The sequence below is a fragment of the Alcaligenes sp. WGS1538 genome (assembly GCF_043187505.1).
In the GTDB taxonomy this organism is placed as follows: Bacteria; Pseudomonadota; Gammaproteobacteria; order Burkholderiales; family Burkholderiaceae_B; genus Alcaligenes.
In genome coordinates this window covers 1,071,815-1,301,033 of record NZ_CP171109.1, presented here as the reverse complement: position 1 = coordinate 1,301,033, position 229,219 = coordinate 1,071,815, and the positions used below count along the sequence as shown (strand labels likewise).

Genomic DNA, 229,219 nt, shown 5'->3' with positions numbered 1-229,219 from the left:
TTCCCCGTGCGTACTGCGCGAAATCCCGCATGACTTGCGTCAGATCCTGTCCCGCCGCCTGCTGCTGGGGGCTGATCTCATGGATCAGCAGGCTTTCGGCGCTGCGCTCGCCCTGCCCTTGAACCAAGCCGGACCATAGATTTCCAAGCGCGATGCCTTCCCGCTCCAGCCGGACCGCGCCGATCTGCACGATATGATGACGACGCGCATCCAGGCCGCTGGTCTCCAGATCCAGCACGGCGAACAAGGCGTCCCGCCAGGACCAGGCATCGAAATAGGCCCAGGACCCGACCGTGTCGCGCACCGCATTCCTGCGCCGCCAGGGCCACCACCGCAGCGCATTCACAGGCGATACCGCAGGGCCAGTATGCGCTGGGCGCGGCGCACCTGGGCCAGCGCTTCGCGCAGCACCCGGGCATCGAGCGCGCCCAGGGCCCCCAGGCGCACGAGATTGTCGGGCTCCTCCCGCCGCTGCCATTGCCCTTGGTGATGTTGCAGACGCAGGAGCTGCAGATAGCGATAGGCTTCATGCAGGCCTTCGGATTCGCCGCGGGAGAAGACGCTCCGCTGGGTCAGGTAGCTCAATCGGTCCAGCGACGCCGGCTGCTCGCAGCCATGGGCCAGCGCCAGCACCCGCAGCACATCGACCAAAGGCGCCAGAGCCTGCTTTTTGATGTCCAGCACATCCTCGCCCTGGCCGACCAGCGCCTCCAGGCGGCTGCGCGGCTTGCCGCTGGGTACGCGCACCTGGCAGGCGCTCTGGGCCATCATGCGCTGGAAAGCAGGATTGTCATTGACCATGCCCAGCACGCGGCGACGCAGGCGCTGCAGCACCTTGTCGTCGCCCCAGATGGCGCGGCAATCGAAATAAATGGTGGATTCCAGCAACTGTTCGGCGGCCGGCCGCTCGATCATGACCTGGAAGCGATGCAGCCACTCCTGCTCGGACAGGCACAAGGCCGGATTGCTGGCCATGATGTTGCCGCTGCACCAGCGCATGCCGCAGCGGTCCAGCGCTTCATTGACGCGTCGCGCAAAGGGCAGCAGCAGCTCGCGACAAGTCCGGGCATGCTGTGCGGATTCGGCAATGAAAAGAATGCCGTTGTCCTGATCGGTGAAGCGCGTCTGCTCGCCGCGCGCCTGGCTGCCGAAGGCCAGCCAGCAGAAGTCGATGCCCGCCAGCGCCTGGCCCGGCAGGCACAGCTCGATGACGCGCCGCACCGTATGGTCGTTCAGCCGGGTCACCACTGCCGTCAATTGCTCGGGCCGCGCGCCATGTGCCAGCATGGCGTCGACCAGCCGGCCGATGTCAGCCTGCAATTGCACCAGCGCCGCAACGTCGTGGGCGCAGCGCAAGGCCCGCGACAGATGGACCAGATCCACGCGCTGCAAGGAAAAGACGTCACGCTCCGACACCATACCCACGGCCTTGTGATCTTGCACCAGGCAGACGTGGCCGATGTGATGCTCCACCATCAGCAAGGCGGCGTCGAAAGCAGAGGCTTGCGGAGTCAGCCATACAGGGTCGACGGTCATGACCTCGGCCATGGCCTGCAAGGGGTCGTAATGCCCGCCGGCTATCAGGCGGCGCAGGTCCCGCAAGGTGAAGATGCCCAGCAGATGACCGTCGGCATTGAGCACGACGATGCTGCTCACCTGGCGCTCGTGCATGCGTTTGACGGCCTGCTCCACCGGACAGTCCGGCAAACAGCCGAGTACGCCCCGCTCGACGAGCGACTGCAGGCTCATGTCCAGCGTATAGCTGGCGCCCAGCTCGGCGCTCGCGTGGGCCTGGGCCGATCGCCAGACACTGGCCATCAGGCTGCTGGCCCCGCGCAGGCAATATTCGCGGAACGGTTCGCTGGCGGTCAGCAGGTGGGCCACCGCCGGGCCGGCCACGCACAAGGCGAAACAGTCCTCCAGGACGTGGTATTCATTGCTCAACGCCTGTCCCGAGACCAGTTCACGCAAAGGCAGCAGATCGCCGGCCACGTGATCGATCTCTTCGTCCTGTTCCACATTGCGCACCTGCCCCTGGCGGATGATGTACAGCTGCTTCACCTGCTCGCCCGCCGGCAGCAGGGTCTGGCCGGACGCAAAAAAGCGCAGCTCGCTGTGCTCTATCAGATAGTCACAGTGCTGCGCCTGCATTTGGTTGAAAGGCGGGTAGGCGATCAACCAGGCCAGGATGCCGGGCGCCTTCTGGCGCACGGCCGTCCTGGCCACGGACTCACCGGGGATGGCGAACGACATGGTTCTCTCTGGCTGCAGTTGGCACAGGTTCATTGTGCCATGCAGCATGCCGTCCGCCGAGCGGTTTTCCTAAGGGATTTCAGCTATAGGCAGCCTGCCCCAGCAAGCCTGCGGAACTGCGCTCCAGTTGCTCCGGTTCATCCTCGGGCATGTCGATGACGTCGCCCTCGTTGATCTTGAACTGCGCCACTGCCTGGGCCAGGCGCTCGGACTGGGATTGCAGCGAACCGGCGGCAGCGGCGGCCTCTTCGACCAGCGATGCGTTTTGCTGCACCACAGCATCCATTTGGGTGACCGCCACGTTGATCTGGTCGATACCCGAAGTCTGCTCCTGCGATGCGGAGGAAATCTCGCTCATCAGGGTCGTGACGCTATGCACGGCGCGCACCACGTCCTGGATGATCTCGCCTGCGCTGGCCACCTGCTGCGTACCGGTCCGCACTTCGTCCAGCGACGCTTCGATCAGGCCCTTGATTTCCTTGGCGGCCTGCGCGCTGCGCTGCGCCAGGCTGCGCACTTCGCCCGCCACCACGGCGAAGCCCTTGCCCTGCTCGCCCGCACGGGCGGCTTCCACGGCCGCGTTCAAGGCCAGGATGTTGGTCTGGAAGGCAATGCCATCGATGACATTGACAATATCAGCCACCTGACCGGAACGCACGGAAATCTGGTTCATGGTGTTCACGACCGCGCCCACGGATTCGCCGCCGCGGCGGGCGACTTCGGCAGCGTTCTGCGCCAGCTTGTCGGCCTGGTTGGCATTGTCGGAGTTCTGGCGCACGGTGCTGGCCAGCTCTTCCAGGCTGGCCGCGGTCTCCTGCAAGGAGGCGGCCTGCTGCTCGGTACGCGAACTCAAGTCCGTATTGCCGGCAAAGATCTGGCTGGAGCCGGAGGCGATCTCGTCCACGCCCTGGCGCACCGTGGCAACAATGCCCTGCAGGCTTTGCTGCATGCGACGCATCGCATCGTACAGCACGCCGACTTCGTTGCTCGACTGGTAGCTGATCTTTTTGGTCAGGTCGCCATTGGCGATATGATCGAAATGCACCCCGGCCTCGCGCAATGGCTTCAAGGCCAGCTTGCCCAGCACGATACGCAGGATCACCATGATGATCAGGCCGAACACCAGGCTGGCGCCGATCACCGTCATGGCAAGGCTGGACTGCTGCTCGGCCTGCGCCAGATGGCGCTCGGTCAACAGGTCGAAGTAACGGCCCAGCTCTTCGATGCTGGCCTGGAACGCCAGGGCGCGCATGACGCCAAAGCCGTTGCTGACGAAGTAAAAGGTATTGTAGTCCTTGCTTTCCAGCGCCTGCACCATGGGCTCGATGCCATCGTCCAGGTAAGCCTGGTAGGAGGCGATCAGCCCCATGATCAGGCGGCGCAGCTCGGGTTCGGTGGGCATGTCCGCGCGCAGGGCGCCGAAATTCTTGCGCACCACGTCCAGCTTGTCGACGGCATTGCGCACCGCCGCCTGGGCGTTGTTCAAGATGCCTTCGTCGTTCTCGATCTCGGCTTCCTGATAGTAACGGGCTGCCGTCATCAAGGTCATGCGCGCCTGCAGCATGTCGTTGCTCAGCTCGAGCACTTGCTCGGCGCGGTCATTCTGTTTGCTCAAGGTCCGCAGAGAGTCCCCGTTCTGCTGCAGATAATAGGCCGACAGGCCGCCCACCAGCACGATGAGCAGCATGAAGATGCTCATCCCCAACATCAGCAAGGTGCTGATCTTGAATCCGGTAGGGCCGGTGCTGCGTGCGCGGAATTCTTTCCTGGTAGCGCGTTTCGATTGCCGAGACGCAGAACTGCTTTTTTTCTGAATACCCAACATGGATAGACCCAATTAATAGACTATTGGCTGACAGGCAGGATTGTGATCATGTCCGAATCCGGAGATTCGATAGTTATGGAGCCGGTCGGCCTGGTGGGAGCTTGTTCGCGATACGTACGCGGGATGTTGTTGCGCTTGACCACCTGCTGGAAGCGTCCGGCTGCGTCGAACGTCAGCCAGAGCTCCTGCCGGAAGTAAAGCGCATCGGTCGCCACAGTGGCGCCGTGGAGCCAGACGGCCAGCTCACTGCCGTCCAGCTGCCGGTACACCTGATGAGGAGGGGCGTGAAGCAGGACCTCGGCCTGGGCGCGTGTGGTCTGGCCGGGAATCATGTGATTCAGCCCCGCGGCCTCGAAAGAATTGCCTTGCGTGGCGCAGGCCGCCAGCGCCGTCAATGCCAGGCCGGCGGCCGCCTTGCGGACCTGTCCGGCCAGAGCGGCCAGTCGGGTCCGGAACATCAGAACTCCTCCCAGTCGTCGTCCGAAGACGCACTGGCCTTGCCGCTCAGGTCCGGGCGACGCAGGCGCTGGCTGTCATCACGGGGCGCGGCGGGCGTCTTGGCGGCCGGCGCTGCAGAGGCTGCTGCCGGAGCGGCCAGGCCCTTGGCGGCGACGGCTGGCTTGGCGGCCGCCGTCTTGCCGGGCAGGGCCGAACCCGGACGAGCCTCGCGGCCGGCCGCGCCGGAAACAGCGCGGCGATTGGCCACGCGACGGGCGTTGACATCGATGACTTCGGTGCCGGGCACGCGGAACGAGGCAATGGCTTCGTTGACCTGATTGACCTGCTCGCTCAGGCCGGCCGAGGCCAGCGCCGCCTGCTCTACCAGACGCGCGTTGTACTGGGTGGTGTCGTCCATCTGCGAGACGGCGCGATTGACCTGGTCGATCCCCGAGGATTGCTCGATGGTCGCCGCAGTGATCTCGCCCATGATGTCCGTGACCCGGCGCACGGAATCGACGATTTCCTGCATGGTCGACCCGGCGCGCTCCACCTGGGAAGAGCCTTCGGTGACTTTGCGCACGGAATCCTCGATCAGCCCAGTGATCTCGCGGGCGGCCTGGGCGCTGCGTTGCGCCAGGGCCCGGACCTCGGCGGCCACCACGGCGAATCCCTTGCCCTGTTCGCCGGCGCGGGCGGCTTCCACGGCCGCGTTCAAGGCCAGGATGTTGGTCTGGAAGGCAATGCTGTCGATCACGCCGACAATGTCGGAGATCTTGTTCGAACTGGCCGAGATGCCCTGCATCGTCGCAACCACCTCATTGACGGCGCTGCCGCCGCGATGGGCCACGTCCGAGGCCGTGGCGGCCAGCTGGTTGGCCTGCTGGGCGTTGTCGGCATTCTGGCGCACGGTGCCGGCCAGCTGCTCCATGCTGGCAGCGGTCTGCTGCAAGGAGGCGGCCTGCTCTTCCGTGCGGCTGCTGATGTTGTTGTTGCCTTGGGCGATTTCCTGGGAGCCGGCCTGGATTTCCTCGAGCCCGTTGCGGATCACCGTCATGGTCTTGACCAGCGACTCCTGCATGCGGCGCAGCGAAGCGAACAGCTCGCCGATCTCGTTCTCGGTCAGCACATTGATGCGCTGGGTCAGGTCGCCCTTGGCGATGGCGTCGAAGTACGTGGCGAAGTCGCCCAGCGGGCGCACCACGCGGCGCAGGAAATACGTCAGGGTGACCAGGCTGGCCAGCACCGCCAGGACCAGCAGGACGCCGTATGCGCCGTTGACCAGCCCTTGGTGTTCCTGGAGCATCCGCAGCACGTCGCCGCTGGAGCCCTGATCCAGCAGCGCATGGTAGTAATACAGCGCGGAGCCCGCCGATGCCAGCGTCAAGACCATCAGAATAACAACGAAGAAGGTCATGCCGACCTTGAGGCTTATATTCTTGAAGAGCATAGAAAATTCCCGCAGGAGGTTCCTGGCTGTTGGTTAAAGAAGTTCCGGCGCAAGGCGTCAGCCGTTGCCGCGCAGTCCGAACAGATTGAGGCTCTGAATCTTGCGAAACGCCAGGGCGGCCGCTTCCAGCGCAGACTTGCGCAGCTCGAGTTGCGTGCTCGCCTGGTAGTAGTCCAGATCTTCCAGGCGGGACAGCTCCTGACGATAGTTCAGCTGGCGCAGGGAGCCATTGGCGGACAGGGCGTCAAGCTCGTTCAGTCGCGTGCCCACCGAGGAACGCACGGTCAGCACATTGTCGTAATTCTCGGCGACGCGCTGGATCGAAGAATTCAGCGTATTGCGCAAGGCGGCCTTGAGCGCCGGATCATCGCCAAGAGGCGTCTTGAGCGCATCGGCCATGCGCTGCAAGGTATCGAACAGATTCATGTCCGTCTGCGCCGCCGAGCTCACGTCGAACTGGTCGCCCGCAGCTGGCTGGCCGCTGAACTTGACGCTGACGCCGCTGGCCAGATTGATGGTCTGCTCCTTGTCGCTGCTGGGCAGCGTGAAGGGGCCATTGGGGTCGGGCACGCCGTCCACCTCGACCGTGTAGTCGGTGGGAGAGGTGAACACGATCCTGTAGTGGCCCGCGCTATTGCCCGGGCTGACGCTCGGCCCACTGATCACGCCCGTGCCTGTGTTGCCGGCGGCCGCCTGAGTCATGTAGGACAGGCTGCCTGGATTGGCGCGCATGAACAGGGTCTGACCGTGATCGGACGAGTCCAGCTGGCGGGTCTGCTCCACCTGAATGGGTCGGCCCAAGGTATCGCCATGGTAGCTGTAGCTCGTGCCGTCGAACTGGAATGGTGCGGTCTGCCCTTGGGAACCGGAGAACAGATACTGCCCCGAACCGTCCTTGCTGTTGGCCAGACCAACCAGCGTATCCAGCGCTGTCTGCAACACGGTGGCCAAGGTGTTCCGATCCGCATCGGACAAAGTGCCGTTTGCCGCTTCCAGCAAGCGCGTCTGCACGTCCTGCAACTGCAAGGTGACGGAATTGAGGATATTCTCTTCTTCACTCAGCGCCCGCTGCGCCACGCCCCGGTTCTCGCCGAAACGCTGATTCATGGCCTGAGCCTGAGCCAGGTTGATGGTCTGCGCGGCAGCCAGGGGGTCATCGGACGGCGTCACCATTCGCTGACCGGTACCGGTCTGTTGGAACAGCTTGACCAGGTCCGCCTGCTGCTGGTTGATGGTGTTCAGACCCGTCTGAAAATACATAGAGGTGCTAATACGCATGGCGTCAGTCCACTATCGAAAAAATAGTTCAAAAATCAGGCACGCAGCGCCAGGAGGGTGTCGAACATCTTGGAGCTGATGTCGATCAGTCGCGAGGCCGCTCGATACTGCTCCTGGTAGCGCTCGAGCTTGATGTATTCCTCGTCCTGATTGACGCCGGAGACGGATTGCTGCGCCGCGAAGTTCTGCTGGATGAGCTTGGCCTGCGCCTTGGCGGCCGAGCCGTTCTGCTGGGTCTGCACCGCCACGCGGTTGACGATCTGGCTGTAGGCATCGTTCAGGCTCAGCGAACCCTGCCCCAGCACTTTCTGATTCTGCAGCTCGGCCAGTTTCAGGGCGATATCGCCATTGGCCGTGCCCGTGCCGGCCGCGGCTGCGGCGATGTCCTGGGGATTCTTGATTTCCACGGCCAGGGAAGAGCCCGCGTTGCGGGTAGGTTGAATGAGCCAGGAGTCGCCTGCCTGGCCGCCTGTCATGCCGGACACGTCGATACTCACGCCATCAATCACGGTGGGCTGGCTGGGATCGATCGCATGCTGTACGCCCGTCGTCAGGTCTACCAGCTTGTAATCGGTGCCGTCGTATTCCAGGCGATAATCCCGGCCCTGCAGCTGGTTGACGTCGCTGATCGATACGGCAGGACTCTGAGCGCTGGATGAGTTGTTGGCGTTTCCGATGACTTTGGGGCCGCCGATGGAGAAAAACGCCTTGCCGGGATTGCCCTGCAGGTCGATACCCTGCTCGTGCAAGGCATTGACGGAATTCGCCAGGCCAAGGGCCAACCGCCCCAGGCTGTTGATGGTGGGATCCAGGCTTTCTTGGCGGAACTGCAGCAGCCCGCCCAGCGTGCCGCCTTTCAGGGAGGTGTCGCGCAATTCGGACTTCACTTCCTGGCCCTGGGCGTCGAAGGACGAGGTATAGGCCACCACCACCCGCTCCGGATCCTGGGCGGATTTCACGGCATGCAAAGGGTAAACCTTGTCCGCGCCCAGCAGCAATTGCCCACCTACCGTGGTGACGCTGATGCGACCGTTCTGCTCCACTGTGCGCACGTCCACCAACTGGCTGAGCTCGGCTACAAGTTGCTCGCGCTGGTCCAGCAGATCGTTGGGCTCGTGGCCGGGCGTAGTGCCCTTGGCGCGCACGATCTGGTTGTTGACGTCGTTGATGCGTTCCAGGTAGCTGTTGATCTGGGTAACGGTAGTGGACAACTGCGTGTTGATGTTCTCGCTGACGCGATTCATATAGGCCGTGGCGTCATTGATCTGGGTGGCCAGGCTTTCGGCGCGGCCCAGCAGTTCCTGGCGCGCGGCCGAATCCGCCGGCGCCGAAGCGACCGCCTGAATGCCTTCGAAGAATTTCTGGATGGCGGGGCTTATGCCCACGGTCCGATCAGAAAACAGATTGTCCAATTGGCTGATCTCGTTTCCGTAGGACACGAGCGCTGCGCCCGCCGTGCGGGAGCGCACCAATTGCTGGTAGAGGAAATTGTCGTAGGAACGCTGAACCGTGACGGCTTGCACGCCTCGCCCGATATAGCCTGCCGACGTGCCCACGGCCCCAGCCGTCTGAGACAGCACGGTCTGGCGGTTATAGCCTTCGGTATCCACATTGTTCAGGTTGTGGCCAGCGACCTGCATGCGCTGCTGCGCGGCGAACAGTCCCGACAGGCCCAGATTAGCGAGATTCATGTTAAATCCTTTGCGTTCCGCCCGCCATTCGCGACGGACGAGAAATGAACATCTGTAGAGTTTTACGGCATGTAACCGTCAAGCTTTAGTCCAAAATCGGGACTTAACGCGTTCCTGCATCGAAATACGACATGATTGCGATCAGCTTCTGCGCATAGGAAGGATCCGTGGCGTAGCCGGCGTCCTGGATGCGCTGCGCGGCCTCCTCCGCGGAAGGAGCCTGCTTCACCGCCTCGTAACGTTTGCTGTTGCCGATCAGGCGCGCGTAATCGGAAAACGACTCCGCGTAGGAGTCGTAGGCGCGGAAAGGCTGCTTGACCTTGCGCGCCACGCCGTTCTCGAATTCGGTGGTCATTACTTCCACCACTTTCCCTTTCCAGCCGGGCGTGGCCTTGATGCCGAACAGGTTGTGGCTGGTGCTGCCGTCGGGATGCAGGATTTCCTTCTTGCCCCAGCCCGACTCCAGCGCCGCCTGGCTGAGGATCAGCTTGGCTGGCACGCCGCTGTCCTCGGCGGCGATCTTGGCGGCGGAGTTCATGCGGTCCACGAACTGGCGGATATGCTCGGGCGCGCCTCTGATGGAAGAATAGACACGCTCCACCGTGCTGTTGCGGGTGAGCTTGGCGATCAGGGCGGAAATGGACGAAGCGTCCACCGGGCGCTCGTCGGGCATGCGCGAGCGCAGGCCAGCCACCCGCGAGCGGGCTGCTTCAGGCTGGGACGCTTCCGGACCGGCAGGCCCGGAAGCCTGGCCGCGCATCTGGGCCAGCAGCGCCTGGGCCAGGCCAATGCCGGGGTCGGACAGATGCAAGGCCAGCTGCTCGTCGCCCATGCTCTGCGCCATGCGCACGGCCTGCGTATCGAACAGCCCGCCTTCCGGATTGGCCGCCCGCGCCTGCTTCAGGATGTTCTGGATGAACAAGGCTTCGAACTGGCGCGCCACCTGCATTTGCGTGGCCTCGTTCTGGCCGTCCTGGCCGGCGTTGCGGCGCAGTTGCGCCAGCTGCTGGGAATCGAAGATGGACACCTGCCCCCCGGAGCCGGGACGCGGGAAATACTGAACGCTCATCAGATGATCTCCAGGTCGGCGCGCAGGGCGCCGGCGCTCTTGAGGTTCTGCAGGATGGACAACAGGTCCTGCGGGGTGGCGCCCAGGGCATTGAGCGCCCGCACCACATCGGCCAGGTTCGCGCTCGTACGCACGCGCTGCAGGGATCCGCCCTGGCTGCGCATCTCGATCTGGGTGCTCTCGGACACCACGGTCTGGCCGCCGCCGAACGGCGTGTCGGGCTGGCTGACCTGGGGCTGGCGGCTGATGACCACCGACAGATTGCCGTAGGCGATGGCCGCCTCGTCGATGGTGACGCTGCGGTTCATGACCACCGAACCGGTGCGGGCATTGATGACCACGCGGGCGCGCGCCGGCGGCAGGTTAACCTGCAGGTTCTCGATCTGCGACAGGAACGCCGTCTGGGCCTGTGGATCCAGCGGACCGCGCACCTGGATCAGGCGCCCGTCCAGTGCGGTCGCCGTGGCGGGGCCGAAATGCTTGTTCAGCGCCGCCACCACATTCTGGGCCGTGCCGAAGTCCGACGTATTCATTTCGAGGTTGATCATGCCGTCGCGTGCATAAGTGGTGGGCACGCTCTGCTCCACCGTGGCGCCGCCGGGGATGGTCCCGCCGTTGAGCTGATTCACCTGCACGCTGGAACCGCCGGCCTCCGCGCCCGCGCCGCCCACCAGCAGATTGCCTTGCGCGATGGCGTAGACCTGGCCATTGGCGCCCTTGAGCGGCGTCATCAGCAAGGTGCCGCCGCGCAGGCTCTTGGCGTTGCCCATGGAGGACACCACCACATCCAGCGCCTGGCCCGGACGGGCGAAGGCCGGCAGGCGCGCCGTAACGATGACCGCGGCCACGTTCTTGAGCTGCATGTTGCTGCCCTGAGGAATCGTCACGCCCAGCTGGGACAGCATATTGGTCAGGCTTTGCTGCGTGAAGGGCGCCTGGCGCACCTGGTCCCCGCTGCCGTCCAGGCCCACGACCAGGCCGTAGCCGATCAGCGGATTCTCGCGCACGCCCTGGATGGACGCCAGGTCCTTGATGCGCTCAGCCTGGCTGGCCGGAGCCAGCAGCAGGCCCAGCCCCAGCAGGCCGGCGCGCAACAATTGGGCGGAGGAGGCGAAACGGATACGACGAAGAGAGGACACCATGGCTAGCCGCGGCTCAGAATGGGGAAATGTTCAGGAAAAAGCGCTGCAGCCAACCCATGGTCTGGACCTCGTCCATGACCCCCTTGCTGCGGAACTCGATGCGGGCGTCCGCCACCTGGGTGGAAGACACCGTATTGCTGCCCGTGATGGAGCGCGGATCGACCACGCCCGAGAAGCGGATGTACTCGCTGCCGCGATTGATGGCGATCTGTTTCTCGCCCGCCACCTGCAGGTTGCCGTTGGGCAGCACGCCCACGACCGTGGTGGTCAGCGTGCCGCTGAAGGTGTTGTCGGCGCGGCTGGAGCCCTTGCCCTGCGCCTTGTTCGAGCCGGTGACCTCGAAGTTCTGCTTGGCGCCCACTTCGTTGGGCAGCACGGCCGGCGCCAGGGCGAAGTCCAGGCCGCCGCTGCCGCTGCGGTCCGTGTTCGTGGACACGTTCTTGGCGGCGTTGGTGCGTTCCTGGATCACGATGGTGACGATGTCGCCCACATTGCGCGGCCGGCGGTCTTCGAACAGAGGATAGTTCCCATAGGCCGAAGGCTGGTAGATGGAGCCATTGGCAATCGCCGCCGGCAGGGGCGCGGGCGGCGGCGCGGCCGTCAGCGGCCCCGTCACCACGGGCTCGGGCGGAATCAGCGCGCAGCCCGACAGGCCCAGCACTAGGCAAACAGCAAAACGGCCAAACAAGGCTCTGCGCATCGTCGACATCCCTTTCCGAACCTTACAGCTGCGTCAGGCGGGCCAGCATCTGGTCGGCCGTCGAGACGGCCTTGCTGTTGATTTCGTAGGCGCGCTGCGTGCTGATCATGTTGACCAGTTCTTCAGCCACATTGACGTTGGACGTCTCGTTGTACTCCTGCAGCACCAGCCCTGCGCCGTCCATGCCGGGCTGCAGGAAGTTCGCGGGGCCCGAGGCATCGGTCTCGATGTACAGGTTCTCGCCCATGCTCTGCAGGCCAGTGGGATTGATGAAGGTGCTCAGCTGCAATTGGCCCACTTCCACGCTGGCACCGGCCGCGCCGGGCTGGGTGACGGAAACGGTGCCGTCGCGCGCAATCGTGATCTGCAGCGCATTGTCGGGGATGTTGATGGGCGGCTGGATGGGATAGCCGCCGGCCGTCACCAACTGGCCGTTCTGGTCCACCTGCAGGCTGCCGTCGCGGGTGTAGGCAAAGGTGCCGTCCGGCATCTCGACCTGTAAAAATCCTCGACCCTGGATGGCGATATCCATTTCATGGCCGGTGTTCTTCAGGTCGCCCTGAGAATGGATGCGCTCGGTGGCCACGGTGCGCACGCCCGTGCCGACCTGCAGGCCCGACGGCAGTTGATTGGCTGCGCCGACCTGGGCGCCTGGCTGGCGCAGGGTCTGGTACATCAGGTCTTCGAACACGGCGCGCGTACGCTTGAAGCCGACCGTATTGACGTTGGCCAGGTTGTTGGAAATGACATCCATATTGGTCTGCTGCGCTTCCAGACCAGTCTTGGCAATCCACAGGGAGCGAATCATGAAGTTTCCTTGCTACTAAGCGAGGCCGCGGGGGCCCGCTCAGCCATTGAACGAAAGTATGGTGTTGGCGCGGTCTTCGCGGGCGCCGGCGTCCTGAATGATCTTCATCTGCGTCTCGAAGCGGCGCGAATTGGCGATCATGGCCACCATGGCCTCGGCCGGGTTGACGTTGCTCTTCTCGATGAAGCCCGCCACCATGCGCACGGCCGGATCGGCCTGCGCGGGCGCGCCATTGGCTTGGCGGAACAGGCCGTCCTGGCCGCGCACGAGTTCGGCGACCGGCGGATTGACCAGCTTGAGCTGGCCTACCATCTGGATGTCGCGCGGGTTGTCGCCCGCGCCCAGGGCGGTCAGGCGCCCGTCGCCGGAGAAGGTCACCGTGCCGCGATCAGGCACTTCGATGGGCTGACCGTCCACGCTCAACACCGGCAGGCCCGACTGCGTCACCAGCTGGTTCTGGGCATTGACCGCCAGGTCGCCAGCTCTTGTGTAGGCCTCATCGCCGCCAGGCGTGCGCACGGCGAACCAACCCTCGCCAGCGATCGCCACGTCCAGGGCATGGCCGGTCTCGGTCATGGCCCCAGGCTGGAAACGGCTGCCGGGAGACACCGTGGCCGTGGCCACGCGGGTCTGGGAACCGATGTCGCTGACCACGGGCACGGAGCGGTAGTACGCGAGCTGTTCGCGAAAGCCCGACGTGCTCAGGTTGGCCAGGTTGTTGGTGATCACATCCTGTTGTTCCAGGGTGCGCTGTGCGCCGTTCATGGCGGTATAGATCAGGCGGTCCATGACGACTCTTAACGCAGGTTGACCAGGGTCTGCAGGACCTGATCCTGCGTCTTGATGGTCTGGGCGTTGGCCTGGTAGGTGCGCTGGGCAATGATCATGTTGACCAGTTCCTGGCCCATGTCCACGTTGGATTCTTCGATGGCCTGACCCTTGATGGTGGCCAGGCCGTTCTCGCCCGGCCGGCCCAGGATGGGCTGACCGGATTCGCCGGACTCGGTCCAGGCATTGCCGCCGATGGGCTTGAGGCCTTGCAGGTTGCTGAAGTCGGCCAACACCAAGGAACCCATTTCCATGGTTTCGCCATTGGTGTAGGCGGCGATGATGGTGCCGTCGGCGGAAATCGACATGCTGGCGTAGTCGCCCGTGGCGTAACCGTCCTGGTAGGGATTGCCGCGCGAGAACTCTCCGCCAAACTGCGTGGAACCGGTGTAACGCACATTGAACGTCAGCGGCGCTGCCGGCGAATTCGTTCCGCCGGGAGTGGGCAGCGTCACGGCGACGACGTCCTGCCCCTTGAGGCGACCGGCGCTGTCGAACGTAAGGGTGGCCTTGCTGCCGGGGATCTCCGTGCCGTTTTCAGCATAGTGCACATCCCAGACGCTGTCGCCATTCTGGCTTTCGCGCTTGACGTAGTACTGCGTGATATTGTGGGGGTTGCCCAGGGAGTCGTACACCAGATAGTTGAACGGCTGAGTGTATGAAGTCTCGTCAGCGGGATCGAAAGGCTTGGCTGTGGCGTCAATGGCGGTAGCGCCGGCGGGCAGATTCAATTGCAGACGCATTTCCGTGGTGGCCCGAGGAGGAATGTTGCCCGAGGGCACGCGGATGCGCTCCAGCGTGCTGGTGCCGGCGCCGTAGCCGGTCAGGTAGAAGCCCTGCGCGTTGACCAGCATGCCTTCCTTGTTGGGGAAGAACTCGCCGTTACGCGAGTACACGACTGCGCCGTTGGGCTGCTCCAGGCGGAACAAGCCTTTCTCGCCGGCGATGGCCATGTCGAACTGATTGTTCGTACTGCTGACGTTGCCCACGCTGAAACGCTGGCTGACGCGCGAAACCTGCACGCCCAGACCGATGCGCGAATTGGCGTAAACGTCGGCGAACTGCACCGAAGAGGACTTGTAACCCGTCGTGCCGGCGTTGGCGATGTTGTTGCCGATGGCATCCAGGTTCTGTGAGGCGGCGTTCAAGCCGCTCAAGCCTTGTCCGAAACTCATGAATATTCCTTTTGTTTAACCGTTGAACAAGCCCGGTGCGGTTGCACCCGGGTCTTACATGATTTTTCGTATGTCCAGCAGGGAATAGGAACCTGCCAGGCCCAGGTCCAGCTTCAGGCCGCTCGAGGTATAGGCCACGCTGCCCACCTTGCCGTAAGTCAAGGCTTCCGAAGTGACGGCTTCGCCGTCGTTGCTCGCCAGCACCTGAACGGTGTAGGCGCCGTCGGCCAGCGGCAGGCCGTCGTTGTCCAGGCCGTCCCAATCCATGGAGTAGACGCCGGCCTCCAGAGCCCCCTTGTCGTACTCGCGCACCACCTTGCCGCTGCTGTCCAGGATCTGGACCTTGGTCGTGGTGCTCGGGCTGGCCAGGTCTATGCCGAACGGCGTGGCGACCTTCCCGCCTTCAGCATCGCTGCCCAGCAACACTTTGCTGCCGGGAACCAGGACGTCCTTGCCGATCAGTCCGGCCGCCTGCATGGACTGGGTCACGTCCATCTGGCCGGCCACGGCCATCAGGGTATTGTTCAACTGCGTGATGCCATTGACGGTGGACAGCTGCGCGATCTGCGAAGTGACCTGGGCGTTGTCCATGGGGTTGAGGGGGTCCTGATTGCGCAGCTGCGTCACCAACAGCGTCAGGAAACGATCCTGCGTGTCGGCCATCAGGTTCTTGCTCTGGGCGTTGGCCATGCCCAGTGCGGCGACCGATGTATCAACGTTGTTATTGACAGTGCTCAAGATCTGCTCCGTATTCGGGCTTATTGACCGATGCTCAAAGTGCGCATCATGAGATTCTTGGAGGTATTGATCACCTCCACGTTGGCCTGGTAGGAACGCGAGGCCGCAATCATGTTGACGGTCTCGGCCACCACGTCCACATTGGGCATCATCACGTAGCCCTGTTCGTCCGCATGCGGATTGCCCGGGTCATACTGCAGGCGACCGGGCGCCGAACTTTCGCGCACGGCCGCGACCTGCACGCCGCCGATCGGGCTCTGCCCCTGGGGCGTCATCTGGAAAACGACCTCGCGGGCCTTGTAAGGCTGGCCGTCGGGCCCCGCCACGCTGTCGGCATTGGCGATATTGCTGGCCGACACGTTCAGGCGCTGGGACTGGGCCGCCAGCGCGGAGCCGGCGATCTGGAAAATGCTGAGACTGGACATGGGAACTCGCGCTTATTGCTGCAGGGCGGTCATCAGCCCCTTGAGGCGCTGAGACAGAAGGCTGATGGTGCTCTGGTAGTGCATGGTGTTGTCGGCGAACTGCACGCGCTCGACGTCCATCTCGACCGTATTGCCGTCGATGGAAGGCTGCGTGGGCAGGCGGTACAAGAGCTGGTCCGTGACCGGCGGCGTCACGGCCTTGGCCGCGATATGGCGCGCCGAGGTCAGGGACAGGCTGGTGTCCGGCAGGCGCTGATTGCCTCCCCCGCCCAAGGCGGCCTTGAGCGACGCGGAGAAATCCATATCCCGCGCCTTATAATTAGGCGTGTCGGCATTGGCGATATTGGAGGCCAGCACTTCCTGGCGCTCCTGGCGGACGGCCAGGGCGGTCTGGTAGAACTTCAGGTCGGCACCGATGCGATCGATCATGGAATCAAGCGGAAATCACTATGGGTTCGAAACGGGTGAACAGGCGCAAGCCTTTCACCGCCATAACAGAATGGTAGCCAGAGGCGTCCAGGCACAAACCAGGGAACAAAACGCAATTTGTCTGCCAGTTCTTCTCTTGACGACGAGCCCGACTCCGTAAAATGCCTTCATGACGCCCGATCGCCTGCTTTCCGTCCTGTGCCTGTCCGCCGCCTGCCTGGCCTGCCCGGCGGGCGCACAGCAGCCGCCGCAAGAACAGCAGGAGCAGCCCGCCGTCCAGACGGTCGAGGACATGCAGGCCATGGTGCACGACTACCTTCTGGCGCAGGCGCAGGTCCTGCCCGGCCAGGCGCAGATCACCCTGGACGCGGCGCGCCTGCACGCCATGCCGGCCTGCCGCCAGGCCCAGGCCTTCCTGCCCAGCGGCCAGCGCCTGCGCGCGCGCATGAGCGTGGGCGTGCGCTGCCTGGCCCCCCAGCCCTGGAGCAGCTCGGTGAACGCCACCTTGTCGGTCCAAGGCCACTACTACGTCACCAATCGCCGCATCAATCCAGGAGAGACCATCAGCCTGGACGATCTGGTGGCGCGCGAAGGAGACTTGCTGCAGCTGGCTTCCGGCGTGGCATTCGACCCAAGCCAGATCGTGGGCTTTGTCGCCAGCCAGCGCATCGCCCTGGGCACTCCCATCCGCAGCTCGGCCTTGCGCGATCCGCAATCGGTCATGCGCGGCCAGACCGTGCGCACCATCGCGCGCGGCGCGGGCTTCGTGGCGACGGGCGAAGGCCAGGCCCTGCAGAACGGCGCGCCCGGCATGCAGATCCAGATCAAGGCCAGTTCCGGGCAGATCATTTCGGCCACCGTGCTGGACGCCTCCACCGTCCAGGTCATGATGTAGGACGGGAAGCCGCCGCCATGCTAAAGTTCCCGGCTGCCCCGCCGTTACAAGATCAACGCAAAGAACAGGCCCCACGGAGAAACACGTGAAAATCACCACCTCCCCTCTCAAGACGCCCGTGGCTGAACGCAGCGGCACCGTCTCCAGCCAGGCGCGCAATGCCTACGGCGCCGGTTCGCCGGCCGCCAGCCAGGAAGTGGATTTCAGCGCCGCCGCCCGGCAGCTCAATTCCCTGCAGGACAGCGCCGGCGACGTGGACATGCAGAAAGTCAGCGCCCTGCGCGATGCCATCGCCTCGGGCCAACTGAAGATCGACACCAGCCGCATCGCGGACTCGCTCATCGCCACCGCGCGCGACCTTCTCAAATAAACCCGCTCCGCCACGGCCATGTCTTTGCAAAACTGCCTCGCCGACCACCTGCAGACGCTGCAGACTCTTGAAACCCTGCTGATCGACGAGAACGCGTTGCTGTTGCGCGCTTTCGAACCCCAGGAACTGGCGCAGATCACCTTGCGCAAATACCAGATCCTGGAGCAGATCGAACAGCTCGAACAACAGCGCGTCGCCTTGCTTCAGGACCGGCAGCTGGATACGCAAGCCCAAGGCTTGCGATTGGCTGCGGAGCAGGACCAGCTCCAGGACGAGCTCGAACAGATGTTCGAGCTCAGCGATCGCGTGCGGTCCCTGAGCGAAAACAACGGGATACTGGTGGACGCCTTCCTGGCGGACAACCAGCAAGCGCTCGACGCCCTGGCCGCCTTCAGCGGGCGCACCCATTTCTACGACGCTTCGGGCAAGTCGCAGTCCAGCAGCTCGACGCTCAGCCTCAAGGCCTGAACGCAAGCGCTGCACTCAAGTCAAAGGCCCCTCGCGAGGGGCCTTTGTTCTATATGCGTGGCGACTGTAGTCGCCGCCATTGGCCCGCTCAGCTCATGGCCTCCTTGAGCACCAGCATCTTGACCAGGGCGTCCACCGATTGCGCCGTCTTCAGTGCGCCCTTGCCCAGCAAGCGGCCGGCCAGCTGACGCACGCCCATGTTTTCCGGAGCCTGCAGCAGATCCCACGCCGCCAGGCTCATCTGCCCCGCCGCCAGCAGGCGAAGCTCCTCGTCGGCGGCGGAGGCGGCCGGCGGCAAGACTTGCAGCACGGGCGCCAGCAGGCGCGCCATGTCCTGTGCTTCGGCGCGCAACATCATGTAGCAGGCCAGGCTGGCCGGCGCGATGGGCTCGACGCCATCACGCATGTGCACCAGCGCGAATCGGGTCTTGAGCACCTTGCCGTCGTGGCGGCGCACCGTGCGCAGCAAGACCAGGTCGAACGGCACCGGGGCCGCGTTCCTCTGCCTCAGGTGCACTCGCGTGTGCGCATGCCAGAGGGCGATTTCGCCCAGGCGCAAGCGTCCCAGGGACTCCATGTGCAGGCGGGCGGGCAAGTCCGGTACGGCATGGAAAGACAATTGCTTGCACAAGGCATTGGGCGTGGTCTGCCCATCCTTGTGCCACAAGGAGGTGGCGCCCGGAATCAGCGCCAGCCAGTCGGCGGGCATGGCCGCCCACTGCCGCCACATCGTGGGCGAGCCGCCTTCGAAAATATGCAACAGGCTGACGGGATCCGCCTGGCTGTTGAGCACTTCCATGGCCTGACTCAAGGCCTGGGCGGGACTGGGGCGCTGCAGCGTGCGCACGCCCCGCGCGTCGGACCAGTCCGCCGGAGACTGGCGCTGATAATACGGCACGCTCAGGGCCTGGCCCTGAGGACTGAAGAGATAGCTCAGGGACAACTGCTCCTGGCCGCCTGCCAGGACATGATCCGCATGGATGACCAGCAGGCGCTTGACGTCCACGTCCGTCATCTCCTGCCGCGCGGCGCGCATCAAGGCCGCGCCTCGCTGTGCGGCATCGCCCAGCTCCGGCTGAGTGTCCTGCGCGTGCAGATCCCTCCAGAAATCATAGGCCTCCGCACAGGCCAGGCGCTCGTCCAGGACGGCGGCCGCGCGCCGCGCCTGCTCCACCGACACGGGAGCCCCGACCGAGGCCGCGGCCAGCAGCCTTGGCAGCACCCGCGCGCGGCGTTCCTGCTCCAGCTCCTGTTCCTGGGCAATCTGTCCGTCCGACTGCAGCAAGGCCGCCAGATCGCCTTGGGTGGGCGAATACAGCGGCCGTTGGCTTTCGCGCACCTGCAAGGCCGAGTCCACCAGTTCGGCGGCGGACATGAAGCGCAGGTCCTCGGGCACCTTCTGGCCGGTGGACACATAATGAATGGGCAGCTTGAAGCGGATGGCCGTGTCCAGCGGGGCTCCCAGCTTGATCGCTTCGTCGACCTTGGACACGATGCAGCCGCTCAGCGGCGTGCCGCCGTCCTGGGTATAGCTGCGCGCCACTTCGTCCAAGGTGTCGCCCTGGCTGGCCGCGTTGAGCACCAGCAGGCGCTGCACGCGCCGGCCGGCCCCCGCCAGCAGCGCCGCCTGCTCGCGTACGTAACGGTCGCGCTGGCTGATGCCCACATTGTCGATCAGGATCAGCTGGTCGGGGCGCACGCCCAGCACCAGGCTGCGCAACTGCTGCACGTCCTGGACGATATGCACCGGCACCCGCATCAGGTCTCCGTAGATCTTGAGCTGCTCGTGCGCGCCGATCCGGTAAGTGTCCGTGGTCAGCAGGACCACACGCTCCGGGCCGAAACGGCGCACGGCCCGCGCCGCCAGCTTGGCCAGCGTCGTGGTCTTGCCCACGCCCGTGGGGCCGACCAGCGCCAGCGCCAGCCCGGGCTGCCACAGGGACTCCTCGGAGCGCAGCACCGGCAGATGCGTCTCCAGTTCGGTGCGCGCCCATTGCAGAGCGGCGCGAGCGCTGAGACTGTCCGGCAGGCGCTTGAGCATGGCGCGCAGCAGGGCCGTGCTGAACCCCTGCGCCAGCAAGGACTGGAATAGATTGACGGCCACCGGCGAGCGCCGCATCTGGTGGCTCCAGACCAGATCATCCATGCGCCCTTCCAGGGCTCCCCGCAAGGCGCCGATGGCGCCCATGACATTGTCGGCGCCCGGCGGCGGCGCCATCTCCTGGCGCATGCCGGCCGCCTGGTTGGGAGCCGGCGCAGGGGCTGCTGGCGCAGGCACGTCGCGGATGGCGGATTCCGGCACCGACGTGGCGTCGGTGGCCAGGATCTCGACGCCGCCGTTGACGCGGCGGTTGGAAACGATCAAGGCATCCGGCCCGAGCGCGATGCGCACCTGGCGCATGGCTTCCCGGCTGGTACTGCCAAAAAAACGGCTTATATTCATGCGGACTGACCAATGATTGTTGTCACCCGAAGCATGCGCTCTTCAGGAATTTCGGCATTCGACAAGACTCCCAGCTGCGGGATGTGATGGCGCAGGAAACGCGCCAGGGGCGCGCGCAAGACGGGCGGCACGACCAGCACCGGAGGATCGCCGTGCTCTTCCTGGAACTGCGAAGCGCGCATGGCCTCGGTCAGGACGGATTCGGCCAGGCCCGGCTCCAGGGCGCCGCTGCTGGTCAGCGCCTGCGTCAGCACGCGCTCCAGGCGCGCATCCAGCCCGATGACGCGCAACTCGCCCTCGCCCGGGAACCACTGCTGGATGATGGCCCGGCCCAAGGCCACGCGCAGCACGGCCAGCAGCTCGCCGGCCTCGTTGCCGGTGGCGGCGCCATTCTGGCCCAGCAGCCGCGGCGCATGCTCGGCCAGGGTCTCCACGATGGTGCGCATGTCGCGGATGGGTACGTCCTCGGCCAGCAGGCCGCGCAGGACCTTGAGCAGCAGGCTGAGCGAAATGGTCTGCGGAACGAAGTCCTCGACCAGCTTGGGCGCCTCTCGGCCCACGTGATCCAGCAGTTGCTGAACCTCCTGGCGGCCCAGCAGGTCGGCGCCATGGCGATGCAGCAGGTGATTGATGTGCGTGGCGATCACCGTGCTGGCGTCCACCACGGTGTAGCCGGCGATCTGCGCCTGCTCGCGCAGCGACACGTCCAACCAGACGGCGGGCAGGCCGAAGGCGGGGTCGGTGGTCGGCGTGCCGGGCAGCTTCATGGTGACCCCGCCCGGATCGATGGCCAGCCACTGGCCCGGGGTGGCCGTGCCGCGGCCGATCTCCACGCCCGACAGCAGGATGCGGTAATCGTTGGGCTTGAGTTCCAGGTTGTCGCGTATATGAACAACGGGCGGCAGGAAGCCCACGTCCTGGGCGAATTTCTTGCGCAGGCTGCGGATGCGATGCAGCAACTCCCCGTTCTGGGCATGATCCACCAGGGAAATGAGCCGGTAGCCCACCTCCAGCCCCAAGGGATCCACCATGGACACATCGCCCCAGCTGGCTTCGGCCGCCGCCGCCTCGGCAGCCGCCTGGACCTGCTCAGGGGGTTCCCCGGCCTGCTGGACTTGCTCGACCTGATGCTTTTGCATCATCCAGGCGCCGCCGGCCAGAATGGCCGCCAGCAGCAGAAAGACCAGGTTGGGCATGCCCGGAATCAAACCCATCAATCCCAGGATGCCGGCGGTGATGTACAGCACCACGGGGTTGCGGAACAACTGGCTGACCATCTGCTGGCCCACGTCTTCGTCCGTGGCCACGCGCGAGACCACCACGCCGGCCGCCGTGGAGATGATCAGGGCGGGAATCTGGGCCACCAGACCGTCGCCGATGGTCAGCAGCGTGTAGACGCGGCCGGCCTCGGAGAACGACAGGTCATGCTGCAGCACGCCGATGATCAGGCCGCCGATCACGTTGATGACCATGATGAGCAGGCCCGCGACCGCATCGCCGCGCACGAACTTGCTGGCGCCGTCCATGGAACCGTAGAACTCGGCTTCCTGGGACACTTCGCTGCGCCGGCGACGCGCCTCGTCCTCGCCGATCAGGCCGGCGTTCAGATCGGCATCGATGGCCATCTGCTTGCCCGGCAAGGCGTCCAGGGTGAAGCGCGCGCCCACTTCCGCGATACGCCCCGCGCCCTTGGTGATCACCACGAAGTTGATGATCACCAGGATCACGAAGACGATCAGACCGACGGCGAAGTTGCCTCCGACCAGGAAATGCCCGAATGCCTCGATCACCTGTCCCGCGGCGTCCGGCCCCTTGTGGCCGTGCATCAGCACCACCCGCGTCGAGGCCACGTTCAGCGCCAGCCGCAGCAGGGTCGCGAACAGCAGCACGGCCGGAAAGGCGGCGAAGTCCAGCGGCTTCTTGGTGAACATGGCCACCAGCAGGATCATGACGGCCAGCGCGATATTGAACGTGAACAGCAGATCCAGAATGAACGGCGGCAAGGGAAGAATCATCATGGCCATGACCATGAGGATGAGCACCGGGCCGGCCATCATGCGGGCGTGCTGCCCGCCGTTCTGTTTGAATAGAGCGAGAATAGAGTTCATTGCGTCAGTGTGTGCGCGAACGCAGGCGGCCGGCATCCATGCCGGCCGGCACGTTCAGCCGGGTGGGCGTCACGGGCCGTTCGCCCTGCCCTTTGTTCCAGTTGCGGAGCTGGTAGACCCAGGCCAGGACCTCCGCCACCGCGGCGTACAGGTCCACGGGAATCTCCCGCTCCAGTTCGACATTGAAGTACAGGGCGCGCGCCAGGGCGGGCGCCTCGAGCATGGCCACTTGGTGCTGCTCGGCCGCCGCCCGTATGCGCGCCGCGACCAGGCCCGTGCCCTTGGCCACCACGCGCGGCGCCGAGCCATTGCCCTCCTGGTAGCGCAAGGCCACCGCATAATGCGTGGGGTTGGTCACCACGACGTCGGCCGCCGGCACCTGCGCCATCATGCGCGAGCGCGCCATGGCGCGCTGCTGCTGGCGAATGCGGCCCTTCACGTGCGGATCGCCTTCGCTTTCCTTGTGTTCTTCCTTGACGTCCTGGCGCGACATGCGCAGCTTCTTGTAGAAACTCCAGAGCTGCCAGGGCGCATCGATCAGCACGATGATCAGCAGGCTGGCCGTGATCAGCGCGCAACACTTGATGATGATGCCCATGCCCGAGGCGATGGCTTCGGTCGGGCTGGCATACATCAGCGCCGTCATCTGGTCGCGGTGGGACCAGATGACATACACCGCCACGGAGCCCACCAGGCCGGCCTTGGCCAGCGTCTTGATCAGTTCCACGACCGTCTGGGCGGAGAACATGCGCTGCACGCCCTTGAGCGGATTCATGCGCTCGATCTTGGGCGCCAGCGCCTTGCTGCTGAACGTCATGCCGCCCAGCGCCACCGAGGCAAGAATGGCCACGACCACCAGCAGGAGAAACAGCGGCGCCAGGCCCAGCAAGGTCTCGTATGCCAGACTGGCCGCCTGCGTGACCATGACCTTGGAATCATGGCCCAGACGCGGGTCGAACCATACGCTGCGCCGCACGACGCCGCTCAGGGTCTCGTAGAAATGGCCCGCTCCCACCCAGATGCCGCCTATGCCCGCGCACAGCATCAGAAAAGTCGTCAGCTCCCGGGAACGCGCGATCTGCCCCTCTTCCCGCGCCTTTTCCAGGCGCCGGGGCGAGGCCGGTTCGGTTTTTTCGAGATCGCTGTCTTCTGCCATTGACTGCCGAGACGCATGGGATTGAATAAGTGGACGGAGAGCCGGCGCCCAGCGCTGGACCTACGCCCGCACTGCCGCCGACCGTCATTCTAAAAGAGCCGCCCCGCCCTGATAGCCGGGAGCTAAGGCAATAAACATGGGCTGTTCCCACGCAAAAAAAGCGCCGCCATGGGCAGCGCCTTAAAAAAATTTGCCCGCAAGCAGGCGCAGGGCGGGTCCTAGAACCCCAGGTTGGCCAGCAAATCGTCCACCTGATCCTGGCTGGTGACCACCTCGGAAGCCGTCGCCGACACGACCGGCCCGTTGATCAGGCTGTTCGTCTCTTCGCGCTTTTCGGTAGGCACATTGTCCACCAGCACCTGCACCAGTTCGGTCTCGATGGCGCCGACTACGCCCAACATGCGCGTGATCACCTGGCCGGTCAGGTCCTGGAAGTCCTGAGCCATGATGATCTCCAGCAGATTGTCCTGGGTCTGCTGCGCCTTGACCGGCACGTCGCTGAGAAACGCGCGGGTGCGCTTGACCAGGTCGCGCGCCTGGTCCTGGTCCAGAGGCTGCTCGAACCACTGCTCCCACTGGGCGTCCAGCTCCTGGGCGTCGGCCTGCAGGGTTTCCTGCAACGGACGGACCTGCTCGGCGGCGTTCAGCACGCGATTGGCGGCCTGCTCCGTCATGCGAGCCACATAATGCAGGCGGTCGCGCGCATCGGGAATGGCGTGCGCGGCATCCTTGATCGCCTGATCCAAGCCCAATTCGCGCATGCTTTCGCGCAGCATGCGGGTCAGGTTCGCGATGCGGTAGACCAGATCGGCCGGGACGTTCTGCGGTTCCGGGTGGGTGGGTGTTTGCTGTGGGTCCATGACGTCCTCCGTTTCAACCGCCCATCTTTTCGAATATCTTGTTCAGCTTCTCTTCGAGCGTCGCAGCGGTAAAGGGTTTGACCACATAGCCGTTGGCGCCGGCCTGCGCCGCGGCAATGATGTTCTCCTTCTTGGCCTCGGCTGTGACCATCAGCACGGGCAGGGAGGACAGGTTCGCGTCGGCGCGGATCTGCTTGAGCATCTCCAGACCGTCCAGGTTCGGCATGTTCCAGTCCGACACCACGAACTCGAAATTGCCGTTGCGCAGCTTCTCCAGTCCCATCTGGCCATCCTCGGCCTCGTCCACATTTTCGTAGCCCAGATCCTTGAGCAGGTTCTTGATGATCCGACGCATGGTCGGGAAATCATCGACAACGAGAATTTTTAAGTTTTTTTGTACCATTCACATTCTCCAATTGAGTAACTGCCAGTGCGCTTCGGCCCGCTTAGACGCGGTGACCGAAGGCCCCCACACTGGCCAGAATTCGTTCACTGATCTGCCCCAGGGGCAGCGCAACTTCGGCGGCGCCGATCTGCAAGGCCTCGCGCGGCATGCCGAACACCACGCAGGTGGCTTCGTCCTGCGCGAAGGTCTGGGCGCCGGCCTGCTTCATGGCCAGCAGGCCCTGCGCGCCGTCCTTGCCCATGCCGGTCAGGATGAGGCCCACGGCATTGCGGCCGGCCACCTCGGCGGCGGAATGGAACAAGACGTCCACGGACGGACGGTGCCGGTTGACCGGCTCGCTGTCCACCAGCTTGACCACATAATTGGCCCCCGAGCGCGCCAGCTTCATATGCGCCACCCCGCCCGGCGCCAGGTACACGTGGCCGGGCAGCACGCGCTGGCCATCCTCGGCTTCGTGCACCTGCATGGCGCACAGTCCGTCCAGGCGATTCACGAAAGAACGGGTGAAGCCCGCCGGCATGTGCTGGGTGATCATGATGGCCGGGCAATTGGCCGGCAAGGGTTCAAGCACCTGGCGGATGGCCTCGGTGCCGCCGGTGGACGCACCGATCATGATGAGCTTTTCCGTGGTGGAGAACGCATGCGTGAGCTTGCGCACAGGCTCGGCGCCCGCCGGTTGGGGCGCAGCGCGGCGCGGCCGCGCGATCGAGGCTGCGCGTATCTTGTCGGCGATCAGATCCGAGTAGTCCAGCAAGCCGTCGCGCAGGCCCAGCTTGGGCTTGGTGACGAAGTCCACCGCGCCCAGCTCCAGCGCCCGCAGGGTGACGTCGGAATTGCGCTCAGTCAGCGAAGACACCATGACCACGGGCATGGGGCGCAGGCGCATCAGCCGCTCCAGGAAGTCCAGGCCGTCCATGCGCGGCATTTCCACATCCAGCGTCAGCACATCCGGATTGTGTTCCTTGATGAGCTCGCGCGCGACCAGCGGGTCCGGCGCCACGGCCACAACTTCCATGTCCGCATGGCTGTTGATGATCTCCACCATGAGGCTGCGCACCAGGGCGGAGTCGTCCACACATAAAACTCGAATTTTCTTCATTGCTGCAAAGTCCCGATTCCGAGCGCCGAGGGCGGTCAATCCCTGACGTAGACCGTCTGGCCCAACAGGCGGAACGCCTTGGTCAGGTAGGAGAAGTTTTCAGAATGCCCGACGAACAGCAGTCCGCCCGGCTTGATGACGGCGGCGAACCGCTCCAGGATGCGCGTCTGGTCCTCGCGGTCGAAATAGATCATCGTGTTGCGACAGAAGATCACGTCGAAGCTCTTGTTCGCCGGCCAGGCCGAACCCACCAGATTGAACTCATCGAATTCCACCATCTGGCGCAGCGCCGGCTTGACGCGCGCAAGACCCTTGCGCGCGCCCACCCCGCGCTGGAAATAGCGCGGCAGCCAGGCTTCGGGCACCGGCTCGATGCGCTCCAGGGTGTAGACGCCCTGGCGAGCCTTGTCGAGCGCGTCCGAGTCGATGTCGGTCGCCAGGATGGAGACCCCCGTATCCGGGGAAGCGCAATGCTCGCGCACCGTCATGGCGATGGAATAGGCTTCTTCGCCTGTGGAGGCCGCGCTGCACCAGATGTCCAGCGGCTTGGGCCGTTTGCTGACGAACTTGCCCAGGATGTCGAAGTGATGCTGTTCGCGAAAGAAGGCCGTGTGATTGATGGTGAAGGCGTTGACGAAGTCCTGCCACTGCGGGCAATGTGAATCGCGCTCCAGGAAGTCCAGGTACTGGCGCACCTCCGTCAAGCCGGCTTTCTGGGTGCGCATGCCCAGCGTCCGGGCCACCATGTCTTCCTTGTGGGTTCCCAGAATGATGCCCGCATGGGACTTGAGCAGGCGCGAGGCCCGCTCGCAATCCGCGCGAGAGGCTTGCGGAATGACCGGCAGTGTATAGACGAAAGGTTCCACAGGTGTACTCATAAACTACAGGCTGGCCAGCGCCCCGCCCAAAGGTCTTGCCGACAAGGCGGGATCCGAACCGGAACGGCCCAGCTCTGGAGTGTCGAAGGGCACATCGATGACATCCTGCGCGCTGACCTTGAAGGCCGCCACGGCGTCCGACAGGCGCGTGGCCTGGTCCTGCAGGGAGCCGGCCGCGGCCGTCGCCTGCTCGACCAGGGCGGCGTTCTGCTGCACCACCGTATCCATCTGCGTCACGGCGCGGTTCACCTGCTCGATGCCTTCGGATTGTTCATTGGAGGCGGAGGAAATCTCCGCCATGATGGTTGTGACGCTCTGCACGGCCGCCACCACTTCCTTGACGACTTCGCCGGCCTCGTCGACCTGCCGGGTGCCGGCTTCCACCTTGGCCAGCGACTCCTCGATCAAGCCCTTGATCTCGCGGGCCGCCTGGGCGCTGCGCTGCGCCAGGCTGCGCACTTCGCCCGCCACCACGGCAAAACCCTTGCCCTGCTCGCCGGCGCGGGCTGCTTCCACGGCCGCATTCAGAGCCAGAATGTTGGTCTGGAAAGCGATCCCGTCGATCACGCTGACGATATGGGCGATCTGGCCTGAACTGGCCGAGAGTTCTTCCATGGTCCGAACGACCGTGGCCACGGCCGCGCCGCCGCGCAGGGCGACTTCGGAGGCGCCCTTGGCGACCCGGTCCGCCTGCAGGGCATTGTCCGAGTTCTGCCGCACGGTGCTGGCCAGTTCTTCCATGCTGGCCGCCGTCTCCTGCAGGGAGGAGGCCTGATCCTCGGTGCGGCTGCTCAGATCCGTATTGCCCATGTAAATCTCGCGCGAGCTGAAGGTGATCTCCTCCACGCCTTCGCGCACCGTCATGACCATGCGCTGCAAGCTGCTCTGCATGCGGCGCACGGCGTCATAGAGCACGCCGATCTCGTTGGTGGAGCTCATTTCCACGCGCTGGGTCAGGTCGCCGCTGGCGATGCGGTCGAAATGCTCCCCGGCCTGGCGCAGCGGACGCAGCACCATGCGGTTCAGGAATACATAGACGGCCAGGGCGATCAGCACGCAGAGGATCATGGCCAGCCCCACCAGACGGATGACCAGGCTGTACTGGTCCGCTTCCTTCTGGTACTGGGCGTCGATGGAGGCCTGCTGATTCCGGTGCAAGGTGCCCAGGGCGCTGTACAGGTCTTCTTCCAGCAGCTTGGTGGTCGTGGTGACGTAGCTGCGGAATTCACTGATGTCGCCCTTGTCCAGATAGGAGATCAAGGGCAGCACGCCGCCCTGCATCAGGGAAGCGAAGGCGGCGTCCACGCGCGAATAGTAGCCGTCGCCGTCCTTGAGCTGCTTGGCCATTTCCTGGTAGTGCGCGAAAGCCTCCTGGGTCTGGTCGAACTGCTTGCGGGCCGCATCCATGATCTCGCGCGTCGCCGAGCTGATGGCATTGGCCGTGTCGCCGTCGCCCCACTGGGACATGAGCTCCTGGTTCTGGAGGTCGCTGTTGACCACGTAGCTGACGGCCGCGCGCCCGAGCAGGGTCTGGGTGTCCTTGTAGCGCTCGATGGCCTGGTACATGGCCGAGCCGACGCGCTGATTGGTCACGATGCTCTGCAAGGCCAGATTGTTGCCGCGCAGGGACAATATCCCCAGGGCCGCGCCTGCAACCAGCATCAGCAGAAAGAACACCAGCACCAGAATCAGACTGGTACGCACCTTCAGATTGGCCAACCGTAATCCATCCAGCATTACAAGCACCTTGTCTAGAGTAGACCCGAACACCGGAGGCACTTTCGGCACCTCCCCCGACCTGCGCCTCCTGCGGCGATCAGGCCACTGCGCTGTCGACCAGCGCCATTTCCTCGCTGGTCATGAGTTTTTCGATGTCGACCAGGATCAGCATGCGCTCGCCGAGCGTGCCGATGCCGGTCAGGTATTCCGTGGAGAAGGCCGTGCCGAAGCTGGGCGCGGCGCTGATCTGCGAGGATTGCAGCACGAGCACGTCGGACACTCCATCCACCACCACGCCCACGACGCGCTCCTTCAGGTTCAGGATCACGACGACGGTCTGGTGGTCGTAGTCCACTTTCTCCATGTTGAAGCGGATGCGCAGGTCCACGATGGGCACGATCACGCCGCGCAGATTGGTCACGCCCTTGATGAAACCGGGCACATTGGCGATGCGCGTCACGGTCTGGGTGTCGTAGCCGCGGATTTCCTGCACCTTCAGGATGTCGATGCCGTATTCCTGGTCGCCCAGAGTGAAAACCAGGTACTCCTTGCCGCCGACTTCAGCGGCTTCGGAATGGGAATTAAAGTCGTTGGACATGCATGTCTCCGGATAGATCAGACCAGCGCGGCGGCGCGATCGCGGGCCAGGCGCTGTAAGGCAAATACATCAACAATCAGGGCTACGCTGCCGTCACCAAGAATGGTTGCCGCGGAAATCCCCGGAATCTTGCGATAGTTGGCTTCGAGGTTCTTGACCACCACCTGGTGCTGGCCGATGAGATGGTCGACCAGCAGCGCGAAACGCATGTCCTCGGCCTGCAGGATGACGGCGATGGCGCGCGTCACGTCGACTTCGGCGTCTTCCACCGAGAAGATGTCGCGCAGGGAGATCAGGGGCAGGTATTCGCCGCGCACGAACATGACGTGATCGGTTTCCGAGACGCGACGCAGCTGTTCGTGGGTGGGCTGCATGGATTCGGTCACGTGCGCCAGGGGCAGGATGAACACTTCCTTGCCCACCTGCACCGACATGCCGTCCAGGATGGCCAGGGTCAGGGGCAGCACGATGCGGGTGGTGGTGCCCACCCCGGCGCGAGAATAGAGCTGCACATGGCCGCCCATGCTCTGGATGTTGCGTCGCACCACGTCCATGCCCACGCCCCGGCCCGAGATTTCCGTGACCTTGTCGGCGGTCGAGAAGCCCGGGGCGAAGATCAGCTGCCAGACTTCGTCGTCCGGCATGGTTTCGCTGACAGGCAGCCCCGAGGACATGGCCTTCTTCAGGATCTTGTCGCGATTCAGGCCGGCGCCGTCGTCCACGACTTCGATGATGATGTGCCCGCCCTGGTGCTGCGCGGACAGCGTCAGCACGCCCTCGGCATCCTTGCCCGCGGCGATGCGATCCTCCGGCATCTCGATGCCGTGGTCGATGCTGTTGCGCACCAGGTGCGTCAGCGGATCGATGATGCGCTCGATCAGGCTCTTGTCCAGTTCGGTCGCCTGCCCCTTGGTGACCAGGCGGATCTGCTTGTTCATGCGGGCGGCGCTCTCGCGCACCACGCGGGGGAAGCGGCTGAACACATAGTCCATGGGCATCATGCGGATGGACATGACCGATTCCTGCAGGTCGCGCGCATTGCGCTCGAGCTGTTCGATGCCGTTGAGCAGCCGGTCGTGCACGACCGGATCCAGCGTGGAAGCCGTCTGCACCAGCATGGCCTGGGTGATGACGAGTTCGCCCACCAGATTGATGATCTGGTCCACTTTCTCGACGCCCACGCGTATGGTGCCCGACTCCTTGGCGGCGGCCGGCTTGGCGGTCTTCTCAGCCGGTTTGGCGGCTGGCTTGGCAGCAGCCGGGGCGGGCGCGCTTTCAGGCTGCGCTGCGGGAGCGGCCGCTGCTGGCTGGGCGGAGGCGGCAGGCTCGGGCGCCGGCGCGGCGGGTGTCGCCGCCTGGGCGGCCTGGGAAGGCGCCGCGCTGAACTTGACCGTCACCTGGTCGGCGTTGACCACGAAGCAGCACACGGCCTGGATGTCATCGGCCGAGGCCGTGGTTTCCAGCCAGATATCCAGGCGCTGGCCCTCGCGCGACTGGTGCACGATGGTGCCCATCAATTCCATTTCCTGCTGCAGGGCCTCGGCATCCTTGTCGGACACAGGGCCCAGCGACACCCAAAGGGGCAGTCCCGACGTCTCGGCAGGCTGGGCCGGCTCCGGTTCGGGCTCCGGTTCAGGCTCGGCCGCAACAGCAGGCGCCTGCTCCTGCGTGGTCAGGATGCCCTTCTGTTCCAGGGCCAGCTGCCGCAATTGTTCGCAGATGCGGCGGTAGGCGTCCTCGTCGGGATCTTCTCCATCGCGGTAGGCGGTGACTTGTCCGGTTAACACGTCCTTGGTTTCCAGAAAAAGGTCGATCATGTCCTTGCGCAACTGCATTTCACCGTTGCGGACCAGGTCCAGCAGGTTCTCGAGCAGGTGCGTGGTCTCAGCCAGCTGAGTGAAGCAGCCAAACGTGCCCGCCCCGCCCTTGATCGAGTGGGCGGCGCGGAAGATGGCGTTCAACTGGTCGCGGTCGGGCTGGTCCAGGTCCAGCTCCAGCAGCAAGCGCTCCATGTCGGCCAGCAGCTCATCGGCTTCATCGAAAAAGGTTTCGTAAAACTGACTCAGATCTACGCCGGAGCTCATGAACACTTCCTTCTTGGTAATGGCTTAGAACATCTAAACAAAAAGTCCAGCCCGTCTATGCGGGCTTTACGGCGTGACAGGCAGAGCGCCGGGCAACTCAGGCAGACCGGGGATGCGAACGCCGATGGGCCCCTCCGGCTCCTGCATGGCCTCGCGCAGGTCGAACTCCTCGGAACCGCTGGCATTCTGCTCGTCGATGCGTCGTTCCGCGCGGCTATTGAGCACGAGCAGACTGATACGCCGATTTACGGCCGCAGCGGGGTTATCTTTAACCAGACTGACCGTGTCGGCCAGGCCCAGCACCTGCTTGACCTTGGCCTCGGCCAGGCCGCCCGCGACCAGTTCCTGGCGGGCCGCATTGGCGCGGTCCGCGGACAGCTCCCAATTGCTGTACAGGCGCTCGCCGCTGGCGTACTGCATGGAGTCGGTGTGGCCGGTGATCTGGATGCGGTTGGGCATCTCGTTCAGAGGCTGGCTCAGGGAGCGCAGGATGGCCCGCATATAGGATTGCACCAGAGCGCTGCCGGTGGCGAACATGGGCCGGCTCTGCCGGTCGATGATCTGGATGCGCAGGCCGTCCTGGGTCATGTCCAGCAGCAGCTGCGGCCGGAACTCCTTGAGCACCGGGTCGATGCGGATCAGCTCTTCGAGAGCGGACTTCAGGTCTTCCAGGCGCTCGACATCCTGGCGATCCTGCATGGCGTCGATGTTGGTGGCGCCCGGATGGGGGTTGGGAATCAGGCTGGGCTGGCCGCCGGGAATGACGCTGCGCGACTGATCCCCCTGCTGGCCGCCCGTGACGGCGTCGATCAGCGGCATGCGGAAGTAGTCGGCGATCTCCTTCAGGTCCTGCTTGGGGACCAGCGACAGGATCCACATCACCAGGAAAAAGGCCATCATGGCCGTCATGAAGTCCGCGTAGGCGATCTTCCAGCTTCCGCCATGGTGTTCGCCGTGCGCCGTCTTCTTGCGGCGGATGACGACTCTGTCCTTGTGATTGCTCATGACTGCTTCCGATCAGGCTTTACGGCCGCCACCTGCAGAGCGGGCCTGGCGCACATGCTCCTCCAGTTCCTGGAAGGACGGGCGCTCCGTGGAGAACAGGACCTTGCGGCCGAACTCCACCGCCAGCTGGGGAGGATAGCCGTTCATGTTGGCCAGCAGCGTCACCTTGATGCACTCCAGCACCTTGACCGAGTCGGCCGTGCGCCGCTCGATGGTCGCGGCCAGCGGCGCCACGAAACCGTAGGCCAGCAAGATGCCCAGGAAAGTGCCGACCATGGCTTTGGAAATCAGGTCGGCCAGAATGGCCGGCGGCTGGTCCACCGACGCCAGCGCCTTGACCACGCCCAGTACCGCCGCGACGATGCCGAAGGCGGGCAATGCGTCGGCGACTTCGCGCAGGGCGCGGGCGGGCACGTTGCGCTCATGCTGGTGGGTCTCGATGTCCTGCTCCATCAGGGTCTCGATTTCAAAGGAGCTCATGTTTCCGCTGATCATCAGGCGCAGATAATCCGCGATGAAGTTCATCAGGGCCGGATCCTTCACCACGTTGGGGTAATCGGCGAAGATGGCGCTCTGCTCGGGGTTCTCGATATCGGACTCGATGGACATCATGCCGTCGCGGCGCGCCTTGTTGAGCAGGACGTACATCATGCCCATCAACTGCATGTACAGCTGCTTGTTGTAGGGACTGCTGCGAAACGCGATGGGCAGCGCCCCGGCCAGCAGCTTGATGGACTTGCCGCTGTTGGACGCGAAGTAGGCGCCCATCGCCGCACCGCCGATCAGCAGCAGTTCGAAAGGCTGGTACAGGGCGCCCATATGCCCGCCCAGGGCCACGAAACTCCCGAACACGGAGACAAAGACAACGATATATCCAATCAGAATAAGCACGGATACGCCTTCTTCAAGTACACGCAACTAATGATGGCGGCAAGTGGCCGGGCCAAAACGCCGCTTCAACGGGCTTTTTCCCGCATAGATCGGCGCTTCCGGTCCTCTTTGCACAGCGGAAACACTTCAGGAAACTGGAACGGCAGGCGCGTGGACGCTAGCCGATGCGGGCAGGCACGTCCGGCTGGAGCTGACGCCGGGAAGCGGCCGGGGCGCGGCGCGGGGCGCATGGCTCTTCGCAGGCCGGCCGGGCTTCTTTGCTGGCGGCCTCGACCTTGCGGCTGCCGCGCGCCTTGCTGGCGCGCGTCTTGCCCGCACGCGGCGGCGGGCGGCATATGGCGCAGACAAAACCGGCTTCGGGATCGTGGGCGTGGGCAACGAAGCCGCCCTTGCAGCGCTCGCACTGGGAAAGCTGCAACATACCGCTGTCGAAAAAGCGCAGCAGCATCCAGGCGCGCGTGAAGCTGAGCACGGGTTCCTCGTCCGTCGTCGTTTCGACGCGGCCGGCGGCCGACTGCTCCAGGTACAGACGGTACGCCTCGACCAGAGCCTGGCTCTTGCCGCAGGGAGTCTGCGCGACCATGAATTGATAGATACTGTAGAACAGGCTGGAATGGATGTTGGGCAGCCAGGTCATGAACCAGTCCACCGAGAACGGCAGCATGCCCTTGGGCGGCGAACAGCCTTTGACCTCCCGATACAGGCGCGCAAGACGGTCGTAGCTGAGCGAGGTTTCCGCCTGCAGCACCTGCAAACGCGCCCCCAACTCGATCATTTCCGAAGCCAGGCCGATTTCCTGGGCCTCTTTGGCGACGCTTTTTGTAGCCATAACGTTTAGATCGTCCCTGCCGTCAGCCCGCCTGACCGGCCGTCGCTCTCTGGGACAGCAGAATGGTGGAATGGGCCTGCTGCAGCACGCCGCCCAGCACATTCTGCGTCAGCGTCGTGAGCAGGTCGTAGTCGTTGAAGCGAAAGCCGCAGATCAGGGAGCTGGAGCTGGCCAGCTTGACCAATTGTGCGGGGGACAGGTGCATCAGGGTTTCGGCCACATCGGCGTCGAACCCCAGCCGGAACATTCCTGCCGAAAAATTCTCGCGAAGCAGGCGTTGTGCGAGCAGCAAGTACGACAAATTGACTTCCTGAATGTCATTCAGCAGCGAATTTTCCGATACGGGCATGTCAGCCTTCCTTGTAAAACTGGTTGAACCAGCTAATTTCTTGTAACAAACAACATTTAACACGGGAAATGTTACAAAGATGCGTATCGTGTTCTAGAGAAACCTTGCACGAGCATCCTGCCATACCGCTATTTCTTACCGACTCACGCCGAGAAACAATACGACATCGACATGAATACAGTGAAAAATATGCATTAAATGTATCAATTGCAGACTGAATCTTATCAGATGCTCACTTAATGTTGTAGATATAAAACTGGATGTTACGTGACCGGGATCAAGACGCCGGGCGCCCGGACGTGTTCCGCGGCAGCGACCGGAAAGCCTAAGCCCTTCTCCCCATGGGCTTTTTTTACTCAAGCTGCCAAGAAGAGCGAAAAATCGGCATAATGCAGGCAGAAGCGGGAAGTTCCATTCCCGGCGCACAAGTTTGTAACCACATATGAACCTTGCTGCTTTTACGCAACGACTGATCGCCTTGATGCTGCTGGCTCTCCTGGCTGCCTGCGCCGGCGCGCCGCCAGGCCCAGCCTCCCGATCCAGTGTTACTGTCGAAGACGGGCGACGTTCCGCCGTGGTGCTCTCGGCCATGGCACTGCTCGACTCCCCGTACCGCTACGGGGGACGCGAACCCTCCACGGGCTTTGACTGCAGCGGGCTGGTGCACTATGTGTTCAGTCAGGAGCGCTCGAGCTCCCCCATTCCGCGCAGCAGCGCGGAGCAGGCAGGCGCCAGCCGCCGCATCAGCCGCAAGCAGTTGCGGCCGGGCGACCTGGTCTTCTTCAATACATTGGGCAGGCCCAATTCGCACGTGGGCATCTATATAGGAAACAAGCAGTTCATCAACGCTCCCTCCAGCGGCGGGCGGGTGCGCATCGATTCCATGGACAACCCCTATTTCGCCAAGCGCTTCGAGACGGCCCGGACATTTTTCGAATAAGAGCCCAGAAGAAGGTCTGCTGCCTGGCGGCCGGGATGTGCTGGCGGCACGGCAGGAGTGTTTCCAGCGCCGCATGGACCAGGCAGTACCTGACTTTGCGGTGAGCGGTTCACAGGCCCGTGATCACGCAGCCGGCAAGGTGGCGTACGTCTGCGCCAGTTTCAGAAAGGCGTCCAGCTCGGGATCGCGGCCGGTTTCTTCCTGCATCAGCCGCGCCACGGCCGGGGCCGTGCGCTGCGCCAGCCGCGCGTCCAGGAACAGCAGGCGCGAGCGCCGCGCCAGCATGTCCTCGACGGTGCGGGCGTATTCATAGCGGCAGGCAAAACGCACCATGGCCTCGTTCAGGCCCGGTGCCAGCTCCATGTCCGCACCCGGCAGGGATTTGACCCAGTCCGATTCGCTGCCATAGGCGTCCAGCCCCGGCGCGCTGCCCAGCGAACGCCGCGTCGCGGCGTGCGACGCGCCGACCAGGCGCTGATCCTGCGTGCTGCAGGCCGGCAGCTTGCCCACCAGTCCGGCCCGTTCGCAACGCTCGAGCACGTCCTGGGCCATGGCCCGATAAGTGGTCCACTTGCCGCCGGTGACCGTGACCAGACCGCTGGGGCTGACCAGCACGGTATGTTCACGGCTGATGGACTGGGTCTTGCCGTCCCCGGACTCGTCCACCGGGCGGACCAGCGGACGCAAGCCGACCCAGACGCTGCGCACGTCCTGCTCGCGCGGCGCCTTCTGCAGATAATGAGCGGATTCCGACAGGATGAAGTCGATTTCCTGGCGTAGAGGCCGGGGCTCCAGCGGCACGTCTTCGCGCGGCGTATCGGTCGTGCCCAGGATGAGCTTGCCCAGCCAGGGCACGGCGAACAATACGCGCCCATCGCGCGTACGCGGCACGAGCAGGGCATGGTCGCCGGGCAGGAAATCCTGATCCACCACCAGATGCACGCCCTGGCTGGGCGCCACCATGGGGCGCGCCTGGCGGCCGCCCTCCTGGCCGTCCAGTTCGCGCAGTCGGTCCACCCAGACGCCGGTGGCGTTCACCACGCAAGATGTCTGCACGTGGTAGGTCTGCCCGCTTTCCCTGTCCTGGCACCGCACGCCGGCTATCCGCCCTTCGTGGTGCTGGATTTCCGTGACCGGACAGTAGTTGACGAGCAAGGCGCCGTGCAGCGCCGCCGTACGCGCCAGCGCCAGCGCCAGCCGGGCGTCGTCGAACTGGCCGTCCCAATACTTGACCCCGCCCTTCAGGCCGCTGCGGCGGGCGCCGGGCAAGAGTTGCCGCACGCGCGCGGCGCCCAGGAACTGCGTACTGCCCAGGCCTTCGCGCCCCGCCAGCGCGTCGTAGGCCATCAGTCCCAGCCCGTAGAAAGGGGTTTCCCAGCATTTGTAGCTGGGCATCACGAACGGCAGGGGCTGGGCCAGATGCGGCGCGTTGTGCAGGAGATGGGTGCGTTCGTGCAAGGCCTCGCGCACCAGGGAGACGTTGCCTTGCGCCAGGTAGCGCACGCCGCCGTGCACCAGCTTGGTGGCCCGCGAGGAGGTGCCTTTGGCGAAGTCCCAGGCTTCCAGCACCACCACCTTGAGCCCGCGCAGCGTCGCATCCAGGGCAATGCCCAGCCCGGTCGCGCCGCCGCCCACCACAACGAGGTCGGCCTGTGTGGTGCGCGCAAGAGCGCCCAGCATTTGCGTCCTATCGGTCAGCAACGGTGAGTGTCGAGTGGTCATGGGAGCTATCGTCGAGTCTGGAGCCGGCGGCAGCCCGGATCAGGGCGGGCCGAGTCGGGATTTACCCTTATTTTAACCTCTTGCTCTACACCTTGCAGCGAAACTTGCCACCCCAAGAATCAGGCGCCGCACCACGCAGGGCGCGCAGAGCCGGCCTGCAGCCGGTACACTGTGGGCTGTTTTTGCTTTCATCGGCCGGACCCGCATGACATTCATTCTTGCACTCGATCAAGGCACCTCCAGCTCCAGAAGCCTCGTAGTGGCGGCCGACGGCCGCATCCTCGCCCAGGCTCAACAGGAAACCCGCCAGTACTATCCACGCAACGACTGGGTCGAGCATGACCCGCAGGAAATCCTGGACACCCAGCTGGCCACCGCGCGCCAAGCCATCGAGCAGGCGGGGCTGACCGCACAGGACATCGCCGCCCTCGGCATCACCAACCAGCGCGAGACCACCCTGCTGTGGGACCGGCGCACCGGGCAGGCCGTGCACCCCGCCATCGTCTGGCAGGACAGGCGCGCCGAGGACCTCTGTGCGCGGCTGCGCGAACAGGGCCGCGAAGCGCTCATCACCCGCAAGACGGGCCTGCCCATCGACGCCTATTTCTCCGCCACCAAGCTGCGCTGGCTGCTGGATTCGGTGCCCGGCGCCCGCGAACGGGCCGAACGCGGAGAGCTGGCCTTCGGCACCGTGGACAGCTGGCTGATCTGGCACCTGACCGGCGGAGCCGTCCATGCGACCGACATCAGTAATGCCTCGCGCACCCTGCTCTTCAACATCCATCAAGCGCAATGGGACGAGGAGCTGCTGGCGCTGTTCGACATCCCGGCCGCCATCCTGCCCCAGGTGCGCGACTCGGCCGGCCGATTCGGCGACTGCGACCCGGCGCTGCTGGGCCGCGCCATTCCCATCTGCGGCGTGGCGGGCGATCAGCAAAGCGCGCTGTTCGGCCAGGCATGCTTCAAGCCGGGCATGGCCAAGAACACCTACGGCACGGGCTGCTTCCTGCTGATGCACTGCGGGTCGCACTCCCCCGAATCGCACAACGGCCTGATAGGCACCTGCGCCGCCCGCCACGGCCCCGACCCCTCCTACGCGCTGGAGGGCAGCGTATTCATCGGCGGCGCCGTGGTCCAGTGGCTGCGCGACGGGCTGGGCGCACTGGAGCACAGCGCCCAGGTGGAAGCGCTGGCGCGCAGCGTCCCCGACGCCCAGGGCGTGCATCTGGTGCCGGCCTTCACCGGGCTGGGCGCGCCTTACTGGGACGCCCAGGCGCGCGGCGTCATCACCGGCCTGACCCGCTCGAGCACCATGGCGCACATAGCGCGCGCCGCCCTGGACAGCATCGCCTACCAGAGCGCCGCCGTGCTGCAGGCCATGAACCGTGACGTCCAGGCCAGCGGCGGACGCCCTCTGCACGAATTGCGCGTGGACGGCGGCGCCAGCGCCAACAATCTGCTCATGCAGTTCCAGGCCGACCTGCTGGGACTGCCCGTCGTGCGCCCCGACAACATCGAGACCACCGCGCTGGGCGCCGCCTATCTGGCGGGACTGGGCTGCGGGCTGTATAAAGACCCTCAGGAAATCGCCGCGCTCTGGCGCAGCGAGCGGGTCTTCGAGCCCGCCATGTCGCGCGACCAGGCCCAGACCCTGATGCACGGCTGGGAGCAGGCGGTGCGCCAGGCGCGCACGCAATGAACATCGACTCTTTTTGATGGGAACACCATGCTGCAAAGAATCATATTAGGCATCGCCATCTTCGTGCTGGTGCTGCTGGGCCTGACCTTCGGCGAGGCCGTGCTGCGCGAGCTGCTGTCCTACCTGGGCTTCATCATCGATGATTTCGCCGACCTGGCGCTCCAGGCGCGCGAGTACCTGGCGCTGCATTGGGGCAAGGCGCTGCTGGCCCTGCTGATCACCATTCCCCTGGTGATGTGGATCGCCAGCGCCAAGAAAGAAGAACTGGAACGCCCCACCAGCCACCGCAAGATCGCCATCGTCCTGGCCATCTTCCTGGGCTGGATAGGCGCGCATCGCTTCTATCTCGGGCAGATAGGCTGGGGCCTGCTGTTCGTCGTGCTGTTCGTCATCTGGGCCCCGCTGGCCTACGTCCTGGCCCTGATCGACGCCCTGCGCTACGCTTTCATGGGCAATGACGAATTCACGCTGAGCCGCTGACCCGCCATGGAAAACAAGACTGCAAGGCTGACGGTGCTGATAGACCCGGCCAAGAAGAAGGCATTCGAGGCCCTGTGCCAGCAGCAGGACCTGACGCCGTCGCAGGTCGTGCGCCAGCTGATACGCGATTACCTGGCCCGCCACGATGTGGACTACCCCGGCGCCGCCCGTAATCCCCGCGTGGACCCGCCGGCCTAGAACCCCGTCGATGCGAGCCTTTTAAATAGCGTTGGCAGGCCCTGGCCGGTCCAGGCCGCCTGCCGCGCTCAGCCAGGCCTCGGTCGCCGTGTCGTAGATGCGCCGGCCATGCACGCGGGCCAACAGGCCCATGCGGCGCACCTTGCGCGACACGCGTTCATTGGCCTCGGACAGCGCCACCTGCACGCCGCGGCGCGCCAGATCATCCAGGGCCGTCTCCAGCGCCTGCAAGGCGGTGGCGTCCATGAAGGGCACATAGTTCAGGCGCAGCACGATCACCCTGACCGCCTCCGGCACTTCCTGCAAGGCGCGGTTCACCGCGTCCACGCTGGCGAAAAAATACGGCCCCTCCAGCACCAGCACGCGTATGTCCTCGCGCGCGCTCGCGCCGGGTTCCACGTCCAGCACGCGCTGCAGCTCCCTGCCCTCCAGCAAGCGGACCCGCACGCCGTCCGAGGTGCGCTTGAGTACATACAGCATGGCCAGCACCACCCCGATGTTGACGGCCACCACCAGGTCGGCGAACACCGTCAGGGCGAAGGTCACCCACAGGATGAGCAGATCGGCAGCCGGCAGCCGGCGCTGCAAGCGCAGCACCAGCCCCGCCTGGCTCATGTTCCAGGCCACGACGAACAGGATCGCGGCCAGCACCGCCAAGGGAATGTAGGCCGCCAACGGGGCCAGCAGCAGAAGGACCAGCACCAGGAAAGCGGCATGCACGATGCCCGCCAGCGGGCTGTTGCCGCCATTGCGGATATTGGTCGCGGTGCGGGCGATGGCCCCGGTTGCGGCGATGCCGCCGAACAGGGGCGCCAGCATATTGGCCACGCCCTGGCCCACCAGCTCCTGGTTGGAATCGTGCCTGGCGCCGGTCATGGAATCGGCCACGACGGCCGACAGCAAGGATTCGATCGCACCCAGCATGGCGATGGCAAAGGCCGGCCCGATCAGCTCCACCACGCGCGTCAGCGTGATCTGCGGCCACTGGAACGACGGCAGGCCGGTCGGCAAGGCGCCGAAGCTGGACCCGATGGTGGCCACCGACTCGAAGCGGAACACGGCCTGCACCAGCGTCACCAGCACCAGCGCCGCCAAGGGGGCTGGAATGCGCGAGAGGCCGCGCACCCGGGGCAGAACCAGCAGGATGATCAGGGACAGGATTCCCAGCCCGGTGGTGGCCGGGTCCAGAGCGGACAGGTTCTGCAGCAGGAACCAGAGTTTTTCGTGGAAATACTGGCCCTGGACGACCGGCAGGCCGAAGAAGTCGCGCCACTGCCCCACCCAGATGATCACGCCTATGCCGGCCGTGAAGCCCACGATGACCGGGTCGGGAATGAAACGTATCACCGCTCCCAGCCGCAGCAGGCCCAGCAGCAGGAGAATGACGCCCGCCATCAGGGTGGCGATCTGCAGCCCCGCCACGCCGTGCTGAGCCACCACCCCTGACAGGATGACGATGAAGGCGCCCGTGGGGCCGGCGATCTGGACGCGGCTGCCGCCCAGAACGGACACCGCCAGGCCAGCCACGATGGCCGTGTACAGGCCCTGCTCCGGCTTGACGCCCGAGGCGATCGCGAACGCCATGGCCAGGGGCAGCGCCACCACGCCCACGATCAAGCCCGCCAGTACATTGTTCAACCAATGACGGCGGTTCAATAGGCCGGCTCGGCCCGCTTCCAGCAGTGCAATCATCGTCCGTCCTTGCGACACCCGGCCAGCCTGCGTACTCCAACAGGCGCCGGACAGGCCCCGCGCCACCTTGGCCGGTCCCGGTAGTTATCATTACATGATAATACTATTCACATTCCTGCCCATACAGAAGCGGGGCCGACCTCCAAAAAAAAAACCGCCTGTCGCCAGGCGGGGGAAGTCGGACGGAAGTATGCTCAGTGTCGCGCGCGCAACAGTCGCAGGCTGTTGAGCACCACCAGCAGGCTGGCGCCCACGTCGGCGAACACGGCCATCCACATGGTGGCCTGGCCGCTCAAGGCCATCACCAGGAACACGGCCTTGATGCCCAGGGCCAGGCTGATGTTCTGCCACAGCACGCGGTGCAGGGCCTGGGACTGCCGCATCAGCAAGGCGATCTTGCCCAGGTCGTCGTCCATCAGCGCCACATCGGCTGTCTCGATGGCGATGTCCGAGCCCAGCGCGCCCATGGCAATGCCCACGTCGGCGCGAGCCAGGGCGGGCGCATCGTTGATGCCATCGCCCACCATGGCCACCAGGCCCTGGCCCAGGCGCTGCTCGATGCGTTCCAGCTTGTCCTGCGGCAGCAGCCCGGCCCGGTAATCCGCGATGCCGGCCTGAGCAGCCACGTGGCGCACGGCCTGCTCGTGGTCGCCCGACAGAATCTCCACCTGCACGCCTTGCCGCTGCAGGGCCGCAATGGCCTGGGCCGTGGTGGGGCGCAGCGTGTCCAGGACGGCGAACCAGGCCAGCAGTCCCTTGTCGTCGCCCAGATACACCATGCTGGCGCCGCTCTCCAGGGCTTGCTGCTCAGCCTGGCTGAGGAAGGCCCGATCCGCGCCCTCCAGAACCCAGCTGCGCTTGCCCAGCCGCAACGCGCCGTTCAGGCCGCGGGCCTGCACGCCATGTCCGGCGACGGCTTCGAACTGCTCCAGTCCCGCCAGACCGGACGCATGCCGGCCCCGGGCGATGGCTTGCGAAGCCGGATGGTCGGAACGCTCGGCCAGCGCCACCGCCAGGTCCAGGACCTGCTCGTCCGTCACTCCTTCGCGCAGGCTGCCATAGACATCGAGCGCCGGCTGTCCGAGCGTCAGGGTGCCGGTCTTGTCCACGGCCAGGTAACGCAGTTGGCGGGCGCGCTCCAGATAGACGCCGCCCTTCACCAGGATGCCGGCCCGCGCCGTGCTCGCCAGCGCGCTGACCACGGCGACCGGCGTGGAGATCACCAGCGCGCATGGGCAGGCGATCACCAGCAGCACCAGGGCGCGATACACCGCGTCCAGCCAGCTCACCCCCCACACCAGGGGCAGGGCCACGGCCATGAGCACGGCGGCCATGACCACCAGCGGCGTATAGACACGGGAAAACTGGTCCACGAAGCGCTGGATGGGCGCCTTGTTGGCCTGGGCTTCCTGAACTGAGCGGGTGATGCGCGCCAGCAAGGTATCATCGTGCGCGGCCGACACCCGGTACACCAGTTCGCCCATGCCATTGATGGTGCCTGCAAAGACTTCGTCGCCCGGCCCCTTGTCCACGGGCGCGCTCTCGCCGGTGATGGGCGCCTGGTTGACGGCGCTGAGTCCCTCCACCACCTGCCCGTCCAGGCCGAAGCGCTCGCCCGGCGCCACGCGCACGGACCAGCCCGCCTGCACCTGGCTGGCCGGCAGGCGTCTCCAGCCACGCCCGTCGGCGCTGGCCAGCACATCGTCGGGCACCAGCTTGAGCAGGCTGTCCACGGCATTGCGGGCGCGGTCCAGGGAACGGGCCTCGATCCATTCGGCCAGGCTGAACAAGGACATCACCATCGCGGCTTCCGGCCATTGGGCCAGCAGCACCGCGCCGGTGACGGCAATGCTCATGAGCGCATTGATGTTCAACTGGCCGTTGCGCAACGCGATCCAGCCCTTTTTGTAGACCTGCACGCCGCCGGACAGAATGGCCCCCAGCGACAGGACGATGACCAGCCATTCGGGCGCGGCCAGCCAGTGGCTGATCTCCGCGCCCAACGCCAGCGCCACGGCGGCGACGATGCGCACCAGGCCCTGGCGTGCGGGAGCGGCCGCCGTGGGGACCTCGTCCGCCATGCGGGGCTGAAAGCCCAGGCCGCGCAGGGCCTGCAGCACTATGTCGCGCGCTCCCTCGGCATGCTCCACCGTCAGGACGCGCTGCATCAGGTCAAAGCCCAGCTCGCGCACCTGCGGCACGCGCTTCAGGCCCGAACGGATCATATTTTCCTCGGCCGGGCAATCCATGTCGGCGATGTGCACCACCAGGCGGGTGCCGGTGCTGGCCGCCAGGGCGACGGCCGGCGCGGACGCCGGCGTGGCGCAGCAGGCCGCGGCGGCGGCGCGCGCCTGGGCGCGTCCATGATCATGGCCGTGGTCATGCCCATGGTCGTGGGAATGGTCATGCGAGTGATCATGGGAATGATCGTGCGCATGGTCGCCCCGCGCTTCGCTGCCCGTGGGAGGGATTGTTCCGGTCTTGTCGAAAGAAGTCATTGCAGCTCCTCGCTTTCTTGCATACCTGCAGTAGAAAGCCTAAAGTAACTACAAGGTCAAGCCTTCAGGAGCCTTGTCATGAAAATCGGCGAATTGGCGCAAAAAAGCCACTGCAACACCGAAACCATCCGTTATTACGAAAAAGTCGGCCTGCTGCCCGAGCCCGAGCGCAGCGAAGGCAACTACCGGCAGTACCGCGCCATGCACCTGGAACGGCTGCGCTTCATCCGCAACTGCCGCAGCCTGGACATGACGCATGAAGAAATCCGCGCCCTGCTGGCCCATATGGACGGCCCGGCCCAGGACTGCGAGCCCGTGAACAGCCTGCTCGACGAACATATCGAACACGTGGCCGTGCGCATCCGCGAACTGGAACACCTGCAGGAGCAATTGAAGGAACTGCGCCACCGCTGCGGCCAGGCCGGCGGACTGGAGCACTGCGGCATCCTGCAGGGCCTGGTGGACATGGAACCGGACCGCGTGCCGGGCCCCAGCACCCACCTGGGCTGAGGCTGTCCCGACACCAGAGGGCGCCGGCCCGGCCGCATGGGCCGGGCCGCGTCACAGGTAGCGGCTCAGCGAGGCGCAAAGGCGCATGCTCAGCCGTGCAGCCGCCCCGCCAGCCACATGCCGACCAGCATGGCCGCAAGGAACAGCACAGCCAAGGGCGCACCCGAAGCCGCCAGCACCACGGCCGGACCGGGGCAAAAACCCGCCAGCCCCCAGCCCACGCCGAAGACCAGCGCGCCCAGCACCAGCGGCCTGTCGATGCGCCGGCTGGCGGGCAACTGCATGGGCTGGTTCGTGAAATATGTACGCGTGCGGCGCCGCGCCAGCGTGAACGGGACAATGGCCACCGCAATGGCCGCCGCCATCACCAGCGCCAAAGACGGGTCCCAGGCGCCGGCCAGGTCCAGAAACCCCAGCACCTTGGCCGGATCGGCCAGGCCGGACAGCAGCAGCCCAAGGCCAAAGACCAGGCCGCTGAGCAAGGCAATGATGTAAGTCACATCCCGTTCCTTAAAGAAGATGGCGAACAACGAACACCGTCAGAAAACCGCTGGCCATGAATGCCAGCGTGGCCACCAGCGAGCGGGGCGACAGGCGCGACAAACCGCAGACCCCGTGTCCGCTGGTGCACCCCGACCCCAGTCGCGTCCCGAACCCCACCAGCAAGCCGGCCAGCACCACCAGCAGCCAGGGCTGCCCGCCGGGAACCGGCACGGCCTGGCCCGCCAGGCGATACGCCCAGGGCGCTGCCGCCAGGCCCAGCAAGGCCATCCAGCGCCAGCCGCGATCCCCGCGCGCTGCGGTCCAGGTGCCCGAGACCAGGCCCGAGATGCCGAACACCCGGCCATTGAGCAGCACCAGGACGGCGGCCGCGCCCCCCACCAGAGCGCCTCCCAGCAGGGCGCTCCAGGGCGTGAATGACGCCCAGTCGATGTGAATCATGTTTTGCTCTCCTGAGAACCGGTTCAAGGCCTACGCGCAGAAAATCCCGTACAAGGTACGCATCACCGCCAGCACATCCGGATGCTCCAGCCGGTAATATACGAATTTGCCGTCCTTGCGGCTGGCGATCAGCCCTTCACGGCGCAATACCGTCAATTGCTGCGACAAGGTGGGCTGGCCGATGCCGCTGCGTTGCGCCAGTTCGCCCACATTGCACTCCCCCTGCACCAAGGCGCATAGAATGAGAAGACGATCGGGGTTGGCCAGCTTGCGCAACAGATTGCTGGCCTGATCGGCCACCAGGCGCAAGGCCTGCAGATCGGGTTGACTCATATCAATCAGCCAGAAAACAATATATATTATTATATATTATATTTTTAAATACCGTAAGAGGACCGCCATGCCCCAAGCTCAGGTCGCCCACTTCTTCGATCCGGACACCTCCACCTTCTCCTACGTGGTCCATGCCGATGGCCAGAAGGAATGCGCCATCATCGACTCCGTCCTGGACTACGATGCCGCGGCCGGCCGCACCCGCAGCGATTCGGCCCAGGAAATCGTGGATTTCGTGCGCGGGCGCGGACTGCAGGTGCAATGGATACTGGAGACTCACGCGCATGCGGACCACCTGTCCGCCGCCGTCTGGCTGCAGGAGCGACTGGGCGGGAAGATTGCCATCGGCAGGCACATACGCCAGGTGCAAGCGACGTTCGGCCGCATTTTCAATATAGAAGCGCAGATCAAGGCCGACGGCACGCCTTTCGACGCCCTGTTCGAGGACCAGCAGCATTTCCACATCGGCGCGCTGCCCGTGCAGGCCCTGCACGTTCCCGGCCATACCCCGGCCGACATGGCCTATCACGTCCAGGGGCTGGGCGTGTTCGTGGGCGACACCCTGTTCCAGCCCGACGTGGGCACGGCGCGCTGCGATTTCCCAGGCGGCAGCGCCGTCCACCTGTACCGGTCCATCCAACGTCTGCTGGCCCTGCCAGCGCAAACGGTGCTGTTCATGTGCCACGACTACCCGCCCGAGGGGCGCGAGCCGCGCTGCAGCTGCACGGTAGCCGAACAGAAAGCCGGCAACATCCACGTGCGCGACGGCGTCACCGAAGACCAGTTCCGGGAACTGCGCGAAGCGCGCGACAAGACCCTGGCCATGCCGCGCCTGATCCTGCCCTCCGTTCAGATCAACATACGCGCCGGACACTTTCCGGAACCCGAAGACAACGGCCAAGCTTATCTGAAACTGCCGCTGAACCTGCTCTGATCCCGCGCCGGGGAACCTGCGGCCATGTCGCCGACTCTGAGCTGGAACAAGCCTGTTACAGGACGGGCTTGCGTATACTGCAACCGCCCCCTTTCATTCACATGATCGTTCAGAGGAAACCCAAGGCATGACATACATGGCCATCAAGCATCTGCACATGACCGCGGCAGGATTGAGCATTCTGTTCTTCATCATCCGGGCCTTCTGGTCGGTCAGCGGCTCCGCCCTTTTGCAAAACCGTTTCGTGCGCATCGCTCCCCACGTGATAGACACGGTCCTGCTGGTCTGTGGCCTGGCCCTGGCCGGGATGCTGGGCGCCGCCGCCGGCCAGCCCTGGCTGATCACCAAGATCGTGCTGCTGGTGGCCTACATCGTCGTGGGCAGCTACGCCATCAAGCGCGGCAAGACCGCGCAAAGCCGCGCCTGGGCGGCCGTGCTGGCGGTGGCCATCTTCGTCTACATCGTCGGCGTGGCCTTGCGCCACAGCCCCGGCTCCTGGTTCTTCTGATTCGTCGGCCGGGGCGGCGCGCTCCGCAGCCCCGGCCATGAACGTGCACAGGAACTTACCAGACTCCGATCCAGCCTTGCACCGCCAGGCTGCTGAGCGCCACGGCCGCCCACACGCCCAGGCCCAGCAGGGCGGGACGCAGACCGGCCCGCGCCATGATTTTCAGGTCGGACGACAGGCCGATGGCCGCCAGTGCCAGCACCATCAGGAACTGGGCCGACCAGCGCAGGGGCTCCAGCCATTGGACGGGCACCAGGCCCAGCGAGCGCAGCGTGGAGGCCACGATGAACCACAGGATGAACCAGGGAAACACGCGCATCAGATCGAAATCCCGGCCGTCCTGGCGCGAACGCCAGATCTCCAGGCCGGTCAGGACCAGGCAGATGGGGATGATCAAGGTGGCGCGCGTCAGCTTCACGATGGTGGCGTGGTCGCCGGCCTGACTGCTGTAGCTGTAGCCGGCCGCCACCACGGACGAGGTGTCATTGATGGCCGTGCCCGCCCAGACGCCGAACCCGGCGTCGGACATGTTCATCATGTGGCCGGCCACTGGAAAGATCAGCACCGCCAGGATGTTGAAAATGAAGATGGTGGAGATCGCCAGCGCGGTCTCGTGCTCTTCGGGGCGGATGATGGGCGTGACGGCCGCAATGGCCGACCCCCCGCAGATGGCCGTGCCCACGCCGATCAGGGTGCGCAGCTTGGACGGTATGCCCAGCAGGCGGCCCAGGACATAGGCGGCCACGAAGGCCACCGACAGGGTCACCAAGGTGACCGCCAGCGAATCCAGGCCGGTGCGCATCACCTGCGGCAGGCTCAGGCCGAAGCCCAGGCCTATGATGGACCATTGCAGCAGGATCTTGGAGGAAAATTGCAGGCCGGGACGGAACACCGGCGCCACGCCGATCAGGTTGCGCACCACCATGCCCAGAACGATGGCAAATACCGGCCCGCCGATCAAGGGCCAGTACTCGCCCAGACCCAGGGCGACCACGCCCACGGCCAGGGACAGCAGGAAACCCCACCAGCGCGACGGCTTCAGGGGCTGGTCCGTCCGGACCCGTGCAGCCGCGCCGGCGCGGCTCAACAATGAATCTGTGGTGCTGGCCATAGTAGAAAACCTCATTTTCTAATAATTGAAAGTAATTTTAGGTTGACCAGCCATATAAAAAAATTCATTATTACTTATCGTAAGTATCAATTTTTTTGATTATGAACGCCATCAGCATCAGACAGCTCGAAGTGTTCGTAGGCATCGCCGCGCTGGGCACGGTGCGCGCTTGCGCCCAGAGCATCCACTTGTCGCAGCCGGCCGCCAGCATGGCCCTGGCCGAGCTGGAAAAGCATCTGGACTGCTCCCTGTTCGAGCGCGCGCCCGGCCGCATGCAGCTGACCAGCCGCGGCCAGCAATTGCTGCCCCAGGCACGAGAGATACTGGAACGCCTGCGAGAGATGCAGAGCCTGCAGGATGAAAGCGAATTGCGCGGCGGAATCCGCATCGGCGCCAGCAACACCGTGGGCAACTACCTGATCGGCGACCTGGTGGGCGGCTTCGCGCGCAGGCACCCGCGCGTGTCCCTGCACGTGACGGTGGAAAACACGGCCGAAATCGTCAACCGCCTGCTGGAGTACAGTTGCGACATCGCCTGCGTGGAAGGCCCGGTGAATCATCCGCAGCTGGAGACCTGGCACTGGCGCGACGACGCCCTGGTGGTGTGCTCGGCCCCGGATCATCCGCTGGCCGCCATACCCGAACTGGAGCATGCGGACTTCGCCGGCGCCAGCTGGATCATGCGTGAACGCGGCTCGGCTTCGCGCGCGCTGACCGAGCAGGCGCTCAATGTCCTGCCCGCGGGCCACGTCCTGATGGAACTGGGGCAGGTCGAGGCCATCAAGCAGGCCGTGATCGCCGGGCTGGGCCTGGCCTGCCTGCCGCAGGCGGCCACGGTTGACGCGGTGGCCAATGGGCGTCTGCGCATCCTGCACACTCCCTTCCTGGACCTGAAACGCCGCCTGTCCCTGGTCCTGCACAAGGAACGCTACCGCAGCGCCGTGCTTGCCGCTTTTGCGCAACACCTGCAGGCCCCGGCCTAGGACCCGCGGGCGCCATTCAACGGCGACGTCCTCCCAAAGCGCCGACGGGCCCCGAACCGCTTCACTCTGCTTTGCATTCCATCCTCGGACGCGCGCCGCGGCAATGCTATGCTTGTTGCAGCGCACACGTCCTTCTTTTCAGACAGAGCCCCGCCATGAATGCCGAGACCAAGCCCGACCTGCTGGAACAGCCCGCGCCCCCTTTCGCACGGCCCGACTACCTGCCGCCGTATGAGACCGTGGCCCTGGTGCTGCAGGGCGGCGGCGCCCTGGGCGCCTACCAGGCCGGCGTCTACCAGGGATTGCAGGAGGCCGGCATCGAGCCGGACTGCCTGTCCGGAATCTCGATCGGCGCGCTGAACACCGCCATCATCGCGGGCAATCCGCCCGAAACACGAATCGAGCGCCTGCGCGAATTCTGGGACACCATCTGCCAGCCCTACTACGGGCTGCCGGCGCCGGGCTGCATGGAAAAGACACTGTTCGGCATCAACGATGTCATGCGCGAGGCCGTCAGCGCCTTCCATGCCGGCAGCGCGCTCCTGCTGGGCCAGAACGGCTTCTTCCGTCCACGCTTTCCGCCCCCGCCGCAGACCACTCCGGGCGTGCCCGAGGCGGCCAGCTATTACGACACCTCGGCCCTGAAGAGCACGCTGGAGCGCCTGTGCGACTTCGACCGCATCAATGACGCGCGCCAGCGCATCTCGGTCGGCGCGGTCAACGTGGGCACTGGCAACTTCGTGTATTTCGACAATCACCGCACGACCTTGCGCGCCGAACACTTCATGGCCTCGGGCGCCCTGCCGCCGGCCTTCGCGCCGGTGGAGATCGACGGGCAGTACTACTGGGACGGCGGCCTGGTGTCCAACACACCGCTGTCGTACGTGCTGGACCAGTCGCCGCGCCGCGACACCCTGGTCTTCCAGGTGGACCTGTGGAGCGCGCGCGGCCCCGTGCCCACCAATATGAGCGAGGTCAGCGACCGCATCAACGAGATCCGCTATTCCAGCCGCACCCGCATGGTGACGGAGGAAATGCGGCGCTCGCAGTACATGCGCCATGTGATGACGCGCCTGCTGGAAACCATACCCGAAGAACAGCGCAAGGAATTCCTGCCCTGCCGGCTGGCCGAGGAAATGGCCAACAACAAGCGCTACAACGTCATCCACCTGATCTACCGCAACCAGCCCTACGAGCAGCACTACAAGGACTACCAGTTCGGGCGCGTGACCATGAAGGAGCACTGGCGCAGCGGCCTGGAAGACATACGCCAGACGCTCAAGCACAAGGACAGGTTGAGCATGCCTGACAATCTGTCCGGCTTCGCCACCTACGACGTGCACCGCGACGAGATCGAGGAGCGGCTGGCAAACGGAAAATAGGCGTACGCCCCGGATTCGCCAGACGAGAAGCAGTCACTGCTGGCTGCTTCTCGCTTGGACTCATTCTCAGGACTTGCGGCGGCTCAGCACCATGGCTCCGCCCAGCACGAAGACCGTGCCCAGCAGCTGCATGCCGGTTATGGGCTCGTCCAGGAACCAGTTGGCCAGGAACAGCACGGATACCGGCCCGACCAGGCCCATCTGGGCGCTCATGGGCGCGCCCACGCGCTCCACGGCCCACATGGTCATGAAAGTGGGCAGCACGGTATTGAAGATGGCGTGGATCAGCGACAGGCCATAGACGCCCGCCGGCTGCACCAGGCCCTGCCAGCCGAATGCGCCGAAGAAATGCAGCAGCGTGTAGACGGCCGAATAGGACATGGCATAGGCCACCAGGCGCGTGGAACCGATGGACTTGAGCAGCTCTCCCGACCCGATCAGATAGGCCGCATAGGAAATGGCCGAACCCAGCACGCACAAGGAACCCAGCAGCACGTTTTCGCCCGACAGGCTCAGGTCCTGCACGAACACCAGGCTGACGCCCAGGTACGACAAGGCCAGAGCCAGCCATTGCTTGGGCAGGATGACGCGCTTCAGGAAAATGGCCGAGAACAGCAGCACGAAGGTGGGCGACAGGAACAGGATCAGGCGCTCCAGCCCGGCCGAGATATATTCCAGGCCGATGAAATCCAGCAGGCTGGCCAGGTAATAGCCTATGAAGCCCAGGCCGACCAGTTCCAGCTTCTGGCGCCCGGTCAGCGCCGGCAATTCGCCGCGGCGCACCTTGCGCACCTGCCACAGGGCGATGGCCAGGAAAAACGGCAGCGACAGCAGCATGCGAAAGCCGATGACGGTCAGCGCCGTGACATCGTATTGATAGGTAAGCTTGGCCACCACCGCCTTGGCTGAAAACAGGATGGAGCCGAATCCCGCCAGCGTCAGACCAATCAGAAAGGAACTACGCTGCGCGCCTGGGCGCTGACTTGCTTGCATGTCGATATCGTCGCTTCGCCCGGCCCCCGATGGCGAATTGCCTCACACATCAGTTATTGCCTAGGCAATAAAAAAAGATTTAAAATATTCGGTGGAATGATTCTACTCTTGCCCAACGCTGCTGCCCATGCCTGAGACGGCCCAACCTTACTATCGTCAAGGTACCGATGTCCTTAACGCTCCCACCAATCTTGGTCTGCTGATCAAGAACGTGTCGGCGTCGCTGCATCTGGCCATCAATCAACGCGTGGCGCCGCTGGGTCTGACGGCCATGCAATGGCGTCCGCTCATCATGTTGCGCTATCACAACGCCCGTACGCCGGCCGAGATCGCACGCCTGATGAACATCGACACCGGCGCCATGACACGCACCCTGGACCGGCTGGAAGCCAAAGGGTTTCTGCTGCGTCAGCGCTGCGACGAAGACCGCCGCCTGGTCCTGCTGGAGCTGACACCGGAAGGTCACGAAGTATCCGGCAAGATATTGCCTGAAATCGCCCAGTCCATGAACGAGCACCTGGAGGGCTTTTCCGCCACCGAGATCAATACGCTGTTCTCCCTGCTGCACCGGGTCATCGACAACGGCCGCAAAGCGACCGAAGGCAAGGCCGAGCCCGACTGATTTTTTTCAACCAATCACTGCTTAGGCAGAAGCAACCTAGGCAGCCTTTTTAAGCTGAATGTAAGCATGAAGCGCCTCACACCTTTACTGCTGTTTGCCCTTCTGTCCGGATGCGCCGCCCTTGATACCCAGGCGCCTCCCGTCGCCGCCCTGGACGGACCCTCCCTGGCGCTGCAGGACAGCCAGGTCCAGTGGCCGCAGGAAAAATGGTGGACGCGCTATCAAGACCCGCAACTGGACACGCTGCTCGAGCGGGCCCTGCAGAACCATCCCAGCCTGCAATTGGCCCAGGCCCGCATCCGCCAGGCCGAAGCGGCCCTCAAGGGCGCGCGCGCCGTACAATGGCCCACGCTGGACGCCGGCTACAGCCTGACGCGCCAGCGCTTCTCGGAAAACTACATCTACCCGGCGCCCTACGCCGGCTCCATGCTGACCGACAACAGCCTGCAGCTGAAGCTGGGCTTTGACCTGGACCTGTGGGGCAAGCAGCGTTCGCTGGCAAGCGCCGCGCTGTCGCGCGAACAAGCCGCGCAGGCCGACTACGCCGCCGCGCGCAACGCCCTGGTCAGCGCCATCGTGCAGACCTATTTCCATCTGCAGAACGCCCTGGCCCAGGAACAGACGCTGGACAAGCTCAGCAAGCAGTTCCAATCCGTGCTGGAGATCACGCGGCAGCGCCGTCAGGCCGGCCTGGACACGGAAGTGGAGGTCAGCCAGGCCGAGTCGGCCCTGGCCTCGGCCCGCGTACAGCAACGCCAGGCCCAGGGCAATGCCGCCTTGCTGAGCAACCAGCTCGCCAGCCTGTGCGGCCAGTCTCCCGAACAGGCCGCGCCGGTCGCGCTGGTTTCCCTGCCCCAGCCCGACACCCTGCTGCCGGCCGCGCTGCCGCTGGAGCTGCTGGGCCGGCGTCCCGACATCCGCGCCGCCCGCCTGGCGGTCGAGGCCAGCAGGCACACGGTCAAGGCGGCCCGCGCCGACTTCTACCCCAACATCAACCTGAACGCCTTCGCCGGCTTCATGTCGTTGGGACTGGACAAGCTGGTGCGCGATTCCAGCCAGATCTACGGGGTGGGCCCGGCGATCAGCCTGCCCATCTTCCATGGCGGCGCCTTGAACGCCCAACTGGCTTCGCGCCGGGCCGAAGAGGACATGGCCGTGGCGCAGTACAACCAGACCCTTCTGGACAGCCTGCGCGAAGTGGCCGACTCCCTGGCCCGCATCCAGTCCCTGCGCGAGACACGCCAGGAACAGGCCAAGGCCTACGCCGCCATCCAGCACGCCTATGACATCGCGCAGCAGCGCTACAAGTCCGGCCTGGGCACGTATCTGCAAGTGCTTCTGGCCCAGAACGACGTGCTGCGCCAGGCCCTGCTCGACACCGACCTGCGCGTGCAAGCCTTCAATCTGGACGCCGAACTGGCCACGGCCCTGGGCGGCGGCTACCAGGAACCCCGGACCGCCTCCAAACCATAACGAACGCAACCAGCCTTAATCATCATGTCTGCACAAACTCACGCTTCCTCACCCCGCAAACGCCTGCTGGTCGGCTTCACCGTGCTGATCATCCTGATCGCCGTGCTGTACGGCGTCTGGATGATGCTCTCGGGCCGGACCGAAACCACCGATGACGCCTACGTCCACGGCAATATGGTCCAGGTGTCCGCCCAGATTCCCGGCACGGTCGTGGACATCGCCGTCGACGACACCCAGATGGTCCGCGCCGGCCAGCCCCTGCTGAGCCTGGACCGCGCCGACGTGGACATCGCCCTGGCCCAGGCCGAGGCGTCCCTGGCGCAGAGCGTGCGCAAGACGCGCAGCCTGTTCGCCCAGAACGAAGCTTTGAAAGCCGACATCGCCGCGCGCCAGGCCGACGTGCAGCAGGCCAAGGTGAACCTGGACAAGGCCCGCACCGACCTGCAGCGCCGCCAGGCGCTGGGCAAGATAGGCGGGGTCAGCGGCGAAGAGCTGCGCCACGCCCAGACCGCCGTGCAGGCCGCGCAAAGCGCCCTGGCGCAGGCCCAGGCCGGCGTGGAATCAGCCCGCGCGCGCCTGGAGACCAACAAGGCCTTGACAGAGGGCACCGACGTCGCCCATCACCCGGACGTGCAGCAGGCCGCCGAGCATTATCGCCAGGCCTGGCTGGCCCGGGAGCGCGCCGCACTGGTCTCGCCGGTGGACGGCATGGTGGCCCGGCGCTCCGTGCAGGTCGGCCAGCACATCGCCGCCGGCGCGCCGCTGATGAGCATCGTGCCTTTGGACCAGCTTTGGGTGGAGGCCAACTTCAAGGAAAACCAGTTGCAGGACATGCAGCCCGGCCAGAAAGTCACGCTGATGGCCGATTTCTACGGCAAGTCCGCACAATACCGCGGCGAGATCGTGGGCCTGTCGGCCGGCACCGGCGGCGCCTTCGCGCTGCTGCCCGCGCAGAACGCCAGCGGCAACTGGATCAAGGTGGTGCAGCGCCTGCCTGTGCGCATCCGCCTGAACCCCGAGGACCTGCGCGCCCACCCCTTGCGCATCGGCCTGTCCATGCATGTGACCGTGGACCTGGACAGCACGCCTGAACAGGCGCCTGCCGAACCCGAGCACGGCCTGAAGACCAGCATCTATGAAAACAGCGTCCAGGGCGCCCAGGCGCAGGTGGAACGCATCATCCAGGCCAACCTCGCATCATGAGCGAACAGCAAGCCCGAACCGAACAGGCCGCGGCGGACAAGCCCCAGGGCCCGCTCGTCTATCCGCCGCTGGAAGGCCGCGCGCGGGTGATGGGCACCATCGCCCTGTCCGCGGCGGTCTTCATGAACGTGCTGGACTCGTCCATCGCCAACGTATCCATTCCCACCATCGCGGGCAACCTGGGCGTGAGCAGCACCCAGGGCACCTGGGTGATCACTTCCTTCGCGGTGGCCAACGCCATCACCGTGCCGCTCACCGGCTGGCTGACGCAGCGCTTCGGACAGGTCCGGCTGTTCGTCATCTCGGTCATGCTCTTCGTGCTGACCTCCTGGCTGTGCGGCTTCTCGTGGTCGTTGGAATCGCTGGTGCTGTTCCGGGTCCTGCAGGGCGCCGTGGCCGGTCCCATGATCCCCTTGTCCCAGGCGCTGATGCTGGGCAGCTATCCGCGCAACAAGACCGGCTTCGCACTGGCCATGTGGTCCATGACCATTCTGGTCGGCCCCATCGCCGGCCCGCTGCTGGGCGGCTGGATCTCCGACAATTACAGTTGGCCGTGGATCTTCTACATCAACGTGCCCATCGGCCTGCTGGCCGGCTGGGCGTCCTGGCAGATCTACCGCGAACGCGAGTCGCGCCGCATGCGCCTGCCCATCGACACCATGGGCCTGGTCCTGCTGGTGATCTGGGTCGGCGCGCTGCAGATCCTGCTGGACAAGGGCAAGGAACTGGACTGGTTCGCCAGCCCGACCATCGTGGTGCTGGCCATCGTCAGCGTGATCGCCTTTGTCTACTTCCTGATCTGGGAGCTGACAGCGCGCCACCCCATCGTCGACCTGACGCTTTTCAAGCAGCGCAATTTCAGCGCCGGCGTGGTGTCCGTGTCCGTGGCCTACGGCGTGTTCTTCGGCGCGGTGGTGCTGATGCCCTTGTGGCTGCAAAGCACCATGGGCTACACGGCCACCTCGGCCGGCATCGCCCTGGCGCCGGTGGGCATCCTGGCCATCGTGCTGTCTCCCGTGGTGGGCAAGCTGCTGGGCCGCTATGATCCGCGCCTGCTGGCGACCTTCGCCTTTCTGGTATTCGCCCTGACCAGCTACATGCGTTCGCGTTTCAATACGGACGTGGACATCCTGTCGGTGATGCTGCCAACCTTTCTGCAAGGCGCGGCCATGGCCACGTTCTTCATTCCGCTGACCACCATCACGCTGTCAGGGCTGGCGCCCGAGCGCGTGCCCGCGGGCGCGGGCCTGTCCAACTTCGCGCGCCTGCTGGCCGGCGCCTTCGGCACCTCCATCACCACCACGCTCTGGGACAATCGCGCCAGCATGCACCACGCGCACCTGACCGAACTCGCCCGCCCCGGCGAACCGGCCTTCGACGCCATGATGCACGGCCTGCGCCAGGCCGGCCTGGATCCGCAGCAGTCGGCGGCGGTACTGAACCAGATCATCGAGCAGCAGGCCCGCACGCTGTCCGTGACTGACATCTTCCTGGCTTCCGCCATCATCTTCCTCTTGCTGCTGAGCCTGGTCTGGATCGCCCGGCCCCGCAAGGCCTCGGCGGGCAGCGCGGACGCCGCGGCAGGCGCGCACTGAGGAGCGGCCGGACCCCGGTCCGGCCGTTCAAGACAGGAACACGGTGTCCATGCCCTGCCTTTTAGCTTGCGCACCGTTCAAAAAACATGCTATATTTATTTTCTCTGGTCCCCGATAGCTCAGTCGGTAGAGCGACGGACTGTTAATCCGCAGGTCACAGGTTCGAGCCCTGTTCGGGGAGCCAAGAAAAACACCGAAAACAGCCCATTATCCAATGGGCTGTTTTTTTTTTTCGCCGGGCCGACCCCGAGCCTTAAAAAACCTTGGGCCACCGCTCAGGTGGCCCAAGGGGGCGGGCAACGCTACGGTTCGCCCCCGCCCTTTGCACGACACGACCGGCTCCCCATGCGGAGCCGACGCGGCAGACGCATCAGAAGCGATGCGTCACGCCAACCGTCACGACCGACGTCTTCAAATCGTTGTAGAAGCCCACATTGCGCGCATGGGAACCGATGGCGTACAGATTGGTGCGCTTGGACAGCTTGTGCAGGTAGCCCAGGCTGAACACGTGCTGGCTCTTGTCATCGTCCGTGGCGCGCGGAACCGAGGTGGCATCAGCCATGGTCCAGGAAGCCAGCACCGAACCCGCCTTGCCGGCCGGCACAGTCGCACCCAAGGTGTAGGCATTGATCTTCAGCCCCTTGCGCAGGCCCGAGCCGAACTGCTCGATCTGCAGGGAATCACCGATGAAGCCGTCGCGGCTCTGGCCAAAGCCGGCATGCACCGTGGCAAGGCCGAAGTCGTAGCTGGCCGCGATGTTCCAGGCGCTGACATTGCCGCTCTCGCCCGCCACCAGCACGCCGTTGCGCTCACGCGCATCGCCGTAGCGGGCCTGGTCGAAGGTGGCCACTGCCTTGAGCGGACCCTGACCGTAGCGCAGCGCCACGCTGTAGGCCTTCACATTGGCTTCATCGCTATTGATGACGCCGGCGGACAGATCGCTGCGGTTCCATTTCTGGGCGCCGTTGGTGTTGAAAGAGTAACCCACGCCCAACTGGAAGCCGGAGACTTCAGGCGACTGATAAGCCACCATATTGTCATAGCGGACGGTATTGGCCGCCGCGAAGGCCGCACCCACGCCGTACTGGTAGCCATTGCCGCCGAAGGGGCTGGCCACCGGCGCAAAGTACTGGGAAGTCACCGTCACCTGGCGGCCAATGTCCACGCGCCCCCAGCTCTCGCCCTGCAGGCCCAGCGTGGCCTGGCGGCCGAACAGGCGGCCCTGGCGCTGCGTGCCCTGGCCCAGGTCAAAGCCGCTTTCCAGCAGGAAGTTGGCTTTCAGGCCGTTGCCCAGGTCTTCGCTGCCCATCAGGCCCCAGCGGTTGCCCAGCCAACCCTGGTCATACAGGCCGAAGCGGCTCTGTTTCTGTGCGCCTCCGGCCAGGTCGCTGCCCTTCCACTGCTCATAGCCCAGGCCTGTGTCCACGACACCGTACAAGGTGACGGTGGATTGCGCATGGGCCGAAACGGTCAGCATTGGCATGGCCAGAGCGGCCAACATGATTTTTTTCATATCTCTGTTCTCTTGTTGAAATAATGTCGGCCTGGCATATCCCGCCGCGGCTTGCACCATCGGCGGGCCAGTCCCCTATCGCCGCGGCGCTTTCCTGGACATCTCCCCAAATGCACGCGCGCGGTCGCAACTTGTCTTTTCGAAAAGCGCCGCCCCCAAAAACCTCAACAACTGGTCTTTAAGCCTTTTGACCGAAAAAAAGCCGGCCCGCTCAGCGCACTTCCACAAGAAAATTCAAGTTTTTATATTTGAGGTTTAAATTATATTCATGTCAATGAACCTGGAGAGACGTGTCGCTGCGCGGTTCTCAGCATTTTCCCTAGTCTGCAAGAACAGCCGGGCATCAGGCTGGACGCCCTTTTTTGGATGCCAGCTCAACGGCCATCGCCTTTGTAACCGTTTGTTGCCCAGGCAGCGATCCACCATAACTGACCGGCTGGTATTCTCTGGATGAACCGATCGGGATTTTTTCCTATTGCCAAGCACGCCCTTCATATGCAAGTGCACGAAAAGCTGGGTTTTAAAATTTTTCTTTACAAAACCAAAAAATTGCCTATATAATCATTTTCTTTGCTGGTCCCCGATAGCTCAGTCGGTAGAGCGACGGACTGTTAATCCGCAGGTCACAGGTTCGAGCCCTGTTCGGGGAGCCACTTATACCGAAACGCCCGTTTGGCATACACGCCAAGCGGGCGTTTTTCATTGTGTCGCGGCAGCACAGCTACGCCCAGAGCGATGCGGCTACGCTGCACCGCGGGGTTGAAGGATTTCGACGGCGCTGGCGGGCCAGCCGGCTATTGGCGCCGGCCCTCGGGGAGCTGATCCGCTCCCCCTTGCGCCAGCGCGATCAGGCGCCCACGACGCCTCCGTCCGTGCGCCAGATCACCACGGTGGCCGGGCGCGGCCGGCTGGCCTTGTCACCGTCCGGCCAGGTGGATACGGCGGTGGGCGTCTTCTGGGAAGGTTCCACGTCCATGCCCTCGCCGGGATGCTGGATATTGATGAACACATAGCGCTGGTCCGGCGTCCAGCTGATGCCGGTCACCTCGCAGCCCTTGGGTCCCACCAGGAACCGACGCACCTGCTTGCTGGCCGGATCGGCGATCAGCATCTGGTTGTTGCCGTGCCCCTCGTACTTGCCCTTATTGGAATAATTGCCATCGGTCTGGATCCACAGGCGTCCCTGCGCATCAAAGGCCAGGCCATCCGGGCTGTTGAAAGCGTTGTCCTTGGTGACGTTGGCCGAGCCGCGCAAGGGGTCGCCCTCGGCGTGGATGTGCGGATTGCCTGCCAGCAGGAAGATGTCCCACTCGAAGGTGTCCTGTCCGGGGTCGCCGTTCTTCTCCCGCCAGCGCACGATCTGCCCGTAGGGGTTTTCCGCGCGCGGGTTGGCGGCATCCACCCCGGGGTGCTTGGGGCCGCCCGGCCAGCGCGCCTTGTCCTTGCCGCGGTCGCTGTTGTTGGTCAGGGTGACGTAGGCCTCGCGCGTCACCGGATGCACGGCCACCCACTCCGGGCGGTCCATGGACGTGGCGCCCACCGCGTCGGCCGCCTGGCGGGTCTTGATCAGCAGCTCGCCCATGTCGGCGAACAGGTCGCCCAGCTTGCGGCCGTCCGTGGTGGGCGTATCCAGCACCAGCGGAATCCAGCGCCCCGACCCGGCACCGTCCTTCGCGCCGCCTTCGGAACTGAACTGCGCCACATACAGCACGCCGCTGTCCAGCAGCAAGCGGTTCCGGGCCGGCTGGGCAGGATCGAAACGGCCTTCGGACACGAACTTGTAGATGTATTCGCTGCGCTGGTCGTCACCCATGTAGACCACGACGCGTTTGTCGTCGGCCAGCGTCAGGGCGGCGTTCTCGTGCTTGAAGCGGCCCAGCGCGGTCAGCTTCTTGGGCGTGGAATGCGGATCGAAAGGGTCGATTTCCACGATCCAGCCGAAACGGTTGCTTTCATTGGGCTCGCGAGTCCAGTCGAAACGGGCGTCGTGCGTATCCCAGCGATAGTCGGCATCCGCTGCCTTGCTGCCGCCCTTGTAGCGTTGCAGGTGCGCCTGCTGGGCGGCGTCATGGTAGTTCACCGCCTTCTCGTCCTGCCCGCCGACCCCGAAGTAGTCCGTGAAATTCTCCTCACAGGTCAGGTACGTGTTCCAGAGGGTGTAGCCATTGCCGCAGTTGCCGAAGGTTCCCAGCACCTGACGGCCCGAGGCGTCCGCGCCGGTCTTGAGCAAGGCATGGCCGGCCGCCGGCCCGACCATGACCATGGGCGTGTTGCCGTTGATGCTGCGATTGAAGGGCGAATCCAGCACCGGCTCCCAACCTTTGTCGCCATTGAGGCGGATGTGCACGACCGAGGCGCCCTGCGCATGCTGGGACTTGCGCACCCAGTCGGCGTTCCACTTCTCGTTGGCCGGCACCACGCCTTCCGGAAAAAAGAAATGCGGAGTGATGTATTCATGATTGGTCACCAGCAGGCCTTCGCGGCTGTTGCTGCCCGGCTGGCCGCCGCTGGCGTCGATGGGAAAGAAATGCATGCCGTCGTGGTTATAGCCCACTTGCTGGGCCTGTGCCTCGCCGCCATCCGAAGCGTCGCCCTTGAAAGGAGCGGAATGCGTGAACAGGGGATCGCCCCAGCGATTGATCACCTGGTGCGCATAGCTTGGCGGCAGGACCACCGCATCATCCGTGCCCGCCGGCACCGCCGCAAAACCGATGGAAGGCGCGCCCTGCGGGGCGCCGGCCGGCGTGGCGGCCTGCGCGGACTGGGTCAGCCCGGCGCCCAGCCCCAAGAAGCCCAGCGCGCCCGCGCCCAGGCCGCTCTTGAGGAAACGGCGGCGCGAAGCCACGCGCGCCACCACGTCTTCGAATGTTTCCGCCGCGCCCGGGTTGGCGGCAATATCGTCCAGGTCCAGTTCTTTCATGATGCAGTCCTTTGCAGTGGGTTCATCGGGGTTGCCTTGTCCCAGGCTTGCCCGCCACGCTCAAGGATGCGAAACCTATATGACATGCATGTGAAAGCCCTCCGGCCGCCCGGGCCTTGCGGACCGGCGCGCCCGATACCGACAATCACGCCGGCCGGCCCGATTCCCCCGTACAATCGGCACAGTCCAAGCTTCTGGAAAATGTCCTATGTCCATACGGCCCATTCTGCAGTTCCGCACGTTCCTGCTTCTTCTGACCGCAGTGTCCGCCGCCTTCCTCTGGATCCTGCTGCCTTTCTACGGCGCCGTCTTCTGGAGCGCCGTCCTGGCCATCCTGTTCGCGCCCGTGCAGCGCAAGCTGCTGGCCAGGACCCGGGGCCGGCGCTCCCTGTCCGCGCTGATCAGCCTGCTCATCATCGTGCTGATCGTCATCATCCCGGTCATACTGATCTCCATCTCCCTGGTGCAGCAGATCGCCACCCTGTACGACCTGATGAACAGCGGCCAGCTCAACCCCGGCGCCTACCTGCAGAAGATCCTGAACGCCCTGCCCCCCAGCGCGCACGAGCTGGCGGCCCGCTTCGGCCTGGACAACTTCGCCTCCCTGCAGGAAAGATTCTCCCAGTTCGCCGTCCAGGGCGGACAATTCCTGACCAAGCAGGCGGTCAACGTCGGCCAGAACACCTTCCAGTTCCTGGTCAGCATGGGCATCATGCTGTACATGCTGTTCTTCCTGCTGCGCGACGGCGTGGAGCTGGGCCGGCACTGCCGCCAGCTGATCCCGCTCAGCGAAGACCAGAAGACCCACCTGTTCCGCAAGTTCACCACCGTGGTGCGCGCCACCGTCAAGGGCAATATCGCCGTGGCCGCCACCCAGGGCGCGCTGGGCGGAGTCATATTCTGGTTCCTGGACATCCAGGGCGCCCTGTTCTGGGGCGTGCTCATGGCGCTGCTGTCGCTGCTGCCCGCCGTGGGCGCCTCGCTGATCTGGGCTCCGGTCGCCGTCTACTTCTTCGTTTCCGGCAATTACTTCGAAGGCATCGTGCTGACCGCCTTCGGCATCTTCGTCATCGGCCTGGTGGACAATCTGCTGCGCCCCCTGCTGGTGGGCAAGGACACCAAGATCCCGGACTACATCATCCTGATCTCCACCCTGGGCGGCCTGTCCATCTTCGGCCTGAACGGCTTTGTGATCGGCCCGCTGATCGCCGCCATGTTCATCGCCTGCTGGGACCTGTTCCCCTCCGCCATCCGTGCTCGCGAGGAGGCGGACGAACCGCCGGCGAACCAGCCATGAGCCCCGGTTGGTGACTGGAATGATGGATATTCATCAAGCCCTGCACTCTCGGGCTTGGTGAATCCCTATGGACACCAGCAAGGCGAGTGCAGCAAAACCGCCCGCCAGCCACAGATTCGCCATCAGGCCGAATCCAAGGCGGCAGCAAGTCCGGATGGGCCGAGCGCGCGCAGGCGCTGATGCGCCCGGAGCGCCGTCAGCAGCACCAAGGCGCCGGCGCACACTGCGACAATGAACCCGGCCCGCGCGCCCTCTTCATCCACTGCATGGCCGGACGCCGCCGCGCCCAAGGCCACGCCAATGTTCAGCCCGGCCAGCAGCCAGGTCATGCCTTCGGTCAGGCGGCGCTCGGGCACCAGGCGCTCAACCAGCGACATGGCCACGATCATGGTGGGCGCGAAGGACAAGCCTGCCAGCAGCACAGCGGCGGCCAGTGCAGCGATGCTGCCGACCAGCAGCAGGGGCAGCGCGGCCGCGGCCATTGCCACGCCGCCCAGCAGCAACAGGCGATGCAAGGGAGTCTGCAGCTTGAACGCGCCGAACAGCAGACCGCTCAGACAGGAGCCCAGGGCATAAGCCGACAGGATCAGGCTCGCGGCGGCCGGCCGGCCCAGTTGTTCGGCGAAGGCCACGCTGACGATATCCACGGCGCCGACAATGACGCCTATCGCCATCATCAGCAGCGTCAGCAAGCGCATGCCTGCCACGCGGATCACCGCCCCCGAACGGTCTGCGGCCGCCTCTTGCGCCTGGACGGGCGGCTCCGTGCCGCATTGCACGACCAGAGCAAATACGCCAAGCATCAGCAACAAAGCCGCCGCCAGCAGACCGGCCTGGGGAACCACCGCCACGGACAGTCCCACCGACAGCGGCGGCCCGACGATGAAAGTGACTTCATCGAGTACCGTTTCCAGCGAATAGGCGGCCTGCAGGCGTGGCTGGCCTCGATAGATTGCCGTCCAGCGCGCCCGCACCATCGCCGACATGCTGGGCATGGAACCGGCCAGCAGCGCGCCGAGGAACAAGGTCCAGTCAGGCGCTTGCAAACAGGCGCCGGCGATCAGAAGCAGCATGCCGATGACGCTGACGCCCACGGCTGCGGGCAGCACGCGGCCTTGCCCGTGGCCATCCACCAGGCGGGATGTCTGCGGCGACAGCAGCGCGTAAGTCAGCACGAAAGTGGCGGACACGGCTCCCGCCAGCGCATAGCTGCCGCGCAGTTGCGACAGCATGGTGATGATGCCGATGCCCGTCATCGGCAGTGGAATCCGCGCCAGCAGGCCCGCCAGGACAAAACCCTTGGCGCCGGGTGCGGCGAAAAGTTCTCGATAAGGATTGGCCAATTTGCTCTCCAGGGTGCATCCGCTTGTCATGCCATGACGCTGCGACGATAATACATACAGCGCGTATGAATAAGTTCATATATTCATACGCAACGTATGTAAATAAACATGCAGACCGTATGTAAGGAGAAAGTGAATGGCCCGTCGCACTCGCGCCGAAATGGAAGCAACCCGCGCCATACTGCTGGCAACGGCCCGCAAGGTGTTCTGCGAACGCGGCTACGCCGACGCCTCCATGGATGATCTCACCGCGCAGGCGGGCTTGACCCGCGGTGCGCTCTATCACCACTTCGGCGATAAGAAGGGTTTGCTGGCTGCGGTGGTGGAGCAGATCGATGCCGAGGTGGATGCACGCCTGCAGGACATCTCCGCCACGGCTGAGGATGGCTGGGAAGGTTTCCGCAAGCGCTGCCACGCCTATCTTGAAATGGCGCTGGAGCCCGAAATCCAGCGCATCGTGCTGCGCGATGCCAGGGCGGTGCTGGGCGGCGCCTCGCCGCAGTCCCAGCGCCATTGTGTCGAGTCGATGCGGCGATTGATCGACAATCTGATTCAGCAAGGCGTGATGGCCGAGGCCGACCCCCAAGCGTTGGCATCGCTGATCTACGGCTGCCTGGCGGAGGCGGCTTTCTGGATCGCCGATGGCGAAGACGGCGATTCACGATTGAAGCGAGGCGCGACCGCGCTGGAACTGCTGCTGCAGGGCTTGTTGGCCAAGCCATGAACTCGGGAGGCGAATGGGCTGTACCCTTCCCTCCCGTTCAATCGGAAAATCAACGCGCCTTGCTTCAATGGCGCAACAAGGCACGGCCCCCATCCTGTGATGCCGCCGGTCCATCACCTGCAGGCGTCGCGTCAAGTGATCAGCACCGGCAGAAACAAGATCCAGATGTTGACGGCCAGCGCCAGGAACCACACCAGAGAGCGCAATGCCCCCTTGCCCAACAGGTACATCAGCAGATACACCACGCGCAGCACCAGCCAGGCGATCATCAAGCTTTCCACACGCTGGGCGTCCGCCCCCGACCACAGGGAGATCAGCACCGCGGCGTAGAAAAAGGGCAAGGCTTCGAAGGCGTTCGCCTGGGCCGCATTGGCGCGCGCGCGCCAGCCCGTCAGGCCGGCCAGCCAGGGCCGGGGGTTGTTGTTGTCAAAACCCTTGCCGCCGGCCTTGGCGCAGATCGCCGCCACCCACGGCAGGAAAGCCGCCACCAGAAAACCGATCTTGATCCCGAGCATCGCCGCCCCCTTCCCAAGTCCTGAAAACGCCAACATAGCACGCGCCGCTTGAAAACGCCGAGCAGGATTTACAAAAACAAAAAAATCAGGCTATACTTCATGTCTTCGGTTAGCCGGTGTAGCTCAGTCGGTAGAGCAGCTCATTCGTAATGAGAAGGTCGAGGGTTCGATTCCTTTCACCGGCACCAACCAACTTGAACCCATTGATTCCCAACAATCAATATTAAGCAAATCAAGGGTTTAGCTTCCTTGCCATGGAAGCATTTGATAGCCTATTTTCAGTTTTCAATATAGACGGCCCCAAAAAAGCCCCACGGCAGGCCCCACGAAAATAGGCATATGACAAGCATCCAAAACAGCCGAACAGCTATTGCACCCAGGTCAAACTCGTTCTTCGCCATGATCCAAGAAAAGCGTTGCCAATGTCCGCTCAAAGCTCTTTAGCAACTCACACATCAATAGCACCCGCAGCCTGTCTACAGGGTGCGCAGCATCCCTTCCGTATCCGGTCCGGCCAAACGCGGTAAACAGTAAACAGGGTGAGGCGCAGGCAGCTAAAAACGGAAACAGTCATGCAGGTTGGAATCCCGACGCGAAGTCCCGCTTAGGGACCGCGTCCAACAGCGTTCTGGCAAATAGGGCAGCTAACGAATGATCTAGGAAAAAGATATGGACTACAACCGCATGATCATCCGCGAAGCTGCGGCAGGGTTTGAAGTTTTCGAGATGAAACCGTCCCATACATACGCTGGTTCCGTGAGCGGTGGCGGTAATCGAATGAACACGTTCGCTGCCAGCAAGAGCAGGATCGGATTTCGAAAGTGCTGGCCGCTACGGCCAAATGAGTCAGCCTGCCGCGGCCTCTGGGAAGACACGGATCATCGGGTCTTGAGAGAGCTTGAGAACGGCGGCGACTGCCCCAAGCATGCCGCCTTTGATTCTATTTGGAGCGGCCGGGGCAGCGACCAGATGTGGCAGTTCAAGGCCCTCTTCGATTACGACTTCACCCGATACACCAGCCGCTTTACCTGATGCTGTTGCGCCCTGGCCTGGGGCGCTCAGAAACACGACGAACACAAAGAGACCGCCCCTTCAGGATGAGCATCTAGCTCCTGCATGCTGCTTATCCGCCAGAATGGATCACGAATTGCGACTCCCAGATACGGCCCAGCATGTCGAAAGGCTGAATGCTGTCCCAATAGTTGTCGACGTCGACTTGCTGCTTCAATGCTTGTCGGGCGAGATCGTAACTATTGGAGCAAAATTGGGTTCGCAGCAGTTGGAACTGTTCGTCGGATAAGGAGTCGAGGTAGAGGTCTAGCTGGCGACAATCAACTACCCCCAAGCACACTATTCTGCATGCATTGAACTGATCCACGTCTCTAGCCAACCTGAGCAGCGCCTTCCCCAGCTCCGGCCCATCCTCTGGAGTGGTGGCCAGCAGATGGGTGATCTGCTCCAGATGCTTCTGTGCAAAAGAGCTGGCTAATCGCTGATCCAGAGCGCTTACAATCTGAACCAGCACCTGGGACGCCTGCTGGCGTAGGCTATAAGGCGAAATCAGGTCCAGCATCGCCCGACAAGGACCCAGTTTGCTCAGCACCCCATCGCGCAAAGCCTTGACATCGGAGTCTGTCAGTTCGTTCACATGCCAGCCCAGAGACTCTCTGCCCTTTAGATCATCCAACTTTCCCTGCAACTGCGTGGCTAGCTCCATCAGTCTTTCGGCGATCTTGTCCCGGCTCATGAAACCGACTGTTGGCGCCGCCAGGGCGCCCAATAAATTGCTTACGAGACGACTGTTATCGTGGGCTTTCAGCAACTCCTCGTACCCCAAAGGCGTTTCCAACGTCTTCTCCAGCTCCGGCCCATTCTCTGGAGTGGCGGGCAGAGGACGGGCAACCTGCTCCAAAGGCTTCTGCGCGCAAGAGTCGACTACTGGCAGATCCAGGGCGTTCATAATCTGAACCAGCACCTCGGACGCCTGCTGGCGCAAACTATCAGACGAAATCAGGCCCAGCACCGCCCGACAAGGACCCGGTTTGTTCAGCACCCCATCGCGCAGAGCCTTGACATCGGCCTCCGTCAATTCATTCACATACCAGCCCAGGGACTCCCGCCCGCCCTTCAGAGCCTCCAGCTTTCCTTGCGACCGCTTGGCTAGCTCCTTTAGCCTTTCGGCAATCAAGGCCTGGCCCTCAAGATCGTCTGCAGGCGCCGTCAGCGCGCCCAGCACATTGCCCACAAGACGACTGTTGGCGCGGGCTGTCAACAGGTCTTCGTGCCGCGCACGCGTAGTTTCGGACACCAAGTTGAGCTTATAAGCCAGACCAATCACAAAATGGGCTAACGCACGACGCGCCTGAGAGAAAGCCAGGCCAGCGGCAGTAGCACGCGCTGTCCCACCCTGCTGAGCGGTGAACCGCAGATTGCCCACGGCCCCCAGAGGGCAAGACGCCACATCGGCCCGCTCCAGTACCAGCGGCGGCTGAACAATTGGCAGGACAAGGGTAGGAAGGGTTGACGCAGCCATAATGGATTCCCTCGAAGAATTGGGTCTAGCTATCAAAGCCTGCGACAGACACGTCGATGCTCGACGCCAGAGTTACAAACACATGGAGTTGCGACACCGCAACCGCCATCAGCTCGCCGTTTAGTGGCAGATGAGCACTTGACGTTCCTTTACCCGCTCGTTGAGCGCATCGCGGGCTCAGTCACACCCTGCAGGAACAGATGGGCCTACAGCGCAACAGCCCGGGCCAGGACGAACGCGCTCATTCGGATCACTTCAAACGCCCCTTATCACCCCAATTCCGAATATCACCTTCTAAAGGAAACCTGGGACAGTACCGCACTGCCCTGCTGGAGATGCTGCACGACGCCCAGGCCGGCATATTAAACATGGAAAGGAAATGAATGTTTCGCCCGAAGCGGCCGAGACCGCACGCAAGACGCTCAGGGAACAGTTCCTGAAATGGCTGGACAGCCTGCCCCGATAACCTCCCCGTCCGACCAATGGAGAAAGACATGGAAGTTACTTGCGACCGACACAGGCGCATCGCGACCAGCAATGCGTAACTGGAAGCCATGCTGGCGCGGGCGGCCCACCAAGGCGCGCAGCTGGCCATTGAAGGCATGCTTTGCTACCGCTACAAGGACGTCCGCAAGCGCCTCAACACCAGCTACAACGCGTTGTCGAAACGTCTCCTGGAGGGTACCAAACCCATAGCCGGAAAGATCACAGGGGCCGAACTGCGCCTTTACCTTGATCTTAAGTAGCATGTGCGCAACATACAGGGGAGCTCTCAGAGACCTCCCGATCCGACACCAACCAAATCAAGCAGCACGAAGCATTTACGCCAACCCTTGCGGGTTGGCGTCGTTGTTTTCAGCATTACAAAAAAAAACAAATGCGGCTGTTGCTCTTATTAAACACCGATGCCGACCGTAAAACGGTACTCTTTTCCAGCCTGTGCAACAGGCTGCAAAACCAGATCATGAGGGGAGTCCGTGGGAACAAAAGCAAACGGCCGGGGCACGCGTCGCGCCTGGCATAAAGAACAGACAAAGGCCAATGGGAAGTTCAAGCTGAACGCACTGGCCGGCGTCCTGGCCTGCCTGTGCGCGGGTCCTCTGATGGCCCAGAACAATAGTCCAGACTCTTTCATCACGCCCGAGTTCATGGCCGCTCACACACTGCTGGACATACGCGCCCAGTACGCCTACGCCAAGGGCTACACCGGACAGGGCGTGCTGATCGCCGTGGTGGACGACGGACTGGATATCCACCACCCCGAATTCGCCGGCCGGGTCTCGCCCCATATGGCCAACTTCCTGACCAAGGGTGGCCCTTCCTACGTCGGCCGTCTGCCCGGCGACAAGACGTTCAGTCACGGCACGCACGTGGCCGGCATCGCCGCCGCCGCTCGCGACGGCCAGGGCATGCATGGCGTCGCCTATGATGCGCAGGTCCTGCCCTTGCGCACCCTGGGGCCGGCCGACCCCCAAGCCAATGCCGAAGCTGAAGCATTCAAGCGCGCCATCGCTCAAGGCGCCGGCGTGCTCAATGGCAGTTACGGTCCCTCCTCCTATCCGCCAGCCATGCTCGAGGATCCCGAAACTGGGGAAAAAACGCCCAATCCACATTACCGGGTCATCAATTTCCTGCCCGTGGTGTCGAACATCGAAGCCGACTATGAGGCTGTCCTGAGCGCAGCGAATGCCGACATCGTCATGGTGTTTGCAGCCGGCAATGAATACGGCGAACAGCCGATTTCCAGCTCCTCTCCCAGCGGCAACGCCCTGCTGCCGGCGCTGACGCCCGAGAACACCCGGAAAGGCTGGTACCGCTTCCTTGTCAATGAAGACGACCCCAATATCGACCTCAACAATCCGGATACCTGGGTTGTGAACGACGTCAATGATCCTGATCTGCTCGAGCTGGACTACTCCAATCTGCAAGGGACATTGATCGCCGTGGTGGCCGTCGACCGGAACGGGGACATAAGCAGCTACAGCAATCGCTGCGGGTATGCGCAACTGTGGTGCATCGCGGCTCCCGGCGGCGACGCTCCGACAGCCGGCTACGCCCCCAAGGACTCATTGATCTTCTCCACCATGCCGGACGGCGGGTACGGTTACATGGCGGGCACGTCCATGGCGGCCCCTGTCGTCAGCGGAGCGGCCGCCGTATTGCGCCAGGCTTTCCCTTACATGACGGCGCGGCAGATCATCGAGGTACTGCTCACCTCGGCCAACAACCGCGACAAGAACTGGGGAGACCGCGACATCTACGGCTGGGGCATGCTGGACCTGGGACGCGCCGTGGGCGGCCCGGTGCAATTGGGCGCCGAAGGGTTCCCAGAAATATTCCATGCCGACACCAAAGGGTTCGATTCCGTCTGGAGCAACGACATCAGCGGCAAAGGCGGCCTGATCAAATCCGGCTCGGGCCAGCTCGTGCTGAGCGGCGCCAACACCTATCAGGGCGCCACCAAGGTGGCGGCCGGCAAGCTCACCGTGAACGGAACACTGCGCCATTCGGACCTCACTGTCGAGCGCGATGGCGCCCTGGGCGGCACCGGCACCCTCGGCAATGTGACGGCCGCGGGTACGGTGCAGCCCGGCAACTCCATCGGTACCTTGACCGTGGAAGGCGACTATACGCAGATGGCCGGCTCCACGCTCGAGATCGAAATGGATCCCAATGGACGCTCCGATGTGTTGAACGTCCACGGCACCGCGGACATTCAGGGCGGCGAACTGAAGGTGCTGGGCCTGACGGCCGGTGCGCTGGATCGCGACATTTCCTTCCTGACCGCCGCCCGCCTGGGCGATGGCGGCGGCTTCGACAATGCCGCCAGGCTGGGGCTGCCGTACATAGACATGACGGTGCAGCAGGCCGATACGTCGTTCGCAACGACCAGCCTGCAGCTGACAGTCCGACGCAGCAGCCTGCCATTCGCCGCACTGGCGGCAAACGGCAATCAGACCGCGGTGGCCCACGCCATCGAACAACAGGGCCGCAGCGGCCTCGAGTACGGCCAAGCCCTGCTGCTGCCCGACGCCCAGGCGGCCGGCCGCCTGTACGGCCAGCTCTCCGGGGAAATCCACGCCTCGACCCTGTCGGCGCTGATCGACACGAGCGGTCTTTTGCGACAGGCGACCCTGGGCAGGCTGGCCCATGCCGATGTAGGCTTCACGAACGCGACGCCCTCGTCATCCGCTCCCTATGGAGCCTGGGCGCGCGTGCTGGGAAGCTGGGGCGCCCTGGGCGCCAGCGACGAGGCCTCGCGCATGACCCGCTCCATAGGCGGCATGATGTTCGGCGCCGACACCCGCATCGGCGCGGCAGGCCGCGCCGGACTGGCGGGCGCATTGACACGCTCCTCCTACGGAACCGCTGCCATGGGATCAGCCAAGGCGGACGGCTACCATCTCATGGCCTACGCCAGCACCGCGCAGGGCCCCTGGTCCCTGCGCGGCGGCGCTTCCTACTCGTGGTACGACATCACCACCCAGCGCCAGATCGACTACCAGGGAATGGGCAGGCAGCAGGCCGATTACCAGGCCAGTTCGACTCAGGTTTTCACGGAAGTCGCCTACACCCGCCAATGGGAAGCTGCGGCACTGGAGCCCTACGCGAATCTGGCGCAGGTCTGGACCCGCAGGGGAAGCCTGGCGGAAGACGGCGCGGCGGGTGCGCTGCAGGGTGATTCGCAGCGCCATTCCACGGCCTTCTCCACCTTGGGATTGCGGGGACGGTATGATTTTTCCCGGACAGCGGAGCGGCAAGTGGCCGCCACGGCGGGCCTGGGCTGGCGCCACCTGATCGGCAAGAATGCGCCCGGCAGCGAGTTGCGATTCGCTTCCGGCCCCGGCTTCAGCATCAGCGGCGCTCCCATGGCCCGCGACGCTCTGCTGGCCGAGGCAGGCATCGAATTGACCACCAGCCGCAATAGCCGCTTGAGCCTGCTGTACACCGGCCAGTTCGCTGGCGACACGCGGGACCACGGCGTCCAGGCCAGGGCAAGCTGGCAGTTCTGACGCTTGTCCTTGCCGGCAAGCAGGAAACCCAGGCCTGGAATCCTGCTTGCCCCAAGACCGCCCCTGAGCCTTGCCTGGCGGCAACTGCCGCCTGCGGAGAGACTCGGGTTATGCTGGTCCCGTCGTCATTTGCACGAGGCTGATTGATATGAACGTCAAACGGATAGTCGCCAATATCGTTGCGCCGGACCCCTCCAGGGCGGACGCTTTTTATCACGATGTACTGGGGCTGGACGTGGTCATGGATCATGGCTGGCTTCGCACCTATGCTTGCCCGGAGAAGATGACGGTGCAGGTAAGCTTTGCAAATCAAGGCGGCTCCGATACGCCCGTCCCCGACTTGTCCATAGAAGTGGACGATCTTCAAGAGGCGCTGGAGCGCGTGCGGCGCGCCGGCATTCCCATCGAATACGGCCCAAGCCTTGAACCATGGGGAGTGCGGCGTTTCTTCCTGCGGGACCCGCTGGGCAAGCTCGTCAATATCCTCCAGCACGAATAAGACTCCGGCGGCGGGCGTGGTCATGAATGAAGTCATATATGCATAAAGAAAAAGCGTCGTAGCCCGCCTGGATGGTTTGCCCGAACATGGAAGGCGAGCGCTCGAACATGCGCCCTGAGCCCGGCTCCGGCATTGGCTCATGGCGACATGCTTCACTCGTGCGCACAGCCTTGCTTTTCTCCAGGAGCCCCCATGCCCGCGTCAACGTCCGCCGCCCTCGAAACGCCCTCAGTCCCGCAGCAGGCCGCACAAACCCGGGATCACGGGCAGGAGTCCCTGCCGGTCATCGATCTGGCCGAACTCGGCGATTCCTCGCATCACACCCCGGCCCATGCCCGCCTGGCTCGCATCGCACGCGACACAGGCTTCTTTTATCTGGAAGGGCACGGAGTCGATAGCGCCCGGATAGAGCAGATCGAAACATCGGTCCGCCGTTTCTTTGGGCTCTCCACCAGAGAAAAACAGGAGATTGCCATTGGCAATTCACGGCATTTCCGCGGCTATACCGGTGTGGGAGGCGAGATTACCCGCCTGCTGCCCGATCTGCGCGAACAGATCGACTTCGGCGAAGAGCTGCCTGCAGTCGCGCAAGCTGAAGACGCTCAGGCCTGGTGGGGATTGCAGGGTCCGAATCAATGGCCCTCAGCCCTGCCGGAACTGAAGACCGAGATCCTGGCCTGGATGGAAACCTTGCGCGGCGTGGCGACGCGCTTGCTGCATGCATTTCTCCTTGCGCTGGAACAGCCGGCAAGTGCACTGGATGCATTGATAGCCGCGCCGCGCAACCACCGCCTGAAAGTCATCCACTACCCTGACCAGGACAACATCCGGTCCGGACAGGGCGTAGGACCGCACAAGGACGGCGGCCTGCTGACCTTGTTGCTGCAAGACCAGGTCGGAGGGCTTCAAGTCCAGACGGCCCAGGGTTGGCTGGACGTGCCGCCCCGCAAGAACGCTTTTGTAGTGAACATCGGCGAGATGCTGGAACTGGCCACCAACGGCTACTTGCGCGCCAATGTGCATCGCGTGCTCTCTCCTACGACCGGCCTGAGCCGCTACTCCATCGCCTATTTCTTCTCGCCCAGCCTGCATGCGCAGCACGTCCCCTTGCTGAACCTGCCGCCCTGCTTGGCCAATCAGGCCCGCGGCCCCGAAAGCGATCCACAGAACCCCTTGTTCAGACATATAGGCACCAACGCCTTGAAGAGCCGCATCCGTTCCCATCATGATGTGGCGCAACGCTTCTATCCTGAACTGCACGCAAGGCATCAAGCGCCGGAGCCCGAGGCACAGGCCTAGGCGGGCGCCGCCAGGTGCTCATCCACCAGTTCGATCCAATGCCTGACCCGGGTGCGTCCCGCACTGTTCAAATGATTGCCGCAGGCCATATTGGCGGTGGCGATCACATCGGGCTGGCTGCTCTCCAGCGCGTCGAGCTTGCGGTCGCGCAGGCGCCGGGCAATGTCGGGCTCGGTCAGGGAATAGGTTCCCGCCGAACCGCAGCACAGATGGCCGTCCGGCACGGCGCCCAGCTCGAAGCCCAGGCGCGTCAGCACCGCCTCCACCCGCCCGCCCAGCTTCTGGGCGTGCTGCAAGGTGCACGGGCAATGGAAAGCCAGGCGGGGACGCTCCCGCGCGTCCAGGCACGTCTCCAGGGGCAGCTCCTCCAGCACCTCGACCAGATCGCGGGCCAGCTCGCTGACGCGCCGCGCCTTCTCGGCATAGACCGGATCGTCCTTGAACAGGTCTGCGTATTCCTTGACGAAGGCGCCGCAACCGCTGGCCGTCTGCACGATGGCCAGCGCCCCCTGCTCGATCTGCGGCCACCAGGCATCGATATTGCGCCTCGCCTGCTCCAGGCCCTGCTCCTGCGCGCCCAGGTGATAGGACGAGGCTCCGCAGCACCCCGCCTGCGCAATCGGCGTGACGCTGATGCCCAGCCTGTCCAGCACGCGGGCCGTGGCGGCGTTGATGGACGGCGCCATGGCCGGCTGCACGCAGCCTTCCAGCATCAGCACGCGCCACTCATGGCGCGGGGCCGGCCGGGCCGTGCTGCCGGCATCCTTTTGCGGGATTTTCTCCTTCAGGGAATCGGGCAGGAAGGGGCGCGCGGCCCGGGCCGCGCCCAGCAGCGCCTGCACGCGCCCCGGCTCCGGCAGGATCCGGGCCAGCGCCACGCGCACGGCGCGCGCCTTCAGGGGCCGCTGCACGCGCGGCTCCAGCGCGGAGCGCCCGATATCCAGCAAGGCGTGGTACTTCACGCCCGAAGGACAGGTCGTCTCGCAATTGCGGCAGCTCAGGCAACGGTCCAGATGATGCTGGGTCAGCTCGGAAGTGGCCTCCCCTTCCAGGAACATCTTGATCAGATAGATGCGCCCGCGCGGGCCGTCCAGCTCGTTGCCCTGGTCCAGGTAGGTGGGACAGGTGGCGTTGCAGAAACCGCAGTGCACGCAGGAGCGCAGAATGGCTTGCGCTTCTTCCGCACGAGGCAGTTGCCGAGCCCAGTCGGTCAGATGTGTTTGCATGTAGCCTCCGACCCGGACGCGGCGAACAGCCGGCCGGGATTGAAGATATGGGAAGGATCGAGCTGATCCTTCAAGCGGCGGTGCCAGGCCAGCAAGGATTCCGGCAGCTCGTCCTGTCCGGCGCGCGGCCCGCTCCAGCAGCGGGCATGTCCTTTCAATTCGCGCGCCTGCTCATGGATACGTTCAGGCGTGGCGTCGGATTTCAGCCAAAGCTGCGCGCCGCCCCAATCCGCCAGCATGGCGCCCGGCCAGCGCTGGGCAGGCGCGTCCACCGGCAAGGCGATGCGCCAGAGGCTGCCCGGCCCCTGGAAGAAAGACAGGCGCTGCTCGCGCAGCTCGTCCCAGTAGGACGCATCCAATGGTTCACCGCCCAGTTCCTCGCGCGCCAGGCGCACCGAGCTTTCCCCGCCCTCCAGGCGCACATGCAGGCGCCCGTCCTGCCAGGACATGGCGCTGATGGGGCGGCTCTGGTCGCGCCACTGTCGCAACAGGCCGGCCAGATCCTCATGCGCCGCGTCCAGGACCAGGCTGTGCGTGCTGCGCGGGCGGGGCAGCACTTTGAAGGAAACTTCCGTGATCACGCCCAGGCAGCCTTGCGCGCCCACCATCAGGCGGGACACATCGTAGCCGGCCACGTTCTTCATGACCTGGCCGCCAAAACGCAGATGCGTACCCAGGCCGCTGATCAGCCGGCAGCCCAGCACATAATCCCGCAAGGAACCGGACCAGGGCCGGCGCGGACCGGACAGGCCGCAAGCCATGGCGCCCCCGACCGTGGCCCGTCCGTCAAATTCGGGCGGCTCGAAAGGCAGCCATTGGCCCTGCTCCCGCAGGACGGCATCGAGCCTGGCCAAAGAGGTGCCGGCGCGCACCGTCACCACCAGCTCGGCCGGGTCGTAATCGACCACGCCTTCGTGCCCCGCCAAGCTCAAGTCCTGCCCTTGCACGGCGCGCCCCAGGAAGCCTTTGCTGTCGCCGCCGCGGATGCGCAAGGGCGTCTTGCTCGCCAGGGCGCTGCGCACCTGTTCCAGCAACTCGGCGCTCCGGTCCTGGCTCGTCTGTTCCATCGAACTCATCAGAAACGCTCCAATTCAGGAAAAGGCAGATGCCCATGATGAATGTGCATGGCGCCGAATTCGGCGCAGCGGTTCAAGGTGGGAATGTTCTTGCCGGGGTTGAGCAGGGTCTGCGGATCGAAGGCCGCCTTGACGGCATGGAAGAAACGCAGCTCGTCTTCGTTGAACTGCACGCACATCTGGTTGATCTTCTCGCGGCCCACGCCGTGCTCGCCGGTGATGGTGCCGCCCACCGCCACGCACAGTTCCAGGATCTTGCCGCCGAGCGCCTCGGCGCGCTCCAGCTCGCCCGACGCATTGGCGTCGAACAGGATCAGCGGGTGCATATTGCCGTCGCCGGCGTGAAACACATTGGCCACGCGCAGGCCGTACTCCTCGGACAGCTCGGCCGTGCGCTTCAGGACGTGGGCCAGCTGTCGCCGTGGAATGGTGCCGTCCATGCAGTAATAATCGGGCGAGATGCGGCCCACCGCCGGGAAGGCATTCTTGCGCCCGGCCCAGAAACGCTGGCGCTCCAGCTCATCGCGGGCCACGCGCACTTCCTGCGCGCCCGAATCGAACAGCACCTGCTCGACGCGCTGCACATCGTCCTGCACGTCGGCCAGCGCGCCGTCGATCTCGCACAGCAGAATGGCCTGGGCGTCCACCGGATAGCCCGCCTTGATGAAATCCTCGGCCGCCCGGATGGACATCTGGTCCATCATCTCCAGGCCGGCGGGCACGATGCCCTGCGCGATGATGCGCGCCACGGCGTCGGCCGCTTTCTCGACCTCGTCGAAACTGGCCAGCAGCACCACCGTACAGGGAGGGCGCGCCAGCAGCCGCACCGTGATCTCGGTGACGACACCCAGCATGCCTTCCGAGCCGGTGAACAGGGCCATCAAGTCAAAGCCAGGGCTGTCCAGCGCCTCCGAGCCCAGCACCAGGCGCTCGCCCGTCACGGTGATGACTTCCAGGCGCAGGATGTTGTGCACGGTCAGGCCGTACTTCAGGCAATGCACGCCGCCCGCATTCTCGGCCACATTGCCGCCGATGGAACAGGCGATCTGGGACGAAGGATCGGGCGCATAGTACAGGCCGTAGGGCTGGGCGGCCTGGGAAATGGCGATATTGCGCACGCCCGGCTGCACGCGGGCGATGCCGGCTTCCGGATCCAGGTGCAGGATGCGGTTCAGGCGCGCCATCACCAGCAAGATACCCTGCTCCAGGGGCAGCGCGCCGCCGGACAGGCCGGTGCCCGCGCCGCGTGCCACCACCGGCACGCCCATCTCGTGAGCCAGGCGCATCACCGCCTGCACCTGCCTGGCGTCGCGCGGCAGCACCACCAGCAAAGGGCGGGTGCGGTAGGCGCTCAGGCCGTCGCACTCGTAGGGCCGCAACTGTTCGTCGGTATGCAGCACATCCAGGTCCGGAATGTCGTCGCGCAGGCGGCTCAGCAGCCGCATCCTGTCGATGCGGGGCAGCACGCCGTCCAGTCGTTCGTCGTAGCGCAAGCTCATGGCGCCTCCTGTAGCTAAAGTCTCCTGAGCCGCATGGTCTGTCATGACACCGTGCTTGTCCAGTGCCCGGACAAGAGGTCAGACCAGTTTTTACCCTAAGTTATTTTCGTACTGAAAATTTTGGTCTTAAAATCAATCCATTGAAAGGCAAACAAGGCACTCCCGCCCATGGCCTCAAACTGGTCTGACCACGATGGATTCCACCTCTGCCAGCCGGCCCGCGCCCACCGCTGAACTGGTTGCGCGGCGCATCGAAACCCTGATCATGGACAGCGTGCTCAAGCCCGGCCAGGCCCTGCCCTCCGAACGCCTGCTGACGCAGCGCCTGGCGGTATCGCGCTCGGCCTTGCGCGAAGGGCTGCAATTGCTGCGGGCCCGGGGCCTGATCGAGACACGCCACGGCAAGGGCTCCTTCGTGGCCAATCTGGTCCAGTCAGCCGCCAGCAATCCGCTGGAGCATCTGCTGCAGCAGCAGGAACGCACCTTGTACGATTTGCTGGAAGTGCGCGAGCTGCTGGAAAGCGAGGCGGCCCGACTGGCCGCCTCCCGAGGCACCGAGGCCGACCACATCCTGATACGGCGCCGCTTCCAGGAACTGGAAGACCTGCACGCCCAAGACTGCGCGCCCGAGGACATCGCCCGCGCAGACCACGCCTTTCACCTGGCCATCTGCGAAGCGTCCCACAACCCCGTGCTGGTCCACATGATCAGCCTGTTCAACGAACTGATGCTGTCCACGGTGCGCGTCTCCGTGCAGCACCTGTATCCCAATCAATCGTCCAAACGCCAATTGGACCGTCAGCATGCGCGCCTGTGCGCCGCCGTCACCCAGGGCCAGCCCGACCAGGCGCGCCGGGCCGCGCGCGAGCATATCGACGGCATACGCAAGCAGCTGCGGGAGCTGGAGGCCCGACAGGAGCGGCTGGAGCACGCGCGCCAGCGCCTGAACGGCCTGTAGATCGCGGCCCATGCCCCACGCCGGGACCGGCCGGCAGGGCTGTGCGCTGCAAGCCGGACAGGACTGCCGTATCAGGACCTGTGCGCGGCCTGCTCCTGCATCCAGCGCTTGACGTCCGCCCAGTGCTCGGCGGCCGGGTCAATCATGTCCATGTGATTCAGGCCCGGCCATTCCCGATAGTCCAGATGCACGCCGCCTGCCTGGCGCACGTAGTCCCTGGAGTGCTCCACGGGCACGCGTTCGTCCTGATCGCCATGCACCAGCAAGACAGGCCAATGCAAGGGCAAGAGCGCCAATGGCGAAGCCTGCCGGTACACATCCGGGGCCTGCTCGGCCGTGGCTCCAAAAAACTCCACGGCGGCGTCCTCTCCCAGCCCCTCGCGCTGTGTGCGCGGCACATCGGTCACCGGCGACAGGGCCACCACGGCATCCTGTTCTTTTTCCGCCAGCAACACGAGTTCGCCGCCCACCGAGTGCCCGATGCCGATGCACGGGCCATCCCGGCCTTCCCAGCGAGAGCGGCACTGGCGCATGGCCAGTTGCACATCCTCCAGGATGACAGGCCATTGCCCGCCGCAGCCGCCGCGGCGGTACTCGATGTTGGCGACCGCCCAGCCGTCGGCCAGCAGATCCTGGACCATGGGGTGCATCATGCCTGCGTTGAACCGCCCGCGCCAGAATCCGCCGTGCACCAGCATGGCCAATCCCCGAACGCGACCTGCGGACGCAGACTCGAACCATTCCACTTGCTGTTCATGGCTGGCGCCATAGGACAGCAATGTCATCTCGCTCATGCTCTTGTCTCCTTGTGTGGCCAATACCCGGCCTTGTGAATGGTCAGCCCGCGAGCAGGGTCGCCAGCATGAAGCCAGAACCCGCTCCTGTGCCGGCGCCGGGCCAGGTGGAGGCGCCGCACAGATACAAACCCTTGATCGGCGTGTTGTAGCGCGAATAGCCCGTCACCGGCCGGAAGAAGAAATTCTGGTCCAGGTGGTGACTGCCCGACAGATTGTCGCCGCCGATCAGGCAGGGGTTGAACTGCTCCAGGTCCTGCGGCGACATCACATGGCTGGCCAATATCTTGGCGCGCAATCCTGGCGCGTAGCCCTCCAGAACGTCCAGCACGCGCTGCGCATAGTCCTGCTTGACCTGTGCCCAGTCCGCCGCGGGGATGCGTCCCAGGGCGTCGCCGCGCACCTGCGCCGGCAAGACCCGCACCTGGACCCACAGCACATGCCGCCCTTGCGGCGCGCGCCCCCGATCCACGGCCGTGGGCTGCCCCACCACCAGCACCGGCTCGGCCGGGAGCAGGCCCGCGGCCGCTTCGGCATAGACCCGGCTCATCATGGCCAGGTCCGGCGCCAGGTGCACGTAGGAAAAGCCCTGCAGTTCCGGCCCCGCCTTCCAGTCCGGCAAGCTGTCCAGAGCCAGATGGATCATCATGGTGCCCAGGCCGGGACGGAACTCGTCCACTTTCTGCTGATACTTGGCCGGCACGGACTGGGCGTCGACCAGGCGGCCGAACACCAGTTGGGGGTTCAGGTTGGCGATGACGGCCTTGCGCGCGCGCAGCGTCCGTCCGTCCGCCAGGACCACGACGCTGGCCCGACCGTTCTCCTGTTCTATTCGTTGCGCCGCTGCGTTCAGCAGCAGTTCACCGCCTAACTCGCGCAGCAGGCCGGTCATGGCATGGATGATGACGTCTGCCCCGCCCTTGCCGATGACCATGCCGAAGGCCTGGTTGGCCATGGACTCCAGGTAGGGGAACAAGGCCCCGCCCGCCGTGTCCGGCGTGAAGTCCACATGCAGGCCCCAGGCAGCCATCATGGCCTTCAGGGATTCGCTCTCGAAATGCCGGTCCAGAAAGTCTCGCGGCGTGGCCAGAAGCAATTGCAGCAGCTCTGCAACGCCCTCCTTGCCCAGCTCCCGCCAACTGCGCCACGCGCTCTTGGCCAGCCCCCAGGAGGGCATGGGACTGCCCAGCACGCCAAACAGATGGGGCGCCTTGCGCTGAAAATCATCCAGCATCGCCTGCCAGGCCAGCGCGTCCTTCTCGGAGACGGCGCGGATGCGCTGCAGGGTCGTCTCAAGATCCGCACTGACGCCCAGGTAGCTCTGATCACGGAACACGCTGGCAAAGCAATGCTGGGCCGGTGCAAAGGCCAGGCCGTGACGCGCCAGCGCATCCTTGTGGCGCGCATGAAAGGCCGATCCGGCGAAGGAGGACAGATTCATGGCGCAGACATCATGGCGAAAGCCGGGCAAAGTCAGCTCCCGGGTACTGACCGCGCCGCCCGCCGTATCCTTGGCTTCCGCCACCACTACTTTCCAGCCCCGGCTGGCCAGCTCCACGGCGGCCGCCAGGCCATTGTGCCCCGCCCCTATCACCACTGCATCCGCGACAACATCCGCCACCATCGACAACTCCTTTAGTTCTAAACTATTTTTAGACTATTCTACGCGTGAACGCTGGCAATTGAGAAGCGCAAACACATGCGTTCGTGCGAGCGCACGATTCTTGATGGGTGGTTTCAGGAGACTGCTTGGAGTTCAGCAGGTGACGGCAGTGCCGCACAGGGAAACCAAGGGCAAGCGCAGCAACCCGCCCCAGCGAGGGGTGGGCGTGGCGGAACATGGGATAGGCGGAGAGCGCCAGGGCATCCGAGCGGGCCGCGCCTCTTGCGGGCGAGGCGTTTGGGATGCCGCGGGCCGCGGCTCTGGCGCCCGGCCCCGACGCGCGCCGGGCCTCGAAGGCGAGGGCGCTGTTTTAGGGCGCGCGTAAAAAGCAAAACCCCCGCAAGGGTAGCTTGCGGGGGTTTTGGCGGATAAGAGCTTGACGATGACCTACTTTCACAGACGTCCGTCCACTATCATCGGCGCGAAGGCGTTTCACAGTCCTGTTCGGGATGGGAAGGCGTGGGACCACCTTGCTATGGTCGTCAAGCGTAACTGGTTGCCGGGTCGCCTTGCGAGGCGGCCTGGCCAATATGGAAGAAGCACCGCGTTCGGGATCAGTACGGATCGCGAACACGTGTCTCGAAGGGTTGGAGCGCGGGCTGCGCTGCACATTCAATATTTACGTTCTGTGGTCAACAACTTGGACTCGCTACAACCACAAGGGTTATAGGATCAAGCCACACGGGCAATTAGTACTGGTTAGCTACATGCATTACTGCACTTCCACACCCAGCCTATCAACGTCCTGGTCTCGGACGACCCTACAGGGGGGTCAAGCCCCCGGGATACCTAATCTTCAGACGAGTTTCCCGCTTAGATGCCTTCAGCGGTTATCTCTTCCGTACGTAGCTACTCGGCAATGCCATTGGCATGACAACCGATACACCAGTGGTACGTCCACTCCGGTCCTCTCGTACTAGGAGCAGGCTCCGTCAAGTATCCAACGCCCACGGCAGATAGGGACCAAACTGTCTCACGACGTTTTAAACCCAGCTCACGTACCTCTTTAAATGGCGAACAGCCATACCCTTGGGACCGGCTACAGCCCCAGGATGAGATGAGCCGACATCGAGGTGCCAAACACCGCCGTCGATATGAACTCTTGGGCGGTATCAGCCTGTTATCCCCAGAGTACCTTTTATCCGTTGAGCGATGGCCCTTCCATACAGAACCACCGGATCACTATGTCCTACTTTCGTACCTGTTCGACTTGTCAGTCTCACAGTCAAGCACGCTTATGCCATTGCACTATCAGAACGATTTCCGACCGTTCCTAGCGTACCTTCGAACTCCTCCGTTACACTTTGGGAGGAGACCGCCCCAGTCAAACTGCCCACCATGCACGGTCCCCGATCCCGATAAGGGACCTAGGTTAGAACCGCAAACAGACCAGGGTGGTATTTCAAGGATGACTCCACGCGATCTGGCGACCACGCTTCAACGTCTCCCACCTATCCTACACAGGCCGGTTCACAGTCCAATGCAAAGCTACAGTAAAGGTTCATGGGGTCTTTCCGTCTAGCCGCGGGGAGATTGCATCATCACAACCATGTCAACTTCGCTGAGTCTCAGGAGGAGACAGTGTGGCCATCGTTACGCCATTCGTGCAGGTCGGAACTTACCCGACAAGGAATTTCGCTACCTTAGGACCGTTATAGTTACGGCCGCCGTTTACCGGGGCTTCGATCAAGAGCTTGCACCCCATCACTTAACCTTCCGGCACCGGGCAGGCGTCACACCCTATACGTCCACTTTCGTGTTTGCAGAGTGCTGTGTTTTTAGTAAACAGTCGCAGCCACCGATTCACTGCGGCCTCGTCATGCTCCGTGCGCAGGCACTTCACACTACAGAGGCATACCTTCTCCCGAAGTTACGGTATCAATTTGCCGAGTTCCTTCTCCTGAGTTCTCTCAAGCGCCTTGGAATATTCATCCCGTCCACCTGTGTCGGTTTGCGGTACGGTCTCGTAGAGCTGAAGCTTAGAGGCTTTTCTTGGAACTGCTTCCAGTCAGTTTAGAGCCGAAGCTCTATTCAGTCACACCCTTGAATTACGCACCCGGATTTGCCTAAGTGCCTTCTACGATGCGCCAACGGGGACATCCAACACCCCGATGACCTTCTGCAATCCGTCCCCCCATCGCACTCTACGACGGTGCGGGAATATTAACCCGCTTCCCATCAGCTACGCATCTCTGCCTCGCCTTAGGGGCCGACTCACCCTGCGCCGATGAACGTTGCGCAGGAAACCTTGGACTTACGGCGAGGGGGCTTTTCACCCCCTTTATCGCTACTCATGTCAGCATTCTCACTTCCGATACCTCCAGCATCCCTCACAGGACACCTTCACAGGCTTACGGAACGCTCTCCTACCATGTGTACATAGTACACATCCGCAGCTTCGGTCTATGGCTTAGCCCCGTTACATCTTCCGCGCAGGACGACTCGATCAGTGAGCTATTACGCTTTCTTTAAAGGATGGCTGCTTCTAAGCCAACCTCCTGACTGTCTATGCCTTCCCACTTCGTTTCCCACTTAGCCATAGTTAGGGACCTTAGCTGGCGGTCTGGGTTGTTTCCCTCTTGAGTCCGGACGTTAGCACCCGGTGCTCTGTCTCCCACGCTGTACTTGTCGGTATTCGGAGTTTGCCATGGTTTGGTAAGTCGCTGTGACCCCCTAGCCATAACAGTGCTCTACCCCCGACAGTAATACGTGAGGCACTACCTAAATAGTTTTCGGAGAGAACCAGCTATCTCCAGGCTTGTTTAGCCTTTCACTCCGATCCACAGCTCATCCCCTAATTTTTCAACATTAGTGGGTTCGGTCCTCCAGCACGTGTTACCGTGCCTTCAACCTGGCCATGGATAGATCGCCTGGTTTCGGGTCTACACCCAGCGACTGAATCGCCCTATTCGGACTCGCTTTCGCTACGCCTCCCCTATTCGGTTAAGCTTGCCACTGAATGTAAGTCGCTGACCCATTATACAAAAGGTACGCAGTCACCCCCGAAAGGGCTCCTACTGTTTGTATGCATATGATTTCAGGATCTATTTCACTCCCCTTCCGGGGTTCTTTTCGCCTTTCCCTCACGGTACTGGTTCACTATCGGTCGATCACGAGTATTTAGCCTTGGAGGATGGTCCCCCCATATTCAGACAGGATTTCACGTGTCCCGCCCTACTTGTTCGACGCTGAGTTCCACGTCCTGGATTTCGTCTACAGGGCTATCACCTGCTACGGCTGGACTTTCCATTCCATTCGACTATCCAAGACGCTAAAACGTCCAGGCTGCTCCGGTTTCGCTCGCCACTACTTCCGGAATCTCGGTTGATTTCTTTTCCTCGAGTTACTGAGATGGTTCAGTTCACTCGGTTCGCCTCCACACACCTATGTATTCAGTGTGGGATACCGCATTGCTGCGGTGGGTTTCCCCATTCGGACATCTACGGCTCAAAGCTTGTTTGCCAGCTCCCCGTAGCTTTTCGCAGGCTACCGCGTCCTTCATCGCCTGTGATCGCCAAGGCATCCATCATATGCACTTATTCGCTTGATCCTATAACGCTTACGGCTATAGAACCGATGAGTATACGTTGTTGCCGTTCATCAATCCTTAGCTGTCATCCCATCCGAGGAAGGGACAACGTCTATATTTTTGAGAACTTGTTGAACATAAATTGTTCGTGTTGCAATCACAACCCGTGCATTGTCTACACCGCCTCCAAAGAGTCGATGCGTATCAGACAACACACCTTCGTTGTGCTTCTTCCAGATTGTTAAAGAGCAGATCGTGGGTTGGCTAACCCAACGAGCAGCGCTCTTGCAAAAGAACGCTCTTCGTTGAATCTCGCGCTGCGCCCGGAGTACATCCGGGCCTGCCCCGCTCATGTCATGACGTCCAGTACTGTGTCGCCGCACCGCCTGCAGCAGGCGGTGGTGGAGGATGACGGGATCGAACCGACGACCCCCTGCTTGCAAAGCAGGTGCTCTCCCAGCTGAGCTAATCCCCCGAGGTAATCGTGGTGGGTCAAGTTGGAATCGAACCAACGACCCCCGCCTTATCAAGACGGTGCTCTAACCGACTGAGCTACTGACCCATCTGTCACCAGTGGGCGATACCCTATGGTCATGACCTAACTAACAGCCAATAAGTGTGGACGCTTTCGCTTTGCGAGCCCTTCGCTCTGAAAGGAGGTGATCCAGCCGCACCTTCCGATACGGCTACCTTGTTACGACTTCACCCCAGTCATGAATCCCACCGTGGTAAGCGCCCTCCTTGCGGTTAGGCTACCTACTTCTGGTGAAACCCACTCCCATGGTGTGACGGGCGGTGTGTACAAGACCCGGGAACGTATTCACCGCGACATTCTGATCCGCGATTACTAGCGATTCCGACTTCACGCAGTCGAGTTGCAGACTGCGATCCGGACTACGATCGGGTTTCTGAGATTAGCTCCCCCTCGCGGGTTGGCGACCCTCTGTCCCGACCATTGTATGACGTGTGAAGCCCTACCCATAAGGGCCATGAGGACTTGACGTCATCCCCACCTTCCTCCGGTTTGTCACCGGCAGTCTCATTAGAGTGCTCTTGCGTAGCAACTAATGACAAGGGTTGCGCTCGTTGCGGGACTTAACCCAACATCTCACGACACGAGCTGACGACAGCCATGCAGCACCTGTGTTCCGGTTCTCTTGCGAGCACGGCCAAATCTCTTCGGCTTTCCAGACATGTCAAGGGTAGGTAAGGTTTTTCGCGTTGCATCGAATTAATCCACATCATCCACCGCTTGTGCGGGTCCCCGTCAATTCCTTTGAGTTTTAATCTTGCGACCGTACTCCCCAGGCGGTCAACTTCACGCGTTAGCTGCGCTACTGAAGCCTAACGGCCCCAACAGCTAGTTGACATCGTTTAGGGCGTGGACTACCAGGGTATCTAATCCTGTTTGCTCCCCACGCTTTCGTGTCTGAGCGTCAGTATTATCCCAGGGGGCTGCCTTCGCCATCGGTATTCCTCCACATCTCTACGCATTTCACTGCTACACGTGGAATTCTACCCCCCTCTGACATACTCTAGCTCGGCAGTTAAAAATGCAGTTCCAAGGTTGAGCCCTGGGATTTCACATCTTTCTTTCCGAACCGCCTACACACGCTTTACGCCCAGTAATTCCGATTAACGCTTGCACCCTACGTATTACCGCGGCTGCTGGCACGTAGTTAGCCGGTGCTTATTCTGCAGATACCGTCAGCAGCGCCCTGTATTAGAGGGCGCCTTTTCTTCTCTGCCAAAAGTACTTTACAACCCGAAGGCCTTCATCATACACGCGGGATGGCTGGATCAGGGTTTCCCCCATTGTCCAAAATTCCCCACTGCTGCCTCCCGTAGGAGTCTGGGCCGTGTCTCAGTCCCAGTGTGGCTGGTCGTCCTCTCAAACCAGCTACGGATCGTCGCCTTGGTAGGCCTTTACCCCACCAACTAGCTAATCCGATATCGGCCGCTCCAATAGTGAGAGGTCTTGCGATCCCCCCCTTTCCCCCGTAGGGCGTATGCGGTATTAGCTACTCTTTCGAGTAGTTATCCCCCGCTACTGGGCACGTTCCGATACATTACTCACCCGTCCGCCACTCGCCGCCAAGAGAGCAAGCTCTCTCGCGCTGCCGTTCGACTTGCATGTGTAAAGCATCCCGCTAGCGTTCAATCTGAGCCAGGATCAAACTCTTCAGTTTAATCTCTGTGGTTGTCCCGTCTTGCGACGAGACCGATTGTGTCTCAAAGAAAAATTCAGAGTTTACACAAGGTAAATCTTCATTTTTCGTCTGTGAGCACTTGATACAAACTTGTGGCGATTCCCATTAAGGGATTCGGCCCGCTCATGCCAAGCGCCCACACTTATCGGCTGTTAATTGTTAAAGAGCAGTGACAGTTGCCTGTCGTCCCGGCTGCCTTGGCGTCGCTGAATCAGCGTTGCTGTTGGAGCAGCAGAGAAACGAGATTATGAAGTGCTTCGTGCAGCGTGTCAAGCATTTTTTTGAAGTTCGTTTGAAGTCCATTTCCTTCAAACCGCTTCCTGCCCGACCGGAGCGAACCGCCCCGCTACTGCCTGAACCGCTTCACAAGCCGCAATGGTAAATCCTCAATCCTGAGCACTTAACATTGCCGTCTCGTTTGCAGAACTTCAAACTATAACACAAGAATTTAAATCCGTGCAAGTTTTCTTTTCTGCTTCAGCTCGAACGCTTTCGGTGCGGGCCTCTGGGCCAAGGCGGTGAAAACAGACTGAACCGCTTGCCGCTTCGCTTAGGGAAACCCCCGTTCGCTGCAGCAAGAAAGAAACTATAGCACGGCGTTTTTCGACAACGCAAGCTTTTTGGAGTTCATTATCCTGCGCAGGACAGCAGCTTGCACTAAGCATTAACCCTAAGTCATTGATGCATATCGGATTAATCCCGTACATTACCAAATGTAATATTTTTGCCGCGCTACGTGCTTGCCATGCTGTCGACCGCCCGCTCCGCGCTTTCTGCAGAGGAAGCATGTCCGGGACGGCCTGGATAGGCCATATCTTATATAGGGGGACAGGGTCGCCATGCCCTGGATTTCGTGCTCTTGCGCTCGGACCTCTCCCCGGCAGGCTGGCTCTTCGATAATCCATCTCTATATATAGCTGCCCTCTCTCTATAAAGGCATGGCAGCCTGCCTGACTTGGCCCTACACTACTCCAAGAAAGATACTCACAGCGAAACCACCATGCATGAAGACATCCTGATCAACGTTACCCCTTTTGAAACCCGTGTCGCCCTGGTCGAACAGGGCGCCGTCCAGGAAATACACATCGAGCGCAGCATCCAGCGCGGGTATGTCGGGAACGTTTATCTGGGCAAGGTCGCGCGCGTGTTGCCCGGCATGCAAAGCGCCTTCATCGATATCGGGCTGGAGCGCGCCGCCTTCATCCACGTGGCCGACCTGCGCCAGAACCGCGTGGAGCGCAACCATGGCAATGCGCCCACGCCCATCGAAAAACTGCTGTTCGAAGGCCAGACCCTGCTGGTGCAAGTCATCAAGGACCCGCTGGGCACCAAGGGCGCGCGCGTCTCCACCCAGATCAGCATCGCCGGGCGCATGCTGGTGTACCTGCCCTTCGATCCACATATAGGCGTGTCCCAGCGCATCGGCTCCGATGCCGATCGCATCGAACTGCGCGAACGCGTCACCCGCCTGATGGACAAGGACGAGAAAGGCGGCTTCATCGTGCGCACCCAGGCGGAATGCGCCACGGACGAGGAAATCGCAGCGGACCAGCTCTACCTGCGCACCTTGTGGACGCGCATTCAGGAACGCATACGCCAGCAAGGCGCGCCTTCCGTGCTGTACACCGACCTGAACCTGGCGCAGCGGGTGCTGCGCGACATGGTCACGCCCAACACGCATTCCATCATCGTGGATTCACGCACCGTCGTGCAGGAAATGAAGGAATGGGCGCAGATCTATACGCCGTCCGTGCTGGAGCGCATCCATCATCACAAAGGCAGCCGCCCCCTGTTCGATACCGCCAACGTGGACGAGGAAATCAAGCGGGCCCTGTCGCGGCGCGTGGACCTGAAATCCGGAGGCTACCTGATCATCGACCAGACCGAGGCGCTGACCACGGTGGACGTCAATACCGGCGGCTTCGTCGGCGGCCGCAACTTCGACGACACGATTTTCAAGACCAATCTGGAAGCGGCCGTGGCGCTGGCCCGCCAACTGCGCCTGCGCAATCTGGGAGGCATCATCATCCTGGACTTCATCGACATGGATGATCCCGCCCACCGCGAATCAGTGCTCGAAGAACTGCAGAAAGCCTTGAGCAAGGACCGTACCCGGGTCACCATCAATGGATTCAGCCAATTGGGCCTGGTGGAAATGACCCGCAAGCGCACCCGCGATTCGCTGGCGCACCAGTTGTGCGAGCCCTGCCCGACCTGCCAGTCGCGCGGCTCCATCCGCACCGCGCGCACGGTCTGCTATGAAATCCTGCGTGAAGTGCTGCGCGAAGCCAAGCAGTTCAATCCCAAGGAGTTCCGCATTCTGGCCGCCCAGGAAGTGGTGGACCTGTTCCTGGAAGAAGAAAGCCAGCATCTGGCGGTGGCGGGCGACTTCATCGGCAAGCCGATATCCCTGGAAGTGGACGCGCACTATTCCCAGGAACAATACGACATCATTCTGCTGTGATGCGCGCCGAAGGGCGGGCGCTCAATGCGCACCGCTCCGCCCTGCGCGGGCGGCACAAATAATGGAAGCGGTGCGCGAATGGATCATGGGAGAAGAAAACTCCCGCTTCGGCCTTACTGAGCCACCGGCTTGAAGTCATCCTCGGGCTGCACTTCCTTGGGCGCCTCGTCCGGATTGCAGATGCCGGGGGCCCGGATGGAGGTGAAGATTTCCTTGATCTGCTGCTGCACGCCGGCCTGGTAGCTGTAGACCTTGGCGTCCACCCAGCCCTTCTGCATCAAGGTCAGGTCCACCAGAATGGTTTTTTCCCATCCCGCCCCCTCTTCCAAGGGATAGCGCAAGGTGCCATAGCTCGCCTGGCGCTCGTCCATCTTGAAAACGGCCGCCTTGCCGCACTCGGCCTGATGCTTGAAGAGCGCCCGCTGAATACCCACGAAATCCGTATTGATGCGGCGCTCGCTTTGCAGGTAGACCGAGCGGCGTAGATCGTCTTCGCGCAATTGCCCGTTCTGGGCCGCACACCCGGCCAACGCGGCCAGTCCGGCCAGTCCGGCCAGGATGATGATGCCTTTCTTCATGATGTTCCTTGGTTTGCGGCGCCGGGCCGCTCATTCGTTGAACTGAAACTGCATGCGGTACAGACTGGCGTAGACGCCATCGCGAGCCAGAAGCTCGTCGTGACGGCCCTGCTCGATGATGCGACCTTCGTCCAGCACCAGGATCTGATCGGCCTTCTGCACCGTGGAGAGGCGATGGGCGATGACCAGGGTGCTGCGGCCCTTCATCAAGGTCTCCAGCGAGGCCTGGACCTGGCGCTCCGACTCGTTGTCCAGCGCGGAAGTGGCCTCGTCCAGCACCAGGATGGGCGCATTCTTGATCAGGGCGCGCGCGATGGCCAGGCGCTGGCGCTGCCCGCCGGACAAGGCGTTGGCGTTCTCTCCTACCGGCGTGTCCAGGCCCTGGGGAAGGCCGGCGACGAAGTCACGCAGATTGGCGGCTTCCAGCGCCTCCCAGATGCGCTCGTCCGAAACGTCCTGCCCGGCGCCATAGGCCACGTTCTGGCCTATGGTGCCCTCGAACAGCACCACGTCCTGGCTGACCAGGGATATATGGCTGCGCAGGCTGCGCAGCTTCAGCTCCGGGAGCGCAATGCCGTCCACGCGCACCTGCCCGCCTGTGGGCTCGATGAAGCGCGGCAGCATATTGGCCAGCGTCGTCTTGCCGCTGCCCGAGCGCCCCACCAGCGCAACTGTCTGCCCCGGCTGCACGGAGAAACTGACATTGGAGACCGTATCTCGATGCGCATCGGGGAAGCGGTGATGCACGCCCTCGAACTCGATATGGCCGCGCACTTCGGCGGGAAACTCCCGCTCGCCTGTATCGCGTTCTGCATCCTGGTCCACCAGCTTGAAGACGCTTTCGGCCGCCACCAGCATGCGCTGCATGGTGCCGGTGATGTTGGTCAGGCGTTTGATGGGATCGAAGATCTGTCCCAGCGCGGCCATGAAGGCGGCAAAGCTGCCGACCGTCAGCACGCCCGAATTGGCCTGGTAAAGAGCCACGAAGATGACGCCCGCCACCGCGATGGCCACGAAGAACTGGGTGATGGGCGAGAGGGCCGCATCCGCCGAGGCGGCGCGCATGGCGAAGCGGCGCAGCCGCCCGTTCACATAGGAGAAACGGGCGTTCTCTCGTTCGTAGCCGTCGAACAGCTTGATGACGCGCTGGGCGTCGATGGCTTCGCCCACCACGCGGGTCAGCTCGGCGTTCATGTTGACGGTATCCCGGTTGATGCGCCGCAGGCGCCGCGAGACCAGCTTGGCGACGAATACCGAGGCGGGCATGACCAGGAACACGATCACCGTCAGTTGCCAGGACATGTACAGCAGCACCCCCAGCAGCGCCACCACGGTCAGCACTTCGCGCACGATGACGGTCACCACTTCGGTGGCTACGCCCGTCATGGTGCCGGCGTCGATAGTGAAGCGGTTGAGCAGGCGCCCCGTGTCCCCGCGCTTGAATTCCTCGTCGGGCAGGCTGAGCAACCGGGTGAACATATCCCCGCGCAAGGTCAGCAGCATCTTGTTGGCCACCCACGCGAACAGGTACGTGCTGGCATAGGTGGTGATCCCGCGCACGAACATCAAGCCTATGACCGCCAGGGGAATGGACCAGACATAGTATGGCTTGGCCCCCGTGAAGCCGTCGTCGAGCAGCGGCTTCATGATCACCGCCAGCACGGGCTGGGTCGCCGAGGAAATGGCGACCAGGACCAGCGCCACCACCACCGCCTTCCAATAGGGCAGCAGGCGGCTGTAGATGCGCTTCCACAATTCCGACTTGACCGGATCGTGGCCCGCGGGCCGGATTTTTGTTTCTATGGCGTTGGACAACGAGGACACCTATATACTATGTGATTGTGTTCATTTTAACGTTCATTGCCAGACGCTGAGCGTTCCCGCTCAAGATCGTGTTCCCGAGCAGTCCTGTTCATGCCTCAACCATCTGCCCTCTACCTGCGACTTCCCAACTGGCTGGGTGATGTCTGCATGAGCCTGCCCTGCCTGCAGGCCCTGCTGGACACCGGCCGGCCGGTCGTTGTCTGCGCCCGCCCCTGGGCCAGGGAGCTGCTGTCCGCCTATCCCCTGCACGGCTTCATCCCCATGAGCGGGAATTGGCGCCGCGACGGCTGGGCCGTGCGCCGCTACCGCCGGCAGGCCGGCCACCGCCGCGCCGCCGGGATACTGCTGCCCGACTCCCTGACCAGCGCCCTGACGTTCAAGCTGGCGGGCCTGCCGGCCTGCGGCTATCGGGATGACGGCCGCAGCCTGCTGCTGCGCTGGCCTTTGGCCAAGCCCAAGGCGCAGATGCATGCGGTCGAGTCCTGGTTCCACATCGTGCGCCAGGCGCTGCTGCGCTGGCGGCTGGATCCGGTGCCCGCGGCCGCACCCGCCGCCCTGGGCTTGAAGCTCACGCCCCTGCAGCGCCAGGAGGGCGACAGCAGCCTGCGCCAGGCGGCCTTGCGCCCGGGCGACTATATCCTTATCGCCCCGACCGCCACCGGCCTGCACAAGGGCCGCGTCAAGGTCTGGCCGCACTTCGACGCCCTGACCCGTCGCCTGCAGGCCCTGGGCAGGACCGTGGTCATGTGCCCGCCGCCCAATGAGCACGAAGCCGCCCTGGCGAACGCCCCCACAGCGCGCTGCCTGCCGTCCCTGCCTCTTGGCGCCTTCGCCCGGCTATGCCAGCAGGCCCAATGGGTGATCTGCAACGATTCGGGCGTATCCCATGTGGCCGCCGCAGTCCAGGCGCGGCAACTGACCTTGTGCGGCGTCACCGATCCTGAAGACACCGGCCCCTGGTCGCCCCGCGCCCTGTGCCTGGGACGCGACGGCCAGTGGCCCGAACTGCAGGACGTCCTGTCCGCTCTCCAGCCTGTACCGGAGCCCGCATGAACCTGTCCAGCATATTGACCAGCCTGGTCATTCCCCTGAATCTGTTTGCCGCCCTGCTCCTGCTGGCGGTGATCCTGTTCGCCACTCGCCACCGCAAGACGGCCGCCGCCCTGGCGCTCAGCGGGCTGCTCTGGGCGGGCGCCTGGTCCCTGCCCGCCACCAGCCTGTGGGTGGGCGGCTATCTGGAAAACATGTATCCCTACCAGGCGGCGGCGCAGGTCCCGCAGGCCGACGCCATCGTGGTCCTGGGCGGCTATACGGCCCAGAACCGCAGCAACTGGTTCCTGCCCCAGACGGCGCGCAAGACCTCGGCCCGCGTGGAGCGCGCCGCCGACCTGTACAAGGCCGAGCGCGCGCCCTATATCGTGCTGTCGGGCGCCGCCCTGGACGGCGGCGTCAGCGAAGCGAAAATGATGGCCCATACGCTGGGCACGCTGGACGTGCCGGCCTCGGCCGCCCTGATGGAAAACAACAGCCTGACCACGCAGCAGAATGGCGAATACACCGCTCGGCTGCTGAATGAAAAAGGCTTCAAGCACGTGCTGCTGGTCACCTCCGCCCTGCACATGCCGCGCGCCATGGCCATTTTCCGCAAGCAAGGAGTGGACGTGATCCCGGCCGGCGCGGCGCCCCAGATCACCCTGCCGGACGTGCCCGGCTTCTCGCGCTGGAAGCCCAGCCTGCTGGCGCTGCAGTCCAGCCGCTCCATCATCAAGGAATACGTGGGCATCCTGGTGTACTGGTCGCGGGGCTGGACATGATCTGCCGCGAAGGCTGCGGCGCCTGCTGCATCGCCCCGTCGATTTCCAGCCCTATACCTGGAATGCCTTCGGGAAAGCCGGCGGGAGTCCGCTGTGCCCAGCTTGACGAAGACAACCGCTGCAAAGTGTTCGGCCGCCCCGAGCGGCCGGCAGTCTGCGGCTCCCTGCGGCCCAGCGGCGATATGTGCGGCGACAGCCGCGAACAGGCGCTGCACTGGCTGGGGCTGCTGGAGAAACAAACCCAGGCAGGGCCATGAGCTTGCCGAATGGGCAGGGACCGATGAGAATAAAAGCCGTATTTTTCGATGTCGGTGAGACCTTGATCGACGAAAGTCGCGGTTGGGGTGAATGGGCCGACTATCTAGGTGTTTCTCGACTCTCGTTCTACGCTTCTCTCGGAGCCGTCATCGAACGGGGCTAACACCACCGGACCGTTTTCGAGATTGTGCGGCCGGGCGTGGAATACACAGAATTATGTCGCCGCTGTGATTTTGTTTGACTGGTTCAGGCAATCAGCTCAGGACGACGTCCGAGATCAAATCGCCCGCGCCTTGACGTAGGCGTTCAAGGTGTCCAAAGCAAAACGGCGCACATCAAACCGCTGTTCAGCTCTGACCCTGGCTCGAGCACCGAATGTTTTAAGGCAGAATTTATTAGTTAGAATTGCCTTTACCTGTTGCTCAACGGCATCGATATCTCCTACGGGGACCATCCAGCCTTCCCGCATGTGCTCAATACTCTCAGGGAGTCCGCCTGCGTTTGACACCAGCACAGGCAATCCGAGCGCCAATGATTCATAACAGGCGTACGACGCTGATTCCTTGTAAGAAAGCACAAAGCCGACGTCGCACGCTGTCAACACAGTGCGAACGTCTTTAACAAGCCCCGGAAAAACCACCACGTCAGCACAGCCTAACTGGGCCACCCGCTCTTCGATTTCTGGGCGAGGGGGATCTCCAGCTACCACTATACGAATACGGTGCTTCAGCTCCGGTTTCAGGCGGGATACCGCCTGCACCAACAGCATCCAACCTTTTTCAATATCTGTCCCCCCCACAGAGCCGAAAACGATGCAATCATCCAATTCCGAGCCAAAACACTGGACACGCGCCTTTCGTTTCTCTGCGATCGACGCCTGCCGATAGTGGTTCAAGTCCAGGCCATGATAGATACGCTCCACAGCACAACTTCGATAGAATGAGTCTGCGAGCTGCGCAGAGACGTAATCACTGACAGCAATGCACAAGTCAGTCCCGAAACGGGCGCGCAGGCGGTGGCCGAAACTGTCGACCTCGTTGGTATTGTGCTTGGTCCAGACAATGGCCGGCGCTTCGCGCAGGCCCAGGCTGGCGGCCATGAGATGGCGATGATCCGCCCCGCCGTTGCAATGGGCGATGTCGAATCGTTCGGCCTTCAGGAAGCGGCGCAGGCGCAAGATCTCGGGCACGGCGGAAAACACGCGCGAGGTGTACAGGCCGGGCAGCACACGCACATTGGGCAGGCGCGAAGCCTCCCGGAACAGGCGCCCGGTCGGCGGTGCGGCCAGCGTGAATTCGCAGCGGTCCGCCATCTCCCGCAACAGGCTCAGGACATAGGTCACATGACCGCCGCCATTGCCATGATGAATATCGGTAATGAGAACTTTCACAAATCGCTCCGCCAACAGCCTGCCTGGACAGCTTGCTCAATACGCACCCCGAACGGATGCCCGTACGTGTCGGAGTTTATCTGTTAGCAAGCTTGCTGAACAACAACTGAACAGAGTGAAAACCGGCTGAACGCAACTTAAATACAACACTTCTGCCGTTCAGCGGCGTTGCAGAACCTCGTCGTACAAGGCCTGATAGCGGGCGGCCACGGAGGGCCAGCTGAACTCGGAGAGCAGTTCGCGCGAATTCTCCACCAGTTGCCGGGCGGCGGCCGAGTCCTCGCCCAGTTGCCGCACCGCTTGTGCGAGTTCCTGGGCGTTTTCAGGATGGGTCAGGAGCAGCGCATGATGCCCGGCGCGCACATACTGGGCAAAACCGCACCAGGGGCTGGGGCTGAGCACCACCGGCAAGCCGTAGGACATGGCCTCCAGCGGCGCCATGCCGAAGCTGTCGTTCAGAGTGGGATGCACATAAATGTCGGCTGCCCGGTAATAAGGCTCCACATTGGAGGTCTCGCCCAGCAGGACGACGCGCTCCTCCAGGCCCAAGCCGGTCAGTTGCTGGCGCATGGCGTCACGCAGGCCCGGCTTGCCGCCCACGACCAGCAGCCGGTAGCGGGACGGCAGTTGCGCCAAGGCCTTCAGCACGGTGACCAGGCCCTTGCGCAAGGGATTGCGCGCCACCAGCAGGCAGACGATGTGCTCGTCGTCCAGTCCCAGCCTGGCGCGGGTCTGCGCGCGATCCTGGCCGCCGGCGTCGGGTTCGGGCAGCAGTACGCCCGGCGCGATGACCGGATAGGGGTGCACGCTGCCGTAGGCCTGCTGCAATTGTTCGGCGATCAGGCCGGAGACGGCCACGACGGCATGCGGGCCGGGGCGCAGCCTGCGGCCCTCCAGATGCAGGTACATGCCGACCCTGGGGCTGAAGCAGGAGCCCAGCTTCTTGAACCAGGGCAGCGCCCGCACGCGCCAGTTGTAGCGTACCGGCGTGACGTGCACCACTTCCACGTCGCCGCACCAGCCGTTCATGTGCGAATGCACGATGTCGAAGCCCCGGGCGGTGGCCTGGGCGGCCTTGCGGGCGAACAGCCAGCTGCGTATCCAGCCCGGCCAGCGCGACCAGTGCCGGATGGGCACGTAGGGCAGTTTCAGATCGCAGCGGCTGTCATAGTCGCGCGCGAATACCGTGATGTCGTGATGGCGCGCCAGTTCGCGCATCAGTTCCACGCCATAGGCTTCGGCGCCGCCGAAGCGGTTGCCGAAACGATCCACCACGAAGGCGATGCGCAGGCGCGCCGGACTCTGATCCGCGGAAGACTGAGTGTCGCTCATGGGGACGAGGTGCGGCGCCGGTCTTCAAGGCGCGTGATGCACTTTTGCAGAAAACGGAGAATATTCGTGGACCGCGCCACGGTGACGCGGGGCAGGTCGAACAGATCGTCGTCGGCGCGCGCCAGCCCGCGATTGGTCGTGGTGGCGTTATGGTAGCCCGCCTGGCGCACCAGATCGCGGATCGCCCGGGTCTGGTCGCCATAGGGATAGCAGAAGGCGTTGACCTCCACCTGCAACAGGTCCTGCAGCTCGACCCGGGATTGAACGATCTGGTACTGGGCGATCTCGGAAGACACCTCGGTCAGATGGACGTGGTCCAGCGTATGCGACCCGGCTTCGTGACCGGCGGCCACCCAGGCGCGCAACTCGGGCAGCGACATCAGGCCGGAGTGCGGCACGCCCTTGGGCTGATCCCAGAAATTGGAGCCGTCCAGGTGGCGGGCCACGATATAGTTGGTGGCGGTGAAACCCAGCTCGTCCAGCACCGGCATGGCGTTCTGGAATACGTTGCGATAGCCGTCATCGAAACTGATGCCCACCACCTTGCCCTGCTTCTCGCCGCGCAGGTAGGGCATGAGCTGGGCCATGGACAGGCCGCGGTAGCCCAGCCGCTTCAGCCAGGTCATCTGGCGACGGAAGTCGGTGGGGTGCACGGTCAGGCCGCGATAGGGCGAGCCCTTGGGCGCCGGCAACCCGATCTGGTGGTACATGAGAATCGGAATCATAGCGGCATTATAAGCAGCCATGAGCCGGTCCGCGCTCTTTTCATGGCTCCTCCCGTCCTGCAAAGGCCATGCGTGAACAGGCCCTAGGTCTGCTTCCGGCGCGTGTAGTACCAGAGCTTGCTGTAACGAAAGAGACTGCCGGAAGCAGCCATGCAGGCCAGGATGAAGCCCTGCGGGCCGTCCAGGAAGCCGCGCCGCACGACGTAATGCCGCAGGAACGTCCAGACCGCATGGCCGGCGATGCCGGGCAGGCTGGTGGTCTTGCCGCGCGCCTGCATCTGGCGCGCCGCCTCGGTCGAATACGTATTGATCTTGTCGATGAACACTTCGAGGCTGGCATAGGGGTAATGCAGGAAATGCCCGTCCAGGATCGCCGTAGGCTGGTCGGTCTGCACGCTTTCATGGACCTTGACGTCCTTGAAGCGCGCCGTGCCGCGCCGGAACAGGCGCAGCACCCGGTCGGGCCACCAGCCGCTGTGGCGTATCCAGCGGCCGGCGAATTCGGACAGGCGCGCGATGCGATAGGCCGCGGCCCGGGGTCGGGCCAGCTCCTGCTGGATCAGGCGGGCCAGCTCGGGCGTGACGCGCTCGTCCGCGTCGATGGACAGCACCCATTCGCCCGTGGCCAGATCCAGCGCCCGGTTCTTCTGCGGGCCGAATCCCGGCCAGTCCGGCGTCACGGTGACCTGGGCGCCCATGGCGCGGGCGATCTCGCAGGTGCGGTCCGTGCTTCCCGAATCCACCACGATGATCTCGTCGGCAAAAGACACCGACTCCAGGCAGGCGCGGATATGCGCCTCCTCGTTCTTGGTGATCAGGATGACGGAAAGCCGCGGCAGCGGCTGGGCCGTCCCGTTCATTTCTGGCGCTGCCGGCGTCGCCATGCCTTCCACCTGTTGAAGATAGGACCGATGAGCGGATGCACGGCCACGTTGAGGCGGCGCCCCACGGACGCGCCGGTGGTGTCGCGCACGGCGAAACGGTAGATGTGCAGCGGGTCCGTGCCCGGCTGGTTCGAACCGAAGGCGCGCGTGGTGTACAGGTAGCGAAAGCCCGCCTGCTGGGCGATCCGCACATAGTCCGGGTCGAAATAGCCCTGCGGCCAGCAGAACTGGTCCGAGACGGAACCCAGCTTGGCGCGCAGAGTCTGGCGCGACTGCTCCAGCTCCCAGCGCATCTTCTCGTTCTTGTGCTCGCGCTGCTCGCCCAGATCCCAGCGCGTATGCGTATGGGTATGGCTGTGGAACTCGAACACGCCCTCTTCCTGCATGGCGCGGATTTCGCTCCAGCGCAGGATGACTTCGTCGCTGCGTCCGGCCGCGATGCGCGCTTCGCATTCCCGGTGATCGGGGCATTCGGGGACATCGCCCTGGCCAGCGTGCGGACGCACCGGGCCGTCCTTGACCCAGGAGGTCACCAGGAAGATGACGGCATTGAAACCATATTTCTTGAGCAGGGGGTAGGCATGGACCCAATTGTCCAGATAGCCATCGTCGAAGGTGATCAGCACCGACTTGCGCGGCACGCCCTGCCCCTGCAGGTGACCGACGAACTGCTCGGTGGTCAGGCTGGTCCAGCCGTGGCGCTTGAGCCATTGCAGATGCTGCTCGAAATGCTCGGGGGATGCATTGATCATGCCGCCCTGGGGGGTGACGTGGTGATACATCATCACCGGCACGGTGGTGGCCATTCTCATTTTTGCAGTTCCTTCAGCCAGCGGTAGTAAGCGCCTTCAAGCCGGTCGCCCATCGCCTTGGGAGTGAATCGATCATCGCTGCGGCAGAACTCCCGCCCCGCCGCGCCCATGGCGCGGCGGCGCTCCGGATCCCGGATCAGCTCATGCAGGGCGGCGCGCAGCGCCTCTATGTCGTGCAGGGGCGCCAACAGGCCGCTGCGCCCTTCCAGCATCATTTCCGGCACGCCGCCCACCCGGGTGCCGACCACGGGCAAGCCGGCGCTGCCGGCCTCGACGAAGGCCGTGCCCGACGCTTCCATGTGGGTGGCAAGGGCGAAGATGTCCAGGTTTGGCAGCAGGGACGGCACGTCCGAGCGGGCGCCCAGCAGATGCACGCGCTCCTGCAGGCCCTGCCCGGCCACCAGAGCCTGCAGTTCCTCGAAACCTGGCGAGCCTCCGCCCGCCAGGACCAGATGCAGATCGGGGTGCGCGGCGAACAGGGGCTGCATGGCCGCAATCAGTTCGCGGTGCCCTTTTTCGCGCCGCAGCACGGCCACGCAGCCCACCAGCAGCGCGTGCGGCGGCAGGCCGAGCTCGGCCCGCAGGTCCAGTGCAGGGGCGGAATCCAGCAGGGCCGGATCCACGCAGGGATACACGACCTGCACCGATTCCGGCTTGACGCCGCGCTGGATCAGATGCTCGCGCACGTACTCGCTGGGCGTGATGACGCGCTTGGGCACGATGGTGTAGGACAGCAGCGATCCAACCTTCTTGGCCAGGTGGCGCGTACGCACGATCAGCGGCGTGCCCGCCAGCCGCCCGGCCATGCCGGCCAGCAGGGCGTCGCGGCGGCTGTGGCTGTTGACCACGTCGAAGCCGCCCTGGCGCAGCACGCGACGCAACTGGCGCACGCCGCGCAGGTAGTTGCGGGGGCCGTCCATGTACAGGGTGTGGACGACGAAGCCTTCGTCGCGCAGGCGCGCCGCCAATTGCGCATGAGGCTGGCAGGCGGCCTCCACATGATGGCCGCGTTCACGCAGGATGCGCATCACGCGCAGGATGTAGTTCTCCTGGCCGCCGAAGCTCGTGGCGGCCTCCGAGTGCAGGATGCGCAGCGGCCTCATCGGTAGCTGATCTCCACTTCCCGCGTGGCGTCCCATTGCTCCAGCTGCTCCAGCATGGAGTCGGCCAGGCGCACCCGCCAGTCCCGGCCCAGCTGGATGACGCATTCATAATCGGGTCGATGCAGTTGCACTTCCACAGCCACCCCTCCCCCTTCCGGGGCGCGATGCGGCGCCAGCAGGTTCTGCAGACGGGCGGCGTCGGCCTGCTCTCCCAGGACGATGCTCAGGCAGCTGGCGCGGGTTTCGCGGGCCAGCTGCAGATCGAAGATGGCGTCGGCCGTCACGCGCAGGCCGCCGGTGTAGTCGTCATTGCTGACCTTGCCCTGGATGATGACGAGCTGGTCTTCCTTCAGGCGCTGGCGGTGCTCCTCGAACAGTTCGTTGAAGATGGCCACTTCGATCTGGGCGGAGCCATCGTCCAGCATGGCATACAGCATCTTGCCGCGGCGCGTCATGCGCACGCGCACGGCCGACAGCACGCCGGCGAACCATTGCGGATTGCGGGAGGCTTCCAGGCGCGCCAGCGGCGTGGGCGCGAAGCGGCGGACCTCGTCGCGCCAGGCGTCGAACAGGTGCCCGCTGAAATAGAAGCCCAGCGCCGTCTTTTCCTGACGCAGCCTTTCCTGCAGGCTCCAGGGCGCGACCTTGGCGACTTCGCCTTCCACGATGTCGTCCGAATCGTCGGCGAACAGGGAGGACTGGTTGGCGCTGCGCTCGGCCTGCTCGGCCGCCTCCACCGCTGCGCCTATGGTGGCCAGCAGCGCGGCGCGGTTGTCGTCGATGCAGTCGAAGGCGCCGGCCCTCACCAGGGCTTCGATGGTGCGCTTGTTGACCTGGTGGCGGTCCACCCGGCGGCAGAAGTCGAACAGGCTCCTGAACGGCCCTTCCTGGGCGCGCGCCTGGACGATGGCCTCCACCGCGGCCTGACCCGTGCCTTTGACGGCGCCCAGGCCGTAGCGCATGGTGCGCGGCGGCAGCCCCTGCGCCGTGTAGCTGTCCTCCACGGGCTCGAAACGGTAGTTGGACGCATTGATGTCGGGCGGCAGGACCTGCACGCCATTGGCCAGCGCATCCTTCCAGAAGATCTGCACCTTGTCGGTGTCGTCCATGTCCGACAACAAGGTGGCGGCCAGGAACTCGGCCGGGTGATGGGCCTTGAGCCAGGCCGTCTGATAGGCGATCAGGGCGTAGGCGGCGGAGTGACTCTTGTTGAAGCCGTAGCCCGCGAATTTCTCCATCAGGTCGAACAGCTTGACCGCCAGCTCGGGATCATGCCCCTTCTTGACGGCGCCTTCCTCGAACAGCACGCGGTGCTTGGCCATTTCCTCGGGCTTTTTCTTGCCCATGGCGCGCCGCAGCAAGTCGGCGCCGCCCAGCGAATAGCCGCCGATGATCTGCGAGATCAGCATCACCTGTTCCTGGTAGACGATCACCCCGTAAGTGCTGCGCAGGGTGCTTTCCAGGTCCGGGTGGAAGTAGTCCACTTCGGCGCGGCCGTGCTTGCGATTCACGAAGTCCACCACCATGCCCGATTCCAGCGGCCCCGGACGATACAGGGCCAGCATGGCGATGATGTCTTCGAAGGTGGACGGCCGCAGGCTGCGCAACAGCTCCTTCATCCCGCGCGATTCCAGCTGGAACACGGCGGTGGTGTTGCCCTCGCACAGCAGCTTGTAGGAGGCGTCGTCGTCCAGCGGCAGCGCCATGATGTCGAAGTCGCGCTTGGATGGATTGAACTGCCGCACGTAGCGCACCGCCCAGTCCAGGATGGTCAGGTTGCGCAGGCCCAGGAAGTCGAACTTGACCAGGCCGGCGGCTTCCACGTCATCCTTGTCGTATTGGGACACGGCATTGGCGTCCGGGCCGGGCTGGCAATACAGCGGGCAGAAGTCGATCAGCTTGCCCGGCGCGATCAGCACGCCGCCGGCGTGCATGCCCACGCTGCGCGTCAGGCCCTCCAGGGGCCGGGCAAGATCGATCAGGGCCTTGACCTCTTCGTCATTCTCATAGCGTTCGCGAAAGGCGGGTTCGTCCGCCAGGGCGCGCTCCAGGGTCCAGGGATCGGCCGGGTTGAAGGGGATCAGCTTGGACAGGCCGTCGCACATGCTGTAGGGCAGCTCCAGCACCCGGCCCACATCGCGCACCACCGCCTTGGCGCCCAGCGTGCCGAAGGTGGCGATCTGGCTGACGGCCTGGCGGCCGTATTTTTCCTTCACGTAATCGATGACGCGTTCGCGGTTGTCCTGGCAGAAATCCACGTCGAAGTCGGGCATGGAGACCCGCTCGGGATTCAGGAAACGCTCGAACAGCAAGTCGTAGCGCAGCGGATCCAGGTCGGTGATGCCCAGGCTGTAGGCGACCAGCGAGCCCGCCCCCGAACCCCGGCCGGGACCGACCGGCACGCCGTTGTGCTTGCCCCAGTTGATGAAGTCGGCCACGATCAGGAAGTAGCCTGGAAAGCCCATGGAAATGATGGTGTTGCATTCCCAGCGCAGGCGCTCCGCGTAGGTCGGGTACTGCGCCTGGCGTTCGGCCTCGTCCGGGTAGAGCTGCTCCATGCGCTTTTTCAGGCCTTCTTCGGCCTGATGCACCAGGTAGTCGTCCAGCGTCATGCCGTCGGGCGTGGGGAAATCGGGCAGGTAGGGCTTGCCCAGCTCCAGCTCCAGGTTGCAGCGCTTGGCGATCTCCAGCGTGTTCTCCAGGGCCGAGGGCACGTCGGCGAAACGGCGCGCCATCTCCTCCGAATCCAGGAAATACTGCTCGGGCGTGAAGCGCTTGACGCGCTTGGGATTGGCCAGCTGCTCACCCTCGGCGATGCAGACGCGCACCTCGTGGGCGCGGAAATCGTCGGCCTCGATGAACTGGATGGGATGCGTGGCGACCACGGGCAGGTCCAGCTCGGCGGCCAGCCGCATCGCTGCCTGCACATACAATTCGTCGCCGTCGGCGCCGCAGCGCTGCAGCTCGATGAAGAAGGCGTCGGGAAACAGCCCCGCCCAATGGCGCGCGCACTGGCGCGCCAGCTCCATGTTGCCGGACTCCAGGGCCTGGCCCACGTCGCCCATGCGCGCCCCCGACAAGGCGATCAGGCCGCTGCGCCCTTCCAGCCAGGCGCGCCGCACTTCCGCCCTGCCCTTGTACTGGTTGCCCAGCCAGGCGCGCGTCAGGATGTCGCACAAGTCCAGGTAGCCGGCCTCGTTCTGCACCAGCAGAAGCAGGCGCGAAGGCTTTTCTCGATCCTCCTCGTTCTGCAGCCAGATGTCGCAACCCATGATGGCCTTGATGCCGGCCTTGCGCGCGGCCTTGTAGAACTTGATCTGGCCGAACAGATTGCACAGGTCCGTCAGGGCGAGCGCCGGCTGCCCGTAGGCCAGCGCCTTCTTGATCATGTCGGGTATGCGGGCGATGCCGTCCACCACCGAGAACTCGGAGTGGGATCGCAGATGGACAAAGGAGGTGTGTGTTTCGCTCATGTCGGAATTGTACTGAACCCGATTGAAAATGGTTGCTCCGGCGCGGCCGGGACGGACGGCCGGAGCAGCGGACGGGAGAAGGACGCGCGCATCAGCGCTGCAAGGCCGCCCAGGCTTTCTCCAGGCGCTTGACCGAGACCGGCATGGGCGTGCGCAGCTCCTGTGCGAACAGGGACACGCGCAGTTCCTCCAGCATCCAGCGCAAGTCGCGCAGGCCGCTGTCCTCGGCCCCTTTCAGGGCGGCCACGGCGCGCTGGTACTTGACCAGCAGCGGAGCCATGTCCTGCATCAGCCGCTGATCGCGGGCCGGGTCGGCGCGCAGCTTGTCCACGCGCGTCTGCACCGCCTTCAGATAACGCGGGAAATGGGCCAGCTGCTTGTATTCGCTGGCTTCCAGGAAGCGGGCCGGCATCAGCGCCGCCAATTGCTGCTGCATGTCCTTCAAGGCCTCGGGGTGCGCCTTGACCTGGGCCAGCTTCTTCTGCGCCGCGCTCCATTCGACCAGGATCTGCCCCGCCAGCCGGGCCACCTCCTGGGCCACCAGCCCCAGGCGACTGCGGCCTTCCTGGGCGCGCGCCTCGAAGCTCGCCTGGTCATGCGGCCAGGGCTCCATCATGCACGATTGCTCCAGGGCCACATCGATGATCTGGTCGCGCAACTGTTCTTGCGTGCCCAGGGTCATGTACAGCATGCTGATGCGCGTCAGATCCGCGATGTTCTTTTCCAGGAAACGCACCTGCTCGCGCAGGGCCAGCCGGAACAGGCGGCGCAGGCCCTTGCGATGCTGGCGGCGCGCCTCGGCCGGATCGTCGAACACGTCCAGGTCGCAATGCGTCTTCTGATCGATCAGCGCCGGGTAGCCGATGAAGCTGCGGCCCTTGCGCCTGATCTCCATCAGCTCGGGCAGTTCGCCGAAGGACCAGCTGGTCAACTGCTCGTGGTCCAGCACCTGCGCGACCTGCTCGTCGGCCGCGGCTATCTGCTGGAAGGAAGCCTGGGCCTGGCGGCCGTGCTCGGCCTTGAGCTGGTCCAGGTTGCGCCCGCCCGAGAGCATCCGGCCATGTTCGTCGATGACGCGAAAGTTCATGAACAGGTGGGCGGGCAGGGTCTCCAGCTTGAAATCGCTGCGCTGCGGCCGCTGCTTGACCTGCTCCCACATGTCCTGGGCGATGGCGTCCAGCAGGCTCATGCCCGGGTCGGCCGCGCGGTCGAACCAGCGCTTGTGGAAAGCGTCGGCATAGTCCGGCAAAGGCACGCAATGGCGGCGGGTGCGCTGCGGCAGGGACTTGAGCAGCGCCAGCACCTTTTCCTTGAGCATGCCCGGCACCAGCCATTCGCAGCGCGCCGGATCGATCTGGTTCAGGGCGAACAAGGGCACGCTGAGCGTCACCCCGTCGCGCACCGAACCGGGTTCGAAGTGATAATCCAGCGCCATCTTGACGCCCTGCCACTGCACCGAACGCGGAAAGACGTCGGTGGTGATGCCGGCGGCGTCATGCCGCATCAGCTCGTCCCGGCTCAATTCCAGACCCTTGGCCTGTTCCTTGGACAGCCCCTTGTACCATTTCTCCAGCGTCGCGGTCTGGTAGACGTCCTGCGGGATGCGCTGGTCGTAAAAGGCGTAGATCAATTCTTCGTCGATCAGGATGTCCGGCCGGCGCGACTGGTGCTCCAGGCGCTCCACCGCCGAAATCTGCTGGCGATTGTGGCGCAGGAACGGCAGGCTGGAGTCGATCTCGCCGGGCACCAGGGCCTGGCGCAGGAAGATCTCGCGCGCCTGCGCGGGATCGATCTTGCCGAAATGCACGCGCCGTCCGCTGTAGATCATCAGGCCATACAGGGTGGCGCGCTCGTTGGCCACCACCTGACCGGCCTTCTTCTCCCAGCGCGGATCGGACCAGGTCTTGCGCAGCAGGTGCGCCCCCACCTTCTCCACCCATTGCGGCTCGATGCGGGCCACGCAGCGCGCGAACAGGCGCGTGGTCTCCACCAGTTCGCCGGCCAGGATCCAGCGGCCCGCCTTCTTGACCAGCTTGGAGCCCGGGTGGATGACGAAACGCAATTCGCGCGTGCCTTGGTACAGGCCGGTTTCTTCGCTTTTGTGGCCGATATTGCCGATCAGGCCGGTGAGCAAGGCCAGATGCACCTGCTCGTAGGTGGCCGGCGAGGGATTGGCCGCCCAGCGCTGCTCGTGCACCAGGCTGCGCAACTGGGTGTGAACGTCGCGCCATTCCCGCACGCGTACGGGCGAGAGCATGGCCTGCTTCAGGCTGTTCATGAACTTGCGCTGCGAGCCCTGCTCGGCGGATTGCTCCTCCAGCCAGTTCCACAGTTTCACATAGGACAGGAACTCGGACTTGTCGTCATTGAAGCGGGCGTGCGCCTGGTTGGCGGCCTCGCGCTCGTGCATGGGGCGATCGCGCGGATCCTGCACCGACATGGCGGCGGCAATGACCAGCATTTCCGTCAGGCAGTGCTGCTCGTGCCCGGCCAGCACCATGCGCGCCACGCGCGGGTCCACCGGCAGCTTGGCCAGGGAACGGCCCACCGGGGTCAGACGCTGCTGCTCGTCCAGCGCGCCCAGCTCCTGCAGGATCTGGTAGCCGTCGGCGATGGCCCGGCCCGTGGGCGGCTCCACGAAGGGGAAGGTTTCCACGTCGTCCAGCCGCAGGGCCTTCATGCGCAGGATCACCGAGGCCAGCGAGGAACGCAGGATCTCCGGATCGGTGAAGGGCGGACGGCTCTTGAAGTCCTGCTCGTCGTACAGGCGTATGCACACGCCGGGGCCGATACGGCCGCAGCGGCCGGCGCGCTGGTTGGCCGAAGCCTGGCTGACGGCCTCGATGCGCAGCTGCTCGACCTTGTTGCGCCAGGAGTAGCGCTTGATGCGCGCCAGCCCGCTGTCCACCACGTAGCGTATGCCGGGCACGGTCAGCGAGGTCTCGGCCACGTTGGTGGCCAGCACCACGCGGCGCGCATTGCCCTTGGGGCGGAAGATCTGTTCCTGCTCGGCCTGCGACAGGCGCGCGAACAAGGGCAGGATGACGGTATTGGCGGGCTTGTCCTTCTCCAGGGCCTCGGTGGCCTCGCGGATCTCGCGCTCGCCGGGCAGGAACACCAGCACGTCGCCGCTGCCGTGGCGGGCGCATTCCTGCACCGCGTCCACGATGCCGTTCATCAGGTCACGCTCCTCTTCCGAGGCCGAGCGGCGCTCCTCCGCGTCCCCCTGGGACTCGTCCATGATGGGACGGTACAGGATCTCCACCGGATACAGGCGGCCCGACACTTCGATCACGGGCGCCGGCTTGCCCTTGTGGGCGAAATGACGCGCAAAGCGATCCGCGTCTATGGTGGCGGAGGTGATGATCAGCTTCAGGTCGCGGCGCCGAGGCAGCAACTGCTTCAGGAAGCCCAGCAGGAAATCGATGTTCAGGCTGCGTTCGTGCGCCTCGTCGATGATGATGGTGTCGTAGCGGCTGAGCATGGGGTCGCGCTGCGACTCCGCCAGCAGGATCCCGTCCGTCATCAGCTTGATGGCCGAGCGCGGGCCGGTCTTGTCGTTGAAGCGGATCTGGTAGCCTACCCAGTCGCCGATCTCCGACTGCAGCTCCTCGGCGATGCGCTTGGCCACCGAGGTCGCGGCCAGGCGGCGCGGCTGGGTGTGGCCGATGACCCTGCCGTCCAGCCCCCGGCCCATCTCAAGGCATATCTTGGGCAGCTGGGTCGTCTTGCCCGACCCGGTTTCGCCGCACACGATGACCACCTGGTGGTCCCTGATGGCCCTGGCTATCTCGTCCCGGCGGCCGCTGACGGGCAGGTCTTCGGGGTAAAGGATGGGCGGCAGGATGCGGGGGTTTTCAGTCAATTCTACGGACTCGTGCATGAAAGGTATTTTCTGGTACAGACATCATTATAATTTTGGCTTCAAGCCTTAGAGCGTGTTCAATCTCTTCAAGTACGCTCTCGAATTTGGACGCATAGATCCCCTGCAATGAACACAGACACCCCCGACTCGTTTACCGCTCTCGAACCACCCGATCAAGCCCAGGCGCAATTCGTGCGATGGTTCAGGGAAGTGGCCCCTTATGTGCATGACTTCCGGGGCAAGACGTTCGTGGTGGCCTTCGGGGGGGAACTCATCAACGACGGATTGCTCAATACGCTGATCCCGGACCTGTCCCTGCTGTCCGCCCTGGGCATCAAGCTGGTGCTGGTGCACGGCTCGCGCCCGCAGGTCAATGAACAACTGCGCCTGAAGGGCGAGACCACGCAATTCGGCCGCGGCACCGAGCCCACCAGCGCGGCCGCGCTCGAATGCGCCAAGGAGGCCGCCGGCGAGATCCGCCTGGACATCGAGGCCGCCTTCAGCCAGGGCCTGCCCAACACGCCCATGTCGCACGCGCAGATCCGCATCATTTCGGGCAACTTCGTGACCGCCCGCCCGGTGGGCGTGATCGACGGCGTGGACTACAAGCATGCCGGATCGGTGCGCAAGCTGGACGTGGACGCCATGCGCGTCATACTCAACCAGGGAGCGCTTATTCTACTCTCCCCGCTGGGCTTTTCCCCAACGGGCGAAGCCTTCAACCTGGACATGGAAGACCTGGCCACCAGCACGGCCATCGCGCTGCGCGCCGAAAAGCTGATCTTCCTGACGCCCGAGCACATCGGCCACTCCAACAATCTGGAAATTGACTCGGAGCTGGCGCGCGCCGATGCCGACGCCCTGCTGGCCTCGGGCAAGCTGGACGAGGATTGCTCCACCTTCCTGCGCTATGCCTCCCAGGCCGTCAAGCGCGGCATCGCCCGCGCCCACCTGGTGCCCTACAAGCAGGACGGCAGCATCCTGCTGGAGATCTTCACCCACGACGGCGTGGGCACCATGGTGGTGGAAGACACCCTGGACGACCTGCGTCCGGCCAACCTGGACGATGTGGGCGCCATCGTGCAGCTGATCGAGCCGCTGGAGATCGACGGAACGCTCGTGCCGCGCGGCCGCTCGGTCATCGAGCGCGAGGTGGAACGCTTCACCGTGCTGGAGCACGACGGCATCATCTACGGCTGCGTGGCGCTGATCCCCTACCCCGAGGACAGCATGGCCGAAATGGCCTGCCTGATCGTGCATCCCGAATGGCAGGGCTCGGGCGAAGGCGAGATCCTGCTGCGCCACACCGAGGCCAAGGCCCGTGCGGCGGGCTTCAAGCGCCTGTTCGTATTGACCACGCGCACCTCGCATTGGTTCATCAAGCGCGGCTTCGTGCAGGGCGGCGTGTCCGACCTGCCCAAGGAAAAGCAGTCGCACTACAACCGTTCGCGCAACAGCATGGTCTTCATCAAGAAGCTCTGATCCGGCGCGCGCATTGGGTACAATAGTCCCATCCGAGCATTAGAACCTGTTCACAGATTAAAGAGGAAAGAACATGGCACGCATGGTCCAGTGTGTGAAACTCAAGCAGGAAGCCGAAGGCCTGGACTTCCCTCCCTACCCCGGCGATCTGGGCGTGAAGATCTGGCGCAACATCTCCAAGCAGGCCTGGGCCAGCTGGATGGACGTGCAGACCCGCCTGGTCAACGAGAACCGCCTGAACCTGGCGGATTCGCGCGCCCGCCAGTACCTGAAGGAACAGATGGAAAAATATCTGTTCGAGGACGCCGACGTCGAAGCCCAGGGTTTCGTGGCGCCCAAGTCCTGATCTCCCGTCCCGTCCTCATAAAAAACACCTGCCGCGGCAGGTGTTTTTTATGGCGTTCAAGCGAGGATCATTCCTCGTCCTCGGGCGGGGGTTCGCCGCGCGCGGTGCGTTCGGCGTTCTTGACCCCGGTGTGGCGCACGTCATCGCCGCGCACCATGTAGATGACCCGTTCGGCCATGTTCTTGGCATGGTCGCCGATGCGCTCCAGCGCGCGGGCGATGAAGATCAGGTCGATGGAATGCGAAATGGTGCGCGGATCCTCGATCATGTAGGTGATGATGTGACGCAGCGAGCCCTTCCATTCGCGGTCCACTTCCTTGTCGCTGCGCACGATCTGGGCGGCGTGCAGCGCATCCTGGCGGGCGAAGGCGTCCAGGGCGTCGTGGATCATGCCGGCCACGGAAGAGCTCATGTGACGCAGCTCGACCACGGGCTCGTAGCCGACCGTGCTTTCGTGCAGGCGGCGGGCCATCTTGGCGATGCGCTCGGCCTCGTCGCCGCAGCGCTCCATGTCGGTCAGCATCTTGGAGATGGACAGCAGCAGGCGCAGGTCGATGGCGGTAGGCTGGTTGCGGGCGATCAGATTGGTGATGCGCTCGTCGATTTCGACTTCCAGGCGATTGACTTCCTTTTCGCGTTCGCGGACCAGGTCGACCAGCGACATGTCCCCGGTCTGCAAGGCTTCCGTGGCGCTCTTGACCATGGATTCCACGATGCCGCCCATCTGCAGGAACAGCGAGCGGGTGGTTTCCAGGTCGGAGTGGAACTGCTTGTTGGTATGTTCGTTCATAGTGGCCTTCTGTAACGGCGAAGTGGCTCTCGCCAAGCGCTCAATCAGGCACTTAGCTTAAGCGCAGATTATGACAGAGACATTAAGGTTCAGAAACCTGGACCCGCCAGCATGCGCACGCCCTGCTGGCCCGCCACCAGGGCCACGCTGGCCGGCTTGAGCGCGAACAGGCCGCAGCAGACCACGCCGGGGATGTTGTTGATGCGCGCCTCCAGCGCGGCCGGGTCGGCGATGGACAGCCCGGCCACGTCCAGGATCAGGCCGCCGTTGTCCGTCACGAAGCCGGCACGCTCCACGGGCTGGCCGCCCAGTTCGCGCAGCTGGCGGGCCACGGCGTTCAGGGCCATGGGGATGACCTCCACCGGAAGGGCGAAGGCGCCCAGGCGCTCGACCACCTTGGATTCGTCCACGATGCACAGGAACTTGTCCGCCACCGAGGCCACGATCTTCTCGCGCGTGAGCGCCCCGCCCCCGCCCTTGGTCATGTTCAGCGCGCCGTCGATCTCGTCGGCGCCGTCCACGTACCAGTCCATGCGTTCGATGCCGTTCAGGTCCTGCACGGCGATGCCCAGGCCCTGCATGCGCTCGGTGGAACGGTTGGAGCTGGAGGCGGCGGCCTTGAAGCGGTTCTTGTGCGGGGCCAGCGCGTCAATGAACAGGTCCACGGTGGAACCGGTGCCCACGCCCAGGATGGACTCGGGAGTCAGACGGGGCAGGATGTAGTCGACGGCGGCCTGCGCCACCTGTTGCTTGAGCTCGGACTGTGTGTACATGGCGATCAAAGAAAATCGGGGGCTGGGCCCCCGTGATTGGCATTTAGAGAAAACGAGCGGCGAACTTGCCTTCGTTGAAGCCCACGCTGACTTCCCCTTGCGGTGTGAGCAGCACGGGCCGGCGCACCAGGGCCGGGAACTGCGCGATCAGCTCCAGCCATTGGGCGTCGCTTTGCGGATCCTTGCGCTCCTCGGGCAACTGGCGCCAGGTCATGGAGGCGCGATTGACCAGCTTGGGCCAGCCTCCCAGCTCCTGCGCCCAGGCCTGCAAGCGGGCGGGCTCCAGAGGATGGTCGCGGTAATCCGAGAATTCCAGCGGCAGGCCGTGCGCCTCGAACCAGGCGCGCGCCTTCTGGCAGGTGCTGCAATTCTTCAGGCCGTACATCGAGAACATGGCAATACTCCGTATCGATCAAGCGCGCCGCTCGCGGCGCACCTGCAGGCGGTTGGCGACCACGACGAAGGCGCCGACCACCAGGATGAACAGCGTGGCCAGGGCGTTGATCTCGGGCTTGAGGCCCAGGCGCACGCGCGAGAAGACTTCCACGGGCAGGGTCGTGAAACCGGGGCCGGACAGGAAGGAGGCGATCACCACGTCGTCCAGCGACAGGGTGAATGCCAGCAGCCAGGCCGCCATCAGGGCCGGCGTGATCGAGGGCAGCACGATCATGAAAAAGGCCTTGAGCGGCGTGGCGCCCAGGTCCAGCGCGGCCTCTTCCTGCGAGCGGTCCAGTTCGCGCATGCGCGACTGCAGGATGACCGTGGCATAGGCGGTGCACAGCACCACATGGCCGACCCAGATGGTGAACACGCCGTTCTGCTCGGGCCAGCCCAGGAAGGAATTGAGCTCCACGAACATCAGCAGCAGCGAGATGCCCAGCACGACTTCCGGAATGACCAGGGGGGCGCTGATCAGGCCGATGTACAGGGCGAAGCCCTTGAACCGCCCCATGCGGGTCAGCACATAGCCGGCCCAGGTGCCCAGCACCAGCGCCGTGGTGGCGGTCAGGAAGGCCACCAGGAAGGACAGGCGCGCCGCCGAGAGCAGCACCTTGTCCTGGAACAGGGATTCGTACCAGCGCAGCGAAAAGCCCGACCAGGAGGTCATGATGGCCGAATCATTGAAGGAGAAGACCACCAGGAACAGGATGGGGACGTACAGAAAGCCAAAGCCCAGGAGCAGGACCAGGGCGCGCAGCCAGGGATTCGGTTTGGTCATGAACGGCCTCCACGCTGGCTTTCGATCTGGCGCATCTGGCTGTACTGGAACAGGATCAGCGGGATGATCAGCAGCAGCACCATCACGCAGGTCACGGCCGCGGCCATGGGCCAGTCGGCGTTGTTGAAGAACTCGTTCCACATGATGCGGCCCATCATCAGGGTATCCGCCCCGCCCAGCATTTCCGGAATGACGTATTCGCCCACCGAGGGTATGAACACCAGCATGGCGCCGGCGATCACGCCGGGCATGGACAGCGGCAGGGTGACGTGCAGAAAGGCCGACCAGGGGCGCGCGCCCAGGTCATAGGCCGCCTCCAGCAGGCGCACGTTCAGCTTCACCAGATTGGCGTACAGCGGCAGGATGAAGAACGGCAGGTAGGCATAGACCAGGCCGATGTAGACGGCCAGGTCGGTGCGGTAGATCTCCAGCGGCGCGTCGATCACGCCCAGCCACAACAGCACGCTGTTGAGCAGGCCGTCGTTGCGCAGAATGCCCACCCAGGCGTACACGCGCAGCAGCATGGAGGTCCAGAACGGCAGGATGACGGCCAGCAGCAGCAGGTTGCGCACCGCCGGGGACGAACGGGCGATGTAGTAGGCCACCGGGTAGCCGATCAGCACGCAGCACAGCGTGGTGACGGCCGCCATCTTCAGGGAACTGAGGTAGGTGGCCAGGTACAGATTGTCGCTGAACAGCAGGATGTAGCCGCGCAGGTTCAGCACGAAGGAAATGCTTTCGTCCGCGAACTGCGCCAGCGGCGTGTAAGGCGGAACCCCGAAATCCAGGTCCGCGAAGCTGATCTTGAACACCAGCAGGAACGGCACCAGCAGAACCAGGATCAACCACAGGAACGTGGGAGCCACCACCAGCGTGCGCCCCGCGGGCAGCAGTTTGCGCCAGGACAGGTTCTTCATGCGCTCAGCACCGTTGCGCTGTCATCGGACCAGGATACGTAGACTTCTTCGTCCACGCCGGGCGCATCCGGCTGGGCCAGCGTGCCGCTGGGCATCTGCGCCTCGATCAGCATGCCCGAATCCAGGCGGATCTGGTAGCGGGTGTAGCTGCCCATCCAGGCCACGTGCGTGACGATGCCGTGCCCCCAATTCGTGTCTTCCGTAGGCATTTCGCGGCTGACCTGGATCTGCTCGGGACGGATGGACACGGACACGGCCATGCCCAGAGGTTCGCTGATGCCGTGGCTGACGTACAGCGGACGGTTCAGCTCTTCGCATTCGATGTGCACGTGGTCGGGCTCGTCCACGGAGATGACGCCGTTGAACAGGTTGGTGGAACCGATGAAGCCGGCCACGAAGCGCGAATTCGGGAAGGCGTAGACATCATAGGGCGTGCCATGCTGGATGATCTGCCCTTCGGACATCACCGCCAGGCGGTCGGCCATGGTCATGGCCTCTTCCTGGTCGTGCGTGACCATGATGCAGGTGACGCCCACGCGCTCCAGGATCTTGACCAGCTCGATCTGGGTCTTCTGGCGGATCTGCTTGTCCAGCGCCGACATGGGCTCGTCCAGCAGGAGCAGCTTGGGCCGCTTGACCAGGCTGCGCGCCAGGGCCACGCGCTGCTGCTGCCCGCCCGAGAGCTGGTGCGGCTTGCGCCGCGAGAAGCCCGCCATCTGGACCAGGTCCAGCGCTTCGAACACGCGCTCGTCGATCTCGTTGCGCGGCACGCCCTCCTGCTTCAGGCCGAAGGCCACGTTGGCCTCGACCGACATGTGGGGAAACAGGGCGTAGGACTGGAACATCATGTTGACCGGCCGGCGGTAGGGAGGCAGGTCCGTGATGTCCTCGTTGTCCAGATAGATCCGACCGGAGGTCGGCTCCTCGAAGCCAGCCAGCATGCGCAGCAAGGTGGACTTGCCGCAGCCCGAACTGCCCAGCAGGGCAAAGATTTCGTGGCGGCGCACATCCAGGCTGACCGATTTGACCGCGACCGTGTCGCCGAAAATCTTCACGACCTCGTCCACGCGCACGAACGCGTCCTCGCCGTCCATCCAGGGCGACGCTCCGGTACGGATATCTTGCATGGTGCCTAGCGTCCCGATTTCAGTTCAGCCCACAGGCGCGTCTGCAGACGCTGCACCTTCAGAGGCTGCGGCTTGATGACGAACAAGGTCTTGGAGACCTCGGGAGAGGGATAGATCATGGGGTTGTCGGCCACGTCCTTCACCACGAACTTGCGCGCCTCCTTGTTGGCGTTGGGGTAGAACATGGTGTTGGTGATGGCGGCATGCACCTCGGGCGTCTCGATGTAATTGATGAAGGCGTGCGCCTGCTCCACATTGGCCGCGCTCTTGGGGATGGCCATGGTGTCGAACCACACGGGCGCGCCGCCCTTGGGAATGTAGTAATCGATGGCGTAGGGCTTCTTGGCCTCGCGGGCGCGGGCGGCCGAGATCATCACGTCGCCCGAGAAGCCGTAGACCATGCAAAGATCGCCGGCGGCCAGCTCGTCGATGTAGCCCGAGGAGCTGAACTGGCGCACGTAGGGACGGATCTTCTTGAGCAGGTCCAGGGCCTCGCGCAAGTCGGCTTCATTGCTGCTGTTGGGGTCCTTGCCGAGGTAATGCAGCACGGCGGGGAACACCTGGGCGGCCTCGTCCAGGATGGAGATGCCGCAGCCCTTCAGCTTTTCGGCGTTTTCCGGCTTGAACAGCATGTCCCAGTTGCCCAGGTCCGCGTCCGCGCCCATGATCTCCTTGACCTTGGTGACGTTGTAGCCCAGGCCGTTGGTGCCGTAGCCCCAGGGGATCAGGTATTCGTTGCCCGGATCCACGTCGGCCAGCAGGGCCATGATGTCGGGGTCCAGGTACTTCCAATTGGGGATCAGGCTCTTGTCCAGCTTCTGGAACAGGCCGCCCTCGATCTGGCGGGCGGCATAGTGGGTGGAAGGCACCACCACATCATAGCCGGACTTGCCGGTCAGCAGCTTGGCCTGCAAGGTGTCATTGCTGTCGTACACGTCGTAGCGCACGGTGATGCCCGTGGCCTTCTGGAAACCGGACAGCGTGTCCGGCGCCGTGTATTCGGCCCAGTTGTAGACATTGACGACCTTGTCCTGTGCCTGCGCGGCGGGCAGCATGGCGGCAGCGGCCAGCAGGCCGGCGAGTACCCGTGGTTTGTTCATCCCAAAAGACATCGCGAGTCCCCTTCCTATCGAAAGCGAAAAACCCAAAAGGCGAGATGATAAAGCTTTTTTGCGGCCAATAGTCGTATTTAAAACCGCATTTGATGACGGTATGAGGAAAACATTTCCTGCCACCAGGCATCGCCGCGCTGCGCGCACACTTTGACCAGCGAGCGCCTCAGGCGCTGCAGGTTGTCCAGCGCCTGGGAACGGCTCAGGGCTCCTTGGCGGGCGCGGTCGAAATCGATCAGCCAGACCTTGTCATTCGCATCCAGCAAAATATTGTAGGCGTTAAGGTCGGCATGCCAAACCTCGAATTGATGCATGCGGGCGATCTCGTGCGCCACCCGCTCGGGCGAGGCCCTTTCCAGAGCCCGGCACAGGGGACTGACATCAGGCAGGCGGCGGGTCATCAGGGCCGCCCGGTAGCACAGGCCGCGGCGCCACCAGGCGGCGGCCAGCACGGGCGGGACGGCCAGCCCCTTGTGGTGTAAATAAGACATCACCTGGAATTCACGCCAGCTGCGGGTGCGTTCGCGCCCCTGCCAGAGGTAGGAGGACTCGTTGAAGCGGGCCACCAGGCCGCCGCGCCGGTAGTGGCGCAGCACGGCCGCGCCGAAAGGGCCTTGCACGAACCAGGCGGCCTGCCGCCCGCCCTGCCCCACCTTGGCGGCCTGCGAACCATAGGCGGCAGGCTCGAACCAGCGCTGCAGCGCAGCCGGCCGCAGGTCCGGCAGTCCGGCCAGCTCGGGAGCCAGCAAGGCGCCCCCGCCCGGGAGCGGAAAAAAGGAATCAGGCGTGGCGTTCACAACGGCTCCTCAAGCGCGGGCCAGCAGCAGGGCCATGATGAGCACCAGCATGCAGGCGAAGATGAATTTCAGCCGGGGTTCGGGCAGGCGATAGGCCAGGCGCACCCCGTACGGCACCAGGGCCAGGCTGCCCAGCGCCATGGGCAGGCCCACCTGCCAGCTGGCCTGCCCGTGCACGGCGTAGGTCAGCAAGGCCACCAGCGTGCCCGGGATGATCATGGACAGCGCCAGGCCTTGCGCGCCGGTCTGGCTGTAGCCCATGCGGCTGGTCAGGAACGGCACGACCAGCACCGAGCCGCCCACGCCGAAGATGCCGCCGGCCAGCCCCGCCATCATGCCCACGCCCACGTACCAGGCCCAGCCGAAGGAGTCCGGATCGGGCCGGCTGCGGGCGGGGCCGCGCCTGCCCAGGCTCTGGTGGAAATAATACAGGGCGATGAGCAGCACGAACACCGAATAGATGCGCCGCAGCAGCACGGCATCCATGCCCAGGGCCAGGCGCGCGCCCAGCCAGGTGAAGACGATGGAGGACAGGGCGCCCAGGGCGGCGCGGCGAAAGTCGATGTGGTTGCGGCGATGGTACTGGCGCACCGTGAGCAGCACGGCCGGCACCACCATGATGAGAGCCGTGCCCTGGGCCGTCTGCTGGTCCATGCCCAGGATCAGGCCCAGCAGCGGAATGGCCAGCAGCCCCCCGCCTATGCCCAGCACGCCGCCCGTAAAGCCGATGAGCGCGCCTCCCAGCAGGCAGGCCAGGATCAATTGAAAACTTGTCATGAAATCGCTACAGGTTGCGCAGGCGCTCGACCGCGTCCTCGACCCGGTCCACGGCCCAGATCTCCAGTCCCTCGATGGGCTGGCGCGGCGCATTGCTCTTGGGAATGAGCGCGATGCCGAAGCCCAGCTTGGCCGCTTCGCGCAGGCGCTCCTGCCCGCGCGGGGCCGGGCGGACCTCGCCGGCCAGGCCGATCTCGCCGAACACCACCAGCCCGCGCGGCAGGGGGCGGTTGTTCAGGGACGACAAGATGGCCAGCAGCACGGCCAGGTCGGCGGCCGGCTCGGTGATCTTGACGCCGCCCACGGCGTTGACGAACACGTCCTGGTCGTAAGTGACCACGCCCGCGTGGCGATGCATGACCGCCAGCAGCATGGCCAGCCGCGAGCTTTCCAGGCCCACGGACAGGCGGCGCGGATTGGGCACGTGGGCCGAATCCACCAGCGCCTGGATCTCCACCAGCAGGGGCCGCGTGCCTTCCTGCGTGGCCATGACGCAGGAGCCGGCCACGCTTTGCGAATGCTGCGACAAGAACAGCGCGGACGGGTTGCTCACGCCCTTGAGGCCTTTCTCCGTCATGGCGAACACGCCCAGCTCGTTGACCGCGCCAAAGCGGTTCTTGAAGGCGCGCACCATGCGGAAGGAGGAATGCGTGTCGCCTTCGAAATACAGCACCGTGTCCACGATGTGCTCCAGCACGCGCGGGCCGGCCAGCGTGCCGTCCTTGGTGACGTGGCCGATGAAGATCATGGCGGTGCCGCTCTGCTTGGCCAGGCGGGTCAGCTGTGCGGCGCACTCGCGCACCTGCGACACCGAACCGGGCGCGGCGCTGAGCTGGTCCGAATACAGCGTCTGGATGGAGTCGATGACCACGATGCGGGGCTGGTGCGACTGCAGGGCCTGGCTGATGGACTCCAGCCGGATCTCGGCCAGCAGGTCCACGCCCTGCGTGGGCACGCCCAGGCGCCGGGCCCGCAGGGCCACCTGCTCGGCGGATTCTTCGCCGGTAACATACAGGACCTTGGTCTGCTGGGCCAGGGCGGCCATGGCCTGCAGCAGCAGCGTGGACTTGCCCACGCCCGGGTCGCCGCCGATCAGGATCACGCCGCCTTCCACCAGCCCGCCGCCCAGCACGCGATCGAATTCGCCGATGCCGGTGGGCACGCGCGGCAGTTCGCGCGCCTGGACGTCGGACAGACTTTGCACCGGACTGGAACCGGCCAGGGAAGCGAAACGGTGCGAGGAAGCCGCCGCAGGCGACTCCACGGTCTCCTGCAGGCTGTTCCAGGCCCCGCAGGCCGGACATTTGCCGGCCCACTTGGGCGTGTCGGCCCCGCATTCGTTGCAGACAAAGACGATCTTGGCCTTGCGGCCGGCGCGCGCGCCTGTGGCCATCGTCAACGCCCCGCCAGGCTGCCGCCGCCGTCCACGCCCAGGTTCTGGCCGGTGATGAAGGCGGCCTCGTCGCTGAGCAGGAAGGTCACGGCGGCGGCCACTTCGCCCGCCTGCCCGAAGCGCCCCAGCGGGATGGAGGCCAGGCTGCGCTGTTCGGCTTCGCTGCCCACGGGATGCGTGGCGCGGAACAATTCGGTTTCAATGGGGCCTGGCGAGACGGCGTTGACCGTGATCCCGTAGGGAGCCAGCTCCAGCGCCCAGGTGCGGGTGCAGCCCAGCAAGGCGCTCTTGGCGGCCGAGTAGCTGGTGCGGTCGCTGCCGCCATGCACCGCCCGGCTGCAGATGTTGACGATGCGGCCTTCCTTGCGGGCCTTCATGGACGGGATGAAGGCCTGGGTCACCTGCACGGCCACGCGCACGTTCAGGTCGAAGACCTGGTAGAGATTGCCCAGGTCCACCTGCCCGATGGGCTCGGGCGCCACGGCGCCCACATTGTTGACCACGGCGTCCACCGGGTACTTTTCGCGAATGACGCGCAGCATTTCCTCGGTCTCGCCCGCATTGCTCAGGTCGCAGGAATACAGGTAGCCGGGAAAGTCGATGTTTTCCGTATGGCGGGCAAGGCCCACCACGTGGGCGCCGGCGTCCGCCAGGCGTTGGCTGATGGCCCAGCCTATGCCTTTGGTGGCGCCGGTGATCAATACGCATTTGTTCTTCATGGCCCTGCCTTCGAGGTGTTAATCCTGGATGATGCGCGGCACGCGCGGCGCGACGGCGCAAATCAGTTCATAGCCCAAGGTGCCGGCGGCGGCCGCCACCTCGTCCACGCAGGGGCCGCCCTGGCCGAACAGCACGACCTGGCTGCCCACTCCCGCGGCGGGCACGGGCGTCAGGTCCACGGCCAGCATGTCCATGGATACGCGGCCCACCAGGCGGGTGCGCACGCCATTGACCACCACCGGCGTGCCGGTACCCGCATGGCGCGGATAGCCGTCCGCGTAGCCGCAGGCCACCACGCCCACGCGCATGGGCTGCTCGGCCACATAAGTATGACCATAGCCCACGCCTTCGCCCTGTTTGACGCCGCGCACGCTGATCAGTTCGGCCGCCAGGGTCATGCCGGCCTCCAGGCCGAAATCCCGTGCGCTGATGTCGGCGAAGGGCGAGCTGCCGTACAGGCAGATGCCGGGCCGCACCCATTGCGCAGGGCCCGCGGGCATGTAGGCGCCCAGATCGGGGCTGAGCGTGGCGGCCGAATTGCAGATGCTGACCGGACCGGGCAGGCCGTCGGTGATGCGGGTGAAGCAGCGGATCTGCTCCAGGGTCGCGTCGATATTGTCGTCGGCGCGCGCGAAATGGGTCATCTTGCCCACCACGCCCAGCTTGCCGGCCTTTTGCAGGCGCTGGGCGCGCGCGAAGGCGGCCGGATAATCGTCCACGCTGAAGCCCAGGCGGTTCATGCCCGTGTTGAGCTTGACCATGGCGTCCAGCGCCCGGCCTCCGGCCCATTGCTCCAGCATCTTGAGTTGTTCGTGCCCATGGATGACGGTGGACAGGCCGTAATGCGCCAGCACCTCCAGGTCCTCGGGCTGGAAAAAGCCTTCCAGCAGCAGGATGGGGCGCGTCCAGCCCGCTTCGCGGCAACGCACGGCCTCCTGCAGATCCAGCATGGCCAGTCCTTCGGCGGCCTGAAAGGCGCGCACGGCGTTCTCGATGCCATGTCCGTAGGCATCGGCCTTCATCACCGCCCAGATATTCGGCCGCCGCGCACCCGACATGGAGGTTGCGCTGTTCAGGCTCTGGATGACGACATCGAGATTGTGACGCAGCGACGACACATGAATGGTCGCCGATATAGGACGTGGCATGGCTCTCCCCAAAGGAATCTGAGAGTCTAAACCAGCCCCTGTGGAAACGAAAGTCGTGGGGATGTTGCGCCTGTAACAAGAACCTGAACAGGCTCCCGGGTCTGCCGTATACTGGCGGGCTATGTCTATCGAGCATTATGAAAACTTCCCTGTCGCCTCGGTCCTGTTGCCGCGCCGCCTGCGCCGCCCCGTGGTGGACATCTATCGCTTTGCCCGCAGCGCCGACGACATCGCCGACGAAGGCGATCTGAGCGCCGGCGAGCGCCTGGCGCTGCTGGACCAGTTCCAGGCCGGCATCGAGCAGCTGCAGTATCACCAGCCGCCCATGCTGGACGACCCGCACAGCCACATCTTCGTGCCGCTGGCCGCCACCATCCGTGACTTTCAGTTACCGCTCAAGCCTTTCCTGGACCTGCTCTCGGCCTTCCGCCAGGACGTCACCACGCAGCGTTACGCCGACATGGCCGCGCTGCTGGACTACAGCTCCCGCTCGGCCAATCCGGTCGGCCGGCTGATGCTGCACCTGTACCAGGCCCACGAGCCCGAATTGCTGGACATGGCCGACGCCATCTGCACCGGCCTGCAACTGGTCAATTTCTGGCAGGACGTGGCCATGGACTGGCACAAGAACCGCGTCTACATCCCGCAGGAACTGCTGCAGCAGCACGACCTGGACGACGGCTACATCGAAGCGCGCTGCCTGCTGCAGCGCCAGCCCGGCGCCGACGATCGCTGGCAGGAGATGATGCAGCTGCTCGCCACCGACGCGCGCCAGCGTCTACAATCAGGCATGCCGCTGGCCGCGCACCTGCCGGGGCGCATCGGGCTGGAACTCAAGCTGATGGTCCTGGGCGGCCTGCGCATCCTGGAACGCCTGGAAGCGGTGCGTTTCGATGTGTTTTCCCGCCGCCCCACCCTGGCCCGCCTGGACTGGCTGCGACTGATCGCCCGCGGCCTGAGCCGCTCCCCCCTTTCCACCTCAGCGTCCTGAACGTCCATGAGCCCAGACGAGTACTGTCAGAACAAGGCGGCCCAGAGCGGCTCCAGCTTCTACTACGCCTTTCTGTTCCTGCCGCCCGAGCGCCGCCGCGCCATCACCGCCCTGTACGCCTTCTGTCGCGAGGTGGACGACGTGGTGGACGAAGTGCACGAAGAATCCGTGGCGCGCATGAAGCTGGTCTGGTGGCGCAGCCAGGTGGCCGAACTCTACCAGGGCCGCACGCAGCACCCGGTCATGAAGGCGCTGGCGCCGCACGTGCAGGCCTTCGGCCTGCCGGAGGATCAATTGCTGGCCGTCATCGACGGCATGGAAATGGACCTGGACCAGGCCCGCTACCAGAGCTGGGAGGATTTGAAGCGCTACTGCTGGCACGCGGCAGGCGTGGTCGGCCTTCTGTCGGCGCGCATCTTCGGCCAGACGCAGGAGCAGACCAGCGACTATGCCGAGAAGCTGGGCCTGGCCTTCCAGCTCACGAACATCATCCGCGACGTGGGCGACGACGCTCGCCGCGGACGCATCTACCTGCCCCAGGACGAGCTGGACCGCTTCGGCGTGCGCGCCTCGGAGATCCTGGACCACCAGCATTCGGAACGCTTCGAAGCCCTGATGGCCTTCCAGACCGAACGGGCGCAAGGGCTGTACCGCGAGGCCATGCGCGCCCTGCCGGCCGCCGATCGGCGCGCCCAGCGTCCGGGCCTGCTGATGGCCGCCATCTACCATGCCCTGCTGGATGAAATTGCACGCGACCGCTGGCACGTGCTGGAGCAGCGCATTTCGCTCACGCCCATCCGCAAGCTGTGGCTGGCCTGGAAGACCTGGGTGTCGGGCGGACGCGGGCTGCAGCGCAAGCTGAGCAAATGAACGTCGCCGTCATCGGCGCTGGCTGGGCCGGCTGCGCCGCTGCCTGGCGCCTGAAGACCCTGGGGCATCAGCCCGAAGTCTTCGAAGCTTCCCGCCATATCGGCGGACGAGCGCGCCGGGTCCGCAGCCCCGGCCTGGGGCGCGAACTGGACAATGGCCAGCACATCCTGCTGGGCGCCTATTCCCAGACCCTGCAATTGATGCGCGAACTAGGGCTGGACGAGTCCACGCGCCTGCTGCGCCAGGACCTGGACGTGGTCGCCGCCCGGGGAGACTTCCGCCTGCGCAACCGCGCCCTGCCCGCCCCCTGGCACCTGCTGGCCGGCCTGCTGACTGCCCAGGGCATAGGCTGGGCGCAAAAATACCGGCTGGCCCGCTTCTGCCGCCGGCTCGAGAAACACCACTGGCGTACTCCCCCCGGCCTGACCGTACTGCAACTGCTGCACAGCCAAGGGCAGGACGCCGAGCTGATCCGGCTGTTCTGGCAGCCGTTGTGCGTGGCCGCCATGAACACGCCCATCGAGCAGGCCTGCGCCCAGTTGTTCGCCCACGTGCTGCGCGACAGCCTGGGCGGCCCGCGCCCGGCCAGCCAGACCCTGATCCCGTTGACGGATCTGAGCCGCTTGTGGTGCGAACCGGCCCTGCAGGGCCTGCCCGTCCACCTGGGCAGCCGGGTGCGCGAACTGCAGCTGCATGAGCACGGCGTGGAGGTGGACGGCCGGCGCTTCGACGCCGCGATACTGGCCTGCCCGCCCCCGCAAGCCCTGCGCCTGCTAGAGACACTGCCGCCGGCCCGCGGCAGTGCGGAGCTGCTGGCCGACCTGAAGGCCATGCAATACGTGCCCATCGCCACCCTGCACCTGGATCTGGAGCGGGCCTGGCAACTGCCGCAGCCCATGCTGATGCTGGCCGACGACACCGGCTGCGCCGGCCAGTGGCTGTTCGACCACAGCGCGCTCAAGCCCGGCAGCGGGGAGACGCTGGCCAGCGTGGTGATCAGCGACGCCGTTCGTCTGCAGGCGCTGGAACGCGGCCAGGCCGTCGCGGCCATCCTGGAACAGATCCGGAACCAGACCCGGCGCTTCGGCCCCATGCCGGCCGTGCGCGCCACTGAACTCATCATCGAAAAACGGGCCACCTTCGCCGCCCTGCCCGGCCTGCGCCGCCCTTCCGTCGCCACGCCGTGGCCCGCCCTGCGCCTGGCGGGCGATTGGACCGACACCGGCTACCCCGGCGTGCTGGAAGGCGCGGTGCGCAGCGGCCTGCAGGCGGCGCAGAACCTGGCCTGAAGGCTGCAGGCCCTCCGCGTCCTTACTGGGCGAGCGGCGTCACCATGCTCGGCTGCGCGGGACGGTGGATGGCGAAGAAATCCTGCTGGAACAGGCGCATGCGCACCACGTCCCGATACTGGCCGTTGATGAAGAACTCGTGCTTGAGTTCGCCCTCCACTTCAAAGCCGAACTTCTTGTAGATGTGGATGGCCTTGACGTTTTCCTTGTCCACGATCAACACGATCTTGTAGAGGTTCAACACGCCAAAGCCATACTCGATGGCCTGCAGCGTGGCGCGCGAGGCAATTCCTTTTCCCTGGAACTCCGGCGCGATGATGATCTGGAATTCGGCCCGGCGATGCACATGGTCTATCTCGACCAGTTCCACGACCCCCGCCGCCTGTCCTTCCCACTGCACGATGAAGCGGCGTTCCCGCTGGTCGTGAATGTGCTCGTCATACAGGGCGGCCAGTTCCCCGTAGGTTTCATAGGGTTCCTCGAACCAATAGCGCATGACATTGGCGTTGTTGTCCAGCAGGTGCACGAAGCGCAGGTCTTCGCGCTCCAGGGGCCGAAGTTTCACATGGGTGTCCTTGCTCATCTCTTTTTCTCCATTTCGAATCGTAGGCGTGGCCGACGCCGCCAGGCGGAAGCTTTCGCAATGATCAAGCCGACGCTCGATCATTCTCCACCGAAAGAATTGATCCATAAAGTTGAAAACGATCGATTCCATTGATGAGTCTATGTCGGCGGAGTGATTCCTCGACACAGGCCAGGGCCACCGGGAAGAAAAAAACCCCTGGCAAGCCAGGGGTTTCGCAAGCAGAAAGGCCGGCGCCGATCAGACCGGCGCGTGCTCTTCTATGTAGCGGCGCACTTGCGCCAGCTCGGCGTCCATGACCACCACTTTCTGGGGCAGTTCGGCCAGGCCGGCCAGATGGGCCGGCACGGGAGCGGGCTGGCCGATGGCTTCTTCGATGGTCTCGGAGAACTTCGCCGGCAAGGCCGTTTCCAGCACCAGCATGGGAATGCCGGCGTCACGGTGCGCCAGCGCCACCTTGACGCCGTCGGCCGTGTGCGGGTCGATCAGGGTCTGGTGCTGCTCGAACACCTGGCGGATGGTGGCCAGGCGGTCCTGGTGCGAGCTGGCTCCGGCCACGAAGCCGAACTCGGCCTCGAAACGCGGCAGGTGCTCGCTGAGGTCGAACTGGCCGTCGCGCGACAGCTGGTCCCACAAGGCCTTGACCTGGCCGCCGTCGCGGCCCAGCAGATCGAAGATGAAGCGCTCGAAGTTGGAAGCGCGAGAGATGTCCATGGAAGGGCTGGAGGTCGCGTAGGTCTGCTCCGAGCCGCGGGGGCGGTAGATGCCGGTGCGGAAGAACTCTTCCAGCACGTTGTTCTCGTTGGTGGCCAGCACCAGCTTGTGGATGGGCAGCCCCATCTGCCGGGCGATATGGCCGGACAGGATATTGCCGAAATTGCCCGAAGGCACGGCAAAGGACACCTTCTGGCCCGAACCGGTGGTGCTGCGCAGCCAGCCCCAGAAGTAATACACCACCTGGGCGGAGATGCGCGCCCAGTTGATGGAGTTGACGGCGCCCAGGTGCATGCGCGACTTGAATTCCAGGTCGCCGGCCAGGGCCTTGACGATGTCCTGGCAATCGTCGAACACGCCCTTGACGGACAGGTTGTGGATGTTGTCGTCCTGCAGCGAATACATCTGCGCGCGCTGGAAGGCGCTCATGCGGCCGAAAGGCGAGAGCATGAAGACGCTGACGCCGCGCTTGCCGCGCAAGGCGTACTCGGCGGCCGAGCCGGTGTCGCCGGAGGTCGCGCCCACGATGTTCAGGGTGCTGTTGCGCTGGGCCAGCACGTATTCGAAGGCCTGGCCCAGGAACTGCATGGCCATGTCCTTGAAGGCCAGCGTGGGCCCCTGCGACAGGCCCAGCAGGGCCAGGCCGGGCTCCAGCGGCTTGACGGGCACGACCTGCCCGCTGTCGAACACGCCGGGCGCGTAGGCGCGCTGCGTCAGCGCGGCCAGCTCGTCCCGGGGAATATCGGTGGCGAACAGGGACAACACCTCGGCGGCCAGCTCGGGATAGCTGAGCGCGCGCCAGGACTCCAGCGTCTGGGCGCTGACCTGGGGATACTGTTCGGGAATGGCCAGGCCGCCGTCCGGCGCCAGTCCTTCGAGCAGGATGTCCGAGAATGGCTGGGGCGTCATGCCCCCGCGGGTGGAAATGTACTTCATCACAGGTTCTCCACGCGCAGGCGGGTGACGGCCGAACGCACGAAGGGCAGATTCTGGATCTGGCTGATGGCGCCGTTGATGGCTCCCTCGCGGGCCTCGTGCGTCAGGAAGATGATGTCGGCGTGATCGCCGGCCGGCTCCTGGAACATGGAGCCGATGGAGATGTCCGACTGGGCCAGGATGCGGGCCACGTCGGCCAGCACGCCGGGGCGGTCGTCCACGCGCAGGCGCAGGTAGTAGGCCGAGATGACCTCGTCCATGGGCAGGATGGGCGTGTCGGCCATGGCGTCGTGCTGGAAGGCCAGGTAGGGCACGCGGTGTTCGGGTTCGGCGTTCTGCAGGCGGGTGACGTCCACCAGATCGGCCACCACGGCCGAGGCCGTGGGCAGGTCGCCCGCGCCGGCGCCGTAGTAGACCGTCTGGCCCACGGCGTCGCCATGCACCAGCACGGCGTTCATGGCGCCCTGCACATTGGCCAGCATGCTCTGGGCCGGCACCAGGGTGGGATGCACGCGCAGCTCGATGCCTTCCTCGCGGGCGCGGGTGATGCCCAGCAGCTTGACGCCGTAGCCCAGGCGTTGCGCGTGCTGCAGGTCCTCCAGGGTCAGGCTGGTGATGCCTTCCACATGGGCCTTGCTGAACTGCACGGGAATGCCGAAGGCCAGCGAAGCCAGCAGGCTGAGCTTGTGCGCAGCGTCCACGCCTTCGATATCGAAGGTGGGATCGGCTTCGGCATAGCCCAGGCGCTGGGCGTCGGCCAGGGCCTCGGCGAAGCTCACGCCGCGATTGCGCATTTCGGACAGGATGTAGTTGGTGGTGCCGTTGATGATGCCGGCCAGCCACTGGATGCGGTTGGCCGTCAGGCCTTCGCGGATCGCCTTGATGATGGGAATGCCGCCGGCCACGGCGGCCTCGAAGGCCACCATGACGCCGCGCCGGTGAGCGGCGGCGAAGATCTCGTTGCCGTGCTTGGCCAGCAGGGCCTTGTTGGCCGTGACCACGTGCTTGCCCTGGGCGATGGCTTCCATGACCCACTCGCGGGCCAGGGTGGAGCCGCCCACCAGCTCGACCACGATGTCGATCTCGGGGTTGCGCACCACCTCCATGCCGTCGGTGGTCAGGGCGATCTGATCGCCCACCAGGGCGCGCGCCTTGTCCAGGTCGCGCACGGCGGCCGTCACGACCTCGATGCGGCGGCCCGCGCGGCGGGCGATTTCATCAGCGTTGCGTTTCAATACGTTCCAGGTGCCGCTGCCGACCACACCCAGACCCAGCAGACCTACCTTGATGGGACTCATTTAACAAAACCGTCCTTACGGAACATTTCCTTGATGCCGCGCACCGCCTGACGGGTGCGCTGCTCGTTTTCGATAAGCGCGAAGCGCACGTAGTTGTCGCCGTACTCGCCAAAACCGATGCCGGGGGATACGGCGACCTTGGCGTCGCTGAGCAAGCGCTTGGAGAATTCCAGCGACCCCATGTCCTTGTAGAACTCGGGAATCCTGGCCCAGATGTACATGGAGGCCTTGGGGATATCGACCATCCAGCCGGCCTCGTGCAGGCCCTTGGCCAGCACGTCGCGACGGCGACGGTATTGCTCGACGACTTCGGACACGCAGTCCTGCGGGCCTTCCAGGGCCGCGATGGCGGCCACCTGGATGGGCGTGAAGGTGCCGTAGTCGTGATAGCTCTTGATCCGCGCCAGGGCGTTGACCAGAGTCTGGTTGCCCACCATGAAGCCGATGCGCCAGCCGGCCATATTATAGCTTTTGCTCATGGTGAAGAATTCCACGGCCACGTCGCGCGCGCCTTCCACCTGCATGATGGAAGGGGCCACGTAGCCGTCGAAGGTGATGTCCGCATAGGCCAGGTCGTGCACCACCAGGATGCCGTGCTCGCGGGCCAGGGCGACGATGCGCTCGAAGAAGGACAGGTCCACGCACTGGGCCGTGGGATTGCTGGGAAAGCCCAGGATCATCATCTTGGGCTTGGGGATGGACTCGCGCACCGCCTTTTCGATCTCATCGAAGAAATCCACGCCCGGCACCATGGGCACGGAGCGGATGTTGGCCCCGGCGATGACGGCGCCGTAGATGTGGATGGGGTAGCTGGGGTTGGGCACCAGCACGGTGTCGCCCCTGTCCAGGGTGGCCAGCATCAGGTGGGCCAGGCCCTCCTTGGAGCCTATGGTGACGATGGCCTCGCTGTCCGGGTCCAGCTGCACGTTGTAGCGGCGCTCGTACCAGTTGGTGATGGCGCGGCGCAGGCGCGGAATGCCCTTGGACACGGAGTAGCCGTGCGTGTCGGGCCGGCTCGAGGCCTCGACCAGCTTTTCCACGATATGCGCAGGCGTCGCCCCATCCGGATTGCCCATCGACATGTCGATGATGTCCTCACCACGACGGCGCGCAGCCATTTTCAGCTCGCCGGTGATGTTGAACACATAGGGAGGCAGGCGCTCGATGCGCGGAAAGCGGATCATGATATTCCTTGGAAAGACGACAGCGACAGGCGCAATTGGAAAGGCGAGATCAAATCAAAGAGTTTAATCCATGATTGACAATGTGAGAAACATTGTGCGGGGCCGGGGCGCGCCCATGGGCGGCACGGCTTTGCGCTATCATCGGGTGTGAAAGAACCGGTTCGCGACCTTCGCGCGGCGACAGCGCCGCCAAGAGCCCGGACTGGTTCCAACGGGAGATACTCATCGTGCAACTGCAACGCGAACACAATCCGGCCCTCAACGCCATCACCGCCTACGGGGATGACTATGTGGCCATCAATTTCCAACGCCACGATCATTCCATCTTCTTCGCCCCGGAAGGCCCGATCCAGGACCTGGCGATCCAGTCCGCCTCCGAGCTGACGGCGGCGCATCTGCGCGCCTTCGCCGGGCTGGACCAGGTCAGGCAGGACCCCATGGCCTTCCTGGACGATGCCCCGCCGGCGCGCCCCGACAACGCCCCGGAGCTGATCCTGATCGGCACCGGCCAGCGCCAGCATTTCCTCAATCCCGCCATCACGCAGGAAGTGCTGCGCCTGGGCATAGGTGTGGAAATCATGGATACCCAGGCCGCCGCCAGAACATACAATATCCTCATGGCCGAGGGCCGCAAGGTCGTCGCCGCCCTACTGATACAGGAAACCCCATGACCGCCGTACAGACCGGATCGCCCATCCCCGAGTTTTCCGTACCCGCCACCCGCGGCCAGTTTTCCACGGCCGACCTCAAAGGCAGGAAGACCGTGCTGTATTTCTACCCCAAGGACAGCACGCCGGGCTGCACCACCGAATCCCAGAATTTCCGTGACGCCCTGCCCCGGTTCGAAGCCGCCGGCGCCCAGATCATCGGCGTCTCGCGCGACTCGCTGGCCTCGCACCAGCGCTTCACGGAAAAGCAGGAACTGAACTTCTCCCTGGCCGCCGACACAGACGAGACCCTGTGCCAGTTGTTTGGCGTCATCAAGATGAAAAACATGTACGGTAAACAGGTGCGAGGCATCGAACGCAGCACCTTCCTGATCGACGCCCAGGGCGTCCTGGTCCAGGAATGGCGCGGCGTCAAAGTGCCCGGCCATGTGGAGGCCGTGTTGCAGGCCGTCCAGCAACAGGCCTGAACCCTTACCGCGCCGGCCGCCGCGCCGGAGCACAACCAGGAGTACGTGTTACATGCCGCTACCCAAGTTGCCCACCAAGCTGGGAGCCCTGCTCGGCGACGACGACGCCTCCGTCGTCCTTGCCGAACCGCCTGTACAGGCGCCCGAACCGGCCGCGCCGCCGCAAGCCAAGTCCAAGCCGGCCCGCGGCAAGCCGGCATCTGTCCCGCGCAAGGCGGAACCCGCTCCTGAGGCCGCGCCCCAGGAAGCGCCCGCAGCCGAATCCGCTTCGGCGCCTGCGCCCGCCCCGGCGGCCGCGCCCGCCGCCAAGCCCGCCCGCAACCGCCGGGCATCGGGCGCCGCACCCAAGCGCACCCGCCTGTCCCCGCAATTGCGCAAGCTGTTCGTGCTGGACACCAATGTGCTGCTGCACGACTCCAACTCCCTGTTCAAGTTCGAAGAACACGATATCTTCCTGCCCATGATGGTGCTGGAAGAACTGGATCACCAGAAAAAGGGCCTGTCCGAAGTCGCCCGCAACGCGCGCCAGGTCAGCCGCTCCCTGGAGGGCCTGGTGGGCGAGCACGGCCTGGACAAACCCATACACCTGGACGGCATCGGCAATACCGAAGCCCTGGGCTCGGTGATTTTCCAGACGGCGGCGCTGGACACCACGCTGCCCATCCAGTTGCCGGTGGGCAAGGCCGACAATGCCATCCTGTCCGTGGTGCACGCGCTCAAGCAGGCCTTGCCCAAGCGCGAAGTGGTGCTGGTGTCCAAGGACATCAACATGCGCCTGAAGGCCAAGGCCCTGGGACTGCAGGCCGAGGACTACCGCCACGACCACGTGCTGGACGACTCCGACCTGCTGTACGACGGCGTCATGCCCCTGCCCGCCAACTTCTGGACCAAGCATGGCAAGAACATGGAGTCCTGGCAGCAAGGCGGCACCACCTTCTACCGCATCAGCGGACCGCTGTGCAGCCAGTTCATGGTCAACCAGTTCGTCTTCACCGAAGGCGACGACCCGCTGTACGCCCAGGTGCGCGAAACCGCCGGCAACACGGCGGTGCTGGCCACCCTGCGCGACTACAGCCACGGCAAGAACAACGTCTGGGGCATCACCGCGCGCAACCGCGAGCAGAACTTCGCCCTGAACCTGCTCATGAACCCCGACTTCGATTTCGTCTCCCTGCTGGGACACGCGGGCACGGGCAAGACGCTGCTGGCGCTGGCCAGCGCCCTGACCCAGACCCTGGAGACCAAGCGCTACAACGAGATCATCATCACCCGCGCCACCGTTCCCGTGGGCGATGACATCGGCTTTCTGCCCGGCACCGAAGAAGAAAAAATGCAGCCCTGGATGGGCGCGCTGGAAGACAACCTGGAAGTGCTGCATCTGGGCACGGGCAAGTCCTCGGCCAGCCTGGGCGGCGGCCAGGGCGAGCCCCAGCGCAACTCGACCATGGAGCTGATCCGCTCCAAGATCAAGGTCAAGTCGCTGAGCTTCATGCGCGGGCGCACCTTCATGAACAAGTTCCTGATCATCGACGAGGCCCAGAACCTGACGCCCAAGCAGATGAAGACACTGGTGACGCGCGCCGGCCCTGGGACTAAAATCGTCTGTCTGGGCAATATCGCGCAAATCGACACGCCCTATCTGACCGAAGGCAGTTCGGGGCTGACCTACGTGGTGGACCGCTTCAAGGGTTGGCCGCACGCCGGCCACGTCACCTTGCAGCGCGGCGAGCGCTCGCGCCTGGCGGATTACGCCAGCGACGCGCTCTGACCGGCCGCCGCCGGAACTCAAACCGGGTCCTGGACCCGGTTTTTTTATTGTTGGAACGCATGCACAAACGCATAGAACAACCCGTGGGACTGACCATGGGCGATGCCGCCGGCATCGGACCGGAGATCATCGCCCGGCTTTTCACGCAAGGTCTGCCTCATCCGGCCGTCGTATACGGCGATGCGGGCGCCCTGCGGCGCGCGCTGGCGCTGATCGGCGAACAGACGCGCTGGCAGGTGCGGGAAGTCGGGGATCCGGTCGCCGCTCCGGCGGGCGTCATCCCGGTACTGAACCGCTGGCGGCCCCTGCCCGAGGACCTGCCCTACGGCCGGGTCCACGCCCAGGCGGGGCGCGGCGCCTATGAATACCTGTGCCACGCCATCGACGACGCCCAGGCCGGCCGCCTACGCGCCATCGTCACCGCGCCCCTGAACAAGCTGGCCATGCAGGCCGGCGGCATAGACGCGCCCGGCCACACCGAGATCCTGGCCGAGCGCAGCGGCACGGAACATTTCGCCATGATGCTGGCCAATGACGAACTGCGCGTCATCCTGGTCACCATCCACGAGGCCCTGAGCCGCGTGCCCGCGCTGATCACCCGGGAACGCGTGCTGCAGACCATACGCCTGGCGCACCAAGCCTGCCGGCAAGCCGGCGTGGCCCGGCCCAGGGTGGCCGTGGCCGGCCTGAATCCCCACGCGGGCGAAGGCGGCAAATTCGGCCGTGAGGAAATCGACGTCATCGCGCCGGCCATCGAGCAGGCCCGCCGCGAGGGGCTGGAGGCCAGCGGCCCCTGGTCGGGCGACACCATCTTCATGCGCGCCCGCCAGGGCGAATTCGACATCGTGGTGGCCCAGTACCACGACCAGGGCCTGATTCCCGTGAAGTACCTGGGCCTGGACGAAGGCGTCAATGTCACGGTGGGCCTGCCCTTCATCCGCACCAGCGTGGATCACGGCACCGCCTATGACATCGCCGGCCAGGGCAAGGCGGACGCCGCCTCGCTGGCCTGCGCCTACCGCCTGGCCCTGACCATGAGCGCCCACGACTCATGATCAAGCGCCTGCCCATCGATCCGTTCCTGCTCAAGCTGTTCGCCACCGTGGCCCTGGCCAGCGTCCTGCCCGCCCAGGGCTGGGGCGTGCCGCTGTTCCACCACGCCACCCAGATCGGCATCGCCCTGCTCTTCTTCCTGCATGGCGCGCGCCTGTCGCGCGAGGCCATCCTGGGCGGCCTGTCGCACTGGCGCCTGCATCTGGCCATCCTGTCGGTCACCTTCGTGCTGTTTCCGCTGCTGGGCAGCGGCATGGCGGCCGTGCTGCATCCCTGGCTGACCGAGAACCTGTACCTGGGCGTGCTGTTCCTGGCCTGCCTGCCCAGCACCGTGCAGTCGGCGGTCGCCCTGACCGCCATTGCGCGCGGCAATGTGCCGGCCTCGATCTGCAGCGCATCGGCGTCCACCTTGCTGGGCGTGTTCCTCACGCCGCTGCTCATCGGCATCGTGCTGGCGGGCGCCACCGCCACCCAGGCCGCCGTCTCGCTGGAAGCCGTGGGCAAGATCATGCTGCAGCTGTTCTTTCCCTTCGTGTTCGGCCACCTGCTGCGGCCCTGGACAGGAAACTGGGTGGGCAGGCGCAACCGGCTGCTCAAGATCGTCGACCAGGGTTCCATCCTGCTGGTGGTCTATACGGCGTTCTCGGGAGCGGTCGTGGGCGGACTGTGGTCATCCACGCCCGTCAGCGCCCTGCTGGTGATCCTGCTGGGCAATGCCGTGCTGCTGGCGCTGGCTCAAGGGCTGGCCTGGCTGCTGGGGCGCTGGCTGGGCTTCAGCAGGCCGGACCGGGTCAGCCTGCTGATGTGCGGCTCCAACAAAAGCCTGAGCAGCGGCATTCCCATCGCCAATGTACTGTTCGCCGGCGGTTCCGTGGGCGCCATCATCCTGCCCATCATGTTGTTCCATCAGTGGCAGCTGCTGGTCTGCGCCTGGCTGGCCGGACGGCTGGGCGCCCGTACGCAAGCATGAAAAGTTTCGGCCGGCCCCCAGGCCGGCCGAACCGATCTTAGACTGGCGTGTAATTCAGGAAGCGCGTGCTGGCGCCGGCGAAGGTCAGGCGTACCGTGCCGATGGGGCCGTTACGCTGCTTGCCGATGATGATCTCCGCCGTGCCCTTGTCGGGCGAATCGGGGTTGTAGACCTCGTCGCGATAGATGAACAGGATCAAGTCGGCGTCCTGCTCGATGGCGCCCGATTCACGCAGGTCGCTCATGACGGGGCGCTTGTTGGGCCGCTGCTCCAGGCTTCGGTTGAGCTGCGACAGAGCGATCAGCGGGCAATTCAGCTCCTTGGCCAGGCCCTTGAGCGAACGGCTGATCTCGGAAATTTCGGTGGCGCGGTTTTCGCCGCCGCTGGAGGACATCAGCTGCAGGTAGTCGATGATGATCAGCCCCAGCTGGCCGCACTGCCGGGCCAGGCGGCGCGCCCTGGCGCGCACTTCCATGGAAGACAGGCCCGGGGTTTCGTCGATGTAGATCTGCGCTTCCTGCACCTGCTGCACAGCGTGCGTGAGGCGCGGCCAGTCATCGGCCGTCAGCTTGCCGGTGCGCATGCGGTGCTGGTCCAGCATGCCGACCGAGCCCACCATACGCATGGCCAGTTGCACCGCGCCCATTTCCATGGAGAACACCGCCACCGGCAGGCCCTGTTCGATGGCCACGTGCTCGCCGATGTTCATGGAGAAGGAGGTCTTGCCCATGGACGGGCGGCCGGCCACGATGACCAGATCCCCCGCTTGCAGGCCGGAGGTCATCTTGTCCAGGTCGGCAAAGCCCGTGGGCACGCCCGTGACCTCGGAGTCGCCCTCGCGGTGGTAGAGCTCGTCGATGCGCTCCACCACCTGGCTGAGCAGCGGCTGGATGTCCAGAAAGCCCTGCGAGCCGCGCGCGCCCTCCTGGGCGATCTGGAACACCCGCGTTTCGGCCTCGTCCAGGATCTGGCGGGCTTCCTTGCCCTGCGGATTGAAGGCGGCCGACGAGATATCGTCCGCCACGGTCACCAGCTTGCGCAGCATGGAGCGCTCGCGCACGATCTCGGCGTAGCGCCGGATGTTGGCCGCGGACGGCGTGTTGTGGGCCAACGCGTTCAGATAGGCCAGGCCGCCCACTTCTTCCTGCTTGCCGGCCACCGACAGCGACTCGAACACGGTCACCACGTCGGCGGGACGGGCCAAGCCGATCAGGCGGGTGATGTGCTGCCAGATCAGCTTGTGATCATGGCGGTAGAAGTCCTCGTCGGTGACGATGTCGGCCACCCGATCGAAGGCGGCGTTGTCCAGCAGCAGGCCGCCCAGCACGGACTGCTCCGCCTCGATGGAATGGGGCGGAACCCGTAGGTAATCCAGGGACGAATCGGTCTGGGCGGACTTGCTCTCCACGCGCGCACCTTCAAGTCAGGAAAGAAAACAAAAAAGCCGGTTTGCACCGGCTTTTTCCAGGCCTTGCCGGTACACCCCAGAAAGGAATGTACCATGAGCAAACCGGGTTGCTTAGGCGACGTCGCCTTGAACCACCACGGTGATGTCGGCCACGACATCGGCGTGCAGGGCGATCTGCACAGGGTACTCGCCAACAGCCTTCAGGGGACCGTCGGGCAGACGCACCTGGGACTTGACGATTTCGGCGTAGCCGGCGCCCTGCAGGGCAGCGGCGATGTCCATGGTGGTCACGGAACCGAACAGGCGGCCGTCGACGCCGGCCTTCTGCACCAGCGTCACGGACTGGCCGTTCAGCTTGTCGTTCTGGGCCTGGGCGGCAGCCAGTTTTTCAGCTTGCAGTTTTTCCAGTTCGGCGCGGCGGGCTTCGAATTCCTGCAGAGCGGCAGCCGTGGCGCGGCGGGCGATCTTGCGGGGCAGCAGGAAGTTGCGGGCATAACCATCACGCACGCGGACCACGTCACCCAGGTTGCCCAGGTTGACGACTTTTTCGAGCAAAATGACTTGCATGACTAATGTTCCTCTGGATTATTTGTGGTTGTCGGTGTACGGCAACAGAGCCAGGAAACGCGCGCGCTTGATAGCGGTGTCCAGCTGACGCTGGTAGTGCGCTTTCGTGCCAGTCAGACGTGCGGGGATGATCTTGCCATTTTCCTGGATGAAATCACGCAGGGTGTCCAGGTCTTTGTAATCGATTTCTTCAACGCCAGCGACGGTGAAGCGGCAGAATTTGCGGCGCTTGAACAGTGGGTTCTGTTGTGCAAATTTGCGTTTTTTGTCTTTGCCTCTACGGAAAGCCATTTTGTGCCTCGTTAGTAACCGGACGATGTCCGGGAGAATTCAGTGTGAAGCGAAGCGTAGAAACGCTTCGCGACGATCGGGTCGGACTGTCAGACCGTGACCGTGGCCCGCCCTGCAAAGTTGCGCCGGTATTGCTGCACATGCAGCACCAGTCGCGTGGACCCTTTGCGGGCCGGGGCGATGAAGCCCTGTACGAGCAGGCGGGCCCCAAGGGGGGTGTCCACCAGCGCCAGGGCGTTTTCACCCAGAGCCACCACCTGCATCGCCAGGGCGATCTGCCGGGGGTGGCCGGCTTCCATCACGGAGGATTCATGCTCCAGAGCCAATTCCAGGGCGGGCACGCCGGCCGGCGTATAACGCAGCGGCTTGATGTCGATGACTTGCCCGTCGAGACTGACCTGGTTCACGCAGTCGGAACTTTTATTCTTCAGCTTCAGCGGTTTGGGCGCTGGCTTCTGCACTTGCCTTGCGCGCTTCTTCGCGCTCGACGGACTTCATCATGACCGAAGCGCCTTCGGGGGCTTTCTTCGTGCCGGCGATGAGATAACGCAGAATGGCGTCGTTGTAGCGGAAGGAATGCTCCAGTTCGTCCAGGATGGACTGACCGCATTCGATGTTCAGGCACACGTAGTGGGCCTTGACCAGTTTCTGGATGGGGTATGCCAGTTGACGGCGGCCCCAGTCTTCCAGGCGGTGGATAGCACCGCCGGCGGAAGTGACGATCGCCGAATAGCGCTCGACCATGGCGGGCACTTGCTCGCTTTGATCGGGATGCACAATGAACACTACTTCGTAGTGACGCATGAAACAACTCCTTGTGGATATCGACTGTCTGCACCCGGCCAAATAGAACACAGGCACAGCAGACGCGACAGCCCGCCCGTCAAAACCGGGTCGAGCAAGAAACCATAAATATTAGCACCAGGCCAGGCGCGCTGACAAGCTGCACGCCATCAGCCTTCGACGCTGGCGTAGGCGGAATGGTTGTGAATGGACTCGAAATTCTCCGCTTCGATGCGGTAGCGCAACACTCCGGGCAGAGAACGCACGCTGACGGCCACATCGCGCACCAGGTCCTCGACGAACTTGGGATTGTCGTAGGCCTGTTCGGTGACGTATTTTTCGTCCGTGCGCTTGAGCAGGCCCCACAGTTCGCAGGAAGCCTGGTCTTCGATGCGGCGGATCAGGCCCGGCAGGTCGACGGCGGATGGATCGGCGAACACCGCCTGCACCGTGACATGGGAGCGCTGGTTATGGGCGCCGTACTCGGAAATGGCCTTGGAGCAAGGACACAGGCTGGTGACCGGCACCATCACGGACAACTCGAACTCGGGCCGCGCGTCCACGCCCACCCGGGCGGTCCAGCCGACGGTGTAGTCCATCAGGCTGGCCACGCCCGAGACCGGCGCGATCTTTTCCAGAAATACGGGAAAGGAGGCGCTGATATCGCCGCGGCCCGCGTTCAGCAAGGGCAGCATGGCCTGGGCCATCTGCACGAATCCGGCCGGCGTCATGGCCTGGCGGCGGTATTGCTCCAGCAGGGCCACGAAGCGCGACATGTGCGTGCCTTTTTCCTCGGGCGGCAAGGCCACCGTCAGTTCCCATTGAGCCACGGTGGGCACGGCCTGCCCCTGCCCCAGGTCCAGCATCATCGGATGACGGACCCCGCGCACGCCGACGCGCTGGATGGCAACGCGGCGGGTGTCCACGCTGCTTTGCACGTCCGGCATGGTCAAGGGCATTTCCGACACTGTATTCATATCAGTCAGTCCGGCCGCGGCAGAGCCGCGACCGCAATTAATCAGTAATGGAACATTATCTTATGCTTATCGAGGCGAAAGTTCGATAACCTTAAGAACAGGGTGCATATTTGCGCGTTTCCGGCCGGCCGGGCGCCGCAAATTGCGTCAGGGCTCAAGCAAACTTGAAAAACGTTCACGGACGGCGCGCTCGATGCCGGCGGCGTCCAGGCCCAGCGCGGCGGCGATCTTCTTCTGATCGCCATGGTCGATGAATTCATCCGGATAGCCCAGTTGCAGCACGGGTGCGACGATGCGTTCGCGGCTGAAGAATTCCAGCACGGCGCTGCCGGCTCCTCCCATGATGCAGGCTTCCTCCAGGGTGACGAAGGCCTGATGGCCCTGGACCAGCTCCTGCAGCAGGGCCTCGTCCAGCGGCTTGACGAAGCGCATGTCCACCACGGTCGCATCCAGGCTCTCGGCCGCCTTCAGCGCCTCGTGCAGCACCGGCCCGAAAGCCAGCAACGCCAGGCCCTTGCCCTCGCGGCGCACCACGCCCTTGCCCAGCGGCACCGTGGCCAGGTCTTCCCCGGGCGCCGCGCCCACGCCCGCGCCGCGCGGATAGCGCACCGAGCTGGGGCCGGGATGCTGGTAGCAACAGGTCAGCAGCAGGCGGGTTTCGCGCTCGTCCGAAGGCGTGGCCACCACCATGTTCGGGATGCAGCGCAGGAAGGCGATGTCGTAATTGCCCGCGTGCGTGGCGCCGTCCGCGCCCACGATGCCGGCGCGGTCCAGCGCGAAGGTGACGTCCAGGTTCTGCAGGGCGACGTCGTGGATGAGCTGGTCGTAGCCGCGCTGCAGGAAGGTGGAATAAATGGCCACCACGGGCTTCTGGCCTTCACAGGCCAGCCCGGCGGCGAAGGTGACGGCGTGCTGTTCGGCAATCCCCACGTCGAAATAGCGGCGCGGAAACTGCTGCTCGAATTCCACCATGCCGCTGCCCTCGCGCATGGCCGGCGTGATGCCGTACAGGCGGGCGTCTTCGGCGGCCATGTCGCACAGCCACTGGCCGAACACCTGGGTGAAGGTGGGCCGCGGCGGGGTGGCCGGCTGCACCAGACCCACGGAGGGGTCGAACTTGCCGGGACCGTGATAGAGCACCGGATCGGCCTCGGCCAGCTTGTAGCCCTGTCCTTTGCGGGTCACCACATGCAGGAACTGCAGCCCGCCCAGCTCGCGAAGGTTGCCCAGGGTGGCGACCAGCGCGTCCAGGTCATGGCCGTCGATGGGCCCCACATAATTGAAGCCCAGTTCCTCGAACAGCGTGGCCGGGGAAAGCATGCCCTTGGCGTGGCCCTCGAACTTGCGCGCCAGGTCCAGCACGGGCGGCACATGCTGCAGCACGGCGCGGCCCACGTTCTTGGCGGCGGCGTAGAAGCGGCCCGACATCAGGCGCGCCAGGTAGTGGTTCAGCGCCCCCACCGGCGGAGAGATGGACATGTCGTTGTCGTTCAGCACGACCAGCACGTTCACGTCGGGCGTGACGCCGGCATTGTTCAGGGCTTCGAAGGCCATGCCCGCCGTCATGGCGCCGTCGCCGATCACGGCGATGTGCTGGCGCTCGACGCCCGCATTGCGCGAGGCCACCGCCATGCCCAGCACGGCGGAGATGGACGTGGACGAATGGGCCGTGCCGAAATCGTCATAATCGGATTCCGAGCGCTTGGGAAAGCCCGATATGCCGCCCTGCTGGCGCAGCGTGGCCATCTGGTCACGGCGCCCCGTCAGGATCTTGTGCGGATAGGATTGGTGCCCCACATCCCACACGATGCGATCGTGCGGGGTGTCGAATACATAGTGCAGGGCCGTGGTCAGCTCCACCGTGCCCAGGTTGGAAGACAGATGCCCACCGGTTCTGGAGACGGACTGAAGAACAAACTCCCGCAACTGACGGGCCAGTTCGGGAAGATCGCGCTGATCGAGCTTGCGCAGGTCAGCGGGCGACTGGATCTGTTCTAGGGAAACGGTTGTCATACTGAAAGACGTCTATCCGGGCAAATAAGTGAAACGACTGCTGTGGAACAATCGCCAATCAACTATTGTAAAACGCTTAGCCGCCAGCGCCAAAACTAGCGGTCACGGCCCACGATGTAATCGGCCAGCTGAGTCAGCCGCGCCGCCGAGGGTCCCACCGGCCGCAGGGCCAGCTGCGCCTTCTCGTTCAGGGCGCCCAGCAGTTCGCGGGAGCCTTCCAGGCCCAGGATGGACACATAGGTGGGCTTGTTGTCGGCGGCGTCCTTGCCGGCCGTCTTGCCCAGCGTGGCGGTGTCGGCGGTGACATCCAGGATGTCGTCGACCACCTGGAAGGCCAGGCCCACCGCCTGGGCATAATCCTCCAGGCCCTTGCGCACCGTGGACGAAGCTCCCGCGACGATGCCTCCCAGCAGCACGCTGGCCTCCAGCATGGCGCCAGTCTTCATGCTGTGCATGGTCTGCAGTTGATCGCGATCCAGCTGCAGGCCCACGCTGGCGCAGTCGATGGCCTGGCCGCCGGCCATGCCGGCGCTGCCGGCGGCGCGCGCCAGTTGGGAAATCGCCTGGACCACCAGGGCGGGGGCAATGGGCATCTGCGCCAGCAGCTCGAAGGCCAGCGGCTGCAGCGCATCGCCGGCGAGCATGGCGCAGGCCTCGTCGAACTGGATGTGCACCGTGGGACGGCCGCGCCGCAGCTCGTCGTCATCCATGCAAGGCAGGTCGTCGTGCACCAGCGAATAGGCATGAATCAGCTCCACCGCCGCCGCCGCCAGCTCCAGCGCCTTCAGCTGGGCGGTCGCCATGGGCTTGCCCTGCATGGCCGCCTCACCGGCGGCATAGACCAGCGCGGCGCGCACCCGCTTGCCGCCGCCCAGCACGGCATAGCGCATGGCCTCGTGCAGGCGGCACGGCTCCTGGGTGGCGGCGGGCAGCAACTGATCCAGCACGACTTCAGTCTGCTCGACCCGCGCCTGCAGCCATTCGGTAAAACTCACAGAAACCATCTTAAATGTCTCCATCCGCCTCGTCCCCGGACAAGGGACGCAGCAGATTTCCTTGCAATACACTGACCTGTTCCTGCGCAACGTCCAACTTGCGCTGACAGAATTTGGCAAGCTCCACGCCCTGCTCATAGGCCTGCAAGGCCTGCTCCAGCGGCAAGGCGCCGCTCTCCATCCGCGCCACCAGCGCCTCGAGCTGCGCCAGCGCGGACTCGAAGTCCTGCTCGGCGGACACGCCGGCCGCCGGTACGCCGGCCGCCGGTTCACCGGCCGTCTGATTATCGTCGCGAGATTTAACCATAACTTTTCCTGATCTGTGAGGACTGCCCGGGCGGCCATGGCGCCCGCCTGAAAAACGCATTGTACGGGAGCGGCGGACAACGCGCCGTTCAAGCACAAGCGGGGCCGCAGGCCATGGACGCGAAAAAGGGCCGCCTGGAAGCGGCCCTTCTGCATTGCTTGCCTTCAGCCGCGCGCCACCGGCCGCGTCGGGTCGCTGACCCATTCGCTCCAGGAGCCGGGGTAGATGCGCGAGCCGTTCAGCCCGGCCAGCTCCATGGCAAAAAGATTGTGACAAGCCGTAATGCCCGAACCGCACTGATGCACGACCTGCGAGGCAGGCGTGTCGCCCAGCAGAGCCTGGAACTCCTGCTGCAATTGCCCGGCAGGCTTGAAGCGGCCCTGGGCGTCGAGATTGTTCATATGGGAACGGTTGAGGGCGCCCGGGATATGCCCGGCCACCGGGTCCATGGGTTCGACTTCGCCCCGATAACGTTCGGGCGCGCGCGCGTCGATCACGGTGAAGACGGGCTGGGCGATATTGGCCAGGACCTGGTCGGCCTGTACCGTGGGCATGGCGGCCTGGCGCGGCAGGTTCAGGCTCTGTACGGCCTGGGCCTCGGAAACCGAAGGCTGGCGCCGGCCGGTCTCGACCTCGCCGCCGGCCTCCCGCCAGGCCTGCCAGCCGCCGTCCAGGATGGCCACATGCGGATGTCCGAGCCAGCGCAGCATCCACCACAAATGGCTGGCGAACAGCGAACCTTGCGCATCGTAGGCCACGACCTGCATGCCGGAGGTCAGCCCCTGCAGGCGCATCAGCGCCGCCAGGTCCTGGCGGTCGGGCAAGGGATGGCGGCCGTTGGCGCCGGTCCTGGGCGCGGCCAGGTCGGTTTCATGATCCAGGAACAGCGCGCCGGGGATATGGCCCTGCTCATAGGCGCGTCGCCCCGCCTGATGATCGGCCAGGTCGTGGCGCACATCGAACACCAGCCAGTCGGCGCGGCCCAGGTTGGCGCGCAGCTGCTCCGGGGTAACCAGGTAATCAAACATGTTCTGCCTCCTTGGCGGACGCCTCCGGACCGGGCGGCTGCTGGCCGCGCAGGATGCGGTCCTCGCTGTACGTGCGCCAGGCCGACAGCAGGCCCGATCCGATGATCAGCGCCATGCCGGTCCAGGCCAGCCAGTCGGGGAGATCGCCCCAAAATACGATGCCGATCAGAGCGGCAAAAATAATGGTGGTGTATTGGAGGGCCGCCGTCAACAGGGCCGAGCCCAGGCCGAAGGCGCGCGTCATGGTCAACTGGCCGAACAGGCCCGCCAGGCCCACGCCCAGCAGCGCCAGCCAGGCGCGCCAGTCCAGGTCGCGCCAGCCGTCCAGCAGCAGCCCGATGGCGCTTGAACAGACCACGAAGCAGGAGAAGATCAGCACCGTGCGCCATTCCGGCTCGCCCGCTCGCCCCAGGGCCCGCACCTGCATCATGGCAATCGCCGACAGGGCGCCAGCGCACAAGCCCAGCATGGCGGCGAACCACTGGTCTTCGGATATGCTGGGCCGCAATACGCCGATCACGCCCAGAAAGCCCAGCAGGACGGCCAGGATGCGAACGGGATCGCGCTGGGACCCGCCCCAGGCCAGCATCCAGACGGCAATGAACAAGGGCGCGGTGTAGTTCAGGCTGACGGCGGTGGACAGCGGCAGATAGGCCAGCGCCAGAAAGCCCAGCCACATGGAGGTGACGCCCGAGACATTGCGGCGTATGTGCAGCTTCCAGCTCTTGGGGGCGATGGGGCGTCGCCCCGCCTTGGCCCAGAAATAGAGCAGCAATACGGACGGCAGTCCGCGAAACAGCACGATCTGGGGCATGGACGCCCCCGCATCGGCGGACACTTTGACACAGGCCCCCATGATGGCAAACATGGCACAGGCCACCAGCATCCATAATGACTGCATGCGAACAAACCAGAATCAGAAATAAGGGGAAGTCATTACTATACTCCCCCGACTTGTAAAAAAACGCCCGCGTCCCCATATTGAACAAGCCATGCGACAGGATTGCGACACGCCGCCGCGGCGCCGCAAGCCAGAAGCTGACGAAAAGCTGAATTTTCTTGTCTTCCCGCTTTCAATTAAGGCTAAAATTTTCCACGGACCGCGGCGCGGCCCGTTTTTCTCAGTCACACCGGAATCCGCATTCATGAAACGAATTGTTCTCTTCCTGATCACCAACCTGGCCGTCATGCTGGTGCTGAGCGCCTCCATGAGCATCCTCGGTGTGGGACGGTATCTGAACGCGCAGGGCCTGGACCTGACCCAACTGCTGATCTTCTCCAGCCTGGTGGGCTTTACCGGCGCCATCATTTCGCTGCTGATGAGCAAGTGGATGGCCAAGCAAAGCGTCAACGCCCGGGTGATCGATCCCAACGCCCCCGCCAATGCCGAAGAAGCCTGGCTGGTCGACACCGTCCACCAGCTGGCCGACCGCGCCGGCATCGGCCGCCCCGAAGTGGCCATCTACGAAGGCGAGCCCAACGCCTTCGCCACCGGCGCCTTCAAGAACGACGCCCTGGTGGCCGTGTCCACCGGCCTGCTGCGCGGCATGACCGAAGAGGAAGTCATGGCCGTGCTGGGCCACGAGGTCGCGCACATCGCCAACGGCGACATGGTCACGCTGACCCTGATCCAGGGCGTGGTCAACACGTTCGTGATCTTCCTGGCGCGCGTGGCCGGCTACTTCGTGGACCGCGTGCTGCTGCGCAACGAGCGCGAGGTGGGCATAGGCTACTACGCCTCGGTCTTCGTGTTCGAACTGATCTTCGGCGTGCTGGCCTCCATCATCGTGGCCTGGTTCTCGCGCCAGCGCGAGTACCGCGCCGACGCTGGCTCGGCGCGCCTGCTCGGTTCGCGCCAGCCCATGATCCACGCCCTGGCCCGCCTGGGCGGCATGACTGCGGGCGAACTGCCCAAGAACTTCGAGGCCTCGGGCATCTCGGGCGGCGGCGCCGTCAGCGCCATGTTCGCCTCCCATCCGCCCATCGCGGCCCGCATCCAGGCCCTGCAGAACGCCCAGGCCGTGTAAACCCCCCTCCCCCGCAAAGCCCGCCTTCATGGCGGGCTTTCTTTTATCCCTGCGCCCCGGGCGCTCCTGGATGGGTTCCACTCGGCGATCGGCCTTCAGCCGCCACCATCGAGTCCGCGCTGCGCTATGATTCATTCATGAAAGAAATCTTTGCATTACTCGATTTCGGGGGGTATATCGCGCTGCTCATGTGGGGCGTCCACATGGTGCAGAGCGGGGTCCAGCGCGCCTTCGGCGCGGAGCTGGGCGTCTGGATGGGGCGCGCGCTGGGTCGTCCCAACCGCGCCTTCCTGGCGGGCGCGGCCATCACCGCCGCCATCCAGAGCAGCACCGCCACCGGACTGATGATCACCAGCTTCGCGGCCGGCGGCCTGGTGGCGCTCGTGCCGGCCCTGGCCGCCATGCTGGGCGCCAACGTGGGCACGACCCTGATCGTGCAGCTGCTGTCCTTCAAGCTGACCGCGCTGGCGCCGGCCCTGATCCTGCTGGGCGTCTGGCTGTTCCGCGCCCACGAGTCGGGACGCCGCCGCGACCTGGGACGAGTCTTCATCGGCCTGGGCCTGCTCCTGCTCTCCCTGCATGAACTGGTCGCGCTGTTCTCGCCCATCCAGGACGCGCCACTCTTGAAGACCATCCTGCAGGCGCTGTCCGACTCACCCATGACGGGCCTGATCCTGGCCGCCCTCCTGACCTGGGCGGCGCACTCCAGCGTGGCCATCGTGGTGCTGATCATCTCCCTGGCCAACCATCACTACATGGATCCGCAACTGACCTACGCCCTGGTGCTGGGCGCCAACCTGGGCACGGCCATCAATCCGGTGCTCGAAGGCGCGGGCGGCAACAAGGACCCGGCCAGCAAGCGCCTGCCGCTGGGCAATCTGGGCACGCGCGTGGCCGGCTGCATCGTCGGCATGCTGCTGCTGCCCTGGATCCCGGGCCTGATGAGCTGGTTCACGGACGACGCGGCGCGCGCCGCGGCCAACTTCCACACGTTCTTCAACCTGGCCGTGGCCGCCGTGTTCATGCCGCTGCTCAAGCCCTATTCGCGCCTGCTGAGCCGCCAACTGCCGCGCCGCAGCGATCCGGACGATCCCGGCAAGCCGCTCTACCTGGATGAATCGGCCCATGAAGTGCCCGCCGTGGCCCTGGGCAACGCCGCCCGGGAGGCGCTGCGCCTGTCGGACATGCTGCAGAGCATCCTGGGCACGGCTCGCCAGGCCCTGATCAGCAACAGCGCGCAAAGCATCAACCATGCGCGCTACATCAGCAACGCGGTCAACCGGCTGGACCAGCTGATCACCACCTACCTGGCCCGCCTGGACCAGGACAACCTGAGCAAGAACGACACGCGGCGCCTGAACGAGATCCTGGCTTTCTCGACCAATATGGCGCACGCCGCCGCCATCAGCGTCAGCGGCCTGCTGACCCATACCAGCAAGCTGCGCAAGCAAGGCTGGATCCTGCAGAGCGACGAGCAGGATGAGATCGGCAAGGTCATGGACCGGCTGATCCGCAACCAGCGCCAGGCCGCCGCCCTGTTCGTGGCCGAGGACGTGAAGACGGCCCGCTTCCTGGCGTTCGAGAAGGACTACTTCCGCGACCTGGAGGCCGGGGCGGCCGAACGCCACATCCGCAAGATCAAGTCGGGCCAGCTGGATTCGGCCGACCAGGGCTCGCTCTACCTGGAGATCCTGCGCGACGTGCGCACCATCAACTCCTATCTGGTCAGCGCGGCGGCCTATCCCATACTGGCCAAGCACGACGAACTGCTGCCCAACCGGGTGCGCGACCAGGGGAACTGAAGGCGATTCGCTCAGGCAGAAAAAAGGGGCGTCGAATCGCCCCTTTTCCGTCTCCGGCAGTCAGTGAGCCTGCTCCCAGTTCTCGCCCACGCCCACTTCGGCCACCAGCGGAACATCCAGCTTGGCCACATTGCACATCAGGCCGGGCAACTGCTCGCGCAACAGTTCCAGCTCATCCGGGGGCACGTCGAACACGAGTTCGTCGTGCACCTGCATGACCATCTGCGTCTTCAGGCCCTTTTCCCGGATCCAGTCCTGGACGGCCACCATGGCCATCTTGATCAGGTCGGCCGAGGTGCCCTGCATGGGCGCATTGATCGCGGCGCGCTCGGCGCCGGCCGTGCGCGGACCCTTGGCCCCTTTGAGTTCCGGCAGCCACAGGCGGCGACCGAATACGGTTTCCACGAAGCCCTGATCATGCGCCAGCGCCTTGATGCGGCTCATGTAGTCGGCCACGCCGGGATAGCGCGTGAAGTAGCGATCTATGTAGGCGCGCGCCGCATCCCGGGTGATGCCCAGGTTGCTGGCCAGGCCGAATTCGCCCATGCCGTAGATCAGACCGAAGTTGATGGCCTTGGCGGCGCGGCGCTGGTCCGAGGTGACCTCCTCGGTCTTCACGCCGAAGATTTCGGCCGCCGTGGCCGTATGCACGTCTCCGCCCTGCTCGAACACCTGCTGCAGGTTCGCATCGCCCGACACATGGGCCATGACGCGCAACTCGATCTGGGAATAGTCCGCGGACACGACCTTGCCCTGCTCGGACACGAAGGCCGTACGCACGCGCCGGCCTTCGGCCGTGCGCACCGGGATGTTCTGCAGGTTCGGATCCGAGGACGCCAGCCGCCCGGTCACCACCCCGGCCTGGGAATAGCGCGTGTGGACGCGCCCGGTGCGCGGATTGACCATCTTGGGCAGCTTGTCCGTATAGGTGGACTTCAGCTTGGCCAGGCCGCGGTATTCGAGCAGGACCTGGGGCAAGGGATAGTCCTGGGCCAGGCGGGTCAGCACGTCCTCATCGGTGGACGGCGCGCCGCTGGCCGTCTTGCGCACCACCGGAATGCCCAGCTTGCCGAACAGGATCTCCCCGACCTGCTTGGGCGAATTCATGTTGAAAGGCTGGCCGGCCAGTTCGTATGCCTTGTTCTCCAGCTCCAGCATCGTCTGCCCCAGCTCGCGGCTTTGCCGGGCCAGCGCCTGCACGTCCACCTTGACGCCATTGCGCTCCACGATGGTCAGCACCTCCGAGGTCTGGACCTCCAGCAGATAGACGCGCTCCAGCCCGGCCTGCTCGGCCACCTTGGGGCGCAGGCACTCGTGCAGGCGCAAGGTGTAGTCGGCGTCCTCGCAGGCATACTTCGATGCCGTCGGGATGTCCACCTCGTCAAAGCAGATCTGCTTGGCGCCCTTGCCGCAGATGTCCTCGTAGGAGGTGCCCTTCAAGCCCAGCCATTGCAGGGCCAGCTCTTCCATGTTGACGCGCTTGTGCGACTGCAGCACGTAGGCCTGCAGCATGGTGTCTTCGCGTATGCCGCGCAATGCCACGCCTTCGTTGGCAAAGACATGGCTGTCGTACTTGGCGTTGTGCAGCAGCTTGGCGGCCCGGGCGTCTTCCAGCCAGGGCCGCAGCACATCGAGCACCAGGTCCTTGTCCAGCTGCTCCAGCTCGTGGGTGGCGCGATGCGCCACCGGCACATAGAAGGCCTGGCCCGTACGCACCGCCACGGACAGGCCCACCAGGCGCGCCTGCAGGGGGTCCAGCGAGGTCGTCTCCGTATCCAGCGCCGTCAATCCGGCCTGCTGCAGCAGTTGCAGCAAGGCGCGCAATTGCGGCTCCGTGGTCACCGTCTGGTAGTCCAGCTGGTCGGGCGCGGCCTGAACCTGCGCCTGCACCCGGCCGTCCTGCGCCGGGATGCGGTCCGGATCGCCGGTCAGCTCGCGCAGCCAGCTGCGAAAGCCATAGGTCTCGTAGATGTCCTGCAGGACCTCCAGATCGGGAGGCAGGGGCGCCAGGGCGGCGAAGTCGCCGCTGAAGCCGGGCACCTCGCAGTCCAGCTTGACGGCCACCAGCTTGCGCGTCAGCTCGAAATTGGGGCTGAAATCGCGCAGGTTCTGGCCGGCCACGCCCTTGATGCTGTCCGCGTGGCGCAGCAATTCATCCAGGCTGCCGTGTTCGCTCAGCCACTTGGCGGCCGTCTTGGGCCCCACCTTGGGCACGCCGGGGATGTTGTCGGAGGTATCGCCGATCAGCATCAGGTAATCGATGATCTGGTCCGGACGCACGCCGTACTTGGCGATCACGCCCTCGATGTCCAGGCGCTCGTTGCTCATGGTGTTGACCAGTTCGACGTGCTCGTTGACCAGCTGCGCCAGGTCCTTGTCGCCGGTGGACACCACGGTGTCTATGCCGCGCTCGGTCGCCAGGCGAGCCAGCGTGCCGATGATGTCGTCCGCCTCCACGCCCGGCGCGCAGATCAGATGCCAGCCCATGGCGCGCACCGCGCGATGGATGGGCTCGATCTGCTGGGCGAGGTCTTCCGACATGGAAGGACGGTGGGCCTTGTACTGCTCGTAGAGGTCGTCGCGGAAGGTGCGGCCCTTGGCGTCGAATATACACACCATATAGTCGGCCTGATAATCCTGCAGCAGCCGGCGCAGCATGCCGATGACGCCGTACAGCGCGCCCGTGGGCTGGCCCTGGGCGTTTCTCAGATCGGGCATCGCGTGGTACGCTCGATACAGATAGCTGGAACCATCAACAAGCAACAAGGTTTTTTTCATGTCTAACAATAAAATCGTCCGTTTACCGGCCACAGAGCAGATTCCGACCATCATGCGGGAACTGCAGACTGCGGCCGATACATTAAAAGAAATGGGCGCGGGCGTCAGCGTGTTCGGCAGCGCGCGCATCAAGCCCGGTCACCCTTATTATCAACTGGCCCAGGAAGTGGGCCGCCGCCTGGCCGAAGCCGGCGTCACCCTGATCGCCGGCGGCGGCCCGGGCCTGATGGAAGCCGCGAACAAGGGCGCGTTCGAGGCGGGCGGGCAAAGCGTCGGCCTGAATATACGCCTGCCCCACGAAACCACCAACAATCCCTACCAGACCCAGAGCCTGCAGTTCGAATATTTCTATTCGCGCAAGGCCACCTTCTTCATGCACAGCTGGGCGTACATCGCGCTGCCCGGCGGCTTCGGCACCATGGACGAACTGTTCGAGGTCATGACGCTGGTGCAGACCGGCAAGGTGCCGCCGGCTCCCATTGTACTGATCGGGACCGAGTTTTGGTCCGGCCTGATCGGCTGGATCCGCGAACAGCTGCTGACACTGGGGCTCATCGCGCCCAAGGACCTGGATCTGCTGGTGGTCACCGACGATCTGGACGAGGTCATGACCTACATCAACAAGTGCTGCGTGCTGCCTAGGGCCGAACCCGCATTGCCCCAGTAAGGCGGACGGGTTAAATTTGCGTTCTCTTACCTCGGCCCTCAATCAGCAGGGCCGAATTCGTATTGAACGCCACAAGCTTGTCGATATTTGCAGGAGCACACATGAACAAGATCCTTGCCCGCCTTCTGATGGCGGCCTTTTGCAGCGCTGCGCTGCCCGGAGCGCACGCCGCCGGTATCGAGGAAATCCGTTTTGCCACTGAAGCGGGCTACCCCCCCTTCGAATACCTGAGCCCCAGCGGCGAGCTGCAAGGCTTCGACATCGACATCGGCAATGAGATCTGCAAGCGCCTGCAAGCCAAGTGCGTCTGGATAGACACCTCGTTCGACAGCCTGATCCCCGGCCTGCAGGCCCGCAAGTTCGACCTGGCCAACTCCACCATGACCGCCACCGCCGCGCGCGCCAAGGTCATCGACTTCTCCGAGCCCATGTACATCGTGCCGGTGCGCCTGGCGGCCCGCAAGGGCAGCGGCCTGGAGCCCACGGCCGAATCGCTCAAGGGCAAGCGCGTGGGCGTGCAGCAGGGCACCACCATGGAAACCTACGCCCGCCAGTACTGGGCCCCCAATGGCGTGACCGTGGTGGCCTACCCCAGCTACACGGACGCTTTCAACGACCTGGCAGGCGGACGCGTGGACGCCACCTTCCAGGAAGCCCAGAACGCCGTTGAAGGCTTTCTGACCAAGCCGGCCGGCGCGGACTTCGAGCTGACCGGTGCAGTCATCACCGACAGCCCCATCCTGAACGAGCCCATCGCCATGGGCATGCGCAAGGGCAACAAGAAGCTCAAGACGGCCATCGACCAGACCCTGCGCGAGATGAAGTCCGACGGCACCATGCAGACCTTCGCGGACAAGTACTTCCAGAAAGAGAACATCCGCATCGCCCCCTGACCTGGACGCCAGACCATGCTGCTTTACGGTTATGGGCCACAGTTGCTGGCCGGCACCTGGGAGACCATCAAGCTGGCGATCCTGTCGCTGCTGGTATCCCTGGCGCTGGGCCTGCTCGCGGCCCTCATGAAGCTGTCCCGCGCGCCGCTGCTGCGGCTGGCGGGCGGCCTGTACACGACGCTGATCCGGGGCATTCCGGACCTGGTGCTGCTGATGCTGTTCTTCTTCAGCCTGCAGATCTGGCTGAACGAGCTCACCGACTGGCTGGAGATCGACATGATCGAGATCGATCCCTTCGGCGCGGGCGTCGTCACCCTGGGCTTCATCTACGGAGCCTATTTCGCCGAAACCTTCCGCGGCGCGCTGCTGGCCATCCCCAAGGGCCAGATCGAGGCCGGCAAGGCCTGCGGCTGGAGCACCTTGCTGATCCTGCGCCGCATCCAGATCCCCCAGATGATGCGCTACGCCCTGCCGGGCCTGGGCAATAACTGGCAGGTGCTGCTCAAGTCCACGGCGCTGGTGTCGCTGATCGGGCTGAGCGACGTGGTGAAGATCGCCCAGAACGCGGGCAACGCCACCTTCAACTCCTTCCTGTTCGTGGGCCTGACCGCCCTGATCTACCTGGCGCTCACGGCCGTCAGCAACGTGGGGCTGCGCCATCTGGAGCGGCGCTACAACATGGGCGTGCGGGGAGCGGAATTCTGATGGACGTATTGAACGAATTCTGGCGCGCCTACCTGTACCAGAGCAACGGCCAGCTCTCGGGCCTGGCCATGACCTTGTGGCTGCTCGTGCTGTCGGTCACCATGGGCTTTTTCCTGTCCATCTTCATGGCCATGGGCCGGGTCTCGGCCAGGCAGTGGCTGTCCCGCCCCATCGGCGCCTTCACATACTTCTTTCGCGGCACGCCCCTGTATGTGCAGATCCTGCTGATCTACACGGCCATGTACAAGCTGGCCATCATCAAGGCGGTGCCGCCACTGGAAGCCTTCTTCCAGAGCGGCTTCAATTGCCTGGTGCTGGCGCTGATGCTCAACACCGTGGGCTACACCACCGAGATCTTCGCCGGCGCGATCCGCTCCATGCCGCCCGGTGAAGTGGAGGCCGCGCGGGCCTACGGGATGTCGGGCTGGACCCTGTACCGGCGCGTCATCCTGCCTCAGGCGCTGCGGCGGGCCCTGCCCGCCTACAGCAATGAAGTGATCCTGATGCTGCACGCCACGTCCCTGGCCTTTACCGCCACGGTGCCCGACCTGCTGAAGATCGCGCGCGACGCCAATGCCGCCACCTACCAGACCTTCACTTCCTACGGGATCGCGGCCCTGATCTACCTGGGCGTATCCTTCGCCCTGGTCGGCTTGTTCCGCATCGTCGAGAAGCGCCAGATGGCCTTCCTGAACCGCTGAGCCGGCTGCAGGGCCGGCGGGACGCGGCCACGACGCGCCCCGCCGGCTCTCAATCGCCCGTGTAATCCAGGTTCTGATAGCGCATCTGCCGGCCCATCACCCCCGCCATCAACAGGAAAAAAGTCAGGCCGCGGCGCACGTCCGGCTCCTTGGCCAGGCGCACCAGCCCCATCAGCGAGGGCGTCTGCTCGCTGGCGCGCAACTGGTCGGCCGCCATGCGCGCCGCATTGCCGGCCGCCCAGGCGGCCCCCACGCCTTCCTCGAAGGCGCGCGCCAGCTTCTCGACCATGTAGTCATCGCTCATGTCCACCAGGTCGGCCATCAGCGAGGCCACGTCCACCAGGCGATTGATCCTTCCGCCAGCCAGCAGCGGCTCCACCTTGGCCAGGAACTCCTCCAGGCCCTTGATGCCCGGATCCTCGCCCAGCAATGACTCCAGGCGCGAGGGCCCCGCCTGCCCGGCGGCGCCCGCCATGCCCTGCTCCAGCTCCTTGTCCAGTTCTGCTTTCATGAACGCTCTCCTTGCTCAGACCAGTCCGCGGGCCACGGCCCAGTACACGCCCCGATTGAAGCCCTTGCGCATCAATCCGCCCAGCTTGGTGGGCGGCGTGGGGTGCACATCCTCCTGGTAGTCGTACCAGAGCGGCATGCCGCCTTCCAGCCCCATCTGCGCCACGGCCACCACGCGCCCGTCGTACTCGTCGCAGGTGCGCCCGAAGCGGATCTCGGAGGCCAGGTTGTTCACCAGCACGGGCGACTGGTTGTGGCAGGAGCCGCCCGCCTTGCTGATGGGCAGGTCCACCGTATCGCCCAGCACGTAGGCATTGTCCAGCCCCAGCACCTTGAGCGTCTGGTGATCAGTGGGCACCCAGCCCTCGTTGTCGGCCGCCTGGGAGATGCCGGCGTCGCGCACGGCCGGCACCGCCGTGATGGGCGGAGTGGCCATCAGGATGTCGAAGGGTTCCTCTCCGCCCTCTTCCGAATAGGCCACCTTGCGCTCCGGATCCACGCGGCTGAGCGTGAAGCCCCGCTGGTGATGAATCCCGCGCTGCTCGAAGATGGGAGGCAGGACCTGGCAGACCTCGTCCTGCAGGAACAGGCAGTTGCGCAGCAGCTGCGACACCGTGGGATAGGTGTAGGAAATCTGCACCTTGTCGCGCACGCCGCGCCTGCGCAGGAACTCGTCCAGCATCAGGGTGGTCTCCACCGGAGCGATGCCGCATTGATGCGGCACGTTATGGGTCTTGGGAAAGGTCACCGTGATCAGCACCCGTCCTTTCTCCAGGCGGCTCAGCCGGTCGGCCAGCTGACGGGCCGGGGCATGCTGGTAGAAATGGTCGCCGCCCTCTTTCAGGCCTTCGATCTTTTCCGGCGCCGGCACGCAGCCCGTGGCGATGACCAGATAGTCATACGGAATTTTTTTACCGCTGGCGCAATACAGGCGACTGGCCGAAAAATCAAAACCGGTCACCTCTTCCAATTGAAAATCGATTTCCGGCCGGAGCAGGGAGGTCTGCGGCCGCCGCAATTCATCCCGGAAAAAGGCATTGAAGGCCACATACATGAAAGCCGGTTTGTAATAATGCCAGGGAGAATTGGACAACAGGGTGATGCGGACTTTCCCGGAACGGATTTCCGGATACAGCTTGGTGACCAGGTGATTGGCGGTCATGGTGCCGCCAATGCCTCCGCCTACTATGACAATATGCTGCGCCATCGGTGTTCTCCTTATGGGAAAGCGGGCCCGGACTCGCCAGGTCGGCGATGCAAGCCGGACCGGAACCAACAACTTCGTAGCAGCGAACCGTCGCCGGCCATGGCGGCGCGATTCAGGCATGGATGGCCCTTGCGCCCGAGGGGCTTCAGGGTGTGGCCATAGCTTAGTAAAACAATTATTTATTATCCAGGGTTATTTTCCCTTAGATAAGCATCGCGCCATGGACCATCAATTTGTTTTATCCGGCATTTTGATTTTTATTCCGCATTTTTATTAGCCGCCATATTTACAAACCATTCGCCAGAAATTCATGTTGTTCAACAAGATAAAAAAAACGCCTGCACGAGGCAGGCGTTCTTGAGGGTTTGAAAAGAAACGATCAGCCTTCGCGCAGGCTGCGACGGCGCTCGTGCTCCTTCAGGTAGCGCTTGCGCAGACGGATGGACTTGGGCGTCACTTCCACCAGCTCGTCGTCATCCAGGAAGTCCACTGCATACTCCAGGCTCAGGCGGATGGGCGGCACCAGGTCGATGTGCTCGTCCTTGCCGGAGGCGCGTACGTTGGTCAGCTTCTTTTCCTTGATGGGATTGACGACCAGGTCGTTGTCGCGGCTGTGGATGCCGATGATCATGCCTTCGTACAGGGCTTCGCCTGGCGAGACGAACATGCGGCCGCGATCCTGCAGCTTCCACAGTGCATAGGCCACGGCGTCGCCCTCGTCCTGGCTGATCAGCACGCCGTTGCGACGCTCGCCCACCGTGCCTTCGCGCATGGGGCGGAACTCGTCGAAAATGTGGCTCATCAGACCCGTACCGCGCGTCAGCGTCATGAACTCGCCCTGGAAGCCGATCAGGCCGCGGGCGGGGATGCGGTATTCCAGACGGGTGCGGCCGCGACCATCGGGGATCATGTCCTGCAGGTCGCCGCGGCGGCGGCCCAGCTCTTCCATGACGCCGCCCTGGTGGCCGTCTTCCACGTCCACGGTCAGCAGCTCGTAGGGCTCCATCTTCACGCCGTTCTCTTCACGGATCAGCACGCGTGGACGCGACACGGCCAGCTCGTAGCCTTCACGGCGCATGTTCTCGATCAGGATGGTCAGGTGCAGCTCGCCCCGGCCGCAGACCTCGAACACCGTGTCGTCGTCCGTGTCGTTCACGCGCAGCGCCACGTTGGATTTCAGCTCGCGTTCCAGGCGGTCGCGCAGCTGGCGGCTGGTCACGAACTTGCCTTCGCGGCCGGCCAGCGGCGAGGTGTTCACCATGAAGTTCATGGTCAGGGTGGGCTCGTCGATGCGCAGCAGCGGCAGCGCCTCGGGATTGGCGGGATCCATGACGGTGCAGCCTATGCCCACTTCCTCGATGCCGTTGATCAGCACGATGTCGCCGGCCTCGGCTTCCTCGACCTGGACGCGTTCCAGGCCCTTGAACTTCAGCACCTGGTTGATGCGGCCCTTGATGGGTTCGCCTTCAGGGCCGAACTTGACGATCACATCCTGGCCGGAACGAACGCGACCGCGGTTCACGCGGCCCACGCCGATCTTGCCCACGTAGGAGCTGTAGTCCAGCGAACAGATCTGCAATTGCAAGGGCGCGTTCACGTCGTCTTCGCGCTGCGGCACATGCTTCAGGATGGCGTCGAACAGGGGGCGCATGTCGCCGTCGCGCACGTCCTCGGTCAGGCCGGCGTAGCCGGACAGGCCCGATGCGTAGATGATGGGGAAGTCCAGCTGCTCGTCGGTGGCGCCCAGCTTGTCGAACAGGTCGAAGGTGGCGTTGATGGCATAGTCGGGACGGGCGCCGGGACGGTCGATCTTGTTGACCACCACGATGGGACGCAAGCCCAGCTCCAGCGCCTTGCGGGTCACGAAGCGGGTCTGGGGCATGGGGCCCTCGACCGCGTCCACCAGCAGCAGCACACCGTCGACCATGGACAGCACGCGCTCGACCTCGCCGCCGAAGTCGGCGTGGCCGGGGGTGTCGATGATGTTGATGTGCGTGCCTTCGTATTCGACGGCGCAGTTCTTGGCCAGAATGGTGATGCCGCGCTCTTTCTCGATATCGCCCGAGTCCATGACGCGTTCCGAGACATGTTCGTTCTCGCGGAACGTACCGGCCTGTCTCAACAGTTGATCGACCAGGGTAGTCTTACCGTGGTCGACGTGGGCAATAATGGCCACATTGCGCAATGCGCGACTCATAACTCATCCTTCTGATTGAAGTTTCTTGGGCAAAATCTCGGTAGGCAGGCTCTCGATGGCCAGCAAGGCCGACATCGGGTCTTCCATGGCCTGCAGCGTGTCAAGGCTGAAGGCATCGTCGATATTAAAAGGTCCCAGTTCCGTGCGGCGCAGGGCCGACAGGTGGGCGTAGCATCCCAGCGCGCGTCCGATGTCCTGGGCCAGGGTCCGGATATAGGTTCCCTTGCTGCAGCGTACATACAGGCGCGCCGAGCGCGGCGTGCATTCCAGCACAGTCAATTCGTGAATCACGACGCATCGCGCTTCACGTTCCAGCTCAATGCCCTGGCGGGCATATTCATACAGGGGCTTGCCGTCGCGCTTGAGCGCGGAATACATGGGCGGCACCTGCGATATGGGGCCCCGGAAGGCCGGCAGCGCCGCTTCCAGCGCGTCCTTGGCCACGCCCGCAAAGTCCGCGGCCTGGGCCGTGACGTTGCCGGTCAGGTCCCCGGAATCGGTTTCCTCGCCGAAGGCGAGCGTGGCCTCGTAGGCCTTGTCCGCCTCCAGCATGGTGGCGGAGATTTTGGTGGCCCTGCCGAAGCAGCAGACCAGCAGCCCCGTGGCGAAAGGGTCCAGCGTACCGGTGTGGCCGGCCTTGCGGGCGTCCAGGGTACGGCGGGCGCGCTGCAGGGCGTGGTTGCTGGACAGGCCCTCAGGCTTGTCCAGAAGCAGCACGCCATCGATCAACTGCCCGCGTCGTCGCGTAGCCATTGTGTGTCAGTCCGTGAGAAAACAACAGCCGAGTCAGGACTGTTCGTCAGGGTCGTCGGCCTGGGAGGCAGAGCCGGTCAGTTCGCTGTCGGCCCTGGTCGCGCTGTCGATGAGCTTGGACAGCTCCATGCCGCGCTCCAGTTGCCTGTCGTGATGGAAATGCAGGGTGGGCACGGTATGGATGTGCAGCAATTTGTACAGCTGTGAATGCAGCCAGCCCGCCTTCTCCGATAGAACGGCCTGGGCCGCCTCGGGTTCGGCGCCAAGCACCGAATAATAAATTTTAGCGTGTGCGTAATCAGGCGACAACTCCACGCCGGTCAGGGTGATCAGACCGGCGCGGGTCATATCGATCTCGCGCTGGATGAGGACCGCCAGATCCTTCTGGATCTGGTCGGCCAGGCGCGTATTGCGCCCCGGATTGGGTTTGGACTTGTGTCTTGCCATGAATTAAAGCGTCCGGGCGATCTCTTTGATCTCGAAGACCTCGAGCTGGTCGCCCACTTCGATATCGTTGTTGCCCCGCAGCGTGATGCCGCAATCGAAGCCGGAACGCACTTCCTTGGCATCGTCCTTGAAGCGGCGCAGCGATTCCAGATGGCCGGTCCAGTGCACCACGTTGTTGCGCAGCAGCCGCACTTGCGAGTCGCGGCGCACCACGCCTTCGGTGACCATGCAGCCGGCCACGTTGCCGATGCGGGAGATGTGGTAGACCTCGCGGATCTCGACCATGCCGATGATTTCCTCGCGCTGCTCGGGGGCCAGCATGCCCGACAGGGCCGCCTTGATCTCGTCCACCGCATCGTAAATGATGTTGTAGTAGCGCAGATCGATGCCGTTGGCCTCGGCCAGCTTCTTGGCGCTCTGTTCGGCGCGCACGTTGAAGCCGATGACCACGGCATTGGAGGCGATGGCCAGGTTGACGTCGCTTTCGGAGATGCCGCCCACGGCCGCATGCACCACTTCCACGCGCACTTCGTCGGTGGAGAGCTTGAGCAGCGACTGCACCAGCGCTTCCTGCGAACCCTGCACGTCGGTCTTGATGATCAGCGACAGGGTCTGCGTGCCTTCGCCCAGGTTGTCGAACATGGACTCCAGCTTGGCGGCCTGCTGGCGCGACAGCTTCACGTCGCGGAACTTGCCCTGGCGGAACAAGGCGATTTCACGCGCCTTGCGCTCGTCGGCCATGACGACCATTTCGTCGCCGGCGGCCGGCACTTCGGTCAGGCCCTGGATTTCCACGGGGATGGACGGCCCGGCCGAGCTGAGCGATTTGCCCAGTTCGTTGACCATGGCGCGCACGCGGCCGAAGGAAGCGCCCACCAGCACGGTGTCGCCGCGATGCAAGGTGCCGCTCTGCACCAGGATGGTGGCCACGGGACCGCGGCCCTTGTCCAGGCGCGCTTCGATGACGGTGCCCTTGGCGGGCGCGTCGACCGGCGCGGTCAGCTCCAGCATCTCGGCCTGCAGCAGCACGTTTTCCAGCAATTCGTCGATGCCCTGGCCGGTCTTGGCGGACACGGGAATGAACGGCACGTCGCCGCCGTATTCTTCGGGCACCACTTCCTCGGCCACCAGTTCCTGCTTGACGCGCTCCGGGTTGGCTTCGGGCTTGTCGATCTTGTTGATGGCCACGACCAGCGGCACGCCGGCGGCGCGGGCATGGTGGATGGCTTCACGGGTCTGGGGCATCACGCCGTCGTCCGAGGCCACCACCAGGATGACCACGTCCGTGGCCTTGGTGCCGCGGGCGCGCATGGCCGTGAAGGCCTCGTGACCGGGGGTGTCCAGGAAGGTGGCGGTGCCGCGATCGGTCTTCACGTTGTAGGCGCCGATGTGCTGGGTGATGCCGCCGGCCTCGCCCGAGGCGACCTTGGTGCGGCGGATGTAGTCCAGCAGCGAGGTCTTGCCGTGGTCCACGTGGCCCATGACGGTGACCACGGGCGCGCGAGGCTTGAGTTCGGCGTCGCTGGCCTCGGTGTCGACCAGGAAGGCCTCGGGATCGTCCAGCTTGGCGGCGATGGCCTTGTGGCCCAGTTCCTCGACCAGGATCATGGCGGTTTCCTGATCCAGCACCTGGTTGATGGTGACCATCTGGCCCAGCTTCATCAGGTGCTTGATGACCTCGGCCGCCTTGACGGCCATGCGGTGCGCCAGATCGCTGACGGAAATGGTTTCGGGCACGTGCACTTCGCGGGCGATGAACTCGGCCGCCTGCGGTTCGCGGCGCTCGGGCTGGGCATTGCGCCCGCCGCGGGCGTTCTTGCCGCGGCCCGCCTTGGCATTGGTTTTCCAGCCTTCGCGCGCGCCGCCGGCACCCGCCGAGGCGACATCCGCCTTGGAGGGCTGCTTCTTGCGGCTGGCATCGCCGCCCCAGCCGGGAGCGGCGTCGGTCTTGACGACCTTGCCTGAAGCCTTGTCCGCCTTGACGCCCTTGACGTCCTTCTTCAGGGCGCCCTTGGCGCCTGCCTTGCCGGCGCCTTCGGCTTCCGGTTCGGGAGCGCGCAGCACCTTGCGCGGACGGTTCAGCATCTCGCGCAGCGCGGCGGCCTCTGCTTCAGCCGCCTTGCGGGCGCGCTCGCGATCCTGGTCCTGCTCGACATCGGCCGCGACCGGAGGAATAGCGGGGCCACGAGCCGGACGGCGCTGGTTCGCGCCGGGCAGGTCCCGGGGCTTTCCGGTCGGAGCGGGCGTTTTCGCCCCTTGAGGATGCTGAGATTTGTTCACAGGAGTAGATTGACGAGCTTCTGAAGCAGATTTAGTAGGTACCACTGGCTTCTCTTCGGCCTTGGCCTGGGTGGATGGAGCCTCGACCGTTTCGGTCGTCCTGGCGGGCTCGGCGGCTTCGGGGGTTTCCGAAGGCGCGGCAGCCTGCTCCTGGGGCTGAGGCTCGGGTTTAGAGTGACTTTCCTCGACGGCGGCGGCCGGCTCGGCGGGAGCGACAGGTTCCGGCGCAGGAGGAGTCGGTTCGGGAACCGCTTCGGCGACCAGTTCGGCGGGCGCGGGTTCGGGCTTGACGACGGCTGCCGGCTCGGGCGCCGCCACGGGTGCAGCGGGCTCGGCGGCTGGCGCGGCGGGTTGGGCCGGAGCAGGAGCGGCCTGGCTGGCTTCTTCGGCCTTGGCCGCCGCCTGCCGGGCGTTTTCCTGCTGCAGCGCAGCCGTTGCCTCTGCCACCAGCTCGGACGGATCACGTTTGACAAACACGCGCTTCTTGCGTGTTTCCACCTGGATCGTGCGCGAACGGCCGGACCCGTCGTCCTGACGGATCTCCGATGTCTTGCGGCGGGTCAGGGTGATTTTATTCCCTTCCTGACCGCCATGCGAGCGGCGCAACGATTCAAGCAGCTTCGCCTTATCCGAATCGGTGATTGCATCATCCACCGATTTGAGCTCAATACCTGCGGTGCGCAGCTGCTCCAGCAGAACGTTCGCAGGCATTTTCAGTTCTTGAGCGAACTGGGCGACAGTGTTACTCGGCATTCGACTCTCTCTTGCTTTACTACAACTATTCTTAATGAATACAACGCGCGGGACCTAGCTGGTCATGATCAGGCCTCGTCGTCAAACCAGTGGGCGCGAGCGCGCATGATGAGCTGGCTGGCCTCGTCCTGGCCCAGTCCGGTCATGTCGGACAGCTCATCGGTGGCCAGCTCGGCCAGATCGTCCAGCGTTGTAACCTCGTTTTCGGCCAGCTTGGCGATGACCTCCGGCGTGATGCCCTCGATTCCGGCCAGCTCCTTGGCGGCGGTCTGCACCAGCTCTTCCTTGGCGATGGCCTCGCTCAGCAGCGCATTGCGGGCGCGGGCGCGCAGCTCATTGACCATGTCCTCGTCAAAGGCTTCGATCTCCTGCAGCTCCTGCAAGGGCACGTAGGCGATTTCCTCCAGGCCGGTAAAGCCTTCGTCGATCAGGATGTCGGCCACGTCCTCGTCCACATCCAGGCGGGACATGAAGGTGGCGCGCAGTTCCTCGCGCTCTTCGTCCTGGCGGTTGCGGCTTTCCTCGGGCGTCATGATGTTGATCTGCCAGCCGGTGAGCTCCGAAGCCAGACGCACGTTCTGGCCGCGGGCGCCAATGGCCTTGGGCAGGTTTTCCTCGTCCACCACGACGTCCATGGCGTGCTTGTCCTCGTCCACCAGAATGGATTCGACATGCGCGGGCGCCAGCGCGCCGATCACGAATTCGGCTGGGTCGTCGGCCCACAGCACGATGTCGACCTGTTCGCCGCCCAGCTCGTTGCGCACCGCGGTGACGCGCGAACCGCGCATGCCCACGCAGGTGCCGATGGGATCGATGCGCTTGTCGTAGGCGATGACGGCGATCTTGGCGCGCACGCCGGCGTCGCGGGCGGCCGCCTTGATCTCCAGCAGGCCCTGCTCGATCTCGGGCACTTCGTTCTCGAACAGCTCCTTGATGAATTCAGGAGCGGTGCGCGACAGGATGACCTGCTGGCCGCGAGCGGCGTAGTCCACCTTCTGCACCCAGGCGCGGACGCGGTCGCCCACGCGGATGTTTTCCTTGGGGATCATCTCGGAACGGGGCAGGCGGGCTTCGATCTTGCCCATCTCGATGATGGCGTCGCCCTTGTCCATGCGCTTGACCGTGCCCGAGACGATGGTCTCGCCGCGCTCCAGGAAGTCGTTCAGGACCTGTTCGCGCTCGGCGTCGCGGATCTTCTGCAGGATGGCCTGCTTGGCCGCCTGCGCGCCGATGCGGCCGAACTCGATGGGTTCGAGCGCTTCCTCGATGTAGTCGCCCACCTGCAGGTCGGGATCGATCTCCAGGGCGTCGGAATACAGCTCCTGCTTGTCCGGCTCCTGCAGGCCGGCCTCGTCGGGCACGACCAGCCAGCGCCGGTAGCCTTCGTGGGCGCCGGTTTCCCGGTCGATGTCCACACGGATATCGACGTCTTCCTTGAAGCGTTTCTTCATGGCCGAGGCCAGGGCGCTCTCAAGCGCGCTGAAAACAACTTCACGTGCTACGGATTTTTCACGCGCCAGCGCATCGACCAGCAATAGAATTTCGCGACTCATCGCTTCTTACCCTTGAAATCAAGAACGGGATCCAATTTGGCACGATCCACCTGGTCATAGGTGAAGTCGACCTGCGTCAGCTTGCCCGATGCTTCGTCCAGTTCGAGCCTAAAAACGGTATCCAGGGGCACATCGGCAGGCGAGGCGCCCTCTGGGGCGTGGAGCGTACCCACGAATACTTTCCGATTGTCGATCGCCTCGTGCAGGCGGACCTGCACGCGCTGACCGGCGAAACGCACGAAGTCGCCCACGCGCAGCAGGGGGCGGTCCACCCCCGGCGAGGCCACTTCCAGGCGCTTGTAGTCGACGTTCTCGACCTCGAAAACGCGAGACAATTGTTTGGACACCCATTCACAGTGCTCGATACGCACCCCTTCCGGATGATCGATGACCACTCGCAACAGGCCCAGCGGCGCACGTTCCACGTCCACCAGTTCGAACTCCGTGCCCGCCAGGGTCTCTTGTGCCAAAGCTAGAATGTCTGCCATAAAATCCAAAAAAAATGGGCTGTACGCCAGCCCATGGTCACCATGCCAGTCCGCCGCCTGCCTTGCAAACGGCGCTGGCCTCGCGCACTGCCAACGCAATATCCGTCTTGCCGCAAGCGCAACGAGACTGGATGATGCGCCCCGCCCCGCATATCCGCGAAGACAAGGCCGATCGCTGGCATGCAGCATCAAAAAAGACTCAAGCGGCACAAATGCCACTGAGCCAAGTTCATTATTCTACCAGAAATCCGGAAAATACGTGCATTCACGCGGCTTTACACGCCCGCACGCAACAGGCTGCGCCGGGCGGCAAGCCCGGCGCCCGGCGCTCAACGGCGTCCGCGCCCGAGCTGGGACTCATGGGCGGCGGCGCCGGCCGGCTGCCAGTCGTCGTCGCGGCGGCTGCGGCGGCGCACCACCGTGGGTTTCTTGGCGCCGGACTTGCCGGCCTGGCCCGCGGAGGCGCGATCCGCACCCGACTTGCGGCGGGCGGCGGGACGCCCGTCCTGGGGCCCGCGCGGCTGTTCGTTGCGCTGACGCCGGCCGCCCTGCTCGCGGCGGCCCGCATCCGGATGGCCGTTGGCCAGGCCGCCGCTGATGAACAGCGCGCCATTGGCCGACTCGTTGACCTGCGCGACGCGCGACGCGCGGGGGCGGGCGGCGGCCAGGCGTCCGCCGCGTCCCAGGCGCGCTCCGCTCAGGCCATTGTGCTCGAGCGTGCCGAAACCGGGCGGCAAGGCGCTGTCATGCGACAGAGGCTGGCGTTCGCGGCGCTGATGGCCGTCCTCGTCGCCGTCCTTAACCAGGCCCAGGCGCAGCATGAAAGCCAGCACCAGATCGGCGTCCAGCTCCTCCCAGCGGCCGCGGCGCAGGTTCTTGGGCAGGCCGACTTCCCCGAAGCGGGTGCGGATCAGGCGGCTGACCGTGACGCCCACCGCCTCGAACATGCGGCGCACTTCGCGGTTGCGGCCTTCATGGATGGTGACGCGATACCAGCGGTTGCTGCCCTCCCCGCCCAGATACTCCAGAACGCCGAACTTGGCCAGGCCGTCCTCCAGTTGCACGCCCTCGCGCAGGGACTGCATCTGCTCTTCGCCCAGTTCGCCCAGCACGCGCACCGCGTACTCGCGCTCCGCGCCGTAGCGCGGATGCATCAAACGGTTGGCGATGTCGCCGGAAGTCGTGAAGATCAGCAGGCCTTCCGTGTTCAAGTCCAGGCGGCCGACCGACAGCCACTTGCCCACTTTCAGGGACGGCAGGCGGCCGAACACGGTGGCGCGGCCTTCGGGATCATCGTGCGTGACGATCTCGCCGGCCGGCTTGTGGTACAGGATCACGCGGGGCGGGCGCTTGCCGCTGGCGCGGTTGATCAATTGGCCATTGACGCGCACCTTGTCGTCTGCGCCGACGCGCTGGCCGATGTGGGCGGGCTCGCCGTTCACGGACACCCGTCCGGCGATGATCAGCTCCTCCATGTCGCGGCGCGAACCGATGCCGGCCTCGGCCAGCACCTTGTGCAGCTTGGGCTGCACGAGATCGCTGCCCATGTACTTGCCCAGCTTCTGCGACAGGCGGCCCTGCTTGTCCAGGTGGCCGAAGGCGATGTCGTCATCCCCTTCCAGAATGACCACGGGAGCCTCGTCCGCCGCATGCCGCGCGCCGCCCCGCCCGCCGCGGGCGGACTGGCCGGCCGGACGGCGCGGATTCGCCGCGGGCTTGCGCCGATTCTGGGCGCGGGCCGGCTTGACCTTGGGCTCGGCCGGCGCCGCCGCCTCGGCGGACTCGCGCTGGCGGGGCGCCGATTCCTGCGCGGCATCGCCGCGCCGGCGCCGGAACGGCGTCCGCAGCTTGCGGCCCTGACCCTTGGCGCGGGCATTCTTGCCGCCGGCGCCATCCTGGGCTTCCGGCGCGGGGGCTGTCATCGTCTCGTGCGAATCAGTCATTTTTAATCTTTTACTCCAGAGTTTCTTATTTCTTCCGACGGCTCCGCATCCTGCCGCCCGGCATCCGCCTGGGCCGGCTCCAACGAATCCGGGTCAAATTCCACATCGGCCAGGGCGGCCTGCGGCAGGGCCTCTTCGGACGCCCGGCCGGCGACAGCCTCTTGCTGCACGGCCGGTTCAAATTCCATCTCGGCGCCCGGCGCCGACTCCTGCTCCGCGGCAACGCTCACGGATTCCTGCTCATCGCCCGGCGTCGGTTCGCCGGACGGCGTTCCGTCGGGCGGCGTTCGCTCGGACGACCCTTCGTCGGACGTCGCGCCGCCGTCGGGCAACTGCGCCAGCACGTCCAGCGAGTCCAATGACTCCACGGCCGGCAATTCGTCCAGCGAACGCAATCCAAGATCATTGAGAAACTGGCGGGTCGTCCCCAGCAAGGCGGGCCGGCCCGGCGCATCACGGTAACCCAGCACCTCGATCCAGCCCCGGTCCTCCAGGGTGCGGACGATCTGGGTGGATACGCTGACGCCGCGTATATCTTCGATATCACCCCGCGTCACGGGCTGACGCCAGGCGATGATGGCCAGGGTCTCAAGCACCGCGCGGGAATACTTGGGAGGACGCTCCAGGCTCAGCCGCGACAGGAACACCTGCATGGCGGGCCGGCTCTGAAAGCGCCAGCCGCCGGCCACCTGCACCAGCTCCAGGCCGCGCTCCTTCCAGTCCAGCTGCAGCAGGGCCAGATAACGGCGCAGGTCATCAGCCGACACTTCCGGCGATACGAACATCTTGCGCAGCTCGGCGCTGTTCATGGGCTGCTGCGCACACAGCAGGGCCGTCTCCAGGACGCGAATTATTTCACTTTCGGTCACTGCTGGGAAGCCTCACTGTAAGACAATACTTGCATAAGGTAAAAATTCAATGTTAGTATTCTTTTTTTCCGGCGCGGGGTGGAGCAGCTTGGTAGCTCGTCGGGCTCATAACCCGAAGGTCGTAGGTTCAAATCCTGCCCCCGCAACCATTTTCCGGAACCCTTCTGGGACATCAAAGCAGCCAGCCATCACGTGCTGGCTTTTTTGTTGCCCGCTGATCGCGCACGCGCCGCGCGCAGGCGCTGCGCCCGGAACAGGCCGTACAGCAAAGGCGGATAGAAAAAGGCTCGCGGAACGATACATGCTTGGATAAGTCCAGGAACAATACCAGGATGAATCCACGCCGGCCGGGCCGGCGCAAAAACAGCACAAGGAACAATCGAAGCGACTGCTGGCGGTCTGACAAGACGCCGGGACCCGGCGCGCAGCGCGGCTGAAGCACAGACCATCGACTGCCAAAACCTGAAACAGAGAAATTCGTCGCCGGGGCGCCCTGCATATCGGGGGCCGGCTGCCAATACAGCGCCGTGTTGACCATAAAGGTACAGGCGGGGTACGGTTGGCTGCTTGCGCGTTTGAGCTTTTTGAAATGCCAGTCAGGCCAAGCCGGTACTCACAGTGCTATTACACCATCACGACCGGCTCGACGCAAGAAAATTGCCTGAAAGAAACATCAAGCCGTCTCGCCGGCGCCGCGCGCCGATCCCGATCGAATTGAAAGAAAACAGTCATACTATGTACACATTCAAAAAATGTGTTATAGTTAACTTTCTGACGCGGGGTGGAGCAGCTTGGTAGCTCGTCGGGCTCATAACCCGAAGGTCGTAGGTTCAAATCCTGCCCCCGCAACCAAACATAGCAAGCCTGCCTTTTCAGGCAGCTTCGCCAAAAAAACCGGGCCTTGCCCGGTTTTTTCTTGCCCGCTTCCCTCCTCACGCCGGAATCCGCACGCCAAGGCCGTGCCTTGGAGCCCCGGCGCCCCCTTCGCCCCCCGCAGTTGCGCGCTGCCCGGAATCAGGAATACGCCTGCCCCTTCAGCCGGCCAAGCCGGACCAGGACCTCCTGCGCATTCCGACCCGGATCGTCGACCGGAAACATCACCTGCTCGACATATCCATGGCAGAAAATGAAAGTCAGCCTCTTCAGCAGCGTCATTCCGCCAGCCGAAAAGGTAGGCAGCCCCAGCGCGCGGGCCAGCCTGAGCTCGGCGTCCGACAGAAGGGCGAACGGCAAGTGAAGACGTTCGGCCGCCTCCGACTGATAGGCGGTCGTTTGAGTGGACAGTCCGAAAACGAACCGCGCCCCGGCGCCCGCAAGCTCGGCATGATGATCCCTGAAAGCGCAGGACTGCTGCGTGCAGCCTCGCGCGCCGGGAATCCGATCCCATCCCTCGAGTGGCGGAGAATCCGGCGGACTGGTCCGAGGGTAGGCATAGACGACCCCGATCCCCTGGAGACTGGAGAGATCGACGTGTCCTCCGCTGCTTGCGGCGAGCGGAATGGACGGCAGCCTCATGCCCTTAGCTATCAACTTGCGATCCTCCTGTCGATACGCACGGGGTCTCGCGGCTCATGCCGAGCGGCTGCGATCCCCGACCGCATCCATCATACCAGCGGTTGCGCGCTGCCTTCCTGACCGGCCGCCAGGGCCAGCAGCTCGTCCACCCGCATCACATCGATGAAATAGGCGCACAAATTATTCAAGGATGCATTGTGCTCCTCGTCCGTCAGGGTGGCGTTCGCATCGGCCAGGAAGATCGCTCGGTAATTGAGCTGATGCGCGTCGCGGGCCGTGCTTTCCGAACAGCAATTGGTCAAGGTGCCCGAGATGATCACGGTACCTACCCCCGACTCCTGCAGGCGCTCGTGCAGATCGCAGGTGCCGGGCGTGAAGGCGCTGAAGCGCGTCTTGTCCACGATGAGGTCTTCGTCATGCACCACCAGCCCCGGCCAGAGCTGATGTCCGTGCGCGCCGCGCAGGAACGCCCGCCGCGACCGCTCTGCCGCCTCGGGCGCGCAGAAACCGTCGTACCAGCGCGTCCAGGGCGTGGTCTCATCAGGATCATAGGTATAGCGCAGAAAGATATTCAGCCCGCCCGCAGCGCGCACGGCAGCGCTGACCCGGTTGATATTGGCCACGATGTCACGCGCCGGAGGCACCTCCACGGCCGCCCCCGGCTCCAGAAAACCGTTCTGCATATCGATGACGAGGTGGGCCGTCCTGCGCCAATCCATCGGTTCTGCCGCGCGCGGCCCGCGCAACTGCCTCACCCGCTCCAGAATGGCGGGCGATATGCGTATCTGATGCACAGTGTCTCCTTGGTGGTTCATGCCAGGCGGAAACCGCCTCGGCATGTGCTTATATTTAGCGTCCACACTTTATTATTTTGATAAATCCAGTTTAATTGGTATTAACCAGAAGCGCATACGCTTCAACTAGCGGGCTCTTCCCTATTCCCCGGGCGCTCGGACACAGCCAGCACTCGCCGTATCCAGTCACGCACGCGCACATAGGCCGCAGGCAGCTCACCGCGATCGTAACGCGCCTGGACTTTCATGCTGGACAAGGCCTTGCGCGCCTCGTCCATGGATTGGGCGCCGGCCAGGGCCGCGCTGTCCAGCGGCGGGTCGAAAGACAGGTTCAGGTCCAACCGGCCCGTGGGCGCAGGCAGTTCGCCAATGAACTCCAGCAGAGCCTTGCGGCTGGCGGCCGGGGCCGTGGCCGGCGGCATGACCATGACGGCCGTACGCGCCGCCAGCAGCGCCGCCTGGATGGCTGGCCTGGGATCTTCATACATGCCCACGAAGCCCACCACGGCCGGCATGATCATGTTCTGGACCAGTCTCACGTTGTCCAGCCGCAAGGCCAGACTTTGCAATTTCAGGGCCTGCAGATCATCGCCATGCAGGGCGCGCCCCGCCAGTTCGGGGGCATGGGCCGCCGCCTGCAGACTGATCTCGCGCAGGCTCTCGCCGCTCAGCACGGCGCGTTTCAGATGCAGTCGCCCGGCCTGCTCGTCCCACTCGTAGTCCAAGCCGAAACGCATGGGGGAGGCCTGCAGGCGCATCAGATAATCCTGGCCCGGCAGACGTCCGGTCAACGTGTAGATCCCCGAAACATCCAGCTTCAGGGACCGGGGCAAGGCCCCCTCCTCCGCATCCTGATCCAATCCCGCGCCGCTGAAACTCAGCTCATCAAAAGCCAGCACCACGGATGCGTGCTCGACGTTCCATTGCCCGCGCCGCATGATGCATACGCCATCCCTGTCCTGAACCTGCAACTGCGCCCCGTCCTGGCCCTGCAGGCTTATACGCTCGAGCAGGAAATCGCAGCTCGTCCCTGCCTGGACCGCTCCTGCCGCCAAGGCGGCCAGCAGGCCGCTCATCACTGTTTTCTTCATGGTTCCGCATCCCGGACGAACCAAGCCGTCTCAAGGGTTTATCCTTCACATTGATCGCAACGCTGGCTAGTATACAAATCCGCTCCCGCCGGGTTCGTCCGCGGCGACCTCGACACCGCCACCTTTACCACTGCTTACATGTCGCTTTCCGAATCTGTCCGCTTCTCGCTCCTCACCCGATTGGACGACCTGTCTGCCCGTGACTGGGACGAGCTGGCCGGCGGACACGTCTTTGTGCGCCATGCGTTTCTGCTGGCCCTGCAGCACAGCGAATGCGCCAGTGCGCGCAGCGGCTGGGAAGCGAACTTCCTGCTCATGCATCGGGACGCGCAGCTGTGCGGCGCCGTGCCTTTGTACCTGAAGCACCATTCACGCGGCGAGTATGTCTTCGACCAGGGCTGGGCCCAGGCCTACCACCGGCACGGGCTGGCCTATTACCCCAAGCTGCTGAGCGCGGTCCCCTTCACGCCGGTCGGCGGCCCGCGCCTGCTCGCCCGCACGCCCCTGGACAAGCTGCTGCTGGCGCGCCAGTTGCAACAGCTGGCGCAGGACAATCAGCTGTCCTCCGTACATGTGCTGTTTCCGACTCCCGAAGACAGGCAGGCCCTGGAACAGGCGGGCTTCATGATCCGGCACGACGTGCAGTTCCACTGGCGCAACGAAGGCTATGAGGGCTACGACGATTTCCTGGCCGCGCTGACCCAGCAAAAGCGCAAGAAACTGCGCCAGGACAGCCGCAAGATCGCGGAACAGGGCATCGAATTCGAGCACCGCCACGGCGATCAGCTGCGCGCCCGGGACCTGGATTACTTCTACCAGTGCTATGCCAACACCTACCTGGAACGGGGCCAGACGCCCTACCTGACGCGGGAATTCTTCGAGCGCCTGCGCGAACAGATGCCCGACAGCCTGGTACTTATCCTGGCCCACAGGCAGGGACGGAACGTGGCCAGCGCCCTGTCGCTGCGCGACGGACAATCGCTGTATGGACGCTATTGGGGATGCACGCAGTACGTGCCGGGCCTGCATTTCGAAACCTGCTACACGCAGGCCATCAAGTACTGCATCGCGCAGCAGCTGCAGCGCTTCGAAGGCGGTGCGCAGGGAGAGCACAAGCTGTCACGCGGCCTGCTGCCGACGCCCACCTGCTCGGCCCACTGGATTGCCGACCCGCGCTTTGCGCAGGCCGTGCAGGCGTTCCTGGATGAAGAAGCGGGCCATGTGGCCCGCTATCGCGATGCGCTGGCGGCCCACGCCCCGTTCAAGGCCGGCGAGCCGCCAGCCTGAACCCGGGCGTCAGCCCTTCTTGTCCTTGCCGCCGCCTGGATTGACGAAGGGGAAGACGGAGAACATCTGGCGCGTCTGGTCCTGCATCTGGTCCTGCATCTGCACGAACAGGTTCTTGCTCTGGTCGATGTAGTTGTTCATGACGGACTGCATGATGGGCGCCTGCACGTTCATGAACTGGGCCCAGGCCTCGGGGCCGAACTGCGCCCCGTACATGCCCTTGGACTGCTCGGTCATGCGCTCCTGGATTTCCATGAAGGCCTGGATGTTCTTTTCCAGATAGGAGCCCATGACGCCCTGCATGGCGTTGCCGTAGAAGCGGATGATCTGCATCAGCACCGGCGTGGAGAACATGGGGATCCCGCCGCTTTCTTCTTCGAGGATGATCTGCAGCAGGATGCTGCGCGTCAGGTCTTCGTTGCTCTTGGCATCGACGACCGCGAACTCCTCGCCCGACAGCACGAGTTGCTTGACGTCGGCCAACGTGATGTAGGCGCTTGCCTGCGTGTCGTACAGACGCCGGTTGGGGTATTTCTTGATGAGTCGAGGAGATCCCATGCTAGTGCTTGCTTCCTAATCAGTGAATACGTGGAACGCGCGCCTGCGAGCGTCAGCTCATGTGCAGTCCGCCGTTCAGGGAGAAATCCGCTCCCGTGGCGAAACCCGAATCGCCCGATGCCAGCCAGGCCACCATGGATCCGATCTCTTCCGGCGTGCCCAGGCGTCCCACCGGAATGGTGGCGACGATCTTCTCCAGGACGTCGGGCCGGATGGCGCGGACCATGTCCGTGCCAATATAACCTGGAGAAATAGTATTGACCGTCACGCCCTTGTTAGCAACCTCCTGGGCCAGGGCCATGGTGAAACCGTGGATGCCGGCCTTGGCGGTGGAGTAGTTGGTCTGGCCGAACTGCCCTTTCTGGCCGTTGACCGAACTGATGTTGATGATGCGGCCCCACTTGCGCTCGACCATGCCGTCGATGACCTGCTTGGTGACGTTGAACAGGCTGTTCAGGTTGGTGTCGATCACGGCGCGCCAGTCTTCCTGGCTCATCTTGCGGAAGGTGCCGTCGCGGGTGATGCCGGCATTGTTGACCAGCACGTCCACCTGGCCGAACTCGGCGAACACCTTCTTGAAGGTCTCGACCGTCGAATCCCAGCACGCGACGTTGCCGACCGACGCGTGGAAGGTGAAGCCCTGTTCAGCCTGCTCGTTCAGCCACTTCTGGTAGTCGCGGCTGGGACCGCAGCCGGCGATGACCACGAACCCGTCTTTCGCAAGACGCTGACAAATTGCCGTGCCTATCCCTCCCATACCACCAGTTACATAGGCTACTTTGCTGCTCATATACTTCTCCTGAGGGGGTGACAAAGCTGGAATCCACATCCGGCGCCGCAGGCTGGCCCGTACCGGTTCCAGGCAGAAGGAACAGGACCGCGGCCCTGTTCCGGAAAAAAGAACGGATGGGCCCCGCTACCCGGCGCGCACCTTGACGTAGCTGCCGGGCGCGGCTTCCAGCACCGGGTAGCGCGCATGGCCCAGGGTGCGCTTGGCGCGCTTTCTGGGACCGGACAAGGGCTTGAGCCAGTCCATCCAGTCCGGCCACCAGCTGCCCGGCACCGACCGCGCCCGGGCCAGCCACTGTTCGGCCGAGTCCGCCTCGGCCGCGGCATCGTCCGCCACCCAGTAATTGCGCCGCTGCTTGGCAGGCGGGTTGATGACGCCGGCGATGTGGCCCGAGGCGCCCAGCACGAACCGATGGCGCGCGGCCGGCAAGGCCCGCAGCGAGGCATAGGCCGACTGCCAAGGCACGATATGGTCGTCGCGCGAGCCGTAGACATAGACGGGCAGCTCCAGGCGGGCCAGGTCCGCCCTGTGGTCGCCAAAGGCCATGCCGCCCGGCTGCACCAGGCGGTTCTCCAGATAGGTGTTGCGCAGATACCAGGCAAAGAAGGGGCCGGGCAGATGCGTGCCGTCCGAGTTCCAGTACAGCAGATCGAAGGCCGGCGGCGTCTTGCCCTGCAGATAATTGCTGCTGACGTAGTTCCATACCAGTTCGGCCGGCCGCAGGAAGGAGAAGGTGCTGGCCAGCTCGCGCGCATCGAGCAGCCCGCCATTGCCCAGCTGCCATTCACGAAATGCGACATGGGCCTCGTCTATGAAGACATTGAGCACGCCCACGTCGGAGAAATCCAGCATGGTGGTCAGCAGCGTCATGGAGGCGGCCGGATCCTCGCCCTTGTCGCGGGCCAGGGCCAGGGCGCTGGCCAGCAGGGTCCCGCCTATGCAGAAACCAAGGGTGTTGATCTTGCCCTGGCCGGACAGTTCCTGGGTGACGCGGATCGCCTCCAGCACGCCCTGCTCCAGGTAGTCCTGCCAATCCAGCGCCTGCACGCCGGGCGGATCGTCGGGCTGGGGATTGCGCCAGGACATCAGGTACACGGCAATGCCCTGGTCCACGGCGTGGCGCACGAAGGAATTGCCCTCCTGCAGGTCCAGGACGTAGTACTTGTTGATGCAGGGCGGCACGATCAGCAGCGGAACGGCATGCACCATGGTGGTGGTCGGCGCATACTGGATCAGCTGGAATATGTCGTTCTGGTAGACCACGGCGCCGGCCGTGGTGGCGACATTGCGGCCCAGCTCGAACTGGCTTTCGTCCGTCTGGGTCAGGCGCCCCTTCTGCAAGTCCGCCATGAAATTGAACATGCCCTGCAGCAGAGACTGTCCGCCGCTGTCCACCATGGCCTGCAGGGCCTGGGGATTGAGCATCAGATAATTGGTGGGAGACATGGCTTCGGCCCACTGCATCAGCGAAAAATCCAGCCGCTCGCGCTGCGCCGGCTCCAGCTCGGTCAGCTCCAGCATGTCGCGCATGGCCTTGACGCCCAGTTCCCAGACATGCGCGTTGAACAGGGCCACGGGATTCTGCTGCCAGGCCGCATCGGCGAAGCGCCGGTCCCGGGGGGCGGGCAGTTTTCCGCATTGAGCCTGTTCCCAGAGCTTCTGCCACTGCCGTGTATAGCTCGTCTGTAATTCGGCGAACCGTGCTGGATCCATCAAGCCTGCAAAACCTTGAAAAACATTTTCATTATTCAACATCGGCCACCTGTACACGGTTCGAACTCATGCTTTGATGATGGTGTTGGTAACAATAATCGTCAATTGGGGTAATTAATTAGGTTATTCAGCCAATATTAATTATTCGCTAATCCCATAATGTCCGGATCCTACCGACGCCATGTTACGCGCCGGTTAAGCGCACGATGGTGGCCTGCCGCCCGGTGCGGGGAGAACGGCGATATGAATAGAAACGGTCGTGCTCCTGAAAAGTGCACAGGCCGCTGAGATGCACCTGGATATCGCCCTTGCAGAGAAACTCCAATTGCCGGCGGGCGATTCCCGGCAAATCCGCCTGCCATTTGCCCGGTACGCGGCCCTGAATGAAAAAGGGCCGGTTTGCCTCATTGTCCTGGACGAAAGCCTCGAACACCTCCTGCCCCACTTCGAAGCAGGGCTGGCTGATGGCCGGTCCTATCCAGGCGCGCCAGGACCGGGCCTGGGGACAGCGCCGGCGCATCATGTCCAGCGTGCGCGCCAGCACGCCGGCCTGCAGGCCCCGCCAGCCCGCGTGCGCGGCGCCCGCCACGCGCGCCTGCTCATCCCAGATGACGACCGGCAGGCAATCGGCGGTCAGGATGGCCAGCGCGCGGTCCGCGCGGGTGGTGACGGCGGCATCGAACGTGCGCGGCGCCTCGGGCAGGACATCCTGGTCGGCGTCGAGCACGTCGGTGCCATGCACCTGCTGCAGCCAGACCGGCTCGATACCCATAAAAGCGTTCAGCCTCCGCCGGTTCTCCTGCACGAGCTGCGGATCGTCGCCCGTGTTCAAACCCAGATTCAGGCTGGCCCGCTCGTCCCGGCTGACGCCGCCGGCTCGCGTGGTGCAGAAATAAAGCAGCCCGGACTGAGCCGGGCCGCTGACAGTGGGGATCAAGGGCGGGAATTCCATTCGACAGTCTCCTGGACGGACTGGAAATCAGAAGGCGGAGGCGCCATGAAGGACTGGCGCTCGCCCGTGTCGGGATCATCGAACTGCAGGACATGGGCGTGCAGCATCTGGCGCTGGGCGCCCGCGATCATGCGCCCACCATACAAGGTATCGGCCAGCAGGGGGTGGCGTATGGAGCTCAGGTGCACGCGGATCTGGTGGGTGCGGCCCGTCTCCAGCCGGCAGGCCACCTCGGTCACGGCTTCGTCACCGGGCGCGTAGCCCTGGCGCAGCGTCTGGTAATGGGTGACCGCGGGCTTGGGCGCGATGGAAGCGCTGGCGCTCATGCGCACCGGCACGCGCGCGTCGCGTCCGATGGGCGCGTCCACCGTGCCCTGGCCCGGCAGCACGCCGTGCACCAGAGCCAGGTACTGCCGGCCCATGCTGCGTTCCTGCAACTGGCGCACGAAATGCGTCTGCGCCACTTCCGTTCGGGCCACCACCAGCAGGCCCGAGGTATCCTTGTCCAGCCGGTGCACGATGCCGGCGCGCGGCACCTGGCGCAGGGCCGGGTAACGGAACAGCAGGCCATTGAGCAAGGTGCCGCGCCAGTTGCCCGCGCCCGGATGGGTGACCAGGCCCACGGGCTTGTTCACCACCAGCCAGGAATCGCTCTGGGCCAGCACCTCGAAAGGCACGTCATCCGGCTCGAACGCCATGTCCTCGGGCGCCTGCTGCTCCCATACCAATACCGTATCGCCGGGGTAGACGGTATGCTTGACCTTGACGGTTTCGCCATTGACCAGGACATGCCCGTCCTCCACCCACGATTGCAGGCGACTGCGCGAATGCTGGGGGATCAGGCGCGCCAGCGTCTTGTCCAGGCGGTCCGGCGCAGCATTGACGGGAAGGATGAAACGCAGCGGTTCCGCGGAAAAAATACTATCTTTTTCGGTATCTGTGTCAGGCATGGCGACAAATCATATAATTGACCAGCAATGCTAACACCAAGGATGCTTTTGTGACTCGTCTGAACCTCGACTTGCCGCGCGCTCGTGGCACCAAACAGGCTCCCACGCCGCGCAGGCTTTCGCCTGCTTGCTGCCCCCCGAAGGGGAGCGTTTCACCTTGGAGCGGTCCGGCGGCGAAACTGGCCCGTCTGGCCGCAATGATGGCTGCTGCCGCCGTGCTGGCAGGCTGCGGCGCCACCAAGAAGGACGTTGATCCCACGGCAGGCTGGACGGCCGAGCGCCTGTACCAGGACGCCCGCCAGGAAATGTCCGCCGGCAACTGGAAAGACGCCCGCACCCGCCTCGAGGCGGTCGAGTCCCGCTACCCCTTCGGCACCTACGCCCAGCAGGCGCTGATCGACCAGGCCTACATCAACTGGAAGGACGAAGAGCCCGCCAAGGCCCTGGCCGCCATCGACCGTTTCCAGAAGCAATACCCCAGCCACCCCGGCACGGACTACATGCTGTACCTGAAAGGCCTGATCTCCTTCACGCCGCCCAGCGCAGCCCTGTCCAACATCACGCAGCAGGATCCCAGCGAGCGCGACCCCAAGGGCCTGCGCGAATCCTACGAAGCCTTCCACGAGCTGCTGCAGCGCTACCCCAACAGCCGCTACGCCCCCGACGCGGCCAAGCGCCAGACCTGGCTGGTCAGCACCATCGCCCAGAACGAAGTGCACGTGGCCGAGTACTACTACAAGCGCGGCGCCTATGTGGCCGCCATCAACCGCGCCCAGACCGTCATCACCGACTTCAAGGGCGTGCCCATCGCGGAAAAAGCCCTGTACCTGATGTATCTGTCCTACGACAAGCTGGGCCAGACGGACCTGCGCGACGACACCAAGCGCGTGCTGGACGCCAACTACCCGGATTCGCGCTACTTCAAGGACGGCCTGGACGCCAAGGTCAACTACTGGAACCCGATCAACTGGTTCTGATCGTTCCCAGGCATCCGGCAAAGAAAAACCCGCAAGCAATTGCGGGTTTTTTTCTTTGCCTTGTCGGCCTGCCCGAGGGCGTCGGACGCCGATGCACGGCGGCTTACTCGGGCGCTTCCTCTTGCTGCGCCTGCGCCGTCCGGCGCTTCTGCTTCTGTTCGCGCAGAAAGGCCAACGCACGGGCCGGGTCGCGGGTGCGGGCGAAAGGCGGCAGGCCGCGCCAGAGCAGTTTGCCATAGGGCTTGTCCACGATGCGCGTGTCGCCCACCATCAGCACGCCCCAGTCGCGTTCGGTGCGGATCAGGCGGCCGGCGCCCTGCTTGAGGGCGATGGCTGCCTCGGGCAACTGGTACTCCATGAACGGGTTGCCGCCGCGCTCCCGGCAATCGTTGATGCGGGCCTCCAGCACCGGGTCGTCGGGCGGCGCGAAAGGCAGCTTATCGATGGCCACCAGGGTCAGGGCATCGCCCGGCAGGTCTATGCCTTCCCAGAAGCTGGCGCTGCCCACCAGCACGGCATTGCCGCGGGCGCGGAACTCGTCCAGCAGCACTTGCCGGGAGCGCTCGCCCTGGCGCAGCACGCTGCGCTCGATGTCGCGCTGGTCGAACTTGTCCCTGAGCATGTCGGCGATGCGCTCGACCGAGCGCAAGGTGGTGCACAGCACCAGCACGCCGCCCTGCCCGGCTTCGATCAGGGGCAGCAAGGCGTCCACGAACGCCTCGTTGAAACGCGGGTGGCTGGGCAGCGGCAAGGTGCTGGGCACATAGAACAGGGCCTGGTTGGCATAGTCGAACGGCGAGGACCAGGCCTCGGTGCGCGCGTCGAACAAGCCCAGCTGGCGCTTGAAATGATTGAAGTCTCCGTGCACGGACAAGGTGGCGGAGGTCAGCACCCAGGATTGTTCCTTGCCGCGGTAGCGCGAAAAGATATTGGCCACCGACAGCGGCGCGCTGTGCAGGCGCAGGTAGTGCTGGCCGCTTTCCACCCAGCGCACGGCCTGGTCGGCCTGCTCGCGCTCCTGGGAGTCGTCGGGCAGGTAGGCATGGCGGCCCTGGCGATCCGGCTGGCTCCACTGGAACAGGCGAGCGCGCAGGTCCAGCGCCCCCTTGTGGGCGGCGGCCAGGTCCGGGTGGCGCTCGGCCACCATGGCCAGCATCTTGATGACTTTGTCGAAGGTCTCCAGCAGCTGCTCCAGCGCCTCGTCGAAGGCCTCGGGCTCGGGCAGCGCCTGGAACGTGGCGCGTCCGCCCTGCGCGGCCAGCGACGCCGTGCGCAGATGCAGCTCGCGCGCGGCCTGTTCCAGCTTGCGGGACACGGCGCTCCAGTCCACGGTCTCGCGCGCCTGGGCCAGGCCCGCCGCCTCGATCTGGCGGCACAGGTCCACGATCTGGTAGAGCGAGACGCTGCTGCCCAGGAAACGGGTGGCCACATCCGGCAACTGGTGGGCCTCGTCGAACACCACCAGGTCCACGCTGGGCAGCAGGTCGGTGACGCCTTCCTCGCGCAGCGCCAGGTCCGCCATGAACAAGGCATGGTTGACCACCACCACATCCGCCTCCTGCGCATGGCGGCGCGCCTTCATGACGAAACAGTCGCGCACGAAGGGACAATCCTGCCCAAGGCAATTCTCGCGCGTGGAGGTGACGCGGTGCCAGATGTCGGCATCCTCGGGAACTTCGGCCAGCTCGCCCTTGTCGCCGGAGCGGCTGCGCTCGGCGAACAGCTGGATGGCGCGCAGGTAGCCGATCTCGGCGCGCGACTTCAGGGCGCGGTCGTCCTGGCCCAGCCGCTCCAGATGGTAGTGGCAGACATAATTGCCGCGTCCCTTGAGCAGGGCCACGTCCACCGGCAGGGCCAGGGCCTTGCGCAGGTGCGGGATGTCGCGCCGATAGAGCTGGTCCTGCAGCGTGCGGGTTCCGGTGGACACGAGCGCCTTGCCCCCGCCCATGAAGACCGGCACCAGGTACGCCCAGGTCTTGCCCGTGCCCGTGCCGGCCTCGGCAATCAGCACGCCCGCCTCCGACACCGTCTGGCTGATGGCCTGGGCCAGCTCCAGCTGGGCCTGCCGGGGACGGTAGTGGGAGACGGATTCCGCCAGGGGTCCCTGGGGAGAAAAAATATCGGAATAATCCTGCAACAGCATGGGGCAAACGACCGGAAGTGAAAGGTGACCACGCGCCAAAGCATATACCCCGGCCTTCAGGCCGGGATCAAGCGGGGCATTGTCTTTTAACTGGCGCCAAAGGCGCTCCTAACCAGTGTCGGAGAAGCTCCGGCCTGAAGGCCGGAGTTCTTCACGGCAGCAAGAACTGTCTACAATCACAGTGGATACATACAAGATGATACTCGTCATTCCTGCTTCGCCGCTGAGCTTTATGGCAAAATGCGGCGCTTGAAGACCCTTTTACAACGATGGACCCATGACTGAAACGACTGTGGAAACCCTCGCCCAGGAACAGGATCAACAGCAGATTCTGGCACTGCTGGCCACCGAACTGAACATCCGCGCCAACCAGGCGGCCGCCGCCGTGGAGCTGCTGGACAACGGGGCCACCGTCCCCTTCATCGCCCGCTACCGCAAGGAAGCCACGGGCGGGCTGGACGACAATGTGCTGCGCGAACTGGAAGTGCGCCTGATCTACCTGCGCGACATGCAATCCCGCCGTCACGCCATCCTGGACTCCATCCGCCAGCAGGGCAAGCTCACGGCCGAACTGGAGCAGGCCATCCTGGCCGCGGACACCAAGCAGCGCCTGGAAGACCTGTACGCGCCCTACAAGCCCAAGCGCCGCACACGCGCCCAGATTGCCCGCGAGGCCGGCCTGGAGCCGCTGGCCGACGCCATCCTGGCCGATCGCAACGCCGATCCGCTGGCCCTGGCCGAAGGCTACCTGAATCCGGAAGCCAAGGTGGACACGGCCAAGGCCGCGCTGGACGGCGCGCGCGATATCCTGGCCGAGCGCTTCGCCGAGCAGGCCGACCTGCTCGAGGCCATGCGCGACTACCTCTGGAAGTCGGGCCATCTCTACTCCAAGGTCGCCGAAGGCAAAGAGCAGGAAGGCGACAAGTTCCGCGACTGGTTCGACTTCAATGAACCCCTGCGCCAATTGCCGTCGCACCGCGTGCTGGCGCTGCTGCGCGGCCGCCAGCAAGGCGCGCTGGAGCTGCGCCTGGGGCTGGACCCCGAGACGGACCAGCTGCTGCCCCACCCTTGCGTGCTGAAAGTGGCCGAACTGACCGCCATCGGCGCCAGCTTCGCCGCCGATGCCAGCCCTCGCGACCATTGGCTGGCGGAAGTCTGCCGCTGGACCTGGCGCGTCAAGCTGCTGACCGCCTTCGAGACCGAACTCATCGGCCGCCTGCGCGAGCAGGCCGAGCAGGAGGCCACCCGCGTCTTCGCCGCCAACCTGCGCGACCTGCTGCTGGCCGCGCCCGCCGGCCACAAGGCCGTACTGGGCCTGGATCCCGGCATTCGCACCGGCGTCAAGGTGGCCGTGATCGATTCCACCGGCAAGGTGCTGGACACCGCCACCGTCTACCCCTTCGAGCCGCGCCGCGACCGCGAAGGCGCCCTGCGCACCCTGGCCGCGCTGGCCACCCGCCACAAGGTCGAACTGGTGGCCATCGGCAACGGCACGGCCTCGCGCGAGACCGAAAAGCTGGTCGCCGACCTGCAGCAGGCCTTCCCGCAGCTGCCCCTGACCCGCGTGGTGGTGTCCGAAGCGGGCGCTTCGGTGTATTCCGCCTCGGAGGTGGCCGCCCAGGAATTTCCCGACATGGACGTGAGCCTGCGCGGCGCCGTCTCCATCGCCCGTCGCCTGCAGGATCCCCTGGCCGAACTGGTCAAGATCGATCCCAAGTCCATCGGCGTGGGCCAGTACCAGCACGATGTCAACCAGCGCGAGCTCGCGCGCAGCCTGGACGCCGTCGTGGAGGACTGCGTGAACGCCGTGGGCGTGGACGTGAACACCGCTTCTTCCGCGCTGCTGGCGCGCGTCTCGGGCCTGAACAGCACGCTGGCCAAGAACATCGTCAGCTGGCGCGACGAGAACGGCGCCTTCCAGAGCCGCCAGCAGCTGCGCGACGTGCCCCGCTTCGGCGAGAAGGCCTTCGAGCAGGCGGCGGGCTTCCTGCGCATCCCGGGCGCCAAGAATCCCCTGGACGCCTCCGCCGTGCACCCGGAAGCCTACCCCGTGGCCGCCCGCATCCTGGAGCGCCTGCAGGCGGACGCCGCCAGCGTCATGGGCAAGGCAGGCGCCCTCAAGGGCCTGTCGCCCTCGGACTTCACCGACGAACGTTTCGGCCTGCCCACGGTGCGCGACATCTTCAATGAAATCGAGAAGCCCGGACGTGACCCCCGTCCCGAATTCAAGACGGCGCAATTCCAGGAAGGCGTAAACTCTCTTAATGACCTGGCGCCGGGCATGGTGCTGGAAGGCGTGGTCACCAACGTGGCCAACTTCGGCGCCTTCGTGGACGTGGGCGTGCACCAGGACGGCCTGGTGCACATCTCGGCCCTGTCCGACACCTACGTCAAGGACCCGCGCGACGTCGTGCGCGTAGGCCAGACCGTCAAGGTCAAGGTCCAGGAAGTGGACATCGCCCGCAAGCGCATCGCGCTGACCATGCGCCTGAACGACGACAGCCCCGCGGGCGGGCGCCGCAGCGAGGCCGGCGGCTCCGCCGCACCGCGCCGCAGCGGGCCGCGCCCCGCCCGCCAGACCGACAGCGCTCCCCAGGGCGCCATGGCGGCCGCCTTCAGCAAACTCCGGAGATAAGCCATGACCACCACCGAGCGCCTTTCCTCCCTGCAGCGCCTGCTCAATCTCCTGACCGGATTCGAGCAGCACGAACAGGACATCCAGGACATCAGCCAATCCATCCTGAACGCCTGCTCCAGCCCCGCCGCCATGGGCGAAGCCTACGGCAGCCAGGCCCGGACCCTGATGGAGCATGATCCCGAAGGCGCCCTGGTGCTGGCCATCAGCTACGAGCTGGACGACTACCTGGCCCTGGCCGACACGGTGGACGAGCTCTGGGAGGAAATCCAGGCCGCCTTCGAGGCGCGCGACATGCCTCCCTTTCCCTACGACGACATGCCCTTCCAGGACGTGGAGGGCTTCTTCGACTGGGCCGACCAGCAATTGCTGGCCTGCCACCCCGACTATGGCCTGCTGGAATTCGCGCAAAGCTACGACGAGGAATTCCAGCTCATCCTGGTCAAGCGCGAACACACGCCCGAAATCCTGCGCCTGTGCCAGGAGCTGGGCATCCCCGCGGAGCCCTGCTGGAAGTAGGCCGCACGGCCATGAAAAAACGCCTGCAGCAATGCAGGCGTTTTTCTTTTGAGGCCTTGCGCCGGGGCTTACTCGTCGCGGAACGTGGCCAGGGCCTGCTCGATCGCCTCCCGAGCGCCGGCGTCCAGTTCAGCCACGACCTGATCCTGCCATTGCACCGTCAGGCGGCCGTCCTGCACGCGCAGCAGATCCGCCGCCGCCTCGCCCTGCAGGGCCTTGATCACGGCGCCGGCCTGCTTGGGATCGGCATAGGAGCGCGACAGGAACAGCTCCTGCCCATCGGCATCCATCAGGCGGAAGCGGAAAGAGCCGTCCTCATCGCGAAAGTTGACGAAGCGGGCCTTGCGGACCTTGGCCTCGGGCTTGGCGCCGGCCGTGCTCAAGGGATCGCGCAGACCCACGGCGGCCTTCAGTTCGTGAATGAAGGGAGTGGCGTAGGAGCGGGCCTTGCGGGCGCCGACCTGCAGCAGTTCCTCGATGTCCTGCGGACGGGCCATCAACGCTTCGTAGCGCTCGCGCATGGGCGCGATCATGGTTTCCAGCAAGTCGTACAAGGCCTGCTTGGCCTCGCCCCAGGCCAGCCCGTCCAGCAGCTGCTGGCGGAAGGCCTGGCTCTGTTCGCGGGTGGAAAAAGCCTGGTACAAGGCCATCAGGTGCGAATCGTCGGGATTCTTGGCCTCGCCGGGCCCCTTGGAGTCGGTGACGATGCGCGCGATGGCCGACTTCAGGGCTTTCCGGCCGCCTTCGAACAGGGGAATGGTGTTGTCATAGCTCTTGGACATCTTGCGCCCGTCCAGGCCGGGCAGCAGGGCCACGTCCTCCTCGACCTGCACTTCGGGCAGCACGAAGAAATCCTTGCCGCGCCCGTACAGGTGGTTGAAGCTCTTGGCGATGTCGCGCGCCATCTCCAGATGCTGGACCTGATCGCGGCCCACGGGCACCTTGTGGGCGTTGAACATCAGGATGTCCGCGGCCATCAGCACGGGATAGCTGAACAGGCCCATGGTCACGCCGTCGTCCGGCTCGGCGCCGGCCAGCTCGTTCTTGTCCACGGAAGCCTTGTAGGCATGGGCGCGGTTCATCAGGCCCTTGCCGGTGACGCAATTGAGCATCCAGGTCAGCTCGGGGATTTCAGGGATGTCGGACTGCCGGTAGAACGTGACCTTCTCCACGTCCAGGCCGCAGGCAATCCAGGTGGCGGCGATGGCCCGGCGCGAGACGGCGACGCGCTCGGGATCATCGCACTTGATCAGCGCATGATAATCCGCCATGAAGAAGAAAGCGTCGACGTCGGCCTGCTGGCTGGCCCGGATGGCCGGGCGGATGGCGCCGGCGTAATTGCCCAGGTGAGGGATACCGGTCGTGGTCACTCCGGTCAGTACTCGAATCGTCATGAGAATTGCACTCGTTAAACAACGTGGTGGGAATCAGAGCGTCACCGCCTGGCGCCGTTCGGACTCCAGGTATTCGCGCGACTGCATCTCCAGCAGGCGCGAGACCGTGCGGTGGAACTCGTTGGCCATGGGGCCGTCCACGTACAGCTCCTCGGCGGGAACCGCGGCGGACATGATGAATTTGACCTTGTGATCGTAAAAAACGTCAACCAGCCAGGTGAAGCGTCGTGCCGCCGAGGCGTCGCGCGCCGTCATGCGCGGCACATCCGACAGGATGACGGTCTGGAAGCGCGTGGCCAGTTCCAGATAGTCGTTCTGCGAGCGGGCGCTTTCGCACAAGGTGGTGAAGTCGAACCAGACCACGGAGCCGGACAGGGCCACGGCGCGCAGCTCGCGGTTCTCCACCGTCAGCACCGGCTCCAGCGGCGCCGTGTCCGACAGCGAGGCGAAAATCGCCTGCAACTGGGCCGTCGTGTCCTCGCTCAGCGGGGTCAGGTAGGTATGCACCTGTTCCAGGGCGCGGCGGCGATAGTCCACGCCGGTGTCCACGTTCATGATGTCCAGGTTCTTCTGCAGCAGGGCGATGGCCGGCAGGATGCGGTCGCGGTGCAGGCCGTCCGGGTACAGCGTGGAAGGCTCGTAGTTGGAGGTCATGACGAAGGACGTGCCGCGCTCGAACAGGCCCAGCAGCAGCTTGTACAGAATCATGGCGTCGGCCACGTCCGAGACGTGGAACTCGTCGAAGCAGATCAACCGGTAGCGCTTGGCGATGCGCTTGGCGACTTCGTCCAGCGGATCGCTCATGCCCTTGACCTGGTCCAGTTCCTTGTGCACGCCGCGCATGAACTCGTGGAAGTGGATGCGCGTCTTGCGCTTGAGCGGCACCGTCAGATAGAAGGCGTCCATCAGGAAGCTCTTGCCGCGCCCCACCCCGCCCCACAGGTAGACGCCGCGCGGCACGGCGGGCCGCGACAGCAGGCGGCGCAAGGTGCTCGAACGGGCCCGGCGATACGCCACCCAATCGTCATAGAAGCGCTGCAGGCGCTCGATGGCGGCCTGCTGGGCGCTGTCGGCGCGGTAGCCTTTCTCGGCCAGGGCCTGATGGTAATACTCTCGAACGTTCATGACACCGGAAACTGAAAAAAGCCTGCCTGCGGTTGCTACCCGGGGGCAGGCCGAAGACGGCCCTCGGACAAAAAAGGGCGAGCACGTGCCCGCCCTTTCCTGAAACACACTGAAAGTCTATCAGAAGTTCAGCGCGCGCTTGTCCACGGCCAGGGCCGCTTCCTTGACGGCTTCGGACAAGGTGGGGTGCGCATGGCAGATGCGGGCGATGTCTTCGGCGGCGCCGCGGAACTCCATGATGGCGACGGCTTCGGCCACCAGCTCGGAGGCCACTGGTCCGACGATATGCACGCCCAGGACCTCGTCGGTCTTGGCATCGGCCAGCACCTTCACAAAGCCGGTGGTGTCGCCCAGCGCGCGGGCGCGGCCGTTGGCCATGAAGGGGAAGCTGCCGGCGCGGTAGGCGCGGCCGTCGGTCTTGAGCTGCTGCTCGGTCTTGCCCACCCAGGCGATTTCAGGCGAGGTGTAGATGACCCAGGGCACGGTGTCGAAGTTGACGTGCGGCTGCTGGCCGGCCAGGCGTTCGGCCACGGCCACGCCTTCTTCTTCGGCCTTGTGGGCCAGCATGGGGCCGCGCACCACGTCGCCGACCGCCCAGATGCCGGGCAGGCTGGTGGCGCAGTCGTCGTCCACGACCACGAAGCCGCGTTCATCGAGCTTCAGGCCAATGGTCTCGGCGCCCAGGCCGGCCGTGTTGGGCACGCGGCCGATGGATACGATCAGCTTGTCGGCGTCCAGCTTCTGCTCGGCGCCGGCGGCGTCCACGTAGCTGATGCTGACCTGCTTGGCGGTCTTCTTGATCTCGCCGACCTTCACGCCCACATTGATCTTCAGGCCCTGCTTGGTGAGGGCCTTCAGGGCTTCCTTGGCCACGTCGCGGTCCACGGCGGACAGGAATTCGGGCGCGCCTTCCAGGATGGTGACGTCCGAACCCAGGCGGCGCCAGACGCTGCCCAGCTCCAGGCCGATCACGCCGGCGCCGATGATGGCCAGCTTCTTGGGCACCTTGGGCAGGCGCAGCGCGCCGTCGTTGGACAGGATCTGCTCTTCGTCGAACTCGGCGCCAGGCAGGGCGCGGGCCGAGCTGCCGGTGGCGATGATGACGTTCTTGGCGACCAGCTCTTCGGCATTGGCGCCGGCCACGTTGACCGACCAGCCGCCGTCGACCTTGGCGCCGAACGAGGCGGTGCCGTGGAAGAAATTGACCTTGTTCTTCTTGAACAGATAGAGGATGCCTTCGTTGTTCTGCTTGACCACGGTGTCCTTGCGGCCCAGCAGCTTGTCCAGGTTCAGGGAAACGCCCTTGACCTCGACGCCGTGGTCAGCCAGGTGCAGGTTGGCATGTTCGAAATGCTCGGACGATTGCAGCAGCGCCTTGGAAGGAATGCAGCCGACGTTGGTGCAGGTGCCGCCGGGGGCCGGCTTGCCGTCCGTGGTGGACCAGGCGTCCACGCAGGCCACGCTCATGCCCAGCTGGGCGGCGCGGATGGCTGCAATGTAACCGCCGGGACCGGCGCCGATAACAACGACATCAAACTGTTTTGCCATGAGAATTCCATAGAAGTGGAAGGGTTTCCGGGACCGCCCTTCGACTGGGCGGGAAGCAATCGGGCCGGTCGCGCCGGCGCCCCGGGGGCCCTTCATGAAACAGGATCGGCCAAGGCTCGGAATCAAGCACTTGGCCGTAAAAACACCCTACGCAACACAGGCCAAAGCCTGCTGGCCGCCCCCCTGAGGGGGGCTTTTCATCTTGGGGAAGGCCCGGCGATAAAAATACGAAGCGCAGGTTACAGCGTGCTTAGACGTTCAACAGCAGACGCTGAGGATCTTCCAGCGCTTCCTTCATGGCCACCAGGCCCAGGACGGCTTCGCGGCCGTCGATGATGCGGTGGTCGTAGGACATGGCCAGGTAGTTCATCGGACGGATCACGATCTGGCCGTTCTCCACGACGGGACGATCCTTGGTGGCGTGGATGCCCAGGATGGCCGACTGCGGCGGGTTGATGATGGGGGTGGACAGCATGGAGCCGAACACGCCGCCGTTGGAGATCGAGAAGGTGCCGCCCGTCATTTCTTCCAGGGTCAGCTTGCCGTCGCGGGCGCGCACGCCGAAGTCGGCGATCTGCTGTTCGATCTCGGCGATGGAGAGCTGGTCGGCGTTGCGCAGGATGGGCACCACCAGGCCGCGCGGGCTGCCGACGGCCACGCCGATGTCGAAGTAGCCGTGGTAGATGATGTCCTTGCCATCGACCGAGGCGTTCAGCACGGGGTACTTCTTCAGGGCGGCCACGGCGGCCTTCACGAAGAAGGACATGAAGCCCAGCTTGACGCCGTGCTCTTTCTCGAACTGGTCCTTGTACTTCTTGCGCAGGTCCATGACAGCCTGCATGTTCACTTCATTGAACGTGGTCAGGATGGCGTTTTCGGACTGCGACTGCAGCAGGCGCTCGGCCACGCGGGCGCGCAGGCGGCTCATGGGCACGCGCTGCTCGGGACGGCCGTCCAGCGACAGCGTGGGAGGCGCCACGGGAGCGGCGGCGGGCTTGGCGGCGGCAGGCGCGCCGGCCTGCAGGGCGTCGCCCTTGGTGATGCGGCCGCCGCGGCCGGAACCTTCCACGGAGCTGGCGTCCACGCCCTTTTCCGCCAGGATCTTGGCGGCGGCGGGCGAGGCCACGGACGACACCGAAGCGGCGGGAGCGGCGGCAGGCGCGGCTTCGGGCGCAGCCGCCTTTTCAGGGGCGGCGGCGGGCGCGGCGGCGCTGGCCTTGCCTTCGGAATCGATGCGGGCCAGGACTTCGCCGGAGGTCACGGTGCTGCCGTTGGCCTTGACGATCTCGCTGAGCACGCCCGAGGCCGGGGCGGGCACTTCCAGGACCACCTTGTCGGTTTCGACTTCGATCAGGATTTCATCGGCCTGGACCATTTCGCCGGGCTGCTTCTTCCACTCGAGCAGCGTGGCCTCGGAAATGGATTCGGAGAGTTGAGGGACCAGAACGTCGGTAATTGCCATGATTGTATTTTCCGTATTTAAAAATTTTAGGTGCTTACTTGGTCAGCATGAAGCCTTTGCCACGAGGAGCGTAGGCCTGTTCGATCAGGGCCTTCTGCTGTTCCTGGTGCTTGGCCAGGTAACCGACGGCAGGCGATGCGGAAGCGGGACGACCGGCGTAACCCAGCTTCTGACCTTCGGTCATGTTCTCGTAGATGTGATGCTGAACATAGAACCACGCACCTTGGTTTTGCGGCTCGTCCTGAACCCAGATGACTTCCTTGGCGTTGGCGTATTTGTGCAGCTCGGCCTGGAAGGACTTGTGGGCGAAGGGATACAGCTGTTCCACACGGATGATGGCGACGTCGTTGCGTTCCTGTTCCTTGCGGGCGTGCAGCAGGTCGTAGTAGACCTTGCCCGAGCAGACCAGGACGCGCTTGACGGCGGAGGCGACGATGGATTCGTCGCGTTCGCCGATGACAGGCATGAAATGCCCTTCGGCCAGGTCCTTCAGTGGCGAAGTGGCGTCTTTGTTACGCAGCAAGGACTTCGGCGTCATGATGACCAAAGGCTTGCGGAAGGGGCGGATCATCTGGCGGCGCAGCACGTGGAAGATCTGCGCGCCGTTGGTGGGTTGCACCACCTGGATGTTGTTGTCCGCGCACAGCTGCAGGAAGCGCTCGATGCGGGCGGAGGAGTGCTCGGGACCCTGGCCTTCGTAGCCGTGAGGCAGCATCAGGGTCAGGCCGCACTGACGGCCCCACTTGGCTTCGCCGGAGGTGATGAACTGGTCGATCACGACCTGCGCGCCGTTGGCGAAGTCGCCGAACTGGGCTTCCCAGATGGTCAGGATGTTGGGTTCGGCGGACGCGTAGCCGTATTCGAAAGCCAGCACGGCTTCCTCGGACAGCACGGAGTCGATCACGGTGAAGCTGGCCTGGCCTTCGGAGACATTCTGCAGGGGAATGTAGGTGCCGTCGTTCCAGCGCTCGCGCTTCTGGTCATGCAGCACGGCGTGGCGGTGGGTGAAGGTGCCGCGGCCCGAGTCCTGGCCGGTGATGCGCACGGCGTAGCCGTTGTTCACCAGCGTGGCGAAGGCCAGATGTTCGCCCATGCCCCAGTCCACGTTGGCTTCGCCGTGCGCCATGGCGCGACGGTCGTTCAGCAGGCGGTTCACCAACGGGTGCACCGTGAAGCCTTCGGGAATGGTGGTGAGCTTCTCGCCGATGCGGGTCAGCTCGGAGATGGGCAGGGCCGTGTCGGCGTGGTCCGTCCACTTGGCGTTCAGGAACGCGGACCAGTCGGTGGCGTACTTGTTCTTGTAGTCGGTCAGCACGGGTTCGACCGTGCGCTTGCCGTCTTCCATCAGCTGGCGATAGGACTTGACCAGATCTTCCGGCTCGTTCTCGGACAGCACGCCCTGGGCGACCAGCTTGTCGGCATACAGCTTGCGCGTGCCGTTGTGCATGCCGATCTTCTTGTACATCAGGGGCTGGGTCAGCGAAGGGGTGTCCTGCTCGTTGTGGCCCAGCTTGCGGAAGCAGACGATGTCGATGACCACGTCATGCTTGAATTCGCGGCGGTAGTCCAGGGCCAGCTGGGTCACGAAGACCACGGCCTCGGGATCGTCGCCGTTCACGTGGAACACGGGGGCTTCGATCATCTTGACCACGTCCGTGCAGTACAGCGTGGAACGCGTGTCGCGCGGATCGGAGGTGGTGAAGCCGATCTGGTTGTTGATGACGATATGCAGCGTGCCACCGGTGCCGTAACCGCGGGTCTGGGCCAGGTTCAGGGTTTCCATGACCACGCCCTGGCCGGCGAAGGCCGCGTCGCCGTGCACCAGCACGGGCAGGACCTGGCTGCCTTCCTCGTCGTTGCGGCGATCCTGGCGGGCGCGCACCGAACCCTCAACCACGGGGTTGACGATCTCCAGGTGCGAGGGGTTGAACGCCAGGGACAGGTGGACCGGGCCGCCGCGGGTGGACAGGTCGCTGGAGAAGCCGTTGTGGTATTTCACGTCGCCGTCGGTCAGGCCTTCGGCGTGGCGGCCTTCGAATTCCGCGAACAGGTCGCCGGGCATCTTGCCCATGATGTTGACCAGCATGTTCAGGCGGCCGCGGTGGGCCATGCCCACGATGATTTCCTGCACGCCGTTCTCGCCGGCGTGGTTGACGACCTCGTCCATGCAGGCGATGAAGCTTTCGCCGCCTTCCAGCGAGAAACGCTTCTGGCCCACGTACTTGGTGTGCAGGAAGCGTTCCAGGCCTTCGGCCTCGGTCAGCTGCTGCAGGATGTGGCGCTTCTGATCCACCGTGAAGGTGCCCGTGCCGTGCACGGATTCCAGGCGTTGCTGGATCCAGCGCTTGGCCACCGGATCGGAGATGTGCATGAACTCCGCGCCCACCGAACGGCTGTACGTGTCACGCAGGGCCTTGAGCATGTCGCGCAGCGTCATGGTGTCGGCTTTGGTGAAATACGTGTTGGTGGCGGAATAGACCTGGTCCAGGTCGGCTTCGGTCAGGCCGTAGAAGGCCGGATCCAGCTCGGGGAAGTTGGGGCGCTCGGAGCGTTTGAGCGGATCCAGGTCGGCGATGCGCGCGCCCAGCGAACGGTAGGCGGCGATCATGGACTGGATGGAGACCTGCTTCATGGCCACGGCCAGATCCGGGGCCTGGGAGCGGGTCAGGAAGGCATTGGCCTTGGCGCGCTGGGCGAAGGATTCGACGATGGGGGCATGGGCCTGGTCACGAGTGGTGTCGCGGCCGTCGGTGGCGGGCAGGTGCTGCAGCTGATCGAAGTAGTCGCGCCATTGGTCGGCGACGGAACCTGGATTGTCGAGGTAGGACTCGTAGAGTTCTTCGACATAGGGAGCATTGCTCCCGAACAAATAGGAGTTACTTTGCAGTTCTTTTTGCGATGACATTATTACGCTTCACCTATCCGAGTGCTTCACTCGTGTTGAGATGCAGGAAAACCTTCCGCGACACGGCCACGCCGGTTAGCGGATAGCGGAGCAGAAGGCAACGTGTGACGCCTTATACAAGCCGTATGTTTTCTAGTATAACGCCGCGGACAGAAGGCGCAATTGTTGAGATCCAAAATGCTTCGCCCGCCTCCAAGACCGTTGGCATTAACAAACACCCCCGTTCGGACGGGGCTTGCCCGCGAGGCTCGTCCCAAGAGCCAAAAATCCGCACTTGCCGCTCCTCGCCGCCCCACACGGGCGGAAAATTCCGATATGCTAAATAGTCTCGGAATCCAAGCCGCCGCCAGCTTCTCTTCAGGCGCCGCCTCCCGACCCATCGGCCCACGAGGTCATGCGCCGCACCCGGTCGCAGACATGGCATATGCTGGCTATAACAAATCAGCATCTATCCAGCGCTTAGATTTCTTATAAATTACTGTTATTTTTACGCCAAAAAAATACACTCAGGAGCTTTACCATAATGGATGCCAACGCCGATCTGGCCAAACTTGCGCTGGACTATCACGCGTATCCCACCCCCGGCAAAATCTCGGTGGTCCCGACCAAGACCCTGGCCAACCAGGACGACCTGTCCCTGGCCTACTCGCCTGGCGTGGCATCGGCCTGCATGGCCATCCATGCCGAAGGCGAGGAAGCCGCCGCCAAGTACACCTCGCGCTCCAACCTGGTGGCCGTGGTCACCAACGGCACGGCCGTGCTGGGCCTGGGCAACATCGGCCCGCTGGCCGCCAAGCCCGTCATGGAAGGCAAGGGCTGCCTGTTCAAGAAATTCGCCGGCATCGATGTGTTCGACATCGAACTGAACGAAAACGATCCCGACAAGCTGGTGGACATCATCGCCGCGCTGGAGCCCACGCTCGGCGGCGTGAACCTGGAAGACATCAAGGCGCCCGAATGCTTCTACATCGAAAAGAAGCTGCGCGAGCGCATGAGCATCCCCGTCTTCCACGATGACCAGCACGGCACCGCCATCATCTCCTCGGCCGCCGTCATCAACGGCCTGAAAGTGGTCGGCAAGGACATCGGCGACGTCAAGCTGGTCTGCTCGGGCGCCGGCGCCGCCGCCATCGCCTGCCTGGACCTGCTGGTCGCCGTGGGCGTGAAGCGCGAAAACATCTACGTGACCGACTCGCGCGGCATCATCTGGAAAGGCCGCGAAGAGAACATGGAGGCCAACAAGGCCCGCTACGCCCAGGACACCAGCGCCCGCACCCTGGCCGACGCCTGCGTGGACGCCGACGTGTTCCTCGGCTGCTCGGCCCCCGGCGTGCTGACCGCCGACATGGTCAAGACCATGGCCGACAAGCCCCTGATCCTGGCCCTGGCCAACCCCGAACCCGAAATCCGCCCTGAAGTGGCCAAGGCCGCCCGCCCTGACTGCATCATCGCCACCGGCCGCTCGGACTACCCCAACCAGGTCAACAACGTCCTGTGCTTCCCCTTCATCTTCCGCGGCGCGCTGGACGTGGGCGCCAGCGTGATCAACGAGGAAATGAAGCTGGCCTGCGTGAAGGCCATCGCCGAACTGGCCCAGGCCGAGCAGAACGATGAAGTCGCCACCGCCTACGCCGGCCAGGACCTGAGCTTCGGTCCCGACTACATCATTCCCAAGCCCTTCGATTCCCGCCTGATCGTCCAGATCGCTCCCGCCGTGGCCCAGGCCGCCATGGATTCCGGCGTGGCCGCCCGTCCCATCGAGGACATGGAAGCCTACCGCCAGAAGCTGATCTCCATGATCTACCACACCGGCCCGCTGATGCGCCCCCTGTACATGCAGGCCAAGTCCGCGCCCAAGCGCATCATCTACGCCGACGGCGAAGACGAACGCGTCCTGCGCGCCGTGCAGACCGTCATCGACGAAAAGCTGGCCCAGCCCATCCTGGTCGGCCGCCCCAGCGTCATCGAGATGCGCGTCAAGAAGGCCGGCCTGCGCCTGGAAGCCGGCAAGAACATCGAGATCGTCGATCCCGAGGACGATGCCCGCTTCACGGAAACCTGGACCGCCTACTACAAGCTCAAGGCCCGCGAAGGCGTCACCCCCGACATCGCCAAGGCCATGATCCGCAAGCACAACTCGCTGATCGGCGTGATGCTGCTGCAGCGCGGCGACGCGGACGGCATGCTGTGCGGCGTGGCCAGCAACTACGACAGCCAGCTGAACTACGTCGAGCAGGTCATCGGCCTGAAGCAGGACGCCCAGACCTTCGCCGCCATGAACGTCCTGATGCTGCCCACCCAGACGCTGTTCGTCTGCGATACGCACGTCAACGAGAACCCCACGGCCGAGCAGATCGCCGACATGACCATCCAGGCCGCCGAGGAAGTCAAGCGCTTTGGCGTGGTGCCCCGCGTCGCCCTGCTGTCGCACTCGAACTTCGGCAGCCGCCAGACCGAGTCGTCCCGCAAGATGGCCAAGGCCCGCCAGATCCTGGCCGAGCGCGCGCCCGACCTGGAAGTGGACGGTGAAATGCACGCCGACTCTGCCCTGTCCGAGAAGATCCGCCTGAAGGCCTTCCCCGACAGCACGCTGCGCGGCGCGGCCAACCTGCTGATCACGCCCAACCTGGACGCCGGCAACATCACCTACAACATGCTCAAGATGACGGGCAGCAACGGTGTGGCCATGGGTCCCATCCTGCTGGGCGCCGCACGCCCCGTGCACATCCTGACCACCAGCGCCACCGTGCGCCGCATCGTGAACATGACGGCCCTGGCCGTGGTGGACGCGCAGATCGAAGCCCAAGGCTAAGCCCCACGCTTTTCGTCTGACAAAAAAACAGCGGCCCTTCGGGGCCGCTGTTTTTTTACTGCGATGCTCAGGCTGCCAGCGCCGCCGCGCCCTGGCGGCCCCGCGACAGGCTCAATCCGCCCAGCGTCACGGCCAGCCAGACGGCCGCCGCCACCCACCACAGCATGGAACCGGTGATCAGCGCCTGGCCGATCAGGCCCGCCTGGATGACGTAGTAGACCATGGGGATGAGCGTCTTGCGCACGATCTCGCCTTCGCGCCCCAGCATGCCCACGACCGCGCCCGCGGCCACCACGTTGTGCACGCAGATCATGTTGCCGGCCGCGCCGCCCACGGCCTGCAAGGCCACCACGACGGCCGACTGATCCAGGTTCAGGCCGATCTGCTGCGCCGTGGAAAACTGGAAGTAGGCGAACATCATGTTGCTGACCGTGTTGGAGCCCGCAATGAAGGCCCCCAGGCTGCCCACCCAGGGCGAGATGGTGGGCCAGGCCTGCCCGGCCGCCGCCGCGGCGCCCTGCGCCAGCACCAGAGGCATGCTGGCGATCGACCCGTCGGCGGCGGCCGAATTGATGAAGACCTGCACCATGGGCACGGCCAGCAGGAGAGCGGGAGCGGCGCTGCCCATGGTGCGCAGCGAGTCCTTGACCCCCGCCATGTACTGCCTGCCGCTCATGCTGAAGATGGCGATGCAGGCCAGCGAAACCAGGATCAGGATGGCGCCGGGCGAATACAGCAGCTGGGCGGAGGCCGATATGCCCGTGCCCAGGATGCCATCCACCTTCAGGGTGGCCTCTGGCCCCGTCAGCCAGGCTTTGACCGACGGCACGGTGCGCGTCAGGATGAGCAGCAGCACGACCAGCACATAGGGCGAGAACGCGCGCAGCACGGAAAAACGCGGTCCTTGCTGGGAAGCATCGTCCATATTGACTGTACCCAGCCAATGCGAAGGCCATTGGCGACGATCCGGAAAATCAAATGTCTGGCTTGGCTGGAACCAGCCCTTGCGAGCCGCCGTCACCACGATCACCAGTCCCACCATGGCGCCCAGCATGGACGGGAACTCGGGGCCCAGCACCACGGCGATCAGGTAGTACGGCACCGTGAAGGCCACGCCCGCGAACAGGGCGAACTTCCAGGCTCCCAGCCCCTCGGCAAAGGAGCGCCGCTCGCCGAAGAAGCGCGTCAGCAGTCCGCACAGCAGCAAGGGAATGACGAAACCGGTCAAGGCGTGCAGCAGGGCCACGTTCTCCACGATCTGCTGCAGATACTCCATGGGCTGCATGGGGGCGATCGCCGCCGCCACGTCGGCCTTGTTGTCCACGCCCGAACGCACGCCCACCAGCATGGGCGTGCCCACGGCGCCGAAGGACACGGGAGTGGACTGGATGACCAGCACCGCCATGACGGCGGCCATGGCCGGGAAGCCCAGAGCCAGCAGCAGGGGCGCGCCCACGGCCGATGGCGTGCCGAAGCCCGACGAACCCTCGATCAGCGAACCGAACAGCCAGGCCACGATGATGACCTGCACGCGCCGGTCGGGCGATACGTCCATGAAGCCCTGGCGTATGGCGGCCAGGGCGCCGCCCACCTTGAGCGTATTCAAAAGCAGCACAGCCCCAAATACAATGAACAGCAGCGTCAGGGCCGTCACCACGCCGTTGATGGTGGCCGCCGCCACGACCGTGGCCTGGCTGCCCCATACCAGCAGGGCCAGGGCCGCCGTCACGACATAGGCCGATCCCATCGACAGGGTGGCCGAGCGCCCCATCACCACCATCAACAGGAACACGACTGCCAATGGCGCCAGGGCCAGCAGGGTATACACAAGACTCATCCCTTTTCTCCTTCGTGTGGATAGCACGTTTCTTGGGCGACGGACGCTTCTTCCTTGTGCGGCCCCGGCTCGCGGCCGGGCGCCTGGAGGGCGCCGCCTCCCCTTCTTTCCTTTGGTCGGAGAATATTAGCGGTATTACCACTTCAGCCTTATTGGAAATAACCCTTACTGAAAACCCTATTTTTAGACTTATAATTATCTTCAATACCGCAAGTGGTAATACCACTTTGCCTGGAAAATCACTATGACTACGCTTTCGAGTACCCGCCTCTCAGATCAGGTCGCCGAGAAGATCCGGCAACTGATCGACGAACAGCAATTGCAGCCCGGCGACCGGATCCCATCCGAGCGCCAGTTGGCCGAGCGGCTGGCGGTATCGCGCGTGCCCATCCGCGAGGCCCTGCGCGCCCTGAATTCGCAGGGACTGCTGGTGACGCGCCGCGGCGGAGGCACCTACGTCCAGGAGACCGACCTGATGAACTGGCCGGCGCAAAGCATCGCCCCGCTGGGCGAGCTGATCAGCCAGGATCCCCTGTACCGCTACGACGTGCTGGAAGCGCGCCACGCGCTGGAAGCCAGCACCGCCTGGCATGCCGCCCGGCGCGCCACCGAAGCCGACAAGAACCGCATCCGCCACTGCTTCGACATCATGGTGCGCCACCAGCAGAACCAGGACGCCGAACTGTCCGCCCGCGCCGACGCCCAGTTCCACCTGGCGATCGCCCAGGCCTCGCACAATGTGGTGCTGCTGCAGATCATGAACGGGCTGTTCCAGCTGGTCTTCTCCACCGTCAAGGAGAATCGCCGCGCCATGTTCGAGTTCGACAATGCGCGCGAAGTGGAACTGCTCACGCAGCAGCACGAGGCCGTCATGGACGCCATCCTCAAGGGCGAGGCGGATCTGGCGCGCGAACGGATCACCCGCCACCTGGACCACGTTCAGGCCAAGGTGCGGCTCTCGGAAGAAAACAATGCCCGGGAACAGCGCGTATCCCGATTCAACAGCCATCTATCGCAATTATGATCATTTCCTCTCCGACCGATTTCCGCGCCCAGGCGCAGCGTCGCCTGCCCCCTTTCCTGTTCCACTACATCGACGGCGGCGCCTACGCCGAAGAGACCTTGGGCCGCAACGTGCAGGACCTGGCGGGAATCGCGCTGCGCCAGCGCGTGCTCAGCGACATGTCCAGCCTGGATCTGGGCGTGGAGCTGTTCGGAGAGAAATTGTCCATGCCGGTGGCGCTGGCCCCGGTGGGCCTGACCGGCATGTACGCCCGCCGCGGCGAAGTCCAGGCGGCCCGGGCCGCCGATCGCCACGGCGTCCCGTTCACCTTGTCGACGGTATCGGTATGCCCGATCGAGGAAGTGGCGCCGGCCATAGGACGGCCCATGTGGTTCCAGTTGTACGTGCTGCGCGACCGCGGCTTCATGAAAAGCGTGCTGGAAAGGGCCTTGGCGGCCGGCTGCTCTACCCTGGTGTTCACGGTGGACATGCCCGTGCCGGGCGCGCGCTATCGCGACGCCCATTCGGGCATGAGCGGCCCGCGCGCCGCGCTGCGGCGCTACGGCCAGGCCCTGCGGCGTCCGCACTGGTCACTGGACGTGGGGCTGCGCGGCAGGCCGCATGACCTGGGCAATGTATCCCGCTATCTGGGGCGGGCCGTGCAGCTGGAGGACTACATAGGCTGGCTGGGCGCCAACTTCGATCCCTCCATATCCTGGAAGGACCTGCAGTGGATACGGGACTTCTGGCCCGGCGCCATGGTCATCAAAGGCATACTGGATCCCGAAGACGCGCGCGAAGCCGTGCGATTCGGGGCCGACGGCATCGTGGTGTCCAACCATGGCGGCCGGCAACTGGACGGCGTGCTGTCCTCGGCGCGCGCGCTGCCGGCCATCGCCGACGCCGTCCAGGACGACCTGAGCATCCTGGCCGATTCGGGCGTACGCAACGGGCTGGACGTGCTGCGCATGCTGGCCCTGGGCGCCAGGGGCGTGCTGATCGGCCGCCCCTTCGTCTATGCCCTGGCGGCGGCGGGCGGCGCGGGCGTGTCCCTGCTGCTGGAGCTGATGGAAAAAGAGCTGCGCGTGGCCATGACCCTGACCGGCACGCGCAGCCTGTCCCAGGTCGGACGAGACTGTCTGGCGGCGCTGCCCTGAGCCCAGCACCTCCCGCAAGCTGGACCAAGCCAGGGACCCGGCGATTCTTTACAATAGGTTAAACATTAATCACCTAAAGTAATTTGCGAGCGCGACCGAGTCCATGCCGACCACGCTGCTGATCGCCCTGATCATAGGGCTGGGCACCTATTTCCAGACCGTCACCGGCTTTGGCCTGGCCATGATCGTCATCGGGTTGAGCAGCCTGCTCAAGCTCGCCCCGGTCGCCTTCCTGGCGACCGTCATCAGCCTGCTGACCGTGGTCAACGGCACCGTCGCCCTGCGCGGCAAGCGCCACCTGATCCATTGGCCCGCCGCCCGCGCCGTGCTGGCCGGCGTGGTGCCCTCCACCGTGGCCGGCCTGATGCTGCTGGACTACCTGAGCAGCCAGGCCAGCCTGCTGCTGGAGTTCCTGCTGGGCCTGGTCATCATCTACAGCGGCGTATCCTATTGCCTGAAGTCGCCCGTGCGCGCACACATGTCGGGCGCCGCTTCCTTTTTCGCGAGCGGCGTGCTGACCGGCCTGTGCGGCGGCCTGTTCGGCATTCCCGGCCCGCCCATCATCTTCCAGCTCTACCGGCAGCCTCTGGAATTCCCGACCGTGCGCCACATGCTGCTGCTGATCTTCTCGGCAACCTCGGCCGTGCGCTGCCTTCATGAACTGCTCAAGGGCACGCTGCAGACACAGGCCTTGTGGACGGCCGCCATTGCCGTGCCGCTGGTCATGGCGGCCACCTGGGTGGCGCAGCGCCACCCGCCGCCGGTGCGTCCGGCCACGCTCCAGCGCCTGACCCTGCTCATCCTGGTATTGATAGGTGTGAGCCTGTGCCTGCCGGCCTTGAAAGCCTGGCTGTGAGCCGCACTGGCCCAATGGCGCGCAGCCAGGTCCCGACCAGCTAGAGGTTTACACTAGTTTCGGCACGAAAAGTTCTAGTTTCAAAAAAATCTGATTGACAGCCTTATTACCCACCGCCAATATCCGATCAAGTTCCGTTTAACGGAACCAAAAATGTCGTAAAACGGTATTCACAGACTTCAAATGTGAAAAATAGATGCCAAGGCATCCATAACGATATTGGAGGTTGACATGAAAGCGTTCGCGTACGCCCTGCCGCTGGCCGCCTGCCTGGCGGCGTTTCCCAGCCACGCCGAATACACCGGCCCCGCGCTCAAGTTCCGCCTGGCCCACACCGCCCCTCCGGGCAATCACATCACCCAGGCCTACCAGACGTTCGCCGACCTGGTCAAAGAGAAATCCGGCAACAAGATCAAGGTCCAGGTCTTTCCAGGCGCCGTGCTGGGCAGCGACCGTGTCCTGATCGAAGGAGCCCAGAAAGGCTCCCTGGAAATCGGCGTCAGCTCCACTCCCAACCTGGCCAATTTCTCGACCATGTACCAGGTGTTCGACCTGCCCTACATCACTACCCCCGCCAAGCAGGCTCAGTTCTACCAGTCCATGGATCCGGGCGGCCCGCTGAACGCCTACTTCGAAAAAGTCGCCAACGGCATCGGCCTGCAACCCATCATGTACGCCGAATACGGCTACCGCCACTTCGTGTCAGCCGCCAAGCCCCTGGGCAAGGCCGAAGGCCTGCGCGGCCTGAAGATGCGCACCACGGACTCGCCGGTGGAGGTGGACGTGGCCAAGGCGCTGGGCACCAATCCCGCGCCCATCGCCTGGGGCGAGGTCTACACGGCCCTGCAGCAGGGCACCATAGATGCCGAAGGCAATACCTTCCCCCACCTGGCCGGCGCCAAGCATCATGAGGCCCTGAAGTACGCCATCACCTCGGCCCACAACTACGGCATGCAGGTCGCCATGGCCAACAAGGCCTGGTGGGACAAGCTGCCGCCCGAGGCCCAGCAGATCATCCGCGAATCCGCCCAGGAGGCTGTGCGGGCCCAGCGCGAGCGCTACTACCCCGAGAACGAGAAAAAAGCCCGCGAGGAGTTCCTGCAGGCCGGCGTCGCCATCCATGACGCCACGCCCGCCGACCTGGAGCAGTTGCGCGCGCTGACCCGTCCCGTGTACGAGCAGTACGCTCAGAAACTGCCCGCCGAACTGGTGCAACTGGTCACCGATACCCAAAAGTAACAAGGCCGGCTTCGCGCCGCGCCCCCGCCTGCCGCCTCCGCCTGGTGGATAAAACGCCATGAAACCTGCCTCTTCCCGACTGAATGCGCTGGAAAAGCCGTTCCTGTTCATCGGCCTGCTGCTGATGATACTGATCATCAACTACCAGACCTTGTTCCGCTACCTGATGGCCAGCTTGAGCCATGTGGCAACGGATCCCGTCCAGCGCTCCTGGCTCGACGCCATCATGGATCCGGACCGGCTGCTGGCCTTGCTGCGCTCCATGATAGGCTGGGCCAGCTGGACGGAAGAGCTGTCGCGCTATATCTTCATCTGGATTTCCTACCTGGCCGTCTCCCTGACCATCCTGACCCGCACGAGCATACGCGTGGACGTGCTGCACAATGCCTTGAGCCCGGCCTGGCAGCGCCGCCTCTGGCTTTCCATCGACGTGCTGTGCCTGCTGCTGACGGCCCTGCTGTGCTACATGGGCGCCGAACACATCCAGATGCAGATGCAGTTTCCCCAGACCACGCCGGCTCTGCAGATCAGCTACGCGATTCCTTACCTGATCCTGCCCATAGGCTTCGGCCTGATGGCGGTACGCTGCATGCAGGACATCCTGCGCATGCGCGCCGAGCTGAACGCCACGGACTGGCTGGCCGGACTGCTGCTGCCCGCACTGCTGGCCCTGCCCGTGCTGCTGAACGACGAGCTGAACGCCAGCCTGCTGCTGTTCGGCTACTTCGCCGTGCTGGTGGCCCTGGGCGTGCCCATCGCCTTTTCCCTGGGCCTGGCCACCTTGGCAACCGTAGTGGGGGCCGGCACCCTGCCCATGGACTACCTGGCGCAGATCGCCTTCGTGTCCATCGACTCCTTCCCCATCATGGCCATCCCCTTCTTCATCGCGGCGGGAGTGTTCATGGGCGCAGGCGGGCTTTCCAACCGCCTGCTCGCCGTGGCCGACAAACTGGTCGGCTCCCTGCCCGGCGGCCTTGCCCTGGCCGCCATCATGACCTGCATGTTCTTTTCGGCCATCAGCGGCTCGGGGCCGGCCACCGTGGCCGCCATCGGCACCATCACCATTCCGGCCATGATCGCCCGCGGCTACGACAAGGCCTTCGCCGCCGCCGTGGTGGCCTGCGCCGGCGCCATCGGCGTCATCATCCCGCCCAGCAACCCCTTCGTGGTCTACGGCGTATCCGGCCAGGTCTCCATCGGCAAGCTGTTCGTGGCCGGCATCATTCCCGGCATTGTCATGGGCCTGGCGCTGATGCTGGTGGCCTACCTGATCTCGCGCCGGCAAGGCTGGCGCGGAGAACCCGGCGACCGCTCCCCCGCCGCCCTGCTCAAGGCCGTCTGGGACGCCAAGTGGGCGCTGCTGGTGCCCGTCATCATCCTGGGCGGCATCTACGGGGGCATCATGACGCCCACGGAATCGGCCGCGGTGGCGGCGCTGTACGGCCTGCTGGTGGGCATGTTCGTCTACAAGGAGATCACCTGGATCCGACTGTGGAACGCCACCATAGAATCGGCCGTCACCTCCTCCATCATCATCCTGCTGATGGCCATGGCCACCCTGTTCGGCAACATCATGACCATAGAGCAGATCCCGGAATTCATCGCCGGGCAGATCCTGAGCCTGACCGACAACCGCATCCTGATCCTGCTGTTCATCAATATCCTGCTGCTGGTGATCGGCGTGTTCATGGAGGCGCTGGCGGCCATCGTCATCATCACGCCCGTGCTGCTGCCCCTGGCCCTGAAGATGGGCGTGGATCCGGTGCATTTCGGCATCATCATGGTGATGAACCTGGCGATAGGCTTCGTCACCCCGCCCGTGGGCGTGAACCTGTTCGTGGCCAGCGGCATCAGCAAGATCGGCATCGAGAAGATCGCCCGCTCCGCCCTGCCCTTCCTGGGCATCATGCTGCTGGTGCTGATGCTCGTGACCTATGTGCCGGAGGTCTCGCTGTGGCTGACGCGCTGAACCGGATACTGACGCAGCCCCGCCTGGGGCTTGCAACGGCCATGGATCTGCTGCAATGGGCGCTGCTCCGGGCGCTGGCCGACGGCGGCCCGCCGGTCTGCCTGTCCTTGTGCGACGGACAAGGCGAACTGCTGCATTTCCTGCGCATGGACCAGGCGCCGGCGCGCTGCATCGCCATCGCCCAGGCCAAGGCCTACACCGCCGCCCGCTTCGGCGCCGAAACCCGGGCCCTGGCCGAGCGCCTGCAGCGCGAAGCGCTGCGCCTGGAGGACTTCCAGGATCCGGCCCATTGCAGCCTGCCCGGCGGCGCGCCCCTGCTCTGGCAGGGGCAGTGCATCGCCGCGCTGGGCGTGAGCGGCCGCAGCCTGGAGGCCGACGAAGCGCTGTGCCGAGACGCGATACGTCATGCGCAGGGTCTGCTGGGTTGAAGCGGACGATTGGTCGGTCTCCGGTACGAAGCCCCCGTCCCGGCCAGGCGAAAAAGTTCTTCGAAGTATTCCGGGGGTTCCTCCGTGTTTGACGAGCCGTTTGGGCCAAGCGGAAAGAAGCTCGGGTTCTCGCGAAGCAGGCCGCGGCGGGCCGGCTTGGCTGGGTCCTTCGCCCGCGCTGCGCGCGGGTTCCCTGGTCAGGATACGGGGGCGGGCGGGGCGTGAACTCACAGAGTGATTCGTCCACTGGACGAATCACAAGCGTCCTGCTCGAGCAGCACGCCCCTTGCCTCCCGCCCCCGCATCCCGCCTGCGGCGAAGGCCCTGACTCGCCCGCCGGCCCGCCGCGGCCGGCCTCGCGAGAACGGTCCCGTCGTTTTGGCCCAAACGGCGGAGTGTTCGCGCAAAAAACCGTACAACGTACCAGCCATCCGCTGAATTTTCTGCTTGGTATGGATGCCTGGGGCCGAGTCGATGCCATCGGCATTTTGAGCCGTTCAAGGCGCAGGAAGAGCGGACTGGGCGGGTCGGATGGCTTGCCGCAGGCGGGGCGCGGGGACGGGGGGCAAGCGTCGTTCTGTTCGACGGCGGCGCTTGTTGCTCGCCTGGGGGGCGAGCAACCCGCCGGAGTTAACGACGCGCCCGGCCAGGCGCCCCGACCAGGGCACCGGCGCGCCGCGCCGGCAAGCCATCAGCCCCGACCGCTCTTCCTGCGCCTTGAACGGCGTCTTCAAAAAACCGGTTCGGCATCGACTTGGCAATTCAGTACCCGGAATTCCTCGAAGAACCAAAAAAAAAGTGCACCTTCAAGGTGCACTTGGCGTCCGAACTGGCAGCCCGGCTGCCACTACCTGCGGTCAGTGTGCCTGGAAGCTTCCAAACACCTGACCACAAGCGGTTCTCAACGCTTGACGTCGCGCAGCGTCTCGCCCACGTAGAGCTGGCGAGGGCGGCCGATCTTGTAGTTCGGATCGGACAGCATTTCGTTCCACTGGGCGATCCAGCCTACCGTGCGGGCCAGCGCGAAGATCGCGGTGAACAGCGAGGTGGGGATGCCGATGGCGCGCTGCACGATGCCCGAGTAGAAGTCCACGTTCGGGTACAGCTTGCGCTCGACGAAGTAGGGATCTTCCAGCGCGATGCGCTCCAGCTCCATGGCCAGCTTGAACAGGGGATCGTTCTCCAGGCCCAGGGCGGTCAGCACTTCCTTGCAGGTTTCCTGCATCAGCTTGGCGCGCGGGTCGTAGTTCTTGTAGACGCGGTGGCCAAAGCCCATCAGGCGCACGCCCGAATTCTTGTCCTTGACCTTCTCCATGAACTCGCCGACCTTGGCCACGCCGCCGTTGGCCTGCAGCTCTTCCAGCATGTTCAGGCAGGCTTCGTTGGCGCCGCCGTGGGCAGGACCCCACAGGCAGGCCACGCCGGCTGCGATCGCGGCGAAGGGGTTGGTGCCGGAGGAACCGCACAGACGCACCGTGGAGGTGGAGGCGTTCTGTTCATGATCGGCGTGCAGGATGAAGATGCGGTCCAGAGCGCGTTCCACCACTTCGTTGACGTGATAGTCCTCGCAAGGATTGGCGAACATCATGCGCAGGAAGTTGCCCGTGTAGGACAGGTCGTTCTTCGGATAGATGAACGGCTGGCCCAGCGAGTACTTGTAGGTCATGGCCACCAGCGTGGGCATCTTGGCGATCAGGCGGATGGCCGAGACGTGGCGGTGGTGAGGATTGGTGATGTCCGTGGAGTCATGGTAGAAAGCCGACAGCGCGCCCACCAGACCGGTCAGTATGGCCATGGGGTGTGCGTCCGGACGGAAGCCGCGCAGGAAATACTGCATCTGTTCCTGGACCATGGTGTGGTTCGTGACCAGAGAGTCGAACTCCTGCTTCTGATCCGCATTGGGCAGGTCGCCGTTCAGGATCAGGTAGCACACGTCCATGAAGTCGCATTTCTGCGCCAGCTGGTCGATCGGGTAGCCGCGGTACATCAGCTGGCCCTTGTCGCCGTCGATGTAGGTGATGCCCGACTCGCAGGAAGCGGTCGCCATGAAGCCCGGGTCATAGGTGAACATACCCGTCTGACCATAGAGCTTGCGGATATCGATCACGTCCGGGCCCACGGTTCCCTGGTAGACAGGGAATTCGACTGCAGGGCTGCCGTCGGAGAAAGATAGCGTGGCTTTCTTGTCTGACAATTCCATCACTTTTTTCCTCAATGGTTAAAGCTTTCGCATAATTTCCACTAGCCGCCGGATGTCGGGCGTGTCGTACCGCCCTTCCGGCTCGGAACGAGCCAGAAGGACATCCAGCAAAACTGTATCGTCCATTTCGAACAGACGGGTCAGGGCCGACACATCCACGTCCGTGAGCTCGCTTTCGTACTGATCCAGAAAACGGGTGATCATCAGGTCGTTTTCGAGCAGCCCGCGGCGCGCCCGCCAGCGCAGACGCGCGCGTTCCAGTTCCGTCAATGTTCTCATTGGTCCATACCCACCTTTTAGATGCTGCGACGCACCAGCATTTCTTTGATCTTGCCGATGGCGTGCGACGGATTCAGACCCTTGGGACAGACGTCCGTACAGTTCATGATCGTGTGGCAACGGAACAGCCGGTACGGATCTTCCAGATTGTCCAGACGCTCGCCGGTGGCTTCGTCGCGGGAATCGGCGATGAAGCGGTAGGCCTGCAACAGGCCGGCGGGGCCGACGAACTTGTCGGGGTTCCACCAGAACGAAGGGCAGGAGGTCGAGCAGCAGGCGCACAGGATGCACTCGTACAGGCCGTCCAGCTCTTCGCGCGCCTCGGGCGTCTGCAGGCGCTCTTTTTCAGGAGGCGGCGCGTCGTTGATCAGATAGGGCTTGACCGAATGGTACTGGTCGAAGAAGTGCGTCATGTCCACGATCAGGTCGCGGATCACGGGCAGGCCGGGCAGCGGGCGCAGCACGATGGGCTCCTTCAGGTCGCGCAGGTTCGTGGTGCAGGCCAGGCCGTTCTTGCCATTGATGTTCATGGCATCGGACCCGCACACGCCTTCGCGGCAGGAGCGGCGCAGCGCAACGCTGTCGTCCACTTCGTTCTTGATGCGCAGGATGGCGTCGAGCAGCATCTTGTCGGTAGGCTGCAGCTCGACTTCCAGCTTCTGCATGTAGGGACGCTCGTCCTTGTCGGGATCGTAGCGGTAGATTTCGAATTTGACCTTGCGAGTTTGGCTCATTTCAATATCCTGCTTAGAAAGTCCGGGCCTTGGGCGGAATGGTTTCGGCCGTCAGGGGCTTCATCTGGACGGGCTTGTATTCCAGACGGCTGCCTTCGGAGAACCACAGGGTGTGACGCAGCCAGTTCTCGTCGTCACGCTCGGGATGGTCGCTCAGGGCATGGGCGCCGCGGCTTTCGGTGCGGTTGGCCGCCGACTTCGTGGTGGCGCGGGCCACTTCGATCATGTTGGCGACTTCCAGCGCTTCGATACGGGCCGTATTGAAGACCTTGGACTTGTCCTTGAAGTAGATGTCCTTGACTTCGGGAACCAGGGATTCGATCTTGTCCACGCCCTTGTGCAGCAGATCCAGCGTGCGGAACACGCCGCAGTGCGCCTGCATGGCGGTGCGGATCTTGTTGCCCACGTCCTGGGCCTTCTCGCCGGAAGTGCGCGATTCCAGGCGGTTGACGCGATCCAGGGAGAAGTCGATGGACGACTGGTTGATTTCCTGGTGGGAGTGATCTTTTTCGGGGTGCGAGGCCACGATGTGGTTGCCCGCGGCGCGACCGAAGACGATCAGGTCCAGCAGCGAGTTCGTGCCCAGGCGGTTGGCGCCGTGCACCGAGGTGGCGGCGCATTCGCCGATGGCGTACAAGCCGTTAACGATCTTGCTCTCGCCGGAGGCGGTGCGGGTGACGACCTGGCCGTAGTAGTTCGTGGGAATGCCGCCCATCTGGTAGTGGATGGTGGGCACGACCGGAATCGGATCCTTGATGGGATCCACGTTGGCGAACTTGATGGCGATCTCGCGAATCGAAGGCAGGCGCTTCTTGATGACGTCGGCGCCCAGGTGATCCAGCTTCAGGACCACATAGCTGCCGTCGCCGCAGCCGCGGCCTTCCTTGATCTCCTGGTCCATGGAGCGGGACACGAAGTCACGCGGGGCCAGGTCCTTCAGGGTGGGCGCATAGCGCTCCATGAAGCGTTCGCCGTCCTTGTTCAGCAGGATGCCGCCTTCGCCGCGCACGCCTTCGGTGATCAGCACGCCGGCGCCGGCCACGCCGGTGGGGTGGAACTGCCAGAACTCCATGTCCTGCAGAGGCAGGCCGGCGCGGGCGGCCATGCCCAGGCCGTCGCCCGTGTTGATGAAGGCATTGGTGGAAGCGGCCCAGATGCGGCCGGCGCCGCCGGTGGCCAGCACCACGCGCTTGCCTTCCAGGATGTAGATTTCACCGGTTTCCATTTCCAGGGCGGTCACGCCCAGCACGTCGCCGGCTTCGTTGCGCAGCAGGTCCAGAGCCATCCATTCCACGAAGAACTGGGTGCGGGCGGCCACGTTGCGCTGGTAGAGCGTGTGCAGCATGGCGTGACCGGTACGGTCGGCCGCGGCACAGGCGCGCTGGACGGGTTTTTCGCCGAAGTTGGCGGTATGGCCGCCGAAGGGGCGCTGGTAGATGGTGCCGTCGGGGTTGCGGTCGAAGGGCATGCCGAAGTGCTCGAGCTCGTACACGGCGTGCGGCGCTTCGCGGCACATGAATTCGATGGCGTCCTGGTCGCCCAGCCAGTCGGACCCCTTGACGGTGTCGTACATGTGCCAGTACCAGTGGTCTTCGCTCATGTTGCCCAGCGAGGCGCTGACGCCGCCCTGGGCGGCCACGGTATGGGAGCGGGTTGGGAACACCTTGGACAGGACGGCGACGGACAGGCCGGCCTGGGCCAGTTGCAGGGAACAGCGCATGCCGGCGCCGCCGGCGCCGACCACCACCACGTCAAACTGGCGGCGGGGCAGAGAAGTTTTGATGGAAGCCACGGTTTAGAGACTCCAGATGATTTTTGCAAAGAATACGACGGAGGCCACCAGCCACAGCAGGGTCAGGACCTGCATCAGCAGGCGCAGACCGGCGGGCTTGACGTAGTCCATCCAGATGTCGCGCACGCCGATCCAGGCATGCCAGGACAGGGACAGGAAGAACAGCGTGGCCAGCAGCTGGCCGAGCGGCAGGAAGCCGACGCGGAAGGTGAACAGGCCGCGCCAGGTGTCGAAGTTGAGTTCGCTGCTGAACAGGATGCCGCAGACGATGATCAGGGTGTAGACGGCCATGATGACGGCCGTGACCCGCTGCGCCAGGAAATCCAGCGTGCCATAGTGGGCGCCGACCACCAGACGGTGTGCGCCGATGCGTTCACGAGTAGCCATTACCAGACCCCAAACAGTTTCAGACCAAACACCAGGGTGAGCGCCAGGCTGACCCCGAAAACCATGCCGGCCGATTTCTTGGCCGATTCCTTGTCGTTGCCGATGTGCAGATCGAGGATCAGGTAGCGGATGCCGGCACAGAAGTGGTGCAGGTAGCCCCAGATCAGGACCAGCAGGATCAGCTTACAGACGGGATTGTCGACATAGCTGCGCAGGGTCTCGAACGATTCGGGAGAGCTGACACTGAGGGAGAACAGCGGCAACAGCACGAGCGGCAGGCAAAGGAACAGCAATGCGCCGCTGACGCGATGCAAAATCGATGATTTTGCCGCCAGTGGCAAGCGGTAGCTCAATATCTGCGGCACGCTGATATTGCGATACTGCGGGCGCTGCTTGGGTGCGGTATCAGACATGATGGCCTCGAAGTAGATAAAAAAAAGTAATTACAAATTAACCTTGGTATTTTCACCGATTTGACTGGACGATGCAGTATCAAATGCCGTATGCCGTCGGTCTAGTTCAAAGTGTTTCGATAATGGAAGCGCTCTGTCAGGTAGAGCCCGCGGCGCAGTTCCATGGGGCGATCGCCATAGGTGTAGGAGACGCGCTCGACCTGCAGCAAGGGAGTGCCTTCGGGCACATGCAGCACGGCGGCCGCCTCCCCCGTCGCGGCGACCGCGCCGATTTTTTCGTCGGCCCGCACCATGCTGACGCCGAACTTGCTCTCGAACCAGGCGTACATGGGGCCCTTGTTCTGGCTGGCGGCCTCCATGGTCAGGCCCTTGAAGACCGAGCCGGGCAGCCAGATGTCGTCGTAGATGGTGGGCGCCTGGTCGAAGGCCAGGACCCGGCGCAGGTTGACCACCATGTCCGAGGTGCGCAGATCCAGCAGCTGGGCCACATCGGCCGGGGCCTTCAGGCGGCGCACGTCCAGGATGCGGCTGGAGGACGGCACGGGCTTGCCGTCGTCCGGAGTCAGGCGCAGGAAGCGAAAGCGCACGCGCGCCTCGTGGTGCGTGGCCACGAAGGTGCCCTTGCCCTGGCGGCGGATCAGCAGGTTGTCGGCAGCCAGCTCGTCGATGGCCTTGCGCACCGTGCCCTGGCTGACCTGGAAGCGGGCCGCCAGCTCCAGTTCGCTGGGGATGGATTCGCCCGGTTTCCATTCGCCGCGATCCAGACCCTGCAGCAACAGGGCCTTGATTTGCTGGTACAGTGGGCTATAGGCCGCACTGGGCGCGGATTTTTCGATTTCCTGGGCGCGTAGGGGCGGCACGTTTTCAGACATGGTTGATAATGGACAAATGCGCAACGCCGGCAGGCGCCCTGCGCACTTGTAAATAAAATAGACAGTGCTCCAATTTTCGCATGCCCGGCCCCGAATGTCTAACACTCTTCTGTCTTATATAAGATATAAGACGTTTGACGCGCCGCCCGTTTTGGTCTAGGCTGCGCAGTGAAAAAAGGGACCCCGCCGCCCCTTCGAAAAACCGCCGGCCGGACGTGATGCGACGTCCGCAAAAGCATTAAACTGTGTTTTTCGTCACCGCCTTTCAAACCCCAAAACGGAGTCATACTCTCATGTCCAAACCCGCAATGCGCGTTGCTGTGACCGGTGCAGCCGGCCAGATCGGCTATGCCCTGCTGTTCCGCATCGCTTCCGGCGAAATGCTGGGCAAAGACCAGCCCGTGATCCTGCAGCTGCTGGAGCTGCCCGACGAGAAAGCCCAGAAAGCCCTGAAGGGCGTCATGATGGAACTGGACGACTGCGCCTTCCCGCTGCTGCAAGGCATGTCCGCCCACAGCGATCCCGAAGAAGCCTTCAAGGACGTCGACATCGCCCTGCTGGTCGGCGCCCGCCCGCGCGGCCCCGGCATGGAGCGCAAGGACCTGCTGGCCTTCAACGCCCAGATCTTCACCGCCCAGGGCCGCGCCCTGAACAAGGTCGCCAGCCGCGACGTCAAGGTCCTGGTGGTCGGCAACCCCGCCAACACCAATGCCTACATCGCCATGAAGTCGGCCCCCGACCTGCCCGCCAAGAACTTCACCGCCATGCTGCGCCTGGACCACAACCGCGCCCTGTCGCAACTGGCCGCCAAGTCCGGCAAGCCCGTGGCCGACATCGAGAACCTGATCGTCTGGGGCAACCACTCGCCCACCATGTACCCCGACACGCGCTTTGCGACCGTCAACGGCGAGAAGATCGACGCCATCATCAACGACCAGGAATGGAACCGCAACACCTTCATCCCCACCGTGGGCAAGCGCGGCGCGGCCATCATTGAAGCGCGCGGCCTGTCCTCGGCCGCCTCCGCCGCCAACGCCGCCATCGACCACGTGCGCGACTGGGTGCTGGGCTCGAACGGCAAGTGGGTCACCATGGGCGTGCCTTCCGACGGCTCCTACGGCATCCCCGAAGGCATCATCTACGGCGTGCCCGTCACCACCGAGAACGGCGAGTACAAGCGCGTGGAAGGCCTGGAGATCGACACCTTCTCCCGCGAACGCATGGACCACACCCTGAACGAACTGCTCGAAGAACGCGACGGCGTGAAAGACCTGCTGGGCTGATTCCATCACCCGCCTCATGCGATCCCCGCCGGTTGACACCGGCGGGGATTTTTTTTCGGCGCGAGATTTCCCCCGGCTCCAGGTCCCGCCCTACTTGCGCAGCTTGCGCCACAAGGTCGTCCGGCTGATGCCCAGCCGGACGGCCGCCAATTCACGATTGCCGCCGCACTGCTCCAGCACCCGCAGCAGATGCGCCTGCTCGCTGCGCTCCCGCTGCTCGCGCAGTTCCTCGCCTGCCTGGCCGGGCGCCGGCTCGGCGGCCAGCAGCTCCGGCGCGATGTCCGCCAGCGACAAGGGCCGGTCGGCCCTCTCAGCGCCAAGCACCGTCAGGCGCTCGATCAGGTTCTCCAATTCGCGGATATTGCCCGGCCAGGCATAGGAATGCCCTGCCTGCAGCAAATCATCCAGCAGCCCCGGATCCGGCGCGCTCGCCCCTCCCAGCCGCTGCGCCACCTTGGCCGCCAGGTGCGAGACCAGCATGGGCAGATCCTGGCTGCGCATGCGCAGGGCGGGCAGGCGCAATACCAGTATGTTCAGCCGGTAGAACAGGTCCTGGCGGAACAGGCCCTCGCGCACCTGGGCGGCCAGGTCGCGATGCGTGGCGGCAATGATGCGCACGTCCACCGGCGTGGGCTCGATCGCGCCGATGCGCAGCACTTCCTTTTCCTGCAGCACGCGCAGCAGCCGCGTCTGCAGGGACAAGGGCATCTCGCCGATCTCGTCCAGAAACAAGGTGCCCGTGTGGGCCGCCTCGAACAGGCCCACCTTGCCGCCGCGGCTCGATCCGGTGAAGGCGCCTTCCACATAGCCGAACAGCTCGCTCTCGAGCAGGCTGTCCGGAAAGGCCGCGCAGTTCACGGCCACGAACGGCTGGACGCGCCGCCCGCTGGCCCGGTGTATGCCCTGGGCCAGCAGCTCCTTGCCCGTGCCGCTCTCGCCGATGATCAGCGTGGTGGCCGCGCTCTGCGCGCAAGCGCGCGCCTGTTCGCGCACCCGCTGCATGGCGGGGCTGTCGCCCACCAGATCGGCCAGCTCGTAACGAGCGTGCCGTGAAGCGACTTGGTGGCTGCGCGAGCGCAGGCTGCGATCCAGCCGCTGGATGGCGGCCGGATCCTGGCACACCAGCACCGCGCCGGTCAGCCTGCCCTGCTCCAGGATGGGCATGCGGGTGACGACCGCGGTACGGCCGCCTACCTGCTGCACGGCATCCTGCTGCCTCTCCAGGCTGCGCAAGGTCGGCCTCAGGTCCAGTTCGGGATGCAGCTCGCTAAGACGCCGCCCCAGCAGCGCCTGGGCGGACTGACCCAGCCAGGCCTCCATGGCCGGATTGACGGTTTCCACCCGCTCGTCCGCGTCCACGGACACCACGCCGTCGCGCAGCTGGGCCAGGATGGTGTTGAGCCGATCGCGGCGCGCCGCCTCGGCGCGGGCCACCTTTGCCAGCTCGATGGCCGCCTCCAGCGCTTCGCGGACGGCGCCCTGCGAATACAGCAGCACGCCGTCCATGCCGCAGTCGCGCGCCAGGTCCACGACCAGCCCGGGCGCCAGCACCCGCTCCACGCCCAGGCGCCGGAGCTCCTGGACGCAGGCCTGGGCGTCGATTTCGCTGCGGTAGGTGCGCAGCTCCACGGGCAGGCCGAAACCGTCCACGAACTCCTGCAGCTCGGCCGGCATGCCGCCGTAGGTGACCACGGCCATGCGGCGCGCCTGGGCCGCCGCCAGCGCCAGCCCGCGCATGATGTCGAAGCCGCCGGGCCGCACCATGACCACCGGCAGGTCCAGATGCTCGCGCAGGTAGCTGCCATTGGAGCCGGCGGACACCACCACGTCCATTTCCCCGGTCCGGCGCAGCGCCTGGACCATGTCCACCGCCTCGCCGTACGCCTTGTCGACGATCAGGATCTCCGCCTGATTGCGGTACGCAGGCGCCAGCTCTTCCAGCAAGGCGCGCAGTCCGTGCAGCCCGACTGCAACGATGCGCAGGCGGGCGGAGCTTGCCGGGACATAGGGCATGCGCGAATCTCCAGTACAAAAACGAAACAACGTTTCAAGCAGTGTTCCAATAATGAAACATGTGGAACCCGGGTGCAAGCAGCGATCCGCAGGCGACCGATGGGACCCGGCGCGCGCAACAGGCATGAACAGGCGGCGCGGCCCCGGTCGCCGACCCTTCGGTACAATTTGGCATGCTATTTGCTAAAACCGCCTGGACGCCGCGGCGCCCAGTCCGCCGGCACTCTTTACCTTGGAGCCAAGCATGAGCCAACACCCCCTGACTTCGGCAGGCGCCCGTTTCCGCCAGGCGCTGCGCGAGGAGCAGCCCCTGCAGATCATCGGCGCGATCAACGCCAACCACGCCCTGCTGGCGCAACGCGCCGGCTACCGGGCCATCTACCTGTCGGGCGGCGGCGTGGCCGCGGGTTCGCTGGGCCTGCCCGACCTGGGCATCAACACCTTGGACGATGTGCTGACCGACATCCGCCGCATCACGGACGTATGCGAGCTGCCGCTGCTGGTGGACATAGACACGGGTTTCGGCGCCTCGGCCTTCAACATCGCCCGCAGCATCAAGAGCCTGATCAAGTTCGGGGCCGCCGCCTGCCATATCGAGGACCAGGTGGGAGCCAAGCGCTGCGGCCATCGCCCCGGCAAGGAGATCGTCAGCGCCGATGAGATGGTGGACCGCGTCAAGGCCGCCGTGGACGCGCGCACCGATCCCGACTTCTTCATCATGGCGCGCACCGACGCCATCGCCGTGGAAGGCGTGGACGCGGCGCTGGAACGCGCCCGGGCCTGCGTCGAGGCAGGCGCGGACGGCATCTTCGCCGAAGCCTGCTACGATCTGGATACGTACCGCCGGTTCACGCAGGCGCTGGACGTTCCCGTGCTGGCCAACATCACCGAGTTCGGCAAGACGCCGCTGTTCACGGTGCAGGAGCTGGCCTCGGCGCAGGTCGCCATGGTGCTGTACCCGCTGTCGGCCTTCCGCGCCATGAACAAGGCGGCCGAAACGGTCTATGAAGCCATTCGCCGCGACGGCCACCAGAAGAACGTGCTGGACTTGATGCAGACCCGCGAGGAGCTTTACGATCGCATCGGCTACCATGCCTACGAGCAAAGGCTGGACGCCCTGTTCCAGAAAAACAAGAAATCCTGAGCCCGGCCCCGCTCCCGCCTTGCGCGCAAGAGCCCGGCCCGGCCTGCAGCCTACCCTGGCGGACAGCGCCACTGTCCGCCACCAACCAGGAGACCCGCATGAGCAGTACCGAGAACACCACCACCTCCGGCTTCAAGCCCAAGAAATCCGTCGCCCTCTCGGGCGTGGTCGCCGGCAATACCGCGCTGTGCACCGTCGGCCGCAGCGGCAACGACCTGCACTACCGCGGCTACGACATTCTGGACCTGGCCCAGGCCTGCGAGTTCGAAGAAGTCGCCTACCTGCTGATCCACGGCAAGCTGCCCAATCGCGACGAGCTGCGCGCCTACAAGCAGAAGCTCAAGCGCCTGCGCGGCCTGCCGCTGGCCGTGCAGAGCGCCCTGGAGGCCCTGCCGGCGCACAGCCACCCCATGGACGTGATGCGCACGGCGGTCTCGGTGCTGGGCTGCGTGCTGCCCGAGAAGGACGACCACAACCTGCCCGATGCGCGCGACATCGCCGACCGGCTGCTGGCCTGCCTGGGCTCGGCCCTGCTGTACTGGTATCACTACAGCCACAACGGCGAGATGATCGACGTGCAGACCGACGACGACAGCATAGGCGCCCATTTCCTGCACCTGCTGCACGGCGAGAAACCCTCGGCCCAGTGGGAGCGCGCCATGCACACTTCGCTGAACCTGTACGCCGAGCATGAGTTCAACGCGTCCACATTCACCAGCCGGGTCATCGCCGGCACGGGATCGGACTTCTACTCGGCGATCGCCGGCGCCATCGGCGCGCTGCGCGGCCCCAAGCACGGCGGCGCCAACGAAGTGGCCTTCGAGATCCAGAAACGCTACGACACGCCGGATCAGGCCGAAGAGGACATCCGCCGCCGCGTGGAGAACAAGGAAGTGATCATCGGCTTCGGCCACCCCGTCTACACCGTCTCGGACCCGCGCAACCAGGTCATCAAGGCCGTGGCCAGGGAACTGGCCGAACAGGACGGCAACATGCGCATGTACGACATCGCCGAGCGCCTGGAAAGCGTCATGTGGGACGTCAAGAAGATGTTCCCCAACCTGGACTGGTTCTCCGCCGTGTCCTATCACACCATGGGCGTGCCCACCGCCATGTTCACCCCGCTCTTCGTGATCGCCCGCACCGCGGGCTGGGCCGCGCACATCATCGAGCAGCGCGTGGACAACAAGATCATCCGTCCCACCGCCAATTACGTCGGTCCGGAAAATCAGGCCTTCGTGCCGCTGGACCAGCGTCCATAAGTCCCCGGGCATGCGCTATCATGCGCCAGTGATTTGACTCGCGGCCCCGCGGCCTTCGGCCCGCGGGGCCGCCCTTGCCGGTGACTTCGATGCTCTCTGATTTCGTTCGCTACGCCCTGCCCATGGCCGGGACCCTGATGATCGCCTGCGCCCTGACCGCCCTGGTCTCGGGCGCCTATCTGCTGCTGTTCAATGTGCGGCGCACCAACCAGGCTCTGCGCCATCCCTATCTTGCCCAGCACCCCTGGGAGCGCCTGCCTTTCTCGCTCAAGGCCGGCGTGCTGCTGGACTACTTCCTGCGCCTGAACTTTCCCGCGCGCCAGGGCGGCGTATTCGGCAACGCCAACCGCCTGCTGCCCCACGTCCAGCGCGACGAGGTGCCCATGGGCATCAAATGGCCGCTGATGGGCCTGTGGGGCGGCTGCTTCATCGGCCTGGCCTGCATGCTCGTGCTCTGGGCGCTGATCGCGCTGCAACCCGCTTCCGTCTGAAGGAGACCGCCATGGACCTGGAAATCCGCCACGACACTCAAGCCCGCCAGTTCTACTGCACGGTCGAGAACCTGCGCTGCCTGATCGACTACCGGCTGGACGGCGACGTCATGAGCATCACCCACACGCTGGTGCCGCCGGCGCTGGAAGGCCGCGGCATCGCCGCCCAACTGACGCGCCACGCCCTGGAAACAGCAAAAAACCAACACTGGAAAGTGCATCCCCTGTGCAGCTATGCGGCCGCCTACATCCGGCGTCACCCGGAATACGCCGACCTCCTGGCCTGATTCAGCTTTTCGTAAGTCTTATATAAGATATAAGACTGTTGCTTCACTCCCGGCTTCAAATTACAATCGAGGCAACACTCGATTTTGTGCATTTCCATTTTCAACTTTTACCGATAGGCCCCCGCACCATGCTGGACTCTTACCGCGAACACGTTGCCGAGCGCGCCGCGCTGGGCATTCCTCCGCTGCCTCTGTCGGCTCAGCAGACCGCCGACCTGATCGAGCTCATCAAGAACCCGCCCGCCGGCGAAGAAGCGTTCCTGCTCGAACTGCTGACGCATCGCGTCCCCGCCGGCGTGGACGATGCCGCCAAGGTCAAGGCCTCCTACCTGGCCGCCGTGGCCCTGGGCACCGAAACCTGTGCCCTGATCAGCCGTGAGCGCGCCACCGAACTGCTGGGCACCATGCTGGGCGGCTACAACATCAGCCCCCTGATCGAACTGCTGGACCAGCCCGGCCTGGGCCAGATCGCCGCCAACGGCCTGAAGAACACCCTGCTGATGTTCGACTCCTTCCACGACGTTCAGGAAAAGGCCGAAAAAGGCAACGCCTACGCCAAGGAAGTGCTGCAGAGCTGGGCCGACGGCGAATGGTTCACCAGCCGCCCCGAAGTGCCCAAGAGCCTGACCATCACGGTCTTCAAGGTCACCGGCGAGACCAATACCGACGACCTCTCCCCCGCGCCCGACGCATGGAGCCGTCCCGACATCCCGCTGCACGCCCTGGCGATGCTCAAGAACCCGCGTCCCGGCATCACCCCCGAAGAGCCCGGCAAGAAAGGTCCGGTCGCCTTCATCGAATCCCTGAAGGACAAGGGCCACCTGGTCGCCTACGTCGGCGACGTGGTGGGCACCGGCTCGTCCCGCAAGTCCGCCACCAACTCGGTGCTGTGGTTCACCGGCCAGGACATTCCCTACGTGCCCAACAAGCGCTTCGGCGGCGTGTGCCTGGGCGGCAAGATCGCCCCCATCTTCTACAACACCATGGAAGACGCCGGCGCGCTGCCCATCGAGCTTGACGTCTCCCAGATGGAGATGGGCGATGTCATCGAACTGCGCCCCTACGAAGGCAAGGCCCTGAAGAACGGCCAGGTCATTTCCGAATTCCAGGTCAAGTCCGACGTGCTGTTCGACGAAGTGCGCGCCGGCGGCCGCATTCCGCTGATCATCGGCCGCGGCCTGACCACGCGCGCCCGCGAAGCCCTGGGCCTGCCGCCCACCACGCTGTTCCGCCTGCCCCAGAGCCCCAGCGACACCGGCAAGGGCTACACCCTGGCCCAGAAGATGGTCGGCCGCGCCTGCGGCCTGCCCGAAGGCAAGGGCGTGCGTCCCGGCACCTATTGCGAACCGCGCATGACCACCGTCGGCAGCCAGGACACCACCGGCCCCATGACGCGCGACGAGCTCAAGGACCTGGCCTGCCTGGGCTTCTCCTCCGATCTGGTGATGCAGTCCTTCTGCCACACCGCCGCCTATCCCAAGCCCGTGGACGTCAAGACGCACCACGAGCTGCCCGCCTTCATCAGCACCCGCGGCGGCGTTTCGCTGCGCCCGGGCGACGGCATCATCCACTCCTGGCTGAACCGCATGCTGCTGCCCGACACCGTGGGCACCGGCGGCGACTCGCACACGCGTTTCCCCATCGGCATCAGCTTCCCCGCCGGCTCGGGCCTGGTGGCCTTCGCCGCCGCCACGGGCGTGATGCCCCTGGACATGCCTGAATCCGTGCTGGTGCGCTTCAAGGGCCAGATGCAGCCCGGCGTCACCCTGCGCGACCTGGTCAACGCCATCCCGCTGTACGCCATCAAGCAGGGCCTGCTCACCGTGGAAAAAGCCGGCAAGAAGAACATCTTCTCCGGCCGCATCCTGGAGATCGAGGGTCTGCCCGACCTGAAGATCGAACAGGCCTTCGAACTGTCCGACGCCTCCGCCGAGCGTTCGGCCGCCGCCTGCACGGTGCGCCTGAACAAGGAGCCCATCATCGAGTACCTGAACAGCAACATCACGCTGCTCAAGTGGATGATCGCCAACGGCTACGAAGACGAGCGCACCCTGGGCCGCCGCATCAAGGCCATGGAAGCCTGGCTGGCCAATCCCCAGCTGCTGGAGCCCGACGCCGACGCCGAATACGCCGCGGTCATCGAGATCGACCTGGCCGAGATCCACGAGCCCATCGTGGCCTGCCCGAACGATCCTGACGACGTCAAGACACTGTCCGACGTGGCCGGCACCGTGATCGACGAAGTGTTCATCGGCAGCTGCATGACCAACATCGGCCACTTCCGGGCCGCCTCCAAGCTGCTGGAAGGCAAGCGCGACATCCCCACGCGCCTGTGGGTGGCTCCGCCCACCAAGATGGACCAGCAGCAGCTGACCGAGGAAGGCCACTACGGCGTGCTGGGCGTGGCCGGCGCGCGCATGGAAATGCCCGGCTGCTCGCTGTGCATGGGCAACCAGGCCCAGGTGCGCGAAGGCGCGACCGTCATGTCCACCAGCACCCGCAACTTCCCGAACCGCCTGGGCAAGAACAGCAATGTCTTCCTGGGTTCGGCCGAGCTGGCCGCCATCTGCTCGCGTCTGGGCCGCATCCCCACCCGCGAGGAGTACCTGGCCGACATGGGCGTGCTGCAGGCCAACAGCGACAACATCTACCGCTACATGAACTTCGACCAGATCGAGGAATTCAAGGAAGTCGCCGACTCCGTAGGCCTGTAAGCCGCAGGGCTTGCTTGCGACGCCTCCGCCGTCACGCACGGCGGGGGCGTTTTTCATTGTCCGTCAATCTCCTTCGGGCCAGCCCGCCCCTGCCATTCCCCCGCCACCGCCCAGGGGGTAAACTAAGGTGTCCACCAACCGGCAACGTATGTCAATGTCGCAACTCAATCCCAAACTGCTCGCACGACAATCCAAGGAAATCCAGCGCCTGGTCAACTATGCCGACGCCCTGGTGCGCTCCGGCTCGCAGGTCGAAGACCGTTACTGGCAAGGGCTGGCCGGCCAGTTGCTGGACAAGCTGTATGCCGGCCGCCGCAACACGTCGGTCGAACAGACGCTGGAGCTGCTGGGCAGCCAGCAGCAGAACCAGCACTACGAAATCGTGATGGAACTGGCCGAGGCCCATGCCGAGAGCCTGCGCATCGAACATCAAGGCGTGCTCTACGACGCCCTGCTCTTTTCCGCTCCCCTGACCGCCTGGACCCGCTACCAGCTGCCGCAGGGCGTCCTGACCGAGACCCAGCGCCAGGAACTGGACGCCTGCCTGCGCAACACCATACTGGCCGAAGGCGTGCTGTGCGCGCTGGTGCCCGATCTGGTCAACTACGACGAGATGCCCCAGACCTACCAGCAAGCCTACGAATGGACCCACACGCTGGCCGCCAAGGCCCTGGGCCGCAGCCAGGAGAACGTTCGGCCCCTTGCCCCTCCGGAGGCCAATACGCTGCTGGCCGACGCCCGCTTCCTGGTGGGCGTGGCGCTCGCGCCCGTGGGCCAGCCCCTGTTCCGCTGGCAGCAGCAAGGCGAAAGCGCCCATGCCGCCCATCTGCACTGCATCGAACAATGGGTGCAGCAGTGCACGCCCATCCTGGGCCCGCTGTTCACCGGCTGCCAGGTCCAGTACCTGGCGCCCAACGCCTATTACGTGAACACGCGCGAGGCCGACCGGGAGATCCGGCCGCTCGCGGTCCAGGCCGGCGTCACCTGGCTGCAGACCGCCGCCAACATCGCCCCTGACCAGTTGCGCGCCGTCATCGTGGCCAGCGGCAACGAGGTGGTCGAAGAATATCGCGTGGGCTTCAGCACCGTGTCCTCCCCCGCCGTCATCTATGGCTGCATCTGGCCGGTGCTCAGCCAGGAAGAGGCCGAGTCCTCGCTCAGCGAAGACGAGCACATCGACATCCCGGACATCATCGCCGCCCTGCTCAAGAGCCTGGGCGTGCAGCACGTGCACCGCCTGCCCGGCCTGCATTCGACCGAAGTCTGCGAGGACTGCAACGCGCCTTTCTTCCCCGACATCCATGGCGAAATGCAGCACCCCGAGCTGCCCGACGAAATCGACCTGGATCCGGTCCAGCTGCACTAGGGCCTGTCAACACCATTCAAGGAGCCGCGGAGGCCCAATGCCCGCCGTTGATCTGTTCTGCCGCGTCGTCGACAACTTCGGCGACATCGGCGTGTGCTGGCGGCTCGCCCGCCAGCTGGCCGCCTCGCCCGAGGTCCCGCAGGTGCGCCTGTGGGTGGACGACCTGGCCAGCTTCCAGCGCATCCAGCACGAGCTGCGCCCCGAGCTGGAAAGCCAGGACCTCCAGGGAGTGCGCGTCGAGCGCTGGAGCACGACGCGTGTTCGCTACCCCGACCCCCATCCATTGCTGATCGAGGCCTTTGCCTGCGAACCGCCTGCGGCCGTCACCGAACGCCTGCGGGCCGGACAGCATGTCTGGATCAACCTGGAATACCTCAGCGCCGAAAGCTGGGTGACGGGTTGCCACGGTCTGCCCTCGCCGCAAGCCGGCGGGGCGGCCAAGTATTTCTTTTTCCCCGGATTCCTGCCCGGCACGGGCGGACTGCTGCGCGACCCGGACCTGTTGGCCCGGCGCGACGCATTCCGGCGCGACGACGACGCCTACGAGGCCCTGCTCGCCCGGCTGGGCGTGGCCGCCGAGCAGCGCCGCGCCCTGCTGGACGGATCCATGCGGCAGATGTTCCTGTTCTGCTACCCGGACGCGCCGGTCCTGGCCTTGCCTGATGCGCTGGCGCAACAGGGGCCGGAGACGCTGCTGCTGGTGCCGGACTCCGTGGCCCGGCGCCTGCCGCCCCTGGCGGCGGGCCGATTGCGCGTGCAGGAAATACCCCATGTCGACCAGGCCGATTTCGACGCCCTGCTCTGGCGCAGCGACCTGAACATCGTGCGCGGCGAAGACTCGCTGGTGCGCGCCGTCTGGGCCGGCGCTCCCATGATCTGGCAGCCTTACGTCCAGGACGAAGACGCCCATCTGGACAAGCTGGACGCCTGGCTGGACACCACCGGTCTGCCTGAACCCGTGCGCGCCCTGCACCACGCCTGGAGCCGTTCGGAGCGCCTGCCGGCCGCGCAGGCGCTGGCCGGCTGCCTGGAGGCGGAAAACCTGTCGCGCTGGCGCGAGCAGGCCGCCGCCTACTGCGCAAAACAGGCTCGGCAGCCCGATCTGGCCGCCAGCTTGCTGAGTTTTTATACCCAAGTCGCCCGAAAACGCTAAAATAGACTGTTTTCCTCAAAGCTCCCTGACATCAAGCTCGGCGGAGCCACCCCATTCGGAGTTTTTTTTAATGAAAATCGCACAAGAATTGCGCGTTGGCAACGTCGTGATGGTCAATGGTGACCCTCTGGTCGTTCAGAAAACGGAATACAACAAATCCGGTCGTAACGCCGCAGTCGTCAAGCTGAAATTCAAGAACCTGCTGACCGGTTCGAACAGCGAAGCCGTGCACAAAGCCGACGAAAAATTCGACATCGTCATGCTGGAAAAGCGCGAGTGCACCTACTCGTACTTCGCCGACCCCATGTACGTCTTCATGGACGAAGAGTACAACCAGTACGAAGTCGAAGCCGAAAGCATGGGCGACGCCCTGAACTACCTGGAAGAAGGCATGACCGTGGAAGTGGTCTTCTACGAAGGCCGCGCCATCTCCGTGGAGCTGCCCACCATCATCGTGCGCGAAATCACCTACACGGAACCCGCCGTCAAGGGCGACACCTCCGGCAAGGTGCTCAAGCCCGCCAAGATCAACACCGGCATGGAAATCAGCGTGCCCCTGTTCTGCAACATCGGCGACAAGATCGAGATCGACACCCGCACCGGCGAATACCGCAGCCGCGTAATGTAAGTCCGCGTTCGACTCCGAGAAAAACCGCAGCGCCTGCGCGCTGCGGTTTTTTCGTTTTTGAAGACTGAAAAAGATCAGAAGAAGCCCAGCGCCTGATCGCTGTAGCTGACCAGCAGGCACTTGGTCTGCTGATAGTTGCCCAGCGCCACCTTGTGCGTCTCCCGGCCTATGCCGGACTGCTTGTAGCCGCCGAAGGCCGCGTGCGCCGGGTACAGGTGATAGCAATTGGTCCAGACCCGACCGGCCTGCACGCCGCGCCCCACGCGATAGGCTCTCGAGCCGTCGCGGCTCCATACCCCCGCGCCCAGCCCGTACTCCGTGTCATTGGCAATGGCGATGGCCTCGTCCTCGTCCTTGAAGGTGGTGACGGCGGCGACCGGCCCGAAGATTTCCTCCTGGAAGGTACGCATGCTGTTCTTGCCCAGCAGCATGGTGGGGCTGACGTAGAAACCCTCGTCCAGCCCCTGGCCGGGCCGGTTGCGCTGTCCTCCTATCAGGCAGTCGGCCCCTTCCTCGCGACCCAGGTCGATATAGCCCAGGATGCGCTCCATCTGCTTTTGCGACACTTGCGCGCCCACCATGGTCCCGGCATCCAGGGGATTGCCCGTCCTGATGCGGCCCACGCGCTCCAGCGCCCGCTCCATGAAGCGCTCGTAGATGGATTCCTGCACCAGGATGCGCGAGGGGCAGGTGCAGACTTCGCCCTGGTTCAAGGCGAACATGGTCAAGCCTTCCAGCGCCTTGTCGAAGAAGGCGTCCTCGGCCTGCATCACGTCCTCGAAGAAGATGTTGGGGCTCTTGCCGCCCAGCTCCACGGTGGCGGGAATCAGCCGGTCAGCGGCCGCGTGCAGGATCTCCTTGCCTACGGGCGTGGAGCCGGTAAAGGCGATCTTGGCGATGCGCGGCGAGGCCGCCAGAGCGTGCCCGGCCTCCTTGCCAAAGCCGGTGACCACGTTGACCACGCCGGCAGGCAGCAGGTCGCCGATGATCTCCATCAGCAGCAGGATGGAGGCCGGCGTCTGCTCGGCGGGCTTCAGCACCACGGGGCAGCCGGCCGCCAGCGCCGGGGCCAGCTTCCAGGCAGCCATCAGCAAGGGGAAGTTCCAGGGAATGATCTGGCCCACCACGCCGATGGGCTCATGGAAGTGGTAGGCCACCGTCGTGGCGTCGATGTCGGAGATCGCGCCCTCCTGCGCCCGCAGGCAACCGGCGAAGTAGCGGAAGTGGTCCACGGCCAGCGGCAGATCCGCGGCGCGCGTCTCGCGTATGGGCTTGCCGTTGTCTATGGTCTCGGCCACCGCCAGGCGTTCCAGGTGCTGCTCCATGCGGTCGGCAATGCGCAGCAGGATGGTGGAGCGTTCGGCCGCCGAGCTCGCCCCCCATTGCGCCCGCGCCTTGTGGGCGGCGTCCAGCGCCAGCTCGATGTCGGCGGCGCCCGAACGCGGCACCTGGCAGAACACCTGGCCCGTCACCGGCGAGACATTGTCGAAATACTCGCCATCGACCGGCGGCACCCAGCGTCCGCCGATATAGTTGTCGTAGCGGGACTTGAAGGGGAACTCCAGGTCCAGGCCCAGGGATTTCAGGTCTGACAGATTCATGATGTCTCCTTGTGGAATGGTCGGACGCGCCGGCGAGCGCTCCGCGGATGAAGATCGTTCGTCGTCTTCGTCTCGTCTTGTATCCAAGCAAATAACGTGCCAAGCAACATAGCGGATGTCCCGACTCGTTGCCCGAGCAGCCTGCCGCCATAATGAGCAGACCTCCAGGCGCATGATGCGACAGCCGCTGTCGCACGCCGCAACCGCTGTCGCACGCTGCGACACCCACCCGGAGCGTCACCATGTCTTTTCCGTCCCCCTTCCACCCGCAGGCAGATGAAGTCCTGTGGCGCCAGTCCTGGGAGCGTTGCCGCGCCCTGGACCGGGAATTGAGCCAGGAGCCCCGCGACCTGAGCCAGGGCGCCTTGCGCCAGTTGCTGGAGCAGCAGCACAGCCTGCTGCATCATTCGGCGGCCGCCCTTCAGGAGCTGGCCGCCCTGGTGCGTCCGCACCACAGCCTGGTGCTGCTATGCGACGCCCAGGGAACCGTGCTGCAACAGGCCGGCGACCCGCATTTCCTGGAGCGCGCCGACCGGGTCGCCCTGCGCGCCGGCGTCAGCTGGGCCGAACACCACCGCGGCACCAATGCCATAGGCACGGCGCTGGTGACCGGCCAGGCCATACGCATACACGGACAACAGCACTACCTGCCCGGCAACCGCATCCTGAGCTGCCACGGCGCTCCCATACGCGATCCGTACGGTCAGGTCGTCGGCGTCCTGGACATTTCCGGCCCCGCCGACCTGGAGCACGGCTATGCCCTGGACATGGCGCGCCTGTATGCGCGCCAGATCAGCCGGCAGATGCTCCAGGCGCTGTGCACACCCGCGCGCCGCCTGCTGCATCTGCATACGGACCCGGCCCTGCTGGACGGTCCGTTCAGCGGCCGCCTGCTGGTGGAGGACGGCCTCATCGTCGCCGCCGACGAAGTGGCTGCGGCCCTGCTGGGCCAGGACTGGCAATCGCTGCCCGGCCTGGATCTGGAGGCCGCGCTGGAGCAGGCGCGCGCCGCGCGGCAATCCGCCAAGCTGCATGTCCGCCCTTCGGCGCCCGCACGCCCGCTCCCCGCCCCGGCCGCGCCCCAGGGACCGATGCTGTCGGATCAGCAACAGCACGCGCTGGAGCCCGCCTTGCGGGCCCTGCGCATGGGTCTGTCCGTGTTGCTGAGCGGAGAAAGCGGCTCGGGCAAGGAACTCCTGGCGCGCGAGCTGCATCGCCGCCACCGCGCCCGCCCCGGCCCGTTCGTGGCCATCAATTGCGCCGCCCTGCCCGAATCCCTGATCGAAGCCGAGCTGTTCGGCTACGAGGCCGGCGCCTTCACCGGAGCGCGCCGCCAGGGCTACGCCGGCAAGCTGCGCCAGGCCGACGGCGGCGTGCTGTTCCTGGACGAGATCGGGGACATGCCGCTGGCCTTGCAGAGCCGCCTGTTGCGCGTGCTGCAGGAACGCGAAGTGCAGTCCCTGGGCTCGGACCAGACCCATGTCCTGGATTTCCGCCTGATCAGCGCCAGCCACCAGTGCCTGGAGACGCTGGTACGCCAGGGGCGGTTCCGCGCCGACCTGTTCTTCCGCCTGCAGGATTACACCTGCCGCGTCCCCGCCTTGCGCGATCGGCCCGACCTGGGCCCCTACATCCTGCGCGAACTGGCCAGGCTGAGCGGAGAAAACCCCGCCCCGCGCTTGCAGGACGAGGCGCTGGAGCGCCTGCGAAGCTACGATTGGCCGGGCAACTACCGGCAGTTGCGCTCCGTGCTGCTGCAGATCATTTTGCAGGACGCGCCTGGCCGGGTCTGGAACGCGGCGCAGTTGCCCGCCCTGCCCCGGCTGAGCCAGGACGCGACCGCCGCGCCTCCCCCGTCGCACCCGGCCGCGCCCCAGGGAACGACGCTGCGCGAACGCGAACAGGCCGCCCTGCGGGAAGCCCTGGAAAGGCACAAGGGGAATGTGTCGCAGGCGGCGAAGGCCCTGGGCCTGCATCGCAGCACCGTCCACCGGCGCCTGAAGGAAATGGAAAACGGCCCTACTGCAGGCGATCGTCGTCCAGGAAATCCGGGATCGGCATGGCGATGATGCCGTCCTCGGCCAGCTCCTGGTACTGCTGCAGGGTCGCCTGGCCGCGGATCGAGCGCTGGCGCGCCTGGCCTTCGTGCATGCGCCGGGCTTCCTCGGCGAACCGGGCCCCGACGTCGTCCGACTGGCGGATCATGGAACGCAGCTGCTGCAGGAACTGCCCCTGGGCGTCCTGCATCCGGGCTTGCGGCGGCGCGGGATTGTCCATGGGCGCCGGGAGGTCCGCCGGGGCCTGGGCGCCTACATTGATGCGCGGCGCGGACAGCTTGCGGCTGACCTGGCGACTGTCGCAGACCGGGCAGCACAGCAGCCCTTTTTGCAACTGCTCGTCGTAGCTGTCGCGCGAGCTGAACCAGCCCTCGAACACATGACCGTGTTCGCACTCGAGATCAAAAACCTTCAGGCTCATGGTTTATTCATCAATCACTGACCAGACAGTCCTATTGTAGACACATACAGGAGGCACAGATAGCCGCCGGACGCCGTACGCCGGACTCATTCATCCTGATCCGGCCAGGCTGCGGCGGCCGGGGCGCCGGGCGGCCGGCTCGACCTCCAGTCTGGGCACGGCGGCCAGCAAGCGCTGCGTCTGCTCCTGCCGGGCATGAAACAGCACCTGCTCGGCGCTGCCCTGCTCAACGATGCGCCCCTGCGCCATGATGGCGATGCGGTCGGCCAGGTACTCGACCACGCCGAAATTATGCGTGATGAACAGATAGGCCAGACCCAGCTCGGCCTGCAGCTGGCGCATCAGGTCCAGTATCTGCGCCTGCACCGACACGTCCAGCGCCGAGGTCGGCTCGTCGCAGATCAGCACCGCGGGCTCCACCGCCAGGGCGCGCGCGATGGCGATGCGCTGGCGCTGCCCGCCCGAAAACTCGTGCGCGTAGCGCTCCAGCGTGTTCTTGGGCAGGCCCACCTGATCGACCAGGGTCGCCACGCGCTTGCGCCGCGCCGCGCCGTCCAGGTCCGGGCGCAGCGCGGACAGGCCCTCCTGGAGAATGTCGCCCACCATCATGCGCGGGTCCAGCGATCCGTACGGGTCCTGGAAGATGATCTGCAGTCGCGACCTGAGCTGCCGCAGGGCCTTGCCTCTGGCCGCCAGCACGTCCTGCCCCAGCAGCCTGACCCGGCCGCCGATCTCGGCCTGGCTGTCCAGCAGGCGCATCAAGGCGCGCGCCACCGTGCTCTTGCCGCAGCCGGACTCGCCCAGCAGGGCCAGGGTTTCGCCCTTGTGCAGCTGCAGGCTCAGGTCCTTGACCACCGGCACGGGCGGCAGGCGGCGCCACCAGGAGCCCGACTGGCGGTAGGCCACGGACAGGGCCTCGATCTCCAGGACGAGCCCTCCCTTTTCGGGGGGTCGTCGGGGCTCGGGCGCCGCCTCCCTGGAGAGCGGACGCCCGCGCTTGTCATACGTGGGGATGGCGCCCAGCAATTCACGCGCATAAGGATGCGTGGGCCGCAGGAAGAACTGGCTGGCCAGGCCCGATTCCACGATCTGGCCATGGCGCATCAGCGCCACGTAGTCCGCGTACTGGCGCACCACCGCCAGATCGTGCGTGATCAGCAGGATGGCCAGCCCCATTTCCTTCTGTATGTCGGCCAGCAGCTGCAGGATCTGCGCCTGCACCGTCACGTCCAGGGCGGTGGTGGGTTCATCGGCCACCAGCAGGTCGGGTTCGGCCGCCAAGGCGATGGCGATCATGATGCGCTGCTTCTGTCCGCCCGAGAACTGGAAGGGAAAATCGTCGTAGCGCTGCTCGGCGGCCGGGATGCCCACGCGCTTGAGCCAGCGCACCGCCGCCGCGCGCTCCTGCCCGGCCGGCGCCACGCGGTGCCGGCGTATGACCTCGCTGATCTGCCGGCCGACGGACATGACCGGATTCAGGCTGGTGGACGGCTCCTGGAAGATGACGCTGATGCGCCGGCCGCGCACGTCCTGCATCTGCTCCTCGGCCAGCAGCGGCAGGTCCAGGCCGTCCAGCTCGATGGCGCCGGACTGCATCCAGGCGGCTTCGGGCAGCAGGCGCAGGATGGCCATGGCCGTCATGCTCTTGCCGCAACCCGATTCGCCCACCAGGGCGAAGGTTTCGCCCTTGCGCACCGCCATGGACAAATTGCGCACCACGCTTTGCACCCCGGCGTCGGATTGCACGCGCACTTCCAGGCCCTGGATATGCAGAACGGAAGAACTGCCGGATGGGCTCGTCATGGCTTGGTGTCTCCAGCGGGATGGCGCAAACGGACCGCACGGAAGCGGCGCGTGCGGGGATCGAAGGCCGCCTGCACCGCGTCGGCGAAGATATTGGCGGACAGCACCAGCGCCAGCATGAAGGCGAAGGCGCCGGCCAGCCCCCACCAGATGATGGGATCGCGCGACAGCTCGCTGCGCGCGGCGTCGATCATGCGCCCGAACGAGGGCATGCTGGGATCCACCCCTATGCCCAGGTAAGACAGCACGGCCTCATACAGGACCAGCCCCGAAAACTCCAGGATCAGGGTGATGAGGACGATGTGCATGACATTGGGCAGCAGGTGACGGAACATGATGCGCAAGGGGCTGACGCCGAAGGCCTGGGCGGCCTGCACATAGTCCAGCTCGCGCAGCTTCAGCACCTCGGCGCGCAGCAGGCGGCACAGTCCCGCCCACCCCGTGAGTCCCAGGATCAGGCACAGCATGAACAGGCGCAGGTCGGCGCGGGCCGCCACGGTGTCGAAACTGTCCGGGTGCGTGTCTATGTACACCTGCATCATCAGCACGCAGGCGGCGATCAGCAGCACGCCGGGAATCGAGGTCAGCGTGGTGTAGATGTACTGGATGACATCGTCCACCCAGCCCCTGAAGTAGCCGGCGGCCAGTCCCAGTATGATGGCCGGCGGCAGCATGGCGAAGGTGGTCAGCGTGCCGATGACCAGGGCCGTGCGCACGCTCTTGAGCGCCTGCCAAAGAATGTCGTTGCCGGTGCGGTCCGTGCCCAGCACGTGATAATTGGCGCTCAGGCTGATCACCACGCTCAGCGCCAGGCCGAGCAGGCAGGCGCTGATCCAGACGGCCCGCCAGGGCACCAGGCCCTGGCCCTGCCACCAGTAGGCCCAGGCGCCGCCCCAGCCCGGTTCCAGGGCCTTGCGCCGCCCCCACAGGGTCAGGGCCAGCGCCAGCAGCAAGCACCAGCCCGCTCCCCAGGCCAGCCCCCGCAGGGCCAGCCGCCGGACGTCCTGGTGATGGGCCTGGATGGTATCCATGCCTACCCCGGCGTTGATCAGGCGCGGGAAGTCGCGCACCGCCTCGCCTGCGATCAGCACGGTTTCCTTGGTCAACTGAAAGCGCGCCAGGGGCGCGGAATAGGTTTTTTCCACATCCGACAGGGCGGCGCGGCTCAACAGGTCGTCCAGCACGGAACGGGCCACCGGCGCATACGTGGGCGCAGCCGCCTCCTGGCCGGGCGCCGGCGGCAGCATGGGCCGATAGTGGATGGAATCGAGCAGGCCCACCAGCAGGAAAAAAGCCAGGAAGACGGCCGCGCACATGGCCGAGGGCGTACGCGCCACGCTGGCCCAGGCCGAACGCAGCCCCGGGCGGCGCGCCACGCGCAGCGCATAGACGGCCATCGCCAGGAACAGCGCCAGCACGAAGGTATCGGTCCAGAGAAAGACGAACTGTGGCATGGCGGACTCAACTGAAGCGGATGCGGGGATCGACCAGCGTGTAGGATATGTCCGCCAGGATCAGCCCTGCTATATACAGCAGCGATCCCAGGAACACCATGGCGCGCACGATGGAGAAGTCCTGGGCATTGATGGCATCGATGGTGAAACTGCCCAGCCCCGGAATGCCGAAGAACGATTCCGAGATCAGGCTGCCCATGAACAGCAGCGGCAAGGCGGACACCGTGCTCGTCAGGATGGGCAGCAGCGCATTGGGCAGCACGTGGCGAAACAGCACCCAGCGCTCGGCCAGGCCCTTGGAGCGCGCCGTGCGCACGTAGTCCCGGCTGGCCTCCTCCAGGAACAGGCTGCGGTAGAAGCGCGATTCGGCGCCGAGCCTGGACAGAATGCCCACCAGCACGGGCAGGACCAGGAAGCGCCAGTTCTCCAGGCCCTGCACCCAGCCGGAAAACGGCACCCAGCGCAGCACCCGGGCGAACAGCCATTGCCCGGCGATGATGTAGAACAGCCCCGAGATGGACATCAGCACGACGCACAGCACGACCGCCGAAAAGTCCAGGCGGCTGCCGCGGAAAAAGACCATCAGCAGGGAGAAGCTGATGCAGACCCACAGGCCCAGAAAGAACGTGGGCAGGGCCAGGGCCAGGCTGGGCCCCATGCGGTTGCGTATCTGGTAGCCGATATCCTGCCCCTGGTCGGACAGGCCGAAATCCAGGCGCAGCAAAGGCACGGAACGTTCATAGAAGATGGTGTCGGTAAACCGTTCGCCGCCCTGCGCCTGGCCGTTGTAGAACAAGGGCTTGTCGTAGCCGCGTTCGGCCTTCCAGTTGTCTATCGCCGTCTGGCTGACACGCTGCCCGCCGATGGACAGGCGCGCCATGTCGTCGGGCGTGTTCACGGCGAAGAACAGGATGAAGGTCAGCAGGTTCACGCCGACCAGGATCAGGGCTCCGTACAGCACGCGCCGCAGCAGATAAGAAAACATCAGGATTCCTCCTTGCGCAGGGCGGCGCGGGTGCGGCGCTGGCGCGCCATGCGCCGCAGCGCCCACACCAGCGCGGCCAGCATCAGCAGCAAGGGAATGGCCGGCCACCAGACAGGACGGTTCCACTCCTGGATCCGCTCCACCCGCTGCTGCGCGTCGATGCGGTAGTACTGCAGGCTGTCGCGTATCATCAGGGAGGGCTTGGCATTGCGCACCCACACCTGATAGGCCCCGCCCGCATTGGGCACATAGCCGAACATCCAGGACGCATCGTGCTGCACCACCTTGACCATCTCGTGGATGACGGCTTCCTTGTCGGGGCCGTCGTTCAGGAAACGCATCTGCTCGTACAGCCGGTCATAAGCGTCGCTCTGGTAGTTGGCGGCGTTCTCCCCCCCATGATCCACCTTCGATTGCGGACCGTAGAGCAGAGTCAGGAAGTTCTCGGCGTCAGGATAGTCCGCCACCCAGCCCCAGATGAACATCTGCGCGGCGCCGCGCTTCATCTTGTCCTGGAAGCGGTTGTAGTCGGTGGCGCGCACCTCCAGCTGCAGGCCCACCTGGCCCAGCTGGCGGCGCATCCAGTCCACGGTGGCGTCCGAGCCCATGCCGCCCATGGAATCGTAGTACAGGATCAGCGGCTTGCCGGTGCGCGCATCGCGCCCGTCCGGGTAGCCGGCTTCGCGCAGCAGCTCGCGCGCCTCGTCCAGGCTGCGGCGCTGCACCGTCTGACCCTTGACGGTGTAGACATAGGGATTGGCCCCCTGCGGCAGCGGCTGGTATCCCGGCACGCCCGGCGGCAGCGGGCTGTGCGCCACCTGGGCCTGGTCGTTCATGAAGATGGAGACGTACTCCTCCCAGTCGAAGGCAATGCTCACGGCCTGGCGCAGCTTGCGATTGCGCTCGGCCTGCTCGGGCGTATCGCCCTTGCCCACCACCGGGTCATGCCAGTTGAAGCCCATGTAGAACAGCTGCGCCTCGGGCGCCGTGCGCAACTGCAGGCCCCGCTCCCTGTACAGCGCAGCCTTGTCGGCAGAATCGTTGGCCGCCACGGTCATGGCCACGCCGTACTCGCCGCGCTCCACCTGGGGAATGTCGTAATAGCCTTGCAGGAACTTGCCCATCAGGGGCACGCTTTCCTTCTCCAGCGAAAACACCACCTTGTCCAGAAAGGGCATGGACTTGCCGCAGTCCTCCAGCAGGCCGGCTTCCAGGTCGCCGGCCTCGCCCACGCACGGGTAGGGCTCGCCCCGGTACAAGGGATTGCGGCTGAGCACGTGGCGCCGGTTGGTCTGGGACTCGGTCAACATGAAGGGGCCGGTGCCCACGGGCCAACTGTCCAGGGTCAGGTTGTGCTGCGCCATGCGCGGCTGGCTGTAGAAGCGCTCCGCCTCCCAGGGGACAGGGGCCGTGAACGTCATGGCCAGCCAGTACTTGAACTGGGGGTACTTCCCCAGCACCTCGATGCGCAAGGTGTGCTCGTCCAGCGCCTGCACCCCTGACAGCGTGTAGGGCCGCAGGTCCAGCCAGTCGGGCCGGGGCGAGCGCTTGTCGTCCTGCGCCAACTGCTGGGCCAGTTCCTTGAAGCCGCGCACATGCTCGGCCATCACGCCGGATATGGGCGAAGCCAGGCGCGGGCTGGCCAGGCGCTTGAAGGCATAGACATAATCCTGCGCATTGAGCTCGCGCGAATCCGCATGGGGGAAGTCACCGATGCTGAAAGCGTCCCGCAGGTCCGGTGCGCGCATGGGATAGTAGCGGTACTGGCCCTGCTCGTCGCGCGCGAAGGCCGGATGGGGCTGGAAGGCGATGCCCGGCTTGATGGGAATGTCATAGCGGCTGATGGCCACCTGCTCTCCCGGCGCATCGGCCGGCAGGCGGCGGCCATTGGCGTCCAGGTAGACGGGCTCGACCAGTTCGGCGGCCGCCTTGGGAATCAGGCGGTAGGGCCGGTCCAGGTAGTGATAGCCGTACAGGGGTTCGTAGATGGAATAGGTGAACGGCGTCTCGTCCCCGGAATAGGACAGCGCCGGATCCAAGTGGTTGGGCGAACGGGTGGTGAACGCGCTGTACAGCACGTTCTCCGCCGCGCTGTGCTCCTCGTAGGGGCTGTTGACCGGCTCCGAGCAGGCGGCCAGCGCGCTGCAGCCCAGGATCAGCAGCGCCCGCCGCAGGCGGGCTAGCATTGGCCTTTCTGCCAGCACTGGTAGCGCCATTGCCAGGGCGCCACCGGCTCCTGTTCGGACCAGATGCCCAGGCCGGCGCGCCTGGCTTCACGCTCCAGGCCGTCGATGCGCGCGTCGCGCAGGAAACGGCCGCGCTTTTCGCGGTTGGCCATGGCAAGGCCGGCCTCCACCATTTTCTGATTGGCGGTCTGGCCGCCTTCCAGCAGCACGTCGCAGACGGCCCGTCCGTGCCTGTCCTTCTCGAAGCAGGACAGCCGCACGTCCTTGCCGGCCACCAGCTCGGACAGATAGCGGCGCGACGCCTCCGCATAGGGCTGGCCGGGGCGGCGTGCATCCTTGGTGGTTTCGGGAGCGTCGATGCTGGCCAGGCGCACGCGCTGCTGCTGGCGATTGTCCAGCAGCACGGTCAGGGTATCCCCGTCGGCCACCCGCACCACCCGGCCCTCCAGCTGGTAGCCCGCCGCCTGCGCCTGCCCCGCCAGCATCAGCAGCAGGGCGGCAAGTCCGCTGCGGGCGGCGAACTTTGCGCGAAGGCGCGGAGTCGGGCTCGGGCATGGCAAGGCGAAGGCAATCATGATGCGGACGATGCTCCAGGCAAAAAGCAGAATCGGGGCTAACAAATTATAGGTATTGCCCGCCCCCTGTCCAGAGCATTCTCCCCATAGGCCTCATGCGTCCAGCCTGAGCCAGGTGCGCCGGAGCCAGTCCAGAGGCCGCGCCGCGCCCTCCACGCCGAACACGGCGGCCGGGCCGCGCTCCAGCCGATGCGTCTGGAAAAGGCCGCCCCAGTCCTGCGGCGCCATCTCGCGCATCAGGCAGGCCTGGTACAGCACGGCCAGCGCCTGCGTCCAGGCGCGCCCCCCCGCCTGGGCGCTCCTGTCCATCAGCTCGCGCGCTGCATTCTCCAGGCGGGCGTCGCCCGCGCAACGGGCCTGCAGGTCCGACTGCAAGGCGGCCTGGACGGCGGGCTGGACCAGGGCTCGCTGCACGTCCAGGCACATCACGTTGCCCGAACCTTCCCAGATGGAATTCACCGGCGCCTCGCGCAGCAGGCGTGGCATGGGCCCGTCCTCGACGTAGCCATTGCCGCCCCAGGTCTCCATCGCCTCGGCGCACAGCGCCACCGCCCGCCGGCAGACCCAGAACTTGGCGGCCGGCGCGAGTACGCGCAAGACGCCCTGCGCCTGCTCATCGTCCGCCCTTTCCTGCAACTCCGTCAGGAAGAACGCCAGATGGGCCGCCGCCTCGCTCTCCAGCGCCATGTCCAGAAGCACCGCCTGCATCAAGGGCTGCTCCAGCAGGATCTTGCCGAAGGCGCGACGATGGCGGCAGTAATGCAAGGA

Annotated in this window: 193 protein-coding genes, 7 tRNA genes and 3 rRNA genes (2 of these 203 cut by a window edge); 70 read left to right on the top strand and 133 right to left on the bottom strand. The window is 64.6% G+C overall.

All coding sequences use genetic code 11. The features are described 5' to 3' along the window. The 3 genes from ACF3ND_RS06020 to ACF3ND_RS06010 form a co-directional block, all read right to left on the bottom strand. A protein-coding gene (locus ACF3ND_RS06020) for an exonuclease domain-containing protein (RefSeq protein WP_394065167.1) crosses the window boundary here: on the bottom strand, window positions 1–346 show its 5' portion. 341 nt of this gene lie to the left of the window's left edge; the window shows 346 of its 687 coding nt (coding positions 1–346); its start codon is at window positions 344–346; its stop codon lies off the left edge, out of view. Beyond that, complete coding sequence (locus ACF3ND_RS06015; RefSeq protein ID WP_394065166.1) at window positions 343–2,253, bottom strand: DUF294 nucleotidyltransferase-like domain-containing protein; 1,911 nt, start codon at window positions 2,251–2,253, stop codon at window positions 343–345. The genes ACF3ND_RS06020 and ACF3ND_RS06015 overlap by 4 nt, the downstream gene beginning before the upstream one ends. Window positions 2,254–2,332: 79 nt before the next feature. Continuing rightward, window positions 2,333–3,952, bottom strand: a complete 1,620-nt coding sequence (locus tag ACF3ND_RS06010; protein WP_394065165.1) for a methyl-accepting chemotaxis protein — start codon at window positions 3,950–3,952, stop codon at window positions 2,333–2,335. Here ACF3ND_RS06010 and ACF3ND_RS06005 point away from each other — a divergent pair. Next, window positions 3,939–4,067: a hypothetical protein gene (locus ACF3ND_RS06005; RefSeq protein WP_394065164.1), complete on the top strand. Its 129-nt coding sequence runs from the start codon at window positions 3,939–3,941 to the stop codon at window positions 4,065–4,067. The two genes, ACF3ND_RS06010 and ACF3ND_RS06005, sit on opposite strands and share 14 nt — an antisense overlap. Window positions 4,068–4,098: 31 nt before the next feature. On the opposite strand, the gene ACF3ND_RS06000 is transcribed toward ACF3ND_RS06005, so the two are convergent. From ACF3ND_RS06000 to flgB, 13 genes are all read right to left on the bottom strand, one after another. Beyond that, on the bottom strand, window positions 4,099–4,536 hold the full coding sequence (locus tag ACF3ND_RS06000; RefSeq protein ID WP_394065163.1) for a hypothetical protein: 438 nt from the start codon (window positions 4,534–4,536) through the stop codon (window positions 4,099–4,101). Then, entirely contained in the window at window positions 4,536–5,966 is a 1,431-nt protein-coding gene (locus tag ACF3ND_RS05995; RefSeq protein ID WP_394065162.1) for a methyl-accepting chemotaxis protein, read from the bottom strand. The genes ACF3ND_RS06000 and ACF3ND_RS05995 overlap by 1 nt, the downstream gene beginning before the upstream one ends. A gap of 57 nt (window positions 5,967–6,023) precedes the next feature. Beyond that, on the bottom strand, window positions 6,024–7,244 hold the full coding sequence (gene flgL / locus ACF3ND_RS05990) for a flagellar hook-associated protein FlgL (protein ID WP_394065161.1): 1,221 nt from the start codon (window positions 7,242–7,244) through the stop codon (window positions 6,024–6,026). A gap of 35 nt (window positions 7,245–7,279) precedes the next feature. After that, the gene (gene flgK / locus ACF3ND_RS05985; RefSeq protein ID WP_394065160.1) at window positions 7,280–8,935 is read right to left on the bottom strand and encodes a flagellar hook-associated protein FlgK; all 1,656 of its coding nucleotides are present in this window, start codon (window positions 8,933–8,935) and stop codon (window positions 7,280–7,282) included. A gap of 103 nt (window positions 8,936–9,038) precedes the next feature. Next, a complete protein-coding gene (flgJ, locus tag ACF3ND_RS05980) occupies window positions 9,039–10,004 on the bottom strand; it encodes a flagellar assembly peptidoglycan hydrolase FlgJ (RefSeq protein WP_394065159.1) in 966 nt (321 codons plus the stop codon). Then, complete coding sequence (locus ACF3ND_RS05975) at window positions 10,004–11,146, bottom strand: flagellar basal body P-ring protein FlgI (protein WP_394065158.1); 1,143 nt, start codon at window positions 11,144–11,146, stop codon at window positions 10,004–10,006. The genes flgJ and ACF3ND_RS05975 overlap by 1 nt, the downstream gene beginning before the upstream one ends. Window positions 11,147–11,159: 13 nt before the next feature. Next, window positions 11,160–11,846, bottom strand: a complete 687-nt coding sequence (locus ACF3ND_RS05970) for a flagellar basal body L-ring protein FlgH (RefSeq protein WP_394065790.1) — start codon at window positions 11,844–11,846, stop codon at window positions 11,160–11,162. Window positions 11,847–11,868: 22 nt separating this feature from the next. Continuing rightward, complete coding sequence (gene flgG, locus ACF3ND_RS05965; protein WP_394065157.1) at window positions 11,869–12,654, bottom strand: flagellar basal-body rod protein FlgG; 786 nt, start codon at window positions 12,652–12,654, stop codon at window positions 11,869–11,871. Between the two features lie 39 nt (window positions 12,655–12,693). After that, a complete protein-coding gene (flgF, locus tag ACF3ND_RS05960) occupies window positions 12,694–13,443 on the bottom strand; it encodes a flagellar basal-body rod protein FlgF (RefSeq protein WP_394065156.1) in 750 nt (249 codons plus the stop codon). Between the two features lie 8 nt (window positions 13,444–13,451). Beyond that, complete coding sequence (gene flgE, locus ACF3ND_RS05955; protein ID WP_394065155.1) at window positions 13,452–14,657, bottom strand: flagellar hook protein FlgE; 1,206 nt, start codon at window positions 14,655–14,657, stop codon at window positions 13,452–13,454. Between the two features lie 54 nt (window positions 14,658–14,711). Continuing rightward, a complete protein-coding gene (locus tag ACF3ND_RS05950) occupies window positions 14,712–15,395 on the bottom strand; it encodes a flagellar hook capping FlgD N-terminal domain-containing protein (RefSeq protein WP_394065154.1) in 684 nt (227 codons plus the stop codon). Window positions 15,396–15,415: 20 nt separating this feature from the next. Continuing rightward, complete coding sequence (flgC, locus tag ACF3ND_RS05945) at window positions 15,416–15,820, bottom strand: flagellar basal body rod protein FlgC (RefSeq protein WP_394065153.1); 405 nt, start codon at window positions 15,818–15,820, stop codon at window positions 15,416–15,418. A 12-nt stretch (window positions 15,821–15,832) separates the two neighbouring features. Continuing rightward, the gene (gene flgB / locus ACF3ND_RS05940) at window positions 15,833–16,249 is read right to left on the bottom strand and encodes a flagellar basal body rod protein FlgB (RefSeq protein ID WP_394065152.1); all 417 of its coding nucleotides are present in this window, start codon (window positions 16,247–16,249) and stop codon (window positions 15,833–15,835) included. Between the two features lie 169 nt (window positions 16,250–16,418). Here flgB and flgA point away from each other — a divergent pair, with 169 nt between their 5' ends. From flgA to flgN, 3 genes are all read left to right on the top strand, one after another. Continuing rightward, window positions 16,419–17,144, top strand: coding sequence for a flagellar basal body P-ring formation chaperone FlgA (gene flgA / locus ACF3ND_RS05935; protein ID WP_394065151.1), 726 nt, complete (start codon window positions 16,419–16,421; stop codon window positions 17,142–17,144). An 85-nt stretch (window positions 17,145–17,229) separates the two neighbouring features. Then, the gene (flgM, locus tag ACF3ND_RS05930) at window positions 17,230–17,514 is read left to right on the top strand and encodes a flagellar biosynthesis anti-sigma factor FlgM (protein WP_394065150.1); all 285 of its coding nucleotides are present in this window, start codon (window positions 17,230–17,232) and stop codon (window positions 17,512–17,514) included. Between the two features lie 18 nt (window positions 17,515–17,532). Continuing rightward, complete coding sequence (gene flgN / locus ACF3ND_RS05925) at window positions 17,533–17,982, top strand: flagellar export chaperone FlgN (protein ID WP_394065149.1); 450 nt, start codon at window positions 17,533–17,535, stop codon at window positions 17,980–17,982. Between the two features lie 88 nt (window positions 17,983–18,070). Here the strand turns inward: flgN and flhF are convergent, their stop codons facing one another. The 14 genes from flhF to flhD form a co-directional block, all read right to left on the bottom strand. Continuing rightward, a complete protein-coding gene (gene flhF / locus ACF3ND_RS05920) occupies window positions 18,071–20,425 on the bottom strand; it encodes a flagellar biosynthesis protein FlhF (protein WP_394065148.1) in 2,355 nt (784 codons plus the stop codon). Continuing rightward, on the bottom strand, window positions 20,422–22,533 hold the full coding sequence (flhA, locus tag ACF3ND_RS05915) for a flagellar biosynthesis protein FlhA (protein WP_394065147.1): 2,112 nt from the start codon (window positions 22,531–22,533) through the stop codon (window positions 20,422–20,424). The genes flhF and flhA overlap by 4 nt, the downstream gene beginning before the upstream one ends. A 4-nt stretch (window positions 22,534–22,537) precedes the next feature. Further along, window positions 22,538–23,689 carry a flagellar biosynthesis protein FlhB gene (gene flhB, locus ACF3ND_RS05910; protein ID WP_394065146.1) on the bottom strand — a complete coding sequence of 384 codons (1,152 nt, stop codon included), beginning with the start codon at window positions 23,687–23,689 and terminating at the stop codon, window positions 22,538–22,540. 218 nt (window positions 23,690–23,907) lie between these two features. Beyond that, window positions 23,908–24,549, bottom strand: coding sequence for a protein phosphatase CheZ (cheZ, locus tag ACF3ND_RS05905; RefSeq protein WP_394065145.1), 642 nt, complete (start codon window positions 24,547–24,549; stop codon window positions 23,908–23,910). Between the two features lie 13 nt (window positions 24,550–24,562). Further along, entirely contained in the window at window positions 24,563–24,952 is a 390-nt protein-coding gene (gene cheY / locus ACF3ND_RS05900) for a chemotaxis response regulator CheY (RefSeq protein ID WP_394065144.1), read from the bottom strand. A 43-nt stretch (window positions 24,953–24,995) separates the two neighbouring features. Then, a complete protein-coding gene (locus tag ACF3ND_RS05895) occupies window positions 24,996–26,054 on the bottom strand; it encodes a chemotaxis response regulator protein-glutamate methylesterase (protein WP_394065143.1) in 1,059 nt (352 codons plus the stop codon). A gap of 35 nt (window positions 26,055–26,089) precedes the next feature. Then, on the bottom strand, window positions 26,090–26,932 hold the full coding sequence (locus ACF3ND_RS05890; RefSeq protein ID WP_394065142.1) for a CheR family methyltransferase: 843 nt from the start codon (window positions 26,930–26,932) through the stop codon (window positions 26,090–26,092). Between the two features lie 3 nt (window positions 26,933–26,935). Further along, window positions 26,936–28,669: a methyl-accepting chemotaxis protein gene (locus ACF3ND_RS05885; protein WP_394065141.1), complete on the bottom strand. Its 1,734-nt coding sequence runs from the start codon at window positions 28,667–28,669 to the stop codon at window positions 26,936–26,938. A gap of 79 nt (window positions 28,670–28,748) precedes the next feature. After that, on the bottom strand, window positions 28,749–29,249 hold the full coding sequence (locus tag ACF3ND_RS05880; protein ID WP_394065140.1) for a chemotaxis protein CheW: 501 nt from the start codon (window positions 29,247–29,249) through the stop codon (window positions 28,749–28,751). 17 nt (window positions 29,250–29,266) lie between these two features. Beyond that, window positions 29,267–31,333, bottom strand: coding sequence for a chemotaxis protein CheA (gene cheA / locus ACF3ND_RS05875; RefSeq protein ID WP_394065139.1), 2,067 nt, complete (start codon window positions 31,331–31,333; stop codon window positions 29,267–29,269). Between the two features lie 66 nt (window positions 31,334–31,399). Then, window positions 31,400–32,338, bottom strand: a complete 939-nt coding sequence (gene motB, locus ACF3ND_RS05870) for a flagellar motor protein MotB (RefSeq protein ID WP_394065138.1) — start codon at window positions 32,336–32,338, stop codon at window positions 31,400–31,402. Between the two features lie 12 nt (window positions 32,339–32,350). Next, entirely contained in the window at window positions 32,351–33,229 is an 879-nt protein-coding gene (gene motA, locus ACF3ND_RS05865; RefSeq protein WP_394065137.1) for a flagellar motor stator protein MotA, read from the bottom strand. A gap of 157 nt (window positions 33,230–33,386) precedes the next feature. After that, window positions 33,387–34,058, bottom strand: a complete 672-nt coding sequence (flhC, locus tag ACF3ND_RS05860) for a flagellar transcriptional regulator FlhC (protein ID WP_394065136.1) — start codon at window positions 34,056–34,058, stop codon at window positions 33,387–33,389. A gap of 22 nt (window positions 34,059–34,080) precedes the next feature. Then, complete coding sequence (flhD, locus tag ACF3ND_RS05855; RefSeq protein WP_394065135.1) at window positions 34,081–34,407, bottom strand: flagellar transcriptional regulator FlhD; 327 nt, start codon at window positions 34,405–34,407, stop codon at window positions 34,081–34,083. Window positions 34,408–34,849: 442 nt separating this feature from the next. On the opposite strand from flhD, the gene ACF3ND_RS05850 reads away from it, so the two are divergent. Then, window positions 34,850–35,347, top strand: coding sequence for a C40 family peptidase (locus ACF3ND_RS05850; RefSeq protein WP_394065133.1), 498 nt, complete (start codon window positions 34,850–34,852; stop codon window positions 35,345–35,347). Between the two features lie 123 nt (window positions 35,348–35,470). On the opposite strand, the gene ACF3ND_RS05845 is transcribed toward ACF3ND_RS05850, so the two are convergent. Then, complete coding sequence (locus ACF3ND_RS05845; protein ID WP_394065131.1) at window positions 35,471–37,069, bottom strand: FAD-dependent oxidoreductase; 1,599 nt, start codon at window positions 37,067–37,069, stop codon at window positions 35,471–35,473. A 205-nt stretch (window positions 37,070–37,274) separates the two neighbouring features. Here ACF3ND_RS05845 and glpK point away from each other — a divergent pair, with 205 nt between their 5' ends. Genes glpK through ACF3ND_RS05830 form a run of 3 tightly spaced genes read left to right on the top strand, consistent with a single transcriptional unit; the run spans window position 37,275 to window position 39,446 of the window. After that, on the top strand, window positions 37,275–38,768 hold the full coding sequence (glpK, locus tag ACF3ND_RS05840) for a glycerol kinase GlpK (protein ID WP_394065129.1): 1,494 nt from the start codon (window positions 37,275–37,277) through the stop codon (window positions 38,766–38,768). Between the two features lie 27 nt (window positions 38,769–38,795). Next, window positions 38,796–39,248, top strand: a complete 453-nt coding sequence (locus ACF3ND_RS05835) for a TM2 domain-containing protein (protein ID WP_394065127.1) — start codon at window positions 38,796–38,798, stop codon at window positions 39,246–39,248. Window positions 39,249–39,254: 6 nt separating this feature from the next. Continuing rightward, window positions 39,255–39,446 carry a CopG family transcriptional regulator gene (locus ACF3ND_RS05830; RefSeq protein ID WP_394065125.1) on the top strand — a complete coding sequence of 64 codons (192 nt, stop codon included), beginning with the start codon at window positions 39,255–39,257 and terminating at the stop codon, window positions 39,444–39,446. A 21-nt stretch (window positions 39,447–39,467) separates the two neighbouring features. On the opposite strand, the gene ACF3ND_RS05825 is transcribed toward ACF3ND_RS05830, so the two are convergent. Both ACF3ND_RS05825 and ACF3ND_RS05820 read right to left on the bottom strand, forming a co-directional pair. After that, the gene (locus ACF3ND_RS05825; RefSeq protein WP_394065123.1) at window positions 39,468–41,138 is read right to left on the bottom strand and encodes a SulP family inorganic anion transporter; all 1,671 of its coding nucleotides are present in this window, start codon (window positions 41,136–41,138) and stop codon (window positions 39,468–39,470) included. A gap of 194 nt (window positions 41,139–41,332) precedes the next feature. Further along, window positions 41,333–43,636 (bottom strand): heavy metal translocating P-type ATPase, encoded by a 2,304-nt coding sequence (locus ACF3ND_RS05820; protein ID WP_394065121.1) that lies wholly within the window; start codon window positions 43,634–43,636, stop codon window positions 41,333–41,335. 78 nt (window positions 43,637–43,714) lie between these two features. On the opposite strand from ACF3ND_RS05820, the gene cadR reads away from it, so the two are divergent. Then, the gene (gene cadR, locus ACF3ND_RS05815; protein WP_394065119.1) at window positions 43,715–44,146 is read left to right on the top strand and encodes a Cd(II)/Pb(II)-responsive transcriptional regulator; all 432 of its coding nucleotides are present in this window, start codon (window positions 43,715–43,717) and stop codon (window positions 44,144–44,146) included. Window positions 44,147–44,235: 89 nt separating this feature from the next. On the opposite strand, the gene ACF3ND_RS05810 is transcribed toward cadR, so the two are convergent. From ACF3ND_RS05810 to ACF3ND_RS05800, 3 genes are read right to left on the bottom strand one after another with little or no spacing between them, the layout of a single operon-like run. After that, the gene (locus tag ACF3ND_RS05810) at window positions 44,236–44,646 is read right to left on the bottom strand and encodes a DUF6691 family protein (protein ID WP_394065117.1); all 411 of its coding nucleotides are present in this window, start codon (window positions 44,644–44,646) and stop codon (window positions 44,236–44,238) included. 10 nt (window positions 44,647–44,656) lie between these two features. Next, window positions 44,657–45,088, bottom strand: coding sequence for a YeeE/YedE family protein (locus tag ACF3ND_RS05805; protein ID WP_394065115.1), 432 nt, complete (start codon window positions 45,086–45,088; stop codon window positions 44,657–44,659). 30 nt (window positions 45,089–45,118) lie between these two features. Next, complete coding sequence (locus tag ACF3ND_RS05800) at window positions 45,119–45,421, bottom strand: ArsR/SmtB family transcription factor (RefSeq protein WP_394065113.1); 303 nt, start codon at window positions 45,419–45,421, stop codon at window positions 45,119–45,121. 67 nt (window positions 45,422–45,488) lie between these two features. Here ACF3ND_RS05800 and ACF3ND_RS05795 point away from each other — a divergent pair, with 67 nt between their 5' ends. Both ACF3ND_RS05795 and ACF3ND_RS05790 read left to right on the top strand, forming a co-directional pair. Next, window positions 45,489–46,355, top strand: coding sequence for an MBL fold metallo-hydrolase (locus ACF3ND_RS05795; RefSeq protein ID WP_394065111.1), 867 nt, complete (start codon window positions 45,489–45,491; stop codon window positions 46,353–46,355). Between the two features lie 127 nt (window positions 46,356–46,482). Further along, the gene (locus ACF3ND_RS05790) at window positions 46,483–46,863 is read left to right on the top strand and encodes a SirB2 family protein (RefSeq protein WP_394065109.1); all 381 of its coding nucleotides are present in this window, start codon (window positions 46,483–46,485) and stop codon (window positions 46,861–46,863) included. A 55-nt stretch (window positions 46,864–46,918) separates the two neighbouring features. Here ACF3ND_RS05790 and ACF3ND_RS05785 read toward each other — a convergent pair whose 3' ends face one another. Continuing rightward, the gene (locus tag ACF3ND_RS05785; RefSeq protein WP_394065107.1) at window positions 46,919–47,974 is read right to left on the bottom strand and encodes a YeiH family protein; all 1,056 of its coding nucleotides are present in this window, start codon (window positions 47,972–47,974) and stop codon (window positions 46,919–46,921) included. A gap of 101 nt (window positions 47,975–48,075) precedes the next feature. Between ACF3ND_RS05785 and ACF3ND_RS05780 the strand changes: the two genes are divergently transcribed. Beyond that, on the top strand, window positions 48,076–48,957 hold the full coding sequence (locus ACF3ND_RS05780; protein WP_394065105.1) for a LysR family transcriptional regulator: 882 nt from the start codon (window positions 48,076–48,078) through the stop codon (window positions 48,955–48,957). A gap of 155 nt (window positions 48,958–49,112) precedes the next feature. Continuing rightward, complete coding sequence (locus ACF3ND_RS05775; RefSeq protein WP_394065103.1) at window positions 49,113–50,339, top strand: DUF3734 domain-containing protein; 1,227 nt, start codon at window positions 49,113–49,115, stop codon at window positions 50,337–50,339. A gap of 66 nt (window positions 50,340–50,405) precedes the next feature. Here ACF3ND_RS05775 and ACF3ND_RS05770 read toward each other — a convergent pair whose 3' ends face one another. Then, on the bottom strand, window positions 50,406–51,332 hold the full coding sequence (locus ACF3ND_RS05770) for a DMT family transporter (RefSeq protein ID WP_394065101.1): 927 nt from the start codon (window positions 51,330–51,332) through the stop codon (window positions 50,406–50,408). Window positions 51,333–51,459: 127 nt separating this feature from the next. On the opposite strand from ACF3ND_RS05770, the gene ACF3ND_RS05765 reads away from it, so the two are divergent. The 5 genes from ACF3ND_RS05765 (at window position 51,460) to ACF3ND_RS05745 (ending at window position 56,409) form a co-directional block, all read left to right on the top strand. Continuing rightward, the gene (locus tag ACF3ND_RS05765) at window positions 51,460–51,954 is read left to right on the top strand and encodes a MarR family winged helix-turn-helix transcriptional regulator (RefSeq protein WP_394065099.1); all 495 of its coding nucleotides are present in this window, start codon (window positions 51,460–51,462) and stop codon (window positions 51,952–51,954) included. 66 nt (window positions 51,955–52,020) lie between these two features. Then, window positions 52,021–53,427, top strand: a complete 1,407-nt coding sequence (locus tag ACF3ND_RS05760) for an efflux transporter outer membrane subunit (RefSeq protein WP_394065097.1) — start codon at window positions 52,021–52,023, stop codon at window positions 53,425–53,427. Window positions 53,428–53,451: 24 nt separating this feature from the next. Then, a complete protein-coding gene (locus ACF3ND_RS05755) occupies window positions 53,452–54,630 on the top strand; it encodes an HlyD family efflux transporter periplasmic adaptor subunit (RefSeq protein WP_394065095.1) in 1,179 nt (392 codons plus the stop codon). Between the two features lie 89 nt (window positions 54,631–54,719). Beyond that, window positions 54,720–56,225 carry a DHA2 family efflux MFS transporter permease subunit gene (locus ACF3ND_RS05750; protein ID WP_394065789.1) on the top strand — a complete coding sequence of 502 codons (1,506 nt, stop codon included), beginning with the start codon at window positions 54,720–54,722 and terminating at the stop codon, window positions 56,223–56,225. A gap of 108 nt (window positions 56,226–56,333) precedes the next feature. After that, window positions 56,334–56,409 (top strand) — tRNA-Asn (locus ACF3ND_RS05745). A gap of 186 nt (window positions 56,410–56,595) precedes the next feature. Here ACF3ND_RS05745 and ACF3ND_RS05740 read toward each other — a convergent pair. After that, entirely contained in the window at window positions 56,596–57,726 is a 1,131-nt protein-coding gene (locus ACF3ND_RS05740; protein WP_394065093.1) for a porin, read from the bottom strand. A gap of 589 nt (window positions 57,727–58,315) precedes the next feature. On the opposite strand from ACF3ND_RS05740, the gene ACF3ND_RS05735 reads away from it, so the two are divergent. Continuing rightward, window positions 58,316–58,391 (top strand) — tRNA-Asn (locus ACF3ND_RS05735). A 194-nt stretch (window positions 58,392–58,585) separates the two neighbouring features. On the opposite strand, the gene ACF3ND_RS05730 is transcribed toward ACF3ND_RS05735, so the two are convergent. Next, on the bottom strand, window positions 58,586–60,658 hold the full coding sequence (locus tag ACF3ND_RS05730) for a PhoX family protein (protein ID WP_394065091.1): 2,073 nt from the start codon (window positions 60,656–60,658) through the stop codon (window positions 58,586–58,588). A gap of 208 nt (window positions 60,659–60,866) precedes the next feature. On the opposite strand from ACF3ND_RS05730, the gene ACF3ND_RS05725 reads away from it, so the two are divergent. Then, entirely contained in the window at window positions 60,867–61,955 is a 1,089-nt protein-coding gene (locus ACF3ND_RS05725; RefSeq protein WP_394065089.1) for an AI-2E family transporter, read from the top strand. 122 nt (window positions 61,956–62,077) lie between these two features. Here ACF3ND_RS05725 and ACF3ND_RS05720 read toward each other — a convergent pair whose 3' ends face one another. Further along, entirely contained in the window at window positions 62,078–63,298 is a 1,221-nt protein-coding gene (locus ACF3ND_RS05720; protein WP_394065087.1) for an MFS transporter, read from the bottom strand. Between the two features lie 136 nt (window positions 63,299–63,434). On the opposite strand from ACF3ND_RS05720, the gene ACF3ND_RS05715 reads away from it, so the two are divergent. Further along, a complete protein-coding gene (locus tag ACF3ND_RS05715; RefSeq protein WP_394065085.1) occupies window positions 63,435–64,022 on the top strand; it encodes a TetR/AcrR family transcriptional regulator in 588 nt (195 codons plus the stop codon). Between the two features lie 131 nt (window positions 64,023–64,153). On the opposite strand, the gene ACF3ND_RS05710 is transcribed toward ACF3ND_RS05715, so the two are convergent. Then, complete coding sequence (locus ACF3ND_RS05710; protein ID WP_394065083.1) at window positions 64,154–64,537, bottom strand: MAPEG family protein; 384 nt, start codon at window positions 64,535–64,537, stop codon at window positions 64,154–64,156. Between the two features lie 112 nt (window positions 64,538–64,649). Here ACF3ND_RS05710 and ACF3ND_RS05705 point away from each other — a divergent pair. Together ACF3ND_RS05705 and ACF3ND_RS05700 are read left to right on the top strand one after the other, a co-directional pair. Further along, window positions 64,650–64,725, top strand: a tRNA-Thr gene (locus ACF3ND_RS05705). A gap of 481 nt (window positions 64,726–65,206) precedes the next feature. Continuing rightward, the gene (locus ACF3ND_RS05700) at window positions 65,207–65,569 is read left to right on the top strand and encodes a hypothetical protein (protein WP_394065082.1); all 363 of its coding nucleotides are present in this window, start codon (window positions 65,207–65,209) and stop codon (window positions 65,567–65,569) included. 91 nt (window positions 65,570–65,660) lie between these two features. Here ACF3ND_RS05700 and ACF3ND_RS05695 read toward each other — a convergent pair whose 3' ends face one another. Together ACF3ND_RS05695 and ACF3ND_RS05690 are read right to left on the bottom strand one after the other, a co-directional pair. Further along, window positions 65,661–67,070 carry a hypothetical protein gene (locus tag ACF3ND_RS05695; RefSeq protein WP_394065080.1) on the bottom strand — a complete coding sequence of 470 codons (1,410 nt, stop codon included), beginning with the start codon at window positions 67,068–67,070 and terminating at the stop codon, window positions 65,661–65,663. 422 nt (window positions 67,071–67,492) lie between these two features. After that, window positions 67,493–67,819, bottom strand: coding sequence for a hypothetical protein (locus ACF3ND_RS05690; protein ID WP_394065078.1), 327 nt, complete (start codon window positions 67,817–67,819; stop codon window positions 67,493–67,495). Window positions 67,820–68,047: 228 nt separating this feature from the next. Between ACF3ND_RS05690 and ACF3ND_RS05685 the strand changes: the two genes are divergently transcribed. From ACF3ND_RS05685 to ACF3ND_RS05675, 3 genes are all read left to right on the top strand, one after another. Continuing rightward, a complete protein-coding gene (locus tag ACF3ND_RS05685) occupies window positions 68,048–71,083 on the top strand; it encodes a S8 family serine peptidase (RefSeq protein WP_394065076.1) in 3,036 nt (1,011 codons plus the stop codon). A gap of 148 nt (window positions 71,084–71,231) precedes the next feature. Next, on the top strand, window positions 71,232–71,582 hold the full coding sequence (locus ACF3ND_RS05680) for a VOC family protein (protein ID WP_394065074.1): 351 nt from the start codon (window positions 71,232–71,234) through the stop codon (window positions 71,580–71,582). A gap of 192 nt (window positions 71,583–71,774) precedes the next feature. Further along, complete coding sequence (locus ACF3ND_RS05675) at window positions 71,775–72,881, top strand: isopenicillin N synthase family dioxygenase (RefSeq protein ID WP_394065072.1); 1,107 nt, start codon at window positions 71,775–71,777, stop codon at window positions 72,879–72,881. Here the strand turns inward: ACF3ND_RS05675 and glcF are convergent. The 3 genes from glcF to glcD are packed head-to-tail and all read right to left on the bottom strand — an operon-like array spanning window position 72,878 to window position 76,682. Then, window positions 72,878–74,107, bottom strand: coding sequence for a glycolate oxidase subunit GlcF (glcF, locus tag ACF3ND_RS05670; RefSeq protein ID WP_394065070.1), 1,230 nt, complete (start codon window positions 74,105–74,107; stop codon window positions 72,878–72,880). The genes ACF3ND_RS05675 and glcF overlap by 4 nt on opposite strands. Continuing rightward, window positions 74,092–75,183: a glycolate oxidase subunit GlcE gene (glcE, locus tag ACF3ND_RS05665; RefSeq protein ID WP_394065068.1), complete on the bottom strand. Its 1,092-nt coding sequence runs from the start codon at window positions 75,181–75,183 to the stop codon at window positions 74,092–74,094. The genes glcF and glcE overlap by 16 nt, the downstream gene beginning before the upstream one ends. Beyond that, window positions 75,183–76,682: a glycolate oxidase subunit GlcD gene (gene glcD, locus ACF3ND_RS05660; protein ID WP_394065066.1), complete on the bottom strand. Its 1,500-nt coding sequence runs from the start codon at window positions 76,680–76,682 to the stop codon at window positions 75,183–75,185. Before glcD ends, glcE begins: the two co-directional genes overlap by 1 nt. A gap of 193 nt (window positions 76,683–76,875) precedes the next feature. Here glcD and glcC point away from each other — a divergent pair, with 193 nt between their 5' ends. Further along, complete coding sequence (gene glcC, locus ACF3ND_RS05655; RefSeq protein ID WP_394065064.1) at window positions 76,876–77,640, top strand: transcriptional regulator GlcC; 765 nt, start codon at window positions 76,876–76,878, stop codon at window positions 77,638–77,640. A 71-nt stretch (window positions 77,641–77,711) separates the two neighbouring features. Here glcC and ACF3ND_RS05650 read toward each other — a convergent pair whose 3' ends face one another. The 7 genes from ACF3ND_RS05650 to ACF3ND_RS05620 form a co-directional block, all read right to left on the bottom strand. Further along, window positions 77,712–78,434 (bottom strand): alpha/beta hydrolase family protein, encoded by a 723-nt coding sequence (locus ACF3ND_RS05650; protein WP_394065062.1) that lies wholly within the window; start codon window positions 78,432–78,434, stop codon window positions 77,712–77,714. A 43-nt stretch (window positions 78,435–78,477) separates the two neighbouring features. Next, a complete protein-coding gene (locus tag ACF3ND_RS05645) occupies window positions 78,478–80,058 on the bottom strand; it encodes a phytoene desaturase family protein (RefSeq protein ID WP_394065060.1) in 1,581 nt (526 codons plus the stop codon). 413 nt (window positions 80,059–80,471) lie between these two features. Then, a 5S ribosomal RNA gene (rrf, locus tag ACF3ND_RS05640) occupies window positions 80,472–80,584 on the bottom strand. A gap of 181 nt (window positions 80,585–80,765) precedes the next feature. Beyond that, a 23S ribosomal RNA gene (locus ACF3ND_RS05635) occupies window positions 80,766–83,647 on the bottom strand. Between the two features lie 378 nt (window positions 83,648–84,025). Next, a tRNA-Ala gene (locus ACF3ND_RS05630) sits at window positions 84,026–84,101 on the bottom strand. 10 nt (window positions 84,102–84,111) lie between these two features. Further along, window positions 84,112–84,188 (bottom strand) — tRNA-Ile (locus tag ACF3ND_RS05625). Between the two features lie 90 nt (window positions 84,189–84,278). After that, window positions 84,279–85,815 (bottom strand): 16S ribosomal RNA (locus ACF3ND_RS05620). Together the 16S, 23S and 5S rRNA genes with 2 tRNA genes alongside form the textbook arrangement of a ribosomal RNA operon. A gap of 1,021 nt (window positions 85,816–86,836) precedes the next feature. Between ACF3ND_RS05620 and rng the strand changes: the two genes are divergently transcribed. Beyond that, the gene (gene rng, locus ACF3ND_RS05615) at window positions 86,837–88,300 is read left to right on the top strand and encodes a ribonuclease G (RefSeq protein ID WP_394065058.1); all 1,464 of its coding nucleotides are present in this window, start codon (window positions 86,837–86,839) and stop codon (window positions 88,298–88,300) included. 113 nt (window positions 88,301–88,413) lie between these two features. Here rng and ACF3ND_RS05610 read toward each other — a convergent pair whose 3' ends face one another. After that, entirely contained in the window at window positions 88,414–88,878 is a 465-nt protein-coding gene (locus ACF3ND_RS05610; protein ID WP_394065056.1) for a hypothetical protein, read from the bottom strand. A gap of 30 nt (window positions 88,879–88,908) precedes the next feature. Beyond that, window positions 88,909–90,702 carry a lipid A export permease/ATP-binding protein MsbA gene (msbA, locus tag ACF3ND_RS05605; RefSeq protein WP_394065054.1) on the bottom strand — a complete coding sequence of 598 codons (1,794 nt, stop codon included), beginning with the start codon at window positions 90,700–90,702 and terminating at the stop codon, window positions 88,909–88,911. Window positions 90,703–90,792: 90 nt separating this feature from the next. Between msbA and ACF3ND_RS05600 the strand changes: the two genes are divergently transcribed. From ACF3ND_RS05600 to ACF3ND_RS05590, 3 genes are read left to right on the top strand one after another with little or no spacing between them, the layout of a single operon-like run. Then, a complete protein-coding gene (locus tag ACF3ND_RS05600; protein WP_394065052.1) occupies window positions 90,793–91,755 on the top strand; it encodes a glycosyltransferase family 9 protein in 963 nt (320 codons plus the stop codon). After that, window positions 91,752–92,516, top strand: a complete 765-nt coding sequence (locus tag ACF3ND_RS05595; RefSeq protein WP_394065050.1) for a YdcF family protein — start codon at window positions 91,752–91,754, stop codon at window positions 92,514–92,516. Before ACF3ND_RS05600 ends, ACF3ND_RS05595 begins: the two co-directional genes overlap by 4 nt. Continuing rightward, a complete protein-coding gene (locus ACF3ND_RS05590) occupies window positions 92,513–92,773 on the top strand; it encodes a YkgJ family cysteine cluster protein (protein ID WP_394065048.1) in 261 nt (86 codons plus the stop codon). The genes ACF3ND_RS05595 and ACF3ND_RS05590 overlap by 4 nt, the downstream gene beginning before the upstream one ends. 278 nt (window positions 92,774–93,051) lie before the next feature. Here ACF3ND_RS05590 and ACF3ND_RS05585 read toward each other — a convergent pair whose 3' ends face one another. The 8 genes from ACF3ND_RS05585 to hrpA all read right to left on the bottom strand — a co-directional run bounded on the left by ACF3ND_RS05585 (window position 93,052) and on the right by hrpA (window position 106,376). Then, window positions 93,052–94,164 (bottom strand): glycosyltransferase family 4 protein, encoded by a 1,113-nt coding sequence (locus ACF3ND_RS05585; RefSeq protein ID WP_394065046.1) that lies wholly within the window; start codon window positions 94,162–94,164, stop codon window positions 93,052–93,054. A gap of 159 nt (window positions 94,165–94,323) precedes the next feature. Beyond that, a complete protein-coding gene (locus tag ACF3ND_RS05580) occupies window positions 94,324–95,496 on the bottom strand; it encodes a glycosyltransferase family 4 protein (RefSeq protein ID WP_394065044.1) in 1,173 nt (390 codons plus the stop codon). After that, window positions 95,493–96,206 (bottom strand): polysaccharide deacetylase family protein, encoded by a 714-nt coding sequence (locus tag ACF3ND_RS05575; RefSeq protein ID WP_394065788.1) that lies wholly within the window; start codon window positions 96,204–96,206, stop codon window positions 95,493–95,495. The genes ACF3ND_RS05580 and ACF3ND_RS05575 overlap by 4 nt, the downstream gene beginning before the upstream one ends. 98 nt (window positions 96,207–96,304) lie before the next feature. After that, window positions 96,305–97,105 (bottom strand): glycosyltransferase family 2 protein, encoded by an 801-nt coding sequence (locus ACF3ND_RS05570; RefSeq protein ID WP_394065042.1) that lies wholly within the window; start codon window positions 97,103–97,105, stop codon window positions 96,305–96,307. Then, window positions 97,078–97,917 carry a polysaccharide deacetylase family protein gene (locus tag ACF3ND_RS05565; RefSeq protein WP_394065040.1) on the bottom strand — a complete coding sequence of 280 codons (840 nt, stop codon included), beginning with the start codon at window positions 97,915–97,917 and terminating at the stop codon, window positions 97,078–97,080. Before ACF3ND_RS05565 ends, ACF3ND_RS05570 begins: the two co-directional genes overlap by 28 nt. After that, on the bottom strand, window positions 97,914–99,020 hold the full coding sequence (locus ACF3ND_RS05560; RefSeq protein WP_394065038.1) for a glycosyltransferase family 4 protein: 1,107 nt from the start codon (window positions 99,018–99,020) through the stop codon (window positions 97,914–97,916). Before ACF3ND_RS05560 ends, ACF3ND_RS05565 begins: the two co-directional genes overlap by 4 nt. Beyond that, window positions 99,017–102,493 (bottom strand): DNA polymerase III subunit alpha, encoded by a 3,477-nt coding sequence (dnaE, locus tag ACF3ND_RS05555; RefSeq protein ID WP_394065036.1) that lies wholly within the window; start codon window positions 102,491–102,493, stop codon window positions 99,017–99,019. Before dnaE ends, ACF3ND_RS05560 begins: the two co-directional genes overlap by 4 nt. A 91-nt stretch (window positions 102,494–102,584) precedes the next feature. Beyond that, complete coding sequence (gene hrpA, locus ACF3ND_RS05550) at window positions 102,585–106,376, bottom strand: ATP-dependent RNA helicase HrpA (protein ID WP_394065034.1); 3,792 nt, start codon at window positions 106,374–106,376, stop codon at window positions 102,585–102,587. Window positions 106,377–106,484: 108 nt separating this feature from the next. Between hrpA and argA the strand changes: the two genes are divergently transcribed. Together argA and ACF3ND_RS05540 are read left to right on the top strand one after the other, a co-directional pair. Further along, a complete protein-coding gene (gene argA / locus ACF3ND_RS05545) occupies window positions 106,485–107,840 on the top strand; it encodes an amino-acid N-acetyltransferase (RefSeq protein WP_394065032.1) in 1,356 nt (451 codons plus the stop codon). A 73-nt stretch (window positions 107,841–107,913) separates the two neighbouring features. After that, window positions 107,914–108,186, top strand: coding sequence for an oxidative damage protection protein (locus ACF3ND_RS05540; RefSeq protein ID WP_394065030.1), 273 nt, complete (start codon window positions 107,914–107,916; stop codon window positions 108,184–108,186). 67 nt (window positions 108,187–108,253) lie between these two features. Here ACF3ND_RS05540 and phoU read toward each other — a convergent pair whose 3' ends face one another. From phoU to alr, 12 genes are all read right to left on the bottom strand, one after another. Continuing rightward, window positions 108,254–108,976: a phosphate signaling complex protein PhoU gene (gene phoU / locus ACF3ND_RS05535; protein ID WP_394065028.1), complete on the bottom strand. Its 723-nt coding sequence runs from the start codon at window positions 108,974–108,976 to the stop codon at window positions 108,254–108,256. Window positions 108,977–109,065: 89 nt separating this feature from the next. After that, entirely contained in the window at window positions 109,066–109,749 is a 684-nt protein-coding gene (gene rpiA / locus ACF3ND_RS05530; RefSeq protein ID WP_394065027.1) for a ribose-5-phosphate isomerase RpiA, read from the bottom strand. A gap of 43 nt (window positions 109,750–109,792) precedes the next feature. Beyond that, window positions 109,793–110,149 (bottom strand): Spx/MgsR family RNA polymerase-binding regulatory protein, encoded by a 357-nt coding sequence (locus ACF3ND_RS05525; RefSeq protein ID WP_394065787.1) that lies wholly within the window; start codon window positions 110,147–110,149, stop codon window positions 109,793–109,795. Between the two features lie 12 nt (window positions 110,150–110,161). After that, window positions 110,162–110,968 (bottom strand): ABC transporter permease subunit, encoded by an 807-nt coding sequence (locus ACF3ND_RS05520; protein WP_394065025.1) that lies wholly within the window; start codon window positions 110,966–110,968, stop codon window positions 110,162–110,164. Beyond that, on the bottom strand, window positions 110,965–111,885 hold the full coding sequence (locus ACF3ND_RS05515; RefSeq protein WP_394065023.1) for an ABC transporter permease subunit: 921 nt from the start codon (window positions 111,883–111,885) through the stop codon (window positions 110,965–110,967). The genes ACF3ND_RS05520 and ACF3ND_RS05515 overlap by 4 nt, the downstream gene beginning before the upstream one ends. Then, complete coding sequence (locus ACF3ND_RS05510; RefSeq protein ID WP_394065021.1) at window positions 111,882–113,012, bottom strand: ABC transporter ATP-binding protein; 1,131 nt, start codon at window positions 113,010–113,012, stop codon at window positions 111,882–111,884. Before ACF3ND_RS05510 ends, ACF3ND_RS05515 begins: the two co-directional genes overlap by 4 nt. A 5-nt stretch (window positions 113,013–113,017) precedes the next feature. Further along, entirely contained in the window at window positions 113,018–114,124 is a 1,107-nt protein-coding gene (locus ACF3ND_RS05505; protein ID WP_394065019.1) for a polyamine ABC transporter substrate-binding protein, read from the bottom strand. Window positions 114,125–114,201: 77 nt separating this feature from the next. Beyond that, window positions 114,202–114,921, bottom strand: coding sequence for a 3-deoxy-D-manno-octulosonic acid kinase (locus ACF3ND_RS05500; protein WP_394065017.1), 720 nt, complete (start codon window positions 114,919–114,921; stop codon window positions 114,202–114,204). 9 nt (window positions 114,922–114,930) lie between these two features. Next, complete coding sequence (locus tag ACF3ND_RS05495; RefSeq protein ID WP_394065015.1) at window positions 114,931–115,698, bottom strand: sulfite exporter TauE/SafE family protein; 768 nt, start codon at window positions 115,696–115,698, stop codon at window positions 114,931–114,933. 7 nt (window positions 115,699–115,705) lie between these two features. Further along, a complete protein-coding gene (gene radA, locus ACF3ND_RS05490; RefSeq protein ID WP_394065786.1) occupies window positions 115,706–117,091 on the bottom strand; it encodes a DNA repair protein RadA in 1,386 nt (461 codons plus the stop codon). 2 nt (window positions 117,092–117,093) lie between these two features. After that, the gene (locus ACF3ND_RS05485) at window positions 117,094–117,810 is read right to left on the bottom strand and encodes an SDR family oxidoreductase (RefSeq protein ID WP_394065013.1); all 717 of its coding nucleotides are present in this window, start codon (window positions 117,808–117,810) and stop codon (window positions 117,094–117,096) included. 18 nt (window positions 117,811–117,828) lie between these two features. Next, window positions 117,829–118,959, bottom strand: coding sequence for an alanine racemase (gene alr / locus ACF3ND_RS05480; protein WP_394065011.1), 1,131 nt, complete (start codon window positions 118,957–118,959; stop codon window positions 117,829–117,831). 121 nt (window positions 118,960–119,080) lie between these two features. On the opposite strand from alr, the gene hpnC reads away from it, so the two are divergent. Genes hpnC through hpnE form a run of 3 tightly spaced genes read left to right on the top strand, consistent with a single transcriptional unit; the run spans window position 119,081 to window position 122,109 of the window. Beyond that, entirely contained in the window at window positions 119,081–119,950 is an 870-nt protein-coding gene (gene hpnC, locus ACF3ND_RS05475) for a squalene synthase HpnC (RefSeq protein ID WP_394065009.1), read from the top strand. Between the two features lie 6 nt (window positions 119,951–119,956). Next, the gene (gene hpnD / locus ACF3ND_RS05470) at window positions 119,957–120,820 is read left to right on the top strand and encodes a presqualene diphosphate synthase HpnD (RefSeq protein ID WP_394065007.1); all 864 of its coding nucleotides are present in this window, start codon (window positions 119,957–119,959) and stop codon (window positions 120,818–120,820) included. Beyond that, window positions 120,817–122,109 carry a hydroxysqualene dehydroxylase HpnE gene (gene hpnE, locus ACF3ND_RS05465; protein WP_394065005.1) on the top strand — a complete coding sequence of 431 codons (1,293 nt, stop codon included), beginning with the start codon at window positions 120,817–120,819 and terminating at the stop codon, window positions 122,107–122,109. Before hpnD ends, hpnE begins: the two co-directional genes overlap by 4 nt. Window positions 122,110–122,131: 22 nt before the next feature. On the opposite strand, the gene speG is transcribed toward hpnE, so the two are convergent. The 4 genes from speG to alaC form a co-directional block, all read right to left on the bottom strand. Then, window positions 122,132–122,692 (bottom strand): spermidine N1-acetyltransferase, encoded by a 561-nt coding sequence (gene speG / locus ACF3ND_RS05460; RefSeq protein ID WP_394065003.1) that lies wholly within the window; start codon window positions 122,690–122,692, stop codon window positions 122,132–122,134. A gap of 240 nt (window positions 122,693–122,932) precedes the next feature. Then, window positions 122,933–124,342 carry a threonine synthase gene (gene thrC / locus ACF3ND_RS05455; RefSeq protein WP_394065001.1) on the bottom strand — a complete coding sequence of 470 codons (1,410 nt, stop codon included), beginning with the start codon at window positions 124,340–124,342 and terminating at the stop codon, window positions 122,933–122,935. Further along, window positions 124,342–125,640: a homoserine dehydrogenase gene (locus ACF3ND_RS05450; RefSeq protein WP_394064999.1), complete on the bottom strand. Its 1,299-nt coding sequence runs from the start codon at window positions 125,638–125,640 to the stop codon at window positions 124,342–124,344. Before ACF3ND_RS05450 ends, thrC begins: the two co-directional genes overlap by 1 nt. Continuing rightward, window positions 125,637–126,824: an alanine transaminase gene (gene alaC / locus ACF3ND_RS05445; RefSeq protein WP_394064997.1), complete on the bottom strand. Its 1,188-nt coding sequence runs from the start codon at window positions 126,822–126,824 to the stop codon at window positions 125,637–125,639. The genes ACF3ND_RS05450 and alaC overlap by 4 nt, the downstream gene beginning before the upstream one ends. A 227-nt stretch (window positions 126,825–127,051) precedes the next feature. Between alaC and ACF3ND_RS05440 the strand changes: the two genes are divergently transcribed. From ACF3ND_RS05440 to ACF3ND_RS05420, 5 genes are read left to right on the top strand one after another with little or no spacing between them, the layout of a single operon-like run. Then, window positions 127,052–127,495, top strand: a complete 444-nt coding sequence (locus ACF3ND_RS05440) for an Mth938-like domain-containing protein (protein ID WP_394064995.1) — start codon at window positions 127,052–127,054, stop codon at window positions 127,493–127,495. Then, complete coding sequence (locus ACF3ND_RS05435) at window positions 127,492–127,959, top strand: peroxiredoxin (RefSeq protein WP_394064994.1); 468 nt, start codon at window positions 127,492–127,494, stop codon at window positions 127,957–127,959. Before ACF3ND_RS05440 ends, ACF3ND_RS05435 begins: the two co-directional genes overlap by 4 nt. 52 nt (window positions 127,960–128,011) lie before the next feature. Next, window positions 128,012–129,727 carry a PhoH family protein gene (locus tag ACF3ND_RS05430; RefSeq protein WP_394064992.1) on the top strand — a complete coding sequence of 572 codons (1,716 nt, stop codon included), beginning with the start codon at window positions 128,012–128,014 and terminating at the stop codon, window positions 129,725–129,727. Window positions 129,728–129,786: 59 nt separating this feature from the next. Further along, window positions 129,787–130,782, top strand: a complete 996-nt coding sequence (pdxA, locus tag ACF3ND_RS05425) for a 4-hydroxythreonine-4-phosphate dehydrogenase PdxA (protein ID WP_394064991.1) — start codon at window positions 129,787–129,789, stop codon at window positions 130,780–130,782. After that, window positions 130,779–131,750, top strand: coding sequence for a bile acid:sodium symporter family protein (locus ACF3ND_RS05420; protein WP_394064989.1), 972 nt, complete (start codon window positions 130,779–130,781; stop codon window positions 131,748–131,750). The genes pdxA and ACF3ND_RS05420 overlap by 4 nt, the downstream gene beginning before the upstream one ends. A 37-nt stretch (window positions 131,751–131,787) precedes the next feature. On the opposite strand, the gene ACF3ND_RS05415 is transcribed toward ACF3ND_RS05420, so the two are convergent. The 11 genes from ACF3ND_RS05415 to ACF3ND_RS05365 form a co-directional block, all read right to left on the bottom strand. Beyond that, window positions 131,788–133,158 (bottom strand): replicative DNA helicase, encoded by a 1,371-nt coding sequence (locus ACF3ND_RS05415; RefSeq protein ID WP_394064988.1) that lies wholly within the window; start codon window positions 133,156–133,158, stop codon window positions 131,788–131,790. A gap of 111 nt (window positions 133,159–133,269) precedes the next feature. Beyond that, entirely contained in the window at window positions 133,270–133,725 is a 456-nt protein-coding gene (gene rplI, locus ACF3ND_RS05410) for a 50S ribosomal protein L9 (protein WP_394064986.1), read from the bottom strand. A gap of 18 nt (window positions 133,726–133,743) precedes the next feature. Then, window positions 133,744–134,016, bottom strand: coding sequence for a 30S ribosomal protein S18 (gene rpsR, locus ACF3ND_RS05405; RefSeq protein ID WP_123051413.1), 273 nt, complete (start codon window positions 134,014–134,016; stop codon window positions 133,744–133,746). Window positions 134,017–134,105: 89 nt separating this feature from the next. Beyond that, complete coding sequence (gene priB / locus ACF3ND_RS05400; RefSeq protein WP_394064983.1) at window positions 134,106–134,423, bottom strand: primosomal replication protein N; 318 nt, start codon at window positions 134,421–134,423, stop codon at window positions 134,106–134,108. A gap of 13 nt (window positions 134,424–134,436) precedes the next feature. Continuing rightward, window positions 134,437–134,820: a 30S ribosomal protein S6 gene (gene rpsF / locus ACF3ND_RS05395; RefSeq protein ID WP_394064981.1), complete on the bottom strand. Its 384-nt coding sequence runs from the start codon at window positions 134,818–134,820 to the stop codon at window positions 134,437–134,439. Window positions 134,821–134,969: 149 nt separating this feature from the next. Continuing rightward, window positions 134,970–135,776: a GTP cyclohydrolase FolE2 gene (gene folE2, locus ACF3ND_RS05390; RefSeq protein ID WP_394064979.1), complete on the bottom strand. Its 807-nt coding sequence runs from the start codon at window positions 135,774–135,776 to the stop codon at window positions 134,970–134,972. Window positions 135,777–135,923: 147 nt separating this feature from the next. Next, window positions 135,924–137,789, bottom strand: coding sequence for a 1-deoxy-D-xylulose-5-phosphate synthase (gene dxs / locus ACF3ND_RS05385; protein WP_394064977.1), 1,866 nt, complete (start codon window positions 137,787–137,789; stop codon window positions 135,924–135,926). 95 nt (window positions 137,790–137,884) lie between these two features. Continuing rightward, window positions 137,885–138,793, bottom strand: a complete 909-nt coding sequence (locus tag ACF3ND_RS05380) for a polyprenyl synthetase family protein (RefSeq protein ID WP_394064975.1) — start codon at window positions 138,791–138,793, stop codon at window positions 137,885–137,887. Window position 138,794: 1 nt separating this feature from the next. Then, complete coding sequence (locus ACF3ND_RS05375; protein WP_394064973.1) at window positions 138,795–139,091, bottom strand: exodeoxyribonuclease VII small subunit; 297 nt, start codon at window positions 139,089–139,091, stop codon at window positions 138,795–138,797. A gap of 164 nt (window positions 139,092–139,255) precedes the next feature. After that, the gene (locus ACF3ND_RS05370; RefSeq protein ID WP_394064971.1) at window positions 139,256–140,119 is read right to left on the bottom strand and encodes a sulfurtransferase; all 864 of its coding nucleotides are present in this window, start codon (window positions 140,117–140,119) and stop codon (window positions 139,256–139,258) included. Continuing rightward, window positions 140,112–141,020 (bottom strand): DMT family transporter, encoded by a 909-nt coding sequence (locus ACF3ND_RS05365; RefSeq protein ID WP_394064969.1) that lies wholly within the window; start codon window positions 141,018–141,020, stop codon window positions 140,112–140,114. The genes ACF3ND_RS05370 and ACF3ND_RS05365 overlap by 8 nt, the downstream gene beginning before the upstream one ends. 244 nt (window positions 141,021–141,264) lie before the next feature. On the opposite strand from ACF3ND_RS05365, the gene htpX reads away from it, so the two are divergent. Both htpX and ACF3ND_RS05355 read left to right on the top strand, forming a co-directional pair. Continuing rightward, window positions 141,265–142,146: a protease HtpX gene (gene htpX / locus ACF3ND_RS05360; RefSeq protein WP_394064967.1), complete on the top strand. Its 882-nt coding sequence runs from the start codon at window positions 141,265–141,267 to the stop codon at window positions 142,144–142,146. Between the two features lie 137 nt (window positions 142,147–142,283). Continuing rightward, complete coding sequence (locus tag ACF3ND_RS05355; protein WP_394064965.1) at window positions 142,284–143,948, top strand: Na/Pi cotransporter family protein; 1,665 nt, start codon at window positions 142,284–142,286, stop codon at window positions 143,946–143,948. Between the two features lie 60 nt (window positions 143,949–144,008). On the opposite strand, the gene polA is transcribed toward ACF3ND_RS05355, so the two are convergent. Further along, window positions 144,009–146,726 (bottom strand): DNA polymerase I, encoded by a 2,718-nt coding sequence (gene polA, locus ACF3ND_RS05350; RefSeq protein WP_394064963.1) that lies wholly within the window; start codon window positions 146,724–146,726, stop codon window positions 144,009–144,011. Here polA and ACF3ND_RS05345 point away from each other — a divergent pair. The 4 genes from ACF3ND_RS05345 to hisM all read left to right on the top strand — a co-directional run bounded on the left by ACF3ND_RS05345 (window position 146,725) and on the right by hisM (window position 149,692). Beyond that, window positions 146,725–147,393, top strand: coding sequence for a TIGR00730 family Rossman fold protein (locus ACF3ND_RS05345; protein ID WP_394064961.1), 669 nt, complete (start codon window positions 146,725–146,727; stop codon window positions 147,391–147,393). The genes polA and ACF3ND_RS05345 overlap by 2 nt on opposite strands. 101 nt (window positions 147,394–147,494) lie before the next feature. Beyond that, window positions 147,495–148,286: a transporter substrate-binding domain-containing protein gene (locus tag ACF3ND_RS05340; RefSeq protein ID WP_394064959.1), complete on the top strand. Its 792-nt coding sequence runs from the start codon at window positions 147,495–147,497 to the stop codon at window positions 148,284–148,286. A gap of 15 nt (window positions 148,287–148,301) precedes the next feature. Continuing rightward, a complete protein-coding gene (locus ACF3ND_RS05335; protein WP_394064957.1) occupies window positions 148,302–148,991 on the top strand; it encodes an ABC transporter permease in 690 nt (229 codons plus the stop codon). Further along, entirely contained in the window at window positions 148,988–149,692 is a 705-nt protein-coding gene (hisM, locus tag ACF3ND_RS05330) for a histidine ABC transporter permease HisM (protein ID WP_394065785.1), read from the top strand. Before ACF3ND_RS05335 ends, hisM begins: the two co-directional genes overlap by 4 nt. A 49-nt stretch (window positions 149,693–149,741) precedes the next feature. On the opposite strand, the gene ACF3ND_RS05325 is transcribed toward hisM, so the two are convergent. The 10 genes from ACF3ND_RS05325 to scpB all read right to left on the bottom strand — a co-directional run bounded on the left by ACF3ND_RS05325 (window position 149,742) and on the right by scpB (window position 162,692). Next, on the bottom strand, window positions 149,742–150,203 hold the full coding sequence (locus ACF3ND_RS05325; protein WP_394064955.1) for a DUF1641 domain-containing protein: 462 nt from the start codon (window positions 150,201–150,203) through the stop codon (window positions 149,742–149,744). A 15-nt stretch (window positions 150,204–150,218) separates the two neighbouring features. Further along, window positions 150,219–151,409 (bottom strand): NAD(P)/FAD-dependent oxidoreductase, encoded by a 1,191-nt coding sequence (locus tag ACF3ND_RS05320; protein WP_394064953.1) that lies wholly within the window; start codon window positions 151,407–151,409, stop codon window positions 150,219–150,221. A gap of 379 nt (window positions 151,410–151,788) precedes the next feature. Then, on the bottom strand, window positions 151,789–153,606 hold the full coding sequence (gene typA / locus ACF3ND_RS05315) for a translational GTPase TypA (RefSeq protein ID WP_394064951.1): 1,818 nt from the start codon (window positions 153,604–153,606) through the stop codon (window positions 151,789–151,791). 3 nt (window positions 153,607–153,609) lie between these two features. Then, a complete protein-coding gene (truB, locus tag ACF3ND_RS05310; protein WP_394064949.1) occupies window positions 153,610–154,359 on the bottom strand; it encodes a tRNA pseudouridine(55) synthase TruB in 750 nt (249 codons plus the stop codon). A gap of 33 nt (window positions 154,360–154,392) precedes the next feature. Continuing rightward, window positions 154,393–154,806 (bottom strand): 30S ribosome-binding factor RbfA, encoded by a 414-nt coding sequence (gene rbfA, locus ACF3ND_RS05305; protein WP_394064947.1) that lies wholly within the window; start codon window positions 154,804–154,806, stop codon window positions 154,393–154,395. A 3-nt stretch (window positions 154,807–154,809) separates the two neighbouring features. After that, window positions 154,810–157,839, bottom strand: a complete 3,030-nt coding sequence (gene infB / locus ACF3ND_RS05300; RefSeq protein ID WP_394064945.1) for a translation initiation factor IF-2 — start codon at window positions 157,837–157,839, stop codon at window positions 154,810–154,812. Between the two features lie 68 nt (window positions 157,840–157,907). Beyond that, window positions 157,908–159,392 (bottom strand): transcription termination factor NusA, encoded by a 1,485-nt coding sequence (nusA, locus tag ACF3ND_RS05295; RefSeq protein ID WP_394064943.1) that lies wholly within the window; start codon window positions 159,390–159,392, stop codon window positions 157,908–157,910. Continuing rightward, window positions 159,389–159,880, bottom strand: a complete 492-nt coding sequence (gene rimP / locus ACF3ND_RS05290) for a ribosome maturation factor RimP (protein ID WP_394064941.1) — start codon at window positions 159,878–159,880, stop codon at window positions 159,389–159,391. The genes nusA and rimP overlap by 4 nt, the downstream gene beginning before the upstream one ends. A 329-nt stretch (window positions 159,881–160,209) precedes the next feature. Continuing rightward, window positions 160,210–161,823 carry a 23S rRNA pseudouridine(2605) synthase RluB gene (rluB, locus tag ACF3ND_RS05285; protein ID WP_394064939.1) on the bottom strand — a complete coding sequence of 538 codons (1,614 nt, stop codon included), beginning with the start codon at window positions 161,821–161,823 and terminating at the stop codon, window positions 160,210–160,212. Between the two features lie 2 nt (window positions 161,824–161,825). Further along, complete coding sequence (gene scpB, locus ACF3ND_RS05280; protein WP_394064937.1) at window positions 161,826–162,692, bottom strand: SMC-Scp complex subunit ScpB; 867 nt, start codon at window positions 162,690–162,692, stop codon at window positions 161,826–161,828. A 72-nt stretch (window positions 162,693–162,764) separates the two neighbouring features. Between scpB and ACF3ND_RS05275 the strand changes: the two genes are divergently transcribed. Then, window positions 162,765–162,841, top strand: a tRNA-Met gene (locus ACF3ND_RS05275). Between the two features lie 626 nt (window positions 162,842–163,467). After that, window positions 163,468–163,544: transfer RNA gene (locus ACF3ND_RS05270), tRNA-Met, on the top strand. Between the two features lie 162 nt (window positions 163,545–163,706). Here ACF3ND_RS05270 and ACF3ND_RS05265 read toward each other — a convergent pair. The 3 genes from ACF3ND_RS05265 to ACF3ND_RS05255 all read right to left on the bottom strand — a co-directional run bounded on the left by ACF3ND_RS05265 (window position 163,707) and on the right by ACF3ND_RS05255 (window position 166,092). Continuing rightward, window positions 163,707–164,207: a peroxiredoxin gene (locus ACF3ND_RS05265; RefSeq protein ID WP_394064935.1), complete on the bottom strand. Its 501-nt coding sequence runs from the start codon at window positions 164,205–164,207 to the stop codon at window positions 163,707–163,709. 89 nt (window positions 164,208–164,296) lie between these two features. Then, window positions 164,297–165,001 (bottom strand): cysteine hydrolase family protein, encoded by a 705-nt coding sequence (locus ACF3ND_RS05260; RefSeq protein WP_394064933.1) that lies wholly within the window; start codon window positions 164,999–165,001, stop codon window positions 164,297–164,299. A 122-nt stretch (window positions 165,002–165,123) separates the two neighbouring features. After that, window positions 165,124–166,092: a hypothetical protein gene (locus ACF3ND_RS05255; protein ID WP_394064931.1), complete on the bottom strand. Its 969-nt coding sequence runs from the start codon at window positions 166,090–166,092 to the stop codon at window positions 165,124–165,126. 138 nt (window positions 166,093–166,230) lie between these two features. On the opposite strand from ACF3ND_RS05255, the gene ACF3ND_RS05250 reads away from it, so the two are divergent. Beyond that, entirely contained in the window at window positions 166,231–167,379 is a 1,149-nt protein-coding gene (locus ACF3ND_RS05250; RefSeq protein WP_394064929.1) for a GNAT family N-acetyltransferase, read from the top strand. Between the two features lie 9 nt (window positions 167,380–167,388). Here the strand turns inward: ACF3ND_RS05250 and phaR are convergent, their stop codons facing one another. The 5 genes from phaR to ACF3ND_RS05225 form a co-directional block, all read right to left on the bottom strand. Continuing rightward, the gene (phaR, locus tag ACF3ND_RS05245; RefSeq protein WP_394064927.1) at window positions 167,389–167,937 is read right to left on the bottom strand and encodes a polyhydroxyalkanoate synthesis repressor PhaR; all 549 of its coding nucleotides are present in this window, start codon (window positions 167,935–167,937) and stop codon (window positions 167,389–167,391) included. 52 nt (window positions 167,938–167,989) lie between these two features. Further along, window positions 167,990–168,727, bottom strand: coding sequence for an acetoacetyl-CoA reductase (phbB, locus tag ACF3ND_RS05240; protein ID WP_394064925.1), 738 nt, complete (start codon window positions 168,725–168,727; stop codon window positions 167,990–167,992). Between the two features lie 126 nt (window positions 168,728–168,853). Next, entirely contained in the window at window positions 168,854–170,440 is a 1,587-nt protein-coding gene (locus ACF3ND_RS05235) for a PHA/PHB synthase family protein (protein ID WP_394064923.1), read from the bottom strand. Window positions 170,441–170,624: 184 nt separating this feature from the next. Continuing rightward, the gene (gene pgeF / locus ACF3ND_RS05230; RefSeq protein ID WP_394064922.1) at window positions 170,625–171,392 is read right to left on the bottom strand and encodes a peptidoglycan editing factor PgeF; all 768 of its coding nucleotides are present in this window, start codon (window positions 171,390–171,392) and stop codon (window positions 170,625–170,627) included. Then, a complete protein-coding gene (locus tag ACF3ND_RS05225) occupies window positions 171,374–172,342 on the bottom strand; it encodes an RluA family pseudouridine synthase (RefSeq protein WP_394064920.1) in 969 nt (322 codons plus the stop codon). The genes pgeF and ACF3ND_RS05225 overlap by 19 nt, the downstream gene beginning before the upstream one ends. Window positions 172,343–172,521: 179 nt before the next feature. Between ACF3ND_RS05225 and ACF3ND_RS05220 the strand changes: the two genes are divergently transcribed. Next, a complete protein-coding gene (locus tag ACF3ND_RS05220) occupies window positions 172,522–173,319 on the top strand; it encodes an outer membrane protein assembly factor BamD (protein WP_394065784.1) in 798 nt (265 codons plus the stop codon). A gap of 103 nt (window positions 173,320–173,422) precedes the next feature. On the opposite strand, the gene ACF3ND_RS05215 is transcribed toward ACF3ND_RS05220, so the two are convergent. Further along, a complete protein-coding gene (locus ACF3ND_RS05215) occupies window positions 173,423–175,462 on the bottom strand; it encodes an ATP-dependent DNA helicase (protein ID WP_394064918.1) in 2,040 nt (679 codons plus the stop codon). Window positions 175,463–175,739: 277 nt separating this feature from the next. On the opposite strand from ACF3ND_RS05215, the gene ACF3ND_RS05210 reads away from it, so the two are divergent. Together ACF3ND_RS05210 and ACF3ND_RS05205 are read left to right on the top strand one after the other, a co-directional pair. Next, window positions 175,740–178,097, top strand: a complete 2,358-nt coding sequence (locus ACF3ND_RS05210) for a Tex family protein (RefSeq protein ID WP_394064916.1) — start codon at window positions 175,740–175,742, stop codon at window positions 178,095–178,097. Window positions 178,098–178,100: 3 nt separating this feature from the next. Then, entirely contained in the window at window positions 178,101–178,616 is a 516-nt protein-coding gene (locus ACF3ND_RS05205; protein ID WP_394064914.1) for a hypothetical protein, read from the top strand. 68 nt (window positions 178,617–178,684) lie between these two features. On the opposite strand, the gene ACF3ND_RS05200 is transcribed toward ACF3ND_RS05205, so the two are convergent. From ACF3ND_RS05200 to ACF3ND_RS05180, 5 genes are all read right to left on the bottom strand, one after another. Further along, window positions 178,685–180,010, bottom strand: a complete 1,326-nt coding sequence (locus ACF3ND_RS05200; protein ID WP_394064912.1) for a tryptophan--tRNA ligase — start codon at window positions 180,008–180,010, stop codon at window positions 178,685–178,687. 33 nt (window positions 180,011–180,043) lie between these two features. Next, window positions 180,044–181,135, bottom strand: a complete 1,092-nt coding sequence (gene zapE, locus ACF3ND_RS05195) for a cell division protein ZapE (protein WP_394064910.1) — start codon at window positions 181,133–181,135, stop codon at window positions 180,044–180,046. A gap of 120 nt (window positions 181,136–181,255) precedes the next feature. Next, complete coding sequence (gene lpdA, locus ACF3ND_RS05190) at window positions 181,256–182,683, bottom strand: dihydrolipoyl dehydrogenase (protein WP_394064908.1); 1,428 nt, start codon at window positions 182,681–182,683, stop codon at window positions 181,256–181,258. Between the two features lie 250 nt (window positions 182,684–182,933). Further along, entirely contained in the window at window positions 182,934–184,145 is a 1,212-nt protein-coding gene (odhB, locus tag ACF3ND_RS05185) for a 2-oxoglutarate dehydrogenase complex dihydrolipoyllysine-residue succinyltransferase (protein WP_394064906.1), read from the bottom strand. A 34-nt stretch (window positions 184,146–184,179) separates the two neighbouring features. Then, window positions 184,180–187,050 carry a 2-oxoglutarate dehydrogenase E1 component gene (locus tag ACF3ND_RS05180; protein ID WP_394064904.1) on the bottom strand — a complete coding sequence of 957 codons (2,871 nt, stop codon included), beginning with the start codon at window positions 187,048–187,050 and terminating at the stop codon, window positions 184,180–184,182. 523 nt (window positions 187,051–187,573) lie between these two features. Between ACF3ND_RS05180 and ACF3ND_RS05175 the strand changes: the two genes are divergently transcribed. Then, on the top strand, window positions 187,574–189,862 hold the full coding sequence (locus ACF3ND_RS05175; protein ID WP_394064902.1) for an NADP-dependent malic enzyme: 2,289 nt from the start codon (window positions 187,574–187,576) through the stop codon (window positions 189,860–189,862). A 67-nt stretch (window positions 189,863–189,929) separates the two neighbouring features. On the opposite strand, the gene ACF3ND_RS05170 is transcribed toward ACF3ND_RS05175, so the two are convergent. Next, complete coding sequence (locus tag ACF3ND_RS05170; protein ID WP_394064901.1) at window positions 189,930–191,699, bottom strand: L-lactate permease; 1,770 nt, start codon at window positions 191,697–191,699, stop codon at window positions 189,930–189,932. 244 nt (window positions 191,700–191,943) lie between these two features. Here ACF3ND_RS05170 and lldR point away from each other — a divergent pair, with 244 nt between their 5' ends. The 6 genes from lldR (at window position 191,944) to ACF3ND_RS05140 (ending at window position 198,351) form a co-directional block, all read left to right on the top strand. After that, window positions 191,944–192,723: a transcriptional regulator LldR gene (gene lldR, locus ACF3ND_RS05165; RefSeq protein ID WP_394064899.1), complete on the top strand. Its 780-nt coding sequence runs from the start codon at window positions 191,944–191,946 to the stop codon at window positions 192,721–192,723. After that, the gene (gene lldD / locus ACF3ND_RS05160) at window positions 192,720–193,859 is read left to right on the top strand and encodes an FMN-dependent L-lactate dehydrogenase LldD (protein ID WP_394064897.1); all 1,140 of its coding nucleotides are present in this window, start codon (window positions 192,720–192,722) and stop codon (window positions 193,857–193,859) included. The genes lldR and lldD overlap by 4 nt, the downstream gene beginning before the upstream one ends. A 103-nt stretch (window positions 193,860–193,962) precedes the next feature. Next, window positions 193,963–194,715 (top strand): TSUP family transporter, encoded by a 753-nt coding sequence (locus ACF3ND_RS05155; protein ID WP_394064895.1) that lies wholly within the window; start codon window positions 193,963–193,965, stop codon window positions 194,713–194,715. 231 nt (window positions 194,716–194,946) lie between these two features. Further along, complete coding sequence (locus ACF3ND_RS05150; protein ID WP_394064893.1) at window positions 194,947–195,954, top strand: TRAP transporter substrate-binding protein; 1,008 nt, start codon at window positions 194,947–194,949, stop codon at window positions 195,952–195,954. Between the two features lie 58 nt (window positions 195,955–196,012). Further along, a complete protein-coding gene (locus ACF3ND_RS05145; RefSeq protein WP_394064891.1) occupies window positions 196,013–197,923 on the top strand; it encodes a TRAP transporter large permease subunit in 1,911 nt (636 codons plus the stop codon). Continuing rightward, window positions 197,908–198,351, top strand: a complete 444-nt coding sequence (locus ACF3ND_RS05140) for a heme-binding protein (protein ID WP_394064889.1) — start codon at window positions 197,908–197,910, stop codon at window positions 198,349–198,351. The genes ACF3ND_RS05145 and ACF3ND_RS05140 overlap by 16 nt, the downstream gene beginning before the upstream one ends. A 901-nt stretch (window positions 198,352–199,252) precedes the next feature. Here the strand turns inward: ACF3ND_RS05140 and gltA are convergent. From gltA to ACF3ND_RS05105, 7 genes are all read right to left on the bottom strand, one after another. Beyond that, window positions 199,253–200,551 (bottom strand): citrate synthase, encoded by a 1,299-nt coding sequence (gene gltA, locus ACF3ND_RS05135; RefSeq protein ID WP_394064887.1) that lies wholly within the window; start codon window positions 200,549–200,551, stop codon window positions 199,253–199,255. 18 nt (window positions 200,552–200,569) lie between these two features. Continuing rightward, window positions 200,570–200,830, bottom strand: coding sequence for a succinate dehydrogenase assembly factor 2 (locus ACF3ND_RS05130; RefSeq protein WP_394064885.1), 261 nt, complete (start codon window positions 200,828–200,830; stop codon window positions 200,570–200,572). Window positions 200,831–200,847: 17 nt separating this feature from the next. Beyond that, entirely contained in the window at window positions 200,848–201,564 is a 717-nt protein-coding gene (locus ACF3ND_RS05125) for a succinate dehydrogenase iron-sulfur subunit (protein ID WP_394064883.1), read from the bottom strand. A gap of 13 nt (window positions 201,565–201,577) precedes the next feature. Next, entirely contained in the window at window positions 201,578–203,284 is a 1,707-nt protein-coding gene (gene sdhA / locus ACF3ND_RS05120; RefSeq protein ID WP_394065783.1) for a succinate dehydrogenase flavoprotein subunit, read from the bottom strand. 75 nt (window positions 203,285–203,359) lie between these two features. After that, window positions 203,360–203,743, bottom strand: coding sequence for a succinate dehydrogenase, hydrophobic membrane anchor protein (gene sdhD / locus ACF3ND_RS05115; RefSeq protein ID WP_394064881.1), 384 nt, complete (start codon window positions 203,741–203,743; stop codon window positions 203,360–203,362). Then, window positions 203,743–204,156 (bottom strand): succinate dehydrogenase, cytochrome b556 subunit, encoded by a 414-nt coding sequence (gene sdhC, locus ACF3ND_RS05110; protein WP_394064879.1) that lies wholly within the window; start codon window positions 204,154–204,156, stop codon window positions 203,743–203,745. The genes sdhD and sdhC overlap by 1 nt, the downstream gene beginning before the upstream one ends. 101 nt (window positions 204,157–204,257) lie before the next feature. Then, window positions 204,258–205,028 (bottom strand): GntR family transcriptional regulator, encoded by a 771-nt coding sequence (locus ACF3ND_RS05105; RefSeq protein ID WP_394064877.1) that lies wholly within the window; start codon window positions 205,026–205,028, stop codon window positions 204,258–204,260. Window positions 205,029–205,321: 293 nt separating this feature from the next. Here ACF3ND_RS05105 and ACF3ND_RS05100 point away from each other — a divergent pair, with 293 nt between their 5' ends. Next, window positions 205,322–206,311: a malate dehydrogenase gene (locus ACF3ND_RS05100; protein WP_394064875.1), complete on the top strand. Its 990-nt coding sequence runs from the start codon at window positions 205,322–205,324 to the stop codon at window positions 206,309–206,311. A gap of 90 nt (window positions 206,312–206,401) precedes the next feature. Here the strand turns inward: ACF3ND_RS05100 and prpR are convergent, their stop codons facing one another. Then, the gene (gene prpR, locus ACF3ND_RS05095; RefSeq protein WP_394064873.1) at window positions 206,402–208,324 is read right to left on the bottom strand and encodes a propionate catabolism operon regulatory protein PrpR; all 1,923 of its coding nucleotides are present in this window, start codon (window positions 208,322–208,324) and stop codon (window positions 206,402–206,404) included. 244 nt (window positions 208,325–208,568) lie between these two features. Here prpR and prpB point away from each other — a divergent pair, with 244 nt between their 5' ends. From prpB to efp, 8 genes are all read left to right on the top strand, one after another. Next, window positions 208,569–209,468, top strand: coding sequence for a methylisocitrate lyase (gene prpB, locus ACF3ND_RS05090; protein WP_394064872.1), 900 nt, complete (start codon window positions 208,569–208,571; stop codon window positions 209,466–209,468). Between the two features lie 98 nt (window positions 209,469–209,566). Next, window positions 209,567–210,730, top strand: a complete 1,164-nt coding sequence (prpC, locus tag ACF3ND_RS05085) for a 2-methylcitrate synthase (protein WP_394064870.1) — start codon at window positions 209,567–209,569, stop codon at window positions 210,728–210,730. An 89-nt stretch (window positions 210,731–210,819) separates the two neighbouring features. Then, window positions 210,820–211,221 (top strand): hypothetical protein, encoded by a 402-nt coding sequence (locus ACF3ND_RS05080; protein ID WP_394064868.1) that lies wholly within the window; start codon window positions 210,820–210,822, stop codon window positions 211,219–211,221. Window positions 211,222–211,232: 11 nt separating this feature from the next. Then, complete coding sequence (locus tag ACF3ND_RS05075; protein ID WP_394064866.1) at window positions 211,233–211,508, top strand: GNAT family N-acetyltransferase; 276 nt, start codon at window positions 211,233–211,235, stop codon at window positions 211,506–211,508. A gap of 128 nt (window positions 211,509–211,636) precedes the next feature. Continuing rightward, on the top strand, window positions 211,637–214,222 hold the full coding sequence (gene acnB, locus ACF3ND_RS05070) for a bifunctional aconitate hydratase 2/2-methylisocitrate dehydratase (protein ID WP_394064864.1): 2,586 nt from the start codon (window positions 211,637–211,639) through the stop codon (window positions 214,220–214,222). A gap of 154 nt (window positions 214,223–214,376) precedes the next feature. Then, window positions 214,377–215,588: a DUF2863 family protein gene (locus ACF3ND_RS05065; protein ID WP_394064862.1), complete on the top strand. Its 1,212-nt coding sequence runs from the start codon at window positions 214,377–214,379 to the stop codon at window positions 215,586–215,588. A 37-nt stretch (window positions 215,589–215,625) separates the two neighbouring features. Next, on the top strand, window positions 215,626–216,741 hold the full coding sequence (gene earP, locus ACF3ND_RS05060) for an elongation factor P maturation arginine rhamnosyltransferase EarP (protein WP_394064860.1): 1,116 nt from the start codon (window positions 215,626–215,628) through the stop codon (window positions 216,739–216,741). A gap of 70 nt (window positions 216,742–216,811) precedes the next feature. Beyond that, window positions 216,812–217,369 carry an elongation factor P gene (gene efp / locus ACF3ND_RS05055; protein WP_394064858.1) on the top strand — a complete coding sequence of 186 codons (558 nt, stop codon included), beginning with the start codon at window positions 216,812–216,814 and terminating at the stop codon, window positions 217,367–217,369. Between the two features lie 74 nt (window positions 217,370–217,443). Here efp and ACF3ND_RS05050 read toward each other — a convergent pair whose 3' ends face one another. Next, window positions 217,444–218,970, bottom strand: coding sequence for an aldehyde dehydrogenase family protein (locus ACF3ND_RS05050; RefSeq protein WP_394064856.1), 1,527 nt, complete (start codon window positions 218,968–218,970; stop codon window positions 217,444–217,446). A 242-nt stretch (window positions 218,971–219,212) separates the two neighbouring features. Between ACF3ND_RS05050 and ACF3ND_RS05045 the strand changes: the two genes are divergently transcribed. Continuing rightward, window positions 219,213–221,039 carry a sigma-54-dependent Fis family transcriptional regulator gene (locus ACF3ND_RS05045; protein ID WP_394064854.1) on the top strand — a complete coding sequence of 609 codons (1,827 nt, stop codon included), beginning with the start codon at window positions 219,213–219,215 and terminating at the stop codon, window positions 221,037–221,039. On the opposite strand, the gene ACF3ND_RS05040 is transcribed toward ACF3ND_RS05045, so the two are convergent. The 7 genes from ACF3ND_RS05040 to ACF3ND_RS05010 form a co-directional block, all read right to left on the bottom strand. Further along, window positions 220,990–221,448: a DUF1178 family protein gene (locus ACF3ND_RS05040; protein ID WP_394064852.1), complete on the bottom strand. Its 459-nt coding sequence runs from the start codon at window positions 221,446–221,448 to the stop codon at window positions 220,990–220,992. The genes ACF3ND_RS05045 and ACF3ND_RS05040 overlap by 50 nt on opposite strands. 90 nt (window positions 221,449–221,538) lie before the next feature. Next, window positions 221,539–223,251, bottom strand: a complete 1,713-nt coding sequence (locus ACF3ND_RS05035; protein WP_394064850.1) for an ABC transporter ATP-binding protein — start codon at window positions 223,249–223,251, stop codon at window positions 221,539–221,541. Further along, on the bottom strand, window positions 223,248–224,705 hold the full coding sequence (locus ACF3ND_RS05030) for an ABC transporter permease (protein ID WP_394064848.1): 1,458 nt from the start codon (window positions 224,703–224,705) through the stop codon (window positions 223,248–223,250). Before ACF3ND_RS05030 ends, ACF3ND_RS05035 begins: the two co-directional genes overlap by 4 nt. Before the next feature lie 7 nt (window positions 224,706–224,712). After that, complete coding sequence (locus tag ACF3ND_RS05025) at window positions 224,713–225,690, bottom strand: ABC transporter permease (RefSeq protein ID WP_394064846.1); 978 nt, start codon at window positions 225,688–225,690, stop codon at window positions 224,713–224,715. Next, entirely contained in the window at window positions 225,690–227,876 is a 2,187-nt protein-coding gene (locus tag ACF3ND_RS05020; protein WP_394064844.1) for an ABC transporter substrate-binding protein, read from the bottom strand. The genes ACF3ND_RS05025 and ACF3ND_RS05020 overlap by 1 nt, the downstream gene beginning before the upstream one ends. Further along, complete coding sequence (locus ACF3ND_RS05015; RefSeq protein WP_394064842.1) at window positions 227,870–228,451, bottom strand: thermonuclease family protein; 582 nt, start codon at window positions 228,449–228,451, stop codon at window positions 227,870–227,872. Before ACF3ND_RS05015 ends, ACF3ND_RS05020 begins: the two co-directional genes overlap by 7 nt. Before the next feature lie 93 nt (window positions 228,452–228,544). Further along, window positions 228,545–229,219: the end of an acyl-CoA dehydrogenase family protein gene (locus ACF3ND_RS05010; RefSeq protein WP_394064840.1), read on the bottom strand. It continues 930 nt past the right edge of the window; the window shows 675 of its 1,605 coding nt (coding positions 931–1,605); its start codon lies beyond the right edge, outside the window; the stop codon is at window positions 228,545–228,547.

Excerpts from the sequence above, each read along its gene's own strand:
- acnB (WP_394064864.1), top strand. The coding sequence starts at position 211,637 with ATGCTGGACTCTTACCGCGAACACGTTGCCGAGCGCGCCGCGCTGGGC.
- ACF3ND_RS05540 (WP_394065030.1), top strand. The coding sequence starts at position 107,914 with ATGGCACGCATGGTCCAGTGTGTGAAACTCAAGCAGGAAGCCGAAGGC.
- ACF3ND_RS05325 (WP_394064955.1), bottom strand. The coding sequence starts at position 150,203 with ATGAAAGCAGAACTGGACAAGGAGCTGGAGCAGGGCATGGCGGGCGCC.
- ACF3ND_RS05040 (WP_394064852.1), bottom strand. The coding sequence starts at position 221,448 with ATGAGCCTGAAGGTTTTTGATCTCGAGTGCGAACACGGTCATGTGTTC.
- ACF3ND_RS05740 (WP_394065093.1), bottom strand. The coding sequence starts at position 57,726 with ATGTTGGCCGCTCTGGCCATGCCAATGCTGACCGTTTCGGCCCATGCG.
- ACF3ND_RS05200 (WP_394064912.1), bottom strand. The coding sequence starts at position 180,010 with ATGACGATTCGAGTACTGACCGGAGTGACCACGACCGGTATCCCTCAC.
- phaR (WP_394064927.1), bottom strand. The coding sequence starts at position 167,937 with ATGGGATCTCCTCGACTCATCAAGAAATACCCCAACCGGCGTCTGTAC.
- ACF3ND_RS05145 (WP_394064891.1), top strand. The coding sequence starts at position 196,013 with ATGAAACCTGCCTCTTCCCGACTGAATGCGCTGGAAAAGCCGTTCCTG.
- flhB (WP_394065146.1), bottom strand. The coding sequence starts at position 23,689 with ATGGCAGAAGACAGCGATCTCGAAAAAACCGAACCGGCCTCGCCCCGG.
- polA (WP_394064963.1), bottom strand. The coding sequence starts at position 146,726 with ATGAAAAAAACCTTGTTGCTTGTTGATGGTTCCAGCTATCTGTATCGA.
- alaC (WP_394064997.1), bottom strand. The coding sequence starts at position 126,824 with ATGATCCGCTTTCCGCGCATCGAGCGCCTGCCTCCCTATGTGTTCAAC.
- ACF3ND_RS05790 (WP_394065109.1), top strand. The coding sequence starts at position 46,483 with ATGACATACATGGCCATCAAGCATCTGCACATGACCGCGGCAGGATTG.
- flhF (WP_394065148.1), bottom strand. The coding sequence starts at position 20,425 with ATGAATATAAGCCGTTTTTTTGGCAGTACCAGCCGGGAAGCCATGCGC.
- ACF3ND_RS05065 (WP_394064862.1), top strand. The coding sequence starts at position 214,377 with ATGTCGCAACTCAATCCCAAACTGCTCGCACGACAATCCAAGGAAATC.
- phoU (WP_394065028.1), bottom strand. The coding sequence starts at position 108,976 with ATGAACGAACATACCAACAAGCAGTTCCACTCCGACCTGGAAACCACC.
- glpK (WP_394065129.1), top strand. The coding sequence starts at position 37,275 with ATGACATTCATTCTTGCACTCGATCAAGGCACCTCCAGCTCCAGAAGC.
- radA (WP_394065786.1), bottom strand. The coding sequence starts at position 117,091 with ATGGCCACAGGCGCGCGCGCCGGCCGCAAGGCCAAGATCGTCTTTGTC.
- efp (WP_394064858.1), top strand. The coding sequence starts at position 216,812 with ATGAAAATCGCACAAGAATTGCGCGTTGGCAACGTCGTGATGGTCAAT.
- ACF3ND_RS06010 (WP_394065165.1), bottom strand. The coding sequence starts at position 3,952 with ATGAGCATCTTCATGCTGCTCATCGTGCTGGTGGGCGGCCTGTCGGCC.
- flhD (WP_394065135.1), bottom strand. The coding sequence starts at position 34,407 with ATGCCCGTATCGGAAAATTCGCTGCTGAATGACATTCAGGAAGTCAAT.
- ACF3ND_RS05700 (WP_394065082.1), top strand. The coding sequence starts at position 65,207 with ATGGACTACAACCGCATGATCATCCGCGAAGCTGCGGCAGGGTTTGAA.
- lpdA (WP_394064908.1), bottom strand. The coding sequence starts at position 182,683 with ATGGCAAAACAGTTTGATGTCGTTGTTATCGGCGCCGGTCCCGGCGGT.
- cheY (WP_394065144.1), bottom strand. The coding sequence starts at position 24,952 with ATGGTACAAAAAAACTTAAAAATTCTCGTTGTCGATGATTTCCCGACC.
- ACF3ND_RS05805 (WP_394065115.1), bottom strand. The coding sequence starts at position 45,088 with ATGATTCACATCGACTGGGCGTCATTCACGCCCTGGAGCGCCCTGCTG.
- alr (WP_394065011.1), bottom strand. The coding sequence starts at position 118,959 with ATGCCACGTCCTATATCGGCGACCATTCATGTGTCGTCGCTGCGTCAC.
- ACF3ND_RS05510 (WP_394065021.1), bottom strand. The coding sequence starts at position 113,012 with ATGCAAGATATCCGTACCGGAGCGTCGCCCTGGATGGACGGCGAGGAC.
- ACF3ND_RS05015 (WP_394064842.1), bottom strand. The coding sequence starts at position 228,451 with ATGATTGCCTTCGCCTTGCCATGCCCGAGCCCGACTCCGCGCCTTCGC.
- ACF3ND_RS05020 (WP_394064844.1), bottom strand. The coding sequence starts at position 227,876 with ATGCTAGCCCGCCTGCGGCGGGCGCTGCTGATCCTGGGCTGCAGCGCG.
- ACF3ND_RS05565 (WP_394065040.1), bottom strand. The coding sequence starts at position 97,917 with ATGAGAATGGCCACCACCGTGCCGGTGATGATGTATCACCACGTCACC.
- glcD (WP_394065066.1), bottom strand. The coding sequence starts at position 76,682 with ATGAGCTTGCGCTACGACGAACGACTGGACGGCGTGCTGCCCCGCATC.
- cadR (WP_394065119.1), top strand. The coding sequence starts at position 43,715 with ATGAAAATCGGCGAATTGGCGCAAAAAAGCCACTGCAACACCGAAACC.
- ACF3ND_RS05215 (WP_394064918.1), bottom strand. The coding sequence starts at position 175,462 with ATGCTGTTGCAGGATTATTCCGATATTTTTTCTCCCCAGGGACCCCTG.
- ACF3ND_RS05775 (WP_394065103.1), top strand. The coding sequence starts at position 49,113 with ATGAATGCCGAGACCAAGCCCGACCTGCTGGAACAGCCCGCGCCCCCT.
- zapE (WP_394064910.1), bottom strand. The coding sequence starts at position 181,135 with ATGAACGTTCGAGAGTATTACCATCAGGCCCTGGCCGAGAAAGGCTAC.
- ACF3ND_RS05035 (WP_394064850.1), bottom strand. The coding sequence starts at position 223,251 with ATGACGAGCCCATCCGGCAGTTCTTCCGTTCTGCATATCCAGGGCCTG.
- ACF3ND_RS05680 (WP_394065074.1), top strand. The coding sequence starts at position 71,232 with ATGAACGTCAAACGGATAGTCGCCAATATCGTTGCGCCGGACCCCTCC.
- lldD (WP_394064897.1), top strand. The coding sequence starts at position 192,720 with ATGATCATTTCCTCTCCGACCGATTTCCGCGCCCAGGCGCAGCGTCGC.
- ACF3ND_RS05255 (WP_394064931.1), bottom strand. The coding sequence starts at position 166,092 with ATGAAGAAAACAGTGATGAGCGGCCTGCTGGCCGCCTTGGCGGCAGGA.
- hpnC (WP_394065009.1), top strand. The coding sequence starts at position 119,081 with ATGTCTATCGAGCATTATGAAAACTTCCCTGTCGCCTCGGTCCTGTTG.
- ACF3ND_RS05225 (WP_394064920.1), bottom strand. The coding sequence starts at position 172,342 with ATGCCTGACACAGATACCGAAAAAGATAGTATTTTTTCCGCGGAACCG.
- truB (WP_394064949.1), bottom strand. The coding sequence starts at position 154,359 with ATGGCTACGCGACGACGCGGGCAGTTGATCGATGGCGTGCTGCTTCTG.
- flgJ (WP_394065159.1), bottom strand. The coding sequence starts at position 10,004 with ATGAGCGTTCAGTATTTCCCGCGTCCCGGCTCCGGGGGGCAGGTGTCC.
- flgF (WP_394065156.1), bottom strand. The coding sequence starts at position 13,443 with ATGGACCGCCTGATCTATACCGCCATGAACGGCGCACAGCGCACCCTG.
- speG (WP_394065003.1), bottom strand. The coding sequence starts at position 122,692 with ATGAGCAAGGACACCCATGTGAAACTTCGGCCCCTGGAGCGCGAAGAC.
- ACF3ND_RS05820 (WP_394065121.1), bottom strand. The coding sequence starts at position 43,636 with ATGACTTCTTTCGACAAGACCGGAACAATCCCTCCCACGGGCAGCGAA.
- ACF3ND_RS05710 (WP_394065083.1), bottom strand. The coding sequence starts at position 64,537 with ATGCTCGGGATCAAGATCGGTTTTCTGGTGGCGGCTTTCCTGCCGTGG.
- earP (WP_394064860.1), top strand. The coding sequence starts at position 215,626 with ATGCCCGCCGTTGATCTGTTCTGCCGCGTCGTCGACAACTTCGGCGAC.
- ACF3ND_RS05170 (WP_394064901.1), bottom strand. The coding sequence starts at position 191,699 with ATGAGTCTTGTGTATACCCTGCTGGCCCTGGCGCCATTGGCAGTCGTG.
- ACF3ND_RS05650 (WP_394065062.1), bottom strand. The coding sequence starts at position 78,434 with ATGAGCGAGATGACATTGCTGTCCTATGGCGCCAGCCATGAACAGCAA.
- ACF3ND_RS05515 (WP_394065023.1), bottom strand. The coding sequence starts at position 111,885 with ATGAAGAACCTGTCCTGGCGCAAACTGCTGCCCGCGGGGCGCACGCTG.
- ACF3ND_RS05420 (WP_394064989.1), top strand. The coding sequence starts at position 130,779 with ATGATCAAGCGCCTGCCCATCGATCCGTTCCTGCTCAAGCTGTTCGCC.
- ACF3ND_RS05485 (WP_394065013.1), bottom strand. The coding sequence starts at position 117,810 with ATGAAGAACAAATGCGTATTGATCACCGGCGCCACCAAAGGCATAGGC.
- prpR (WP_394064873.1), bottom strand. The coding sequence starts at position 208,324 with ATGCCCTATGTCCCGGCAAGCTCCGCCCGCCTGCGCATCGTTGCAGTC.
- ACF3ND_RS05435 (WP_394064994.1), top strand. The coding sequence starts at position 127,492 with ATGACCGCCGTACAGACCGGATCGCCCATCCCCGAGTTTTCCGTACCC.
- dxs (WP_394064977.1), bottom strand. The coding sequence starts at position 137,789 with ATGACAACCGTTTCCCTAGAACAGATCCAGTCGCCCGCTGACCTGCGC.
- flhC (WP_394065136.1), bottom strand. The coding sequence starts at position 34,058 with ATGGCTACAAAAAGCGTCGCCAAAGAGGCCCAGGAAATCGGCCTGGCT.
- ACF3ND_RS05235 (WP_394064923.1), bottom strand. The coding sequence starts at position 170,440 with ATGGATCCAGCACGGTTCGCCGAATTACAGACGAGCTATACACGGCAG.
- ACF3ND_RS05675 (WP_394065072.1), top strand. The coding sequence starts at position 71,775 with ATGCCCGCGTCAACGTCCGCCGCCCTCGAAACGCCCTCAGTCCCGCAG.
- ACF3ND_RS05365 (WP_394064969.1), bottom strand. The coding sequence starts at position 141,020 with ATGCAGTCATTATGGATGCTGGTGGCCTGTGCCATGTTTGCCATCATG.
- ACF3ND_RS05050 (WP_394064856.1), bottom strand. The coding sequence starts at position 218,970 with ATGAATCTGTCAGACCTGAAATCCCTGGGCCTGGACCTGGAGTTCCCC.
- ACF3ND_RS05610 (WP_394065056.1), bottom strand. The coding sequence starts at position 88,878 with ATGAAGAAAGGCATCATCATCCTGGCCGGACTGGCCGGACTGGCCGCG.
- motB (WP_394065138.1), bottom strand. The coding sequence starts at position 32,338 with ATGAGCAATCACAAGGACAGAGTCGTCATCCGCCGCAAGAAGACGGCG.
- ACF3ND_RS05795 (WP_394065111.1), top strand. The coding sequence starts at position 45,489 with ATGCCCCAAGCTCAGGTCGCCCACTTCTTCGATCCGGACACCTCCACC.
- ACF3ND_RS05895 (WP_394065143.1), bottom strand. The coding sequence starts at position 26,054 with ATGAAGAAAATTCGAGTTTTATGTGTGGACGACTCCGCCCTGGTGCGC.
- flgE (WP_394065155.1), bottom strand. The coding sequence starts at position 14,657 with ATGAGTTTCGGACAAGGCTTGAGCGGCTTGAACGCCGCCTCACAGAAC.
- ACF3ND_RS05715 (WP_394065085.1), top strand. The coding sequence starts at position 63,435 with ATGGCCCGTCGCACTCGCGCCGAAATGGAAGCAACCCGCGCCATACTG.
- ACF3ND_RS05580 (WP_394065044.1), bottom strand. The coding sequence starts at position 95,496 with ATGAGCGACACTCAGTCTTCCGCGGATCAGAGTCCGGCGCGCCTGCGC.
- ACF3ND_RS05355 (WP_394064965.1), top strand. The coding sequence starts at position 142,284 with ATGAAAGAAATCTTTGCATTACTCGATTTCGGGGGGTATATCGCGCTG.
- cheA (WP_394065139.1), bottom strand. The coding sequence starts at position 31,333 with ATGAGCTCCGGCGTAGATCTGAGTCAGTTTTACGAAACCTTTTTCGAT.
- ACF3ND_RS05450 (WP_394064999.1), bottom strand. The coding sequence starts at position 125,640 with ATGAGTCCCATCAAGGTAGGTCTGCTGGGTCTGGGTGTGGTCGGCAGC.
- flgK (WP_394065160.1), bottom strand. The coding sequence starts at position 8,935 with ATGAATCTCGCTAATCTGGGCCTGTCGGGACTGTTCGCCGCGCAGCAG.
- htpX (WP_394064967.1), top strand. The coding sequence starts at position 141,265 with ATGAAACGAATTGTTCTCTTCCTGATCACCAACCTGGCCGTCATGCTG.
- ACF3ND_RS05600 (WP_394065052.1), top strand. The coding sequence starts at position 90,793 with ATGCCTCAACCATCTGCCCTCTACCTGCGACTTCCCAACTGGCTGGGT.
- flgG (WP_394065157.1), bottom strand. The coding sequence starts at position 12,654 with ATGATTCGCTCCCTGTGGATTGCCAAGACTGGTCTGGAAGCGCAGCAG.
- ACF3ND_RS05520 (WP_394065025.1), bottom strand. The coding sequence starts at position 110,968 with ATGACCAAACCGAATCCCTGGCTGCGCGCCCTGGTCCTGCTCCTGGGC.
- ACF3ND_RS05380 (WP_394064975.1), bottom strand. The coding sequence starts at position 138,793 with ATGGTTTCTGTGAGTTTTACCGAATGGCTGCAGGCGCGGGTCGAGCAG.
- ACF3ND_RS05340 (WP_394064959.1), top strand. The coding sequence starts at position 147,495 with ATGAACAAGATCCTTGCCCGCCTTCTGATGGCGGCCTTTTGCAGCGCT.
- odhB (WP_394064906.1), bottom strand. The coding sequence starts at position 184,145 with ATGGCAATTACCGACGTTCTGGTCCCTCAACTCTCCGAATCCATTTCC.
- gltA (WP_394064887.1), bottom strand. The coding sequence starts at position 200,551 with ATGGAATTGTCAGACAAGAAAGCCACGCTATCTTTCTCCGACGGCAGC.
- hpnD (WP_394065007.1), top strand. The coding sequence starts at position 119,957 with ATGAGCCCAGACGAGTACTGTCAGAACAAGGCGGCCCAGAGCGGCTCC.
- ACF3ND_RS05755 (WP_394065095.1), top strand. The coding sequence starts at position 53,452 with ATGTCTGCACAAACTCACGCTTCCTCACCCCGCAAACGCCTGCTGGTC.
- ACF3ND_RS05265 (WP_394064935.1), bottom strand. The coding sequence starts at position 164,207 with ATGAGGCTGCCGTCCATTCCGCTCGCCGCAAGCAGCGGAGGACACGTC.
- ACF3ND_RS05880 (WP_394065140.1), bottom strand. The coding sequence starts at position 29,249 with ATGTCCAACGACTTTAATTCCCATTCCGAAGCCGCTGAAGTCGGCGGC.
- ACF3ND_RS05590 (WP_394065048.1), top strand. The coding sequence starts at position 92,513 with ATGATCTGCCGCGAAGGCTGCGGCGCCTGCTGCATCGCCCCGTCGATT.
- lldR (WP_394064899.1), top strand. The coding sequence starts at position 191,944 with ATGACTACGCTTTCGAGTACCCGCCTCTCAGATCAGGTCGCCGAGAAG.
- flgN (WP_394065149.1), top strand. The coding sequence starts at position 17,533 with ATGTCTTTGCAAAACTGCCTCGCCGACCACCTGCAGACGCTGCAGACT.
- flhA (WP_394065147.1), bottom strand. The coding sequence starts at position 22,533 with ATGAACTCTATTCTCGCTCTATTCAAACAGAACGGCGGGCAGCACGCC.
- sdhD (WP_394064881.1), bottom strand. The coding sequence starts at position 203,743 with ATGGCTACTCGTGAACGCATCGGCGCACACCGTCTGGTGGTCGGCGCC.
- ACF3ND_RS05760 (WP_394065097.1), top strand. The coding sequence starts at position 52,021 with ATGAAGCGCCTCACACCTTTACTGCTGTTTGCCCTTCTGTCCGGATGC.
- ACF3ND_RS05825 (WP_394065123.1), bottom strand. The coding sequence starts at position 41,138 with ATGATTGCACTGCTGGAAGCGGGCCGAGCCGGCCTATTGAACCGCCGT.
- ACF3ND_RS05575 (WP_394065788.1), bottom strand. The coding sequence starts at position 96,206 with ATGTACCACCAGATCGGGTTGCCGGCGCCCAAGGGCTCGCCCTATCGC.
- ACF3ND_RS05045 (WP_394064854.1), top strand. The coding sequence starts at position 219,213 with ATGTCTTTTCCGTCCCCCTTCCACCCGCAGGCAGATGAAGTCCTGTGG.
- ACF3ND_RS05375 (WP_394064973.1), bottom strand. The coding sequence starts at position 139,091 with ATGGTTAAATCTCGCGACGATAATCAGACGGCCGGTGAACCGGCGGCC.
- rpsF (WP_394064981.1), bottom strand. The coding sequence starts at position 134,820 with ATGCGTCACTACGAAGTAGTGTTCATTGTGCATCCCGATCAAAGCGAG.
- ACF3ND_RS05495 (WP_394065015.1), bottom strand. The coding sequence starts at position 115,698 with ATGACAAGTTTTCAATTGATCCTGGCCTGCCTGCTGGGAGGCGCGCTC.
- nusA (WP_394064943.1), bottom strand. The coding sequence starts at position 159,392 with ATGAGTCGCGAAATTCTATTGCTGGTCGATGCGCTGGCGCGTGAAAAA.
- ACF3ND_RS05890 (WP_394065142.1), bottom strand. The coding sequence starts at position 26,932 with ATGAGTACACCTGTGGAACCTTTCGTCTATACACTGCCGGTCATTCCG.
- phbB (WP_394064925.1), bottom strand. The coding sequence starts at position 168,727 with ATGAGCAGCAAAGTAGCCTATGTAACTGGTGGTATGGGAGGGATAGGC.
- rng (WP_394065058.1), top strand. The coding sequence starts at position 86,837 with ATGCATGAAGACATCCTGATCAACGTTACCCCTTTTGAAACCCGTGTC.
- ACF3ND_RS05800 (WP_394065113.1), bottom strand. The coding sequence starts at position 45,421 with ATGAGTCAACCCGATCTGCAGGCCTTGCGCCTGGTGGCCGATCAGGCC.
- ACF3ND_RS05835 (WP_394065127.1), top strand. The coding sequence starts at position 38,796 with ATGCTGCAAAGAATCATATTAGGCATCGCCATCTTCGTGCTGGTGCTG.
- ACF3ND_RS05345 (WP_394064961.1), top strand. The coding sequence starts at position 146,725 with ATGTCTAACAATAAAATCGTCCGTTTACCGGCCACAGAGCAGATTCCG.
- flgC (WP_394065153.1), bottom strand. The coding sequence starts at position 15,820 with ATGTCCAGTCTCAGCATTTTCCAGATCGCCGGCTCCGCGCTGGCGGCC.
- ACF3ND_RS05025 (WP_394064846.1), bottom strand. The coding sequence starts at position 225,690 with ATGTTTTCTTATCTGCTGCGGCGCGTGCTGTACGGAGCCCTGATCCTG.
- ACF3ND_RS06000 (WP_394065163.1), bottom strand. The coding sequence starts at position 4,536 with ATGTTCCGGACCCGACTGGCCGCTCTGGCCGGACAGGTCCGCAAGGCG.
- flgB (WP_394065152.1), bottom strand. The coding sequence starts at position 16,249 with ATGATCGATCGCATCGGTGCCGACCTGAAGTTCTACCAGACCGCCCTG.
- ACF3ND_RS05320 (WP_394064953.1), bottom strand. The coding sequence starts at position 151,409 with ATGGCGCAGCATATTGTCATAGTAGGCGGAGGCATTGGCGGCACCATG.
- prpC (WP_394064870.1), top strand. The coding sequence starts at position 209,567 with ATGAGCAGTACCGAGAACACCACCACCTCCGGCTTCAAGCCCAAGAAA.
- ACF3ND_RS05175 (WP_394064902.1), top strand. The coding sequence starts at position 187,574 with ATGGATGCCAACGCCGATCTGGCCAAACTTGCGCTGGACTATCACGCG.
- ACF3ND_RS05570 (WP_394065042.1), bottom strand. The coding sequence starts at position 97,105 with ATGGCGACGCCGGCAGCGCCAGAAATGAACGGGACGGCCCAGCCGCTG.
- ACF3ND_RS05765 (WP_394065099.1), top strand. The coding sequence starts at position 51,460 with ATGCCTGAGACGGCCCAACCTTACTATCGTCAAGGTACCGATGTCCTT.
- ACF3ND_RS05125 (WP_394064883.1), bottom strand. The coding sequence starts at position 201,564 with ATGAGCCAAACTCGCAAGGTCAAATTCGAAATCTACCGCTACGATCCC.
- hpnE (WP_394065005.1), top strand. The coding sequence starts at position 120,817 with ATGAACGTCGCCGTCATCGGCGCTGGCTGGGCCGGCTGCGCCGCTGCC.
- ACF3ND_RS05430 (WP_394064992.1), top strand. The coding sequence starts at position 128,012 with ATGCCGCTACCCAAGTTGCCCACCAAGCTGGGAGCCCTGCTCGGCGAC.
- ACF3ND_RS05995 (WP_394065162.1), bottom strand. The coding sequence starts at position 5,966 with ATGCTCTTCAAGAATATAAGCCTCAAGGTCGGCATGACCTTCTTCGTT.
- ACF3ND_RS05335 (WP_394064957.1), top strand. The coding sequence starts at position 148,302 with ATGCTGCTTTACGGTTATGGGCCACAGTTGCTGGCCGGCACCTGGGAG.
- glcE (WP_394065068.1), bottom strand. The coding sequence starts at position 75,183 with ATGAGTTCGATGGAACAGACGAGCCAGGACCGGAGCGCCGAGTTGCTG.
- sdhA (WP_394065783.1), bottom strand. The coding sequence starts at position 203,284 with ATGCGCTGTTCCCTGCAACTGGCCCAGGCCGGCCTGTCCGTCGCCGTC.
- ACF3ND_RS05250 (WP_394064929.1), top strand. The coding sequence starts at position 166,231 with ATGTCGCTTTCCGAATCTGTCCGCTTCTCGCTCCTCACCCGATTGGAC.
- prpB (WP_394064872.1), top strand. The coding sequence starts at position 208,569 with ATGAGCCAACACCCCCTGACTTCGGCAGGCGCCCGTTTCCGCCAGGCG.
- sdhC (WP_394064879.1), bottom strand. The coding sequence starts at position 204,156 with ATGTCTGATACCGCACCCAAGCAGCGCCCGCAGTATCGCAATATCAGC.
- ACF3ND_RS05885 (WP_394065141.1), bottom strand. The coding sequence starts at position 28,669 with ATGCTGGATGGATTACGGTTGGCCAATCTGAAGGTGCGTACCAGTCTG.
- infB (WP_394064945.1), bottom strand. The coding sequence starts at position 157,839 with ATGCCGAGTAACACTGTCGCCCAGTTCGCTCAAGAACTGAAAATGCCT.
- ACF3ND_RS05725 (WP_394065089.1), top strand. The coding sequence starts at position 60,867 with ATGTCCATACGGCCCATTCTGCAGTTCCGCACGTTCCTGCTTCTTCTG.
- hrpA (WP_394065034.1), bottom strand. The coding sequence starts at position 106,376 with ATGCACGAGTCCGTAGAATTGACTGAAAACCCCCGCATCCTGCCGCCC.
- ACF3ND_RS05505 (WP_394065019.1), bottom strand. The coding sequence starts at position 114,124 with ATGTCTTTTGGGATGAACAAACCACGGGTACTCGCCGGCCTGCTGGCC.
- ACF3ND_RS05970 (WP_394065790.1), bottom strand. The coding sequence starts at position 11,846 with ATGCGCAGAGCCTTGTTTGGCCGTTTTGCTGTTTGCCTAGTGCTGGGC.
- ACF3ND_RS05180 (WP_394064904.1), bottom strand. The coding sequence starts at position 187,050 with ATGTCATCGCAAAAAGAACTGCAAAGTAACTCCTATTTGTTCGGGAGC.
- ACF3ND_RS05830 (WP_394065125.1), top strand. The coding sequence starts at position 39,255 with ATGGAAAACAAGACTGCAAGGCTGACGGTGCTGATAGACCCGGCCAAG.
- rplI (WP_394064986.1), bottom strand. The coding sequence starts at position 133,725 with ATGCAAGTCATTTTGCTCGAAAAAGTCGTCAACCTGGGCAACCTGGGT.
- ACF3ND_RS05730 (WP_394065091.1), bottom strand. The coding sequence starts at position 60,658 with ATGAAAGAACTGGACCTGGACGATATTGCCGCCAACCCGGGCGCGGCG.
- ACF3ND_RS05770 (WP_394065101.1), bottom strand. The coding sequence starts at position 51,332 with ATGCAAGCAAGTCAGCGCCCAGGCGCGCAGCGTAGTTCCTTTCTGATT.
- argA (WP_394065032.1), top strand. The coding sequence starts at position 106,485 with ATGAACACAGACACCCCCGACTCGTTTACCGCTCTCGAACCACCCGAT.
- ACF3ND_RS05030 (WP_394064848.1), bottom strand. The coding sequence starts at position 224,705 with ATGCCACAGTTCGTCTTTCTCTGGACCGATACCTTCGTGCTGGCGCTG.
- ACF3ND_RS05100 (WP_394064875.1), top strand. The coding sequence starts at position 205,322 with ATGTCCAAACCCGCAATGCGCGTTGCTGTGACCGGTGCAGCCGGCCAG.
- ACF3ND_RS06005 (WP_394065164.1), top strand. The coding sequence starts at position 3,939 with ATGAAGATGCTCATCCCCAACATCAGCAAGGTGCTGATCTTGAATCCG.
- glcC (WP_394065064.1), top strand. The coding sequence starts at position 76,876 with ATGGATTCCACCTCTGCCAGCCGGCCCGCGCCCACCGCTGAACTGGTT.
- pdxA (WP_394064991.1), top strand. The coding sequence starts at position 129,787 with ATGCACAAACGCATAGAACAACCCGTGGGACTGACCATGGGCGATGCC.
- ACF3ND_RS05080 (WP_394064868.1), top strand. The coding sequence starts at position 210,820 with ATGCTCTCTGATTTCGTTCGCTACGCCCTGCCCATGGCCGGGACCCTG.
- ACF3ND_RS05370 (WP_394064971.1), bottom strand. The coding sequence starts at position 140,119 with ATGTTTGATTACCTGGTTACCCCGGAGCAGCTGCGCGCCAACCTGGGC.
- ACF3ND_RS05690 (WP_394065078.1), bottom strand. The coding sequence starts at position 67,819 with ATGCTACTTAAGATCAAGGTAAAGGCGCAGTTCGGCCCCTGTGATCTT.
- ACF3ND_RS05695 (WP_394065080.1), bottom strand. The coding sequence starts at position 67,070 with ATGGCTGCGTCAACCCTTCCTACCCTTGTCCTGCCAATTGTTCAGCCG.
- ACF3ND_RS05595 (WP_394065050.1), top strand. The coding sequence starts at position 91,752 with ATGAACCTGTCCAGCATATTGACCAGCCTGGTCATTCCCCTGAATCTG.
- ACF3ND_RS05210 (WP_394064916.1), top strand. The coding sequence starts at position 175,740 with ATGACTGAAACGACTGTGGAAACCCTCGCCCAGGAACAGGATCAACAG.
- ACF3ND_RS05785 (WP_394065107.1), bottom strand. The coding sequence starts at position 47,974 with ATGGCCAGCACCACAGATTCATTGTTGAGCCGCGCCGGCGCGGCTGCA.
- typA (WP_394064951.1), bottom strand. The coding sequence starts at position 153,606 with ATGAGTCGCGCATTGCGCAATGTGGCCATTATTGCCCACGTCGACCAC.
- rluB (WP_394064939.1), bottom strand. The coding sequence starts at position 161,823 with ATGACTGATTCGCACGAGACGATGACAGCCCCCGCGCCGGAAGCCCAG.
- ACF3ND_RS05780 (WP_394065105.1), top strand. The coding sequence starts at position 48,076 with ATGAACGCCATCAGCATCAGACAGCTCGAAGTGTTCGTAGGCATCGCC.
- ACF3ND_RS05150 (WP_394064893.1), top strand. The coding sequence starts at position 194,947 with ATGAAAGCGTTCGCGTACGCCCTGCCGCTGGCCGCCTGCCTGGCGGCG.
- ACF3ND_RS05105 (WP_394064877.1), bottom strand. The coding sequence starts at position 205,028 with ATGTCTGAAAACGTGCCGCCCCTACGCGCCCAGGAAATCGAAAAATCC.
- cheZ (WP_394065145.1), bottom strand. The coding sequence starts at position 24,549 with ATGGACCCACAGCAAACACCCACCCACCCGGAACCGCAGAACGTCCCG.
- glcF (WP_394065070.1), bottom strand. The coding sequence starts at position 74,107 with ATGCAAACACATCTGACCGACTGGGCTCGGCAACTGCCTCGTGCGGAA.
- pgeF (WP_394064922.1), bottom strand. The coding sequence starts at position 171,392 with ATGGAATTCCCGCCCTTGATCCCCACTGTCAGCGGCCCGGCTCAGTCC.
- ACF3ND_RS05750 (WP_394065789.1), top strand. The coding sequence starts at position 54,720 with ATGGGCACCATCGCCCTGTCCGCGGCGGTCTTCATGAACGTGCTGGAC.
- ACF3ND_RS05155 (WP_394064895.1), top strand. The coding sequence starts at position 193,963 with ATGCCGACCACGCTGCTGATCGCCCTGATCATAGGGCTGGGCACCTAT.
- rimP (WP_394064941.1), bottom strand. The coding sequence starts at position 159,880 with ATGGCAGACATTCTAGCTTTGGCACAAGAGACCCTGGCGGGCACGGAG.
- dnaE (WP_394065036.1), bottom strand. The coding sequence starts at position 102,493 with ATGAGCGAAACACACACCTCCTTTGTCCATCTGCGATCCCACTCCGAG.
- ACF3ND_RS05645 (WP_394065060.1), bottom strand. The coding sequence starts at position 80,058 with ATGGTGGCGGATGTTGTCGCGGATGCAGTGGTGATAGGGGCGGGGCAC.
- rpsR (WP_123051413.1), bottom strand. The coding sequence starts at position 134,016 with ATGGCTTTCCGTAGAGGCAAAGACAAAAAACGCAAATTTGCACAACAG.
- ACF3ND_RS05205 (WP_394064914.1), top strand. The coding sequence starts at position 178,101 with ATGACCACCACCGAGCGCCTTTCCTCCCTGCAGCGCCTGCTCAATCTC.
- ACF3ND_RS06015 (WP_394065166.1), bottom strand. The coding sequence starts at position 2,253 with ATGTCGTTCGCCATCCCCGGTGAGTCCGTGGCCAGGACGGCCGTGCGC.
- rpiA (WP_394065027.1), bottom strand. The coding sequence starts at position 109,749 with ATGTACACACAGTCCGAGCTCAAGCAACAGGTGGCGCAGGCCGCCGTC.
- ACF3ND_RS05130 (WP_394064885.1), bottom strand. The coding sequence starts at position 200,830 with ATGAGAACATTGACGGAACTGGAACGCGCGCGTCTGCGCTGGCGGGCG.
- ACF3ND_RS05075 (WP_394064866.1), top strand. The coding sequence starts at position 211,233 with ATGGACCTGGAAATCCGCCACGACACTCAAGCCCGCCAGTTCTACTGC.
- ACF3ND_RS05850 (WP_394065133.1), top strand. The coding sequence starts at position 34,850 with ATGAACCTTGCTGCTTTTACGCAACGACTGATCGCCTTGATGCTGCTG.
- flgA (WP_394065151.1), top strand. The coding sequence starts at position 16,419 with ATGACGCCCGATCGCCTGCTTTCCGTCCTGTGCCTGTCCGCCGCCTGC.
- flgL (WP_394065161.1), bottom strand. The coding sequence starts at position 7,244 with ATGCGTATTAGCACCTCTATGTATTTTCAGACGGGTCTGAACACCATC.
- ACF3ND_RS05560 (WP_394065038.1), bottom strand. The coding sequence starts at position 99,020 with ATGAGGCCGCTGCGCATCCTGCACTCGGAGGCCGCCACGAGCTTCGGC.
- ACF3ND_RS05845 (WP_394065131.1), bottom strand. The coding sequence starts at position 37,069 with ATGACCACTCGACACTCACCGTTGCTGACCGATAGGACGCAAATGCTG.
- ACF3ND_RS05975 (WP_394065158.1), bottom strand. The coding sequence starts at position 11,146 with ATGGTGTCCTCTCTTCGTCGTATCCGTTTCGCCTCCTCCGCCCAATTG.
- rbfA (WP_394064947.1), bottom strand. The coding sequence starts at position 154,806 with ATGGCAAGACACAAGTCCAAACCCAATCCGGGGCGCAATACGCGCCTG.
- folE2 (WP_394064979.1), bottom strand. The coding sequence starts at position 135,776 with ATGAATACAGTGTCGGAAATGCCCTTGACCATGCCGGACGTGCAAAGC.
- thrC (WP_394065001.1), bottom strand. The coding sequence starts at position 124,342 with ATGAAGTACATTTCCACCCGCGGGGGCATGACGCCCCAGCCATTCTCG.